Source organism: Rhizobium sp. 768_B6_N1_8, assembly GCF_051811225.1.
GTDB lineage: Bacteria > Pseudomonadota > Alphaproteobacteria > Rhizobiales > Rhizobiaceae > Rhizobium.
In genome coordinates this window covers 288203-509272 of sequence record NZ_JBPWPV010000003.1, presented here as the reverse complement: position 1 = coordinate 509272, position 221070 = coordinate 288203, and the positions used below count along the sequence as shown (strand labels likewise).

The window sequence follows — 221070 nt, the reverse complement described above, 5'->3', positions numbered from 1 at the left end:
AGGGGTCGTTTGCGGGAGGGGGCGGAATCCTACGCTAAGGCTTTGGCCACCGATATTCGCCCGTGAGGTTGATGTGTTCCCATCCCAGCGGAGAGATATGGGCCAGCAGATCGGGCGATAGCTGTTTCCCCTCGCGTTTCTTTCTGGCGACGACTTCACCGAGTTTCATCGTATTCCAGAAGATGATGATCGCTGCGAGCAAGTTCATGCCTGCGATCCGGTAGTGTTGGCCTTCGGCGGAACGGTCGCGGATTTCGCCCCGACGATGAAAGCTGATTGCCCGCTTCAGCGCATGGTGGGCCTCGCCCTTGTTAAGCCCAATCTGGGCTCGGCGTTGCAACTCGGCATCCAGAATCCAGTCGATCATGAACAGGGTCCTCTCGACGCGGCCGACCTCGCGCAAGGCCGTGGCGAGTTCGTTCTGTCGTGGATATGAGGCGAGCTTACGTAGAATCTGGCTAGGTGCGATACTTCCGGCCGCAATGGTAGCCGCGATGCGGAGAATGTCGGGCCAGTTGCGTTCTATCAGGGCCTGATTGATCTTTCCGCCGATCATGGTCCGCAAATGCGCTGGCGCTGACGAAGGATTGAACGCGTATAGCTTTTTGGATGGCAGATCGCGGATGCGTGGTGCAAACCGATAACCGAGGATGGCACAGGCGGCAAACACGTGATCGGTGAAGCCGCCCGTATCGGCGAACTGTTCGCGGATATGGCGGCCGGCATCGTTCATGAGCAGGCCATCGAGGATATAGGGCGCTTCGCTTGCCGTTGCGGGAATCACCTGGGTTGAGAACGGAGCATATTGGTCCGAGACGTGACTGTAAGCTTTCAGGCCGGGAGTATTGCCGTATTTCGCGTTGACCAGGTTCATCGCTTCCCCTTGCTCCGTCGCGGCGAAGAACTGGCCATCACTCGATGCCGAGATACCGGTCCCCCATAATTGGGCCATCGGCAAATTGGCTTGCGCCTCTACGATCATGGCGAGCGCCCGGTCATAGGCTTCGCCCTCGACATGCCAGCGCGCAATACGGATCAACTCCCAGAATGTATGGGTATTGGTGGCGTCGGCCATCTTGCGCAGGCCGAGATTGATCCCCTCAGCAAGCACGACGTTCATCAGCCCGATCCGGTCGACGCAAGGTGCCCCCGTGCGCAGATGGGTGAAGGCTTCACAGAAACCGGTCGCAGCATCCACTTCCAACAAGAGATCAGTGATGCGTGTTGACGGCATCTGCTTGTAGAGATCGAGAACCAGATCCTCCGCGCCATCCGGCACTGAGGCTGCAAGCTTTTCGATATGCAGGGTGCCGTTTTCAATTGATCCGCCGGGAATCGTGCCGATGCGGGCGGCACGACCAAGCTCGCGTAACCGGATATCGAGGCGCGCTTGTCGGTCTGCCAACCATTCCTCCGGCCGCAATGGCACGGCGAGACGGCCATTTTCCGCCACGGCTTGCGCGGGAACGAGAGCCTGCTTCAGATCGCCATAGCGCCGGGATCGCGCCAGCCAGACATCTCCCGACCGGAACGCATCGCGCAGGTGGAACAGCACCGCGATCTCCCAGAGGCGGATATCGCCAGCCGGCTGGGCACGAAGATGACGATGCCATTTCGAGCTTGGCCGCAGAAAGTCGGAATGCACCGAAACCCTTGCACCTCCACGTAGCGCCGTCACGGCGTCGAGCAGCGGCATCGCGACCGGCGCAGCCCGAAGATCGAGCAGGCGCAACATACGAGGAGCATAGCGGCGGAAGCGATGATAGCCGTCAAGCACATGATTGAGCGGGTCGGCCGTCATGGTCCCTGTCAGGCTGACCGCCGTGGCAACCAGGGTTTTGAACCTGTCCCAGCCCTCTCCATTGCCGATGACGGTTTCCAGCGGCTGGCCGTCATCCTGTGCATCCACTAAGGCCCCACCGATTTCGGCGAAGGATTTCAAGGTGGCGCGCACCGCAGTCGCTTCGTCCGCAACCTTCTCCTGGCAAATGCGCTCCGAAGCCCGGTAGAGCTTGCCAACGATGCGGTCATGGGTTTCGATTACGGCGTCGGCGAGCATCGCCTGCCATTCCGATGCGCAAACGGCCAGAATCGCAAGCCGTCTATCCTCCGGAAGATCACGCATGCCATCGGCATAATACCGCTCGCCCTGCCTGCGCAGCCGTGTCACTCGATGGGCAGGAACGTTGACCAGAATATCTTCGGGGAGATCGAGCTGTCGCAGGTATTCCAGCCGGTCGAGAAGCCGGTTGACCGACGAAGAGTTCGAACCGGGTTCGAACCGCCGCAGCCACACGAACCGGGTCATACGATCGTCAACCGTATCCTCAAGCAATGCCCGCAACTGCTCCCTGATCGGCGGAGACAGACGGTTGGCAATTCTTGTCTCGATCCGCCGCTCAGCATCGACCAGAGCCGTGGCGCAAAGCCGCTCGATCGTCGATGTCGCGGGAAGAACAATGCGGGTGCGGCGGCACTCGACCACGAAACGACGGGCAATGTCCTCGTTCGACACCGCCATCTCGGCTTCCCGGAAAAGCCAGTCCTTCAGTTCACGAGCGCCACGGCCGGAGAACGTGCGGAAGCCGTAAAGCATCCGCAGTTCGGCAAGGTGCTCGTGGCGCGTCTCCTCGCGGGCGGCATAGTCAACCAGATCGGTGGCATGGAGGCCAAGCTGCGCTCCGATGAACTCGACCACCTCCGCCGGAATCAGCTCTCCCGGAGCCAACACCCGTCCGGGGTAGCGCAGAACACACAATTGCAGGGCGAAACCGAACCTGTTGTGCGAGCGTCGGCGGTGCCTGATATGCTCGAGGTCCTCGTCGCTCAGCGTATAGTGTTTGAGTAAATCCGCCTGCGAAGTCGGCAGGCGCAACAGCGCGTCCTTCTGCCGATCGGTTAGAGTGACACGACGCGGCATCCATGTTCCTTTTTCAAAATCAGATAATGTTCAAGATGCTTTGTTTATGACGCTGGTTAAGATACAGTTCTGGGAAACAAGGCAATTGCGGTCGATGCGCCGCCTCAAACCATCGTTTAAGAAACATGCTGATCGGATATGCCCGCGTTTCCAAAGCAGATGGTTCCCAGTCTCTGGACCTGCAGCAGGATGCTCTTCGCGCAGCCGGCGTTGAGCAAGACAACATCTATGAGGATCGCGCCTCCGGTAACCGTGATGATCGACCGGGTCTGACCGGTTGCCTCAAATCGTTGCGTGCCGACGATGTGTTGGTGGTCTGGAAGCTTGATCGCCTCGGGCGGTCGCTCACCCATCTGGTCAACACGGTGAAGGATCTTTCGGAACGCAAGATCGGCTTGCGAGTGTTGACCGGGAAAGGGGCCGAGATCGACACCACGACTGCATCCGGTCGAATGGTGTTCGGTATCTTCGCTACGCTGGCCGAGTTCGAGCGAGATCTGATCCGGGAGCGCACTCTGGCTGGTCTTGCTGCAGCCAGAGCACGAGGTCGCAAAGGCGGTCGCAAATTCGCGCTAACCAAAGCGCAAGTTCGCCTCGCCCAGGCAGCCATGGCACAGCGCGATACATCTGTCTCCGATCTCTGCAAGGAACTCGGGATTGAGCGCGTCACCCTCTACCGATATGTCGGCCCTAAAGGCGAACTCAGGGACCATGGCAGACGGCTTCTGGGCCTACCGCAACTGGAACAATCGAATGCCTAAGTCTCATAAACTGACAACAATCTTGGCTGTGTGCATTGCCTTCCCCCCGTTCGTAGCTGCCGCTCTCTGAGCGCGCTTGCATGAGGTTGGCGGAACGGACAGAGGATCGATTCAACAGGTGGGGCCTTGCGGGGTCCGCGCTCCTTCATATCCTTGTGGGTGTTTTCTTACTGCTTTTGCCCGCCGCGCCGAAACAGGCCGAGCCGCAGGAGCAGAGCATAGAGGTGGAAATCGTGACCCTTCCCCCTCCCCGAACCGATCAACAGGCGAAGTCGGCACGGCAACTTGATCTTCCTCCTAAACGGCAGGGCGAGGGCATGCCGGCGGAAACGCCCGAGACTGCGTTAAAGACACCAGCAATTCCAGAGGCGGTCCCGGACGAGGTTCATCGTCGTGATGAAACGCCAACAGTGGTGAAGCCGTTGCGCATGTTGTCGGAGAAGGTGCTGGACGATCCAAGAAGCCGAAATGCCAGACAAGAGCTTGCGATGCTCAGGCCCGCGGATCAGATCGAACAACTATGCAATTTGGAAGCTATGGCTCAGGTCGGAGCGTGGAGCGAAGAGTATCAGCCTGATCGCGTTGTAGCCTATGCGATGGACGACCCGAAACTATCGGGAAACTCTTTTTCGGCAGAGGGGGCGGCTCTGCACAGCAAGCGAGATTGGTATAGGTTGCAATTCAAATGTGACCTCACCCCAGACCATAAGAAGGTTGCGGCCTTTGAATTTCTCATGGGCGATCCGATCCCGAAGGAAGATTGGGCCGAGCATAGTCTTCCCACCGAAGATAAGCCGCTTGATTAGGGCGGTTGGTATGGGCCGATCGCGAACTGTGTCACGACGCCAAGGAATGGAGTTTTAGAAGTATATGCGCTTGTTTTCGTGCGTTCTCGTCTTTCTCGCAGGTATGTTCCTCAATGCTCATGCTGCATCCCGGCTGCAATTTACCGTGCCGACGCCGACCGGCCGTGTTCTGGTCGAGAGCTTCGGGAACTGCGCGAACGCGACATGTCCGGCCGTCGTGATCCTGAGTGGCAGCAAAGGCTTCGGGGCCTCCATTTATGATGAGATCGGCCAGACGCTTCGGGCGGCGGGTTTGAATGCCTATCTCGTTCATGTCCTGTCGGCGGACGATCTCAACGCTATCGCCACGGCGGACAATGCGCGGGTGCGCATCGCCTATTATGGACAGCGGTTGCCGGACTGGATTTCCGCCGTTCAAAGCGTGGTCGCCTATCTTGAGAGCCAGCCTCGCCACGGCGGCAAGGTTGGCGTTCTCGGAATCTCCCTTGGCGCGCAAATCGCTTCGGCTGCTTCGGCCGGGCGATCCGACATTGGCGCGCTGGTGTTGGTCGATGGTGGTTTCCCGAACGGCTATTCACATCCTGTCCGTTCATTGCCGCCGCTGCTTTTGATTTGGGGAAGTGCCGACCGGACGTTTCCCTTGTCGGTTGGTCGCGAGATGCAACGGACAGCCCAACAGCTTGGACGGCCCGTTAGCCTTGATGTTTACGAAGGCGGTGCGCACGATTTTTTCTTGAGACCGGGAACAGGAAACGCTTCAGCAGCTCACCAGAGCGCGGCCGATTTTCTGATGTTGCAGCTATCGCGATAGTTCTTGAAGCTTAGCGTAGGATTTCGCCCCCTCCCGCAAACGCCCCCAATTCAGTGTGCGGTAATTGCGTCTCGGGAACCACGGACCCGCGGCGATGGAGATAGCGTTCGTATTTTTCGCGCGCCTCCGACATATTCTTAAGATACTCTCCTAGGATTGTTTCCACACGGGCACTAGCATACCGATCAAGCTCGATGGAGCTGGGAAACTTGCTGAGGAGCTCACGGAAAACCGCGGCCGGAATGGCGCCTGCTCGGTCGCCGCCGACCACAATTTCCCCGTCGGCTTCCATTACGCGAGCAACACGGCGAAAGATGCCCACATTGCGCTCCGCGACGAAGGTCTTTCTCTCGAAAGAAATTTCCGTGCTTGAGATGAGGACGTCATGTTCACATCCCAAAACGCGGCCAGGAATTCGAAAATAGCCGGCCTCCCTTTTCGCAAATCGGAACCGATAGATCGGATCTTCATCCGTTCGCTTCGATCGACGATTCAGCAAGTCACGCATCACAAACGTGAAGGCCCTACTGACCGTGACCTCGCCCTTTTCTTTCAGCTCGTCACTCACCCAAGACGGGCTGTTAAACTCAGGTTCGTATTCGAGGATCAGGCCCCGCTCGTCGGCATCGAAGTAAACCATATCGCACTGGACCGAATGCAATGAATGTTTCTGTTGGCAAATAGCCTATTCCAACTTTCTCCCCATCACCAGACGGCGAATCTGGTGATACTTAAGATTGAGAAGTAAAAGCGGAAAGGCGAGACCGGTGGCTGTAGTTCGAGAGGTCGAGATTAGGAACTTTCGCCGCATCTCCTATTTGAAGTGGTGGCCCAACCCCGGCATCAACTGCCTAATCGGACCGGGAGACAGCGGCAAATCAACCATCCTCGACGCGATCGATCTTTGCCTGAGCAGTCGGCAAAACTTCGCCTTCACCGATGTAGATTTCCATCTCGGCAACATCTCAGAGCCAATAACGATCGATATCACATTGGGCGACCTCGATGACGAGCTCCGCAATCTAGAGACCTATGGACATTTTTTTCGAGGGTGGGATTTCTCCACCGGCCAGCTGCACAATGAGACAAGCGCATCGCTCGAAACGGTTCTCACCGTTCGTTTGATAGTCCGCGATGACTTGGAACCTCAGTGGCTGCTTTTCTCGCCTGGCCCCGCGGCTGAGGGTCGGGAGAAAAACCTCCAGTGGAAGCATCGACAAAAGATTTCGCCCGTCCGGCTGGGCGCGATCGCCGCCCATCATATGGCGCTCGGGCCGAGATCGGTTCTCGGCAAGCTGTCGACAGATGCGACGCAGGCGTCCGCCGCGCTTGCATCGGCATCCAGGCAGGCCAGACAAGCGTTTGCCGATCAGGGGTGCCAAGGCGTTGACACAATTCTCGAAGCCTCGAAACGGATCTCAAATGAGATGGGTATCAAGGTCGACGAGGTTAAAGCCCTACTCGATGCCAAAGGCGTTGCGCTGTCGGGAGGAGCTATTTCGTTGCACGATCAAGACCAGATTCCTTTGAAGAATCTTGGTTCAGGCTCATCACGTTTGTTGGTGGCTGGTCTCCAGAGAGCGGTTGGTCGCTCGTCAATCTTCATCGTGGACGAGGTCGAGTTCGGTCTAGAGCCCTACCGCATTGTGAGGCTTCTGGATTCACTCGGCGCCAAGCGAAACGACCAAAGCCAACAGGTCTTTTTAACAACCCATTCCCCTATCGTGCTGCGAGAGTTGGCCGCAGTCCAGCTGTTTGCCGTACGCTCACACACCCAGACGATTTCGCACGAAAATCCCGCTCGCAAGATAACGCAAAACTGGATGACGACACTTGGAGGAGATGAGTCGGCACAAAAAACGCTTCGCGCCTGCGCGGAGGCCTTCTTGGCTCCAAGCGTTATCGTCTGTGAAGGAAAAACAGAAATCGGGTTGATCAGGGGCATCGATCTCCACCGGCAGGACGCAGCTCTTCCCAGTATGTTGGCGCATGGTTGCCATTGGGCCGACGGTGGTGGATCATCGATGATCGAACGAGCCCACATCTTTGCGCGGATGGGATACCGGACCGCGTTGCTAATGGATTCGGACGTGACCTATGGAACGGATGTCTACGCTGCGCTGCAGACGGCCGGGGTCAGCGTATTCCGGTGGTTAGATGGCTATTCCACCGAAGCAGCCCTGTTTGCATCGATCCCGGGCAGCCACATCCCTGCGCTTCTGGGCATTGCTTGCGACTGGCGCACTGCTGATTCTGTCGACAGCAAGATTCGAAACGTGAGCGGCAACCAATATAGTCTGCAGAGCTGCTGCTCCAGTTTCACGGAAGTGATGCGCCCGATCCTCGGCAAATGTGCCGGCGACGGAAAATGGTTCAAGGACATCGAGCCAGCAGAGCGAGCGCTCCGAGAAGTTGTCTCGCCAGTTTGGACGCAAGCAAACTCATTGCTCACTGGACCGATCGACCAACTTTGGCAGTGGATATCTCCAGTGCCGAATCCACCCCGCAATTCCGGTTAAGGTGCATGGTCACGGTCGCCGAAATCATTGAAGCAAGACGCGGTCACATCGAGGCACCAGCCGGATGCGGGAAGACCGAGCTCATTGCGGGCTGCGTCGCCGGCGGGTCCTTGAAGCCGACCCTGATCCTTACACACACGACGGCTGGCGTGGCGGCACTTCGCCAGCGACTGAAGCGCGGAAATGTCCCAGCGGCGAACTATCGTCTGAACACCATAGCCGGCTGGGCGCTTTCAATCATCGCAATGTTTCCAGAACGAGCGGGCTACAGACATAACCCGCTCGCTGCACCAGACTATACGGCCATTCAGTCATCCGTTGGCACACTCTGTCGATCGGGAGACATCGCGCGCGAGATAGCGGCGACGTATGGTCGGCTCTTGGTCGACGAGTATCAAGATTGCTCGATCAGCCAGCACGCAATCGTCAGCGGGATTGCAAATGCCATTCCGACAGTTGTGTTCGGCGATCCGATGCAAGCAGTTTTCGGATTCGGAGCGGATCCCCTCGCCGACTGGAACAGCAATGTTGCCTCGACGTTTCCGCGGATCGGGCATCTCGGAACGCCGTGGCGTTGGAACAATGCCGGAGCGAACGACCTCGGCAATTGGTTGCTTGGTGTGCGCGGGCTGCTTCAGCAAGGGTTGAGCATTGACCTTAGATCCTGTCCGGGCCGCGTCTTTTGGCACCCACTCGGCGGAGTTACCGCGGCCGCGATCACCGAGCAGATTAAGGTACAATACGACATCTCGCGTGAGCATCCGAATGACAGCATTCTCATCGTCGGCGATTCGAAGCTTGCCGAGTCTCGGCACAGCTATGCGAGCCGCGCTTACGGCGTGAGCGTGGTGGAACCTGTAGATTTTGGGGACGTTGTTGGATCCGCATTAAGCATGAATGGACGAAGCGGAACATCGCTGCTTCACGCCTGTATCGGTTTTCTGATCAAGGTGATGACGAATGTCTACGGCGACAAGCTATTGGCTCGCCTGCAATCTATCGAGGCTGATAGAAACAGGACGTTACCGACGCCGCCAGAAACAGCGGCGATAGCGCTCACCCGCAACGGGGGTTACGCCGAAGCAGTTGGCTTCATGAAGGCGATGGCGGCAGATCGTGACAGGCGCGTCTATCGTCATAGTGCCTTCAACATCATGGTCGACGCGCTGTCGAGTTCCGCCGCGACCCGCCGCGATCTCGGAGAGACCATTGCGGCCTTGAGAGAACAGCAACGACACGCCGGGCGCGTCATTCCAACGAAGGCAGTCGGCTCGACCCTATTGTTGAAAGGTCTCGAGGCTCATCATGCCATCATCTTGGATGCGGACCGACCGGGCAATGTCATGTCGAGAGAGCACCTGTACGTTGCGCTTTCGCGAGGCGCCCGCTCTATCCATGTCTTCTCCAGAAATCCAATCTTGCCATAAGGACGTCAGAGGTTCGGCTTGGGTGACAGGGCCTGCTGATCCAGGAATGACGCGACAATCTTCTGAGCGTCGCTTTCCGACATCTGAGCACGGAGAACATGTGACCCCGACACGATTGTATTGGAAACTGCGGGCAAATTTGCCATGATGAGTGGATCCGCGATCCACTTTGTCACATCCTGGCCCTGCAACCCAGATCCGGAGACATGATCCTGAAATTTTACGAGAAATCGAGCTGCACTATCGTCACTTCCACGTACAGCGGCAAAAAGCATCGTCCCAAGAATCCCGTTTGAAACGGTGATTGCGGAGTTCGACCGGTCCCGGCGCTTGGCAACCTCGTGGTAATAGAGGCCGGCGCCAACAGCGTCTTCCAGTCCTTCGATCATATTCTGAGCCTTCAGCATTAAGACCGGAAAAGTAACGGTCCAAATGCCGCTCATGGCGGGACCTTCATCCTCTGTGAAAATTCGATCAACAAGAATTTTGGTGGCCGTTCCTGCGGCCACGAGAGCGTCGATCTTTTGACGATGCTCCGGCTTAAGACGACGGCCAGCTTCATCAATGAGAAATATGTAATGACACTGTACAACCCCCTGTTGGGCGAAGGCATCCGCGATTTCGCAGACGGCCCGACCTGAGACAACGGTATCGATGAATATGAAGCGACCTGAGCCGCCGCCCTTAATATTTGTCGAGCCCATTGCCAGCTCCCCCGACAACGAGCGGAGAAAAAGGTGAAACTGCAGGGCCGGATCATGTCCATCACGTCTTACCATCGCAGCAACCACACGTGACCAATATCGCCTGATGACTGATGAAGGGATTGGAAAATCGTCCGCGACGTCGGCTGTAAACGGAACGTAGAGTTCCTCTATCGGTTTGAGACGCGGGGCAGCCGGATCAAAGTCAGCGTATTTCTCGTTGCGCAATGCGTGAGCGTAGCTCCAGGCGCCGTCGACAAAGGGGCTCGCACCTCGCGAGGGTATGACCAGGAGATCATATCCGCTTGTGCGAAGACGTTCTATGCAAAGGTGAACATCTGCGCAGGCCTGCGCGTAGGAACGAACCATCTCTATCGTTATGGAGCGAACGTCCATCCAACTCATCCTTCATCGCCAGATTCACGAGTTCTGCTTCTATCTGCGTCCGGAGCGCCCTGTCTGCGGCGCAATAAGAGGATGACCTACAAAATCCCCCACGCCCGAAACCTCCCCCTCCCGGTCATCTCCCTGAGCCCCAGCTCCGCCACGATCCGCCGCGCCGCCTGCGGCGTGACCTCCAGCGTTTTCGCCACCATCCCGGCCGACACCAATGGCTTCGCCATCACCAGCTCGACCAGTTCCGGCAGTTTTGAAGACGTGCGCCGCCCCTCCAGCTTCCGATCCATCATCGTCTTCGCCAGCGTCAACCGGTAATGTTCTTTCATGCCGATCTCGGCGGCCGCCAGAAATCCGTGGGCGATGGCGAGCAGCCGGGTTTCGCGGTCGCGATGCCGGCGCCGATCGACGCGAATGGTTTTGAGGCCGAGATTGATGGCGGCGAGATGGGCGCCGGTGGTGATGCCGGCCTGTCGCAGGATCGAGGCGCAAAACAGCCGGCCGAGCCAGGACGCATGCTGCAGCACCGACAGCTCATTCCAGGCATCGAGGGCGACGATCGCTTGCAGCACCGCCGGCAGGTTTTCGGCCTGGCGCAATACGCCGCGCCATTCGTCGAGCCGGCCATCCTCATCCCAGTCGAGATCATAGACCAGTGGATCCTTCTCGGAAGCACGGCTGCCACCGGCGCGACTAGGTCGGGTGGCGTCCTCGATGGCCGACTCCGACCGCGCCAGCACCGCATCGATAGCGGCATAATCGACGCCGGGTAGATCATTGGCGTCGTCACCACCATCCCCCTCCCCCTCCGGATCGATGTTGACCGCGCGACGTTCGGTGCCGCCGCCTACCCCTGCCTCAGCGCCGACCGGATTAATGTCCGACATCTGTCGCAGATTTCGGATACCGTCTGCGGACAGTGCCCAGTTCGGCGACTGAGCGGCGATGCGCTGGCGCGTACGAAGAACGTCGCGGGCGATGGTCAGTTCGTGGGTGGGCGTGCGGATGTCGCGGGTGGCGTCGTGGAGGACGAGGTCTTCGAGATGGACGAGTTCGCCGTCGATCCACAGCGAGGCGCAAGCGTCGGCAAAATGCGATCGTTCAATCAGGCCCTTGCCGACCGTTGAGCGGGCGATGCGCTCGTCCAGACGCGCGAGTGCGATACCGGCGCGAAAAGCCGGTTCCATCAGGGGTGTCATGCTGATTTTCGCGAGATCGTAAGCCATTGAAATCATCGTAAATGATTTCTTACAGGAACTCTATCTAATAATTGTGGTTCCTCAGATGGTATGATTGTGGGTTGGGCATCTAACCATCGATAAGTATCAAGTATCGATAGTGATATGGTTAGAGCTTGACCAACTTATGGAAACGGCCATATGATCGCCCAGAATGTCGAAAGCGGTGCAAATCACCGTCTGCTCGACGACAGACGCAAGCTCTGGAGCATCCATCATGACCGTTACCGTCAAGGTCGCCGAAGCCAAAACCCATCTGTCGGAGCTGCTGGCGAAAGTCGAAGCCGGCGAAGAGGTGATCATCTCGCGCGGCAACACGCCTGTCGCCAGGCTTTCGCGCATCCGCCGCGACAACGACGTCGATGCGCTGATCGCCGAGATCAAGGCCCAGCGCGGTGGCCGGCAAGCCACCACACAGGAGGAAATCCGCGAATGGCGCGATGAAGGAAGGCGCTACTGATGGCCTTCGTTCTCGATGCCTCCATCGCCGCCGCCTGGTTTCTTCCCGATGAACAACACGACGCCGCCGATCGACTGATGTCGGAGATGCGTTCGACAGTGGGTCTCGTGCCGGCATTGTTCTGGTTCGAGACACGCAACCTGTTTCTGGTGGCCGAGCGACGTGGTCGGCTCAAGCAGGGCGAACCGCTGCTACTGATGACACAGCTGCGAGGGCTGCCGCTAGAGGATGCGGGATCGGGAGGGGACGGCCTCGTCCTGGAACTGGCGACCCGTTACACGCTGTCCGCATACGATGCGAGTTATGTCGCGCTAGCCAGGACGCAAGGTTTACCTTTGGCGACCGGCGACCGGAAAATGGCGACCGCCGCCCGCGGTGAAGGGATCACCATCGTTGGGCCGCTCGAGCATGAGCACTGACCTGTCGCCTTCAGGAAACGCCGTTTCGAAGCGTGTCGAAGAACTCGATGCGCTCGACGCGATCCTTCCCTTCGATCGCCGCGACCAGCTGGCAACGCTGTTAACTGACGATGATGTCGCCACGCTCAAGCATCTGGCAAACCAAGGCATGGGCGACAATACGCTGAGAGCGCTTGCCTCCGACCTCGGCTATCTCGAGGCCTGGTGCGACCTTGCTACCGGCGCTCCCCTCCCCTGGCCCGCGCCCGAAAGCCTATTGCTCAAATTCGTCGCCCATCATCTCTGGGACCCGGCCGAGCGTGGCGAGGATCCGAGCCACGGCATGCCAGCCGACGTCGAGGCGGGATTGCGAGACAAGGGTCTGCTGCGCGCCGACGGGCCACACGCGCCCGACACCGTACGCCGACGACTGACCTCCTGGTCGATCCTGACACGTTGGCGCGGTTTGATTGGCGCGTTTTCAGCGCCATCGCTGAGGACCGCATTGCGGCTGGCCATTCGCGCCGCGCCGCGGCAACGCCGCCGCAAGAGCAAAAAGGCGGTCACCGGCGATGTCCTGGCGAAACTGCTGGCCACCTGCGGCGGCGATCGCCTGGTCGATATTCGCGATCGCGCATTACTCCTGACTGCCTTTGCCTCTGGCGGTCGCCGGCGTTCCGAAATCGCCGCCCTGCGCATCGAGGATCTTGTCGATGAGGAGCCGGTGCATGCCGATCCGAAGAGTGCCGCCTCCCCTCTCCTGCCGTGTCTGACACTTAACCTCGGCCGCACCAAGACGACGGCGGTTGAAGACAAGGCTCATGCCATTCTGATCGGCCGACCAGTTGAGGCTCTGAAGCGATGGATTGCCGAGGCGTCGATCAAGGCAGGCCCGATCTTCCGCCGTATCGACCAATGGGGCAATGTCGACAGGCGGGCGCTGACACCGCAGTCGGTCAATCTGATCCTCAAGAGCCGCTGCGCGCTGGCCGGCCTGGATCCGGAAGGATTTTCGGCCCACGGGTTGCGATCGGGATACCTGACCGAGGCCGCCAATCGTGGCATTCCGCTGCCCGAGGCAATGCAGCAGTCGCACCATAAGTCGGTAACGCAGGCGGCGAGCTATTACAACAATGCCGATCGAAAGCAGGGTCGGGCAGCTCGATTGATCGTGTGAGCCGCCGCATCGACGAATACTTGTAGTTCTACACGACACTATCGGCGCTGCGCTGCCTTGCGGAACAAAGCAGGACATGTCGTTCTGTGCCTGCTTATTCGGAAGCACAGGAGGATGGTTACGATGAAGACGCAGATCGACGCGGTTATCGAAAGAGCGATTATGGCCGGCAAAATCGTCGGCACCGTCGTGATCGTCATCAAAGACGGAGAGACCGTCTATAGCCGCGCTGCTGGTTATGCTGATCGCGAAGTCGGAAGACCCACTCAAACGCGGACCATTTTCCGCCTCGCTTCTGTGACAAAACCGCTCGTGGCAGCAACCGCTCTGGCTCTTGTCGACAAGGGGAGGCTGTCGCTTAGCGACCTCGCACGAGATTATCTCCCCTATTTTCGTCCGAAACGGCCGGACGGGGAGGTAGCCGATATCACCATCCACCACCTTCTGACGCATACAGCAGGTCTTAGCTATGGCGCAGATCCGAAAACCACACCACCAGAGCGGATGTTCAATGCCGGCCTTGCCGACACAGATTTCGATTTCGAGGAAAACTTCAGCCGACTGTCGACCTTTCCGCTCTTGGCCGCGCCGGGCACGCTTTGGTCTTACTCAATCGCTATCGACATTCTTGGGGCAGTTATCGCCCAAATCGAAGCGTCTAGCCTGGATGAAGCAGTCCGTCATCATGTGACGGAGCCGCTGGGGATGAAGGATACCGGTTTCTCGCTCAGTGATCCGGAGCGGCTTGCCACACCCTATGCCGACGCCAGTCCGGCGGCCATCAGAATGGGGGATCGTCATCTGGTTCCGGATAATGACGGCAATATGCTGACTTTTGCGCCGACCCGGCTGTTCAATCCAAAAGCTTTTCAGTCCGGCGGTGCTGGCATGGTGGGCACAGCTCCGGATTTAATTGCATTTCTCGAAGCTGTTCGTCGCGGTGGCGCGCCCGTTTTGAAGGACGAAACGGCGAAGGCGGCGCTTCTCAACCAGATCGGCAATATCCCGCGCCTAGGCGAACCGGGGCAAGGCTTCTCCTTTTTGGGCGGGGTGATCCAGGACACGGTTTTGGCAGAGGTTCCGATGTCGAGGGGGTCGATAACGTGGGGCGGAGTTTACGGACACAGTTGGTTTATAGATCCCGTGAAAGGCATTTCCGCTGCGATCATGTCCAACACGGCGGTAGAAGGCTGCCTAGGAGCTTATCCGCGAGATATCGCTCGGGCGATCTACGACGCCTGACGCCTATCGCGCGAAACGGTATAGAAGCTTTGCGAGAACGACGTGGCCCCATGGCTGCTGCGTACCCCAACGAGGCGCAAGCAGCAGGTCGTATCCACCCAAACCCAATTCTGCGCAGAAGTTTGTTGCCTGTCAATCTTAGGCTGGGCTAGAGCCCGTTTTGGGGTCGATAGCCGCCGCCCCCCTTGCACGCAAACAGGCCACTGTCTTCAAGCAACTCGAAGGCTCGGCCTGGGTTGATCCAGAAGAATGCGAGGGCTACGGTTGTCGCTCCACAACAAATGCAAACACACGAGGATGTCATGCCGACTGGCAAGGTTAAGTTTTTCAATCAGGACAAGGGCTTCGGCTTCATCACGCCGGAAAGCGGAGGACCTGATGTGTTCGTCCATGTCTCCGCGCTGGAGTACGGCGATGCGCTGAAGGAAGGCCAGAGCGTCTCCTATGATCTCGGCCAGGACCGGAAGACCGGCAAGTCGAAGGCGGAAAACGTCAGATCACTCTGATCTGCACGAGATTTATGAGCGAGACAACTGATTGCGGGGCGCCCATCAAGGCGCCCCGCTTCTGTAAGGCCCATACGCCTGTCGACCGGACTGCCGCTCGCACTCAAACCCGTCAGTGTTTGGTGAGGCCCGCGACAGGCTTGCCAGCTTTCGGCGGTGGGGTTGTCGTTGGAACGCTCTGGGCGCCGCCTTTGGATCTGCTTGCGACCTTTGGCTTTGCCGCCTCGTCGGAGCTTGTGGCCTTCTTCGCGCGCGGCTTCTTGGCCGGCCGGCTGTCGGCGTCGGCACTCGCGGCGATTTCCTGAAATGCCTGAAGCCAGTGCCTCATATCCTCTCCGTTCGGACGACCTTCCCGCTCCCAGATTTCATAGGCGCGCCGTCTGATACGGTCTTCCTTGACTGACATCGTCGTCCTCCACTTGCTCATCCTGTCCGGATGAGCCAGATGGCACTGCAACCCGCGTCGACAACGGTGTTGCACGCTTTTCTAGCCTTGGCCGCCATCACGAAATCGCGATTGTCGGATCCATCCTGACGTTTGCTCCGACCTTGTGCCGGTCAGCCCCCTCCCCTCCTCAGGTTTCGGCTCACCACGGGCCGGTTCGATCGCTTGAGCCGCCGTTAACCATGTTTGCGACGCCCGTGGCTCTTGGAGAATTCGAGTGACTGCCGGTTCACGACTGCAGCTCGAAAAGTGGACCCATCTCATCATGCCTATGGTCCCTTCCAGGCGCTCTGGTCATGTGGAACCTCTTCACCGCCTCCGCATTATCGTGTGCTTCAACATGGACAGTGTCATGGACCATCAGACCCTTCTCGCTACCACCTTCGCCCCTGCATCTTTCGCTCTTGTCTGCTGGCAAGCGAAAGCCTGATGGATAACGCTTGCCGGAGATCCCGGATCCGACTGTCGCGAGGGCGGAAAGGCTGCGGACGTCCAGCACTGCGGCAGGACCGCCTTAGCCAGTCCCAGCACGCCTGCTCCCATTCCCGCTGCTGCGATAAAGCGCCATCAGCATGGGACCAAGCGCAAACTCACCGCGTTCCGCACGCCTCGTCAGGTCGCGCAGATAACCGCCCGCCGAATTGATGTGGCCTCCCCTCTCCAGGATGCAGGCGATCACGGTCGCTGCATTTTCCGCACCCATCGTTTCGCAGGCATCCTGATAGGCAGATGGGCTAACGCCGAGCATCGAGCGGACGATGACCGCCGCCGCCATCAGATCCCGCCAGCTGCCGATCGCGCCGCCCGCCGCGTAGTCGGATATTTGCGGGCATGCCTGCACGACGAGCCCGAGAGGGAAGGATTTCAGGTCACCGCTGGCTTGTCCCCTCCCCCTTTCTGTCGCCATGCCCTTGCTGCCGTCCTGCTGCCGTCTCGTCTCGGCATTCGGCCCGTTGTTGTCCTCGGCTTTCGCGCCCAGCTTCGTTTCGAAGCCAGGTTCAAGTTCAGAAATAGAGTCGGGTTTTGAATTCTGTATGTGCCGCTCATTTTGAATGGCATTGCCGCTTGTTTTTCTGGAATCCAGCAGATTTTCCAACTGGTTGACCACATCTTCGCGCAGTTGTTCCATGTCTTCGAGGGCTTCTTCGAGTTCCGAAGCGGCAGGATGGCGCGAAAGGGCACCAACAATACCCTGCTGATAGAGGATAACGGCCTCCCAATCGCCGGAGAGCGCCTCCTCAAGCGCCGTTTCAACGAGCTTTGAGATATCCCGCCGGCAGAGCGTCAGGCGCTCACGCAGGCGCTGAAGATGCATCCGATCGGCAATGACTTGGGCGGCCAGAATCTCGATCTCTTCGGAGCGCGCAAGCAACGGCGCCAGCGAGAAGCCGAACGCGTCCTCCACCGTTCCCGACCTGTCCTTATGCGCATAGCGCTTGCCGTTCGGGCTGTCCTTTCGGATCAGCAGCCCGGCACCAATCAGCCCGGCAAGATGCCGTCGGATCGTTTGCTCGGCCATGCCATGGGCGCGCAGAGACAGCTGCACGTTCGATGGAAATACGACAAGCCCGTTTTCTTCCGATAGCTCGTTTCTCGGATAGAAGCTCAGAAGGGCGTTCATGACGGCGAGCGCCCTGTCGGACACGCCGAGCAGCGGCCGCGCTTCACAGAGGGCCCGATACAGTTTCCATTTGTCGACCGATTTGTCCGGTTCGATCCGGCGCGACGCCACCTGGCTTGAAAACATGCCAAGCGTCATCGGCCGCCGCCCAAAGGGCGTCGTCACATTTCCACTCTCCATTTTCTTTCACCCTCTATCAGGCAAAAGAAAGCCGCTCGCCAAACTGACGCTCAAAGACTCTTGACTGCGATTCGGGGAAATGCGATTCTCAAGTTGCTACAGATGAGAGAGGCTTCCACGACGGCGACGTTTGGGGGCCTTTTTCTTTTGCTTTCCTAAGCTCCTCTGTCTTGCTGATATTCCGCATAGAGACGCTTGAGCCTCTCCTGCACGAATTCGTCGAAACCGGGCGCTGCCTTGCTGTCGAAGACAAAGGTTGCGGTTGCCGGCGTACGTTTAAATTTCACCGGAAGGTCGGCGATCTGCGTCGATTTGGCGACAGGCTTCGGGCCTGTCTCCTTCTTCGTCGCCAAGCCGAACACCTGATGGAACCGGTCATTGCTGGAGAGGCTGCGCATGTAGTCCGCGGACAACATTGCCACCAGCCCATCGATATCCTTGCCTTCCAGATGCTCGCCGAACTCCAGCCAGCGCCGGCGGCCAATTTCCGGCGCAGCACCGATCGCACTGATCAGCACAAACGGCACCTGGCGCGTGATGACGCGCATTTTCGAAAGTGCCGCCCTGTCGACGTTGAGCGCCGCCATCACGACATCGTTGCTAAAGCCCTTCTCCTCGAGCCGATGCGCAAACAGCGCCCGCTCGATATAGGAGAGGTCTGTACGGGAATTGTTTTCCTGGCCCTGGCTGACGACGAGCTGACCATCGGTCAAGGTCCGTACGATCGCCTTGACCTTTATCCCGAGCGCCTTTGTTGCGGCGAGGCGACGATGACCGAAGGCGACCTGATAACGCCCTTTGGCGTCCGGGTGCGGACGCACCAGGATCGGCACCTGCTGGCCATGCTCGCGGATCTGTTCAATCAGCTGCGCCAATTCGCCAGCGTCGACTTCGAGTCTGTCGGCGACGAAGGATGCGTCGATCAGCGCCGTATCGAGTTCCACCACCGTCTGACCTTCCGCCAGCTGGCGTTCCAGATCATTGGCCCGCTCCACCTTTTCGGTGATACTGCCGAGCGTCTTGGTGATGCCGCCGACCGGGCCGCCGCTGCGTGTCTGCGGGATGAAGCCGGCGATCGGCCGGCTGTCGCGTGGCGACACTGCGGCCTGTTCGGGACGGGCTTCATGGGGGTTTGAGACTTCGATGAGATTCTTGCGCGCCATTCAGCTATCTCCTGCCCCAGGTCGAGCGGATATGAGCCTCGATCTCACCATTGACGAGGTTCATCGATTCCAGTGCCCGGTCGTAAGTGCCGCGTGTGAACTGCGATCGATCGACCTCATAGAGCGTCTGCTTGGTGACGCCGGCATCGGCGATTGCGGTGGATTTCAGCATCGCGTTCTGCAGCATGCGATTGCCGAAAATCGCCCGCATGAAACCGGTCATCTGGCTCTGCGGGCCATCATTAGGCTCGAAGCGGGTGACGAGATAACGCATCCAGTCATAGCTCGTTCGTCCCCCTGCCCTTTCGACGACTGTCATCAGCTCGCTGGTCATGGTCAGGAACTGCGACATCGACATGACGTCGAGCATCTGCGGATGAACCGTGATCAGCACGGATGTTGCAGCACAGAGCGCCGACATGGTGAGAAAGCCCAGCTGCGGCGGGCAGTCGATGACGACGACATCGTAGAGGCTCTCGATATCGGTCAGCGCCTGACCGATCCGGGCAAAGAACAGGGACTCGGCCGTGCCGCCCGCCATTGCCTTTGGCGTCTCATGTTCGAATTCCATCAGTTCCAGGTTGCCCGGAATGATATGGAGGTTCGGCGTATAGGTCGAGCGCACGACCTCGGAGATCGGCACCGGACTGTCGTAGCGGATGGCGCCGTAAATCGTTTCCCCCTCGCCGACGTCAAGCTCGGGCTGGTGGCCGAAGAGCGCGGAGAGTGAGGCCTGCGGATCGAGATCGATGGCAAGGACGCGATAGCCACGCAGCGCGAGATATTGTGCCAGATGCGCCGCCGTCGTCGTCTTGCCGGAGCCCCCCTTGAAGTTCATGACCGAAACGACCTGCAGCTTTTCAGCGCCGCGCCGGGCCGGTACATATTTTGGCGTGCCATTGCGGTCGTCCAGCGCCTGGCGAATTCGGTTCATGTCGTCTGCGTCGTACTGGCGCCGCCCGTTGGCGAGTGGATCCGGTCCGTGGCCGTCCTTGGCAATCTGGCGAAGATAGCCTTCGCCAATGCCAATGAAGGAGGCGGCCTCCGCCGGAGAAAACACTCGCATGGTCTTTTGCGACAGCGGCGGGAAGATTTTCGCCTGGTGCTGCTGAAGCTGATAGGCGAGTTCCTGAGCGTCCGTTGCCAGTAGCGACGGAAGGTGCTCTTGATCGTCTTTCAGAACTGGATTCGCTAGCATCGTGGTTTCCAACTTAATTGCGCAATTTTCGGGAATAGGGCATCAACTGCGCAGTTATATTATCGCGCGATTCGTTACCGATTTACAAACGCTTAACCATAAGCCTATCCACAGGGTCTTTTGACCTCGCTTTCCCAATAAAACGGCGCTCCTCCACAAACGCTGTCGCAGTGATCAATCTGTTCACGCGCCGCGACGCGATACGGATTCAAAGGGTGCCATCACGATTGGTGTTCTGCGCAATTCCACGCAAGAAACGACGATAAGCGAAAGCCCCTTGGCGTCATCCCCGCGAATATGAGGGGACGCGGACATGGTGCACCGCTGAACGCAGCCGCCAGCGAAATGTAGTCCGCGGACTACAAGGATAGTGATTTTGCCGACGCGACGGCGAGGCCTCGTCTGGATCGGTTACACTCACCGGCCATTCCTGTTGCATCACTGAACGCGACAGCCAGCGATGTAGTCCGCGGACTACAAGAACGGCGATCCTGCCGGCGCGACAGCGGGGTGTAGATGCAATCGGTTACGCTCACCAGCCATTTCTTGCCACATCGCTGAGCGCGGTCGCGGATGATGTAGTCCGCGGACTACAAGGACGGTGATCGTGCTGACACGACGGCGAGGGCTCGATCGGATCGGTCGCGATTGGCAACCTTCTCCGTTGCGAAGCTGGCATCGCTGAACGCGACAGCCAGCGGTGTAGTCCGCGGACTACGAGGACGGCGATCTTGCCGACACAACGGCCAGGGCTCGATTGGATCGGTCGCGCTTGGCGACCTTTTCCGTTGCGAAGCTGAACGCCTCCACCGGCGATGTAGTCCGCGGACTACAGGGATAGCGATCTTTCCGGCAATGGCGGGATCTCGATTGGATTGGTTGCGCTTGGCAGCCATTTCCTGCCGCAAACCTGTCGTGACTACCCTCGATAGCGGTTGGTGCAGCCCCCGCTGCGCTCTACGAGACGTCCTTTAGGGCGTGATCGGTGCCGAACTTGAGAGCACTCGGGTCTAACCGTGCATCCAGATCCGAAAAACGATCAAGCCAGCGCTTACCACAGATATCGAGCAGAGAGCAGTCGGAGGACTGCGCGACGTCTTCGCCGAAAAGGAGGGTCTTCGTTTCGATGAGCGGCATCTCCGTCCGGCTTCAGCGACTTGCTTCCGTCCGGGTATCGATCGAATCGCTCATGACAATGTCGCGCATTATTCACCGGATCGCCCCGACGGACAGGCAGGAGAACATGCGGCGCGCTAGATGATGGAACGACAGATGAGGGCAGGGGACGTTCGCGGAACCGGCAATCGACAGGGTGGGGATGGTTTGGTCGTGGTCGGGTTGGTGCGGCCTGCGTCGTCCTTTTGACCGCGAAGGAAGGCCAGCCCTCTTCAGCACGACAGCTACCGGCCTCGGGTCGGCCCGGCTGGGCGACTCAGGCCTGGACCCCCGGCCCTTGCGCTCTAAAATGTAGGCGCAGGTCCCCGTTGCGATGCGGGCGGTAGTAGCGGTGATGGTATTGCCGATGGCGATGCTCCCGCCAGCGCCGTTCGGCGCGCCAATCCCGGTGCCAGCGATGGTGACGCCGGTAATGTCGGTTGTGACGATGGCGGCCCGGAACGATCTCAATCTTATCGGCGGCCACAACAGGTGCCGGTGCCGCAGCTCGCGGCATCGCAGCAGCAGGCTCAACCGCAACAAAGGCCGAACCAAGCGAGAGCACGGCCGCAAAGGCAAAGTGAGGAATTTTCATAGCGCATCTCCTTGATGTCTCATGACCAAGGGGGCCCGACCGGCATCAACTCGCTCTGACACGTGGTTCACGTCGGGTTCATGGCCACAACTCCGCTGGCCAGCGTCGTAGAGGCCGAGCCAAGCGCGCGTGAGCCAAAGCGGTTCCTGAAAAGCAACGTCATCCCCGGTCTCGGCTATCTCCTCGCAGCGTTTGTCAGTCGACCGATCCGTCGTCCCCTGCCCGGTCCGCGATGGTCTCGCTTCCTACCGACGCCTTGCACCTCGATCCGGATGGAGAAAGAGCGCGCGAACCCTTCGTCGCTGCGGCATACGCACCGGTGGAGCTTTACTGGGGCGGGTTGCCATGAATGGGGTGAAGAGATCCGGTCGATCGATGACAAAAAGTGCTGGATGCATGGCGGTTCGTTTCGGCAGATCGACAGGACCTCCAGGCAGATACCTGTGCGCCACATCAGCGCTGGCAATCGCCCATTCGAATATTGGATTTTCCTATAAGCCTTGCGTGTTTGACAGCCGAACTATCAATGGACGAGATCAGTGTTTTTGTATGGAGGGATCACCTCTCTCGACGCGCGATTATAGGTCCCGCGATTCATCTGGGCGATTGTAACGTTGATCGATCTGTTTCATGTTGCCGGCATCCGCGTCTCTATCGGCCTCAGCACGTCGGTATTCAGCAGGCATCCGCGAAACATGGTTTCGCGTGAAGATGGCTTAAAAATCCATCGATATCGAAGCCCAAAAACGCTGAGAGCGGCTACACACCAGCATGGCTAGCGGAAGCGAACGGCGATTTGGCTTCCGCGTGGCGAAATAGAACTACTAACTCATATGGTTAATGAACCGAAAATTGTGGAATGCTGATGGATCGTCTACCAAAAGCCCGATGCGCCATCCGCGCCGACCAGTCCCCCTCACATCGGAGGGTCTGACAAGCGGCAGGCGTCGTGGTTTGCATAGCCGCACCTCAACAGGCGCGGAGAACGATTATGTTTGCGACGGCAGTGACACCGGCAGAGGCAGCATCAGGATCCTGTCTTCTCGACAGCATGTTTCGCCTCAGGGCGCGCGTCTTCGACGCAAGGCTCAAATGGCAGGTAACGGTGACGGAGGGCAGGGAGCGCGACCACTTCGATGCGCTCGCGCCCCATTACATCGTCATCGTCGGAGGAGAGGGCGAGGTCGTCGCCTCGGCACGGCTGCTGCCGGCACTGGGTGCGACAATGCTTTCGGATGTGTTTCCTGAACTGATTGGAAACAGACCCTTCCTGCCGCATGAACGCATGGTCGAAAGTTCAAGATTCTGTGTCGATACGCAGGCGGAGTCGGCGCCTGGCCCCTTCGGGCTGAGCCTTGCGACCGTCTTCCTGTTTGCCGGCATTCTCGAATGGTGTCTGGCGAGCGGCATGACGGAAATCGCAACGGTCACCGACCTGCGCTTCGAGCGGATCCTGAAGCGTGTCTCCTGGCCGCTTGCGCGCTACGGCGAACCGCGCCTGATCGGCGCCGTGCGCAGCATCGCCGGAAGCCTGCCGGTGTCGCAGGGCCAATTCGAGGCGGTGCGGCCGCCCGGCTATTGCTCGCGTCTTGCGCCCGGCTTTCGCGATGCCGCGTAGGGGTGAACGATGGAAGCGCGTTCTCTCCCGCGCCTGGTGCGCAAGCTCGAGGAAGCTCTTGGTCCGTCACTCCTGGGAGCGCTCACCGATCCATCGGTCAGCGAGATCATGCTCAATCCCGACGGACGTCTCTTCATCGAGCGTCTCGGAGCTGGCATCGCTGCGGCAGGCGAGATGGAGGAGGGGAGGGCCGAGATCATCATCGGCGCCGTCGCCCATGTCCTGAATACGCAGGTCGACATGGGGCGTCCGATCGTGTCCGGCGAACTGCCGATCGGTGGTCACCGTTTCGAGGGCCTGCTTCCGCCAATCGTAACGTCTCCTGCCTTCTCGATCCGCCGCCGCGCCTCCCAACTCATACCGCTCGACGACTACGTGGCATCGGGCATCATGACCGAACGGCAAGCCGGCATCCTGCGTGAGGCCGTGCGGGCGCGACACAACGTGGTCGTCTCGGGCGGCACCGGATCGGGCAAGACGACGCTTTCCAACGCCATCATTGCCGAGATTGCCGTCCATTGCCCCGGCGATCGCCTCGTCATCCTGGAAGACACGAGCGAGCTTCGATGCGCAGGCGCCAACGTGGTGGCACTGCGGACCAGCGACGATGTCGGCATGGCAGAGCTCCTCAAGAGCACCATGCGCCTGCGACCCGATCGCATCATCGTCGGCGAGGTGCGCGACGGTGCCGCACTCACGCTTTTGAAAGCCTGGAATACCGGCCATCCGGGTGGCGTCACCACCCTTCATGCCAATACCGCTCGCTCGGCGCTCCAGCGCCTCGAGCAATTGACGGCAGAAGCCAGTCGCCAGCCGATGCGGACAGTCATCGGCGAGGCCGTCGACCTCGTCGTCTCGATCGAACGGACCCCGGAAGGCAGGCGTGTCAAGGATCTCCTTCACGTGAAGGGCTTTGATGACGGCGCCTATCACCTCAAACCCCATGTGGAGGAACGTCATGCAGCCTAGTCATCGTACCGCCCTGACCGGGTCGGCCTTCCTGGCGCTCGCCGCCCTCGCTCGGCCGGCCCTTGCGGGGTCCGCAGGCGGCCTGCCCTGGGAGGCGCCCCTCGAACAGATCCAGGAATCGATTACGGGTCCCGTCGCCGGCTTCATCGCCCTTGCGGCGGTCGCCGTTGCCGGCGGCATGCTGATCTTTGGGGGTGAACTCAACGATTTCGCGCGGCGGCTGATGTATGTCGTCCTCGTGGCCGGCGTCCTTCTTGGCGCAACCCAGATCGTCGCCCTGTTCCAGGCGACGGGTGCCTCTGTTGGCATCGCCGCCGACGTCGCGCAAGTGGCGCAGGAGAGGGGAGGGGAGAGATAATGGCCCCGTCCATCTCCAGCCTGCAGACCAACCGCATCCATCGCGCCCTGTCGAGGCCTAACCTTTTGATGGGCGCCGACCGCGAACTGGTCCTCGTCACCGGCCTTGCCGCCATCGTCCTCATCTTTGTCGTCTTGACCGTCTACTCGGTCCTCATCGGCATCGCGATCTGGGCTGCGATCCTTGGCCTGCTGCGTCGGATGGGCAAGGCCGACCCGATGATGCGGCGGATCTATCTGCGTCACCTGCGCTACCGACCTCGCTACCGGGCGACGTCGACGCCCTGGCGAAGTGCTTGAGGCCGACCATGGTGGCGCTACGACTTTTCCGCCATGCCGGACCGTCCTTTGCCGACCTCGTTCCCTATGCCGGCCTCGTTGATGAAGGCGTGCTGCTCCTGAAAGACGGCTCGCTGATGGCCGGCTGGTATTTTGCCGGTCCGGATTCGGAAAGCTCCACCGATGGGGAACGCAACGAGGTTGCTCGACAGATCAATCAGGTGCTGGCGCGCCTCGGCTCCGGATGGATGATCCAGGTCGAAGCGATCCGCGTTCCGACCGCCGACTATGCCGCGCCCGCGCGCTCGTATTTTCCCGATCGCGTCACACGCGCGATCGACGAAGAACGCCGGCGGCATTTCGAAGCCGAGCGCGGCCATTTCGAAAGCCACCACGCGATCATCCTGACCTACAGGCCGGCCGAGCCTCGCCGCTCCGCTCTCACGCGCTACGTCTATTCCGAAACCGGTAGCCGAAAGCAGACGCATGCCGACATCGCACTTGCAGCCTTCAAGGCGGCAACACGCGAGATCGAGCAATATCTGGCAAATACGCTATCGATCCGCAGGATGAAGACACGGGCGGCGGTCGTCGGCGCCAACACGGTGCGCTATGACGAACTCCTGCAGTTCGCCCGCTTCTGCATTTCAGGCGACAACCATCCGGTCCGGCTGCCAGACGTGCCCATGTATATCGACTGCATGGTGACAGCCGAAATGGAGCACGGCCTGACGCCGAAGATCGACAATCGTTTCGTCGCGGTCGTGGCCATCGACGGATTGCCGGCCGAAAGCTGGCCCGGCATCCTCAACAGCCTCGACCTGATGGCGCTTGCCTATCGCTGGTCGTCACGCTTCATCTTCCTCGATGCCGAGCAAGCGAGGGAGAGGCTGGAGCGCACCAGAAAGAAGTGGCAGCAGAAGGTGCGGCCGTTCCTCGACCAGCTCTTCCAGACACAAAGCCGCTCGATTGACCAGGACGCGCTGTCGATGGTGGCCGAAACGGAGGACGCAATTGCGCAGGCTGCTTCCGAGCTCGTCGCCTACGGTTACTACACGCCGGTCATCGTGCTGTTCGACGATCATGCCGAGAGCCTGGAGAAGAAGGCCGAAGGCGTTCGCCGGGTGATACAGGCCGAGGGTTTCGGCGCCCGGATCGAAACGCTCAACGCCACCGACGCCTTTCTCGGCAGTCTGCCTGGCAACTGGTACTGCAATGTTCGCGAGCCGTTGATCACGACACGCAATCTTTCCGACCTCGTACCGTTGAACTCGGTATGGACGGGCAATCCGACCGCCCCCTGTCCCTTCTACGAGGCGGGCGCTCCGCCGCTGATGCAGGTCGCCTCCGGCTCGACACCCTTCCGCCTTAACCTGCATGCCGACGATGTCGGTCACACCTTGATCTTCGGCCCGACCGGTTCGGGAAAGTCGACGCTGCTCGCGTTGGTCGCCGCCCAGTTTCTTCGCTACAGGGATGGCCAGCTCTTCGTCTTCGACAAGGGCTGTTCGATGCTGCCGCTCACCCTTGCCGCCGGCGGAGATCACTACGAGATCGGCGGGGAAGGGGAGGGGAGTGACCTGAGTTTCTGCCCGCTTGCGGAGCTGTCGAGTGAAGCCGATCGGGCCTGGGCAAGCGAGTGGATCGAAACGCTCGTCGGCCTCCAGGGCATTGCCGTCACACCGGATCACCGCAATGCGATTGCGCGGCAGATCGCGCTGATGGCCAATTCTTCCGGACGCTCGCTGTCGGACTTCGTCAGCGGCGTGCAGATGCGCGACCTGAAGGAAGCGCTGCGCCATTACACGGTCGATGGACCTATGGGCCAGCTCATCGACGCAGAAAGCGACGGCCTGACGCTTGGCCATTTCCAGACTTTCGAGATCGAGCAGCTGATGACCATGGGCGAGCGCACGCTGCTTCCTGTCCTCACCTACCTCTTCCGGCGCATCGAAAGGCGGCTTTCCGGCGTGCCGAGCCTGATCATCCTCGACGAAGCCTGGCTGATGCTCGGCCATCCGGTGTTTCGCGAAAAGATCCGGGAGTGGCTAAAAGTGCTCCGCAAGGCCAATTGCGCCGTCGTGCTTGCCACGCAATCGATCTCGGATGCCGAGCGATCGGGCATCATCGATGTTCTGAAGGAAAGCTGCCCGACGAAGATCTGCCTGCCGAACGGATCTGCCCGCGACATCGGGACGCGCGAATTCTACGAGCGGATCGGCTTCAACGAGCGCCAGATCGAGATCGTCGCCACGGCGAGGCCAAAGCGGGACTATTACATCGTCTCTCCCGATGGCCGGCGCCTCTTCGACATGGCGCTCGGACCGCTCACCCTTTCTTTCGTAGGCGCCTCGGGCAAGGACGACCTCAAGCGTATCCGCGCGCTCCGCAACGAGCATGGAAACGACTGGCCATCTGTCTGGCTCAAGGGGAGGGGAGTGTCCCATGTCACGATCTAGACGCGGCTTTCTCGCAGTCTCACTCGCCACCCTCATGGCAGTAGCCGGGCCCGTTCCTGTTCTCGCAGGGGCTGCGACCGGCGCGGCAACCGAATTTACGCAGCTTGCCAACAATGGCGAGCTCATCAAACTGCTCGAAAGTTCGGGCGTCCAGGTCGACAACCAGCTGACCCAGATCACGCAGCTTGCCGAGCAGATCCAGAACCAGCTGAAGATCTACGAGAACATGCTGCAGAACACCGCGCAACTTCCCGCCCATATCTGGGGAGAGGTCGAGGGCGATCTCAATCAGCTGCGATCGATCGTGTCCGACGGCCAGAGCATCGCCTTTGCCATGGCCAATGCCGATGACCTTTTGCGACAGCGGTTCAAGAGCTATGCCGATCTCAGGGCGCACCTGCCGGACGCGGAGAGCTTCTCTGCGACCTACCAGACCTGGTCGGACACCAATCGTGACACGATCGCGGCCACGCTCGGCGCAGCAAGCCTGACGGCCAAGCAATTCGACACAGAGGAGGCAACGATGGCATCGCTCCGATCGCTCTCCGATGGCGTCGACGGCCAGATGAAAGCGCTTCAGGTCGGTCACGAGATTGCCGCCCAGCAGGTTGCCCAGATGCAGAAGCTCCGCGGCCTCGTCTCCCAGCAGATGACGATGATGGGAACCTGGCTGCAGACCAATCAGACGGACAAGGACTTCGCGCAAGCCCGTCGCGAGCAGTTTTTCAGGGCCACCATCCCGCAGACAAGCGGCGGCAGGACCATGGAGCCGCAATGGTGAGGCATCTGCGAAGACAGAGAGCAGCGCGCGGCGCGCGCGATGTCGTTTGGGCAGCCCTTCTTCTTTTCGTCATGGTTGCGCCCGTCCATGCCCAGGAAGGATCCCTGATCACATCGCTACAGGACGAGATCAGCGGCGCGGCGCGCGGATGGGAGCAGACCGTATCGAATGCTTCGCGATCGCTCTTTTGGATCCTGGCATCAATCGAGATCGGGCTTGCTGCGATCTGGCTCGCCCTGCAGGCGCCGTCGCTGCAGGAATGGTTTGCCGAACTCGTCCGCCGCATCATGTTTGTCGGGTTCTTCGCCCTTGTTCTTGAGCGGGGACCAGCCTTTGCAAAAGCGGTCGTCGACAGCCTCTTTCAGATCGGGGCGTCGGGCGGAGATGCCTCGCCGGCCGATATCTTCAATGCCGGACTGGTGGTGGCGGGCAAGATGGCCGAAAAGATCCGCTTCGGCCTGTTCGAAGACAATGCGCTGGCGGTGTCGGCGGCCTTCGCAACGATCGTGGTCGTGATCGCTTTCTCGCTGGTGGCGGCGATCTTCGTGGCGATCATGGCCGAGATGTATATCGGCCTCCTTGCCGGCATGATCATGCTCGGGCTCGGTGGCTCATCCTTCACCAAGGATTTCGCGATCCGATATCTGGTCTACGCCTTCAGCGTCGGAATGAAGCTGATGGCGCTCGTCATGATCGCCCGCATCGGTTCGCAGGTCCTGATCGGCCTCGCCAACCGTCCTGAGATCGGCGACCAGTTTCAGACGGTGCTCGCGATCGCCGGAATTGCCGTCGTCGTCTTCGTCATTGCCATCTATGTACCAAACATCATTCAGGGCGTGATCCAAGGCGTGTCGGTCGGCAGCGGCATGGAGGTTATCCGGCACGGCAGCCAGGCCGCCTCCTTTGCGGCAGGGGCCGGCTTCCTGGTGGCCGGGAGCGCCTCGGCAGGCATGTCGGCGGCGAGATCGGCCCGGGCTGGCGGCGCATCCATGGCGGGCGCCGTCATGCGCGGCTTGGCGGAAGGTGTGAGCGCCGCGAGCATGGCGACCGCATCAGCCTTGAAGGACAAGGCGATCGAGGCGCCGGGCTCGCATGCCGGATCGCTGCTTGGACTTGCCAATGCCAAACTCGAACAGGGCCGGTCCGCGGCAGGCAAGGGATCGTCGACAGCACCCCGACCCGGACAACGGACGTGAACGAGGAGTGGGGAACATGAAGTCGAACGCTGCAGAAAACCCCTATCTCTCTGCCCGGCTGGAATGGAACGAACGCTATGGCTCCTATGTCAGGGCAGCGGCGGCCTGGCGTATTGTTGCAATCCTCGCCTTGATGATCGCGATCATCGGATTCGGCTACGCGCTATTTCTCAGCACACAAGTCAAGCTCATCCCCTACATCGTCGAGGTCGACAGGCTGGGTACGCCGGTATCTGCAGGCTTTCCCGAACATATCGAATATGCCGACCCGCGCGTGGTGCGCGCGACGCTTGGCGGCTTCGTGACCAGCTTTCGCTCGGTAACACCCGATGCGGTGGTGCAAAAGCAGTATATCGATCGGACCTATGCGTTGCTGCGGACCTCTGATCCCTCGACGCAAAAGATCAACGCGTGGTTTCGCGGCAATTCCCCCTTCGAGAAGGCCAGGGCAGCCACGATCGCGGTCGAGGTGAACAACATCGTCGCGCTGTCAAGCCAGTCCTACCAGATCGACTGGACCGAGTTCGAGCGCGACCGGCGCGGCAAAGAGACCGGTAGGCGCCGCTTCCGCGCGATCGCCACGGTGACGATCACCACGCCTCAGGACGAGGCGACGATCCGGCTCAACCCGATCGGTCTATATCTCAAAGATCTCGACTGGACCGCACAGCTATAGAACGAGGATAGGGCATGCATAACCGAACACACTTATCGGTCGCCTTCAGCTGCGCGATCGCGGCCACTACGCTCTGCGCTGCTCCCGTGGCCAAGGCCCAGGCCATGACGCCCAAAGAGGCGAAGGGTACGAACCTGTCTTCCAAGTGGCGCGATGGCTCGGGCCTCGTCACCAGGGGGTCCGATGGCAAAGTCGTCTTCCTCTTCGGCGAAACCCAGCCTTCCGTCATCTGTTCGCCGCTCCAGGTATGCGATATCGAACTTGAAGCCGGAGAGGTGGTTCGTGACGTGTTGGTCGGCGATACCGTCAGATGGAAGGTCGAGCCCGCGACCTCGGGAGCAGTGGGAGGACAGGCGATCCATCTGATCGTCAAGCCGGCCGAACCCGGCCTGGTGACATCCATGGTCGTCACCACGTCGCGACGCACCTATCATATCCAGCTGAAATCCCAGCCCAGCCAATACATGGCACGCATCGGCTTTTCCTATCCCGAGGACGTTTCGGATAAGCTCGCGGATGTGAATGCGCGCCTGGAAGCGAAAGGAGTGCCAGGGACCGGTGTTGCGGCCGACCAACTGAACTTTTCTTATTCCGTCAGCGGAAGTGCCGCCTGGAAACCGACGCGCGTCTATTCCGACGGCCAGAAGACCTACATCCAGTTCCCGCGCTCGCTTGCCGGACAGGATGCACCCGTCCTCTTCGTCGTTTCCGGCGGACAGAACCGCATTGTCAACTACCGCATGGCAAACAACATGATGGTGGTCGACTACAATATCGAGCGCGCGATACTCGTATCCGGGGTCGGCTGGCGAAAGCAGCAGGTTACGATCCGGCGGAGCAGCTGACATGCGCCGGTCCCTTCTTGCCGTGACTGGTTGCCTGGCTCTCTGCGGCTGCCAGACCGGGGATATGGATTCACAAATCCGGCCCGCGCCGGTTTCCGCGGGCGCGGCGGCGGCGATCGCCGGCGACATGGCCAACCGCCTGTCTGAGCGTCTTCCCCGGGAAGCAAGCCCGATCAACCTGCCGGACGACCGGTCGGAATTCGGCCTGGCACTACAGGCGATGCTCAAGGGATCCGGCTATTCGGTCGTGAGCGGCCAGAAGACCGAGGCGAAGGCGACCATGCTTTCTTACGCCCTCGACGGATCGGACGACGGCGTGCTCGCCAGCCTGTCGACGGATGGTTTGCGGCTTGCGCGGCTCTATGTCGTGACGGGCTCCGGTGCGAGACCGGCAAGCCCATTGTCGGTGATGACGTTCAAGTAGGAGGCGCAGATGGCACAGTCACTCCAGCTCGGCAACATGCATGGCGGTCAGGCGCAGGCGGTCCGTCGGCTCAACCGGCTGCCGGTGCTTGTTGCCATCGGTCTGATCCTCGTCTTCTTTGCGGTGGTCATTTTCGGGCTTTCCGCCAGGGGGTTCTACCCCACGCAACATGAGCGCGAGGATGGAGCGGGCGCCCCTGCATCGAACTACGCCGACCAGCTGAAGCGTGGCGTTCAAGACGGCATCATTGGCGAACCCGAGCCGGCCGAACTGTTCGACCCGCGACCTGCTATCGACAAGGCGCCGGCGCAAGTAAAGCCCGACAACCCGCCAGCCACACCGAACGCTGCCACCAAAGCCGCCCAACCCGGATCTGATGACGATTTCGAGGTACGACTGGCACGAGAAGGCCGCGAGCGCTATCTGCGCGAGCTCCAGCGCCGGAGGATGGCGCAGCTCCAGGCCGAGGAAGCAGCGCTCGATTCACCGCTTCAGGTCGACATCAGCCAGGCAGGGCCCTCCGAAGGTCAGGTCGATCCGTCGGAAAGACCGTCAGGCGGCCGGACCGCAACAACTCCCGCCGATGTCTATCAGGCTGCGCTGCAGGCCGGATTTGCCGGGCAGAACGCGGATCCGAACAAGCAGCTCTCGAAGGAAGACTTCTTCAATCAGGATATCAAGGAGCTTGGCTATCTGCCGAACAAGATCGTTCCGCAGTTGTCGTCTTTCGAGCTCAAACGCGGTTCCGTCATCCCTGCAACGTTGATATCAGGCATCAATTCGGACTTGCCGGGGCGTATCAGTGCACAGGTCGGCCAGAACGTCTACGACAGCGCCACCGGCTACCGACTATTGATCCCACAGGGAGCAAAGCTGTTCGGAAGCTACGATTCGAAGATCGCCTTCGGTCAGGCGCGGGTTCTGGTCGTCTGGACCGATATCATTTTTCCGAACGGATCGACCTTGCAGATCGGTGGCATGGCGGGCACGGATGCCGAGGGTTATGGCGGCTTCAACGACCGCGTCAACAATCACGCCATCAGGACATTCGCCTCGGCGGCCCTCATCGCCCTAATCGGCACGGGCATCGACGCGTCCATTCCGGAAAGCTCGACACGGTCAACGCAGGATACGGCCTCCGACGCTGCAAGGCGCAATTTCGCCGAAAGCTTCGGACGCGTTGCCGAGCGGACGATCGACCGAAACCTGGATGTCCAGCCGACGCTGGAAATCCGGCCCGGATACAGGTTCAACGTCCTGGTTGATCAGGATATCGTCTTTCCCGGTAGCTACGACAAGTAAGGACGCGCCGCTCAAGGCGGCTGCATCACCGGCTAATAATTTCGCCCTTTGGTAGGCTTTGCCGCGATGTAGCCCGTTCCATAAGTATTTAGAGTTGAATAAATCGCCTGTTGCTGTTCAAGTGAGACTGGAGCGGCGGAGGGGGCAATGGACCAAGATCGGTTTTTTGATGACAGGCTGAGCGAATTGGTGGCAGCAGCAACGTATGAAGATATGGCTGCAGTCGTCCATGCGATGCGCGATCATTACGGCGTGCGCAACCTCACCTATCGAAAGCTTCGACAGGAGGGCGCCGGAAAGGTCTCCTCGCCGCTTGCGCTTTCGACTGTCGATCCAGAGTGGTTCAGGCAATACGAGGCACGGGAATTCATCGAGATCGATCCGATCGTCAATGCTGCCTGGCAGTCGCCACTGCCGCTCGACTGGGACGGGATCGACAGAAGATCGAGGAACGCCCGTTATTTCTTTTCAGAGGTGCATCGCTATGAACTCGGCGATCGCGGCCTGACGATTCCGGTTTCGCCGATCAACAAGCCGCCCGGATTGCTGACGATCACGGCTCGCGGGCTAAGCGACCTCGAATGGAGAGCCCTGAGACGTCGTTGCGAGGCAGACATGCTGTTGTTCGCCAACCACCTTCACTTCCATGCCCTGCGGCTCGACGAGAGGCGGCGGGCCGATCCGCTTCTAACAGATCGCGGCCGCGTCTGCCTAGAGATGGTGCTGCGCGGGCACAAGCCGGCGCTGATCGGCAAGCTTCTCGGACTGTCGGTTCATACGGTGCGCATGCATCTCCGCCACGCCCAGGAGCGCCTGCATTGCCAGTCGCTGCCAGAGGCCGTTGGCAAAGCAGTCGAACTCGGCATCATCAAAAAGACCGCGCAGATCATGTCTTATGGGCTGCTGGTCCAGCTCGTCCGGGAAAACTCCTTCCTCGACGTAGTGTCGGCGCTGGCGGCCTGAGCCACCGCGGGCATGGCCGATGGCATGTTCGCGCATCCTAATAGAACAGACCGGAATAAATTTTCGCCTGGATGCCAACAGGGGACACATGCGGGTATAATTTGACAGAACGACGCCAATTTCCGGTCGGGAATTTCAATTTTTCCGTTGTGTAAATTTCCTAACGAGCCATTTTTCACGAACCGGATCAATGGCATAGGCATAGCTTTACACTACTCTGCATATATTGATTGAACTGCCAGTTCCCTCATAGGTTACGCCCGCAAAGTGCTCATCAAGCATGTTGGATGGAGGGTCTGATGCGCGCGAGCCGTTTGAATTCCCGCTCGGAGCTGACCTTCGCGGTCGTCGGAGCGTTCATGTTTTCATCGATCATCAATGCGTTGGCATTCACCGCGCCGCTTTTCATGATCGAGGTCTACGATCGTGTCATTCCAAGCCAGAGCCTGCCCACACTGATCGCACTGCTTATTCTAGCCGCCGGCCTCTATGCCTTTTCGGGTATCCTCGACGTTCTGCGCAGCCGCGTTCTGATGCGGCTCGGCGCCATGCTAGACCAGGCGCTTTCAAGGCGAGTCATTTCGGTCATCGCTGGCGCCTCGCTGCGAACCAAAGCCAATGGCGACGTCCTGAAACCAGCCCAGGATCTGGATCAGATCCGCGGCTTCCTGAGTGGCTCCGGACCGAGTGCGCTCTTCGACCTACCATGGATGCCGGTCTATCTTGCCGTATGTTTCTTCCTGCATCCGCTGATTGGCTGGCTGACCGCTGCGGCAATGGCTCTCCTCGTCGCTATGACGATCGCCACCGATGCCCTGACGCGCGCGCGCACCCGGGATGCGGCCGATGCCATGGCGGTTCGCAATCGCTTCGGCGAGGCGAGCCATCGCAATGCCGAGGCAATAGCAGCCATGGGCATGTTGGAATCTGTCAGGACACGGTTTGCGGCGATGCACAGTGCGGCCACGCTTCTTCAGCTCAGAACCGGCGACGTTGCCGGCCTGTTCACGGGCATGTCGAAAGCAATTCGGCAGGCCGTTCAGTCGGGATCGCTCGCGCTCGGCGCCTATCTCGTGATTGAGGGAGACCTGACCGGCGGCATGATCATCGCGTCGTCGGTGATCGTGACCCGCGCTCTTCAGCCCGTCGAGCAGGTGATCGCCAATTGGCGCAACATGGTCGGAGCACGCCAGGCCTGGCAACGGCTGCAGGACATGTTCGCATTCTTCCCGGAGATGGCTGACCGCACGGCGCTACCGGCGCCGACAAGATCGCTCGTGGTGGACGCCGCATTTGTGGCTCCTCCTGGCGAGCGCCAGCGAATGACGGTTCAAAACGTGTCATTTCAGGCCCGCGCCGGGACGGTGGTCGGCGTGATCGGGCCGAGTGCCTCGGGAAAATCGTCGCTTGTGCGCGCCATCACTGCTGTCTGGCCGCTGGCAAAAGGCAAGGTGGCCCTCGACGGTGCTGCTCTCGACCAGTGGTCGAGTCGCGAACGCGGCCGACATATCGGCTACATGCCGCAGACGTCGGATCTGTTTCCCGGCACGATTGCCGACAATATCGCCAGGCTGGTGCCTGATGCCGACGACGTTGCGGTCATATCCGCTGCCCGGGCCGCCGGCGTCCACGACATGATCGTCGCGCTGCCGGATGGTTATGAAACGCAGGTGGGCGAGGGCGGACGCAACCTTTCTGCAGGTCAACGTCAACGCGTCGCGCTGGCACGCGCGCTCTATGGAGACCCGTTCCTCGTCGTGCTCGACGAACCGAATTCGAACCTCGATGGTGACGGCGAGAGAGCGCTCGCCGAAGCAATCGCAGCCATCAGGGCGCGTGGCGGCATCGTCGTCGTCGTCGCTCATCGAAACAGCGTGCTGTCACAGATCGATTTCCTGCTGGTCATGGAAAATGGAGCTGCGAAGATCTTCGGGCCGCGTGACCAAGTATTGAAAAGCCTTCAGGAGCAGAGGCCGCGCGCGCCACGCGCCGCTTCGCTTGCCAATCTGACGGTCGTTGAAGGGGAGGCGGCGCAATGACGATGGATGGGCATCTCTCGTTGTCGCGGTCGCTGCGTCGCAATCTAGTTGCAGGAATAGCCACTATCGCCCTGCTGTTCGGTGGCGTCGGCGGATGGGCCGCGACGACGGACCTATCGAGCGCGGTGATCGCTGTCGGCACGCTAGTGGTCGATGGCAATGTCAAGAAGGTGCAGCATCCGTCCGGAGGCATCGTTGCCGAATTGCGGATGAAGGAGGGGCAACTGGTTGACGCCGGCGAAATCCTCATTCGCCTCGATGACACCGTCATCCGCGCCAATCTCGATGCGGTTTCCAAGAGCCTCAACAACCTCCACGCCCGGCAGGCGCGCCTGGAAGCCGAGCGCGACGGAATCGCCACGGTCATGATCCCGGCCATTCTTCTCCATCGTCTTGCTCCTGAGGTCGCAGAAGCGACCATGACGAGCGAGCGAAGGCTGTTTGATGATCGTCGCGTCTCGCGTGAGGGCCAGAAGGCACGGCTTGGGGAACAGGGCCGGCAAATGGAAGAGCAGATCAAGGGGCTCGACGTTCAGCAAGCGGCAAAAGCACGCGAGATCGAGCTGATCGGCAAGGAACTCGAGGGCCAGCGCCGGCTGTTTGCGCAAGGCCTCACCAGCTTGAACCGGGTCAACAGCCTTGATCGCGACGCAACACGGCTTGAGGGCGAACGTGGTGCTCTTGTTGCCTCGATTGCCGCCACGAGGGGCCGGATTTCGGAGATCGAACTCCAGTTGTTACAGATCGATCAGACGATGCGCGCTGATGTGGCGACGGAACTGCGTGATGTCGACAACCAGAAGGCCGAGCTTGTGGAGCAGGAGGTGACGGCTCTCGAACAGCTCAAGCATATCGACATCAGGGCGCCGATCGCAGGCGCCATTCATGCGCTGTCGATCCACACGATTGGCGGCGTCATAACACCCGCCGAGATATTGATGGAGATCGTTCCGCAGGAAAGCCCGTTGACTGTCGAGGCCAGGGTTGCGCCGCAAGACGTCGACCAGCTTGCGATCGGCCAGGCAGCGACACTGCGACTGACAGCCTTCAATCGCAATACCACGCCGGAGCTGAGGGGAACGCTCATTCGCATTTCGGCCGATCTCGAAACGGACGAACATACGGGATCGAGCTTCTATCGCGCCGGCGTGGCAATACCCGATGACGAACGCCAGCGCCTGGATGATCTGTCCCTCGTGCCCGGAATGCCGGTTGAGGCCTTTGTCCGCACCGGCGATCGCAGCGTGCTTTCCTATTTCACCAAACCCATCCGCGATCACGCGGCCCGGGTTTTTCGGGAGGAATAGCTCACGAACCATGATGGGCGCGGCCCATCCCAAGAATGTCGAAGCGTCATACCCCGGTATGAGGCCAGGGAGATTGCGTCGGCAGCAACGGCAGCGCGTCTGCCAATCGAAGAGGAGAAGGACATGCCAAGTCGTACCTATGACAACAACGTCAATATTGTTGACCTGCGCGGCGAAACCTCGACGCCACCCGCAGGCTGGCCCGATCATCAGGCATGGTGGTCGATCTACACCCTTGGCGGCGACGACACCGTCTATGGAAGCGCCTATAACGACTGGGTCGAAGGCGGTGAGGGCAACGACACCCTATATGGCTTCAACGGTAACGACCTGCTCGACGGCGGCAACGGAACCGATACGCTGATCGCCGGAAACGGCGACGACTCTCTTTATGGCGGTGCGGGCAACGACCAGCTTTACGGCGATGCCGGAAATGACTGGCTGACCGGCGATGCCGGCAATGACACAATGGCGGGCGGCACGGGCGACGATACGTTCGTCGGAGGTGACGGAGCCGACACGATGTTCGGTGAAGCTGGCAACGACGTCTTCTTCGGCGATGCAGGTGCCGACATCATGGATGGCGGCGTCGGCAACGATCGCCTTTGGGGTGGTGCGGGCAACGATCAGTATCAATTCACCGGTGCTGGCATCGACGTCATCAACGACGGCGTCACCGACACGGGCGCGCCGCGCACGGATACCGTCTTCGACACGCAGGATCGCCTAATCGTCTCCTATGCGGCAGCCGAAGTCCAGTTCTTCGTCTCGGGCGGCGACGATCTGTTGATCACCTCGCTCAACGACACGGCCGACGGTGTCATCGACAATGCCGTGATCATCGAGGATTACTTCCAGGGCGGTCACTATGTGATCGATATCCTTCAGACCAATGACGGCGCCTTCAACCTGCCTGCCCTCATTCCGCCGATGGTTGCCTAATTGAAGAAGTCTACTGAAAACGCCGCTGCCGGCGTTTTCGATCGGGGCGAGGCTTTTAAACTGCTCTCGCCCCGATTGGCGGTCCCATCACTGTTGTGACAGGAATGCTTCTCTCTGCTGCTTCAAGATCTCGAGATTGCCGGTCTGTTTCTGAAGTTGGGCATAGAGCGGATCGCTCATCATCGCCTCGTAGTCGATCGTCGGCTGCTGGACGACGATCTTCGGGAGTGCTGCATATTGAGGCTGAGTCAGCGCCGTCGCTGATTTCGAGATCCTGCCGCCGAACATGTCGGCGATCTGGTCGGCCCGGTCCTGAGCGAGGTCGGGTCCGTTCGTCCCATTGATGCTGCCCTTCAGGGTGTCCTTGAGTCTCGATCCCAGAGCATTGTCGTCGGTCTGTACAGAGCCGTCATTGAAGATCGTCGCCACGACCCGTCCGTCGACGGTGACCGTTGCATACGGCTTGTTGCCGGGATAGTCCGACAGATCCGGAGGCTCCGGAAACTGCGTGTGCTGCATTTCCAGATACTTTCTGTTGGCCTCGATCCTTGCCGCTTCTCCTTCGATAAAGGACTGATATTCGTCCTCCGGCAGCTCGGAGATGTTCATCGGCTTGAGGTCAACGGCGAGATTGGTCGCATCGATCACCCGGCCCATGAATTTGAAGGTTGCTGAAGAGGGTCTCGAATCGACCCTCGTGTCAGAGCCTGTCCTCGCTTTGGCCTCCTGGTCCCCTGGAAGGGAATAGGCTTGCTCGGACTTCGTCGAATTCGTCTTGTCGTAGCCGGCATAGCGAGTGCCGTAATATGATGCTGGTGCAATGGTTGTCATCAAATTCTCCCCGCATTGGCGCTAAAATGCTGGGTTGTGATAAACTGCGACGCTTGCGTGTAACTTGTGAAAACGGTATTCCGTTCTACTTCTCGGCGTAATTCGGGCTTTCTAAACCAGCCCAAGGCGTGTCGCCAGATAGACAGCATTCATCGTATTATAGGCACCGAGCTTCCGCTTCGCGGCATCGAGATAGTAGCGAACGGTATTTTTCTTGATTCCGAGGATATCGGCCGTCAGCGACATCGATTTACCAAGAGCGGCCCAGTTCAGACATTCCTTTTCCCGAACGGTCAAGCTGACCTGGGGTTTTTTCATAGTCGAAGGATCGCTGACTTTTAACGTTGCATGCACCAACGCTGTCGCGGTCGTCGCCCGGATGTCATCAATCATCCCGTCAACCTTGAAATCGGGCAGATGCGACGCGAGGGTCAAGACCGCTATCCGACCAAATTCGATGCGGATTGGCATGGAGAGGCCGGAGACGATGCCGAATTGACGAGCATGCTCATAAAATCTTCGTTCTTCAGGCGAGGCGGTCCACCGCAGGGGGCTTGCTGACCAGTAGAAAGGCTTCAGGAGACGCTTGGCGGCAGTGATGACAGGGTCGACCTTCTGATAGTCGTTCGCGAAATAGATCTCCTGCCACTCCTGCGGATAGTTGGTGAAGGCTTCGGTGTCTCCGGAACGCACGTTCATGTAGGCGAAGCGTTCGAAGCCGCATTGCTGGGCAAACGTCAAAAGCGCAGTGCGTGCCGAGCGTTCATCGTTTGAAAGACTTAAAACATCAATCAGATCATCCAATCTCTTCTTCAAGACACATCGCTCCCGCTGGCCGGCCGCACGACGTTCAAAACCAGCCGTCGACCGAGGCAATAATCGCAACTGACATATCCCTATCAGCCGGATTAAACACCCATGAGACGAGAATTGGAATCCGTACTTATTCAGGGTTGACGCGCGCGACGAGGACGTAGCCACCAAGACGCACGGTCTGAATGAGCTCGCCGCCATTCCCGGCTTCGGTGAGCTTGCGGCGGAGCCTGCAGATATGAACATCGACACTGCGCTCGAGTGGTCTGCCGAGACCGATATGCGTCGCATCCAACAGGAACCGTCGCGACAGGACAGTTCCGGGCTGGCGACAGAACGCAATCAGGAGCTCGAACTCGGCTGCGAGCAGCGAAACGTTTGAACCGTCGGGTGCTGAAAGCAGGCGTCGGTGCGGATCGATACGCCAGCCGTCGAACTGCAGCACGCGCCAGCGTTCTTGCTCGTCCAGTTCGGATCTGCGCAGCAGGGCGCGCACATGCACCATCAACTGGCGCATCTCGGTGCCAATAGGCAAACAGTAATCGGCGCCGGCCTCGACCCCATCGAGCTGCCTGCCAGCCGGAAGCAACAGGATGATAGACATCGCACTTGCGCTGCGGATCGCCCGACAGAGATCGAGACCCAGATTTTCGACGAGAGTCGAGATGATCAGAATGCGGAAGCCATCGTGTGCCGAGACCTGCGTCGCCTGGGCGGGCGGGACCACTGTGCTTGCAATTTTGTCAGCGCCAAGAGCGGCGGCGATCCGCCCGACGGAGGCGAAGTCGTCGGTCGCAATCAGAATGGCGCCCGGCTGTCGCTTTTTTTCCATCGGGCGAGGAGAGCATAGAACCCAGCCGCTTCAAGTCGCAGATCTGAGGGGACGCTTTGGTCGAAGAGGGAGGCGAAATCGCGGCCCCGGACGGGAAACAATAATTAATATCATAGCGTTTGCCGTTAGTGGACGTTCGTGGCATCGTTGCATCCATAAGTTGCTGAATTCGAGAGAAGCCCGATTTCTCGCGGTTCTGTTGTGAAACCCAGTGTCGTCATAAGCTCGCTCGATGCCGACTTCAGCCTGTCGGTCCGCCATATTCTCGAAGTGGAGGGTTTTGCCACCGACCTTGCGATGGGACCGGTCGAAACCATCGTGGCCGTGAAGGAAAAACACAATGTCGGGCTCATCGTCGACGGCGGGAACGAGTTCGCGGTCGGTCTCTGCAAGGTGCTGAAGGCGGATGCGACGACCGACCATGTTCGCATCGTGACGCTTGTCCCGGCCGGGGCTGCACGTCGCTTCGAAGCGTTTCTGGAGGTCGGCGTCGAAGAGGCGTTCATGCGCCCGGTCGAGCCCGATCGGTATCTGCGCGCCCTTAAACGACTGCTTGGTGCCGACGAGGAGCAGCCGATGGAGCGCGTGGAGCCACAGACGATCAGCCACGCAGGCTTGATCGTCGACGCCCGTGCCCACCGCATCACCTACGAAGGTCGCGACATCCATCTCGGACCGATCGAGTTCGTCCTGCTGCATCAGATGATCAGTGAGCCAACCCGCGCCTTCCGGCGCGAAGAACTGGCATCAAGAGCCTGGCCGCAGGGCGTGTTTGTCGATCCGAAAACGGTCAACGTCCATATCGGCAGGCTCCGCAAGGCGCTCTCGCCGTTCTTAAAGGTCGACATCATCCGCACCGTGCGCGGCATCGGTTATGGACTCGAGGTCCAAGGATCCTGAGAGGAAGGAGTAACGGATGAGCCCGCAGCGCCCGATTGCGATCGTGAACGGCGAGCTGATAACGGGCGACGGCGTGACTGTGCTGAAGAAGGCCGGCGTGCTCGTGTCCGGCCAGACGATCGAAGCCATTACTCAGTCGGATGACCTAATGGTTGCGCCAGACTATGCCGTGATCGATGCTGCTGGCTGCACGGTCCTGCCCGGCATGATCAATGCTCACGCGCATGGCTGTGTCCACGGGCCGTCGATGCCGAGCGGATCTCCGCCATTTGGCGAAGAAGATGTGCTCTATCAGCGTAACCGCCATCTCCTGTCCGGCACGACCACCGTCTTGAATGTCTGCGGGCTTGCCCTGACCGACGAAATCGACGCCGGGCGAGACGCGTCCCATCCGCTCGACATCCACATCAGCACCGGCCACACGCCGTCGAGCCTCGCAGCGGCGGTGGCCGCTGACGGGAACGGTCTTTCCGGACGCCACCTGACGGCGACCATCGACGACATGCTCGCAAATGGCGCCAAGGCGCTTGGCGAGGCCGGCGGCGGCCAGACGCTCGGCGGCGGGGCACAGGACTATCGATTTCTTCCAGCCGCGATCGAGAAGGCTTCGGGAGTCGTTGTCCACCCAAGATTGGCACGCGAACTCAAGGACGTTGTTCTCGGTCATAGACTCGAGCGAAAAGATGGCGGAGACCGTGAGGCGCTCCGATGGATCATCGAGGAAAGCGTGCTCGACGGCCACTTCTCTGCAGAGACCCTCGCGACTTTGATCCACGATACGGTGATGCCATCAGTTGCGCTTGCGCACCGCGGTCTTGCCGAAATCGCCGCGGAAGCCACGCGTACGGGCATGCCTGCGATCTTTCACAATGCGGCGCCGACGGGCGAACAGCTGATCGACCTCGCTAGGATCCATCCCAAGGCGCGCATCGTCGCAGGTCACAGCAATCATCCTTCCTTCACGACAAGCCAAGCACTGGAAACGGCGCGCTCGCTCCGCAATCGCGGCGCCTTCGTCGATGTGTCGACGCTCGATTGCATTTCCACGCGATGGCGCAACGGCCCGGACAATCTCGATGCCCTGATCGAAGCCGGTCTCGCCGACACGCTTTCTACCGACTATGCCGGCGGCGACTGGGACGGCATATTGGAGGCCATTCATCGCCTGGTTCAAAAAAGGCTCATCGCGCCCGCAGCGGCGATCGCATTGGCGACCGGCAATGTTGCACGCATTCTGCCCGAACTGGCCGGCGACCGCGGCTTGATCGCCACGGGAAAACGCGCCGATATCGTCATCAGCGAGGCCCATAATCATGGCCGTGTCCGTCACGTTCTCGTCGCCGGCCGGATCGTCGTCTTCAATGGAAGCCTCGTCGGTCGATCGGCGGATCGGTTTCTGATGTCCTTTCCGCTCGCCTGAAGCAGATCCCAGTCTGCTAGCACGTCCGGCGGAGCGCCTGCAGGAGATCAGCGATCGCAGCAGCGCCCCCGCCTGGCAGCGCGGCGACGGCGCCAATGATGTCTTGCTGCTCTGCGTCCTGAAGCTGGTGGCGTGTCAGATTGCGGAATTTCCGGCAGATGGCCTCCCAGCCCATCGGCCGCGTCTTGTCGCCCAGCGGAGTGTGGATATCAGAGGTCAGTTCGAGCGTCCGGGTGCGTATGACGACGCGCGACAGAGTCTGCGCCGGGAAGAACCGGTCGAGATCGGGATCGACGCTCAGCCGAACCTTCTGCGCGAAACGGATCAGGTCCGTTCGGCCAAGCGCAGCTTTATCGATCGGTGCGAGCGCCTGCACGCCATCGACGGCGAGGATCGCCATGCAGAAGGGGAGGCTGTATTGCATGTCGACCAGGCTCTCCGGCGATACCTTGTTGGCAAGCTTCAAGGCCCACGCAAAGGTCTGGACCTCGACCTCGATGATGTCGTCGGGACCAATCGTATCTGCGGCGAGCTCGCTATAGGCGTCGAGTGCGGGGTGAATGTAGCGACAACAGGCATAGGGCTTGAAATAAGTATCGCCGATTTCCCAATGCTCACCGAGTGCGCTTACGAGACGCTCTGCGTCGTAATAATCGGCATGATCGAGAAGATCCTCAGGTCCCGTGAATCCGGCTTGCGCCAGATGAGCCGCAACCATGCCGATCAGGCTGCTCCAGGCAATACCTTCCTTGACGTCATTGCCCGTCAGCTGCGAATAGCCCGAGCTTCCGTTGGCGAGCATGTTCGGCGCCAGTACGCCCGATATCGCCAGCGCCTGCGCAAGACGAGGCGGTTCGAGCTGCAGAAGGCGGCCGGCCGTCGCAGCCGAAGCGAAAGCCGCCCAACGGCCCGACTGGCGCGTCCGGATCCCGCCGGCGCTCTGCGAGGCAGCAATCCGGACCCCGACGTCATAGCCGCAGGTGATCGCTCTCATGAGTTCATTGCCCCCGGCACCGGACCGGCCGGCCATCATCAGCGCCGTCGGGATGACAGCTGCGCCCGGATGCCCGCGAGCGGCACGATTGCCGTCATCAATGTCGAGCGCGGATGCGGCGATGACATTGCAGAAAAGCGCACCTGCGGGTGTGCTCGTGCCTGCGAGCCAGATGACTTCATCGCCGCGGCCAAAGATCGGTCCGGCGATGGCGCGTGCTGCGATCGCCGCCCGCATGTCGATGCCGGCGATAGCGGCACCGATGATGTCGAGGATACAGCGGCGAACCATCTCGGCGATGTCGGCCTGGTGGTCTGCCGGCGCAGTGACGACATGCTCGGCCAGAGCGCGGGTCAGGAGAGGCATTTCCGATCCGCCTCCACCATCGCATGGGTGCGGCAATGTTTCTCGAAACTCGCCTGAGCGACGAAGAGATCGAGCACCGGCAGACCGACACAGGTAATGCAGGTCGGACCGCCGGTGTCTTCATACCACGGATCCGCGCTTGTGAGCTCGCGAATGCCGATGAGCGGGCCGATCGCCTGCAGCGACAGGTCTCTCCTCGAAAAATGCAAGGCGATGCTTTGTGAATTGCGCTTGGAAACGGTCTGCAGGTCGTCGCAGACCATGAGCCCGGTTCGCAGGACACGTCGCAGATAGGTCTCGGGCGCCTCGTTGCCGCCGAGATGGAGCGTGGTCGCCTCGCGCGCCAGGTCCTCGTCGTCGAAAACCGGCTCGCGGGCATTGGATGCCGTGATGACCAAGGAGCAGTTGCGCATGTCCCGGTTGTCGCAGACAGGGACGAGCGGAATGCTCACCTCGTCGGCAAGCGCGATCGCAAGTGCCCGGGCGCTTTCCAATCTGCGGCTACGGATGAAGATCTGTTCGATCCCGTTTCCGTGAGAAAAGGCGAGCGACCGGATGACACTGCGTGCGACAGGGCCGGCGCCGACAACGAAGACGGACGCGGTGCTACCTCGGGCAAGACATTTGTCGGCCACTAGCGAGGCATAGGTTCCGGTCCGATCTGCCGACAGCGCCGTCTCGTCGAGGATTGCCACCGGCCGGAGCGTAAACTTGTCGAGCAGGATGAAAGTCGAGGTCGATCGCGGAAACCCCAGGCTGCGATTGAACGCATTGGCGCCGATGATCTTCACCCCGCCATGTGTCGAGCTGACGCTATAGAGCGATGACAGCTTCCATCCGAGACGTTCCTCGGCAAAATCAGGCTTGAAGGCGGTGTAATCCGGCACCGCCCAGAATTCGTCTTCGGGTAATGACAGCACCGCCTTGCCGCCGCGTGCCGCGCCCGACCGGATCTCAGCCCAGGCTGCCGCCACGGCCTCGTGAACTTCTCCGACCGTCAATGCGCAGCCAATCATGCTGAGCTCGGCCTTCTTCAAAAACGCAACCTCTCCTGACGTATCGGTCATCGTCTCCTCCCTTTCTGCGGTGCGATGAATGCAGTGCCAGTCTAGGGAATTCGCTCGATGCTGGAGGTGAAGTTTTCAGCAAGATTGACGACACGGAGTTGCGGCCATGACGTCATTTCGGAGACATTTCGGCAACGTTTCGCATGACGGCTTCACAGGTTGCTCCGTCACCGTTTCAATCGATGGGCACCCTATCGATCACCCGCATTCTCCGAGATCGTTAGAGAGACCGGTTATGCCATCAGGCCTGTGTCGCGACGCGACGACATAGCTTTTGTCGGTCCCAGTTGCGGCCGATATGCCTGGGTTGCCGGCTTCTCAGAAGAGAGGGTTGAAAAGGGTGACCCCCGGTCAGGGAGAATCACCCTTTTCGTGCTGAGTTCGCGTCATCAGCGGAGCGGAAACTAGCAGACAGATCGCGCTCTTCAATCGGACCAAAGTCCGCCCTTGCCCACCCCTGTCTTTGCCAGCCCGCGGGTGGCGCGCTACACGAATTCCACATCTACCGGCCGCAGCCACGGGTTGCGACCGGTGCTCTGCATTTGGGCCTCTGCTGCCACCTCGGGCTGGTTTGGACCTCAGCGGAAAGCCAGACAGCCACGCACGTTGGCGAAGCTGATCTCGTCCAGGCCATGACGCATTGCTCGCGACATGAGACACGGAGGGAAGCGACGGCTCCGGTGGCTGGTCTGGGCACGACCTTCGCGCGACGAAAATCCTGCTCTCCCACCCACGTCCATCCGGGCACTGCGAACGCGTCATCATTCCCTGACCGACCCCCAGCGGATCGCGAAATCGCAACCCGATCGGGATCCGGCGCCTTGTCGGATTCCAACTCGGTGATCGTCAGGCCGTATGCAGGGAAACCTGGTCGTTCGTGGCCCTGTGTCTCGGTGAGGCCAGCAATTCTCTGACGGAGGTCACGATCTGCCCCTCCCGGCTGGCGCTTTCGATATCCCACCCGAATTTCCAGGCGTCGTGTCGTGCCAGCCAGTCTCCAAGCTCATGATGGTCGGCCGTCGGCATTCTGCTCGGGTCCAGGTACGGGTTTTCGTAGGTCTTCAGCCCGAGAACATAAGCTCTCGCCCCAGCCTCCTGCAAATCCATCAGTTCTTCGATTGTCATGCGCCTCGATCCCCGGGTGAGGGGGATGATAACAAGAGGTCTTGGGCATTCAAGATTTTCCTAATTAAAGCTTCGGCTTAGGTTAATATCGATGCCGGATCGACAGTTCGACCATGCGACACCACCTGTACAACCTGGAGCGTTGACCCTCGCGGTGCGCCTGTATATTGCCACGGCGTTAACTATCCGCGTCCTTGATACTGGCAAAAAGAGCGACTCTGATTATTGATCTTCAAAAGAGGAGCATCATGAGAAACCTGTTTCTGATCGTCGCCGGTATCCTGCTTGTCAGCACACCCGTCCTTGCCCAGTCGAGCGTGACGGCCACGCATACGAACCAACTGATCGAGCACTATCGTGCCTATATCGGCGAGGCCGATCTCTTCAATTCGAAAGGAACGCGGCTCACGCAGCCCTGGCAGATCATCCGCCAGGATCGAGCGAATTTCCATCAGTACGGCGTTCGCGACAATGATGACCAGTCGGACTCCTTCTTTGCCGATCCAGCCAATCGTCAATCGCTCGAGGCCATGCTGCGCAACGGAACGATGACCGGGGAAGCTGCGGCAATGATCGTGCACGGCAATGTCTGGATTGATGTCGATATCTATGGCAGCCAGGGGACTGGACGCTGGATCGACGTGACGGTTTCCGACTGACCGACCGGCCGTCCAACCGAACAGGGAGGGCAACGCTCATGAAGGGCCTCATGGCCACAGGACTTGCGGGTCTGATGGTGATCTTCGGTTCCGCCGCCGATACCTGGTCTGCGCCAGCATTGACATCCTCTGGACAGGCGAACGTGGCTGCGACAGGGATGCCGACAATGCAACATATCGACCCGAACCGGTTTCCGGTTCGCGCGATCTACCGAGGCAAAACCGCCAAGCCCGACTTCCGCGGAGACAATGCATCCTTCCGGACTTTCCGGACACGGATCCGCCAGGGCATGGCGGAAGGCCCGGCCTTCGCGGGCGAGTTCTCCGTCATCCAGTTCGGATGCGGAGCCGGTTGCACGGGGGTCATCATTGCGAGCAACCGAACGGGCAAGTTCTATAATTTTCCAAGGGGCGGCGAGGACAACATGTACCTCACCCTCAAGTACCGACTCGATAGCCGCCTGATGATTGCCCAGTGGGCCTCCTACGACACACAGAAGTGCTTCATGGAATTTTTCGATTTCTCCGACGGGAAATGGCGTCCAGTCGAAAAGCGCGAAATCGGTCCGATGGACAAATGCTACGACGATATCGACGCCAATGGACCTTAGCTGCGCGGCCGGGCTGCACGAGACGGCGCCAAAATCGGCCTAGGATTCGGACCTGAGGGCACTGCTTGCCGCCGGCTTGATCCTGACCAACTGATCGCCACTGTCGGGATCGTAAATCGCGAGGTCGACGACAAAGTCACCGGACCTTGAAACGAGGTCGAGGAGGGCGACGGCGAGCCTGGCGGCGCAGACCGTGTTGGTCGACAGGTCGAGTGTCTCGTCGCTTGTAAGAGCAAGGCGGACGCTGACTTTGCCGTCCGCGGACAAGGCGAAAGGCTGGACGCTCTCGAATTCGAGACAGGCGTCCGCCTCTCCATCCGCAGACGGCCTCCTGGATTCGAAAACCTGCCCGAAAGTCCGTGTCTTTTGTCGTCGGTCCATGGTGTCCCCCGTGTCGGCGTCCTCTCGTCAGTGCAATGACGATCGGTTCGGCTGTCGCTTTGTGACATGCCTCAACACGCCAATGAGGCGAGCGCAAGAGGTGACCACCTCGAAGGCGACGTCCGGATCGCCTTCGCCGATATCGGCTGCCAGCCGTCGCATTGTCTGGGACACGTCCTTGACCAGCAGGGCAAGTTCCTCGTGATCATCCTCGCCAAAATCCTTCAGCAACGCGAGCAGCGTGTCTGCGAAGGAGACCAGTATCGCGATCGTTTGCACCGACGTGAATTGAGGTTTTGTAGGATCGATCCGCATAAGGCCCCGCTTTGCCTGTGACTTGTCGCAAGGATCGGCAAGGTCAAGGGAGAGAAGCCAAGGCGCGGCCGCATTAGCCTCGGTGTTCACGGGCGAGAGCAGGCTTGCCAGCCGTGCCTGTCTTCGCAATTGCGACGGGCATGTCGCTGATATCGATGCGATGATCGTCCATTGGAATCCACGATCGCACTTGCTTCAGCCGCCCCCGGTCGAGCCGCGCGCTGAACACGCCTGCCTCATCGCCGGCCCGCGTCAGAATCTGCCCCCAGGGGTCGCAAATCATCGAGTTTCCGAACATGTGGCGTTCCTCGCCGTCAGGTGCAGTGTAGGAACCGCATTGTCCGCAGGCGACCAGGAACGCCTGGAACTCGATCGCGCGCGCCCGGCACAGCACCTCCCAGTGATAACGACCGGTCTGCGTTGTAAACGCGGCCGGCAGGATGAAGACATCAGCATCATGGCTGGCCAATCGGTCGAACAGCCGGGAAAAGCGAAGATCGTAGCAAATGCAGCAGGCGATCCGAAACCCGTTGAGCTCATAGATCAGCAAGTGGTTTCCGGGCGCGACAGTGTCCGATTCCGCGTAGCGCTTGCCGTCCGGCGCCAGGATGTCGAAGAGGTGCACCTTCCTGTAGGTGCCGACCTGTCTTCCTGAAGCGTCGAATATGACGCTCGTGTTGAAGATCCGGTTATGGCCAGGAACACTCTCGAGAATGCTTCCCGCATGGATCGCAACACCGTGTGCGGCGGCAAAGTGCTGCACCATGTTGTAGGCCCTGCCGCCCGGAACAAGATCCGCGGCCGCCGACTTCTCGACCGTCGTTCCTCCCGTCCAATCGAAATGTTCCGGCAAGACGATGAGATCGGGGCGCTCATCGCGCACCGCCTTCAACATCAGGCGGCTTGCCTCGGAGAGATTGTGGGCCCGGTCAGGCCGGGCGTTCATCTGGATGAGAGAGATCTTCATGCGAGGTCCTGTTGATCGAATGAGAAAATGGAGCTGCCGGAAGCAAGATGGCGGCGCAGCGCGGCCGAGCGTTGCTGGCGGGCGATCGCAACATGGGCAAGCGCGCGCATGCGCTCGGCGTCAGCGACGAAGACCCCCTCGTTGTCTGCAAGAACGGCATAGCATGGAAGCACGGCGGCCGAGCCGCAGGCGATCGGAACATTGATCGACCCACCGATCGCAAAAATCCGGTTTGTGGTGCGCGACGAGACACCGTGACACCAGACGGGAAGTCCAATGTTCCTGATCTCCTCGACGTCGGTGCAGGGGCCGTCGATCACGATGCCACTCGCCCCCTTGGCCTTGGCGGCGGTCGCAACACCGCCGCCGACGCAGGCGACATCGTCGCGGTCGACGCGGGAAATGACCAGCATGTCGCCCGCCTTCAACATGTCGATCGCCTTGTAGATGACAACGCCGTCGCGGCCCGGCGCCGCGACGGTCAAGGCAGGGCCAAAGGCCCGGCATGGAAAGACGGGACGGACATTGGCGCCAACAAAGCCCAGATGCTCGACATGTCCGATCGTTGCGGTCTCGACGGCCGGAAGCATGTCGAGGAGATCCGGGGGTAGGCAAAGCTGGCGTTCATTGGCCCGATAGAAGGGTGTCATGTCACGGTCTTTCCTAAAGGGAGATCAGATCGGGCGCTCGCCCGAAGTCGTCGTGCGATGCATGATGCGGATCGACGCCGGGTCGAAGGAGTCACGCCGGTGCATGGTGCATCGGTTGTCCCACATCATGATGTCGCCCTCGTCCCATCGCTGGACGAAAACCTCCTGTTGGTTGGTCGTATGATCCCAGAGTTCGGCAAGCAGCGCGTTGCTTTCGTCGATCGGCATGCCGACGATCCAGGCACCGTCAGCCGTGCCGCCGAGATAGAGCGCCTTTCGGCCCGTTTCCCCATGCGTGCGAACCAACGGATGGACCATGCCGTTCCACTCGCGGAAATCCTGGCTGGGGGGTGCCACCTCGCCGAGACGGAGTTTGCCGGTCTTGTCATAGACGTGCTGGAAGAAGATCTGGCGGCCGGTGACAAGGTTCTTCAGGACCTGCGGCAGCGTCTCATAGGCAATGTAGGTCGACAGGAAGTACGTATCGCCGCCGGCGGGCGGTACCTTGACGGCCCGCAGGATCGCGCCGGCGGGCGGCTTTTCATAGAACCAGGTATCGGTATGCCAGGTCGCCTCGCTGTTACCCATGGCGCCCGTCGGCATCCCGTCCTTCGTCGTATTGCTGATGACGAGGATCTCCGGATGGGTGGGATGGCCGCCTTCCTGGAGCTGTTTCGGATGGATCACGAATTCGCCGAAATGGCGCGAGAATGCCACCTGATCGGTATCGCTGATCCGGGTGCGCTTGAAGCGCAGCACGCCATACTGGAGCCAGTATTGGCGCAGATCCTCAATATCGCGCGCATCATAATTGTTGAAATCGAACCCCTCGATGTCGGCGCAGACATTGCTCTCCTGCTGCACCGCCTTCAGTCTTTCCTTCAGCATTTCAATCTCCTTCTGTGGTCTTCCTTGAGACCTGCGCCATTCTAGGCTGGCGCAGGACCGCAGCTCCAATATCGATCGCCGCGCATTGATAACGGGAGGCGATCGGTCGCTCTCACCGGGAAAGGGGACGCACATCGGCCGGATCGACCGACACGGTGACGGCCTGACCGGGCTCATAGGAACGGGCCATCGCACTGCCTGGATGGTGCACAACAAGCCGGTGTCCGCCATCCACCACGACCTCCAGCTCTGCATGGGCTCCAAGATCGATCACTCTGTGGATCGTCGCTTCGAGCCGGTTCATGCCATCGGGCACCGCTGCCTTGGCCACGAGCGTCAGGCTTTGCGGTCTGATCGAGCAGAAGCTAATCACGCCGCCGGTGGCCGCAGCCGATCGCGCCCTCAAAACGATCGGGCTGCCGTCGATCGACAGCTTGACGCCGGCGGCCGAGGGCGAGGATGCGCTGACCGGCAGGATGTTCGACCGTCCTATGAAATCGGCAACGAACCGCGAGGCGGGATTGCGATAAATGTCGCCGGGTGTGCCCTGCTGGGCGATCGCGCCAGCGTCCATGACGATAATTCGATCCGACATCGCCATGGCCTCTTCCTGGTCGTGCGTCACGTGGATGAAGGTCATGCCGAGCGTCTCATGGATCTCCTTCAACTCGACCCGCATTGCCTCGCGCAGCTTGAGATCCAGATTGGAGAGAGGCTCATCGAGGAGCAGGACGGAGGGCTTGGGGGCAATCGCCCGGGCGAGCGCGACACGTTGCTGCTGGCCGCCGGAGAGTTCTGAAGGATAGCGTGTGCCGAAGCCGTCGAGACGGACGCTGCGCAGCGCCCTCTCCACAGCCGCGCAGATTTCGATGCGCGGCGCGCCTCGCATGCGCAGCCCGAAGCCGACATTGTCGGCAACCGTCATGTGCGGGAAAAGCGCATAGTTTTGAAACACCAGGCCGAGATTGCGTCTCTCGGGCGGCACTTTCACCTGGCTGCGTCCACGGATCCGGATGTCTCCCTGGCTCGGTGCGCTGAAGCCGGCGATCATGTTCAGCGTCGTCGTCTTGCCGCAACCGGAAGGTCCGAGAATGCTCACGAACTCGCCGGTCGGGACCTGCAGATTGATGTCTCTCACGACGGAAACGTCGCCGAAGGACTTGCTGACCGACAGGAGTTCGATATCGAATTCGCTCATTTGCTTCCTCCATGAAGCTGCGCGGAAAAGCCGCCGACCTTTTCGAAAATCAGGATCACCGCCAGGATGAAAACCATCGACGCGACATTGACCGCCGCCATGATCGGATCGAGGCTGTATTCGAGGTGATTGATGACGGCGATCGGCAGCGTCGTGTCTCCCGGGCGAACCAGAAAGACCGACAGCGGAATGTTGTTGAATGAGATGATGAAGGCGAAGGTCACGCCGGACAGGACGCCCGGCTTGATCAGCGGCAGGACGACATAGAACATCCGCTGGCGCTTGCTGGCGCCGAGGATCTGCGCTGCCCGATCGAGGTTTTCGTCGAAATTCGCAAGTGCGCCTGCCGCCATCCGGATCACGAATGGCAGGGCCAGCACGATATGTGCGGCAATCAGCGCCGGCGTGCCGAGCATTTTCTGCAGGCCGATGATCGACAGGAACAAGACGATCGCCACCCCCTTGACGATCTGCGGAACCGAAAGCGGCGACAAAAGGGCCGCCATGATCGCGCTCGAGCCCGGAATGCGCTCGTAGACAAGCGCAAAGGCGGCAAGTGTGCCGAGAAGGCCGCTGATCGCCGCAACGATCACCGCAATCTGGACGCTCAACAGGAAGGGCTGGAGCCATCGTTCCTCGAAGAGACCGCCATACCAGACCGGTGTCCATTCCCAGGGTCGGAAGGTCACCGTCGCGTTCGGGCTGATCGACGCCGCGATGACGACCAGGAGCGGGAGTGTGATGAAGGCCAGCACCAGAGCGAGCACGGACCAGAAACCAACTGCAATCAATTTCGTCATTGCGTCTGTCCCTTCCGCGGTGATTTGCGGGCTTTGAGGCTTGCCTCCCATCGGATCCCGATCAGCGAGATTGTGAGCATCATCGCAAGCAGGGCGATCGACATGACGCTGGCGAAGGGCCAGTCGATGTAGAACAGCACCTGCTCGGAAATCATCGTCGCAAGCACCTTGAAGCGCGCGCCGCCCAGAAGCGCAGGCGTCGCGTAGGCGCTGGCCGCCATCGTGAAGCTGATCAGCAGCGAGCTGACGATGCCGGGCACGGACAGCGGCAGCACGATGTGACGGATGACGGAGGCTCTGGAGGCGCCAAGCATCTGCGCAGCGCGTTCGAGGTTGACGTCGATCCCCTGGATGCTCGTCATCAACGACAATATTCCAAAGGGCAGCACGACATGCGTCAGCCCGGCGACAACCGCAAACAAGCTCTTCGAGAGGGGAAGCGGCGTTGAAATGATGCCGAGATGGATCAGCGCATCATTGATGAAGCCACGATCCTCGAGGATGATCAGCCAGCCGTAGGTGCGTAGCACCACGCCGGCGAGCTCGGGCGCGAGCGCCAGCGCGAAGACGGCGGTCCGCCAGCGCGAGCGCGAACGGGCGAGGAAATAGGCCACTGGATAGCCAAGCAGTGTGACGGCCACGGCGACGAGGGCCGACATGATCGCCGTGCGGACAAAACCGGCCAGGGACAAACCGTCGACGAAGAAGCGTTCGTAGTTTGCAAGCGTCGGGACAAGGGTCCGGCTATCGAGGAAGCTCATGCCGATCATCACGCCCATCGGAAGCGCGAAGAAGATCGTAAGCAGGAGGCAGGACGGCGCCAGTAGCATCGATGCCGGCGCTCGCATGGAAAGGCGCCCGGAAAAGGCCGGGACAGTGGCGGCAAGCGTTACCATGGAAACTCCTCAACGGGCCTGCGAGACGACGTCTCGGTCCCAGCGTTCGCCCCATTCGGAGAGCTTGTCACCGAGCACGGTCAGATCGGGCATCCTGAGCGATTTGAGATCTTCGGCAGAGGTGATCTGCCGGCGGCGCAGGGCTTCCGGAACCTCGATGTCGGTGCGGGCGCTGCCGACCTTGTAGCCTGTGACCCAGGCTTCCTGGCTGGTCCTTTCGAGGAAGAAATCGATGAAGGATCTTGCCGCGGCCTTATGCTCGGAGCCGACGGGAATGTTCAGCGTCGCAAGAAGCGGGATGGTCCCTTCCTTCGGCCGTACGTAGTCGACGGGCAGACCCTCGTCGACGAGCAGCTGGGCGCGACCGTTCCAGAAGGGCATCGCCCAGACCGTGCCGTCCTTGATGTAGCTTTCGAGGATGGCGGAGGATTGCTCGAAGCCGATCGATTGCCTGGCAAGCCGCGCCATGGCCGCAAAACCCGGATCGATATTGTCGATCAGCCCGCCTCCCTCGGTGATCGACATCATCTCCAGGAGATAGACGGCCATGATATTCTGGAAAGTCGGCAGGACGACCTTGCCTTCCAGATTTGGGCCGAGAAGGTCCGTCCAAGAGGTCGGCGCGGAGCCAAGCCTGTCGGTTCTGTAGAGCAGCGACAGGTACTGGACCTCGTGCACGGCGCCGCAGGGGCCGGCCGCGTCCTGAAGGCTTGCCGTGAGGGAGGCGAGGTTGGGGATTGCGGCGGCGTCCAGCTTGTCCAGCACGCCATCCCGGCAGCCCTGGAGCGACTGCGACGCAGTCATGACGACGACGTCGAAGCCCGGATGCCCGTTGGTCGCCTTGATCTTGGCATAGTCCTGTGAGGCGGAGCCGACAGCGTCATAGACGACATCAATGCCGGTCTTGCGCTCGAATGGCTCGATGATGGCCTGGCGAATGATGGCCTCGTAAGGTCCGCCGTAGCTATTGACCACGAGCGTTTCGGCATGCGCGAGCTCAGGCAGACAGGCTGCAAAGACTGCCATGAGAAGAAGCGGTGATTGGATTCTTCGCAACGTCGGTTTCTCCCGGTTGGTAATGTTCCCGGAAAAAGGGTGACGACGCAGACTTCACACGTCTAATAGCAATTGGCTGGGATTAATGCCTCGGCGATATGAACGGGAACCTCCGCGCCGTCCTGCCGTTTGTCGCTTGAACGACGAGCGAGAAACTGAGACGATGTGGCCTAGGTTGGAGACTTTCCCATCCATCAGATGACGATTGCTGCAGTATAGCATGTCGTGGCGAAGTTCATGGCGAGCTCGTCAGGTTGGCCGAGCTGGAAAACGGCGACCATGTCGTGTGCTTCTGCAATCTCGATGTCGGCCTGATCGATCACGGCGGCGTCTCCAGACGCTTCGCGCCGCAAAACTGTCAGCTATCATCCCCGTCTAAATTGTCGACCTTCAGTCCGCCCGTTCAATTCTACCCTCGATGACGAAAGGCGCAGTCGGTGAAGACCGCGCCCGGCCAAATTCCGTTTAGATGCTCCGGGTGCTATGGCAGGGCCATGGGCTCGCAACACCATTGTGCCACCACTCGGCAAGTGGCTAAGCTGTGAGGTGTAGAGACGCACAGCGCAGGGGAGGCGAGGAATCCAGCGTCACAAGGGCAGCACCAACATCGCAGCGCTTGGGCGAGTACCTGACCTAGATAGGTACGCCGCTCCGGGTCAATCAGGTAATAGGTTTGGCGTAGATCGCCATGGGCTAGAATGGCTTTTCGGCTGGACGAGCCTTTATAGATATTCCTATTGGTCAATATTTAATTGACATTTTCGATACATTATAAAGTTATCTGGACACCAACTTTCGAAAATGGTATTTACGTCATTCATGGATAGACAAAAAGACGATTCATTAAAGAAAGTCCTAAACCAAGTGCCTCAAGGTTTCCTGGTCGACTCCTCCTGGATGAACCAAAACGGCATCTCCAGGCAATCCGCGCATCAATATACACGGAACGGCTGGCTCGAAAGCCTTGGACGGGGCCTGTTTCGGCGACCATTCCCGGCCGGAACTCGACCAGACGTATTGATAGACTGGAAAATACCGGTCTTGTCCACGCAGCAACTCATGAACCACCGGGTTCATGTTGGCGGTATGAGTGCATTGCAGCTTGCCGGCGTGACCCATTACCTATCCTTTGGCGGAAACGCCCGGCTATACCTTTACGGTGAGGTGCCGTCTTGGTTCGAAAGATTGAGCCTGAACATCAGGCCATGTTTGAGACCGACCAATCTGTTTACCGACTTTGATCTGGGCATCGACAACAGCGATTTCAGCTTGGCGAGTGGCGATGGCCAATCGCTTTCGCTTTCCCCTTGGACGTGGCCAATGAGGATGTCATCGCCCGAACGTGCGATCATGGAAATGATTGATGAACTCCCCAAAGAGGAAAGCTTTCATAACGTCGATACGCTTTTCCAGTCACTGAGTAATCTGCGGCCGAGAAAGCTCTCCGAGCTTCTGCAGGACTGTCGCAGTGTGAAAGTAAAACGGCTCTTTCTGGTCTTCGCCGAGCGGCATGGACATGCATGGCGCAAACATCTCGATCTGGCCAATGTCGATCTTGGAAGTGGGGATCGTTCGATTGTGAAGGGGGGGCGCCTGCACCCGATCTATCGCGTGACCGTCCCGCCTGAATTCGTGCCTGGCCGCAAGGAAGAAGAACTTGGCGCGTGACCGCTACAAATCTCAGGTGCAACTACTGATCCGAGCCCTGCCTCAGATCGCCAGGGAGGAGGCGTTCGCGCTCAAGGGCGGTACGGCCATCAATCTGTTTTACCGAGACTTTCCGCGCCTGTCTGTTGACATCGATCTGACGTATCTACCCCTGAAGCCGCGCGAGGAGGCTCTAGACGACATCAGCGCGACACTCGATCGACTCGGCGACGCCATTCCCAAAACGCTGCCTGGAGTGACATCGCAGCGTATTGCTGGAGGTAGCGGCAATGAAACCCGCCTGCTCATCAGGAGAGATACCGTCGAGGTCAAGATCGAGACATCTCCAGTCGGCCGCGGCACGGTCCATGAGCCTGAGCTTCGCACGGTCACCGAGGCGGTTGAAGACGCGTACGGTTTTGCGGAGATGCCGGTTGTCGCTTTTCCGGACCTGTTCGGCGGCAAACTCGTTGCGGCGCTTGATCGCCAGCATCCGCGCGACCTCTACGATGTGCGGCTACTCTACGACAATGAAGGCATTACCGATGAGTTGTTTCGGACCTTCCTGATCTATGTCGCGATGTCCAGCCGCCCAATGCATGAGGTTATCGGGCCATCGCTACAGCCTCTGGAGATGCCATTCACGCGGGAATTCGAAGGCATGACCGAGGTGCATATTCCCCTCAAGGACCTTGAGGAAACGCGCCTTCGCTTGATAAAGGACATAAAAGGCAGGCTGAAGGCGCCCGAACGGCATTTTCTGCTCACCCTCCATGACGGAGAGCCTGACTTCGACACGATTGGATTGCCCCGGGCCGCCGACCTGCCTGCCGTCAAATGGAAGGTCGTAAACCTGCGCAAGCTGCGCGAGGTCAACCCGGAGAAACATGCGCAGCAGCGCGAGGAGCTGAAGAGAAAATTCGGCTGAAGATTGGCTGAGACGACCGCAGTCGGCAGGCCGCCGTGTCGCGGTTCGCCATTTTCTTCAAGATAAACGGCGAGAACGAACGCTTCGAGAATGTCGCCAGCGTCGATGACCGCGCCGCGCCGGGAAACAGCATCCGCCAACGCCCCGGTCGGGCTGGTTCTGCGAGGTCGATTGGCGCACAGGGTCGGGCGTATGTTTGGCGACGCGGCCTACATTCCTGATCAAGGAATGGCCGACAGATGACGCCAACGCGGGACGAACTCGGTGCTATTGCTGGCCACCAATGCGCGACAGATCGATCCGTATCCGCGCGCGCCCAGCATCTCGCTCCGCCTCTGGCTGTTCCTCTCTTGGTTTTGCGTCAGCGTCTTCCTCTTCCTCGGCGAGGATCTTCTCTCTACTTTGCTGCGGCACTTCAACCGCTGTTCCCGGATCCTCTGCCTGAAACACATGCACACCCTCGAACTCGCCGGTCTTCCATGCGTAGACCGCATCCTCGAAGATCTGCGGAAAGACGTCTTTGCTCGTGGGGTTGCCATACCATTTCCCAACGATCTTCAGGACCTTGGCGAACATCGCCGTGCCCTGGCGAAGGTTCTGGCAGGCATCGACAATGTCCGGCTTCAGATCCGCCGGTTCCTTGGCGCCAACGCCCGCGGGAAACTGAGTGAGCCCAACGCGGACGACCGCCCGACCAGCATATTGCCGTACGATCGCCATCGCATCCTCTGCTGACGACGCTTTCGGCACGAGGATCAATCGGCCGCCCGATCTGACGGTGACGGCGAGGGGATCAGCGGAGCCCGCTGATGTCACGAACTGCTCGACGATCGCGGGTCTGAGGGAAGGGTCGGCGCATTCTTTTATCACGGCTTCGTCGAGCATGGGTGTCTCCTTGGCGATCAGGTGTTGAAGGAAGTAACAAGCGGCTTTGCGAAGAGCCTCGCCCATGCGGTCGTAGCAGCCCGCTGGATGGAGACGATCGATGTGCCTTCGGTCCACCATCCGTTTCCGACAGCAACGACAAGATCCGGATCGTGGAGCATGGACTGAAGGATCGGCCAAACAATCAGTTGTTCGTAGCAGATCAGAGGGGCTGCCCGGCCGGCACCAACGGAAACGACTGGGTTTGCGAAGAAATCCGCCCTGGCACCGGCACTTTCTCCGAACCAGGATCGCCACGGCTGCCACATCGAGCCGGGGACCGGCATGCGTTCGCGATAGAGGATGCGGACGCTCTCGCTATCGATCGACACGAGGACATTGTCGTAGCCCCTCGCGTCGGCCACCACAGCGCCAGCGATGACAGTCGCATCGCCGTCACCGAGGGCGCCTCTCCAAAATCGCTCCACGGTCGGTGTCCAGAAACCGAGCGCACTTTCCGGCAGCACCACAAAGCGGGCCTTATCGCCAGCCGCACCGCGCACCGTTGCGATCAGGTCACGCTGCCGTTGAAGACCGGCCTCACGACCAAGCGAAGCACCCAATTCCAGATCGACGCCGCGCCAGGCTTCCGGTAGTTTCGGGTCGGTCCAGATTGCGGCGGACCACAGCCAAAGGCCTGCCAAGGCGATGGCGACAGCTGGCCACATGCGGGTGACGAGGCCCGCTAGGCCAGCTGTCATCAGCCCAAGTCCCCACCATCCCCATCCCGGAAACAGAACCCCCGCGGCAGTGACGGGATGCGCCCAGCCGGTGATGCCGAACGGCGGGAGAGCCATGACGACGGCCGCGAGAAGATAGCAGAACGGACGAGTGCCAGCCTTCTTCGTCCAGGAGACGGCGTGCACGATGACAAAACTGATGGACGCGCATAGCCAGAGCAGCAAGCCCGGCCAGATATCAGACAAATAGAAGGCGGCAACGCCCTGTGGCAGACCGCGCGACGCGGCCAGGAAGTATCCGGTGGAAACGAGTGCAGCTACCAATCTGCTTTGTGAGATCGACCAAACAACTGGAAACCCGATCGCGACGGGCAAGAGCATCACATGGCCGCTCCAGCCCACAACGCCGATCGCGATCGAGGCAAATATCAGCAGCATCGCTCGAAGATAGTCACGGCGCAAAGGTGATGACCTCCTGCGCCAGGCCGAGGATGCTGGAGGCAAGCATCGGACCAAAATATCGGGAGTCGTAGGAGGCGGGGAAGGCGGAATGCAGGAAGACATATCCTGGCGGCACAATACCACCCGGAAACGGCGACAATGGCCGGCGCTTGCCGTCCCGTTGCGCAAGACTGGAAGAGGAAACCATCCGCCCGTCCACGCTCACGCTGGCGCCGATTTCGACACGCTGTCCTGCGACGGCGACTACTGTCTTGATCAGCGGTGCGACGCCGCCTCGGCAGGAGCCGGAACGGAGATAGCCACGCGCTCGCGCCTCCCGCATTTCCGCGGTGGCCGGTGGGCAGATGAATACCAGGTCGTTGACAGCAACGGGGCGACAGAGCGGGACGATACGCCATAGGCCGAGCGGCTCGCTCGGCGTCAGATTGATGCGGTATCCGCCGACGAGGGCAGTGCCGGCCGCCAGAATGGCGAGAAATGCGGTCATCACAATCATTCCGGCAGTTCGTCGTTGTTGCGGGGTCGTCGCCCGGCGCGCTCCAGCTCCCGCCGTCATTTCAGAAAGAGCCCCCGGCTCTTCGTCTGCCGCAGCGTCTCGGCCTGCTTGAGCGCTTGCGTCGTTCGTTCGTGAGCAGCAAGTTGCTGAGCCGTGCGCATGGAGTTCCACGCGGACTGGACCTCGGCCTTCTGGCCGGCCGTCATTCCTGCCGTGACGGTCTCGAAGGTCTTGCCATCAGTGTCTTTCGCGGCCAAGGGGAGGAAGGTCCGCTCCCCGAAGCGCTCGGACACAGCCTTCGCGAAACCTTCGAGTTCGGCCTTCACCTGTCTGTCGGCCAGCGCATATTCGAGGCCAGCCGGATGATCGTTGCGATCGATCACATCGCGAATGCGGTCGAGCGTTTGCTTGGCCACTGGCGAGAGGGCCGGGATGTCGATCGAAACCTTGAGCCGGACCGCGCGCTCCTCCGTCTCATGCTTCAATTCGGCCTCGGCCCGCTCACGAAGGTAGCGTTCAAGATTTCGGGCGAGCGCCGGCACGTTGGCGACGGCTTTTTCCCGGTCCTGCCTGTCGCCACGGCTGGCGAGAAGACCGATCTTGCCCTTCAGCGCACCGAAGCTTTCGGGCTCACCGGCGATCCTCGCGAGGGTGGATTGCGCGACCGAATGGTCCTTGACCATGGCGTCGACAGTGATCGCCTTGAAGGCCGCTTCCGGCTGGGCGTAAACCAGATGGAAGCGGGTCGAGACGTCCTCCCATTGTTTCTTGAGGCCGCGATCGGCGCCGAGCTTGTCCTCGACAGCCTGCTCAAGCGATTTCGGGAAGGTGGTGATGCCTGATACCATCGGCTTGGCCTCCTTGATCCTGTTCGGGATGGATTGGTTGCTGCCTACTGGGACCAGTCCGAGTGCAGCGCCGACTGCCGCAAGACGGGCACCGAGGTCGGCGAGTTTTTGTTTCTGCCGGACGGCCCATTGGAGCCGATCGTGTGCGATCGTGCGGGCGACGTTCATGAGGTGCAGCCCTCGGGCCTCTGCAAAGCGCAAGGCTTGGCCGTACAAAGAGCTCTCCTCGTAATCGAGCGTCGTTTCCTTGGAATTCCTGCGCGACAGGATGGCCTCGAGCCCACCAGCTTTTCCAAAGGAGCGTCGACCATAGTAGAGGCTGAGATCCTCGCGATGGCGGGTCATCGCCACATAGGTCAGGTGCCGGTCGAGAGACAACGAGGCCAGAACCTTGACCTGGTCGACGGTGGCGCCCTGGCTCTTGTGGATCGTCGTGGCATAACCGTGATCGACATGCCCGTAGAAGCGCTGCTCCACGACCACCTGCCGGTTGTCATCGCCCGCACCGGTCTGGACGAGGATGCGGCCGGGCGCTGCCTCGATCACCTTGCCCAACATGCCGTTCTTGACGCCGAGCGAAGCCTCGTTCTTCAGGAAGACGATCTGGTCACCGGCTGCAAATTGGCGTTTGCCCTCGGTCGTCGCAAAGACGAAGCCCTGTTCCACGATACCGCGCTCGACAAGCCGTTCGCGTGCCATCTCGTTCAAGGCGCGCACGTCGCGGCGCAGATGCGCCAGGATCAGCGAGGTCTTGGCCGGATCGTAGTCACGATCCCAGTCCGCGATCAGACTGGCGATGGCTTGCGCCTTCAGCTCCGAGCCGATGATCTTGTCGTTGGCCCTATAGGCGTCGATGGCCCGACCGACATTGCCGCGGGCAAGGTCGAGCGAGGCGTCACGCATCCACTGCTCGCGCTGCCTGTAGATCGTGTCGAGTTCGGCATAGCCGATGCGGTCGGTGATTGCCCGGAAGGCGGCGCCCGCTTCGATCGGCTGCAGTTGTTCGGGATCGCCGACAAGCACGAGCTTGGCGCCAGCTCTCGTCACGGCTTCAACGAAGAATGCCATCTGCCGGGACGACACCATGCCGGCCTCGTCGAGAACGAAGACCGTCTTGTCATCGAGCGGGTCTCGGCCCCGGCTCCAGCGCTGTTCCCAGGACGACAGGGTGCGAGAGACAATACCCGCTTCCTTCTCCAGTCCCTCTGCCGCCTTGCCGGCAAGTGCTGCGCCGATAACGCGATAACCTCCCGCCTCCCAGGCCTCGCGGGCCGCCTTCATCATCGTCGTCTTGCCGGCGCCGGCACGGCCGATCACGGTTGCGATCCGCTCCCCGCCGGCAATATGTTCGATCGCCACCTTCTGCTCGTCCGACAGAGCCGAATGACGCGCAAACGTCGCCTCGAGAACTCTGTGTCTGACACCATGCGATGAGCGCTGCGACAGCCAGATCGCCCGGTTCGCCATCTCGGCTTCGAGGCGGATCATCTCGCGGGTCGTGTATCTGGCCGCCGCGCGCAGCCCGGTGGTAAAATCGGTCCGCTCCTCCTCGAGCATCACTATCTGACGACTCTGCAGGATTTGCGCCATCAGGCTTCGGAACACCCTGGCATCATCGATATAGCGATGCAGCACCTTGCCCACATCACGTTCGTCGAAAACGCTCTTCTCGCGGATGACCAGGTCAAGAACGATATCGGGATTGCGACGGATACGACGAGCATTCTCTGCGCGCCGCGCCTCCTGAAGCTCGATCCGCTCCAGCAAGACGTAAGGGCTGAGACCAGCCGCTTTCCGCTCGATCGCCTTTGCGCTGACGCCGAGATGGATTGTCGGCGTCAGCTCTATCCCCTGTTTTTCGAAGGAGCGCCCATCGACCTTGATCTCAAGACCAGCGAGCGCCAGATGCCGGTTCTGGCAGACAAACCAGCTGTCGCGCAGCCCGTTGAAATCGTCGATGCCACCAGCCCAGAGCTCGTAGACAATCTTGCCCGCATCGTTGCGGATCGGATTGCCGTCAGCGCCGCGCACCGCAATCTTCTTGCCCCCGAAACCGTCAAGCGTCAGCGCACGCAGCGTCGTCATCAGATGGACATGCGGATTGCCGGGGGCATCGTGATAGACCCAGTCGGCCACCATGCCTCTGGCCGTGATCTGGGTCGCAACGAAATCTTGAACGAGGGCAATATTCTGCTCGCCTGTTAGCTCGATCGGCAAGGCGATGGTGAAATCCTTGGCAAGTTGTGCATCGGCGCGGGTCTCGAAGGCTTCCACGGCGTTCCAGAACCTCTCGGAGGCGCCAGAGACCGAACGATCGGCGATCATTGACCGCAGCCACGGCGGAGCATCGGTGGGGATTGCAAATTCCTCATGCCGGAGCCCCTGTTTGCGCGTGTAATCGATGATCCGGGCTTCCCGATCGAACTCCATGCGTGCGCAGTGACGATAGGCCGCCGACAGCACGGCGCTGCGGCCGGAGCCGCGGGCGACGATGCTGACGGAAAAATGCGGAACGGCCACGGGAACGGCTCCTGGAGGTCGGCGAAACCACAATGTCCGTTGGAGACGGAAACAGTCCGGGCCCTCAGCAAGGACGTCGCGCCAGCGACGTATAATTGCGCCCTTCAGGACCGCTCCTTCGGATCGGCCGGGATCATGCGCAAAGGTGTCGGCTGCGCCAACTCGCATATGTGATAGTAGATCGGCGCGCCGATCTACGGGACTGTCATGCCGATCGCGTTCGAAACGGCATGAAAGGACGAACCGGAATGAAGAAGCCATCCTCCAGGATCCGTGAGGAGATTTCCAAGCTGCAGGAACAGCTGAGGCTTGCCGAAACGCGTGAAGCCGAACGCATCGGCCGTATCGCACTGAAAGCAGGATTTGGCGAGATCGAGGTCGAAGAGGCCGAACTTGAGGCTGCCTTCGAAGAGCTCACGAGGCGATTTCGCAAAGGCAAGACATCGGGCGGCAGCGAGCAGGCCAGGCGATCCGAAGCGGGGCCGGTTCAAACCGCGCCGGTCGCGCCTGGCGCGACTACGGGCGGGTCTGCTGAGGATTGAGCGCATGGCACGCGTGACCAAATTCGACGCCCGAAAAAAGGATACACGCGAAAAAATCGAGCTCGGCGGCCTGATCGTCAAGGCGGGCCTCAGGTTCGAAAAACGCGCCGTGCTTCTGGGGGCCCTGATCGAGCTCGCTCGGCGATTGAGCGGCGACCAACAAGAGCGGGCACGATTGGCAGAGCTCGGCGCGGAGGCTTTCGGGGATGATCGGGCATAGGATCGGGCTGCCCGCTCTCGCGATCGGCCTGATGGTATCGGCAACGATGACGACGAGCGGGATCGGAGAGGCATTTGCCGGGATTGCCGGGACACAGGCGACGAGGCTTTTTCTGACCCAGGCCGGCATCGCATTGCCGTCTGCGCTCGCGGCCGCGACCGGCATTGTCTTCCTACTTGCCTGCGCCGGATCAGCAAGCATCAGACATGCAGGCTGGGGTGTTGCAGCGGGAAGCTTCGCGAGCCTCGCCAGCGCCGTCCTCAGGGAAGCATCGCGCCTCGAGACGTCTGCGACGGGCGGCGTCGGCGGTCGATCGATCATGACCGCTCCCGATGCAGGCGCTGTGGCCGGCGCAGCGGTTCTATTAATATCGGCCGCCTTCGCTCTGCGCGTCGTGCTCCTCGGCAATGCGGCCTTCGCCGACGCTCGGCCAAAGCGCGTTCGGGGCAGGCGCGCCATTCATGGCGATGCCGGCTGGATCACGCTGCGCGACGCGCACAAACTCTTTCCCCAGACGGGCGGCATTGTCATTGGTGAGTGCTACCGAGTCGATCGCGATCCTGTCGCCGGCCGGTCGTTTCGCAGCGACGACAAGGAAAGCTGGGGATCCGGCGGCAGGTCACCACTGCTTTGTTTCGATTGCTCGTTCGGCTCGACCCACGGGATCGTCTTTGCGGGATCAGGCGGTTTCAAGACGACTTCGGTAACAATTCCGACGGCGCTCAAATGGGGCGGCACCCTCGTCCTCCTCGATCCTTCAAACGAAGTCGCTCCCATGGTGTCGGACCATCGCAAAGCGGCGGGCCGCGAAATTCGCATTCTCGATCCGCATCAGTCACAGAGTGGATTCAATGCGCTCGACTGGATCGGCAAATTCGGCGGCCGCAAGGAGGAAGATATTGCTGCCGTCGCGTCCTGGATCATGAGCGATAGCGGTCGCGCAGCAGGCCTACGCGACGACTTTTTCCGAACCTCCGGGCAGCAGCTTCTAACCGCAATCATCGCCGACATCTGCCTGTCAGGACATACGGTCGAACACCATCAGACGCTCCGCCAGGCGCGGGCTAACCTGTCCGAGCCGGAGCCGAAACTGCGCCAGCGCCTGCAGGAAATCTACGACAATTCCGCATCGGCTTTCGTCAGGGAAAATGTCGCCGCTTTCGTCAACATGACCCCGGAAACCTTCTCAGGCGTCTACGCCAATGCGATCAAGGAAACCCATTGGCTCTCTTATCCAAACTATGCCGCGCTCGTGTCCGGGTCGAGCTTTTCGACCGAAGACATCGCCACCGGCAAAACCGACGTGTTCATCAACATTGATCTGAAAACCCTCGAGAACCATGCCGGGCTTGCCCGCCTCATCATCGGCTCGTTCTTGAACGCGATCTACAACCGGGACGGCGCAATGAATGGGCACGCGCTCTTCCTCCTCGATGAGGTCGCCCGCCTCGGCTACATGCGCATTCTCGAAACCGCGAGAGACGCCGGCCGCAAGTATGGCATCACGCTGACGATGATCTATCAATCGATCGGCCAGATGCGCGAAACCTATGGCGGTCGCGACGCCGCCAGCAAATGGTTCGAGAGCGCCAGCTGGATTTCGTTTGCGGCCATCAACGATCCGGAAACGGCCGACTATATCTCACGCCGATGCGGCACGACGACGGTCGAGATCAATCAGGAGAGCCGCAGTTTCCAGCCTCGGGGATCATCGCGAACACGATCAAAGCAGCTCGCAGCCCGGCCGTTGATCCAACCCCATGAAGTGCTGCAAATGCGAACCGACGAACAGATCGTCTTTACCGCCGGCAACGCGCCGCTGCGATGCGGTCGCGCCATCTGGTTTCGCAGGCGGGACATGCGCGCATGCGTGAACGAGAACCGGTTCCACAGTGACGTGGTGCGACCGATTGAATAGGTCGCAGGTGGGCTTGAGACAAGAGATTAGGACCGTGCGACCGCCAGACGGAGATATTTTGTAAGGCGATCGGGGCTCGCGCCACCGGCCTCAGAAGGGCGGCTCGGTATCGATCGTGCCCAATTGTTCCGCCACCGCCACATTGAGTTCGGCTCGTGCCAGATCCAACTCGGCAATAATCTGACGGCGTTCGGCCGGATCGACCGAATTCGACAGTTCAACCCGCAGCTCCTCGATCTGTTCTTCTATGGAAAACGTCATCGTCCTGTCTCCTGGAGAGGGTGAAAGATGACGAACGGCGGTGCGGCGAGCAGGCGGGGTCAAGGATCGCGAAAGCGACCGCAAGGCGGGGCGCGGGGGAACCGATTTTGTGCGGACGGACATAGTCCGGCCGCGAAAAATTGGCGGGACCGCGCATCCTTGAGGCCGCCTGTTCGCCGTGCCACAGTTGGAGGATCAGAGCAAACATCCCGCTCTCCGTATCGCGCCGTTAAGACGCAACCGAGCTCGATGCTCGTGCGCGTCTTTCGAGGCGATCAACGGGACCGGTTAACCTCTGTCGACGATTTGCGACGGGCAACGAATTCGCGAAGGAGGGGCAGAAAAAAGGCCTTGCTGAAACGCCCGATGGGAGGTTCAGGCTCAAGATAGAATGACCGTCCGATAACGTCGCTATTGAACTCATCGAGGATGATCCAAAGTCGGAGGTCTGCGTCGAGCCCGGCACGTCGTTTCTCGATTGTCGGGATTTCGGCGGCGAAGCGAGAACCGTCCGGGTGTTTTGTCGTTATTGGGAAGAACAGCACGAGATCGCCATCCGGCCTTTGCATGCGAACACCAACCGCAACGGGCTGATGCTTGCGCCCTTCCGTTTCGCCATAGCTGGCCTCGCGGCTCCAGAGATAGGGATAGCGAATGACTGCTGCAGTCCGGATATGGTCGTATCCGGTCACCGGCCGCCCTCGTCGCTATCGGCATATTCCTCGACAGCCGACTCGAATTCTGCCAGCAAGGTCTCGGACATGGTCTCGATCGTGCCTGAGGTGCGCACATCCGATTGCTGCATGAGGCGCTGGTAATCCTCGATGTTTAAAAGAACCAGCCGCGGCTTGTTGCGTTGCGTGATGGTGACGGGGTGGCGCAGCGCCTCCGCAATTATATCCCCCGATTTTCGCGATAGATCGCTCGTCGTATAGGAACCGGTTCGACGCACCATCGTCAATCTCCTGAATATTTCCTGCCCGTTTGAACCATAGCACGGTAAACCGAAATACTCCAGCATTTACAGCAATTATGAATTTTCTGTAAATGCTGCAAATGCTGTGAATCCTTGACTCTGGACCTGCGTGAGCAAAATGTACACACAGAGAGGCAAGTCGCGTCCCCGAGGACGCAACCTCCGCATACATGAATGCCGGAGCAGGATTCGATACCGGCTCCGGCATCCAGATGTAGCAGGAAAAGCCCCGCCTTTCGGCGGGGCTGTGTCTGTCAGTCCTGGCTAACGCGGCGCGACCAGATCAGCTGGTATCCGTCGTCGCCTTCGACCTCCGAGAGTGTCGCGTAGATCGGGGCCGGGAAGCTCGGATCGTCGAGCTTGACCGAGAGGTAGTCGCGGCCCTGCTCGGATGTCTTCTGCCAGGCGGCGCCGAGCTCGACGGCGCCCGCGAAAATGCGGAAGTGCGGGCCTTTGTCGGTGGGGTTATCGATCCGGGCGATGCGGGCTTTGACGTTGAGGGCGAGGGTCCGGATCGAGCCGGAGAAGCCGGTTTCGGTGGAAGTGAAAGTGCCGATGGTTGCCATTGTCCTGTTCCTTTCGCTGTTTCGGGCCACGACCATCGCGGCCTCGATGGCTGTCGCAAAGACCGGGGACGATCGGACCGCACCCATAGGGCCGAAATGCAATGGAGGACGGCAAGTCGCAAGTTTGTTAGTTGGCGCGGAATGACGGCAAAGCCGGCAGGGGTAAGAAAATTGCGATTGCCGTTGCGGCAGCACGATCGAGGCACAGCCACTCTCCGGTCAGACAAGCCCCATCGAGCCCGCAGATGGGCTGCCGGATAACAGACGCTCGAAGGAAAGAGCATTGGCGCGACCGCACATTCATCACCGGAAAGGTCCGGACGAGCGTATCGCCCGACCCACCGACGACGAGGCGGCCCGAACGGAACATTCTCGCGCTCGACCAGTTGCTAAGGCCGATGCAATGGATATCGTTGCCAAGAGATTCGCCCGCGCGGAGGACACATGCGCCAGACAAAGCCGTTCATCGTCGAGATCAAGCAGCCCCGGAAACCGAAGGCCCTCGCACGCAAGTCGTCGATCTGGGGCGATCTGGATCTCAGCCGGGATCAGGATCTTGTGGCCGTGGCACCGACAAACGAACCTGCCTCGGCCTCAGACGGCACCGGTGACTGATCAGGCTCGGCAGCCGGGCTTTGCCGGCGGCGATCGGTTCGGCGCACGATCCTCAATTCACATCCCGTCGATCCATCCCAACCGGAACGTATCCCCTCTTGCGCTTCCTGCGAGCAAGCGCCAGGAAATGCGAAATCGCCTGCTGTTCACTGGAAAAGATCTCGCTCTTTTCTCCGCCGGACTTGCCTATGCGACCCCAGCTGCGCATGACGGCGATCTCCCCGAACAGGGTCGGCTGGATCGACAAGGCATAATAGCGTGCCATGTTTCGGGTCTCATCGATACGCTGGCAATAGAGCTGGTAGGAATGGGTTGTCATGCGAGGAGAATCGCCAGCTTTATCCGTCGCGTCCAACGACAAGTTTGAATCGATCCGGCCGCACCGATTCATGATGATGATGGATCGCAGGCCGGGCCGTCTCTCATCGGAACGCCCATTTGGTGGCAGCGGCAATCGCCGCGGCAGCCCGCGACGGCGCAAGCCCGTCAGCGGACCGTCCGGCTGATGCCGCCAACCGTGCTGCTGGATCAAGGATCGCCCACAAGAGCGGCGGGGTGTCCGGTGACGAGAGCCACCTGGTCTTGCCGGCTCAGGCCGATGCGAGCGGGATGGGGGCCTGGGCAGAGGGTACGTCGTCCCCGTTCGTTATGCCCAGGCGTCGGCGCTCACGCGCCGCCGAACGTCCAGACCGGAATGCCGAGCCTCCTGGCCTTGTCTGCGAGATTGTCGTTGATACCAGTGCCGGGGAAGTGCATCACGCCCTTCGGCACGATCTCCAGCATCAGATCGTTGCGTTTGAAGGGCGCTGCGCGTCCATGCTTCGTCCAGTCAGGCGCGAAGCCGATTTGTGCCACGCCGCGGTGTGTCGCCCAGAGCGAAGCGATCTTCTCAGTACCCTTCGGCGCCTTGCCGTGGACCAGCACCATGTCAGGATGCTTTGCGTAGACCTGGTCGAGCTTAGCCCAGATCATCCGGTGATCGTTGAAGTCGACTCCACCTGTGATGATGATCTTCGGACCGGGAGGCAGAAGAATTTCTTGCTCGGCGCGCTTCCTCGCCATCAGGAAGTCGCGACTGTCGATCATCGCCGAGGTGAGATTGCGATGATTGACCTTCGATCCGCCGCGCGGGAGCCAGGGCTTGCCCACATGGCGCTCGTAGTGTTCGCCGGCCTGGTCGCGCATCAGCTCGAAGGCGTTCCGGCGCTCGATCATCGTCATGCCCTCGGCGATCAGGCGTTCGAGTTCGACCGACTTCACCTCACTGCCGTCCTGTTCCCTCTGGGAGCGTTTCTGGGCTTGTTCGTTGTCGTCGAGCTCGCGTGCGATCCGCTCGGCCGCCCGATGGAAGACATTGACGGCCGACCAGAGGAGATCGTCGAGATCGGGTTCGAGGCGCGTATCCTCCAGGGTCGCGATCAGGGCGTCGAAGATGTCGGCAACGGCGCCTGCGACCGCGTTGCCGTCCGGCAGGAGCCGCTGGTCGGGTTCGTCGACAAAGGGCCGATAGCCGTGAAGCTGCAGCTCCTCAAGGACATGTTCGGTGGGTGAGGATTCGTGGTGCGGTTCGAAGTCGTGCTCGTTCATCGGATGCTCCGTCGGTTGGGCTGCGACCGTCGCGGCCTTCATGGCGACGAAGCCCACGGGCCGGCTGTCACTGCACCCGCAGCGTGAGCGCAGGGCCGAAGCGACAGCGGAGGATGGCGGCGCCTGACTATTTTGCCTCGCGATGGAAAGGCCCAAGTCCGGGGCGGCCTTCCGCGTCTGGACTTGGGCCGCCGGAAAATAGTCGGCCGCCGCCTTTGCCGGGCTGGCCGGCTTGTGGGCTGATCGCTCTCTCGAAGGCCGGGGCGCGCTAACTCCGACCGAAGCATCCGGACGAGCACAACGGCACTGCAGCACGTTTCCGCTCGCCAGCTACGCCGCCGGCTCCATGAAGCGTCCGACATCCCGCGGATCGATCTTCATTCGGGTCTGGGCGCGCAGCAAATCGAGACCAAGAATGCGGAGATCCTCGTTAAAATCGCCGAGCTGCGGCGAGAGGACGATCGCCTCGATCCCGACCGCGTTCGCCCGTTCGATCAGGCGGTCGCATGCGCCGTCGCCGGCCGCATCATCGTCGCGCAGAATGTAGAGCCGCCGCAGCGTATCCTGGAACAGGACGGCGCCAAGATGAGTTGCCGAGAGCGCTGCCAGCATCGGCATGTCAGGCAGGACCTGTCGCATCGAGAGGACCGTCTCGATGCCTTCGCCAGCAGCCATGACGTCGCCGCTCGCGCCAAAACGGACGGCGTTGCCGAGAAGGTTGCCCATCGCCCGCCGCGGCCTATCGATCGGCGCCTTTCCCTGGCCTGTCGGGTCAAGCCAGGTGCGATGCGCCCCGGTGATCTTGGCGTCCTGATCGGTGATGGCCGCGATCATGGCGGGCCAGGTCTCGGTCGGGACATGCTCGTCGAGCCGATAGTAGCAACGCGGGTGATAGCGGAGATTTCCGGTTCCGCGCAGATCCGTGATGCCGCGTTCGCGCAAATAGGATTGCACGAGCGTGCCCGCGATGGGCTGCGACATGGCGAACAGGCGTCGTGCGGCCCTGGGCGAACCGTGCAGCGCCGGGAGTTGATGCATGGCCGGCTGGGCAGGCCTAGGCCGCGGCATGGCGAGAAAGGTCCGTGCCTCGTCGACGGCCTCCTGGAAGGCGACGAGACCGCAGCTTTCACGGATCACGTCGAGCAGATCGCCATGTTCGCCCGTGGCGGCGTCGGTCCATTTGCCGGCCGGGCCCTTTGGTGAGTCCTTAAGCCTGACGTAGAGAGAGCGACCGGGCGTGTTGTGCACATCGCCGACCAGCCAGTAGCCACCTACGCGGCGGCCGCTGGAGAGATAGTGGCGGCACACTGCTTCTGCCTGCCGGCCAAGGCGATGGGCGAGATCGGAAGCGTCCTGACGGGTCATCACGCAGCCCCCCGCCTGGAGATGTGCGTCTCGGACGAGCCTACGCGTCGAACGTTTGACTGGTTCAGCACCAGCTTGTTGAAGGGAATGTCGCGCGAGGACGACAGGGTTATCTTCTGAACTGCAATAGCCATCGGGTTTCTCCGCGACGGGCTGCCGAAAGTCTCTCTTTCGACCTTTAACCCGTCACGACGCGCAGCGCCGCCCCTCACTCTCGAGGGCAGCGCCGCCGGTTCCGTTGAAATGAGGGGCGTGGACATCGAAAGCGGGAGCGCCGTCAATCGGGTCTCCGGCCCCGTGTGTCAGGCGGCGCTATCCAGAAGCTTCTTCGCCTTCGCCTCCATGTCGAGACGCGCGTCCTGATGCGGCTTGTCCCGCGCGACCGCGGTGATGCCCTGGACGAAGTCGAAGATGCTTTCAGGAGGGCGGCCTTCCTCGGCCAGCACCGCCTCGATGATCCTGCCGGTCTCGGCCTTGGAGAAGCCACGACGGCGCAGGAAGTCTGTGCGATCCCCGTCATGGCGCGCCACGATCCGTTCGCGCGCCGCCCTGATGCCATTGATGAAGGGTTGGGGGGAGGAGTTCGCGAAATTGAGCAGGGCCGGCGCCGCCTCATGGGCAAAGCGGGAGGCGGCATATTTCGAGTGGCGGATGGTGATTTCCTCGAAATCCTCGACGCCCCAGAGATTGCGGTTCTGGCAAACGGCACGCAGATAGAAGCTCGCCATGCCGAGCGTCTTGGCGCCGACCTCGGAATTCCAGCAATAGAATCCCCGAAAATAAAGATCCGGAGAGCCATCGGGCAGGCGCCCGGCCTCGATCGGGTTGAGGTCATCGACGAGGAACAGGAAGACGTCGCGATCGGACGCGTAGAGTGTCGTCGTGTCCTTGGTGATATCGACGCGCGGATTATAAATGCCGGTCGACCAGTCGAGGACGCCGGGGACCTTCCATCTTGTGTCGCCCGTGCCGTTGCCGGCGATGCGCTGTACCGCATCGACGAGCTCGTGATCGAAGATCCGGCCATAATCGGGACCGGTGACGGCGCGCAGTTCCAGCCGCCCGTGGTCGATTTCGAGCGTCTTGATCTGCTCGGCCCGCGTGGCGCTCAGGCCATATTGCAGGTTGATGGCGGCGAGCGGGGCGGGAAGCTGGCGCAAGTAGGCGGCCGGGGCGCCAACAATGGCGGCAAGCTGGCCGAAGCTCCAATGGGTCGGCACGACAGGACGATCGGCGTCGGGGAGCAGGAGCGCCAGGCGCTCCGGATCGGAGCGGTTCGCCTCTACGTGGATGCGAGCGCTCTCCACAACGCGGGTCCGGCTGTGATCGGCACGATCGCGAACGGAGCGCGCCAGCTCGGAGAGGGACAGGTAGCGCTCGTCAGCCGAGCGCGAAAACCACTCGGACGAGACGCGGCTCACTCGTTCGCCGCGGCGCACATCAACCTTGTAGCCGCCGCTCGTATCACGGCCTGCGTCCGGAATTTCAATCTGGGTCATGGGACCAAACTCCATGACGGGCGCCGGAGACCTCTTCTCCAGCCCTCAACCCGTCACGCCAAATCCGGTCCGCGCTCTCACTCTAGGGGCGTTGCGGGTCCACCGCGCGGAAGGGGTCGGCCAAGACGAAGGCTCGGCCGCAGGAGGAGGCTTTCCGCGGCGCGTGTCCAAATCAGCCTGGGACTCACCTCTGACAGGATCCTCGTATCCTAAACTCGCTCGGCCGCCTGCAATCGAGGACTCAACGCGGGGCTACTCAATCGAACAAGATTCTGAGCGACTACGGGCCTAGACTCGGTCCACAGCCCAGGGGTTGATCACCCTCAAACCCGCCGCTTCGAATGGGCTTTGATCCCGGGTAGCGACCACGAGATCGCGCGCTGCTGCGATCGCTGCGATGTGGCCGTCTGCTGTGCCGATTGCTTTGCCCGACCGGCGGGCACGTGCCATGAGCTCGCTGTAGAATTGCGAGGCTTCAAAATCGAAAGCAAGGATGCGGCCTGAAAACAGCGGCAGGACGTCTCGTTCCAAGCGGTCATGAAGAATTGTCTGGCGTTTGCCCGCAGGCATCGCGGCGATACCGAAGCGCAGCTCAGCAACCGTGATCGCGGAGAGGAAAAGTGTCTCGACTACCTGAGCGTCGATCCACGACAGCACGTTTGGGTCGGGCGCGGGTTTCCAAGGCTCCGAGACAACGTTGGTGTCAATCAGGATCATTCAAAGCTCGTCGGTTCGGCCGGTGTCTTGTCGCGAACCTGTCCCAAAGCGTCCACATCCGCATTGGAAAGGCCTGCCTCACGACCAATCGTTGCCAGAAGCGAACCGAGCTTGACACGCTCGGCCGGGCGGACCGCCGCCTCCAATATCTCGCGGATTTCCGCCTCTGTACTGCGGCCATGATGAGCTGCCCTGACCCGAAGGGCACGGTGAGTCTCGTCAGACAAATTGCGAATAGTGACGGCTGGCATTGATATCACCCTACCAGGATCGATGACATTGATATCAATTTATACAGATCGATAGCATATTGCAATACGCCGTGATCGCCACGTACCGGCAATCGCGCCCGCGAGCCTGGCGCGCTTGCAAGTCAGCGCACGAGCAGGGCCTCCAACATATCGGCCAGCCTCACATAGTCGCCAGGCTCGTTATAGGGTGCGACTGAGAGCCTGAGCCAGATCGCCCCGTCGATGAAGGAGATTGCAGCATCGCACTGCCTGTCCAACAAAGCTTCGCGCAGACGTACGGCATCGTCGGCCAAAATGCCGCGCACAGCGGGAAGCCTGATCAAAACCATCGCCCCATGCCAATGCCTGTCTGCACCGAGGTCCGTTCCGAACCGACCGGCAAGATAGGACGCCGCATCCCAAGCAAGATCACGGTCTCTGGCCATCAACGCGTCATGGCCGAGCCGCGCGCGAAAATCGATTGCCGCCGGCACGCTGAGGCACGCACTCCAGTCGCGCGTCCCGACCCAGTCGAACTCGCCGGCAAGACCCGTTCCGAACCCGTGCGAGATGGTTGTCGGATGGATCTCGCGAGCACGCGGTCCGGCAGACAGGAAGGCAGCCCCCTTCGGCGCCATGAGCCATTTGTGGCAATTGCCGACATACCAGTCTGCATCAATTTGAGCGATGTCGAGAGACAGCTGCCCCGGTGCATGCGCGCCGTCGACGATGACGGGCACGCACCTGTCACGGCAGATGCGAACCATGGCAGCCACCGGAAGGGTCAACGCACTTGGAGACGTGACATGATCAAGGATTGCTAGCCGCGTGCGGGGGCCGATCGCCGCATCGAGACGGGCCAACAAAAGGTTTTCGTCAGGATGAGGGAAGGGGACGTCCACCTCGACCGTTCGCGCGCCGTTGCTTTGGGCGACATAGTCGGCCGTCTTCCTGACCGCACCGTAGCCATGCGAGAGAACCAGGATCTCGTCGCCGCGCTCGAACGGAAACGACCGCAGAATGGCGTTGATACCGGATGTCGCATTCTCCACGAAGACCAGCCGGTCGGGATCGGCCGACATGAAATCGGCAAGCCTTGTGGCCGCGCGCCGGATCGCATCGGGAAGAATCCGCTGCATGAAGATGGTCGGCTGCCCCTCCATCATCCCCCGCCACCGGTCCTGCTCGCGCAGCACGTCCAGCGGCGTTGCTCCATAGGAGCCGTGATTGACGATGAGCCCATCCGCCGACAAACCCCAAAGGTGCCGGATTGTCGCGCCATAGGCGGATTTCTCGGTCGTCGATCCGAACGTCATGACGGGGCCTTTCCAAGCGATCGCCCGCTCAGCCACCTGGCGATGGGACTGCGCGACATCATCGGTGGCAACGCTAACAGGCCGGCGCTCATCCGCAAAGGACGGCCTATCGCAGATAACGGCGTTCGTTGGCCCTTGTCCCCTCCATATCCTGCAGGCGGAATATCTCTTCGACGGAGACGATGTCCTTGTGGACATTCTGGACGCCGCCATCGGCAACGAGGAGCATGCGTTCGAAGCCGAGCTTTGCCTGGATGTTGCCGACAGACAGGGCAGCGAGCAGGGCTCCGAAACCGAAGGCACAGGACAGGAGCCCGAACCCGACGGAGGAAAGATCAAGGACGCTGGTCGAGACGATCGGCAGCAGAGCATTGATCGTAGGCGCACAATTTGACAAAAGGGATCGCATTAAGGTAATCACGATTAAGGTAATCACGATTAAGGTAATTATAATTACCAGAAGGCAGGCATATGCAGTTTCTCGGTCGCGAACGTGAACTCAAGCTGGTGCGGACCGAATTGGATTCGCAACGACCTTCCCTCATCATCGTATTTGGCCGACGGCGGATCGGCAAATCGCGGTTCCTTCGGGAGGCCGCCAAGAATCGCCCGGAAATCTACTTTCAGGCGACCCGCGTCTCATCACTTTTGAACCTGGAGCAGTTCAAATCCGATGTCGGAAAGGCAATCGGATTAAAGCCACAGCTCGAAGCCCTGTCAAGCTGGGAGGGGGTATTGCACTATGTTGCCGAGCGTGCCGGCGAGCATCCGGGTTTGATCGTCACGATCGACGAATTTCCCTATCTGCTTGATAACGAGCCAGCACTGCCATCGATCGTGCAGAAATTCTGGGATTCCGGCGTGCTTGCAGATGGGGCGATGAAACTGATCCTTTGCGGCTCTGCCATTTCTCAAATGGAAGAGCTGTTGGCGGAACGGAACCCGCTTTACGGGCGAAAAACCCTGTCGCTCGACATGAAGGCCTTGCCCCTTGTCGATGTCGCCAAGTTTTTCCCGGAGTACACGGCCGACGACATTATCAGAACCTATGCGATTTTCGGCGGCATTCCCTACTATCTTCAGCTTTGCGACGCTCAGGAACCGCTCCGCAACAACGTCATCAAACTCTTGCTCACAGAGACAGGCACGCTGATCGACGAACCGAACACGCTGCTGCAGACCGAACTCAGAGAGCCGTCCTTTTACTCAAGCGTGGTTGCGGCTGTATCTGACGGTTGCAACACTAAGTCGGAGATCGCAAACCGGCTGGGTGTCAAAGCAGACGGTATTGGACCGTACCTGGCAAAACTGCTCGCGCTTGATTTGATCGATAATTCGAAATCGCTGGATGCCGACAAAAAGGGCCGAAACCGCCGCTATCGCGTTGCAGACAGCCTGATGTCGTTCTGGCATCGTTTCGTGCGACCAAACCTGAGCGCGATCAGCAGCGGGTTTGGCGAGGAGGTTTACGACCGCGTCGTGGAGCCTCGGTTCTCCGAATATATGGGGATTGCGTTCGAACCGATCGCCCTTCAATTTGCAAGGCTTCATCTGCAGGAGGTCCTTGCGGTTCCGACGCAGGAGGTTGGCCAGATTTGGGGTCACGCCGATTTCGACATCGATGTCGCGGGGCGATTGTTGGATGGTGCATTTTTCTATGGCGAATGCAAATGGCGATCGCGCGTGATCGACCTTGGCCACGTACGATTGTTGCGTGAGCGATCCGAGAAAACGACTTACGGGGAAGGAGCGACAGGCAAGCACTACCTGTTTTTCAGTAGAAGTGGTTTTTCAAGCGATGTCGAGAGTTTGGCGAAAGAAGACGAACGGCTCCATCTGATAACCCCAGAAACACTGGTAAAACCGCGTCGGTAGAGGCGACAACGTGGGCGCATTGCCACTCCTAACGCGCCGCCTGACGCATGTGGCACTTGCTCCATAACACCGGTAATTTCTGTAGTAATTCAGATGCCTAAGCTGCTTTTGGTGGTCTTTGCTACCTAATGCCGGGCTTATGCACTTAACGCGTATTCCTTCGCATCCTGTGAATTCGCTATTTCGCGTCTTGCCGCGCGGGCCAGAAAACCAGAACGCGTCAGGCCCTGAGATTCCGCATAAGCGTCGATCGCATTCAAAACGTCTTCCGAGAGAGTGACATTGATGCGAACGGATTTTCTACTTTCGCCTTTGAGCGAAACAAGGATTGCGACACCGTTCCTGTTGTCAGGGTCCGCCATTACAGCATCCAGGGAGGAGGGCTCGGGAACAGCCTCGCCGTCCTCGACTAGTCCTTCCACATGAAAGGCCAACGCCTCCTCGGCAAGCCGACGGGCGTCATCAAGATCCGTGCCCGCGGTGACCACGCCGGGAAAATCAGGAAATGAAACGCCGAAGTCACTGTCAGCGTCCTTATGGATCAGTCCGATATAGTTACGCATCATGCCACCTATTTCAGTTTCAGACCGGATTGTCTTTCAATGCTCTTGAGCGTTCCAACTGGAATGTCGCGCTTCGGATGCGGAACCGTGACACGACCTAGTTTGGTTGGATGCTTGAATTGGACGTGGCTACCTTTGGTAGCCACTTCATACCAGCCATCATTTTTCAGTGCCGCTATGATGTCGCCGCTCTTCATAAACAAAAAATACACATTGAGTGTGTATAAATCAAGAGAGAAAGCGAGACGCACGTTTTACCCTGTAGCCCCATCTGTTAGCCGTTTGTAGGTGAGGGACCGAGCCCCCTCGGCTTGAATGGGACGCACCGGCGCCTCCGGCACGTCGGCATGAAGACACATAAGTATATGAATATATTTATTATTTTTCTAAGCCTGGAGGCATGTGGCGGGGAAGTTGGAATGTCCGTTTGTGCAAAGTTGGAATGTCATTTTGCGCTTGGGCTGATCCCGCTTGCAAGATCAGATCGGGGCGGGTGAGGCACACCCCTTCGGCTTTAGCTTTGAGACTATCCGATCGACCATTCACTCCGCAGCAGGTCGCGATAACGCCTTCGCGCGCCGCAGAATCACCGCCGGATCGTTGATGAAATCCGTCTTTGGCCCAGGCTTGCGGCCACGCGGCGTATAGCCATTCTTGGCGCTGTTGGTCTTCACCTTCGGCTGCGGCTGATCCTGGCGTTCCTTGATATAGGCCAGCACATCGCCAAGCCGCTTGTTCTCGGTAATCGCCGCATGTGTCACTCGCTGATCCTTGTCGAACACCGTGTAGGGCAGGCAATACCCCTTCCAGCGCACATCCAGGCGTCCGTCAGCATAGGCATAGGTCTCGACATAGCGTCCGACCAGACCACGCGTCACCTCGGTCTCCTCCAGCATGATCCGCTTGCGCTCGAACGAAAACGTCAACTGCGATCCGACATAGCGCTGCTCTCGTTTGCACAGGATCTCCTTCAACCGATCCGGCGCAAGATTCATTGGACGATGCAGATCGTCGGGCCGGGCAGGGGCAATCGCAAAGCGTGCGTTGTAGTCTTCCATGAAGCCAGGCAACAACGCATTGCCTGCCTCCATGTTGCAGATCCCGGCCAGCCGCAACTCCTTGACCAGCCGATCTTGCAGCGTCCGGTTCATCCGCTCGACACGGCCCTTGGCCTGACTGGAATTTGCGCAAAGAATCTCGATGCTTAGCTCGCAAAGCGCACGCCCGAACTGGGTCATGCCCTGGCCACCCTTGGCATCCTTCTTCGCCACCCGGAACACCGAATGCTTGTCCGAATAGAAGGCAACCGGTGCGCCATGACGCTCGAGATAGAGCTCCAATGCCTCGAAGTAAGTGAAGGCGCTTTCCGATCGCACAAAGCGCAACTGCATCAATCGACCAGTCGCATCATCGACAAAGACCAGCAGCGAGCACGGGTCACCGCGATCCTCGAACCAGCGATGCTCGGACCCATCGATCTGCACCAGCTCGCCATAGGCCTCGCGTCGCAGCCGCGGCTGATGAAACGTTCGACGCTGTTTGCGCGACAGCCAAAGCCCGGCCTCCGACATCCAGCCACGCAATGTCTCGCGCGACACCCGCAGACCATCACGCTCGGTCAGCTTCTCGGCCGCCAGCGTCGGACCGAAGTCCGCGTAGCGTTCACGAACCAGCGTCACTGCGTAATCGCGAACACCATCGCTGATCCGGTTGTTCGACGGCCGGCCGATCGCCTTGTGCCGGATCGAAGCCGCGCCGCCGGTTCGTATCCGCTGCAGCAGCCGACGCACCTGGCGCTCGCTCAGGTCAAGAATATGTGCCGCAGACACCGTGGTCATCCGGCCGGCGATCACTTTCGATAAAATCTCGATCCGCTGCAGATCGCGCTCGCTCATCGCTATCAATCCCATCCGCAATCTCCCAGACGTCGCTTGGCCCCGGGGAGAGTGACATTCCAACTTTGCAGAAACAGGACATTCTAACTTTGCGGCTACACAAAAAGATCGCATAATTAACATTATGGAACCAAAGATATCCTTTTGGGCGGCTAGTTCTGTAAAGGCGGACCGAAGACCGGATTTCTAGGAACGTTTCGCCGAAACAAGGAAAGTAGCACCGGACCACGTTTCTCGACGCAAAATAATTCCAGAACTTCAGTAAGGTGATCGCTCTTTGTCGACTACAGCAAACGGAATAAGTTGCAGCTTGCTGAAGCCTTTCAGCTGTAGTCTGGTCCCGGTCTAGATGGCACATGAACGGCCATCGCAAACGATCGAGTAGACAAGGCAAATTCGTAGCCGCGCCGAGGTGGTTGAGCTGGCTTTCAGATCAACGAGCGGCGTGAGTACCGACATGGAAGTGGGTGATTTGAACGAGGTTCAACAATTGTGGGAATGGCGTGAGAAGATCGCGAATCTCTACTACGAGGTACGTTCCAGCTCGGACGCGGTTGCTGCCTGGGAACTTTGGCGCAACACACGTTCAGCCGGAGTCGACCGCAGGTACGCGGGCAGTAACCTAGAGCGTTGCGTAGCCAGCCAATGCCATCGACCCGGGTCCGCTTTGAAGTCTCATCTCACAGGGACGAACCAAGTTGAATCAAAAGAGAGCCGTTCGCGACATCAATCTTTTTTAGAAGGTCCGGGCTGAGCTCTTTCCGAGTGACAGCTTTAATGTGCCGCCACCTCTGTTTTCTGGCGTTTACGGGTAACTCAACGCCTTCCCGCAAAAAGAGCGTCAAGTCAGGTTCTTGATCTGATTTGTAAATGCAAATCCTCATCGTTTGCCCCTTCTTCTTGCGTTGCAAAATATTGTGCGCCGCAAAATCAGTGAAGGCAAATTTTTCTTCGCCGGATAAGTGAAAAACTGGTGTTTCTACGTCGTGAGCCGCGCCGGAAGCCGACCTGGGAGAATACGATCGTCCGGCGCCCCAGCTCCTAAGATCCGGAATTTCGCCGTTTATCGTAAAAGGTGAAATTTCTCTATTGAGCTACCGTGCTGACCAGAATTGCTGCAGCCTCGCTCGCTCTTTCCAAGGCAACTGACATTCCGGCACCCGCTGCAAGGTTTGTTGCTAGCACACCAATGAATTCATCGCCCGCACCGTGTGTGCTGATTAGCTTCACCTTCCTCGCCGGAATCGCGGTCTCGAATGGAGGATCGAGCTGAGCGCAAGCGACCCCCTCGCCCCCAGCCGTCACCACAGCTACCGGATATTTGGTCGCAAGAGTCCGCGCCGCAGCAAGAGCATCGTGAAGAGTTTCAACCTTGCTGACGTCGGCGAGCATTTCGGCTTCGACCGCGTTCACGACGATCACGTCGATCAACTGGGCCAGCTCCGCCGAGAGTTCTCGGGCAGGTGCCGCATTGATGAGAACTTTCCCGCCTGCTGCTTTCATCGCCGATGCCGCTAGAACGTTTGCCTCATCGGGGACCTCGCTCTGCAGCACAAGCAAATCACCGGCAGCGAAATGGACCTTTGCCGCATCAACGTCCGACGAAGACAGCGAAAGATTGGTGCCCGAAACTATGACCGCGCCATAGTCACCTTCGCTGTCGAAGATTGCCACGCTCATGCCTGTCGACGCGCCATCGACGGTTCGAACGAAGCGATGATCCACGCCCTTTTCCTTCAGATTGGCTAGAAGATGAACACCGAAGTCATCGTTTGCGACTGCGCCGATCATCAGGGTCTTTGCCCCTGCTCTCGCTGCAGAAACTGCCTGATTTCCGCCTTTACCCCCGCACTTCGGAAACCATGCGGTTCCGGTCACCGTTTCGCCCTTGCGAGGCCGGGCCGGACCCTTGACGACAACGTCGTAGTGCAGGCTGCCGAATACGAAGATGGTAGAAGCGTGAGATGTCATAGAAACTTATCTTTTCGTTTCGAGGCGACTGCCGCCATCGTTCGTTCCAGGTTCTTTTCCGCAGACTGATAGTCTCGCTGTGCGACGGCCACAAAGACCGCATCGAGAATGTTGAGCTGCGCGATGCGGGCAGCAGCGTTCTCACCCATCAGGGGCGATCCCTGTGCTGTGGAACAGAGGACTACATCGGCCTGCTGAGCGAGCGGAGAGCCGTTGTAATTGGTGACGGCAATCGTCCGCGCCCCGTTGCGTCGCGCAAGCTGAATGGCTTCGATGACCGCTACCGTATTGCCCGAATGGGAAAATCCGATCGCGACATCGCCCTCGCCGAGCAGCGCAGCCGACATCAGCATCATGTGGGAATCGTCCACCACGCTGGAGCGCACGCCAATGCGAAGAAATTTATGGGAGACATCCCGGGCAATCTGCGCTGAGCCGCCGACACCGTAGAAATCACGCTGGCGCGCCCCGTGGATCAAATCAGCAGCCCGATCGAACGCTGCCATGTCGATAATGGCGAGCGTTTCTTCCAGCGCCTGAATCGATGTTCTGAAGACTTTCTGGACGATCTCCTGTGAAGTATCGTCCAGCGAAAGTTCCTGATGCATCTCTGCGGTCGGAAGGCGATTGTACTGGGACAGCGCAGTTCGGAACTCCCGATAACCCGCAAATCCGAGCTTCTTGGTGATCTTCACCACCATCGCCTCGGAGACCCCGGCCTCAGTTGCAATTTCCTTGAGCGAGGTCTCGTCGTCGAAACTCCTCAAGGCGAACACCGTCTCCACAACACGCGCTTCCAACGGTGTCAGAAGCGGCATCATCATGCGTATGCGGGGGCCAACCGCCTTGAGATCGAAACTCTCGGAATTCATCCACGTCCCCTTGTCAGGCGATCAATGATCATCGCGACAAGAATAATAAGGCCGGTTGCGAGAAGTTGATAGAAAGCTTGCACATTCATCAACGTCAAACCGTTGCGCATGGCACCGAGGATGATGGCGCCGAGGATGGTCCCGACGATGCTTCCTTTGCCGCCCATCAGCGAGGCGCCACCGATAGCCGCCGCAGCAATGGCGTCGAGTTCCCAAAGATTGCCGAGGATAGGCTCGGCGGCTCCCAGGCGACCGATCAGGATCAGCGACGCCAGTGCTGCCAAGGTGCCCGAGATAACGTACGCGGTGATTTTGGTGAGCGCGATCGGAACACCGGCCACATAGGACGCTTCCTCGTTGCCACCGACGGCCAGCAGATATTCGCCGATCGGTGTCTTCTTCAAGAGAACCCAGGCGGCAATGGCGACACAGCCGACGATGATGACAGAGTTCGGAATGCCAGCAACTAATCCGTTGAAGATTGACCGGAAACCCGCTGGAATGCCAAGCACTGGGTTGCCGCCCGTATAGATGAGAGCGATAGCGCGATATGTGCTGAGCGTTCCCAACGTCACGATGAATGGCTGTAGACCGACATATGCGACGAGAACACCGTTCACGAGACCGCATACCACACCGACGCCAAGGCCCGCGAGGATGGCGATAGGCACGGGAATACCGGTAACAAGTAGGGTAGCGCTGAGCACAGCCGCAATCGCGGCTGTCGGGCCGACCGAAAGATCGATGCCGCCGGAAATGATGACCAGTGTCATGCCGAGGGCAAGACAAGCATTGATGCTCGACTGCTGCAGGATATTGATCAGGTTGCGCTCGGAAACAAAGCCCGGCACCAGCAGAGCGAAGACGGCCATGATCAGGATAAGGCCAATCAGCGTGCCAGCGTCGCGAACCGAGAAGGACGCGAAGAGTTTCGAACGCGCAGGGGCGCTTGAGGTGATATCAGACATTTTGACGCTCCTGGTTAGACGACCCAGCACTTTGGCTCGCATCGCCAACCGCATATGAGACGATGTTCTGCTCGGATAGTTCATGCCGCTCCAGCTTCGCAGCGATACGGCCGTTGCGCATGACGACCACGCGGTCGGATACACGCATGACCTCAGGCAGCTCGGACGAGACCACGATTATGGACCGACCCTCCGAGGCAAGTTGCTCGATAAGGTGATAGATTTCGGATTTCGCTCCGACATCGATGCCGCGTGTGGGTTCATCGAACAGAAGGATTTCAGACCCTGCGGCTAGCCAGCGGGCAATGATCGCCTTCTGCTGATTACCGCCGCTGAAAAGTTTGATCGGCCTATCGATTTGGAAGGGGCGGAGATTCACGCGCTTTAGAAGTTCGTTCGAACGCTTCTTCACGAGGCTATGTCGAACGATCCCGCCCTGCGAGAATTTCGCAAGCGACGGAAGCGCCATATTGATGGAAACCGGCCGGATCGGGATTATGCCCTCCCGCTTCCTTTCTTCCGGCAACAGCCCAATACCGGCGGCAATGGCGGACCGAGGATTTTTCAACGAAAGTGGTTTGCCATCGATCTTAAGCGTTCCGGAAGCGATCGGATCGACGCCCGCGAGAAGCCGCAGCAGTTCGGTGCGACCCGAGCCAACGAGACCGGCAACGCCGAGAACCTCGCCTCGATGAACGTCAAACGAGATGTCCCGTACGTGCGTTTTTGCCGACACGAGGTTTCGAATTTCAAGGCGAACATCACTCGTTGCATGCGATCGGTGGTCTTCATGCATGAGTTCTCGTCCGACCATCATGGCGATGACGTCTTCCTGCTTGGCAGTCTTCAGGTCGACGACGCCTACCACTTGACCGTCGCGCATCACGGTCGCTCGATGGCAAATGCGGAACACCTCATCCATCTTGTGCGAAACGTAGATGATCGAGACACCTGAGGCCGCGAGTTTTTCAACAATCCCTGCCAGACTCTCGAATTCCGAAGGCGTCAAGCTGGAGGTCGGTTCATCCATCGCAATGATCTTCGCCTTATCCAGCAGCGCCCGAGCGATCTCAACGATCTGCCGCTGAGCGACCTTCAGGCTCTTGATCGGAACGGAGGGGTCGATGGTCGGATCGATCATCGCCAGCGCTTCGGCCGCCCTTCGCTCCTGCTCACGTTGGTTTACCAGCAGCCCGCCCGCCATCTTCAGCGGATGGCCGAGGAACATGTTCTGCGCGACCGTCAGGTTCGGGACCTGCTGGAGTTCCTGATGGATCATGGCGATCCCGGCGGCGCGAGCATTATCCGGACGCCGGAATTGAGCCAGTTGTCCATCAACCTGAAATTCACCGCTGGTGGGATGGAACACGCCCGAAAGAATACGGAGCAGTGTGGACTTACCTGCTCCGTTTTCACCAAGGAGCGCGTGGATTTCACCTGGAGCAACCTCGAAGGAAACGTCGGTCAAAGCCTTGACGCTCGGAAATGCCTTCGTGATGCCTTCGAAATTAAGTCGGGGCGTCGCTGTCATCTGCTGTGCCTTAGTGGAATGGAGCCGGTCCGTTTGAACCGGCTCCTATTTCGTTACTTTGCTGCCGCAGCTTCTTTCATCAGAACTGCGCGAACATCGACGCCGTCACCCTGATAGGTCGCAAGGTTGTCCGTGGTAATCAGAGCCTGAGGGGTCGAGACGACACGCGGAATGGTCTGCCTAGCAACCAGGCGAAGCGCAGTTTCAAGTGCAACCTCCCCTGTGAGGACCGGAAAGCTGTCGACTGTGCCGGTGAGTTCACCGGCCTTAATCGAGGCGTAGGCGTCGGAGATACCATCGGTGCCGAACACGGCGACCTTGCCGAGAAGGTTTGCGGACTTCACAGCCTCGACGACACCGAGCGCCATACCATCGTTGTTGCAGTAGAAGCCGATGAGATCAGGATGCTGCTGCAGGATGTTGGTAGCCGCGTCGTAAGAAGTCTGTCGATCCCAGTTCCCCGGAACGCTGGCAACAACGTCAAACTTGCCGCCTTGAGTGATCGTTGACTTGAAACCATCAGTACGCTGAACGGCCGCGAATACACCGGCCTGCCCCTCGATGATTGCCACCTTGCCACCCTCGGGGCGGTTCTCGATGAACCACTTAGCGACCCTGACGCCGTTGTCGCGCTGGACATTGCCGACATAGTGCTCGGCCTGCGGGATGACCGCGTCATTGACGTTGACCACCGGGATCTTGGCTTCCTTGGCCTGTTCCATGACGGGCTGCAGGTTTGCATCCGTCTGCGGCGAGACGAGGAGAACATTGAAGCCCTGCGTGACCATGCCCTCGGCAATCGTCAGCTGACCCAGCTGGTCGCCTTCACTCTGTGCTGCCTGATAGGCGACCGTGACGCCGACCTTGTCGCCGAATTTCTTGTAGCCCTCGCCAAGGGAGCGCCAATATTCATTCGTGAGAGTCTTCGAAACGCCACCAGCCTTCGTACCATCAGGAAGCTTCGGCAGTGCGCCGAACTTGGTTTCGAGCTGAGACCAATCGATGCGGTCCTTTTCCGTATCAGAGTTGAGTGGTGCAAGTTCCTGAGCGAAGCTGATACCCGCCCAAAGAGTGGCAACAAGACCTACTGCGAGTGCTGAAGTACGAAGTCTGTTCATCGGTTCCTCCCGATTGAGTGATTGAGATGCCCGATTGGGCGGTGGTGCTACGCGTCAGCTCCCAGCATCACGTCTGTGAGAATGCTTTGAGCGGAAACTGCGTCCTGGCGGTCAATCGCGCTAAGGAGGCGATTGTCCTGTTCGAGGCGATCAACGACATTCAGCATTCGCCTAACCGTCTTGATGTTGACCTCGCATTCGTGAACCGGATCGAGGCCGGTCAGATCGGGGAAAGTATCGAAGTAGATCGCACCCTCATAACCATCGCGACGCACCTGTCGAAGCAGTTCGATGGTCTGGATGCTGTGAACGGCCCCAACCATCAGGCCGTCGTCGCGCTTGGCGTATCCGTCATTGAGATGAACGCCCAAGAGGCGGCTGTGACGAGCGATCATTGCGGCTGCAAATGCCGGTTGCTCGTCCGCGTACAAAACGTGAGCGAAGTCCAGAGTGACGCCGAGATTAGCACAGCCAACGTCTTTGATGGCGAGGAGTGTCGTCGCGCAGTCAGGCATAAGGCTGTACGAGCGCGGCTCATTGGGCTTGTATTCGATGCTAATCAGGCACTCCGGATCATGTTCGCAAACTTCACGAATACCGTCAATTTCGTGTTGCCACATCCGGTCATAGTCGGCCTGAAACGCGTAATCGAAACCGTCCTGCCCTAGCCAGATCGTCATCAGATTGGAACCTGCGGCCCGCGCCGCGTCGATCCCCGCTTTGGTTAGATCGATAGCCTCGCGACGAACTTTCTCATCGGGGTTTGTAAACGCACCAATTTTGAAAGCCGGGTTCGTATAGTAGCGCATTGCAAATCCATTGATCTGCAGGCCCAAGTCGCCGAGCTTTCTGGCGAGGTCAACCGGATTTTCGCTGACGTGATCGGGATAGTTTAGGTCAAGGTCGGTGAGACCATCTACCTTCGCCGCCCTCTCCGCCATCTGTATCACAGAAGGCTTACCCTTGAGGTCGGGCCACTCGCTGTGAGCGTTTGACGCGAACGAGTTGAGGCGCGTGGCGAAACGGGAGCTGGACAATGTTCTGTACCTATCTGCGTGAACCATTATGCACTACTTCACAAATTAATGTGCTTTTGTAAAGTTAAAAAGTTGATGCGGTGCAACATGGCAAACCGATGGCGGCCGAAAATTGCGTTCGAGCGCTCTAGGTCTTTTGGCTGTCCAGTATCCGCTGCGGTTGGGGTTCGCTGACGAGACCGTTGGCCAAATCACCGCCAGCTCGCCGAAATGTGAACCTTTAGTAACTTGCAACACAAGCGGTGACGCGCTTTATCCGGACAATGATTTCGAAGCACTTCATCTCGGCAATGAGCATCGCGATCCTTACGGCGTGCTCGCATACTGAGCCACTGGAGCCGTCTCTTGCGCAATCGACTGTTCAGCACGCCGCTCCTGTGACCGATCAGGCTGTAATCGCAGACACTGTTGGTCATGCCCAAGCCGGTGCGAATGCTCTCGCGTGGGCAAATCCATCGACGGGAAGCGCTGGCGTTATTGAGCAGATTGATCCCACCAGCGATGGACCGGACGGATGTCGCGGTTTTGTTACCAGTCGGCAGTCCCTTGAAGGCATAACGCGCTTCAACGGAGTTGCCTGTCCTTCCGGTGACAGTTGGAAGCTAGGTGGCGACGTAAATTAGCGCTCGGCGTTGCTTTGCTACGCAGGCATCCTTGGATTGTGTAGGCCAACGCCATAGTCGCGCCATAGAATTGCGGCCAATAACGTTTGTTTAACAAGCGGATGGCGACATGAGGCTACTTGCTATCCTGGCTGCGGCGCTTCTTATGACCGTCGTCCAGGCTCACGCTCAGTACGACGGATATGACGAGTATGACGGCTACAGTTACGACGACCCGTACAACCTTTATCCGCCATCTGAATATGAGCCAGTTCCTCGCTATCGTGGCGCATTGCCCAACCGGGCGCAACAATCGAGGACTAAAGAATCCATCGTGATCGTCACGGGCGAGCACACTCTTTATTACGCGACACCTTGGGGTGAGCAGTATGTGTACCCGATAGCTGTCGGCCGTGAGGGCAAGCAATGGTTCGGGTCTACACGGGTGGTGTCAAAGAAAGCGCATCCCGAATGGCGCCCCACCGCAAGCATGCGTCAGAAGAACCCCAAGCTTCCCACCGTGATGAAGCCCGGGCCGAACAATCCACTCGGAACCCGGGCGATCTATCTCGCAGACAGGCTACTGCGTATCCACGGCACCAATGATCCCTCGTCGATCGGGACCAACGCATCGAGTGGCCGCTTTCGGATGTATCGTCAGGACGTGGAAGAGCTGTACAAGCACAAGCGATTGCGAGGACGAGGCTGGATCGGGCGACCGTCGTTGATTGTATAGCGGGCACACAATCAAGCTATTCCAGTCCGGCCGAATAGCTGCAGACGGAGAGAGTTCGGCACTCATGGTGAGGGCTGCTCCGGCGGCGCTCGATACAGAATAACCCGAACGCTCGGTATGAGTTGAGAAAGGAAATCAAAGTCCCGAACGTTAGCAGTCAATACGCTCGCACCCAGCTGCCGTGCCTGTAGGAAAATGAGGGCATCATTGACGAAGCGGCGCTCATGTCCCTCGCCCTTTGGCAGGTTGCTCATGCGAAAGAGGAGCCCCGCCAGCACGCCGGCCTGTCCCCAGGTGGTTGCATCCGGGGCATGAAGCCGGTGTTCCGGAATGTCTTCTACGGTCGCCGCGATCGTTTCGAGAGCCGCCTTTGTGGAGGGATGATTTGGATTCAGCCGTCCGAAGGCATGGGTCAGCTCGGATAGACACACCGCGGAGTGGTGGCACAGGCGATACGTCAACAGTGTATCGACCTCCAACGGCGAGCGGCCTTGAAGCACATCCAGATAGACGCTGGTGTCCAGGAAAAGAGGCCCTCCAATTTGTGGCTCGTCAGCGGCCCATGAATGAGCTTCGTCGGGCCTCCGTTCGAGCGTTCCCACGTGCTTTCCGGGCTTTAGCGATCGGAGGGTTTCGGAGAGATCAAATCCCAAGATCGACATCCGTCGGGATGGTGCCCTTGCGGCCCACCAGACGCACGCCAAAGTCATCTTCAAGAGCCAGCCGGGAAAGTGCCAATTCCAGCAACTCGGTGTCGGAGGTAACATGGGCGCGCTTCTTGGCCGCCTCGACCAACTCCGAGGGGACTCGTCCCGACAAGCGGGTATTCTTTGCCGTGCCGAGGAGACCGATGGCTTTCGCTTGCTCGAGCACGAGCCTGTTGCGGTTCAACGCGACCTTTGCTTCGGTCTCCGCAGCAGTATGGGACTGGGTAACCATAGGTTTCTCCTGTGTTCAACATAGTATATGTAACGTTGAACGAAAAGGCAAGATCGATAGCGGGTGGCGAGCTGGGATCCCGATATGGCGGCTCGCCCGTGATGAAAAGCAGTCCGAACCTGTTAGGTGGTCTGTCTCATAAAGGCTGCGTTCCGAATCCGCCCCCTGTCACTTGTTACGGATATCCCTAGCTTCACCGGATATCCGTTCTCATCTGGGCAGGAAGAGGTCGGAGCCCCTTCCCCGATCACCCCGCCATCTTGCGACAGCTCTCGGCACAGCGGCGGCAGGCGTCGACACAGCTCTGCATATCGCCGATCCGTTCGCAGTCGTCGGCGCATTCCCTGCAAACATGCTTTTGGTGCTCCGAGCCCATCAGCATGAAATGCGCGGGGGCCCCGCCGATCTCAACGCAAGCCATCATCAGGTTGAAGTGCGGGGGCTTCGTGTGCTCCCCACCTAGCTCCAGGCAATGACGGCTCGGAAGCGCGGTCGACGCCGCGGCCTGACGCCGGCGGGACGCGAGAGAAGTTCGTGTGTGCGATGCAGGACACGCGACGCCTGTTGCGCTAGCGACTTGATCGGAGCTGTGCGAACTGCCGGTCGCGTCACTGCTTCGCAGATGGCTGCGGCGTCCGCTGCGTCATTCTTTTGACGCGCGACATAGGGCTTCACGTACGAAGCGGGGATCATTCGGGCCTCATGGCCAAGAGCGCGAATCTCGCGTGCCCGGTGATGCGACGAGGCGCATGCCTCCATTCCGACAACGCAAGGCGGCAATTTAACAAAGAAGCTGAGCACTTCCTCGCGGCGAAGCTTCTTCTGAAGGACAGGGCGGCCATTTGTATCCGCCCCATGGACCTGAAAAACTCGCTTGGCCAGATCGAGCCCAATCGTCGTCACTTCGTTCATGGCTGACATCTCCGCGTTAAAGCGGTCATCGTGACCGCTCCCTCACTATGGCGCCGGAAGAGGGAGCCATCCACCTCATCAAACTTAACCATGTCGAGCCGCTGGCCTATCTGACGGCCACACTCACCGCCATCGTCAACGGCCACAAACAAAGCCGGATCGATGAACTCTTACCGTGGAACTATTCGGTTTTATGTAGCAAGTGCCACCGATGACGCTGATTGGCTAGCCGCCCCACATCCCACGATCCGGAGGACCGCAATGGTGTGGCAAGCGGTCATCCGAGGCCCCCCTGGGTGGCGAAATACGTTTACAGTTTTGATCCCGCGAACAGCAGTTCGAAATCGAGGATGGCCGGATCGGCCAAGAGGTGGCCGATCCTGGACGCGATGCTATCGTCCTTCTCGGCGGACTAATCCACGAGTTCGACCTCGCTCGGTCGCCATTCCTTGGCGAAGAACGGTTCAAGCGGGCTGTAGAGCCGCAGGCACGGGATAAAGCCTTTACCGGGCATGGTCTGAATCCAGTTGCCGCGTTTGACATTCGCTGGCTGCGTCGGGCCGAAGTAGATCGTTGTCGTGCCTTCGGCGTCCGCTTCCGCTGCGGGTGATGGAAAGCTCTGGCTGCCTGCTCGCGGGTAGCGCTGCGGCGTGTCCAGCATCGAGCGCGTCATGTTGTCGTAAAGCGTGAACGACCAAAAGTTCGCTTGTGGGATGTCCTTCGGCAACGTCACCTTGTAGGTCTTGGCACCGTCGAAGGGCTCCTTGTTTGCATCGATCATCGTCCATAGGTAGGTCGAGCCGATGCCGGGCAGACGCATGGCCATCGCGGGCGTGATCCCGGTGACGCCGTAGAAGAAGTCCGTCCGCGCGTCGAGCGTGCGATAGCCGGTCGGCGGGTAGGGTTTTACGCCTCCGGTTGTAATCAGCGGTATCGGCGTCTCGAACTCGTAGCCGACCTCGAACAGCATGTTCTGCCAACCCGAGCCGGGATAGTAGTACAAAGTGGGATCGCGAGGAGCCATAAACAGGGTGCGCGAAGTGGCATTGGCGAGCGCAAGCGCTTCGGTGAGAATCTTCTTCATCCGATCATCCGGCGCGAAGGGTTTGCCCTTGATGATGCCGATGGCGGCGATGGGGCCCATCAACTCGGGGTCAAGCGACCCTGCAGGCTCCTGCTGCACGACCTCGTTGAGCATCTCGTAATAGCTGAAGTCGTTCGGCGGGATGGTGTTCATTACCTTGCCGGTACCTTCGTGGAACACGGTCGGCGGCGGTGGCGTGACTTTGCCAAGTTTGGCCTTGCCGCTCAAAAAGTCGGCAATGGGGGTGCCGACGCCGCCAACCTCGTATGGATAGACCTTGGTGAACTTTCTGATCGTGTCGGCCACGGGTTTCGGATCGTTGTTCTCTAGGAACGAGCGAGCGAACCATATGACGAGGCTGGTCCGGGCGTGGGCGATATTGAAGCCACTAGGCAGCGGACCATCGTAGCCGGGCGGCAGAATGAGGTATTTCCCGCCCTCGCCGCGATCAGGACCAGGCAGCCCGATGTCGATGACCCAGCGGAACCAGTAGTCATCGATGGCACCAAGCGCCTTCGGTGGCACCTCCAGCACCATGGGACCCTTGGTCAGGTCCAGCATGCCCATGGAATAGACGGTGTCCGCGTTGGCCGTCAGGAAGAGCGACTTGGCGTCCATCAGTTCGGAGAAGACAAGGACTTCGTTATCCTTGACACCGGCGCTCAGTAGGCCCTTGTGGAGGGCGTGTATGCTAACCCCTTGAAGGGTGTTCACAAACGCCTCGAACGCGTGGGTGAAGTCTATGTTGTCATAGACCTTGGCGATGGTCTCCTCGCTCGGCATGCCGTCCTTGAAGTCGAGCGGGCCTATCCGAGTCTCGACTTTGTCCGGCGTGGTGATCGCCGGGGGAATTTCAGCAGCAGTCTGGGCGGAGGCTATGCTCCCGCCGTTGATACTGGTTGTCGCGAGGAGAAGAGCCAGAAAGGCAAGCCTGCGTGCTGTCGATGTCATGTCATTCCCTCCACTATAATTTTTCAAAGTTGGAACGGACTGCGCATGCACGTTTCACGCCCCAAAACAACACGGGCGGACCTATACCTTTCGCACAGTATTGGCGACCGAAGCTCACAGCCTGCCCGCAAAACTTGCAGGCCATCTTCCCCCGGCATCGAGAAATGGCAAGTACGTTACAGTAACATACGCTGCTACCGAACTTCGCTTGGAATATTGCCTCCTACGCAAAGGTCCGCGTAGGGCCGTTAATGAGAGTTTGCGGGGATCAGCGGAACTTCTGCTTTGGGTCGAGACGCGACCTTCGCGACATCACTGACAAAGGTCGGGATGTGGCGCATAGTTGCAATACTGCTCCACGGCTGGTGGCATTTGATACAGAGTGCCGGAATTATTCCGCCCAAGTGTGAGCGGCACACCGCTCTGATGTCCGTTGTCAATGCTGTGGGCCTCGGCTTCGTCGGCGGCGGCGCTATAACAGCTTCAAAGGACATTACGAGGAAATTCGAGCGGTATCTGCGCCTTCCGACCGCCAGCAAGGGTTTTCTTAGAGCCGTCTGCATCTATGGTCTCGTCTCTCGCGGCGTCGTTTTCGCTGTGACAGGCCTGCTTTTCGTTCATGCCGGATTTCGGGTCGATCCGGAACAGGCTGGAAGTATGGGCGACGCGATGGCCTGGGTCCGGCAGCTCCCGTACGGGGTCATTCTTTATTTCGCTGCCGCAGCAGGTCTGGCCGCGTTTGGCATCTACAACCTGGTTGAGGCTCGATACCGGGTGATCCATAGACCTTCACTGGCAACGACAAAGCGGTCAATGCCGGCAATTCGATGAGTTCCACGGCCGTCTGTGACCTCAAGGGTTCGAGAACGCCGGAGTAGCGTCGATACTGATAAAACGCGCACGAAATGGCCTTTCGACAGGCAGCAGGCAAGGCGACGCCGTGTGCTTGCCTCTAGGGAATGCGTTGCCACGCCGGCCCAGATGTGTCGGTGCAGGCCGCATCCTGTCTTCCGACGAGAGTTCCAACCACCTGCCATGCGGAAACTCCGCGGCCACCCGGTCGGTGTAGGCAATAGCGTGTCCGCCGGCGAGCATGTCATAGGCGAGCGGAGCGCCTATGTTTCCGGAGATAGGACGTAGCGGATGTCGGTGGCAAACATCGCTCGTAAAGATTGAAGGCGGCTTGCCGTCCGGCGCCGGTCCGGTGGCTCACTTGTCGTCATAGCGTTCGAGCAGGCGACGCAAATGTGCGTTCTGCTCAAGCAGTTTTGCGGAGAGCTGCGATCGCAGATCCTTAATTTCGAGTTCCAGTTCAATGGCCTCATCGAAGAACGTTTTTTTCTCCGCCGCTGGCTCTCCGGCCGCTTGTGTGACGCCAGATTGTTCCCCGCGATTTTCCCGCGTCCGAGCAGCCGTTGCCCTTTGCTTTTTTGCACCGCCTGGCGGAACTCCCGCGCCGTTTTCACCTGCGATGACGGTTGCGGACGGCAAAGGCTGGTCATAAACCTTTAAAGCGCTGGCTTCTGACTGCTCGCCAACCAAAGGATCGGATTGGTCCACCCGAGCGGGTGGCTCGGCCGCCGCACCAGCTGAATCCCACCGTTCACGCGCATCGTTCTCATAAACGGTCGACTTAGATTCGATTGCGGCTTCTATTTCCGTCCGCAGAGTTGGATCTTGCCGGTATTCCTCTGCTCGTGGATCGGGTATCGCCACGATTTCATCGGCCGGTGCACTCGCTTCTGTCGCCTTATGGCGCGACGCAAAGTCCTTGATTAGTTTCCACGGTGATCTCATCACCACCTCCCGACTCGTTTTCTTAGTGCCATAGTACCGAGCGGGAGACCGGGCTTGCAATGCGAGCCCGGTCCTTCGTCATAAAACAAGATTAAGCCGGTGGACGGGTTTGTTGATGATCAAACCAATCCGAGCTTTTTGCGCAGGTCGGCGTTCTCGGCGCGGAGCTTGTCGGAGAGCGCCTTGCGCAGCTTCTGGTTCTCTTCTTCGAGCTTCAGAAGATCCGCAAAACCGTCCGTTTGCGGCGGGGTGGCCTCGACGGCCTGCGGCGCAGGCTTGGCAGGTTGAGCCTTCGAAACCCTAGGCTTCTTTGCAGGAACAGATGCCTTGGTGACGGTTGCGACCGCCACCGGGGCAACGGACGCCGTGGGCGCTGCGGTCTTTTTCGCCGGGCCGCGGGTCTTCTTGACCGGAGCGCTCACCGAAGTGTCGGCAACCGTTTCAGCGGCGGTCTTGGGCTTCCGCGGCGCCCGCGTCTTCTTTTCTTTTGTCTTCGAAGACGCATCTGCGGACGCGGTCTCGATTGCAGGGGTTGGGTTCGGATCATCTGCCATCGGTTAAATCCTTGCGGTTAGTAAAATCGCTCGACCATATCAGTCGCCGTCAATAATCGTTGAAGATTATTTCGAACTTATTGACGATGGTTCAGCTGTTTGCCAACCACCTCGCCCCGCCAGTCCGATGGACTGCCAACCCTATCGCCGAAAATTACTGCCGGCCGGCTGGATGAGATAGGCGGACGTGTTCGATGGAGAAATGAACGAAAACCAGGAGCTGGCGGATCGTTGGAGCGAAGGGTGACGCGAGAAGCTCGGCTGCCTCATTTCCTGATATTGGCCCCAACAAGCACGCCAGGGGCGACAGATCGATTGGAAACTGTGGAAATCTCGCCGAACGAGTGCCATCGCCGATGCTGCCTTCATGACAATGGACGCGGTCGGTGTCAGGGATTGCGCATCAACGACGATCCGGAGAATGACATGACGACGACCAACGAAATCGCAGACAAGATTGCTGGCGAACACGGTCTGACGAAGGTACAGGGCAAGACGATCGTCGAGGCGGTCCTCGCCTCGATCACCGAGGCAGCTCTTGCTGGCAACGAAACCTCGCTGCCGGGCTTTGGCAAGTTCAAAGTCAAGGCGACGCCGGAGCGCGAAGCACGCAATCCCTCGACCGGCGCGACGATCAAGGTTGCGGCCGCAAAGAAGCTGACCTTCCAGCCGGCCAAGGCGCTCAAGGATGCGATGAACAAGTGATACGCGAAGAGCCTCGTCCAGTCAGGAGAGGCTCTAACGCTACGCATTTGATAACGCTGGGTTCGACGTTGCTTTCACCTGCCAAAAAAGCCGTTCTCAGGTGGTCAACTCCGCCGTTGGAATTTCAATGTCGATAAGCAGCCCTTCATCGAGCCAGTTTCTCTCAAGGCGCCCCTTGAGCTGTTTTTCGACCATCGCACCGACAATCACGGTGCCAAATCCTCGTTTGGTCCATTTAGACGGAGCGTCGGCGCCGGTCTCCTGCCACCGGATGCTGAGGCCCCTGCCCGACTGCCCCGGCCTCCAACGGATGGAAAGTGTGCCCTGCTCGACGGCAAGGGCACCATGACGGGCTGCGTTGACAGCGAGTTCGTGGAAAACGAGCGCAAGTGGCTGGACGATCGATGCCGGCAACCTGATGTCCGGCCCACTAAAAGAAGCGCGGGCCGCTGCGAACGGCGCCACTTGTTGACGAATGAGTTCCTCAACGGAAATGCTTGTCCATCTTCGCTCAGCAAGCAAGGCGTGGGCACGGGCAAGCGCCTGCACGCGATGTTGGATCGCGGCGGCATAAAGTGCCGGGTTATCTGCATTGCTGAGGCGGACGATGCTATCGACTATCGCCAGGACATTCTTCGCGCGGTGATCGACCTCCCTCAGCAAGCGGTGCTCGGAGGCCTCTAGGGCTTCGACGCGGCGATACTCTGTCATGTCGATTTGAGATCCAAAATAATACAGGATCCGTCCATCGTCGCCGTGGATTGGACTTAGGTGCAGGCGATTCCAGAACGGCTCGCCGTTTTTCTTGTAGTTGAGGATCTCGACGTTGACCTCCCGCTCGTCGGCTATGCCTGCACGAATTTCTGCAACAGCTATAGGAGATGTCGCAGGCCCTTGCAGGAAACGACAGTTGAGGCCGAGCACCTCCTCGGCGCTGTAGCCTGTCAGTTCGAGAAATGATTTGTTTGCAAGTACAATCGGCAGATCGGGTGTACGCGCGTCTGTGACGACCATCGGCATCCTGGTGCGCTCGAAGGCGATGGCTGCCAGTTCTTTGCGATCGCCGTAGGCCGCCTCTGACGATGCGGAAGGCAAATCACCTTGGAGTTTTTTCGTTGAATGGCTTTTCATGCGTCCACGCTTGCGATGAGATGGACCAATAACGCGGCGCGAGCTCCTTTGTTTCCGACACGGTCATTCAATCGGATTGCGGCGCGGGTCCTCCGAGACGTGCCTGACAACGTGTCACGTCCACGAAAACGTTCGGCCGCGCCGCTTTCCCACATCCGCTGTCAGGAAACCGCGCTGAAGACGGTGATTGGAACGCGAGAGGATCCCGGCAATGAGAAGGCGGATGAGCCCAATCACGTCGGGACACTCGGTGTGGCTGTGTCAGCTTTCGCGAGTTTGTGAACGGACCCGACTTCCAGGAGCCGCAGCAAGTTCATGGAGGTCGCAGGTTGCGTAGATGAGCGACGATAGTGCAGTGAATAATGGAAGCGTGCAGCACGTCTTATCGGCTCGTCCGCGTTTACGGGCCTCAGGCCTTCAAACGCGGCCGCAATGACTATGCTGACGCGGTCTTCCGGATCCCGAAGCCGTCTGCTGTCATATGCCGGTTGGATGCGGGATCGTTGCCTCGAAAGATTTCGTTCAATCCCAATATTCCAGTTCGACTGGCCGCGCACGAAAATTTTCCTAATTTCGTCTTTGACTTACAATCGCGCCAATCGATATGCAGACTAGCCGGTTTTGGTCCTTTTCTGCCGTTGACTTGCTGCTCGCGAACTTTCAAAAGTGACGCAAAGACCGAGGCGATTTTCATGCGCGAAAATAATCATGCCGTGCCCAACCAGGGCGAACTGGCCGCGATCATTCGCGATTGCGACTGGGCAGGCACCGCCCTTGGACCGATATCGTCCTGGCCGATCCAGCTCAGATGCGCAGTCGATATCGCACTCCCCTCCCGTGCTCAGATCGTCATGTTCTGCGGACCTGATTTCATCGCCATTTATAATGACGCCTACGCACCGACCATCGGGACAAAGCATCCTGCGGCGCTTGGCAGGCCGGCAAAAGAAAACTGGGCGGAGCTTTGGGATGATCTGGAGCCGCTGCTGCGCAAGGTTTTGGAGACTGGCGAGACCGTTTTTGCCAAGGATAGGCCTTTTTATATCGAGAGGCACAACAGGCCTGAAACGGTCTATTTCGATATCTCCTATTCCCCTGTATCCGATGAAAACGGCAAGGTTCTCGCGGTCTTCTGTATCGTCAGCGAAACGACCGACCGAGTCGGCTACGAGGCGACACTCAAACGGCTCGCATCGATCATTGCTTCCTCTGAAGATGCAATTCTCGGCATCGATCTCTCTATGATGGTCACCGACTGGAACGATGGCGCCGAGAAGCTCTACGGCTATTCGTCCAGCGAAATTCTCGGTCGGCCGGTGACAGTTCTTATTCCAGACAATCGCGTAGATGAGGAGGCTCGCATCATCGCCCGCATCAGGGCCGGCGAGCGTATCGAGACCCACGAGACGATCAGGCGCCATAAGAGCGGAAAACTCTTGGAGGTCTCCCTTACGGTATCTCCGATCTATGATGCGGATGGCAGCATCGTCGGCGCCTCGAAAATCGCCAGAGATATTACCGCGCGCAAAGAAGCCGAGCGGGTCCAGGAGGTTCTCATCGCCGAGTTGAACCATCGGGTCAAGAATATCCTGGCAACGGTTGCGGCCATCGCACGTCAGACATTTGCGGGCGCGCCGGATTTCGAGGCAGCAAGGGCGGCTTTCGACGCAAGGCTGCAAAGCTTGGCGAGAGCCCATGATTTGCTCACCCATGGCAACTGGGGGGCCGCAAGCCTTCGAAGGGTGGTCGCGGAAGCGCTGTCAGCATACTCGACGGAGCGCGTCAACATCAGTGGACCGGATATCAGTATCTCTCCCAAAGCAGTGGTCGCGATCGCGCTCATTGTGCATGAGTTGGCCACCAATGCTGCCAAATACGGCGCCTTATCGGCCGAGTCTGGCAAAATTTCAGTCTCCTGGAAGTTGGAAGGTTCACCCGACCCCTTCCTGAGACTGCTATGGAGTGAGAGTGGTGGCCCGCCGGTTAGACCCCCCTCACGGCGCGGGTTCGGGTCGCGCTTGATCGAGGCAATGTCGTCGGGACAGCTCAACGGCCGCGCAGAACTTGGATATGACGAGAGTGGCCTGCGTTGCCTGATCAGCGCACCTCTGGATGTAGAATGGAGAGATTCTGACCACGAGGTTGCGGACTCGGCCTAACGAGGCGCTTTAGTTGGCCAGCGCAACACTGCCCCGAACTCAGGATCTCGGGGAATTCCCGGGCAGGTCTTGGCCCGGCTAGACATGAGCCTGCAGGAAGAACCCAAAATCGGGAAACCGGTAGAGGATATGGGCGGTGGAAAAACCATAGCCATTGAGTTGCGCTGCAGATCCAATGAGAGTCATTCATTTTCATTTCATGACAATCCAAATTGCCGCGCAATGTCTACGTCCATCGGCGAATGCTTGAACGCAGGAACCAAGTTTCCCGTTGATAATCCGTATGTTAGCAGCACCTGTTGTGGATTGCTAATTTTTTCTCTTTGCCCTCTTGAAACCGAAAAATCGCAAAACCAGATCATGTTGCGCAAAACGCTCGAATGAGGTTTGCACCCGCCCGGACTGGTCATCCGGTCCGGTAGGGGATTGTGCGTCATCTTTTTTGTCCAATGGAGGAAAACATGTCGTTCCGACCGCTACATGATCGCATTCTCGTCCGCCGCATCGAGTCTCAGCAGAAGACCAGGGGCGGCATCATCATTCCCGACACCGCCAAGGAAAAACCGCAGGAAGGCGAGGTCATCGCCGTCGGCCCCGGCGCGCGCACCGACGCCGGCCAGATCCATGCCCTCGACGTCAAGGTGGGCGACCGCATCCTGTTTGGCAAATGGTCCGGCACCGAGATCAAGATCAACGGCGAGGATCTGCTGATCATGAAGGAAAGCGATGTCATGGGCATCATCGAAGCCCAGAGCGAGCAGAAAAAGGCTGCCTGAGGGGTGAAAGCGGGCCTTTCGGTGATGGCGCCAAATGCGGAAAACCCACCTGGACAAATATGTGCTACGACAGATCGGCGAGTATGGCCTGTCGATCATCATTTTCCCGGGTCGCGAATAGTCATTCTTCAAGGAGAGCTCAAGTGGCTTGGAAAACGCGGAAAATCGAATACGTGAACGGCTACAAGATTGTTGAAGTCGATGGACCCGCCTTCAAAGTCTTCGATGGCGATCGGCAGATCGGTGATGATTTCCCCTACCCCGGCGAAGCGGCAGCTCACGCGAATTCTCTGCCAAGACTGAACCCTCCACGAAGCTAGTCAAGAGAGATTCGGAGAGATCCCAAGACCCCAGTTTTTCAGTTCTTCTCGACTGCGCATTGAGCCTCAGCGCTTAAAAAGGATCGGAACCTTCGCGGCCGCCCCCAAATTGGTAGATATTCGATTCACGGATGGAATTCTGAGCAAGCCGCAAAGTCCCGGGAGCTGACGGTTCAATCATTCTTTAATCTTGGACTTTGCTCTTTCAGCGCTCTGCTGTTCGGCGAAAAGCGACCATGCCGCGATAAACAAGGCGGCGATCAAGGGGCCAATGACGAAGCCATTGATGCCGAACAGGGAGATGCCACCGACTGTCGAGATCAGCACGACGTAGTCGGGCAGCCGCGTTCCCTTGCCGACCAACGGCGGGCGCAGCAGATTGTCGATCAGTCCTATAACGAATATGCCGATGAGGACCAGGATCGATGCTTTCAGCCAGGCCCCCGTGAGGACCAGCCAGATGGCGGCCGGAACCCATACGAGCGCCGCACCAATTGCGGGCAGCATCGACAGGAACGTCATTGTCACACCCCACAGCAAGGCGGCCTCAATCCCCAGAGCCCAGAATGCCACGCCGCCGATCGTTCCCTGGACGATCGCGATGATGATGTTTCCCTTGACGGTGGCGCGAACGACAGCGGAAAACTTGTCGAGAAACTGCCGCGTATAGTCATCGCTCAACGGAATTGCATGTCGGATCTTGCCTCTGAGGTCCCCGCTATCCCTGAACAGGAAGAAAAGCAGATACAGCATGATGCCGAAGCTGATAAAGAACTGCAGCGTATTTTGACCAAAACTGAGCAGACCGCCGCCGACCGACCGGCTTGCCTGCACGACGCCGGAGGAGATATTCGCGCGCAGTTCCGAAAATCCACCGAGTTTCAGTGACGTCAGCCAGTTGTCGATGAAGGCTGGCAAGGCATTCTGGATCCGGACCAGATATCCATTGAGATCGATTTCGTTGCTGCTGATCCGTTGATACAGGCTTGTTCCTTCCTGGATAAGAGAACCGAGAATGATCATTGCCGGCACGATAACGAGGCATATGCACATCAACACCGTCAGCAGGGCGGCAATGCTACGACGGCCCCCTAACAAACGCTCCAGTCGCTTGTGAACGGGAAAGAAGATGATCGCGAGGATGACGGCCCAGAAGACAGCGGAGTAATAGGGGATAAGCAGCCAGATGAACGCGATCGTCACAGCCGCCAGAAGGACGTAAAAGCTCGTACGCTGAATGGACATGTCTGCCTTGTTCCCTAAACGGCCTCTTTTCCTACCAGCTATACAAGAGAATTGCACAAGATAGGTTCAACGGCGGAGCAACGCCCTAGTCCGCGGCAGCCTCCGCTTATTAGAAAGCATCCCGGCCATTCCCTCTGCAGTGTTCGAGCATGCTGCGGGGCAACGAAATTGCGGCCGGATGTAAAGGCCCGAATTGCAACCATATGAAGATTTCTCATTAATCTGAAAACTAAAAGTTGACATTGTGCTGCACGTTGCCCATATAGCGACTATCGATATTTGCTTGCTGAGCTTTGGTTACTGCGCGATTGGCACCGCGCCCTGAACGAACCTTCCTTTCAAAAATCGCTATCACCATCTGCAGCGCTCCGGTGCTGTGGCCCCTCAATTGCTATGAAAGGGTTCATCATGACCACTGGCACAGTTAAATGGTTCAATTCCACCAAGGGTTTCGGCTTCATTCAGCCTGACAATGGCGGCGCCGATGCGTTCGTCCATATCTCGGCCGTCGAGCGCGCCGGCATGCGCGAAATCGTAGAGGGTCAGAAGATCGGCTACGAGCTGGAGCGCGACAATAAGTCGGGCAAGATGTCCGCCTGCAATCTGCAGGCTGCCTAACTCATCCGGTATCTGCTTTTCGTTGACCACGGATGTACTGGCACTGTTAAGAGCTGATACCAATCAGGGTCAGGCGTATTGCCTGGCCTTTTTTATTGCCGCCAACCCGGCGGCCTTCATCCGGAAATGATCATGTCCCAAACATATAGCAAGTCTCGCCAACAGGCTGAGACAGCCTTCAACCTCTCACAATCACAGTTTTTCGCACGCAACAGCGCCGTCGAAGAGCTCGACTCCCTCGTTCGATCTCGCCAGGAAAAGACTGTGCGCCTTCGCGAAGCCCGTCTTGCAAAGGAATTGCGGGATCGCGCAACAGCGACCGCCTCCCTGCTAGCCAAACGAGCGAAAACGGCCTGACAACTCTGTCTGGATACGATCGAAGGACACATATTTGAAGAACGCTAGAGAAAAAGATCTTTTCGATCGTCGAAGAGCCGCTGCAGATGCAAAGGCAGCCCTCCTGAAAGCCTATGCCGCTGCAAAGGCTTCGACTGAACCAGCGAAACTGGCGCGACAGGCGGAACGCATCGTCCTTGCGGCAGATAGGCAAAGACGGCGCCTTGAACGCGAACGGCTGAAGCTTGCGGCGTGTGAGCGCCTTGCGACCGAGCTAGCCGAGCAACTGGAAGCCGCAGCTGCCGAGACCCGCGCCGAGGCTGAATCATACGAGGCACTCGAGAAAGACCGCATCGCACGCATGATCGAAGATGAAGCCGCTCGAAAGGTCGAGCGTGATCGGCGCTATTCCAATCGCAAGGCAAGGCAGGCTTAAGGTCCTGGATCGGCTCCACGTAGGTGGCCGATCGAATACGCGAGGTTTGGTCGACACGTGTTTGCAACGGAAGCGGAGAGGCTCGTCCGTTCGTGTCAGTGCCAGCAGTAGCAGACCATCGAAGAGCCAAGGAAGCGTATCTGAGCTTTCACGCGCTGAAAGGGGGAATTCGATTATCGACATAAGCGAAGCGTGCGCTCGAAATTTAGGCTGCTCCGACCGGCTGACGGTCTGGTCCCTTCAAGAACTTGCCCGAAAGCGAACCTCGACCGACCTACATCGATCGATAGGAGCAGAGCGTTTTACACCCTGACCATCGAACTGGTCGATCGTTTGGCCTCCGTCTTGGCGGCTGAGTTGCTCAAAAAATCCTGGCAATCTGGTCACCAAACTCGAGCGGCTGAGGATGTCACGGCAGGACGGGAATCGGGACGATGATCACCGCTGGCGAGCTAGACTACCCCTCCGGACATCTAAACGCGGCCGCATTTGAGCAGCCCGTCGTCAAACAGGGTGAGGTTTCAGCGAAACGACCAATCGGTGGATTGCCGGCCAATCGCGATCAGATTGACGAGGCCGCGTTGCGGATTGCCGGCCCTCGCTCTGGCCGATCGCGCAGGACATTCACAGACTGCTCGCCGCCTGTGCCAGCGCCCACATTCCTGCCGAACGCCAGTGTGCTGCAGGTCTTGGGCTTAAACAACATGAGAGTTCAGAGGCGGTCTCCGGTCTGCTCGGCCAGGAGACGGTCGTCTTCAACACCGCGGCCCGTGCGCTCTATTCGGAGAAGTCCGGCCCTTGCCGAACAGCATGTGGCGCGCCCTCTCCACAGGACGAGTTGGCAACCTGCCCATGAAGCAGCGATGAAGTGCGATCGCTATACCTCAGTCTTGGGTCAAATCACCAACTTCACCGAAGGCAGCGAGCAGTCTTGGCGAGCTCATATCACCCGTTTCGCTGTCGACCATCACGGAGTAGGCTCCAACACCGAGGGATCTGGCCGACATTGCAAAAGCGATCTTTTCCGCAGATGTCCCATTCGAAGCCTGTCGCATCTCTCCTGGGATCAAGCCAGCTCGATTGCGCTTGAAAGGAACCACAATGAATTTCTCGGCCAACGACATCGTTAATCCCTTGTTGTCCATCTAGTTGATTGAGTTGAGCGCTTCGATTTGATCGTCCAGTTCACGCACGCGTTCCAAATATCGTGGTCGAAGCGGATGATCCTCTGCCAGGCTTTCGAGTTTTGACAGCGCAAGCTGACGCTGGTCTCTGAGGAGCTTCAACCGACTCATTGGGGCCTCGACTTGTTGCTGCCGAGCCATAGCCGAAAATCGGCCGGAACGCCAATGGTGTTCTTTATATGTTCCGATCTCCTGGCCCGCGTGGGTTCTCTCGAAGTATGGTCCTGCTCGGTGAGGCAGGAACCGTCAAGCAACGCGGCTTGCGCGGCGCGTCCATCTATGAGATTTCCCGGCACGTCCGACGCCTTCATCGTCACGCCATAAATCCCTGGCAATCCAAGCCGCTAGAGGCCGGGGCTTTTGTCCTGGACCATAAGGTGACAGGGGCCGGGATCACCTCGTGCTGCGGTGCCGAAATTCGAGAAGATACCGCCAGCCTGAAGCGTGGGACATAACGGTCGATTTTACAATCAAGTTTCGAGAACGCGCCTCTGTCGATCGATTTCGCGGTTCTATCCCACCTGCCCGAGACGGTCCGATCACATGACCGACCCCTTGCCGCCGTCGGTTTCTCAGCTCCGGGGTCGCAGATGCACTACTGGGCGGTGAAGAACGTCAGCAGGACCTTACCCTTATCGCCGAGCAAGCACACGAACCTGTCCGGCTTTCCCGTCTTTTCCTTCCGGGCAATGTAGGCCTCTCCAAGAATGACGGTTTTCACGGCCACATCCTCGACTTTGGTATCAGACTTGCTGATGGCGAGGCTCTCCATATCCATGACAAGATCAGTGATCTCCGGCGAGCGCTCCCGAAGAGCGAGAAGGCCTGTGTTCTTGCAGGCATTGACTGCGGGATCCTCAACTGCCTGGGCAGACGCGTTTTCCGCAAGAAGGACGACAAGGACGGCGGTAACGGCGAGTGTTGAATATTTCATAATGCATCTTTCTGAAAAAAGCCCGCGACCGGCGCGGGCTTGGTGCGGGAATGTGTGTGCTCGAATGTGGCTATGCCCTGTCGACGACCTTTTTCACGGCATCCTTGGCGTCGCCCTTGGCGACCTGGGCCTTGCCCTTGGCCTCTTGCAGGGAACCCTTTGCCTGTTCCTCGTGATTATCAACGGCTTTACCGACGGCCTGCCGCGCCTTGCCGGCGACCTCGTTCGTCGTTCCCTTAATCTTGTCTGCTGTGCTTCCCATAACAGTCTCCTTCGTTTGACAGGAGCGAAAGCCCCGAAACCGTTATTCGTTCCACGCGTGAAAGCCCCAGGCGGTATATCTTCGCACGTCCAGAAGTTTTTGCCGCCGCATCCGATAGCGCCATCAGATAGACTGCCCGCTTCCAGTCGCTTGATGATGCGTGCAGCCGTTCAATGAAATGCTTGATATGGGGACGGAGCCTGCTATGTTCCCCTTCTGTTTCGGCATAAAACTCTCGATGAGCGCCGCCAATCCCATTGCGATCGCCGACGGCGCCATGAACGATATGAGCTCGACCCCAGTCCGAAAAATCATCCATGTTGACATGGATGCCTTTTATGCCTCGGTCGAGCAGCGCGATAATCCGGAACTGCGTGGCAAGCCGGTTGCCGTTGGCTATGCGGCGGTTCGCGGCGTTGTGGCGGCGGCAAGTTACGAGGCCCGAATTTACGGCGTTCACTCGGCCATGCCGTCGGTGACGGCGAGGCGCAAGTGTCCGGAGCTGATTTTCGTGCCGCCTCGCTTCGAGGTTTATAGGTCCGTATCGCAGCAGATCCGTGCGATCTTTGCCGAATATACGTCTCTCATCGAGCCGCTCTCACTCGACGAAGCCTACCTCGATGTCACCGACAATCTCAAAGGCATGGAAATTGCGACCGAGATCGCGTCGGAGATCCGCTCAAAGATCAAGCAGCTCACCGGCCTCAATGCTTCGGCCGGGATTTCCTACAACAAGTTCCTCGCCAAGATGGCAAGCGACCTCAACAAGCCGAACGGCCAGGCCGTCATCACGCCGAAGAACGGTCCGGCCTTCGTCGAGCAACTCCCCGTCAAAAAATTCCACGGTGTCGGACCGGCAACCGCTGAAAAAATGCATCGACTGGGAATCGAGACCGGCGCCGACCTCAAGCAGCAATCGCTCGAGCTTCTCACGGGGCATTTCGGGAAATCGGGACCGTATTTCTATGGGATCGCCCGTGGCATCGACAATCGCCAGGTAAAGCCTGACCGGGTGCGAAAATCCATCGGCGCGGAAGACACGTTTTCGCACGACATCCATTCCTACGAACCTGCGCGCGAAGGGCTTCAGTCCCTGATCGAAAAGGTCTGGGGCTACTGCGAAGCCAATGAAATCGGGGCGAAGACCGTGACACTCAAGGTCAAATATGCCGACTTCACCCAGATCACGCGCAGCAAGACAGTTCCGGCAGCGCTGCCGGGGATTGCCGATCTTGAGGAGGTAGTCAGCCTGCTTCTCGCGCCAATCTTCCCGCCGAAAAAAGGGATCCGTCTGCTCGGCGTATCGCTGTCTTCACTGCAAGGGCGAGCAGCTCTCACGCAACCGCAGCTGCGGCTGGCGCTTTAGACGGCGAGCTTTGTCTGACCGGGAGAGGGGTTGGGAAGCTGGCTCCGGGGTCAGGCGGCATATCTGCGATGATGAGTTGCGGAGGTCACAATTGCCGGATGTCATCTTCGAGCGGCGGAGAGCCGGCGTCAAATCGCATTCATGGTATGCGAAACAACATTACTTGGCGAAGACATTGGAGATGGGCCAACCGGGGGCTGCTGACTGCGCCTGTACCACTCTCCCGCCCGCCTTTCGTCGTCGGCAAGGGTCGTGGGCTATTGTAGAGCAAGATCGCGGAAGGCGGCTTCGAGGTTTACCGACTTGATCGACGCGATAAGATCTGGCACGAAAAGGGCGTCATCGCTGAGACTTTATCTTGCTCTCTTTGCTGTGCAGCGGATAGTGCCGGGGCAAGGCTGGCAAAATCCGCGCGGCAGGCATCCTAAGCGGCTGAGCAGCACGACGTGAAGCTGAAAGAACTTCATGATTGGTAGAAGACGCTTTTCGGGCGCTCTTCATCAAATCATCTATTTTAGCAATATCTCACATAATGACTTTCGTACGATCTTCTCCCATGATACAATTGCGGCTGTCTAATGACATCTCCAGCCTAATGAAACCCGCTTGTTTCCCCAAGCGGGTCTTTTCTTGCGTCGTCGCAGCACAGCGAACGTCAGCGAGCGAACTGCGCGCCTCCTCTTGCCGTCACGACGGATGAATCCATCTCGGTTTCGTTCTAGCTAGCGGAATTACCCCTCGTCTGCGCCTCAAGCCTCGCCTGACGAAGCCTCTCGGTTTTCAGTGCGCGCAGCCGTCGTTCCTCCTCGAGCATCTGCATGGCAACCCGCGTCGTCTGTTCCCGAGCCTCTATCCACGCCCGCTGCGAACTTGACTGTCGTTCTTTCGGTATCCGATCATCCATTTTAATTACCCACCCACGCGTTTCGAAATCCGTCGGCCTTGTGCACTTCGATGCGAACCGAACCCCGCGAGCATGGCAGTGACGTGTAGTGCACACCTCCCGGGGTCGAGATCACGCCGGACGGGTGGGGCGCTCGACTGCCACTTCGTTGGCCACAGGAAGAAATCGGAAAAATCCCCGTGTTCGCCATCTCCGTCACGTCCGATTGACACGGCCGCGATCTCGGGATGGGCAATGAGCGACGAGAGAAGTGGTTCCCTTGGCCAGAGGCTTGGTCTGTTAGCGGACGCTCACGCCAGCCTGCAAAACACGTTGCGATCGGCTGTTTCGGGTAGGGATAAAGCAGTTGGACAATTGAGTCGCGACTCGAATCACGGAGTATCGCATCATGGCCGGGAAAACATTCCATCGGGATCGCCTTCCCCGATCAGAAACAAGTGGTCGTTAGGGAGGCCGTTGAGGAGATGATAGGAATGATGATGTAGAGCCGCTGGCCCAAGGTGGCTAACGATACGACATTTCGATACGCTCTTGCCACGTGGGTTCGCGGGCTCTCCACGGGAAGTCGGACATCATTAAAGCCAGGAACACCTTTCTTGTCGCTTCAGTCGCGGCCGGGCTGAAGCAATCGGTCAAGAATTGTTTGAGTTTCGCTTGTCTAAAAAATCAGACGTGGCCTCCATCACATCCGAGTATGATGCAACGGTCAGTGATATCCGCTGCGGCGAGCAGGCCTTCCCGGATCTCATGGTGCGACGCTTTCCCGGCAGACGATGCCCGTGAGGTCACCCCAATGACCGCATCATGCCCGGTGCCGACGACCGGTATCCCGGTGATACCCCTCAGATCGCGGATGGTGGCGATTGCCCGGAAGAGCAGGCCTTCCGGCCTTCTGCGCGAAGGTTATCGAGGAGTTCGCGGAAGGCCGGCATTCAGACCAGGCTCGCAGCGCCTGACAGCCGTTCGGACCATATATCGTCAGCGGACGTCGGCTCAAAAGAAGGGGTCCGAACAGATCGAACCGAAGTCGTGATGGGAGCAGACATGCTCCGCAGCTAACAAGGCATGCCTCGTATGAACTTGTCAGCTTGGCGACCGTCTCAGGAAGTCCGGTACGTCTTCGCACCGCGAAGGGCAGCGACCCCACCAGGATACGAAGATGCTTCCCGCCATTGCCGCCGCTAGGTGTGGGCCGAGGCGTTTAGACCCGAACTGCCCTGCGCTGCAAGTCGAATGCCTGAGAGGCTCCGGGTTAGGCTCCCTTACTGCGAGAAAGGTTGCCGGTTTCCGTCTTCACGAAATAGTCGATCTCCGATTGCGGAAATCCCGCCAGCTACCGGGATCCAGAGTTCGGTCCCTCCATTGCCCCAAGGACTTTATTCGTGGCTGCGGAACATTGATCCTTCATGGCCGTTCGCTGAGCAGACCAACGGACGGAGGAAACAATGGCAGGCATTTACAACGAAAGCGCTCCCGCCTTTTCGAGCGGCGCTGCGAAAAGCAATCTCACGGCCTTTTTCGATTCTCGCGCCGACGCGGAGTCGGCTGTCGAGCGCCTGAAGGAAGCTGGCGTCACTGATGCCCGGCTTATGCCGGGATACGAAGCCGATGGTGATAAAGCCAATGTCGGCAGCGATGATCGCGGCGGCTTCTTCGGTGCGCTTGCGGACTGGTTTTTGCCGGACGAAGATCGCGATGTCTACGCCGAGGGGCTGCGCCGCGGCGGCTTCCTGGTATCGGCATCCGTCGACGACGCAACCTACGACACCGCCCACGACATTCTGGACGATCACGGTGCGATCGACATGGACGAGCGCGCGGATCTCTGGAAGGCGGATGGCTGGACTGCCCGACAGGCGAACGTGTCTTTCCCGGATTCGGGAAACCAGCAGCGCTCCATCGGCGACACTGAACGCGAGCAGCAGGCTGACGCCTCCCGGGACGACACCTTCGCCGTGGACCCGGCAGCAAATCCGGGCGTCGGATCCTACAGCCGCAGCAGCCGCGCGACATCGCCGCGGATCCGGTCCTACGCCCTCGCAAGGGATTTACCCGACGACCTTCGGGACGACGTCCTTCCTACCGGACACCAGCGCGACGTCTCCGACAGCGACACCGGGGCCGATCGCGAGATGAGGCAATCCCAGGAAATGGATGGCCTGAAGCAGGATCAAAGCTTCCCGCGCGGCCGTTGAGTTATAAGCGGCCCGTTCAAGAACTGCTTGGAGGCGCCGCATAAGCGTTGGTGAAGTCACGCGTGCTCACAAACTGGGCGCGCGTGCGGAAACAACCGCGTCGATCACGTCAAGGAAGAACTAGGCGACGTTTCGAAGAGCGCCCAGCGGCGTCTTCGGATTTCAAGGAGGAAGTTACATGGACAGGTCCATAGATGCTGACTGCATGAAGACTGCGTCGGAGCAAGGCGACGTTTCGGCCGCTGCTATCAATTCGCGGGTAAGGGCGAGATTATGGTTGATCGCGCCCGCAATCGCGGTGCTGATGGTCATAGCAGCGGGGTCCGCAGATGTATTCTAGCGCGCCAGCACGAGCTGGCCGCTCCGACGGAACAAGCCGCTATGCCGTTGGACCGGAACCCGAAGGGACTTGGCGAATATTGGACACGATGACCGGGTTGCCCGCTGCCACGAATGGAAGAGATTTAGTAGGCCTCCAAGAAATCGACGCCCTTGAGATAGCGGCGGAGTTGAATCGATGCGAAGAGAGCGGTTGTCCCAGTCCCTTGCTTTAGCCGATCACCGGAGGACAAGCACATGCGGGCGGGCGCCATGGACTGACTGCAATGGTCGGCATTACCAACTCGCCCAGGAGCACGGTTCCAGTCGTCAAGAGCGAGGTTTTGCAGAAAATCGCGCACGGAGACGAAGATGAAAATCTTGCGATCATGGCAGCCGAGCTTACGCAATTTCGGTAATGCCCGCTTTCGATAACATGCAATCAGGCTCGAGCGGCGGTTCACAACCAAGGCGCCGCTATCTTCCGATGGACTTACCCTCGTGGTCTGCCGCTTACGTCCGCAAAGCCGCTACTCGTGCCCGCTAGATCGACCCACCAGCAGATCTACGGCGGAACGATCAAGTCCGAATTTGGTTTAACCCACATACCAGATGCCAGCGGAGGCCATCCATGTGGGCAATTCTGATCGGTGCCGCACTCATAATCGGCGGACTTCTTATTCTCTTTTCGTCGGCACTTGGTCGAAGACCCAGTGATCTGCATCGAACGCCGCAAGGCGGCAACACGCTAGAGCCACGGCGCCAGGGTCTCAGGTACCTCGGAATATCCAAAAACTGGCCAGGACTAGCCATTATCGTGGTCGGCGCAGCTCTATTGGCTGCCGGGGCGTATTCATGACGCTCGACAGGGATTGACCGTTTAAATACCTCCAAAACAGCTTCAAATAATACCTCATCCAGCGCATTCACGATGTGCTTTGCGAATTCGGGTCGACGCGTCTCGAGCAAGTCACCTAAAAATGCCCGCCGAAGCGGACAAGGTTGGGGTGTATCCGCGGCGTACGCCTGAGCGCAGGCTGTTGAGGGAAGTGCGCTGATATAGCGGGCCCGGTATCTTGGTGGTGAGCAATCTTGTCGTGTCCGGCAGCAGGGTCGTATAAGGCGCCATGACGTCTGATTCAAAGATATTTGTCGGACTGAGACCGACGCGAAAGAAACCGGCCGACCATCGCGAAACAAGTGGCCCAAAATGCCAATGGGACGGATGCGAGAAACAAGGCACGCATCGCGCGCCCGTGGGAGCGGATGCTGAGGGGCTGTACCTGCTGTTTTGCCGTAGCCACGCGAAAGAGTATAGCGAAGGCTACAATTACGTGACGAAACTGTCGAACCCTGTCACGGCCCGCTATCAGCGCGAAGCGGCAAGTGGCAGCCGCCCTACCCGGGGCGTTAGAGTCAATCACGCTTCTGAAACGCCCCTCCCCTCCTCCATTCGCTCCGGGACCGCGAAGACGATCAATGCCCGAAAAAACGCGGCGCATGGCAGAGCGGCAAAAGCGGCCATTCAATCCCGCAAGCTTAAGGTGCTGGAAGCAAAAGCATTCGAAACGCTCGGTCTCTCACCGGACGCTACGCCGGATGAAATTAAAAGCCGTTACAAGCAGAAGCTCAAGATGCACCATCCCGATGCAAACAATGGAGACCGCGCGTCAGAGGAGGCGCTTCGGGCGACGATCGACGCTCATAAAATCCTAAAGCTCAATGGCTTCTGTTAGGTGCGATATACACCCCTGGTGGCCGATGTGGAGACCATTCGAGCGGGTTGGCCGCTCGGGGCCGCAAGCTACCATCGACAGCACCCGATTGGGCCAGTAGCCGTCAATCTTCGCTTATCGAAGCGCACTCAGTTCATTCGCGTGAACGTCTAGAGTCCTTCAAAGCTCATCGATTATCCGCCGTGAGGAGAAAGATCACCACCTGCGCAACTCGCCGGACGGGACAGGATCATGCCTGTCAGTACGCTCTAAATAGATCGCCCGAGGCCGAGAAAAACAAGTCAAACAATAGAGATAAGCGCCACTGAACTTTTTGATAGCCCCTGGGTAAGACCTTGGTCCCACGCCGGTTCTCCTCAAAATATTATTCTAAACGACTGTCTATTCGGCGAAGTCGAAAGGAAACCCACGGTCGTGGGCTTCGACAACACTTGGTAGGCACCAAGCCAAATCAGAGGAGCGTCAAGATGACATGCCTTAAAGAAAGAAATCTGCCACGCAATACCGCGCGCAGACATTTTCTAGGTGTTGCCGCTGCCGCCGGTGCCCGGCTTGCCGGCGTTGCGGCATTGGCGACGGCAATTTCCACCTCTCCCGCGAATGCGTTGGGGCGCCGGTGGGGGCGGGGCGGCTCCGGTGGACATGGAGGCTCCGGCGGACACGGCGGCTCCGGTGGACATGGAGGCTCTGGCGGAAGCGGTGGCGGCGGCAGCGGCCCGCAGTGTTTCCTGCGTGGGACGGCGATCCTCACGGATTGCGGTGAAAAGCCCGTCGAGGACCTGCGCATCGGCGATCGCGTTGCCCTTCCGGACGGGAGCACCCGTCCCATCAAATGGGTCGGCCGCCAGGTCTTCAAGAAGAGCGGCGCACGCTGGCATGAAGGCGTCGTGCCGATCCGGGTTTCCCGCCACGCGCTGGATAGCCGCACACCACATTCCGATCTCTACCTGTCGCCAGGCCATGCGCTGTATCTGAACGGCGTTCTGATCCGCGTGAACGATCTCGTGAACGGTACGACCATTGCACCGGTCACCCCGGCCGACGACATGTCGATCGAGTACTATGCCGTTCTGCTCGACACGCATGAAGTCATCCTTGCCGAAGGTGCCGCGGCCGAGACCTTCCATCTCCTGGGGAGCAATCACGAGGACTTCTCCAATTTTGCGGAATACAAGCGCCTCTACGGTGAGGAACGTGCTGCGATGACATCCTATGCACCGGTGCTGGGCGAGGAAGGCGGCTGGAAACACTTGAAAGCGCTTCTCCTCCTTGGTGCTTCGCCATTGGTGCCGATGCGCGATCCATTCGGGGATGCCTGCAAAAAGATCGACGCACAAGCCAAAAAAAGCAATGGGCTGGACAGTTTCGCATCTTTACCGTCGAGGTGAAGCCAACCCGCAACTGAGCACGCCGAACATGAAACCACGCAGCTCGTTCGATACGGCAAGATCGTCTCCGTAACGCGTGCCCCGCGATGCTCGACAAGTGGTCGCTATACGAAGCGCGACGATTCAACCGCGATCACGTGCCCCGGGTGGCGACTGTTCTTGTCGAGTGTCTTGAGCTCCATCTGCGTTCACCTACCTCGCGGTCTGGCCGGCAAACCCCTAGCAGAGCAAAGGACAATACGGCGAGATATGCGAGCGTCGTCCTGCCCTGACTGCGGATCGCGCATGTTCTCCGCCGGTGAGAAAGAGGCGGGAAATCAAGCTTGGCGTGCTGACAGTCGGCCAAATAACTGGCGCGGCGACGAATGCGTTTTATAATTTTCCCTGGCTCCGAGCAGAAAGCCGGAGCCCGACCTTCACCAACAAGTGCCAATCTGGGGAGGGACATCTGTCGCTGCCGGAAGATGCAATCGATACGGTGACGACAGGGGTCCGGGATTAGTGCCCCGCACGTCACGTGCCCGTCGACCGCGATGTCGGTCGCACGGCGATGTCAGAGGCGCTCCGGTCGCTGTAGAAGTATGCGGATAAATCAGTTCAGAAACGCTCAGGCCCAAGGCGGACCGACTGGGACCGGTCCGGGCAGCACGATTTCGCGGTCTGCGCCGCCGCCGACCCGGCACATTGCTTTGGCGCTAAGTGGGCTCGGGACGCCTGGACGTCTCCTATCCGCGCATCCGGTCCCGCCAATCCCGCACGCCCACCGGCTCGATGCCGTATTCGGCCATCAGCTCTGCGGCCCGTCCGCTGCGGAAGAACTCATATTCTCCTGTCCGGAAGGCCGCATCGCTCGCCATGCGCTCGATCTCGCCGGGTGCATTGAAATGCAGGGCAAGCCAGCTCACGCCTTCGGGCACGCGCGAGAACAGGTCGCGGTAGGCCGCCTCGATGCCCTGCGGCCACGCCCAGGGCGTTTCTAGCTGCAAGTCGACAATCGGATTCCCGCGCCGCCGCGCCCGACACGATGCTGCGTCGAATTCCGTCGTCGTCACGGGACCGACATAGTCCATGACGGAGAACGTCATGTAGTCTTTCATCATGAGGATCGGCAGGCGGTAGTCGGCCCCCAGCCGCTCGTAGACGGCAACGAACTCGGGCATCATCGCCGTACCCATATGGCAATCGAGGTGGGTCACATCGATGCCCGCAGCAAGCGCGGTGTCGATCTGGGCGCGCAGCTCGCGCTCCACCGCCGCCGGATCGGCGTTGCGGCGCACGTCGGGCACTTCGGCCCAGAAATAGCCGTCCGCATCGGTGAGGCCCTTATCCGATACACCGGTCAATGGACGCCAGCGATAGGGCTTCATGTCCGAGTTGAGGGTCAGGTGCACGCCGAGATCGAGCTCCGGATTGTCGCGGGCGATGGCAGCGATTTCCGCAAACCACGGGCACGGCACCATCACCGAGCCGGCAGTGCAGAGCCCCAGGCGAGTGAACTCGAGGAATGCGGTATCGGCGCCATGGCTGACGCCGACGTCGTCTTCATGAACGACAACGAAACGGGAAACGGATTGCGAGGACATTCTGGTCACCCTTTCTCGCGGGCCGCCGCGACATGCGGCAGCTTCATCGAGTTCGGGGGACCAGGCGCCGTAACGCCAGATTCCAGGACGCTTCTGCGACGTCCCTTTTTCGCTCCAAGCGTGATTTTGCACCCGCAGGCGCCGGCGTGCAAGTCAAAGGGGGCCGGGACATGGGGCCAAAGGCACATTGAACCTGACCGCCACGCTCACAGCTATCATCAACGACCATGAGCAGAGAACCAGATTGAGGGCCCTCTGCCGTGGAACTATCCCTCAGGATGATATGGGCCCAAAAAGGCTCCAACCCCGCCCAAAAGCTACCTTCCAAGACATCAAGATCGGAATTGCTTCGTGAGCCGCCAAATTGCCCAACCCAGCCCCTGTCCCAGAAGTCCACCACCAAGCACGGGGACCAACAGGAAAGAAAGGAACAACCCCGCTAGTCCGATCATGGCGGCAAGTCCCTTCACAGAGTCGCTGGTAGTGCATACGTCGCCCCAGGAGCATCCGCCGAATGCTGTCATTGCCGCATCTATGAGCAGGACCTTGATCATCAGCCACGTTTGTCCGGCTCTGAACTTGTCTTTCGCAAGTTGCCAGTATGTCAACGGTGCGCTGAAGAGGATTACCGGTGCCGCGGCGAACGAATATGTCTTGAAGTCGCCGAAATCCATGAGACCTCCAAGGAATTGATCTCGCAAACCCTATCGAGCGCAATTAAAGAAATCGGAAAAAATTCCACCGCTTTCTGGCGCGAGGCGGCGTCCCGTTATGGCGGTGAGCCTCCAAACTTTCTAACGCATTGTGATCAAGGCGCGGCCAGGCCAGCGCTTGCGGAATGACGCTGACTCAAAGCGATCATCGTCAAAGGGGGCATCGCGCGCCAACCCAAGGGAATCTTTGCGAATTGCTACCGGCGCTAACCCGGTTAAGGTAGCATTCAGCCCGGTAGAAAACTTACGAGCGCGCTGGACAAGACAAATGCGGGACATCGAAATACCGACGGAACGCACGATCATCCGCCCCTTCGCACCAGAGGACGCAGGCGAGGTATTTGCCTGTATCTCTCCTGAGATCACGCAGTTCACGGCCTGGGAACCGCCTCCGACCGAAGAGGCTTTTGCCGAAGTGTGGGAAAACTGGCTACCTGCTATGGACGAAGGATCGGAGCTTACGCTCGTCCCCCGCGGTCGCGACGATGGTCGGTGCCTTGGCATTCTCGGCGTACACGCCCTTCAATCCGGGACACCCGAGCTTGGAATCTGGTTACGCCGCGACGTGCATAGAAGAAGGTTTGGTCACGAGCTGATCGGCGCCGTGGCGAGGTGGGTGAGCAGGATGCATCCGGTCCGGTATTTCGAGTATCCGGTGGCCGAGGAAAATCTGGCCAGCAGGCGGATTGCAGAGGCCTATGGCGGCGAGATGCGAGAACACCGCCAGAACAATAAATACGACTGCGTCGTCTATCATATACCGCCGATCCTGCCGTAAGTCCGATCGCCGTTTGCGCCGTCGACGCGAAGAGCAATCCGCTGAGCATCACCGGGAAAGACGTGCGACGAGGATGCTGTCTGCAAGCGAGGCGGAGTCTTGGACTCGAGCTTTTAAGACGACGCCACCATCTCTCTCATCGCCGTCATGACGATTGCAGGATTGTATGGCTTTCCAAAAAACCTTCCTTCTACCGGAAGAACCCTGTCGCTCATCTCCCGATGACCTGAAGTCACGATGATCTTGATCGGCGGCCATCTGTTGCGAACGGCGGTCGCAAGCTTCAGCCCGTCCATACTTCCCGGCATATCGATGTCCGTAAACATCAGCCCTATCTCCGCGTGGGCCTCCAGGACGGCGATCGCTTGATCAGCATTTTCGGCTTCGTATACGCGAAAACCCTCTTGTTCGAGCGACAATGCTATGTTCATGCGAAGAAGTGTTTCGTCCTCCACGACCAGAACAGTGATCCCGTTGTAGTCCATGCGAAACTCCGACGGTGCTGTGCTCAGTTTTTTACTATAGGCGTAGAGTCCGTAAACGCGCTCGGAACACGAACGATCCACAAGAAGACGTTAAATTTGGATGTTTATGACGCTTGCGTTCCCGGACATACGGCACAGCGGGTTACCATGTGGCTAGCCGGCGCAGTGGACCGGAAACATGGCATTTGAAACCTCCACGGGCGAAACTGATCTCCGGCGTCGACCCGCACAATGACCCGAGTGCTGAGCGAACATATCGCGTGCCATAGCCTTGCCGGCTTGGCACTGAGACTTCGGGGCCGTCGCTTTCCGCCCAATCCAGTGTAAACACTGGCTCGTCCGTTTCGCAAACGTCCCACACGATGTCTACTGACCCCTCCCCGTTGGAGAGGGCTCCGTATTTGACAGCATTGGTAATGAGCTCATGCAGACAAAGAGCAATTGTCGTCGCCGCGTCCCGCCCCACCGCGATCTCGGGCCCTCGAACGTTGATCCGACGCTTCGTTCGGGTGTTGTAGGGCGCGACCGTCAGCTCGACGACAGAGGAGAGGAAGACGTCCTCCCCGCCTGCCTCGAAGACCGCGCTGTGCACATCCGACAATGCCTGAAGGCGTCCCTTGAATTCCGAGGAAAGCCCCTCAAGGGTGGTCGCGCCTCTTTGCGTCATCTGGAAGATGGAGCTGACGCTTGCCAAGATGTTCTTGATCCGATGATTGAGCTCGAGACGCAGCTCTCTTTCACGATCGATGGCATCGCGAACCTGACGCTGACGCAAACGGACGAGCAGGTTTGACTGAATGCTGTTGACAAGTTCCAGCTGAGCGATCGGTCGGGTATGAAACAATAGGCGCGAACCGGACCATGCGCGTTCAAGCTGAGTGCGAATTTTGGCGATGGATGCGGCTCGTTCAAGCAGTACCAGGATGGGAACTTCTGACCAGTCGGGCTGCCCCGCGAGATGTTCACTGATGCTTGCCACGATCTGTGGGTTCAGCGCTTCGTGGGCGATGACGATAACGCCCGGCGACATAGCGAGGTGATGGGCGACATCTTCGCTTCCGCGTAACGCCACCACCTCGACCCTTTGCTCCCGAAGCAAGGCAGCAATATAATCGGCGTCCTTGCGGAAAGGGGCGAGAACGAGCACCCAATCAATTTCACTTTCGCACGGATGTCCGCTCATTTCGGATCAGGAAGCGGATTATAGGCGACGACGCTGACGCTTCCGCTCTCGATCAGTAACTCCTGAACGTTGAGGTCATGCGGGCCATGCCGTTTTTTTACGACCGTGATGCTTCGGCGCAGCCGTACTTCGTGCTCAATGATCCGCAAAAGCAGAACGGTGTCGCCCAGAAAGCTGACATCGACGTCAATACCGACGTTTTGACCGAGCAAGCCATGCTGAGCGACAATCAACATCGTCAGCACGCCGGACCGAGCCAGGAATTTCAGAAGCGACTGGATGTCGCGCACTGCTTTTTCCCGATGCGGCAGAGAGTTTAGATACCCGGTTAGGCTATCGATGACAACGACACGGACCTTGTTCTCAGTGACCGCATCCTGGACGATTCGGCCGAATTCGCCGGGTGAGATTTCGTTCGGGTTGAAATCCCGCAGGATTAGCTTTCCGTCTTTGTGAAACTGCCGCAGCTCCATACCCAGGCCTTCGGAACGACGGAAGAAGGTTTCCAAGCGCTCTTCGAACAGGAACAGCGCGACACTCTCGCCGCGTTCAAGCGCGGCGGTGGCATAAAGAGATGACATTGTCGACTTGCCGGTGCCGGACTGGCCGATAACAAGCGTCGTGGTGCCGGCCTCCTGGCCCCCGCCAAACATGTCGTCGAGAGCCGCGACGCCGGACTTGATCAGTTGCGGCTTGGTGTTTTCCAATCCCGTGCTCGGCATGATCCGGGGAAACACCACAACGCCCTCTCCCTGCCGAATGGCCATATCATGGTATCCGTCAGCGACCGGAACGCCGCGCAGCTTGGATACTTCGATGCGACGGCGCACACCACCGTATTCTTCGAGCGCTTTGTCAAATCGAATGACGCCGTGCGCCAACCCTTCCACCTCCTCGCCGTTGCGATCGAACCCAGGCGTCTGCGTATCGAGTAACAGCGCGACCACGTTTCGCTTGGCCAGGAAGGTTTTGAAGGCGATCAATTCACGACGAAACCGTGGAGAATCGCCGGTGATCAGTCGGATTTCGAGAAGGGAATCATAGACGAGTCGACGGGGCTTATGCTTATCAATGGCCGCCTCGATTGCCTTGCGTGTTTCGTCAAGCCGCAAGTCAGAGGTCAAGAAAATGCTCTGTTCATCCGCTTCGTTAATGCTGCCTGAGGTTGTCAATTCTTCCACTCGAATACCATCGAGCGTCCAACCATGCGACGCAGCGATCGCCTCGAGTTCGGCAGCTGTCTGCGAGAGGGTCACATAGATGCAGCTTTCACCAGCCTCAACCCCCGCCCGTAAGAACTGGAGGGCAGCCGTTGTCTTGCCGGAGCCAGGCGCGCCTTGAATCATGTAGAGATTGGACGCCGGAAGCCCGCCACGCAGGATTTCGTCCAGACCCGTAATGCCTGTGCTAACAACGGCAGACTTCTTCTGTTTCGGCATATCTCTTCTTTCGAAACCAAATAGCGCAGACCCAGTTGGACCGTGCCTCCTCGCTCATGAGCCTCGTTTCAGTTATATTTGCGTTTGTCAAAACATCAATGACACCAGGACGCATCGGCCTCATGTCCGCCGGCCAGCCGGAGGACCGTCTGCAGGTGCGGCTGCTCGTACGCTCGACGCACCGGGCTGTCGCCAACAGACGTCGGGATTCGGTGCTACGAAAGGGCGATCCAGGACGTGCACGAGCTCTTGCTGGAGGGGAAAGGCGGCGGAGCCGGCCTATCTAGGCGTTTGCGGATCTGGCCGCTGCAGCGTTTGCCAGGCTCATGGTCGTGCCACGCCTCCATGCTATCCGTCGACAGTGCAAAGTTGCGGTCAGCTAAAATATGGTTGACGATACGGAATACCAAATTGCATTGGCGTTGATCAGGTCCGACATCTATCGTCCACTCTCCAGTTCCACCCGCAAATTCGGCTCTCGGCTTTATCGGCAGGTTCGGCGCTTCGGCGTTCGGTAGGACTTGTCGGGGATTGCCTGAAAGCCACCGTCTCAACCGATAGTGCTTGCTTTGAAAGTCTTAGGTCCGGCTTTCTCGTTTTCTGTCGGCTTCCGCCAAGGCTCGCGACAACTGATCCTGACTAAAAGGTTTTGATAGCCGGATCGCTCCGGAAACATCCTCGGCACCGCTCGGCAACTCCGCGTAGCCGGTAGCCAGAACGACGGGAAGCGCGGGAAAGCGGCGGCGAATTTCTTGATAGAGGCGTGCACCCGTCATCTGTGGCATCGCATGGTCGCTAATGACGACGTCGGGAAGCGGGCCTGCCTCGAGGACGGAAAGCGCCTCCTCGCCGGACGAAGCCTGCATCGTCTCCATGCCGAGGTCTTCAAGCAATAGAACGGTGTTCATTAGGACCAACCCGTCATCGTCGACGACCAGCACCGTCATCGGATGGAGCTCCTCCGATTCTGAGGATTGGACTTCCTGCGCGGGGACAGTTTCGGCATCGGTTTCATCTGAAACGGGAATCCAGAGCTCCGCTGTAGTTCCGGCGCCTTGCTTCGATCGGAGAAACAGCTTGCCGCCCGACTGCGCCATCAGGCCGTGGACCATCGGCAATCCGAGCCCAGTCCCCTTCCCGACGCCTTTGGTCGTGAAGAACGGTGTAATCGCGCTGGCCAGGGTCTGTGGGTCCATACCTTCACCCTGATCCCGAACTGCCAGACAGACATAGCTACCCGCGGCAAGCTCAGGATCTTGGCTCTCGGACACCGCCTCCGTTCGCGCGGTGATAGCTATCCGTCCTTGGCCAGCCATTGCGTCACGCGCATTTACGACAAGATTGAGAAGTGCGCTCTCAAGCTGGTTGGCGTCGGTTCTTGCCTCCGGAAGATCCGCCGAAAGGTCAGTCTCGATCACAATGCCGGGCCCGATCGTGCGCTGCATCATTTCGACCATGCCGTCGACCAGCTCGGCGACATTGACGGGACGAAGCTGAAGTTCCTGCCTGCGCGAAAATGCCAGCAGGCGCTGCGTGAGGGCCGCTCCTCGCTGAGCGCCCTGGATGGCATTTTCGATGAGGTCGATGACGTCCTTGCGTACAGCGCGCTTATGGGCGATTTCCAGGCTGCCCAGAATTGCCATCAGGAGGTTGTTGAAGTCATGCGCCAGCCCACCGGTGAGCTGACCGACAGCCTCCATCTTCTGGGCCTGGAAGATTGCCTCCTGGGCGGCCCTTTTTTCGCTGATGTCGCGTGTGATTTTCGCAAAGCCGATGAGACTACCTTGGGCGTCGCGGATCGGATCGATGATGACGTTCGCCCAGAAGCGCGTGCCGTCCTTTCGAAGGCGCCAGCCCTCGCGCTCGAAACGCCCCTCCAGTTGCGCAATTTGAAGAGCCCGTGCTGGCAGGCCATCGGCTCGATCGTCCTCGGTGTAGAAGGTCGAGAAGTGGCGGCCGACGATCTCCTTTTCGCTATATCCCTTGAGGCGCTCTGCACCGGGATTCCAACTCGTGATCATGCCTTCCGGGTCAAGCATGTAGATCGCGTAGTCGGTGATCGCTTCGACAAGAAGCCGATACCGCTGCTCTTCGTTGGCTTGGTGCTGGTTCAACTTCTTCGCCGCCTTGGAATGTTCCATCCGATCTATGCTCTGCGACCAAATAGGTGCCTGTGTTCCAAGTTGTATAGCCAAGCGCGCTGAAATCAATGGACGGTGAATGTGTTTTCCGGTGCCGTCACACTGCCGATGGTCACGAGCCTGGCTCGAACTCCACTCGTGCGTCTTTGTATGCTCTCGAGGAGTCAAAACCTGTCCGCGAACGCGAGTCGGTAAGCGTCGTCCGCGCACGTTTGATATCGGCGACCAGTGCCTTTCGTTTTTTCTACCAAGAGTCAGATAGCACAACCAGAGCGCTTACAACACGGACCTTGTTCCGAAATTCTTCTTACGTTGCACACCTTCCTGAATAGACGTCCACCCTGTTCTGGCGCAATCCTGCACTGATCGAGGGGTGGCTGCCAAAATGCGCCCTGCGCATATTACGAGGCCGTTGCCGTTGGGCTCGATGGCATGATGCATACGGACAGAGAAGGACCCTCAAGTCGCCTTAATCACCTTGCACTCCCAGATTGTAAGAGGCAAAGATCATCTTATCTACCCCAGTTCGAAAACAATGAAGCGTATCGGAGCTTTCAGCAAAGCGGCCGCACCAGAAGTGCGGGAAAGCGGGAATTCGCGTCACACGAGGGGCGCGAGGAAGGGCAGCCCCAGGAGCTTGCGCGTTGGCGCAAGCGGGACCGACTGCCCCGCGCCATCGTGTTCCGCTTTGAGGCCGAGCTCGCCACCGTCGCTATCCTCGCGATTCATGGTCGGCCCCTTTCCTCATCACCTGCCCGGTCGCAACAGCGATCGGGCGATATCGATGATGTCGTCGCGGCGGTCATATCCTCTCTGATCCAGGCGCGCCGAGCCCGATCTTGAAATCGACGCCTCCCCCGTGGACTAACGCAATGCAAGATGGTGCCCATGAGCTATGGATACTGCTGCGCGCGTCGCCTGGAACCTGCCAAATCTTCACTCTCGGCGGAACATCCCGCAGGAGAACCTACCTTGTGACGCTCAGGTCGATAGAACAGTCGTGAAGGTTTGGAAAGAGAAGAGCGCAAGAAGACCTGAAGCCGGTGATGGCTGCGTTGATGGAGTGTTACGCCTCATCCCACGGTGCTTTGATCGACATGGTACGATCTGAGCGGGCGGCTTTCGGCGGCCATCCACGACGCACAATCGAGACTGTTTCAATCGGTCCTTTCTGCGCCAGTGGGCTCTTCTTCGCCACGGCCCAGCAGATGCCTTTGAATGTTGGGAACGAAAACCTCCACAGGGGCTTTAAACCTTCGGAGGATTAACATGAACGAAGAAACTTTTGCACAGCTCACCTCAATCAGCCACCAGCTACAGACCAGATCCTACGAGCTGTCGCAGGCGGGCAAGGACCATGACGTAGCAATGATCATGTCGGCGCTGGCTGTGACAATGGATGCGGTTAGATCTCTCGGTGAAGACTTACGCCAACTCACAGGCCCAAAGGGCTTGGGAGCCGAAGGAGAATAGGCGCATTCCTTCATCGTGCGGTTTCCTGTTTTTTGCGCGTGGACCGGTGACCAGTCGAGGAGAAGACTTCCTGACAAGCAAAAAGGCCGCTGCTTACGCATACGGCCTCAAGCACTAGAGAAGTTGGGGCTTCTTGGGGCTTCGGTGGCATCCTCCCACGGGCTAGACCAGTTTGGCAGGGGTCTCTTCGATCTCGGATGCTCTTCGATCCGCAAGTAACGAGTTCAAAGCCTGATGTTCCGGGCCAAACGGCCGCTGATTCAAAAACGAATTCACAGGGATTGTCGTTTCATGGCCACCTGACGATGGATTGCCGCGGTGAACGACTACTTCTCTGTCGGTGGCAGTGTCGAAGCCAAGAAACCACTGATCGCCATTCGTGCTTGAAGCAAATTCTCTGAGTTTTTCCACGTCGATGCTCCTTCTGAAGGTAGAAATAGAGCGCGGATCGGGAATTGCGATGAAATACTTTGCTTCGGCTGCAAGGATCACCCCTTGGCAATCGCGAAGTGTGCCCGGCGGGGGAACTTCGACGCCTAATCCATGTTGTACTCGGCATGACCGAAACAGAACAAAAAGCCAGCGGAGGGATGATCAAGTTCGTGCTGACGATATTCGTCATCGCGGTCATTCTTGCTGTAGCGTATTTGACTTTTTTTACTCCTGGCGAAGTTGAAACCGACCCGAAGGTACCCACCGTACGCGAAGGCGGCCAAGAACCATAACGAACGATGGTTCGAGCTATGGGATCGGCGTCGGACCGGGCGCCGTTCTCGACCCGACCGTGTGCGACAACATCACGATCGGGTTTGCCTGCGGGTGGGCGACGCGCTGCTCAAATCACTACCTCTTTACCGACTTACGTGATGATCGTTACTGGCGCTTTCAGACGAGACGGCGCTTAATCCGCTCGGCTTACTTAGCTCTGGTGAATGCTAGCCACGTTGGAACCAGACCAGCCGAACGGACGCGGCTAACCGCGACCTTGTAAATGGGCGTGGGACCGGCGCTTCTCCTTGCTGGTTCATGTGCCGCTCCTCACGCTCTGGGGGCGCTATCAGCAACCGGCAAGGCCCTTCTTGGTCTTGACCATATTCGCCGCTAGCGACATTTATTCAACCCACTTTGATGGGTTGAATAAATTGAAAAAATGCATTATTTGCACCATTGAAAGGGTCAATTAATGCGCCTAACGCTCCAAACCCATTTTGACGGTGAGTGGCATCACGCCGCGACGCTAGAACTCAAGGACGACGCGGCCGGCTTTCAGGGCGCGTCCATAGTTGACTACGATCTCGACTATTTCGTCAACGTGGCCTCAGCGGAGTTTGCGGCCGGAACGACGGTGCGCGACCATCGCGCCTTGTCCGTCCGTTACCCCGTTGATCTTGAAAATCGATATGGCAGCAGTTGGCCGCCTTTCCTTTTGGATCTCATGCCGCAGGGACATGCAAGGCGAAAGCTTGCCGAGCATCTCAGCCTTGCTGAAGGCTCGCGCGCCTCTGATCTCCCGCTGCTTTTGCGATCGGCAACGGGAGGCATAGGCAATATTCGCGTCAAAGAAGCGGCGGACGCCGAAGCGGAACGGCTGCGCGGTGTTGAGCGCCAAGGGGTGACAGAAGCGGAAATCCTTGAACGGTCAGATCGCTTCATGGAAGTCGCCGACCGCTTTGGAATGCTGGCCTCCGGCTCCAGCGGCCTGCAAGGCGAATGGCCGAAGGTCTCGATGACGCAGGCGAATGACGACCTCTATTATCCCGACAGCTTCGTGACTGATGACGAGGCTGCGCGCCACGTCATCGTCAAGCTGGTACGCAGCAATGAACCCATGGACCGCCTGATTCTTGAAGGCGAGGCCCTCTATTCGCTGATCGCTCAAGAAATCGGTCTTGATGTCAACGAACCCTCGACCTATGCCGAAGGCGTTCTGATCATTCCCCGTTTCGACCGGAAGAAGAGAGACGGCGGCGGCACCGTTCGCCTTGGTCAGGAAAGCCTCGTCTCGGCGATCGGCATTGCTGATTTCGGCTATGTCGGCACGCACGAAGCCTATATCGCCGTTCTGCGCCAATATTCGGCCGATCCCTTCTGGGACGTTGTGGAATACCTGAAGCGCGACATCGCCAATCTGGCGCTCGGCAATCCCGACAATCACGGCCGGAATTCGGCTCTCAGCAAGCACCAGGACGGCACGATCTGCCTGTCTCCGCTCTTCGATTTCGCGCCTATGCGGCTCGCCAAGGAGGGGATCGTTCGCTCCACCCGATGGGCTATGATGCGTGACGGCGGTCGCGATCATCTTCCCGATTGGAAGCGCATTTGTGCCGAACTGATGCCTGATCCTGCAGAGCACAAAACGCTCGCGGCTACGCTTTCCGAGTTTGCCGAACATCTGCGCCAGGCTCCGGCTATGGCGAAAGATTTGAAAGCGTCTCCGGAGATTCTGGACCGTGCGATGGAACGCTGCATCGCGATAACAGACAGCGTTCTGGCGGCGTGCCACTGATGCCGAAAGACAGCTAAATGGCTCGATGGAAGAAACCCACGAAAGAAGAGATTCTCGAAAACCGGCGAACACTTGCGGAGCGTGCTCGAACTGGCGACTTAAGGCTGCCTGAAGCGGTTGTCGAAATCCGTAAGGGACTTGGTTTGACGCAGAATGAATTCGCCAAGACGCTATCGCTCACAAGACGCCAAGTTGCCGAGATCGAAGCCGGGAGCGCGAACCCAACGCTCGAAACTTTAGTGAAAATTGGTCGATTGTTTGGATTTGCTGTGGGGTTTGTTCCAAAGGCGCAATGATGGCTGAATTCTCAGGTTCCGTCGAGCGTCCTGTCACGGCGGATCAAGCCTATCATGTCCTCCGAACTTTGCCGGACATAAACCTCGAGGTACCGCATCGCAGTTTCCTGGTCGCCAGCCATCGAATAGATGCACGCGGTGTTGCAGCAGGTGACGGGATCGTCGGGATCAAGCACCAAAGCCCTCCGGGTCCACGCGAAGGCTGCCGGCAGCCGTCCGAGATGGACTAGCGCAACGGCGCCGCGGGACAACGGTGCGGGATTTTCGGGCTGCAGGACCGCAGCCCGTTCGGCTAGTTCAAGCGTCAGCTGTGCCCAAACCAGTTTTTCCGATGTGGAGAGGTCGACTTCGCCGAGGACGAAATAGGGACCAAGATAGTCGTCGGGCCGCAGCTGCGCCGCCTCGAAGAAATGCGCCTTAGCGATCCCGTGCGCTCCCTCCATCCGGGCGAGAAAGCCTGCGAACAGGCGCGCCTCATAGCAGGTGGGGTCGATGGCAAGCGCCTTCGAATAAGCCGCCCGCCCCTCTTCGAGCCGCCCGAGACGCTGGAAAGCAAGGCCTTGCGTGATGTGGGCCTCGGCGAGACTCGGGTCAAGCGCCAATGCCTTGTCCGCCAGGGCAAGAATCGACTGCGGCGTCTCACTGCCCGCGAGCCATTCCAGAAGGACACAATCGCAAAGGGCAGCCGCCGAATGCGCCCTGGCGAAGGCCGGGTCAAGCTCTACGGCCTGCATGAACATCCGGCGGGCGACGAGCAGATATTCCTTGGACCAGTGGCGGGCGAGCTGCCAGCCGTGGCGATAGTAAGTATATGCTTCCATGTTCTCGGTGCGGGAAAGCTGGAGGGCGCGCCGGTCCTCCGGCAGAAGCTCCAATTCCAGATGACGCACCGTCGCCCCGGTAATCTCGTCCTGGATGGCGAAGACATCGGAGAGATAGCGGTCGAAACGGCCGGCCCACAGAATCGTGCCGGAGAGCACGTCGACAAGCCGGGCGGACACGCGCAGGTGCTCCCCCGCCAGCCGAACGCTGCCGTCCACCGCATAGCGAACGCCCAACGCCTCGGCGGCCTCGTTCGCGGAAGCGGCCGGCTCGGCGGATCGCGAAAGGGGAGAGATAACGGTCAACTGCCGGCTACGCGTCAGTGCCGTCGCGATATCCTCCGTCAACCCTTCGGCGAACCAGTAATGCTCCCGGTCGCTCGCCAGCGGCCGGAAGGGCAGCACCGATGGAAGGCTTTTCGGACTGGCGCGCCGGAAGCCGGCTGCGACTCTGAATGTTCTCGGCATCGACGATATAGCCACGGCGGGGTACCGTGCGATGAAACCTTCGGCCGCGGCGCCAAGCGCTCCACGAATATCCTTCAGGCACTGGCTTAGCGAGTCGTCGGTGACGATCGATGTTGGCCAGACGGCAGCAATCAGTTCTTCCTTGTCGAGGACCCGGCCCGGATTTTCTAGCAGATACCCGGTGACGGCGGGTGCGACCTTGCGGCTAAGAGCACCCTGGCGAGGCCACTAGTATGTCCCGGCTCTGGATGGGCCGCACGACAGAAGTCTGACGCGGACCAGATAGCTTGAACTGGGCCAGAAGCTCGATCAGCGATTCGGCGTCGCGGGCGTGACGGGCAATCAGAGACTGGAATAGGAACGGTCAGAAGTCCCACGGGCACAGGAGATCGAGACCCGTCGTTTCGAAATCCTTGAGATTGCGTGTGGCCAGGCGCCCGCCATTCACTCGCGCGACTGCAGCGATCATTCCATCAGGTGCTGACATTGCGCGCCCTCGACGAATCGCCTCCGCCATGATTTCCCCATAAGCGAGGGCGGCTTCTTCCGTCAGCCCAAAGATCCGATCGGCAAACCGACGACGCCACTCCGCCAGACCCTGCTCCAGACGATCGGCCCGCTGGTCGGGCCTAATCTTCTGGATACCGAAAGCGATCTCGGCGATTGTCACAGTTGGCAGCGCCAGTTCCGCATCGAACCGAACCAGCCAAGCCATGACAGCTTCGCCTGGAGCCCTCCTTAAAGTTTCGGACACGACGTTGGTGTCGAGAAATATCAAACCTCGATGCCTCGATGAGGATGACGGTTTTCACGGATCACGGCATCCAGATCAATGTCTGTGGCAGCTTGCGCGTTTACACGCAAATAGAAACTAGAAGCAGGCTCGCGCCCCGCCTCGCGGGTCTCGTAGGCTTCAAGCGCGCGTTCAACCACTTCGGCAATCGAACGATTTTCACGGCGCGCTAACCTGTGAGCCAGATCCCTTGCCTTTGAGCTTCGGACAGAGAGTTGTGGTGCGGCCATTTGTGGTGGTTCTCCTTTTAGCCAGATATAAGCCAACAATCGGCTGCCATCAAGATGGCGCCTGATGGCTTGCCGTCAATCAGATCAAGACATCCAAGCCCGGGCACTGCCGAGGCAGAATTGAACCACTGGATGCCGATGCCCTCTGCAAATCTCAATTGCGGCTCCACGCCATCACTCTGGGAAGGCGACGACGCTTCAACGGGGATCTAGAACTACGCCGCCAAAGCTCCTGCACATGGCCATACATCATCGGCCTACCTCATGGCACGTGAAAGGCCGACAGCCGCTGGCGTCGAGAAATTTGCCTTTGGCCGGGAGCATACGAGGACCACGCGCCTCCTGGATTGAACTGGATGACGCCGAGGTCGTTATCGGTGAGAGCACGTGTTTGCATTTGAGGAGCGGAACGCCATGTCCGATCGACCGGTTCGCTGGTCAAGGCCCTTGCGGCCCCGATCGGTATGGAAATAGTATTGGTACCAGTCGCGCGCCTCCCGATCGGGCGAACCCGGATTGACGGCGCCAACGATGTCCTGGCTGCTGTAGGTAGCCCCGGCGCTGGCCAGTCCCAGCCCCCTTTCCGGCCATAGCGCGGCAACAATGCAGGCGGCGCGGCCAGCCCAGTCGTATCCTCCAAGGATCGCCTTTTCGATCGACAGGCTGTCCATCAGTGCCAACAAATCGGCGCCCAGTGCCGCCTGCTCCCCGGAGCGCGGCGTTTCTTGCGACAGAAACCGGGTCTGGCCATACCCTCACAAGAAAGGCACGATGCAACGGTTTCCCGATGTCGAGAGGGTCATCGCAACGTCGTCATAGGGAAAGCCATGAAGCAGGATCGTCGGCATGCCATCCGCTGGACCTGACTCGTAATAGGCAATATTCAGGACACCCGCGGAGACAGGTATCAAAGCTGGTACTTGCGACATGCTCACCTAAAAGTCGTTCCGATCAGGCGATGCCCTTGCCGCCGGTGACACCGTAAACCTCGCCGTTGATGAAGCTCGCTTCCTGAGAGGCGAGGAGCACAAAGACGGGAGCCAGCTCGACCGGCTGGCCAGGACGACCAAAATCACTGTCCTTGCCGAAGTTCTTGACCTTCTCGTCTGGCTGGCCGCCACTCGGCTGGAGAACTGTCCAAACTGGGCCCGGTGCGACAACATTGGCGCGAATGCCACGTTCGATCAGTTGCTTGGCGAGCGCTTTCGTATACGCCACGATACCAGCCTTGGTCGTGGCGTAGTCGAGCAGGATCGGAGACGGCTGGTAGGCTTGGATAGAAGCTGTCGTGATCACCGCCGCTCCTGCTGGCATATGACGAACCGCAGCCTGTGCGATCCAGTGGAGCGCATAGAGATTGGTCTTCATCGTTTTATCGAAATCTTCGCTGGAGAGATCTTCGATCTTCTCGCGATATTGCTGCCGGCCGGCATTGACGACGAGAATGTCGAGACCGCCCAGCCGTGAAACGGCTTTTTCGACCAGTTCACGGCACCATGCTTCGTCCTTGATGTCACCCGGCAGGGCGAGCGATGTGCGGCCTTCGGCTTCGATAAGGCCGATCACCTCTTTGGCATCCGCTTCTTCATCCGGGAGGTAGGCGATGGCGACATCGGCGCCCTCGCGAGCAAAAGCGATGGCCGCGGCACGCCCGATGCCGGAATCCCCGCCCGTGACGAGGGCTTTGCGGCCCGTGAGCCTTCCCGATCCCCGATAGCTTTGCTCACCGTGATCCGGCACGGGATCCATCTTGCGGGCGAGGCCAGGCGCCTGCTGCGGCTGGACCGGAAAAGGGGGCGCGGGATAGAGATCGCGAGGATCGTTCAAGAAGGTTTTGTCGCTCATGATGACACCTGATGCTTTCGCAAAATTGCGCGATAATGACTGTCTGCGAACGCCCGTTTGCTCCTTTGGTTCCTGTAAGCCCTCCGGTGGAGCAGACTTTCTGAACCTTCGTTCGTCCTTATTATCGCCGAAGGAGGACTGTCATGCGCCGTGGTGACAAGTCCAATCACACAGACAAGCAGGAACGCGGGCGGACCACATTGCCGAAGTTACGAAGACCGCGGCGGATCCGGGAAGGAGGCCGAGCGCCCAGCCTGGGCGATTGTCAACAAGGATGATGGCGGTGGCAAGGAGGCTGGCGGTTCAGGGCAAGGCAAGCATACCTCCCGCAGGCCACAAAGCCGGCGAGAAAGGCGGCAAAGCTCCAGCGTCGCGATCGGCCGCAGACCGTTCGGCTTCGGCAAAGAAGGCGGCGGCGACGCGGAAGCGGAACGCCGAGCACCGCGTTCATCATTGATGAACCACATGATCATGCGCGGGGTCACGAGCGTGGCGATGCCGTCGAACACCATCCGAGGTCCCTCGCAAGAAACGGCTCACATGGCGGCTCAGCCAGGCCCAGATCATACCAAGCGCGGACGGGCCTCTCCGACAGGCAACTGCGCCTTCTAATTGATTTCGTTGAGGCCAACGTCGATCAAACGCTCACGATCGCCAACCCTGGCGCGCGGGGCGGGGGCCAGCACTTCGCATCGTCGCCATGGCTTCAAGCAAGCGATGGGCATCGCCCGCGACGGAGGGAGGGCGACGTGAGTGCTAGCGAAGCAGCCCTTTCGGCCGGCTTCTCGCACCAATCCCACATGGCACGATGGATGAGGTGCGAGGTCGGATACCGCTGTCGAGGCGAATTCAGCCCAAGAGGCTTTAGAAGCTCTGAAGATGGCCCCTGCGATCGATCGTTACCAATTACGCGATGCCGGTTATGACCGGCTCACAGCTTGCAGACGAGATCCGGCACGTGGCACCTAGTGCTGGCCACCGGGTATGCCGAACTGCCGGAAGGGGCGACACAACTATGGTCAGGCTCGCCAAGCCCTTTACCCAAGTGCAGCTTGCGGCCCGTTGGCGGGAGCTATGCATCGACGTGGTTGAACTCGGGAGCATGCGGTCGCTTGAGAAAGGCCTGTTTGGGCTCGTGAGACTCGATCTGACCACCCTTATTGATGCTAGAAGATCCGACCGACCGAATTGTGTGCCAGCACGATGAGGCAAGCGGCGCCTCATCGTCGTGAAGTGGCCTAGCATCGGCTTGTCTGGGACTCGATAGGCTTGTTCAGAGTTCATGAGATCGCCGGCGACCACCCTCGAGGACAAGGCCCCGCGAAACCTGTGCCAACTTGGTCCGTGGGCACCAAGCGGGGTCACGCACGGTCGTAGGTAAATGACGTCAGCAGGGTGGTGACGAAATTGCTCGCCCGTTCCTTGACCAGAACCTCAGTCCATTCATCGGTTCCGCGAAGCCTTAGATCCGTATAGATGCTGTCGACAGCTGCTTCTTCGATCCGCTTAATATGCGTCTTGAACGCGGCTTCCCCGCCGGCATGATACATGTCGCGGATGACCATGCGCAAGATCTCCTGGATCGCGATCTGCCAGGCAGTGTTGATCGCCTGAAGTTCCTTCGTATCGGGTGCCATCGGAGGCTCCTGTGGTGTGAGTGAGAACCTTCAGCGAGTCGCGATGAGACGGCGTCGGCAGTTCGGATCATCGAGCGGAAGGCTAAGCTTGTCTCGCTTTACGGTTGGCATAACGACGGTCGCGTTCAGCCTTTCGCGCCGCCTCATCCTCGATCACCCGCGCTATCCGGGCGTTCTCGGCTGCGACGCGGGCTTCGTTTGCGCCTTGAGCTACCGCGTCCGCGGCGGCTTGTTGCTCGCTGGCTTCCGCATTCCGCCGTTCCTGCTCTGCGAGCTTGAGCCGGTCGCGCTCCTGGCGCCTTTGTTCCCTGGCGGAAGCGGCAGCGAGGCGCTCAGCCTCTCTTGTCGCTCGCAGAGGCTCGGCTGCAGCCCTTGCAGCGCGATAGGCATTGAGAAGAGCTGTCTTGGCATCCGCCGCTGCGGCGCGCCGATCTGATAGCTCTTTGTTTCGTGCGTTTTTCAAATTTTCGTCCTGGATTGTGTTGCTAGGGATCAGCGCGCTCTGGCGCGTTTTGCAAGAAGCGCGGACGTTGCTGACGCTCGGTCCTGAAGTTCTTTCGAAAGGCGCGCCTCGCGAAGCCGCAATGTCTTCGCCTCCCGTGCAAGAACAAAGGCGTCGAGTTCTTCGACTGCTTTATCCTTGGCGAAGAACTGCTTTTGGACGTCGCCAAAGGCAACCTCCGCCCGCTGGCGGGATTTGCTGTATGTCTCTGTCATGGGAGTTCCGATCCGGATGGGCTCGCTGGAAGGCGATAAACAAAAAGCCAGGCAAATTGCCTGGCCTCGTTTCGATAAGTTGCTTCAACCAGTGCCAGTACATCCGTGGTCAAAGGGAAGCAGTGTTTAATCAAGCCGACTGGAGATTGCAGGCCGACATTTTGCCCGACTTGTTGTCACGCTCAAGATCGAAGCCGATCTTTTGCCCTTCCACGAGTTCGCGCATTCCGGCGCGCTCGACAGCAGAGATATGAACGAACGCATCGGCGCCGCCATTGTCGGGCTGAATGAAGCCGAAGCCCTTGGTGGAATTAAACCATTTAACTGTGCCAGTGGTCATGAGAACCCTTTCATAGCAATAGAGGAACCACAACGCCAAAGCGCTGCGGAAGATAGCGATTTTTGAAAGAGGGGTTCGTTCAAGGCGCGTTGCCAATCGCGCGGTAACCAAAGCTCAGCAAGCAAATATCGATGTCTTGTTCAATAGGCCAAAGGGTCCTCGTCGTCAACAGATTTCTAGCGGAATAGACTTCCGACTTAGTCACTCTGAATCTGCTTCCGGCCGACGTACAGTGACATTGCCCAGACTGCACTCCTTCACCGTGCCCTACCCTCAGGGCATAGTCGGCCCTCTAAGAAGACCCAGGGGTCAAAGCGTACGCGTTGAAGCGGACGCGCGGCCGTTGCGAGTGCTGCGGCACACCAGCGCCCTTCACGACCGCTCCGGGCGATGATTATCCTACGTCATAGGGAGAAGCTTGCCGACGGCGGCAGCGATAGAGTTCAGAATGCTTGCGATTTGTCCGAACTGCCACAGGGCGCTTCACCATGTTAGCTATGGAGCCGAACGAGCCGATCTCGTTTGCGAGCGCAATTCACAGCTCATTCGCGACTGCGTGCTTCATCGACATCGACGGAAACGCGAAAAATCTGCACAGCATGGGCATTCGCGCAGGTAAGGATCAGTGGCGACCTGTCGTCCTTGAAGTCGCTCTGTCAAAAAATCGAGTTTCGCCAATGCCCCAAAGGGCCAGTCTTTGTCAGCGTTTGCGCAAGAAGCAGCGGCTGCGGCGCTGCCGGAGCATTCTCCGGCAAAGGCAATCACTGAAACCTCGCCAGAATGTGAACTATTAGTAACTTGAAATACCAAAAGCAAAACGCTTTATCGGGCGATGAATCCAAAGCACTTCATCTCGGCAATGGGCATCGCGGCTTTGACGGCATGCTCACATATCGAGCCGCTCGAGACGCCCCTCGCCCAATCAGCAATCCCGCACCAGGCGCCCTTGACCGATCAAGCGGTGATCGCAGATACAGTCGGTCGCAGTGCTGTCGGCGCAACTGCGCTCGCTTGGGCCAACCCATCGACAGGCAGCACGGGCGTTATCGAACAGATCGATCCCAGTAACGATGGACCGGACGGCTGTCGCGGATTTGTAACCAGTCGGCAATCGCTCGACGGTATGGCGCGATTCAACGGCGTAGCTTGCCCGTCTGGGAACAGTTGGAAACTTGGTGGGCAGTATCCAACCCCTGCCCTAGCTCCTTGAATTATAGCACGACGCCCAGTTCGTACTGCCGAACGACGGCAAGGTCTTCGGTGTCGGACTCTCTCCAGAGGAAACTGGTGAAGTACTCAAAGCAGCAGGTGCGCCCACCGATACCGTCACGCTGAGCGTGGACGCGTTGTTGGTGAAAGCGCCAAAGCGCGTGATCCTGATCGATACTGGGGTTGGCGGGGCGCTGCAGCAGTCCCTCGCTCAGGCAGGCACCAAGCCGGAAGAAGTTACCGACATTCTGATAACCCATTCGCATCCCGACCACATGGGCGGCCTCGTTAAGGACGGGAAGTTGGCCTTCCCCAAGGCAACGATCCGCATGTCCTCGGCGGAATGGGCATTCGCCAAGAAGAACGCCCAGCTTGCGAACATCGTCAAGGTGATCGACAGAAACGTGAAGACCCTTCAAGCCGGGCGGGGTGAAAACCCTGCAGGAAGTGGCCGGGCGTTCGGCGATTGACCGGCTGCTTATATCAATCGAGCTTGAGCCGTTTGCGCAGATCGGCATTTTCGGCGCGCAGTTTTTCAGACAGAAGCTTGCGCAATCGTTGATTCTCCTCTTCCAACTGCAAGAGATCTGCCATCTCATCGATCACCGTCATCGGCACGGCCGAGGCTGTCTGCACAGCCTTTGCGGCACGGCTCACACGTCCACGTTTGTTACTGGACGCAGCTTCGATCACCTTTGCCTTACGACCTCTCCTTTTCTCGCCAACGGCGCCGGTCGGAGCAGCTGATGGCTCTGCCGTTGCGTCAGCTGATGCCGTTTCGAGTGCCGCGGCTTTCTTGGCGCGGGGTTTGCGCTGTTTCTTCGGCGCATCGGACGTTTCGACAACGGTCAGTACGTCGGCATTTGTGATCGTATCAGTCTCGTCGGCCATGCCCATCTCCTGCGTCATTGATTCAGTTGTCGACGTCCCGGAAAGCGGTGTCAACAACGACTCGGCCTGATCTCGCTCCGGTAAAGACACCTCGCGGTCGGATTTGCCACTCTGAGAGATGCCTGAGAGATATGGGATTGCCTCTCTCTCAATATCGCGAGCAACGGATTTTAGATCCATGTTGCCCCAGATCGAGTTTGACCTGGAATCGAGTTTTCGCCTGCCGGTTTTGTACTCGACCGCAAAATTGCGTTGCACTTTTTTCAATATAAAAAGCCTTGAAGAATCCACGGGATGGTTTGGTGATATGCTGGGACATTCGCAATACCGATTACCGGACTACCAGTCCATAGTCACCTCCGATGCTGCCGCACAATTCCGCAGCGGTGTGGCTGACCGAACGCGGTTAAGGTCGTAACGCTTGACGCTACGAGGTGCACGGTCTTGAAGCGATCGGAGACGGCGACGCCTTACTCAAACGAGCTAAGCGCTTGATAGGGCGAACGTCGAGACATAACGTCCATTTATGAAACCCACACGCGGTCGAGAGCTGGCGCTGGCTTCCAGGCCAGCGCCAGCCCGACCAAAAGCTTCCAATTCGTGATCACGGGGAAGACCACAGTGGCGAAGAGTTGGTGGGAATTTTGCGTCGAGGTTCCAAAAGACACTCGAATCTATTCCTTGCTTCAAAGAGCGACGGCGACATCGAAGTGAAAACTCCTGGCAGCCAAACACCTCCAGCGTCACGATGACGAGGCAGTTTATCATGCGAACACAAAATGTCCGAAACGGCGTGGTCGTCCGTACACTCGAAGCCGATCAAACTGCAGACTAAGCGTTTATGCTGATAAGGCGTTGCCGAAGCAGTGTATCACGCCCTGAAGCGGTCGAAGGCGGTCAGCCCTCGCTTCGCCCTGCAGGGAATCTAAGGAACACCGGACTTTGCGGTCGATCGCTTTAACGCCCGAGATTGCGCGTCCTTCTGGCCGTAGACCGCGACCCCGACATTAAGTTGCCTCGAGAATCATGTTGAGGGGCGTCTGGGCCGCCCGTCGAACATGGGTGAAACCGCCCGACCGGATCACGTCGGACAAACGTTGCTCTCCTGCCTGCGCGCCAAGCGCGAGACCCGTCTCCTGAGCAAGCGAGGTCGGAACGCAGATCATCGTCGAGGCGGAGTAATAGAGCCGTCCCACTGGGTTGATATTCTCCTCCAGCGTATCCCCGGCCATGGGCTCCACGACCATCCAAGTGCCGCCGTTCTTCAGTGCACGTCGGATATGAGCCGCCGCGCCGTTCGGATCGCCCATGTCGTGCAGGCAGTCGAAGCAGGTGATAAAATCGAAATCGCGACCCTCGAAATCCTGCGCCCGGCCGACTTCGAAATGGACATTCGTCAATCCGTGCGCCTGGACATGCGCAGTCGCAGCGGCAATCGAGCCCGGATGGAAGTCGTAGCCCGTAAACCGCGAGTCTGGGAACGCCTGCGCCATCAAGATCGTCGATAGACCATGCCCGCATCCGACGTCGGCCACCTTCACGCCCTTCTTCAGTTTGTCGACGACGCCGTCGAGCGCCGGCAGCCAATCCTGCACAAGCGCATTGACGTAACCAGGGCGGAAGAGCCGCGCGACGGCACAGAACATGCAGCCAGCCTGATCGCCCCAGGCCACACCCCTACCGGTCTTGAAGGCGGCCTGTACCTTCGGCTGGTTCTCCACCATCGCAGCGGCGGTATCGAACGCGCCGATCAGATTGACCGGGCTGTCCGGTGCGGCAAACACGAGAGATTGCTCGGGCGTCAGCGAGAAGCGCCCCTGCTCGTAATGCACATAGCCCGAAGCCGCCTGGGCTGCCAGCCACTCGCGCACATAGCGCGGCGCACAGCCCGCAGCCTCGGCGAGTTCGTCGGCCTTCGCTGGGCCGATCTCCCTGAGGGTCGCATATAGCCCGAGCGCATCTCCGATCCGCACCAGCGGCACGCTGACCGCGCCGCCAAGATCGCCGAGGACCCGGCCTACCAGCTCATTGAGAGCTGTTTCGTTGAGTTCCGACATCTCGCATTCCTCCTCATCCTTGGAAGGCGTCTTGCCATCCGTGACGCCGAGGATGGAACAAGTCGCCTCCAGGAACATGAGGCGATCGTCCCGCAGCGGCGAACAATCCCGCTGATTGGAGGGACATACGTCCCGTCCGCCGCACAGAGAGCAGCTAGCTGTCGGGGGACTAATTGGAGAGCGCGATGACGATCGCCTGCGAGCGGCTATGCACGCCGAGTTTGCTGAAGATCACCGACAGCTGATTTCGTACGGTTTTGACGCTCTTGCCGAGCCGTTCTGCGATCGCCCGGTTGTCGAGACCTTCCGCCACGAGGTCGAGAAGGGCCGCCTCGGCGGGTGTGAGATCTGCCTCGCTGACGGCGCGCGGTCGTACGGGGCTGTCCTGCCCGAGAAAAGCAGCGAGTTCTGCCTGAAATACGCTCCATGCGGGCTCATCTGGCAAGAGCACGTGGTTCTTGCTCTCTAACGGCACGAAGCTGGCGCCTGGAATTGCAGCGGCAAGCTTGCAGCCCTGGTCGAACGGCACGCGCACGTCGCCACGGCTATGAGCGATCAATGTCGGTACACGAAGCATCGTCGCAAGCTGCAGCACATCGATCCCCTGCATTTGCCAAAGCAATTGCGCTGCAACCTCAGGAGTCGCAGTCAGGCGCTCCAGATCACCCCACCAGCGATGCTGTTCAGGCGTGCCGTCGGGGATGAAAAGGTTGGTGAAAAATTGACAAAAGGCTGGATTGTCTCGTCCCCAGCCGATGCGAACGAAATTGACAAGTGTTTCGGCTTCCAGCCGCTCGGCCTCAGTCTGAGCTCTCGTCCTGGCACCCTGGCCATACGCGTTTAGGAGAACCAGATGCGAGACCCGCTCCGGATACCTCAGCGCATACACGATAGCGAGTGCGCCGCCCTGTGAAAGACCGAGGAGAACGAAGCGCGGGTCCTCGATCGAAGCAGCCACGGCATCAAGGTCGGCGTGCCACGCGTCGATCGAAAGGTCAGATACATGCCGGTCCGACAGGCCGCAGCCGCGCGGGTCGTAGCGTACAAACCGGTTCCGGGCAGACATCGCCCGGAGCCAGGGCCGCCAGACCGGGCTCTCGAGATCATAGTCGACGTGGCTGAGCCAATGCGCCGCCCGCAGGATCACCTGGCCTTGTCCACAAGACGCGACGGCGATGCGGGTGCCGTCTGCGGAGGTACAAAACCGTATGGTCTGGCTGAGTTTCATCCGCCGAGAATATCGTACGGAACGGTCACATAACAGACCTATCCCCATCAATTGGTGCCCCCAACGGTCAAATGCTATCCTTGGAAATCCGGTAGCGAGTTTCGATCAGGGCGTACCCAATCTTGCCCCTCGATCAACCAAATACTGGGCGAGCCTGATCAAGCGCCGGGTGTTCGGCGTGGAGAAGACGAGCGACCTTTTAAGGTTCGGGGAGCATGTCTGGCTGCTCGACTTTGCACCGGCCTCCTACGTCTACAGGATGATCGTTCTCTTCGGGATATTGCTTTCCGTCGCGACCCTATATCTTGTTTTCGGGATAATGCTGGCGCTGTGGCGGCTTTTCTCCGGCATCGCGATGCTGGCTGCAAAGACTATGTCGTAGGTGTCTGCAAGTCCTCAGCTGCGACGCCACCGCCTCGGGCACACAATTCCGGGCCGAGTGGCTTATCCACCGGCGCAAGCCGAGGTGACATCCAGGATCTTGAGGAGGCGAACGCCGGGCTTGAGCGTTCAAGAGAGCGAGGTCCTCGCGTCGGCCAGGGGCGGTCCGATTGCAACCGATCCACGTGATACCGAAGAAACACTGAGAAAGCGCGACGAAAATAAGTCGGAACTTTTCGCCGGAGATGCGATTAGATATCCGGATCGTGCGGCGAACCGTCACTGTGATGGATCCCTTCAAAGCCCTGGCGGTCGTTGCGCGGTCCACCTCCACAAATTTCTTCTTCGGTTTTGGAACTTTATCGTACACCAAGAATTTGGGCGTCCGGATCACGTGGCGCTTTCGTCTTTCCCGGATCACATGCAGCACATGGTGCGTCGCGCGATCCACCAACCGGCATCACGGCTGTGGATGTCACGCCGTTGTCACGGGATTCGGGTGTTGAATCGTGATTACCGTGACAGAGGCGTGTCGGGACGGAGCATGAGCAGCTTGCATCTGTTTGAGTTGCAAGCCTATTTCCCGCAACGATCGACAGATTTCCACGTCTACAATTTGGGATCGCGCGAAGGGCAGACCCTCTTTCGACCCAGGCGCCTACGGCCCAGCGCGCGGTCCCACCAAGCCTGTCGCTACGTTTATCAAGCCTTTACTGCAAGAAAATTGTGATTTCGGCGAGGATATTTGGGTAGTATCAGGATCGGAGGCAACCCAATCGATGATGGTGTTAGCGCGCTGTATATTGGAGCGACAAACATATATGTGCGGCATGATACGATTTTCGGATGGCAGCCGGTCGCTTCCGTTGTATTCCCTTCGACATTGACTCCGTGGCAGTTTTCATTGCGCGACTGTTTGCGTCATCAACCGGCAAGGCCGCGAGCCGGCGGCGGGAATTTTGGAAGGCATCAATTGGCAGGCACCCTTTTAACCCCGCTTAACGACTACCGCATCGAACCCCACCTCCCGAGCGTTGACGATTACCTGCGCCTGCGCGAGGCCTCCGGTCTTAGCCCTTTCTCGAAAGAGGCGGCCGAAAAGGGGCTGCCCAATTCTATCTTTGGCGTCTGCCTGATGAGCGGCGGCGCGGTCATCGGCATGGGTCGAATCATCGGCGACGGGGGCTGCTTCTTTCAGGTGACCGACATCGCGATCATGCCCGAGCACCGGGGAAGAGGGCTCGGCAAGATGATCATGGCAGCACTGATGGACCATATCGAGAGCAAGCTGCCAAAGACCGCCTATGTCAGTCTGATCGCCGACGTGCCGGCAAACCGGCTCTATCAACAGTTCGGCTTCACTGAAACCGCGCCGCGCTCGGTGGGTATGGCGAAGAAAGTTTCTTGACAGGCCGGTGGAGTGTCAAAGATGCAGCTTGACGATTTCCTCGTTGATCTTGAGGGAATGAGGAAGCCGGCGAGAAATCCGACGTCAGCCGGAACACGATGCATCGCCGTACGGACGAGATTGTCGGCCCCTTGTTTCACCTCGGACGCCACCTGCCCTGTCGTCGCACTGCAGACCTGCCTCAACTTGACAAGAACGCACACAGCCCGCTCCTCCGGCGAGTTACAGGTGGAGGCTAGGATGTCGGGGCCAATCGCCTTCTCGATCAGGAAGTTGCACGCCTCGCCAACAAGGGCAGCCTCGGCGGTCGGCGTGCGCCCCGATTCTCCCGAAACAGAGCGCCTGGAAAAATTCTACGGCAATCAGCTGAAAATTTGCATTTCATTTGTTCTCCGTTTTCCGCAAGCGCGTCGAGCCTGAGCAGCGCGAGCTCTGCGCTGTTGATCCCGAGTTCCTGCGGAACAGCAGCGGAGAAGGTGCAAGCGGCGTCGCCATCAAGGCTTGCTCCTATGCCATTTTCGGAAGAATCAGCCTGGAGACGCTTGGCACGAGGTTGCTCTGAATAACAACGCAAAGTTCGCCCGGCGGGCGCGGTATAGGCTACAGAATCCACCCGGCGATCTCGATAGCATCTACTCTGACCGGTCACGATTTTCGCTTATCCGGCAAAATATTGTTTGCCATCATTGATATTGCGGCGCACAATATTTTGCACTGCAAAACGGGGGCGGCGATGAGGATTTGCATCTACAAGTCGGATGACGAACCCGACGTGACGCTTTTTTTGCGTGAAGGAAAGGCAATACCTGCGAACGCCACAAAACAGAAGTGGCGTCATTTTAAAGCGGTGACAAGAGACGAAGTCAGCGCGGATCTCCTAAAGAAAATTGAGGGCGCGAATGGCTCTCTTTTCATTCATCTGAGTTCGCTGTCGTAGACAACATAAGAAACAGGCGGCAAGGTCGGCAGACCGATCGCGCGCCATGCCAGCAACTCGACAAGACTATCTCCGGGGGCCAGTTTGGCGGGTGCGCGTAAACGCGGCACTTCGCCGAGCGATAGAGGCCAAACGCTAACTGCCATGGGGATCTACCCCGACAAGCAGACGCGACCGATCTGACCATCATTCCGCTTCGATATGGCGGAACCGATCCTCATCGTTCGGGGCTCGAATGCCGCCCATGGTCTCGGCTTCTCGCGGCATGGCGCCGGTCGACTGCTCAACCCCCGCGGCAATCGCAGCATCAAGCAGGTTCCGGAATTCTGACAAGGGAGCCCTGTCCTGCTGCATCGAGAAAACACCGCGCACGCCTTCCATCGCAGCCGCAAGCGTGCTTGCATCGTTGAAGTCGCCTCGGGGCTAACTCGATCCCAGAGTCCGCGAGCGAGCGTGCAGCCTCGCTATTCTGGTCGCGCACCAGCGCGCGTACCCGCCGGCCCTTTTTCAAAGCGAGGGCTGTCACGCTTCAGCCCTGACCGCCGGTCACCCCAGAAGAGGACCTCGACATCAAGCTGAATGGCATAGGCGGTCGCCCGCATCTGCCTCATCGGCTATGCCAAGGATGGCTCTAGCTGTGAGCTCCACGTTAGGAAGGTCTCTGGTTTGACGCCATCCTTCCGCGCCTTCTCGATCAGCGGTCTGAGGGTGTGTTTGACGAATTCTTCCATTGTCGTGCGCAGCGCAGGACGATCATCGCGAAACGTTACACGCCCATCGTTAAGTGCAGCCATGGTGTCGTTATCGTAGACCCACCGTCCGAGGGTTCCGAACCTTTTCCGGAATACCGTCTCAACCTCGCGATCGCTCCTATTGATGAAGCGATAGTCTACCTCTCTACCGAGTGCCTGGCCAATAATCGCAGCGATCTCGGTCATCGTGTAATCGATGCCCAGTTGCTTTACGGATCGGTGCTGCTCAGTCGGCGTGTCGAACTCCTTCGCCGCGAGATCCGCGATGTCCTGAATGGCAACCCAAGGAGTCTTGACGTTGGGGTCAAGTGACCAGCCGATCCTCTCGTGCTGCGCGATCGAGTCGGTCCACCCGGCCAGGTCCTGCATGAACCAGCCACCCTGCAGGTGCACCAATTTGATGTCGCGTAGTCGGTTGAGGATCTGATCCAGGATATGGAAGCCCTGGAAATGGCCGGTATTTCCGCTGACCTCGGATCCCATCCCGGTCAGGCTCACGGCCAATTTCACTGGGGAATCCCGAAGTGCGTCGAAAAACCGAAGCGCTACCGTAGGGTAGTGCCCATGGAAGTCCTCCGACCCCCAAATGGTTTTGACCATGAGGAACGCAGCGTCAGCGTCTTCGAAGAACGCGTCAAGCTCACCAGCACCTGTGTCGAAGCTGCCAAGGAACGGTTCTGCTCCTTTCGCGACAAGTGCATCGAGGGCGGGCCCTCCTCTCGAAAGAGCTTTGACTGAATGGCCTTTGGCCAAGAGGTTCTCGGTAAGTTTGGCACCGATCCTGCCGGTCGCGCCAACCACGGCGATACGCATGGCTAATCTCCTCAAGTTGCTGAACCAAGATCCTAAAAGATTGCGTCGTGAGCAAAAGTGGAGATAATGCCATATGATCTCGAAATCGGGCCAACCTTCGAATAAGCCACCCTGCAGTACCGCTATCGATCTGAGCAACCTCTTGCATGGACCGGCGATGGCAATCAGGATGGACTTCGCCGACTATGAAGCCGAGGGGACCCAGCACCAGCACCGGCAGGGTCAACTGATCTTGGCGCTACATGGAGCGGTTACCTGCAAAGCGGAAAGTGGGCTCTGGATCGTTCCGCCTGACTGCGGAGTTTGGATCCCCGGTGGCGTTCCTCACAGCAATCAGGTCACGTCCAATGCTCGTCTAACATACCTGTTTGTCGAACCCGGCGCGGCCATGCTTCCGGATGAATGCTGCACGCTTTCGGTATCGCCGATGCTTCGGGAGATGATACACCGGGTAGCGGAAGTATCAGAGAGTGATGCGCGCGACGCTCATGTCGATCGGCTCGTGCGGGTCATGCTCGATGAGCTCGCGCTGATGCCGCGGGAGAAGTTGGAGCTACCTGTATCTGACCACCCAAAGATCGCCATGATCGCTGCGGCGCTTCTGGCAGACCCGAGCGACCGCCGAACCCTCGGCCAATGGGCTGAGCATGTCGCCGTCAGTGAGCGATCCCTAAAGAGGCTTATGGTCCAACAGACGGGATTGAGCTTCGGCCGTTGGCGGCGTCAGCTACATCTAGTCATCGCGCTGCGGGAACTTGCGGGCGGTGCGACAGTCCATCGGGTAGCAGGCGACTTGGGATATGAATCCACGACGGCCTTCATCGTCATGTTCAAGAAGGCGCTTGGGATCACACCATCGCGTTACTTTACCGATCGCTTATTGAGCACGGGCCACGCGTGAGAAGTTGCCCATCCGAAGTATCGGCGGCGACAATCCTCCTGACGCAACTTAGCAATTCAAGCGAATTAGCGGGCAAGTGTTCCCGCATCGTCTTCATCAGCAGCAAGTCCGCGTTGGACCCGCCGAAGAAATGATCGACGACGGGATGACCAAAGCTGCGCAGCTCGCGGTCGCGCGCGCGTCGCTGAACCCGCTGGCGGGACCGGCGTCACCGTTAACTCCGTTCTTCCAGGTCCGACGAGGTCAGAAGGATTCGGCGCCGTGCTGGAGAACATCGCACAGCGGTCCGGCCAGAGCATTCAGAACGTCGAGCGAGATTTCCTCGCCAATAACCGTCCGCCGTCCCTCCTCGGCAGGTTCTCGACCACCGAGGAAATCGCCAACATTGGTCGACGTCTGTTCCCAGCGGGCCCCTGCGACGAGCGGTACTGCATTGCGTGTCGATGGAGGCGTGGTGCGGTCGATCATGTGAGGAGCAAATCCGAATGGTCGACGACGGCTTGTTGAGCATCCGACCTGCCCGCCGATCCGCGCCATCGCAGTTTCAGTGCCGGAAGGCGCACATTTTCTCTAACACGTAGATGGAGCTGACCGGCCTGTGAGGTGAATCGCGTGGTATATGCGAACTTCCTTTCGCACGCGCTCTCTACGGGAAGCTATAGGTGCGCTCGCGCCCCTTCACAGAGACGAGCCGACGCCACAATAGCGCCCTAGACTTGACAATTCGTTTGCTACCTTGCAATAATCGCAAGGTAGCAAACAATGTCGGAATTGATGCACATGGGAGATGACCGAGACGCCGAACATCTGACTGTCGGGGCATGGACCAAGCGATGCTATCTTGCGGGGCGGGCCCTAATGGACGCGACCCTGCGCCCATACGATCTGGGTTCGACGCAGTGGTACGTTCTGTGGCATCTGGCAAATGCTGGTCCGGCGATGCAGCGCGATCTCGGACGCGCGCTTGAGCTCGAACGGGCGACTTTGAGCGGGATCATCGCCACGCTTGTTCGCAAAGGGCTGGTCCAGCAGACCTCGGACGGAAAAGACCAACGCCAGCGTCTTTTAACCTTGACGAGTTCAGGCGAGGCCCTGTGGCGCGAACTCCCAGACCTCTCGTTTATTCACCGGGCTGCTTTTGATGGCATCGACGAGGCCGATCTGGCCACGACGATCCGCGTCCTTCGATTAGCGAGCGAGCGGCTTCGGGCTCTCTCAGAAAAGGAATGAGCTGATGACGATCCTGATAACGGGTGCGACAGGCATTGTTGGCGAGCGCCTTGTTCCTCGTCTGGTGGAGGCAGGTCTTGATTGCAGACTGCTTTTACGGGCAGGGAAAACCTGCCCTCCGGGAGCAACAGCCGTAACGGGCGATATTCTTGACCCTTCGACGCTTTCGGAGGCTGTGCAGGGCGTTTCGGCGATCGTGCCTGGCCGCCGTCTTTCGCAGCCCGGATATCGATCTGATCTGGAGGAGTAATCTAGAGGGCACCCGCAATTTGATCGCCGGCGTAAAAGCCGATGCCCTTGGCGCCCGCTTCATTATGGCGAGCACGTCGAATGTCTATAACAGGAATTCAACCCAGCCAGGCCGGGGGACCGATAGTGTCGAGCCGCAACAAGCCTATCCCGCTAGCAAGGTCGCAGCCGAGGAACTGCTGCGCGAAAGCGACTTGAACTGGTCGATCTTACGGTTCCCATTCGTTTATGGTGACGGCGACGGCCACCTGGAAATGCTGTCAAAACACCTGGTCACCTTTGGCTTCCATCCCGCCAATCGGATGAGCACCATACATCATCGCGATATTGCGACGGCGATGAGATTGGCGCTGGCGGGCGCCTTCGATGGCCGGATCGTCAACATATCCGATGAAGCGCCGACGACGGTCTATGAATTGGTGGGACTCGCGGGCCACAAGATGGAACCCTCGTGCGAGCCAATGCAAAACCCCTGGCACCTCCACGTCGATGCATCGCTGGCGCGGATTCTTGGTTTCCAACCGACTGTGAGGACCGTTTACCAGGCCGTGCAAGAACAGATCCTGTGAAAGGGGAATAATAGCCGAGGCCCGCTCCAGTTAGGTGTCGTGTTTGTTTGGGATTGCTCGAGGAATAATGACCTTGGTGGAACCACCGACGGTGGTCGGTCGTCTAACACCTGAAAGCTGAAGCAAGGAGGAAAAGATGGCAACGCCTTTTGCCATCCATGTTCCCGACCAACGACTTGATGAGATCAGGCGCAAGGTCGAGGCCTATGACTGGGATCAGCTCCCGGACGCGGGAGGCTGGAGATCCGGGCCGGGGCGCTCACCAGTCGGATCGATGACCTGGCCGGCGCCGGAGGTCGAGGTGCATCCCGCCAGCGCCGAAGCCGCCGTCATCGCCGAGATCGACAGAAAAGCTGCAGCGGGATTTTGTTTTCAAGGCTCACGCTCATCCCTGGTCCTGCCACCTGCGCAGATCCGTCTGGTCGTGATACCCCATGCGGTCGGGCGTGGTGATAAATTCAATCGTTGTGCCCCATGGCATGCGGCAATAGCAGACCTTGTTTCCAGGACCTTTTTCGGTTGCATAGGGAATAGCGCGTGGCGCGGTAAGGGGTGTGCCTCCGGCCTTTTCGAAGCGGTCAACCGATGCGTCGATGTCGTCGGTGTAGACACCGACGTGTGTAATGCCGAAGTCGCTCGCTCGAACGGGCTGGGCTTGTTCGGGTCCGTGCATTTCGAAGAGCTCGATGTCCGGTCCGGTTCCGATTTTGACCATCGCCTGGGCACGCACGACCGTACCAGGGAACGCGCCAGTGGCGCGCTCGAATTCTGGTCCCTGACGCGGCGGATCCTGCGGTCCGAAGGACTGATAGATCACCTCGCCGCCAAAAGCTTCCACCAGGAACGATTTTGCTGCTTCGATGTCGGGCACCGTGATGCCGATATGATTAACGCCGCGAATGACAGGTGCGGTCATGATAGCTTTCCTTTCTTGTTGAAATCGACGAACGCGATAGGTGCTGGCGAAACTCGCCTGCAATGTTGTGCTCCGCCCGCCCGCGCCGGAGCGGTGCAGAATTTTAATTGGCCTTGAGAAAATCGATCAGAGCTGCCGCTACTTCATCCGGCCGCTCGTCCGCGACATAGTGGCTACACCGCGCAATCGAGCCGCCTGTTACATTGCTCGCAAACTCCTTAAGCATCGGAACCATATGCGCACCGAAGCGCTGCTCCCCGCCGAGACCGAGTACCGGTATCTCGAGCGGTTGCTTTTTGTACCCGAGTGCGGCCGCATGGTCGGCTGTTAGGGTACGATACCATTCCATGCCGCCGCGCGTGCGGCCAGGAAGGGCCATTGCTTTCGCGTAGATCTCGATGTCCGCCGGATTGAAGGTGCTGTGATCGTAGAACCGCTCAGCCATGAAGGCCGAAACATAATCATATTCACGGCCGTGGATCAGGCGCTCCGGTAGATCCCGGTTCATATGAAAACTGAAGTGCCAGATCCTTGCAGTCGTCGCCTCCCATTGTGTCCAGCCGGGAAGCGGAACGTCGAGGACGGCCAGATGGGTAACAGCCTCCCGATAGGTGGCCGCCTGCGGCAACGCCACCATTCCGCCAATGTCATGGCCGCACACGGCGTAGCGTTCATGCTCAAGTGCAACCATGACCTCGTGCGCGTCGCGCGCCATCGTCGCCTTGTCATAGCCGTCAAGCGGGCAGTCGGAAAAACCCGCGCCGCGCAGATCCATGGCCACCACGCTAAAATGCTCGGCCAGTAGCGGCATCACATGGTGCCATTCCCACCATGTTTCCGGCCAGCCGTGTAGCAAAAGGATCGGCGGACCGGAGCCCCCGGTGACAGCGTTGATCTTGATGCCGTTCACCGGCACCAGCTGCTGGGTAAATCCCTTCAAAGTTGCGATCATGACAATGTTCCAGTCGATGTTAAAGTTCAAAACAGAGGTTGCGGCCAGCGCTCAGTGCTGGTCGAAATTGGTGGCGATGGTGATGTCGCGCCAGGCGTCGATATCGCTTCGAAACGAAGCCAGCTTTCGCTCGGCGATCGAATGCGCGACGGGACCGAGCAGCAGATGAAGCGGGGCGTTGTCGGCATTGAGTGCTTGCAGGATCCCCGCGATCGCCTTGTCTGGATCGCCTGCCTGATTGCCGTTGTTGGTTTCGCGATAGTGCTTGCGCGAAGTCGCGGCGTATTCCGGCATCTCGTTCGCCACCATCGTGATCGAACGTCCAAGGAAATCGGTGCGAAACGGCCCAGGCTCGACGATCAGCACGCGGATGCCGAACGGCTGAAACTCGCCGGCGAGCGCTTCGGAAATTCCTTCCACGGCAAACTTGGCGGCGTTGTAATATCCGCCGCCTGCGATGCCTGCACCGGATGACATGTTGACGATCGTTCCGCCCGAGCGTCGCAGGACGGGTGAGGCTGCTCTAGTGGTTTCGATCAGACCGAAGACGTTCACCTCAAACATCGGCCGATATTCTTCGGGGGTGCCTTCCTCGATCGCACCGAACAGTCCGTAGCCGGCATTGTTCACGAGCACATCAAAGCCGCCGAATGTCTCGACCGCCTTGCGACCACTGCCCTGGCTGCCGCCGCATCCGTCACGTCGAGCGGCAACGCGATCATGCGCCCGCCGAAAGGCTCAGCCATTTCCTCGATCGCTTTGACATTGCGGGCCGTCGCGATGACACGATCCCCGCGCTGTGCTGCAGCGAGCGCGAGCCGCTGTCCGAAGCCGCTTGAGCAGCCTGTGATGAGCCACGTTTTCATGACTTTTTCTCCGAGTTGCTTTCAGACGATGCCAAGCTGTCGCCGCCACGGACCGTCATGTCGGCCATGATCGACCAGTCCTTCTCGCCGAGGCCTGCCGAGACGGCTTTCTCGACCCCCTCGCGGACAGCTTCAAGCATCGGGAGCGTGCGTCCGATCGCCTTGCTGGCCTCAGTCGCCAGGCGCATGTCCTTGAGTGCGAGCTTGGCTTTGAAACCGGGCTCGAAGGACCGTTCCGTGATCTGCGCGCTGTAACTCTCATAGGCGCGTCCTGAGAAAAGGGTGCCCAAGATGAGTTCAAAGAAATCTGCTCGGTCGAGCCCGACGCTCTCGGTCAGCACGACACCCTCCGCCATTGCCTCGATCGCCATGGCGATCATCATGTTGCAGGCAAGCTTTGCCGCGTTCGCCCGAGCGGGGTTCTCGCCCAGCTTCCAGACCTTTTTGCTGAGGGGAGCGAGCAACGGCTCGATCGCGGCAACGGCATCGGCCTTCCCGGCCGCCAGAATGTTGAGCTGCCCACTCGCGGCTACGTTCGGTCGCCCAAGAACCGGTGCGGACACATAGCCAAGGCCCGCTTCTTCGTGCAGCAGCTCCAGGTCTCGCGCAAATGCGACCGAGATTGTCGATGTGACCACGTGGATCAGCCCTGGTCGCGCGCTTGCGAGCAGGCCGGCATCGACGATCACCTCTTGAATGGCGGGGCCGTCGGATAGCATCGTGAAGACCACGTCAGCCTGAAATACATTCGCCGTGAGTTCGACAAGCGTCACCCCGGGAATGCTATCCTGGGCGAGCTTGCTACGGTTCCACGCCCGGACATTGTGGCCCGCCTTCGCCAGGTTAAGGGCCATTGCCGAGCCCATACTGCCGAGACCGATAAATCCGATCTGCATGTCTTATCTCCCGTTCAGATGAGAGCTGTGCGCGGAGGGTCGGACTCATGCTGTCGGGCGATCGTCCGGTCGCTACCTTGCAGGCGATGGCAAAAATTTAGGTACTTAAATTTGTTCTTTAAGTGACATAAATGTATTCTCGGCGTTCAGTTTTGTGCAGGTGCGGCGATGGAGTGGAGTGACGTCAGAATCTTTCTTGCTGTTGCTCGATCTGGCACGCTCGGCGGAGCCGCGCGTTCTCTTCAGACGAGCCATCCGACCGTCGGGAGGCGCCTGCGCGCACTTGAGCAGGCGATTGGTCACACGCTCTTCCAGCGGACTGCGGACGGTCTCGTACTGACCGAAGAGGGCCACGGCATCATCGCGCTGGCGGAGCAGATGGAAGAGGGTGCACTGGCAATGGAACGCCGGCTTGCAGGGCGGGAGCAGAATCTCAAAGGCAGTCTGCGCATTTCATCAGCGGACTGGTTCGGGGCCTATGTACTGCCTCCCATCCTGGCGGATTTCTCGACCGCCTACCCCAATGTCGACGTCGAGATCCTGACCGGCACGCGCCTGTTCAGCCTCGCCCAGCGGGAGGCCGATGTTGCTTTTCGCATCGTTCCGTTCAACACTGCCGATGTCGTTCAGCGGCGGCTCTTCAGGCTGGAATACGGCGTCTATATCGCCGAGGAGTCGCCTGATCCCAAATATGGCGACGGGACTGGTTTCCGGCTGATTACTCACGATACGTCGACCGGGCAGTTCCCCGATATCGCTTGGCTCATGGAAAGTTTTCCCAACGCGAGACCAGTCCTGCGATCAAATAACCGCAACGTCCAGGGGCGCATGTGTAGGCAAGGCGTCGGGATCGCCGTCCTGCCCCGCGTAGTCGGCAATCAGATCGCCGGTATCCGTAGACTGGAACTGCCCACGACGCCGCCCGCGCGAGACATCTGGATGGGATATCACCGAGACCTACGACGTCTTCAGCGTCTTCGTGCGTTCATCTCGACCGTCTCAGACCATCTGGTGAATGCGGCCGCGTGATGAGCGGCCCGGTCAACCAATCGAATGTCGGCCGATATCAGTCGAGTTAGTCTCGGACCCGATCGTATTCTTCTTGCGCGCGCTCAAGCTCCGGACCGTAGGTCATGGACCAAGCGTAGAGCGCCTCGAAGGGTTGCTGAAGGGAGCGGCCGAGCGAGGTGATGGTATATTCGACGCCGACCGGTGTCGTTGTCGTGAGCACTTCACGACGAATGAGTCCATTACGCTCCAAGCGCTTCAATGCGTCGGCGAGCGCTTTGTGCGTGATCCCGTCCAGGCGCCGCATGATCTCGTTAAAGCGTGACGGCCTAGTACACAGGACGGTCAGGATCAGGACCGACCACTTGTTGGCGATCTGCTCAAGCACGGGCCGCGCCTTCTCAACGTCAAGCAACGCCTCGGCGGAGACAGCTTTGTGGCTATGGGACGAGCAAGCTTTGATGAGCGGACCTTCTTTCATTGCGGACATGGATATACTCCTCGATATCTGCTTTACCTGTAGTGCGTAATTGACCGTAGGTATAGAGGATATATCTTGGCTTCATCAGTGTTGATGGAGTTAACATGAGCAAATTAGCAAACAAGATTTCCCTCGTTATCGGCGGTGTCGGTGGCATCGGCGGCGCCATTTCTAAGAGGTTCGCCAGCGAAGGAGCGCAGGTCTACGCGACCAGCCGCAAGGGCGCGGAGAGCCAACCAGACTTAGCCGGCATGGGCAGCATCCACACGATCCAGGCGGATGCCAGTAACAGCGCCGATCTTCAGCGCGTCTTTGAGCAGATACGATCGGAACAAGGCCGCATCGACGTGCTTGTCGTGAACGCGGGCCTATCCGAATACGCACCCCTTGAAGACATTTCCGAGGATCATTTCGATCGGACATTTGGCCTGAACGTCCGAGCCCTCGTATTCGCAGCACAGGGTGCCATCGACATCATGCGGCCCGGCGCGACGATAGTGCTGATCGGCTCCATCGCGGGCGATATAGGCACCAAAGGATATGGCGTCTATGGGGCGACCAAGGCCGCGGTCCGTTCGTTCACACGCACATGGGCGAACGAGCTTGCTCCTAAAGGTATACGCGTTAACGTTGTCAGCCCTGGACCGACCGATACGGCGATGATGGCGGCGGCCTCACAGGAAATACGAGACGCACTGTCCAGTATGATCCCCCTTGGGCGCATGGGTAGACCTGACAAGGTGGCGGCAGCAGCCCTCTTCCTTGCAAGCGACGAGAGCAGTTTTACCACCGGTGCAGAAATAGCCGTTGATGGAGGTATGGCTCAGGTCTGATGGCTGCCTTCGACGGCGCCGGAAACGAGCCCGAAGCGCCGGTTTCGAGTCGACCGCGTAGAAATCAGACGCCCAGGCGCAAGGATCGTCCGTTTGTCATCAGCCGCCTTCTGGGCTTCGATCTGTGCCGGGGCAGCCGATGTCGACGAAGGTGTGGTCTGGATCCAGATCTTACGCGGCTTCAATGCCTCGGGGATCTCACGAACAAGCTCGATCGACGGAAGACCGTTGCTGAGGTCGGCCCCGTCACCCGGACATGGTCGGCAAGTTCGAAACGGTGTTCGAACGGACGCCCGGTAATGCCGCGATGCAGACACCCATCTGCTGGTACTTCCTGCTTTTTGCCGGTGACCATCAGCAGATTGGACTGAAACGTGATGTCAAGATCGTCCTGGGCAAAGCCTGCGACCGCGATCGAAATGCGGTAGCTGTCGTCGCCGGTCCAGACGATGTCATAGGGCGGCCAGTCGTTGGTCGAACGGGCGCCGGGCGTCTTCGAGGAGATCGAAGACCCGTTCGAAGGCAACGCTCGAGCGGTAAATAGGTGCGTAGTCGTAAGATGCCATAGCCATATCCTAGGAGCAACATGGGTACGGGAGTGCCAAAAGCGGCGCTCCGGCAAAGCCAGCCCTGATTTCAGCGGACGGTGGAATTCAATTTGTGTCTTGCCGTTTTTCCGATTCAAGATCTGCTGAGACAAAAATGAACCGCCCGCGAGCCGAGCTCAGGAGCGCCCTTGTCTTGTCGCCTCCGATATTCATGCACGCCGCGAGGTCTGGGTGCGCTTCCCATGTGTAGTCAAGAAAGAACCTCTCGGTGCGCCGTCCAATATCGTGCGCACCGGTGACGAGTTGGGACGGCCGGTTAATGGACTGCCCGACTGAGAACGCGATGCGGGTACGCCGCCTTGAACTGCGAGATCATTGCGCACGCCTGTTGCAATACCCGCTCAGTCGTTTCGGGATTGTCGCGTGCGAGTTCATCGGCGTTTATGCGGATCGCTTCCGCCATATTGGCAGACATCAAAGCGAACCGCCCTTCACCATAGACCTGAGCCTCCTGCGAAGCGGTCTCAAGCCATCGGGCGAAATCGACGATGATCTCTTCCCTCTCCGGGATGCTGGCGCTTCTGATGATATTGATGGTCTCTTCCATGTGGTCTCACTCCATGCAGACGTGGGAAAGCGACCGGGCTCATCAAGCCCCGATCATCACGTGAACTAGGAAGTGGAAAATCCGGATTCAAGATTCAGTTCAGCTTGAACTCGCCTTCGACACGACGCCATTCGTTCGGCCCGATCAGGCGCTGATGGCTGTAGCGGACGGAATGCAGCGGGCCATCGAGGCTCTCCTGCCAGAAGTCCAGGAACTTGTGCATCTCGGGAAAATCGGGCGCCAGATCGTAGTCCTGCCAGACATAGGTCTGCAGCAGGGATTCGAAATCGGGAATGCGGTAAAGGATATGGGCGGTGGTGAGACCATAGCCATTGAGCTGGCGTTCCAGGTCGGATGAAAATTGCATGCTCATCTCCGTTTCATGACCTTTGAAATTTGCCGCAAGAATTTGCGGCTATCAACGGGTTTGTCAACGAGTGAAGCCAGTTTTGTGTTCCCTTCCAGTATGTTAGCAGCACCTGTTGTGGATTGCTAATTTTTTCTCTTTGCCCTCTTGAAATCGAAAAATCGCAAAACCAGATCATTTCGCGCAAAACGCTCGATGGAGGTTTTGCACCCGCCCGGACTGGTCATCCGGTCCGGCCAGGGGATTGCGTCATCTTTTTTGTCCGATGGAGGAAAACATGTCGTTTAGACCGCTGCATGATCGCATTCTCGTCCGCCGCGTCGAAACGCAGGAGAAGACCCGGGGCGGCATCATCATTCCCGACACCGCCAAGGAAAAGCCGCAGGAAGGCGAGGTCATCGCCGTAGGTCCCGGCGCGCGCAACGAGGCCGGCCAGGTCCAGGCCCTCGATGTCAAGGCAGGCGATCGCATCCTGTTTGGCAAATGGTCTGGCACCGAGATCAAGATCAACGGCGAGGATCTGCTGATCATGAAGGAAAGCGATGTCATGGGCATCATCGAAGCCCAGAGCGAGCAGAAGAAGGCTGCCTGAGCATCCGGCAATCAACCCATCAGTCAACAATAGCTGCCTATTGAGGAGTTAAAGAAATGGCTGCGAAAGACGTGAAATTCAACATCGATGCCCGTGACCGCATGTTGCGAGGGGTCGATGTTCTGGCCAACGCCGTGAAGGTGACGCTCGGCCCGAAAGGCCGCAACGTCGTGATCGACAAGTCCTTCGGCGCACCGCGCATCACCAAGGACGGTGTTTCGGTCGCCAAGGAAATCGAACTCGAAGACAAGTTCGAGAATATGGGCGCGCAGATGCTGCGCGAAGTTGCTTCGAAGACCAATGACATAGCCGGCGACGGCACGACGACGGCAACCGTTCTTGCGCAGGCGATCGTCAAGGAAGGCGCCAAGGCGGTCGCTTCCGGGATGAACCCGATGGACCTGAAACGCGGTATCGACCTTGCCGTGGACGCGGTCGTCAAGGAATTGAAGACCAACGCTCGCAAGATCTCCAACAATGCAGAGATTGCCCAGGTCGGCACTATCTCGGCCAATGGCGACGAGGAAATCGGCCGCTATCTCGCCGAAGCAATGGAGAAGGTCGGCAATGAAGGCGTCATCACCGTCGAAGAAGCCAAGACCGCTGAAACCGAGCTCGAAGTCGTCGAAGGCATGCAGTTCGACCGCGGTTATCTCTCGCCCTACTTCGTGACCAATACCGAGAAGATGCGCGTCGAGTTCGAGGATCCTTATATCCTGATCCACGAGAAGAAACTCTCCAATCTTCAATCGATGCTACCGGTCCTGGAAGCCGTCGTGCAGTCCGGCAAGCCGCTGCTGATCATTGCTGAAGATGTCGAAGGCGAGGCCCTTGCAACCCTCGTCGTCAACAAGCTGCGTGGCGGCCTAAAGATTGCCGCTGTCAAGGCTCCGGGCTTCGGCGACCGCCGTAAGGCCATGCTGGAAGACATCGCTATCCTCACGGGCGGCACTGTGATTTCCGAAGACCTCGGCATCAAGCTCGAGTCCGTCACCCTCGACATGCTCGGCCGCGCCAAGAAGGTGGCGATCGAGAAGGAGAATACCACTATCATCGATGGCGTCGGTTCCAAGGCCGAGATCGACGGTCGCGTTGCACAGATCCGCGCCCAGATCGAGGAAACCACTTCCGACTACGATCGCGAAAAGCTGCAGGAACGTCTTGCCAAGCTCGCTGGCGGCGTTGCCGTCATCCGCGTCGGCGGTTCCACTGAAGTCGAGGTCAAGGAGAAGAAGGACCGCGTTGATGACGCGCTGCATGCCACGCGGGCGGCTGTCGAGGAAGGTATCCTGCCGGGTGGCGGTGTCGCGTTGCTGCGCGCCGTCAAGGCGCTCGACAATCTTAATACGGCCAACCAGGACCAGCGTGTCGGCGTTGAGATCGTGCGGCGCGCAATCGAATCCCCGGTGCGCCAGATTGCCGAGAATGCCGGCGCAGAAGGTTCGATCATCGTCGGCAAGCTGCGCGAGAAGGCCGAGTTCTCCTACGGCTGGAACGCCCAGACCGGCGAATACGGCGATCTCTATGCACAGGGTGTCATCGATCCTGCAAAGGTCGTACGCGCAGCACTCCAGGACGCGGCCTCCGTCGCCGGCCTTCTCGTGACAACCGAGGCCATGATCGCCGAAAAGCCGAAGAAGGACACTGCTCCGGCCATGCCCCCTGGCGCAGGAATGGACTTCTAAGAAGTGATCGGTAAGGCTCGTCCCAGCCGCCGCGGGGCGAGCCACTCGCGGAGAAAACATGAGTTTGCCATCGAAAGAAGATGCGCGCCTCTGCGCCAGTGTCGTGAAAGAGGTTGCCCGCTCCAAAGGAATAACGGGCGAGCCGGCCTCGATCGGTCGGCTGACCGCGACGGTCGCCAGGCTCTTCAGCAGGGGCGTGCGAGACCGGGACAGTCTGCTGTCGCAAGCAATGGCAATCACCGAAATTCCGGTGGCGCACGAGGAGCACCGTCCGCTTCTTGCCGAGCTCCGGCACATCACCACAGGTACCATCGCTTTATCTATGGAGCCAGAAAATGAGAGAGGACATCAACAACAGTAGAACGAACCATAGTACCGAAGCAGCAATCAGCGCCGCGCAACTGCTTCATCCGTCCAAGCATTTTAATCACCCCCGTGACGTGCTTGTTGCCAGCGATATCGGCGATGACGCAAAACGCGCCATTCTCGCATCGTGGGCATCCGACCTCTTTGCCATCGAGTCCATTCCGGCACTTCGTCTTTATCCCGGCACGGATAAAGCCGTCTCTTATGACGAGATCATCGAAGCGTTGAAGACTCTGGACCAGTCTGATTGGCAATCCGAGGAGCAGGGTGCATCCAATTTCCTCGACATGCAAAGAAGCCGTTGCCGTCGCTCGCCGTCGCGCCGGTTTGGCGGCGTTGGTCTGTGCAGCTACCGGAAAGGAGACCACCGCCGACAGCCGTTTGAGATCTAAACACTGCCACCAGCTGCCGTGTGCCTGTTCGAGGACGCGGGCATGATTTTTGCCGACGACTCTTTGCTCAATTGAGGAGGTTTTGCCGATGAAGATCGCTCAGATCGCACCCCTTGCCGAGAGTGTTCCGCCCAAGCTCTATGGCGGCACGGAACGGATCGTTTCTTATCTGACCGAGGAGTTGGTCCGTCAGGGCCACGAAGTTACCCTATTCGCAAGCGGCGACTCTGTTACGGACGCCAAGCTAGTGGCATGCTCGGATGTCGCGCTCAGGCTTAACCCGGCTGTCCGGGATCACCTGCCACACCAGGTAGTGATGCTGGAGGAAGTTCGCAGGCGCGCCCATGAATTTGACGTCCTTCACTTCCACGTCGATCTCCTGCATGTCCCATTGATCCGGGATCGGCCAGTGGGATGGGTGCACTGAGAGTCACGCCTCATCCCACGGAGCTTTGGTGGACATCGTGCGTTTCAGACGCTCATTGGGCTGTGCGGGTGCGTCCAGTCGGGCAAGGTATTCGGCATAAATTTCGGGGCTAACCGTGAATATGGTACGGTCAAGCAGCACCTCCTCGGCACGGCGCTCTGAAGCCTCCAGCATGAAATCCGTGCGCGTCTTGCCGAGCAATTCGGCGGCGCGGTCGATCAAGTTGCGGGTCGCAGGCTTGATACGCATATTCAACGGCACGCTGGCGTCCTGGCTTTTACTTGTACGCGAGGGGGTGGGCATAGAAATCTCCTGTCTCCACCAATCGTATAGCGTAACGACATCATCTCACAAGCGCCGTAAAGATGATGTCGTTACAAGTTCCGCTTTGGTGTTTTGGGGTCGAAGTCCAGCTCAGGTGAGGTGACGACATCGGTGTGCTGGACATCCTCGCCTGGATCGTTCTCGTCGTGCTCGTCCTCAGCACGGTCGCAGCGTTGTCTTCCTCGCCATGCTTCCAGGCATGATTGCCACACTCGGAACCATCCATGGGCGCAGGCAGTGACCATCGGAGGATGGGTCACGCTGTTCCTGGGCTGTGCGCTCTGGCCCCTGGTGCTCATCTGGGCCTATGTCGGATGGCTTGATGGCGATGTCGTGGCCGCTCTCCGTAACTTGTCCGGCACATCCTAGCTGGGATCGACGGTATCCCTTGGCCACGGTCCTCGTCATCGAGGGATGTTCACTAAAGGGTGGATTACCGCCAGACGGTCCGAGCTCTTGAGGAGAGGTGAACCGACGAGCGGCCAATATTGGCGGTGATCATTTCGTCATAACAAGGGTTTGTGGGGTCGAAGCAAACCGGTAAGACTTTCTTGATGTGAAAGTACCCCAGTCTTCCGCAGTATCAAGAATGCGGTATGCCCACTCCTCGAATTGTCGGTCATGGTTTTCCATCATCCGCGTTGCGGGCTTACATCGCGTGGCTCACCACTAATGGGATGGTCCGCCTCGCCCCTGCGCTTCATTCCCTGGTCCTTTCGATAGGCCAGAGCTTACTTCATAACGCATTACTTCAACGGGGCAAGTCATGCGCCAACCGTCACAAAATCGATTGGTCGATACCGCCTTACATATTGTCGATGATCGACGGCACGCCCTCGGAAACCTCGGGAGGTCGCGCGGCATTTTGGATGGCCGGTATAATGTCCTCCACCCGATCGACAACGATTGGCTGGATCAGATGGCGGCTATGCAAAAATCCAACTTTTTCCATGTGTTCGATCATGGAGAGCATCGGATTCCAGAAGCCCAATATATTGGCGAAGACCATAGGCTTCCGATGCTGTCCTAGCTGCGCCCAGGTCATGATTTCAACGATCTCTTCGACAGTGCCTATCCCACCCGGCAACGCGACAAAAGCGTCGGAACGTTGGAACATGGCGTGTTTACGCTCATGCATCGTCTCGGTAATGGTCAAATCATCGAAAATCCTGAGCGCATCAGCGGTCGATTCGCGATTTGTCAGAAACTTGGGGATGATAGCGCCGACCTTGCCGCCGTTTTTCAGCGCTGAGAGGCCGACGGCGCCCATCACGCCGTTGGTGCCACCGCCGTAGATCAGTTCCAGCCCCGCCTTGGCGATGGCAGCACCTAATTTTTCACCGGCTTCAACGAACGCAGGATCGTTGCCCGGTGAAGAACCACAATATACGCAAATCGAATGAATGTTTGTCATTGCATCATAAACGGTAAGGCAGAAGCTCTAGTCAAGAGACGGGATGTTCCGCCGCGTTGGGTCCGCCCTCCCCTCGTCACTCGGCGAGCGCTGAGACCCTCGGAACACTAGAGCGAAGGGAGCGACGACGAGACCGTTCTTATGAACTGTCCCGGGACCGACCGTCACAGCCAAAGCTCGCTATTCGGCCACTTGAGCCCCAACAACGCTGATCTATATGCATCTCACCGCTTATTCATGCTGCATAGGTAAGACATGTCTGAAACATCAGATGAAGTGGAGACGATCGACACGCCGCGCATTTCCACCGGGGTCGCGGGCCTTGATGTGATCCTTGAAGGTGGCTTGGACGAAAACCGGCTTTACCTCTACGAGGGCCGCCCCGGCACAGGCAAAACCACGATAGCCTTGCAATTTCTTCTCGAAGGCGCTCGGCAAGGGGAGCAGGTGCTGTATATAACGCTGTCGGAGACGGAACGCGAACTGCAGCTCGTCGCCAAACGCCACGGCTGGTCGCTCGACGGCGTCAGCCTCTTCGAGCTTGTTCCCCCGGAAACGACGCTCGATCCGGATCGCGAGCTGACGGTGTTTCATCCGGCGGAGATGGAACTGAACGAGACGACGAAGCTCATCCTCGACCGAGTGTCCGAGCTCAACCCAAAGCGGGTCGTCATCGACAGCCTGTCCGAGTTGCGTCTGCTGGCCCATAGTCCTCTGCGTTACCGGCGGCAAGTGCTCGCGCTGAAGCACTATTTCACCAGCCGACAGTGTACGGTCATTCTTCTCGACGATTTATCGTCTCAGCAAAACGACCTTCAGCTCCATTCCATTGCGCATGGTGTCGTCTTGCTGGAGCAGACCGCGATCGACTACGGCGCGGAACGTCGCCGCCTTCGCGTCGTAAAGATGCGCGGGATCAAGTTTCGCGGGGGCTACCATGATTTTATCATCGAGAAGGGCGGGCTCCACGTCTTCCCCCGGCTGATCGCAGCAGATCACCATCTTGCGTTTGAGGAGGAGTTTACCTCGAGCGGCATCGCAGAACTCGATCAGATGCTGGGTGGCGGGCTCGAGCGCGGGACGAACGCCTTGTTTCTCGGCGCGGCCGGGGTGGGAAAATCGTCGCTCGCCCTGACCTATGCTCTGGCGGCCGCCGACCGTGGCGAGCATGCCGTCATCTATGCTTTCGACGAAGGGCGTGGAACCCTGCAGGCGCGGGCCAGGACTCTCGGCTTCGATTTGCAGAAACATTTGCAAAGCGGGATGATCCGCTTGCAGCAGATCGATCCGGCGGAAATGTCGCCAGGCGAATTCACGGCCAACGTCCAGAGAAGCGTCGAGAACAATGGTGCCCGCGTCATCGTCATTGACAGCTTGAACGGTTACATGAATGCAATGCCGGACGAGCGTTTCCTGATCCTGCAGATGCACGAATTGCTGACCTATCTCGGGCAGCGCGGTATCATGTCGATCCTTGTTCTCGCTCAACATGGGCTCGTCGGTCCTCTCGAAGCGCCGCTCGACCTGAGCTACCTCAGCGATGCCGTTGTGATGCTGCGTTATTTCGAGGTGCACGGCACGGTTCGCCGCGCGATCTCGGTCGTCAAAAAGCGAAGCGGCCAGCACGAGCATAGCGTTCGCGAATTCAGCCTGTCGGATAAAGGCATTTGGCTTGGGCCACCGACGGCCGGCTTCATTGGCGTGCTGGCGGGATCGCCCCATTTTACCGCAGCTCCAGCAGTAAATTCAGTTGACGGACGTGATGGCGTTAAGTGAATCCGAGCCCGAACCCGTTCTCGTCTTTGCACCGGTGGGCAGGGATGCGGCCGCGTCCGTCGAGCTGCTCATGCGCAACGGGATCGCTGCCAAAGCATGCGGTGATCTTTACGCGTTTGTGAGAGAACTTGAAGCCGGCGCATCAGCAGCGTTTCTTGCCGAGGAAGCGCTGTTTGGAACAAATGCCAGCTCGTTATACAAATGGGTCGCCGACCAGCCACCGTGGTCGGACCTTCCCTTTATTTTGCTCACCAGCCGCCAGGAGCAGATGGGCATCGAAGGGTGGCGGCAGGACGTGATCGCCAAGCTGCGCAATGTGGCGCTTCTGGAGCGACCGGTCCAGGCGCTCACGCTCGTCAGCAGCTTGCAATCAGCACTTCGTGCAAGGAAACGGCAGTTGCAGCTGCGCGCGCTGCTTGAGGAACGCGAGCGTTCGGCACAGCAGCTTGAGCAACTCGTTGTGGCCCGAACCGAGGCGCTTGAAGCAGCTAACACAGCTCTGCGGGACCAGATACGCGTCCGGGCCGAAGTCGAGGAGAAACTTCGTCAGGCTCAGAAGATCGAAGCCATTGGCCAGTTGACAGGGGGCATCGCTCACGACTTCAACAACCTGCTGATGGTCATTTCCGGAGGCCTCGAAATGCTCGATCGGCAGGCGGACCCGGCGAGGCGCAAGCGGCTGATGGACGGCATGCGGCAAGCTGCTGAAAGAGGATCGGGCCTGACACGCCAGCTGCTGGCTTTCTCCCGGCGTCAGGAGCTCAAACCGCAAACCATCAACCTGGCGCGCCAGATCGGCGGCATGCGGGAGTTGCTGGACCGTAGCTTGAGGGGCGACGTCCACGTCGTCATTGATCTCTCACCAGACTTGTGGCCGGTCGAAGTCGATGCCAGCGAACTCGAACTCGTGGTTTTGAACCTCGCGGTCAACGCGCGCGACGCGATGCCGAAGGGGGGCACGATCAAGATTACCGGCGAGAATAAAGCGGCACGGGCAGAAGCTGACGGTCACGGCGACTTTGTTCGCCTCGTCGTCGCTGACGATGGCTCCGGAATGACGCCTGAGGTGCAGGCGAGGGTATTCGAGCCCTTCTTCACGACGAAAGATATCGGCAAGGGATCGGGTCTTGGTCTCGCGCAGGTTCACGGCTTCGCTCAGCAGTCCGGCGGGACGGTCGAGATAGAAAGTCAAGTTGGGAAAGGAACCACGATCTCGCTACTGCTACCGCGCTCCTCAAACCGTCCAGCGTTTGATCAGCACCACCTGGTCGATCTGCATGTCGCAAGGCGGCGAGCAGAAGCTGCCGGTAACGTCCTGCTGGTCGAAGACGACGACGAAGTCGCGGCGCTCGTTGCTGAGATGCTCGACGAGCTCGGATTTGAGGTGGTGCGGGCAGCGTCGGCTGCAGCTGCACTTGGCGCCTTGGCCAACGGCCGCAGCGTCGACCTCGTGTTCTCTGACATCATGATGCCAGGCGGGATGAACGGTGTGGAGCTCGCGAAGGAGATCCGGCTCCGCCGGAGCGATTTGCCCGTCCTGCTCACTAGCGGTTATTCCGAGGCGGCAAAACAGGACGCGGAGGCACAGGGGATCAAGATCCTGCGCAAGCCCTACCAATTGGCGGAGCTCGAAGAGGCCCTTCGGCGAACCATGGCCGGTGGAGACGGAAATTGAGGGTGCAACAAACAACAGCGGGAGCGGCTCGACGGGTATCTGCTCATCCAAGAAGGACCGTGTGTCCTTTCGCCAGTCATGTGTGTGGGAGTGCGCAGATGGGGAGCACGCCGATCGCGCGCCGTCTTCCGTCGTTCGCCGATTGCTTAACTTCTCGCCATATCCCTCCAATGCAAGTCCACCGCATTGCATCGCGCCGCGCCATCTGCACCTCAACGAGCAGGCCATAGAATGAACACTGCTTCCCATTTCCCCGCCGAACGCCTCCAACAGGTCCTCGACAGCGCAGTCGACACCGGGATCATCATGCTCGACGTCGATGGCATAATCACCGGCTGGAGCAAGGGCGCTGAAGCTCTCCTCGGCTGGTCGCAGGACGAAATGCTGGGCAAAACTCTGGTGGCGATCTTTCCGCCGGAAGGAGGAGCCGCCGCGCTGCTCGAGGCGGAACTGACCGACGCCAGGACCAGCGGAAAGGGAAGCGGCGAAGGATGGCGGCTACAGAGGGGCGGTGGCCGCATCTGGGCCGTTGGTGAGACAACGCCGATAATGGATGATGAGAGAAAGCTTGTCGGTTTCGTGAAAGTGCTGCGTGATCGCACCGAGCAGCGCGAGACGGAGATCGCGCTGCGAGAGCGTACCCGCGCGCTCGAGATCCTCAATCGAGCCGGAGCAGACCTCGCGCGCGAGAATGACCTGGAGAAGGTTGTTCAACTGGTAACGGATGCCGGTGTCGAGCTTACCGGAGCGCAGTTCGGCGCATTCTTCCACAACGTCATCAATCCATCGGGCGAGAGCTACATGCTCTACACGCTATCCGGTGTACCTCGCGAGGCATTCTCGAAGTTTCCCATGCCACGCAATACGGCTGTCTTTGCACCGACCTTTCTCGGAGAGGGGATTGTGCGTTGCGCCGATATCACCCAGGACAGCCGGTACGGCAAGAATGAGCCGCGAAAAGGGATGCCGGAAGGTCATCTTCCCGTACGGAGCTATCTGGCCGTGCCAGTCATCTCGCGAATGGGCGAGGTAATTGGTGGACTGTTCTTCGGGCATGCTGACATCGGCGTGTTCGACGAGGCGTCAGAAAGCGGTCTCGCTGGCCTCGCCGGCGAAGCTGCGGTCGCCATCGACAACGCCCGGCTGTACGAGGCCGCACAACGTGAGCTGCAGGAAAGACGCCGCGCTGAAGAAGCACTCAAGGAACTGAACGCCAATCTGGAGCATCTCGTCAAGCAGAAGACGGAGGAGCTGACCCAGAACGCAGAGGCGCTGCGGCAAGCCCAGAAAATGGAGGCGGTTGGGCAGTTGACGGGGGGAGTCGCCCACGATTTCAACAATCTACTGCAGATCATTGTCGGCAATCTCGACACGCTCACGCGGAACCTGCCGCCGGAAGCGGGGCGGTTGCGAAGGGCAGCCTCGCAGGCGATGAACGGCGCGAGGCGGGCAGCGGCCCTGACGCAACGGCTTCTCGCCTTTGCCCGGCGGCAGCCGCTCGACCCCAAGCCGATCGATGCCAACAGCCTGATCCGCGGCATGTCCGAACTCCTGCACCGGACGCTCGGCGAGATCTACAACATTGAAGTTGTACTCGCCGCCGGCCTCTGGAAGGCGGAAGCCGATCCCAACGAACTGGAAAGCGCGCTTCTTAATCTCGCAATCAATGCGCGCGACGCGATGCCTGAAGGCGGCAAGCTGACCATCGAGACATTCAACGCTCATCTGGACGAAGCCTATGCTTCAGCGCACGCAGAAGTGATCCCCGGACAGTATAGTGCCATCAGCGTCTCCGACACTGGGTCGGGGATGGACGCCGATACGCTGTCGCACGTGTTCGAGCCGTTCTTTACGACCAAGGACCAGGGCAAGGGCACCGGGCTTGGCCTCAGCCAGGTTTATGGGTTCGTCAAGCAATCGAAGGGCCATGTGAAGATCTACTCGGAAGTCGGAGAGGGAACGACGGTCAAGATCTACCTGCCGCGGCTCTTGTCGGACGGGGCCGATGAAGATGTGGTAGAGGCACCTGCTATCCCCGACGCTGCGCCCGGCGAGGTCATTCTTGTCGTCGAGGACGATCCGGATGTCCGTGCCTATTCGGTCGAATCGCTGCGCGAACTCGGCTACCATGTACTCGAAGCCAAGGACGGCCCTGCGGCTCTGCAGGCGCTGTCGACCCACGGTAAAGTCGATCTGATCTTTTCGGATGTGGTGTTGCCAGGCGGCATGAGCGGCGCAGACGTGGTTGCTAAAGCGCGTGAGACAGACCCGACGCTGAAGGCGTTGTTCACGACAGGCTATTCCCGCAACGCCATCGTTCATCATGGCCGGCTCGACAAGGGCGTGCATTTGCTGCCCAAGCCATTCTCCTTCGAGGATCTGGCCGTACGCGTCCGGGATGTCCTCGACCGTAACTGATGGCTCGACAGCCAGCCTTTCTGGCCGACAGCCCTCCAGCGAGGCGATGCGCTCGCGCAGGTCGGAAATAACCCGTTGACGCCGTCGTTGCGGCTCGCAATTTAGACCGCAACTCTTGGCTGGAAGGAAGCGTTGGAAAGAGGTTTGACACGGAAGGTTCCGACGGGAAGTGGCCGCAGGATTTCATCTTCGGGTACAAGCCGGTCAAGCCAATCCATCCGTTGATCGCGCGTCAGGACCGCCATCTGCCGGTCATGATAGGGCGCGATGTCGGCATTCGCCTCGATCGTCAGGATGGCATAGGCCTCGGGCCAATCTGAAGAGCCCGGCCGCCAGATCCCTGCGAAATAGAACCAGTCGCCGTTGGCGAGCGAGAAAATGAAATTCTTGCCCCCACTGCGATGACGGAACTCGGATGCCGGCACCAGGCAGCGGCGGGTTGAAAACGTCTTTCCTTCAGAGCGGACGACATTGACCGCGCGCGACCCACCATCGAGCGGACGCAGCCCCCAGGGCAGCTCGACCATCTCCACATCGCCGTCCCGCCGTCTTATGATAACGCGACGCTCGTCGAGCGGGGCGTCGGACTGGAAAACCTTCGCGTTCACCATATGTAGAACATAGCAAGAACTCAGCTTCACGACAAGACTGCGAGGAACACATGTGCAATGATTATCGGTTGATGATGGACGTGGCTTCGATCGTCGAGGATTTCGCCCACCTCAAGATCAAGATCCGTTTTGGTGAAGGTGCACCGAACGTTGATGCACGCGAGGACATCAAGATCACCGACATGGCGCCGATCGTCCGCACGATCGAGGGCACGCGGGGTGAAGGCGATCTAGTGCAGCGGCGCTGGAGCTGGCCGGGACTAAACAAGCGGCCGGTGTATAACTTTCGATCGGACGGACGCGAGTTCAACTCCAATCGCTGCCTGATCATCGCAGACGGCTTCTACGAGTTCACCGATCCAACGGAAAAGGGGAAAAAGCGCAAGGACAAGTGGCTGTTCACCAAGAAGGAGGAACCGATCTTCTGCGTCGCCGGCATCTGGCGCGACACGGATGACGTCGGGCAAGCCTTCACCATGCTGACAACGGAGCCTGGCCCGGATATCGCACCTTACCATGACCGGCAGATCGCTATCCTTGAGCGGGACGCCTGGGCCGACTGGCTCGATCCCTCTGTCTCGGCGAAATCTCTGATCAGGCCGCTTCCCGCCGGCACCCTTAATGTCGAACAGGTCGGCTGACGCGTTTTCTGTTCCACTACCGCATCTCGACAGGCTGAATTGGAACAAAATGCGCGCTGGGGGCTTCTCAGTTGCGAGGTCGCGTGCCGTCCAACCGGACGTGACAGGGTTGATGAACGCGCTCCTTGCGGCCAACGAAACGGCAGCCGAGCGTCCCACCTGTCCGGCCTGCGCCTCAGCTCCGTCGTCATTCGACGCGGATGGAGGAAGTGTACCGGGGATCGCGATGGCCAGCGACAAGCTCTCAACCTACAAGCAGAAGCGCGACTTTCAGAAGACGCAGGAGCCGAGCGGCCAGGCGAAGTTGAAGGGGTCGAACCGTCGCCGCTTCGTCATCCAGAAACATGACGCGACCCGATTGCATTACGATCTCCGGCTTGAGCTCGATGGTGTGTTCAAATCCTGGGCGGTGACCAAAGGCCCGTCTCTCGATCCACACGACAAACGTCTTGCCGTCGAGGTCGAGGATCATCCGCTCGACTACGGGGACTTTGAAGGCACGATTCCGAAAGGCCAATATGGCGGCGGCACGGTGATGCTCTGGGATCGCGGCTATTGGGAGCCGGAAGGCAGCAAGAGCCCCGAGCAGGCTCTTGCTAAGGGCGACTTCAAATTCACCCTCGAAGGCGAGCGACTGCATGGCAGCTTCGTTCTCGTGCGGATGCGTAGTGACCGTGACGGCGGCAAACGCACCAACTGGCTGCTGATCAAACACCACGATGATTTCTCCGTCGACGACAACGGCGCGGCAGTCCTGGAAGAGAACGCAACCTCTGTTGCCTCCGGCCGGACGATGGAAGCGATCGCTGCCGGCAGGGGCAAGAAGCCAAAACCGTTCATGATCGAAAGTGGCGACGTGCAGGCGGATGCCGTGTGGGACAGCAACCACGGCCTTGCAGCGGAAGAACGCAAAGCAGAAACGAAGCCCAAGAAGAAGCCGACGCCGACAAAGCCAACGAAATCCGCGATAGCGGAGTTTATCGCGCCGCAGCTCTGCGAAACGCGCGAACGTCCACCTACGGCGGACGGCTGGATCCACGAGATCAAGTTCGACGGTTACCGGATCCAGATGCGTATCGAAAACGGCGATGTGACGCTCAAGACCCGCAAGGGCCTCGACTGGACAGGCAAATATCCGGCCATCGCTGCTTCCGCCGCAAACCTGCCCGACGCGATCATTGACGGGGAGATCTGCGCGCTCGATGAAAACGGGGCGCCGGACTTCGCCGCGCTGCAGGCGGCGCTATCGGAAGGCAGGACGGATGCGCTGGTATATTTCGCCTTCGACCTGATGTTTGACGGCAATGAGGATCTTCGAGAGCTGCCGCTGACGGAGCGCAAGGATCGGCTGCAGACATTGCTGAGCGATGCAGGCGACGATCCACGCCTGCGTTTCGTCGAGCATTTCGAAACCGGCGGCGACGCCGTCTTGAAGTCTGCTTGCATGCTCTCGCTCGAAGGGATCGTCTCGAAGCAGGCCGACGCTCCCTATCAATCGGGCCGCACCGACACCTGGGTCAAATCGAAGTGCCGGGCAGGCCATGAGGTGGTGATCGGCGCATATGCCACGACCAACGGCAAGTTCCGGTCGCTGCTGGTTGGCGTCAACCGCGGCAGCCATTTCGTCTATGTCGGCCGTGTCGGCACGGGCTATGGCGCCGGCAAAGTCGATGTTCTGCTCCCCAAGCTGCGCGCGCTGGAAACGGCCAAGTCACCGTTCACCGGTATCGGGTCGCCGAAGAAGGATGCCAACGTCGTGTGGGTGAAGCCGGACCTGGTGGCGGAGATCGAGTTCGCGGGCTGGACCGCCGATGGCCTTGTCCGCCAGGCAGCGTTTAAGGGCCTGCGGGAAGATAAACCAGCAGGGGAAGTCGTCGCAGAAAAGCCTGTCTCACCCGAAGAAGCCGATGTGCCTGATCCGGAGGCAGAGGCCGAAAAGCCAGCGCCGGCAAAATCCTTCCGGAAGGGCGGCAAGGCAAATGTGATGGGCGTGCTGATCTCCAATCCCGAGAAACCGTTGTGGCCCGACGCTGGCGACGACAGGCCGGTCACCAAGGTTGAGCTTGCGAACTACTACGAAGTCGTCGGACCTTGGCTCATCGACCACATCAAAGGCCGGCCGTGCTCGATCATCCGGACGCCCGATGGCATCGGCGGTGAGCAGTTCTTCCAGCGCCATGCCATGCCCGGAACGTCGAACCTCTTGGAACTGGTGACCGTCTTCGGCGATAAGAAGCCCTACCTGCAGATCGACCGCGTAGAGGGCTTGGCGGCCATCGCCCAGATCGGCGGCGTGGAACTGCACCCCTGGAATTGCGAACCGAAACAGCCTGAGGTCCCGGGTCGGCTCGTCTTCGACCTCGATCCCGGTCCGGACGTACCCTTCTCCACCGTCGTCGAGGCAGCCCGAGAGTTGCGTGATCGGCTGGAGGAACTCGGCCTTGTCAGTTTCTGCAAGACCACGGGCGGCAAGGGGCTGCATGTCGTCACGCCGCTTGCGGTGGCGAAGGGCAAGAAACTGGCATGGCCCGAGGCAAAAGGTTTTGCGCACGACGTCTGCCTGCAGATGGCGCGGGAGAACCCAGAACTCTATTTGATCAAGATGGCGAAGAACCAACGCAACGGCCGCATCTTCCTCGACTATCTGCGCAACGATCGCATGGCGACTGCCGTGGCGCCACTGTCGCCGCGCGCCCGGCCCGGCGCTCCGGTGTCGATGCCTCTCGCATGGAGCCAGGTGAAGACGGATCTCGATCCGAAGCGATTTACCGTCCGCACGGTGCCGGCACTCCTGGCGAAGACGAGTGCCTGGCAGGACTACTGCGATGGGCAGCGATCGCTCGAACAGGCGATCAAGCGCCTTGCCAAGTCGATGAATCAGGCCGCCTGAACGCGCGATCGGTCAGATGCCATAGCGCCGGTCGAGTTCTTTAAGGGCAGACTGCACTTCATCGATCGAGACTGGCTCTGGTGTTCCTGGCACCTGGCGGAGGGCTGGCTTTGAATCAACCGCATAAAAATCCGATGCCCAGGCCGCGAGGATTGCTCGCTTGTCATCGACGCAGAGAGACGGCGCTCTCACCACATCGATTGGCCTCCGAAGCTGCGCACCCTGAAGCAGGATCGTTGGTCCCATGGCCATAGCGTTGCTGGCCGCCTGCTGCAACATATCGTGTATCATCGGACCACCTCACCGCACGTGCGGATCTTTGTCCCGCCGCAGGTGCGACGCGGGGATCACGTTATTTTCCGGTGCCAGCAGATCATGTTTCTCGGCAAAGGCGGCGAAGAGCCCACGCGCGGTCTCCGCTTCGATTTCACCGCGCAACGCGGCACTGCATGCCCTGAGCGCCACCGAGTGCGCCGCGTCCCGCAACGATGCTGGCCATTCGGCAAGATGCCGGTAGGCGTCCATCACGCCGCGAACCTCTGCCGGAAAGCCAAGGCCGACAAGAATGAAAACTGGCTGTCTGAACATATCGGGTTTCATCGCTCTCTCCTTCCCAACCCGGAATGTTGATGGATGGACGCCGTCGCAACGGCGCCCTGTTCTGCGGATAACGCAGTTACGCGGCCTTTTGCGCTTCGATCTGCGCTGGAGCAGCAGACGTCATTGCGGGAGCGCTCTGGATGGAGATCTTGCGCGGCTTCAGTGCCTCCGGGATCTCGCGAACCAGATCGATCGACAAGAGACCGTTGCTGAGGTCGGCCCCGTTCACCATGACATGATCTGCAAGTTCGAACCGATGCTCGAAGGGACGGCCGCCAATGCCGCGATGCAGGTAGCCTTCGTTTGCTGCTTCCTGCTTCTTGCCGGTGACGGTCAGAAGATTGGACTGGAAGGTGATGTCGAGATCGTCCTGCGCGAAGCCCGCCACCGCAATCGAGATCCGGTAGCTGTCGCCACCGGTCTTGACGATGTCATAGGGCGGCCAGTCGCTGATCGAGCGGGCACGCTGGGCGTTTTCGAGAAGATTGAAGACCCGGTCGAAGCCGACGCTCGAGCGGAAGAGGGGTGCATAGTCGTAAGATGTTGCCATAGCCATATCCTCCTTGAAGCAACATGGGTACGGGAGGGCCGAAAGACGACGCCTCCAGCAAGGCCAGCCCTGTCATCAGCGGCTGACGTAATCGATTTGGTTTTTGGCATATTTTGATTCAAGAGTGCGGCCAGAAAAAATTCTGGCCTTTTTGCGTGGGCCGGCCCGCCACTCAATCTAGCGCGTAAACCGCCGCGTTATCCTGAACTTCCCGAAGTCCCTTGTAGGACGCGTGCCGCAAATTGCCGTCGTCGGTCCAGCCCCGGAACTCGATCTCGGCAATCAGCGTCGGCTGGGCGAAGATATAGTTCTTGCCCTTCAGCGGAACGACAGGCGTCCTGGTCTTCAACATATCGAGCGTCGTCTTCAGGTATGTCGCGTCCTTTTCCTTGAAGCCCGTGCCGACGGCGCCGACATAGACCCAGTCATGGCCGCGGCGAGCCGCAAGCAAAAGGCTGCCGATCCCGCCTCGCGCGGCGGCTGACTGCTCGTACCCAATGACCATGAAGCTTTCGGTCTGGACGCACTTGATTTTCAGCCAGTCTCCCGTCCGGCCGGAGCGGTACGGGCTGTCGCGGTGTTTGGCGATGATACCTTCCATCCCAAGCAAGCGGGCGTTTTCCAGAAGCTCGGCGCCGTCGCCTTGCACCTCTTCGGAAAGCTGTATCGCACCAACCGCGCCATCGAGCAGATCTTCTAATAGGTGCCGGCGGAGCGACAGCTCAGTCTTCGTCAGATCGTGCCCATCGAAATACAGGAGGTCGAAGGCGAATAGGATGGACTCTGTCGAGGCCCGTTTGCCGCCGCGTCCGCCTAGCGATCGCTGCAGCGCTCCGAAGTCGGAGCGGCCCTCACCGTTGAGGACGACAGCCTCCCCGTCGAGGATCGCTGTCCCGCCCCCAAGCTCCTTAGCTGCAGCCGCAATTGTTGGGAACCGGTGTGTCCAGTCGTGGCCGCCGCGGGTGATGATCCGAACACCGCCTGGCTCGATGTGAATTGCCAGGCGATAGCCATCCCATTTAATTTCGTAGGCCCAGTTGGGGCCTGCCGGTGGGACGGACTTTAACAGTGCGAGGCATGGCTCGACCCGATCGGGCATTGGATCGAAAGGAAGGTTCGGCTGCGCGGGATCGCGCTTACGGCGCGGCTGGGATTTCGCGGTGAAGCTGTCGTCGTGCAGCAACGGCTTGGCGCGTTTGCTCATTTGCCGTTCCGGCTTTCCGCCGCTACCGACTTTTTCAAGGCATCCATGATATTGATAACGTTACTCGCCGCGGGCGACGAGGCCGGCGTCTTGACCTTGGTCTTCGTTGGCTTCTTCAGCGTCTTCTTCTTTTCGGCGATGATATCGAGCAGCCGGTCCTGCACCGGATCGATCACCATCTTCGGATTCCAGTGCTGCGTCTGCTTTTTGATCAATTGCTGCACCAAAGGCATCATGTCGGAATCCGCGGTCTCATCGCCGATGCCTGCAAAATAGGTATCCTCGTCACGGACTTCATCCCCAAATCGCAATGTCCAAAGCACAATGCCCCTGCCGCGTGGTTCCAGCATGACGGCGCGTTCGCGGCGGGAGATGACCAGCCGGGAGATGCCGACCATGTCCTGGGCTTCCATCGCGTCACGGATGACCGAAAACGCTTCCTGCCCCACCGGGTCGTTGGGCGACAGATAGTAGGGGGTGTCGAGCCAAATCCACTCGACGCTGTCGCGCGGCGTGAACGTCGAGATGTCGATCGTCTTGGTGCTTTCGAGGGCGACGTTCTCCAACTCCTCGTCTTCCAGAATGACGTATTCGTTCTCACCGCGCTGGTAGCCCTTCACCTCGTCTTCGTCCTTCACCTCTTTACCGGTGACGGAGTCGACGTAATGGCTGACCAAGCGGTTCTGGGTCTCGCGGTTCAGGGTATGGAAGCGCACCTTCTCGTTCTCGGAGATCGCTGGCATCATCTGCACGGGACAGGTTACGAGGGAGAGCTTCAGATAGCCTTTCCAGTAGGGGCGGACAGCCATTCCTTCCTCCGATCAGCTCGCGCGGCGCGTCGGCGCAGCAGCAGACTTGGATTTCGCAGCCACAATAGGCTTGGTCGCCTTCTGCCGGCCAGCGCCCTTATTGGCATTGGCGGCGGTGCGTTTCGGCTCCGCTTTCTTCGCGACCAGACCGGCGCTCTCGCGCAGGGCCTGGAGAAGATCGCTCTGCTTGGATTCTGCGGGCGCTTTCTTTTTCGGCAGCGAACGACCTTCGATCTTGGCCTTCACCAGCTCGGCAACGGCTGTTTCGTAGCGATCTTCAAATGTACTGGCGTCGAAGCTTCCCTTCTTGGTGCCAATGATGTGCTCGGCAAGCTCCAGCATCTCGCCTTCGATCTTGAGATCTGGGAGTTCCTCGAAGGCTTCCGCCGATGAGCGGACTTCGTAGTCGAAGTTCAGCGTGGTAGCGATCAAACCCTTGCCATGCGGCCGGATCAGTACCGTGCGCATACGGCGGAAGAGCACCGTACGCGCGATCGCCGCGACTTTGGCTTTCTTCATGCCATCGCGCAGCAGCATGAAGGCATCGGTCCCCATCTTGTCGGGTGCCAGGTAATAGGGCTTGTCGAAATAGACGTCGTCGATTTCGTTGCAGGGAATGAACGCGTTGATCTTCAGGGTCTTGTCGCTCTCGGGTACGGCGGCCGCGACCTCATCCGGCTCGAGAATAATGTACTGGCCGTTTTCGATCTCGTAGCCTTTGACCTGATCGTCCCGCTCGACCGGATCACCCGTTTCGCTGTCGACGAACTCGCGCCTCACACGATTGCCAGTCTTGCGGTTCAGCGTGTTGAAGGCAATGCGGGCCGACGATGATGCGGCGGTGTAGAGAGCCACGGGACAGGCAACCTCTCCGAACTTGATGAAGCCCTTCCAATTCGCTCGCGGAGCAACCATGACGCAATCTCCCTACACGACCTAGGCGATTCAAGCGAATCGGCATGGAATTGTTCCGAGTCGAAACGAATCATTTTTCAATGACTTAGCGCGATTAGGCCCGCCCGTTTTGCGAGTCCTGCGTAGAGTCCTGATTCGCATGCATCTTTTGGACGCCACGCGCGTTTTGGTGTGCAGCAACCACGAAGGAGTCCCGCCATGAGCAAACGCGAACTGATCGACACCGGTACCGACAAACGCTATGTCCGTCGTGACAAGGAAGGGAAGTTCAAGGAAAGCGTCGAGGTCTCGAGGTCGCTGTCAGCCGACGCGCGCCACGATGCCAAATACGACGCCGAGCCGGGCCAGGGCGACAGGGGCGATCGCAAGCACTGACGGATGAAGCTCGTCCCGTACAACGCCAGGGGCATCAACGGACGGGCTCGACGTGCGGCTTCGCTGGCTGGACGAGGCGAAGGCCGACGTCGTTTGCCTGCAGGAACTGAAGGCGCCGGACGAGAAGTCTCCCCCCGAGAGACAAAGCGCGCCTGGTACGGTGCGATCTGGCACGGCCAGAAACCCTTGAATGGCGTTGCGGTTCTCGTCCGCGATCAGGACCCGCGCGAAACGCGTCCAGGACTTCCAGGCGACCCCGACGACAGCCGCAGCCGCTACATCGAAGCGGCGATCGACGGTATCGTCGTGGGTTGTCTTTATCTTCCAAAGGGGAATCCCGCGCCTGGCCCAAAGTTCGACGACAAGCTCCGCTGGTTCGAACGGTTGCACGCCTACGCGGATGAACTGCTGGAACTCGATGTGCCAGTGGCGCTCGTCGGCAACTTCAACGTCTGCCGAGAGACCTCGACGTCTACAAGCCGGAGCGGTGGATGGACGACGCGTTGTTTCGTCCGGACGTGAGAGCCGCGTTCGCCGACCTCGTGGCCCTGGGCTGGACAGACGCGATGCGATACCTCCATCCCGATGAGCGCATCTATACATTCTGGAAGTATTTCCGGAACGCCTTCGCTCGTGATGCCGGTTTGCGCATCGACCATTTTCTGCTGAACCCGTCCCTGCCTGGACGGCTAACGGCGTGCGGTGTCGTCAAGTTTGCGCGTTCTTGGGAGCACACGAGTGATCATGCACCCACGTGGATTGAACTCGATGACCGGTAACTTACCTTATGGCCAGATACCCGTCTACCCGCCCCTCTCCCGGGAGTCTGCGGCGGAGATATCAATAGAAGGAGCGATTAGAATACTGAAGCGCGGTTCCGCTTTCCAATGTCGGTAGATTGGCTTCCTCAACCTTTGAGAGATGCAGGAAAACGTCGTCAGTGCCTTCGTCAGGCGTGATGAAACCGAAACCCTTAGCTGGGCTGAACCATTTCACCTTACCCGTGAGCATATATGATTTTCCTCTTACGAGGAGAATTGCCTGAATTTTTGCAGCCGCCATTCGCATACGCGGTCGGCAATGGCTCCCTTAAGCACCGGGATTTAGTTCGCGAAAGGTAATCGAATAACGAAGCTTGTCGACCGCAGGGATGGAATGCTCCCAGACAGTTCGTGCATCACCCGCCATCACGTATGCCGATCCAGGTTCGAGAATAATCGAGCTGCGCTGCCACTTGTCGCCGTGGCGTCGCCTTAGCCTGAATGTGCAGGGAGAGAGAAGCGAAATTCCCACCACCCGACCGAAGACAAATTTATCCTTGTGCCAGCCGATCGGAGCGCCGGAACCATATTCGGTCACCAAAGCCTGTTCCAACCGGTCGGGATCGATACCGGCGAAACTGCCGGCAAGCGCGCGCACGGGCAAAAGAAACGGCGGAATATCGTTGCCTTTCCGAACCCGCTGGGTATCGAAGTCGTATTTCCAGCCGTACGAAACCGTCCTGCGCTTGCCTTCGAAGCCGTGGAAATCGAATGCCGCGAACGGAAGTCCGGGCATCGTTTCCAGAAGGGCCTGCTGCAGATTGTCGGGGACGACATCCGGCGTATAACGAAACCCGTTCGGCAGCGCAGGCTCGATTGCACCGAAGAGGTCATGCTGTTCCATTATGCTCATATGCGGCTCTCAAAGTTGCCTATTGCCTCAATGGACGCTCGGCGTTTTCATCACGGTCGCGAAGTCCTCGGCGACCAGTTCGCTGACGGCGATCAGGATCTCCTCGCGCGAGAAACCCGTCTGCAGCGCACTGCGGATCAGGTCCTGAAGCTCAGGTTCTATGACGTCGCGGCAATCCTCCAGGCGCTCTTCGGAGATCGTTAGGCTGGTGAGTTCTTCCATTCGTTTATCCTTTCGAGGACTGTCGCACGGCGTCGGGGCGCGATAGGGCACTACCGAGCGGAGGCCTTCCGCGTCGGCGCGGCGATCAGCCCTTCACGCTGCAGCTTCATGTGTGCGGCTTTGCGATGGCGGCTGATCGCCTGCGCCTTTTCCCGAACGCGGCGTTCGGACGGCTTTTCGTAAGCGCGCCCTTCCTTCATTTCGCGAAAAAGTCCTTCGCGCTGCATCTTCTTCTTCAGAACCCTGAGGGCCCGACATTGTTGTCTCTGACGAGCACTTGCATTGTCTTCTTCTCTTGTGAGCATCGTAATCAGCCGAGCTGTTCGGCGATAATTTCCTGCAGTTCGCGGCGTGTGAGGAGGCAGGGATATGGTTTCCACTTTCCGGTCGGTCGAACGACGGTCTCATCGCGATCCCGCGGCTTCGCGGCCGCAGGCGCGGCAGCGATGTTTATCTTGTTCAATGAGTTTCCTTTTGCCTGCCAATCGGCAGGCATCATCAGTACTTGTTGGATTGGCCCGTCACGAAACAGTCGGAGGGCGCCAGCTTGCCGTCGGCTAAAAAGACGACGGACGAATCCCAAAGGGTTGTCTGGCGAGTCCAAGACATGGGTACTCGCAAAGAATATTACAATCCCCCGGAGTGGGCATCCGTGCACCGTCACTAAAGGCGGCCACGGCGTTGAGCCCATTTGCAATACGCGAAAACGCGTCCGCCTTCGGCATGCCCCATTGCTACTGATTGCCGGACAGGGCAACGCGTCGTCCATTGCGTTCAGCGTGGGGTAATGCCCAACCAGTTCAGCCGCGAGTACGCGCGTCTATTTGGTCTGCCACCACTGCGAGATCTTGCCCATGCCCGGAACTGAGAGCGCATTGCCAGCGCCTTCCCTTGCTAAAGGTCAATCACAACCCGCCGCAAGATCGCCTTGAAAGGACTCGAATCGCCGGCCCCCGTCGTTCAGGTGGCTTATATCTGCGTTAAATTTTGAAATACTGCGCCGCACAAAGAAGCTGACCGCAATTCACAGAGCGCATGTGTCGTCGAACGAAAGAGGCAAAAGTCATGAGATCTACTCTTCGTATTACGCCTATTCTTGTTTTCCTCAGCACCATTCCGGCTTTGGTGGCTTGCTCCGCAGGCTCTGAAATTCCCCGTGGTCGGTGCGATCCCGTAGCTGCACGCGCGCTGGTCGGGCAACCAAAGCCGACCGACAAGGAAGCCGGGCAACAAACTGGGGCAACCGTCGTACGCCAAATTGCACCCGGTCAGCCCGTCACCCATGATTTCCGAGATAATAGGGTGACCCTCGAGACCGATCCGACCTCCGGCCGCGTGGTGGGGGCAACCTGCGGGTAGGCCAGACAACAAGGTTGGCCGGTGCGATTTCGTCCTCGATGGTGATGAACATGGGTGGACCGCACATCCGACTTTAGTGGGGTCAAGGCTTCAATCCCCCGGCTGCACGGTCCGCGCGTGCAACTCGCGACGAAGAGTTAAGTTCCCCGAATCATCCGAGACTGCAACCTCCGACTATTGACTCCCGAAACAACGAGAACATAATAAGAACACGTTGCAAGGCAAGTGGGCCGCGCCGCGACCTCCTTGCCGCACACTCTCGGAACTCCGCGCGGCCCTCAACCTTGATCGCAACATCGTCCCAAAGACGTTTTTGACGAGATCCGCCTGCCAAACAAGCAGGTCGTACGCTGGCGCTTGTCGATCACGAAAACCGGTGGGAGATTGCAGCCTACCGCATTCCGTCAGGCAGCGAGCTTCTGATGTTTGTAACTGGCGAGCCAATCCAGCGATCGTCCGCGGGCGGCCCGAACCTTTTGCTGAACAACATTGCGCGAAAACAAAAACGGCAAACGGATGGAACTTTCCGTCCACAACCCCGTTTGACGCGCGGATCGTGCGGCGAACCCTTTCCGTGGTGATCCCTTCAAAGCCCTGCGGTTCGTTGCGCGGTCCACCTCGCCGGGAACTTCTCGCCCTTTTTTCCGTTACAGCAACTCGGTACGCTTTGAGGGACTGAACATGCCGGTTTTTTATTTCCATGTTCGAAATGGCGAAAACTTCGAAGAAGATCCAGAGGGGATTGATCTCCCTACAATTGAGAAGGCGGAAGAGGAAGCTATTCTCGGAGCGAGGGAAATTCTAGCGGAAAGGCTGCGGTCTGGTGAGGTCGTCGACGGCCAGTCCTTCGTCATCACTTCTGAAGATGGTCGCGTTCTTCGCGAGGTCCCTTTCAAATCTGTGTTGAAGTTCGACTAGCGCAGATCGGATAGTATCCTAATTACTTACTTGTCCTGGCGGCCGATGTTTCGTCATATTTACTGCCGGCCCTTACTTTCTGCCCCCGTAGCGAACCGTGCACCCCGAGGCGTTAGGCAGAAATGCGGGACCGGCACCCTCGCTTGGCTTCACCTCGTATTCAGTTTCGACCTGCGAGGATCAGCAATAAATGCAGCCTATTTGGTAGGCGAGTGCACGAAGCCAGGTCCGACAGTTTTCATTCGGCCTGAAAGCTTTGCTGGATAGGCATCCAGAAATCGCCCCTTATGGGCCGACGGCAAATCATTTAACCGAACTAATCGAGACCTATGGCGATGCCTTGAGGTCCAGAGAGAAATACCAGACCGATAGCGGTAATCACGGAATAGTTGTCGCTCACTATATAAGCGTCTGCATGAATTGGAGGAGCACCTCCTATAGAGCCTGACCCCCAACAAGCGGTAGTAGCGCTTTATCCGGCGGGTGGCTGGTGAGCTAGCCGCCATTTTGCGCCGCAGACAGCCGCTGGCGCTCCATTCGATCGATTGGTTCTCTCAAGTCGAGCAAGATATCCCGAGCGTCGTAAACCGAGCCCTGAGCCGTCTTGACTTCATCGATCTGGCGCTGCTGGTCGATGAAGCGCTGGTCATAGTTGCCGAACACTCGGTCCAGTTCCTCCCGCGGCACCTGGGCGTCACGTAGTTCCTTGACGCCAGAATCGGCCTGGCGCGGTCTTCTGCGCTGCGCTGAGTGCTCCTTCCGGTTCCTTCCGAGTGACCATCTTGTCAGCGAGGATGCTGACAGACTGCTTCAAGTCGTTGGTCGCCTCCCGGATCGGGATATAAGCCAAGCCGCCCAGCATGACGGCAACGTCCAAGAATTGGGCCCATATCGCAGTACAGCTCGACAGCACGCATTGGCTTGTCATTTTCATCCACGAGAACGGCGTCGTTTCGACGGTGTTGGACAGCGACGATTTCATCGACGTGATCCTGGATCAGGCCAAGAGCGCGACGCTGTGACCGCGGGCACATGTCACGCGGTTTTCACACGACAGTCTGCACCCTCACGTTTAGGTTCTCGCGCGATACGGGTGGCCAGGCGTTTTGTGGAGTTACTGCGTTATGAAAATCGACATGTCGACCGAATTTGATCAAGTCATCCTCATCTTCGAGGATCCAAGCCGCCGGCTGATAGTTCGAACCGCTCTTGAGGCTGCCAACGCTTTGATCAAGGAGTGGCCATCAGATGATGGCGAGGAATTTCTAACCGCGGTGAAAGCGTGTCTCGACGTGATGACGGGAAAAACCAGTAGCAGGGAGCTGAGAAGCGCTATTCTCCGGGCAGCTAACGAAGCTGGTGTGGCCGCGGTCGCCGTCATCCATTGAAAATCTCCACCCGCATCGAGGCGCTGGCCGAGCCGGACCCGACCGGCGGGCCCAGTTGCAAATACCGATCGGCCACTGTCACGAGTTGTTGAGTATCGCTGAGCCCGTTCGCCTCTTATCTCTTAGACGTGCTCTCCGACTGCCGCGGAAGGACCCGCCATGGCAAGAATCGACTACGTGGAAGACTCGGTCTACACCGAAATCCTGGGTGCTCCGCAGACCGCCAATCTGCTGCGCGCCATCTTCAATGCGCCGCCTTGGGCCGAAGCATTTGTCAGGCTAGGCATCGTACAGATGACGCGCTCGGCGCTTCCCCTAGAATCGCGAGCTGATCTTCATCCGCATGGTCCACAAGCACCGCACCGGCTATATTCTGCACAACCACCACGATGGCGCAGTAAAATCCGGGCTGACAAGCGAGCAAATGCAGGAATTACAAAAACCGGGCCATGCCCCCGCACATTTTTCGCCGCGCCAGCTCAGCATTCTGGCCCTCGTCGATGCCGCTGGACTGCCGGCAGAGGCCGATGGTGCGTTGGTGCGGGAGGCGAAATCCCATCTGAGCGACGCGGAAATCATCGAGGTGTTCGGGCGTGATCGGCCTTGCCTTCACCGTCTCCTGCATCACCGTTTCGCTGGATATCGCACCGGACGGTGAGCCCTTCAAGCATATGGATGCTCTGAAGTCCGCACTCAGTCCGTGAAGCGCGCCTTCGCCGTAGAGGCCATCATCATCCCACGCTGGACTTATTGGCAATCTATATCACGACAAAAACCCATCAGACGATGATGGGGCGGTGGCGGGATAGCATCTGGTTGTCATTTCATTGACATCCACCGCTTATATGTCGGCCTCGCTGATGCTGCACCATCAGTCGGAGAAGGGTCCCTTCGTCCTAACTCAGGGTCCTTCTCCACCCATCGCAATTTTTGCTCTGCTGGGCCGGCACTCTGACGCGGGCAGTTAGTTGAGAAGCTGCGATCGACTAAGCAAATTTACGGCCGTGCCCTTGAGCGTATCAATCGTGCTCAATGGCGCCTTTGCCTACAATAGCCTGCTCTAACAGCGTGGCAACCTTATCGGCGGCAGGGCCATCACCAGGGACGGGATAAGTACACCTGAGGTCGCGAAGTTGATCTCTCAGTTCCCTGAGGTCCACCGTCATGCGGCACCACGGTCTTCGCACTTGGTCCCAATCAGGCAATGATAGGACGAACCAGGCGACTGACAAAAATTAGCTCCATCATCGGAACTTTACAGGTCTCCCAAAGTTGAGCGCAAGGATCGTGCGGCGAGATCTCCAGTCAACCTGCCCATCAGGCGTCGCGCGATCCCTGTTTAGCCCCCCAAAACTGGCCCGTTTCGGCGGGCTTTTTTTCGATCGCAGCGACCTCTTTATTTTTCTGGGAACCTTTCCTTGAACTTTGCGTTCACGAAGCCGTGGGGATGTACGCATGTCGCGCGCTTCTCCATTTTTCCAGTCCGCTCTCCTAGCCCCGCCCTACGCGGGGCTTTTTTCGCTCGATCGTTTCCCACAACAATTTATAGCCTGTCGCCTCTTTGCGAGGCAAATGATGAGAGGGCGCTAAGGGCGGCCTTTCTAGCATCGGACTTTGGTCCGATTCTATCCGCAAATTTCGTCCTGCTGGCGCCCTGAGGTCTGAATGGGCGCTGGCAACATCAGATTTTTTCCCTGTTCCCTCAGTGTATCAGCGGGAACGCCCTTCGGAAGGTGATAACCGGCACGCGACAACGGCCATCCGCTGCGCTGACGATTGTTTATATTGTCGAGGCTTAGTCAGGCGTTTTCCGGCAATGATCCACGATGAAGATAAACCCTCCGGCACTGCGTTTCCGATTCGTCATCCTCATTGCCGGGGCCGCGATCATCGGCAGTCTGGCATGATCATCGGGCCATCGGACACCAGCACGGTCTGGGTGCCTGATAGTTCAGCCGGCCATCGGTCTCCATTGATGAACATGGCCGTGGGGCGTACTTCATGCCTGTTGCTATCAGCGATTTTCTCCGCGCGACGGCGTCGGGTCGGCTTTGATGTCGGTTCCGACAGCCAGACGAGGCATTCGCGAGGCGTCGACACTTTTCGCCTTCGGCCACGCCGGCGCCTATGACACCTACCTGGAAGGCCTACGCATCGTCGATCTCGGCGACGCCGATATCGTCCATACCGACACGATGAAGAGCCATGCCAATATCGAATATGGCGTGCGAAAGATCCTGGCCGCCGGCGCGCTTCCGGTCGTGTTCGGCGGCGACCATTCGGTCAACATTCCCTGCATCAACGCCTTCAGCGAGCAGGAGCCGATCCATGTCGTGCAGTTTGATGCGCATCTCGACTTCGTTGACGAGCGCCACGGCGTTCGCTTCGGCCATGGCAGTCCGCTGCGCCGCGCCTCGGAAAAACCCTGGGTCACCGGCATGACCCAACTCGGCATCCGCAATGTCTCCTCTACCGCCAAGGAAGGTTATGATTATGCCCGGGCGCAGGGCTCAGATATCCTCTCGGTCCGCCAGATCCGCAAGCTTGGTGTCGATGCCGTTCTGGAGCGTGTTCAGGCTGGGAAACGCTATTACCTGACGATCGATATCGACGGCTTCGATCCGTCGATCGCGCCGGGCACTGGGACCCCGAGCCATGGCGGCTTCATCTACTATGAGGTCCTGGAACTGATCGCCGGGCTTGCCAAACGTGGCACGATCATCGGCGTCGATCTCGTCGAAGTGGCGCCGGATTACGACCATACAGGCTCGACGGCCATCTTGGCAGCCCAGCTGCTGCTCAACACGATTGGCAGAATCTTCATAAACGCGAAGCAGCAGAGTTCTTAGACAAACCCGACACGAGCGCTATTCGGGAAGCCTTATACAAATTGATATGTTTAGTTACAGAGGCGGGTGAAAGGGCGTCGAATAGGAAAGCTAATCGCTCTGCACTCATCAAGTTTGGAAGCAACAAACGCTATCCAAGATGCATCAAAGGGACGCAAAATTGATCGAACGTGCGGTCGGTTACCTTGTTTGCAATAGGACACCAGACGATAGAACGCAGTTAGTGCTTACTTCGTCAAATTTGGTCCGGCTCGGCCGGTTTCTGCGGTCAGTGCGTCCGCGACGACACCACGTGCGGTTTTTGTGGACGCCTATTCTTAGGCGACGCCTCCGATGCGGCGCGATCAATCGCCCAGTCTACTTCTCGAAAGCCGCGGGTGCGCATCCCTCGGGGCCATCGCGTTCGGCGATGATCTTAGCGTCGAACCACCGAGCAAGCTTCTCCCCGCGCTTGTTGCCGCTTGAGGTATTCCCGACGATCGTAGAAAGCCGCAGTCGGCTGAAGCCGTATCCGACCAGCGCTGCGGCCACATCGAGCGCGAGCGCGAAATGGTCCCATTTTGCGGGAGCGAGTTCGACTCCGAGAACTGGCGCGTCGTCTCTCGACATACGAAGCCCCGCGCAGCCGCACGGCTCTCCCGTTCGTCCGTCGAAGATACCGATCTGGAAATTGTGCGTGGCGTAGCTTTGCTCCATTCGCTGAATAAATCGAAGAGATCATTAGGCCGCTGAACGTCTGAAGCTTCAAAGTCATAGAGCGCGAGATAGCGCGGATCCATCTGGTAACCCAGAAACGCGGCTCGATCCGCATCTGTGAAATCCCGCAAGAGAAAACGGGGACGCTCGATCATCAATGATGTCATTCGGCTCTTTTTCATTGTTTTACCGGTCGCAACGGCTTTGAATTTGGCAGCAGCCCGCATGGCTGCTTCGCGTTTGGCTAGGGGAACCGCGACAGACAGCTAACCATTAGCGCATCCAGGAGAATGGAACAAGAACCGTCTAAATGCATTATGACGGTTCCAATAGACGGGAGAAGCTGTTAGGAGAGAAAAGCATGACAAGACGCGAAATAACTCATCGTCGGGCCGCCATTGGCAGGCATACGCTGTTCCTCCGGGAAGCGGGACCGAGGAGCGCTCCCGTCCTGCTCCTGCCGCACGGATACCCGTGCTCTTCCTATCAGTTCCGGAGGTTGATGCCGGCGCTCGCCGATCAGTGGCGCACCGTAGCCTTCGACTGGCCGGGTTTTGGCTACAGCGACACGCCTGACCCCGCCGAGTTCGGCTATGACTTCGACGCTTACGCCGAGGTGCTCGGCGATGTCGCTGAGGCGCTCCGCCTGGAGCGCTACGCGCTCTGGCTCCACGACTACGGCTCGCAGATCGGTCTCCGGCATGCCATCGCCCAGCCGGAGCGGATCGCCGCGCTGATAATTCAGAACGGCGACATCTACGAAGACGTGCTCGGCCCTAAATACGAGACGATCAAAGCGTGGTGGGCCGACAGGTCGCCCGAGAAGCACCGCCCTCTCGACGCGGCCGTAAGCGAGGACGGATTTCGTAAGGAGTTCGTCGGTGAAGTCTCGGAGGAGGTGGCAAGCCGAGTCCCCCCTGACCTTTGGAAACTGCATTGGCCGCTCATGGACACCCCAACACGCAAAATGGTGTCAGTCGGCCTGATGGAAAAGCTGGAGCAGAACCTCGACTGGTTCCCGCGCTATCAAGCCTATCTGCGCGAGCACCGCCCGCCGACGCTGGTGGTGTGGGGCCCACAGGACGGCTACATGCCGGAGGCGTCGGCGCGAGCCTACCAGCGCGATCTCCCGGACGCCGAGTTCCACATTCTCAACGATGCCGGCCATTGGCTGCTGGAAACGCACTTCGAACAGGCGCTACCGCTCGTCCGCGAGTTCCTCTCTCGGGCGCTCCGATGACCGCGCCTCTAAGCGAAATCTCGAACTAGAGGAGACATACATGGTCACAAAGCCCACAATTGCAGGTATCTGGCGCGGCCGTACTCGCTGCGACGTCGCCGACAGCTACGAGCCCTATTTGCGAGCCGAGGGCATCGCTCCGCTTCAGGAGGTTGCCTTAGGCGTCCAGCTCTTTCGAGAGGACCGGGACGAGGTGACGTGGTTCACGACTATCTCCGATTGGCCGGACATTGAGGCGATGACCGCCTTCACGAAGGGCGATCCGATCAAGGTTCATCATCTCGATCGCGACGCAGAGTTCTTAATCGAGCTGCCGGAGCGCATCGAGCTCCATCGCATCCTGATTGACAATCAGAGCCTGCGTTGAACTCGCCTCGTTCCAGGGCGACGGCGCCGATTAAGGAAACAAATGAAAGCTACGCGATGTCCCTGCCCCACCGCATTTCAGGCAATCTCGCGCTTGATCTCGCCAACACCATCAGTTGGCGCACCACGGCCTGGGAAGTCGACCATTTGGCGACCTTCGATGACGTCTTGGCGTGGTCCAAAGAAGTCGGCCTGATAGGCGACGAGTTCGTCGCATCGCCGCCGGAGCAAAGGACACTGCTCGAGCAAGTCCTTGCGCTTCGCAAGGCGGTCTATGCGGCGGGTTCGGCGATCGCGAGCGGCCTCGATCCGCTGCGCACGGATTTGGACGTCATTCGCGATATTGCCGCGGTGGCCCTGCGCCATGCTTCGCTTTCCGGATCCCCGTACACATTGCATTTTGAGGGAATCTATCGTGTGACGGGCACCTTCGCATGGTCAGCCCTCGACCTGCTTCGTGGCGACGAACTCTCTCGACTGAAGCAGTGTCCACCGGATGATTGTCACTGGCTTTTCATCGATCGCACGAAGAACGGCTCAAGGCGCTGGTGCGACATGGGCACCTGCGGCAATCGCGCCAAAAAGATGGCGTACAGAAAGGGGCGCGTTAACCCGAAACAACTTCCATGAGCAGATAGCGGGACTCCGCACCGGGGCTGTCACGAAGCCATTTCATGGCACTGTTTCGCGATTTGGTCGGTACAACGCCGCAGGCTTATTTGACGGGATGGCGTTTGACTCTTGCTCGACGGAAGCTCGCCAAAGGAGGGAAGGTGAAGTCAGCGGCGCGTCAAGTCGGCTTTGGCAGCGCGGCGGCCTTCTCCGCGCATTCTTTCGCAAATTCGGGGACTGGCCATCAGTCCGGTCATAGGCGCGATTGAGGTTGCCGGGCGGTGCTGTTGACCTTAGCGTGCCATCTTTGAACCAAGGTTGCAGAGGCTGTTTCGTTGCGTCCAAGCTCCGCCGCCTTGAGCAGTTCGAACCGGAGACCCGTGGTTTGCGCACATTTGAGAATGTGATTTCAACCGTTTTCGCCGGCGAACAGATTGGCGCAATGGGAGCGTCCTTGGTACCCACATTGAGAAGGACGACCACTTGTTTTATATGATGCGTGATGAGGCGGATATGAGAACGACCTTGGCAATCGACGACGATGTTCTGATCGCCGCAAAAGCGATGGCCACCCAGCAGCACCGGAGCGTCGGCGAGGTCATTTCTGAGCTGGCGAGACGTTCTCTGCGTCGACCGCCCAGCAGCGGCGAGCGCAATTTCATTCCACTGCTCTCAACTCGGCCGGATACGCCGCCAGTGACGCTCGAAATCGTGAACTCCATGCGTGACGAACTGCCGTGACTTTCCTGCTCGACGTCAATCGCGCCAGGGGTGTTTGGATTGTCAGAGCCCATGTGAACTTCACCATGCAATTAGTGATGGTAACGGGTAAAACTGGTTCCGGCGGGACAGGTAAGCCTAATTCCGGTCATGGTCGAATGTAATCAGGGAATTCTGCACTGATAACGTCGATGATAGAAAGGGTACCCGAAAGGTGCTTCTTTAACGCCGCCGCAGCACTCTCCGGCTTGCCGGACGCCACGGCCTCAACAATCGCCTCGTGATCCGCGATCACCATCTGCATTTTTCCAGGCATTGGCAGGTTTAGGCGACGCAGTCGATCGAGGTGAACACTCTGGCGTCGAACATTTGCCCAGAGCTGCAGGATGCCGCTCCTTTCATAGAGTTTTCTGTGAAACTCGCGGTCGATGCCGTCAAATGTGTCGTAGGTTTCGGGCGTTGCCACCGCTTTCTGCCTGGCAAGAATTTCTCCAAGCTCGGCTGCGGTCTCGGCGGGCGCAGCCTCCGTTAACCTTCGCACCGCTTCGAGTTCGATCGATAACCGCAGGAACTGCGCTTGCCTGGCATGGTCGATATCGATCTTCGCCACAACCGTCGCATATTGCGGATAGACATCGACGATCCCCTCTTCCTGCAGCCGCATCAGGGCGTCACGTACCGGCGTCTGGCTGACCCCGAACTCCAACTGCAACGATGCCCGCGACAAAATCGTGCCCGGCACCAATTCCACCTTGAGAATCCGCTCCCGCAGAATTTCATGCACCTGTAGCGCCACCTGCCGCGAACGGTCCAGTTGGCTGCCCCTCATCACACTACCCATGCCATTTCCATCCACTTGCTCGCTAGCGCAGTACTAAAACATAAAAGCGGGGTTGATGCACTGATGTTTTAGTGCTTCAATACATTATTCGCTTTTCACACTAGGCGAAACCCGGGCCGGGAGGGCTCGCACCTTGGGAGGAAAACCATGCGACTGTTGATCAGCGGCGTGACCGCAATTGTTATGGCTCTCGGCTTGGCCTGTCCGAGCCAGGCGCAGGACAAGACCAATATCTCCATCACCCGGCAGCCCGGCATTCTCTATCTTGCCAGCCATGTGATGGAGACGCAGAAACTCATCGAGAAGCAGGCTGCCAAGGAAGGCGTCGAGGGCGTCACCGTCGAATGGCGGACCTTCAGCGGCGGTGGCGCCCAGACCGACGCCCTGCTTGCCGGCAATGTCGATGTCGTCAACACCGGCACCGGCAACCTTCTGCTTCTGTGGGATCGCACCCGCGGCAAGGTGAAGGGCATCATCACCAGCTCGGCTCAGCCGGTGATCATGGTTTCCAACGACCCGCGCATCAAATCGCTGAAGGACATTGGCGAGGGCGACAAGATCGCCGTGCCGACCGTCGGCGTTTCCACCCAGGCGATTCTGTTGCAGATGGCGGCCGCCAAGACGTATGGCGACGATCAGGTCAAGAAATTCGATTCCAACACCGTGCAGCTCGGCCATCCGGATGCAGTGGCAGCCATCGCCAACTCCAAGCATGAAGTGAAGAACCACTTCTCCGCACCACCGTTCCAGTATGTCGAGCTGAAACAGCAAGGTGTCCACAAGGTCACGGATTCCCGCGAAATCCTTGGCGGTGCCCTGACCCAAGCCACCTTCTTCACCACCACGGCCTTCGCAGAAGCCAATCCGAAACTGGTCAAGGCACTGCGAACGGCAACCGAAGAGGCCGTCGCCTTCATCAAGAAGGATCCGAAGGCAGCCCTTGAAGCCTATAAGTCCGTCTCCGGCGACAAGACCAGCCTCGACGATCTTCTCGCCATGCTGAAGGAACCCGGCATGGACGAATGGCGCACCGACCCGCAGGGAACGATGAAGTTTGCCGCACATCTCAACAAGATCGGCACGCTGAAGACCATGCCAAAGGCCTGGACGGACTATTACCTGCCCGACAGCGCCTATCTCAACGGCAACTGAGCCCGTCGCGACACCAGCAGCGGCGGACACGCTCGCCGCTGCTCCTCTTAGGGAGTGAACCCATGATGCAGGCAAATATTGCCGCCGCCGAGCGCATTGCGCCGGCTGCCGACAAGGCACCGCTTCTGTCCGTTGACCACGTGACACTGCGCTACAAGACACCCAACCTTCTCATCACCGCCACCGAAGACGTCAGTTTCAATGTCCGCGAATCCGACCGTTTCGTGCTGCTCGGCCCTTCCGGCTGCGGCAAGTCCACGCTGCTCAAGGCCGTCGGCGGTTACATGACGCCATCTGCAGGCACGATCCACATCAACGGCCGTCAGGTGAAGTGTCCCGGGCCGGATCGCATGATGGTGTTCCAGGAATTCGACCAGTTGATGCCGTGGAAGACGGTGCTGGAAAACGTCATGTTCCCGCTTCTGGTCGCCCGCAAGCTGCCGAAGGCCGAAGCCGAGGCGCTGGCCCGCCAGTATATCGACAAGGTCAAGCTCACCCGCGCTATCAACAGCTATCCGCACACGCTGTCGGGCGGCATGAAACAGCGCGTGGCGATTGCCCGCGGCATGGCCATGCAGCCGGACATCCTGCTGATGGACGAACCGTTCGCCGCCCTTGACGCGTTGACCCGCCGGCAGATGCAGGACGAACTGCTGCAGCTCTGGGAAGACACCAAGTTCACGGTCATCTTCGTTACCCACTCGATCGCCGAGGCGATCAAGATTTCCAACCGAATCCTGCTACTCTCGCCGCATCCCGGCCGGGTGAAGGCAGAGGTCGTCGATGTCGACAAGATCAGCCACGAGGACGGCAGCGCTGCAGCCCTCGAGCGCGACATCCATAACCTGCTGTTCTCGAACGAGCCCGGTCACAAGGAATAGAGCCATGCTGTCCGCAAACATCATTCTGGCGGCCGATGTCGAGGCCAACAAACCCTATGACAACATCAAGCCGGTGGAACAGAAGCTCAGCGCCTTCGAGACCTTGTGGGGCATCGGAGCATTGCGCAAGACGCTGCTGATCCTGACGCTCGCCATCATCTGGCAGGTCTACTCCTCCTATCTCGACAACCCGTTGCTGTTCCCGACGCTCACCGACACGATCGCCACGCTGATCGACCGCTTTGCCGACGGCACGCTGCCGGCCCGTATCTGGACGACGCTGCAGATCCTGTTCATGGGTTATGCTGTCGGCACCGTGCTTGCCGCGTTCCTGACCGTGCTTGCCATCAACACCCGCATCGGCACCGATTTCCTCGAAACCATGACGGCAATGTTCAACCCACTGCCGGCGATCTCGCTGCTGCCGCTGGCGTTGATCTGGTTCGGGCTGGGTGCCTCCAGCCTGGTTTTCGTCCTCGTCCACTCGGTGCTCTGGGCCGTTGCCCTCAACACGCATTCCGGCTTCCTTGGCGTATCGCGCACCTTGCGCATGGTCGGGGCCAACTATGGTCTCACCGGCATTTCCTACGTGCTGCGCATCCTCGTGCCGGCTGCCTTCCCGTCCATCCTCACCGGCCTCAAGATCGGTTGGGCCTTTGCCTGGCGCACGCTGATCGCCGCCGAACTTGTCTTCGGCGTCTCGTCCGGACAGGGCGGTCTCGGCTGGTTCATTTTCGAGAACCGCAACCTGCTCGACATCCCGGCCGTGTTCGCCGGCCTGCTCACCGTCATCATCATCGGCCTTATCGTCGAAAACCTGGTTTTCCAGACGATCGAACGCCACACCATCCAGAAATGGGGCATGAAGGAATAGCGTCAGGCTGTTCCTTCGCATTCCCGAGAAGGTCATTCCCATGACGAAAACAAAGACGCCCGAAACGCTGCGAAGCGCCCGCTGGTTCGCGCCCGACGACCTGCGAAGCTTCGGTCACCGGTCGCGCATGATGCAGCTTGGCTATGCGGAAGAGGACTTTCGCGACAAACCAATCATTGGCATTCTCGATACCTGGTCGGAACTCAACACCTGTCATTCGCATTTCAAGGAACGCGTGCAGGACGTGAAACGCGGCGTCAGCCAGGCCGGCGGCTTCCCGGTGCAGATGCCGTCGCTCTCCGTCGATGAGAGCTTCACCAAGCCGACCTCCATGCTCTACCGCAACATGCTGGCGATGGAAACGGAGGAAATGATCCGCTCGCACCCGCTCGACGGCGTGGTGCTGATGGGCGGTTGCGACAAGACCACGCCCGGCCTCGTGATGGGGGCGATTTCCGCCGGCGTGCCGATGATCTACCTGCCGGCCGGCCCGATGCTGCGCGGCAATTATGCCGGCAAGGTGCTGGGGTCAGGCTCGGACGCTTGGAAATACTGGGACGAACGCCGTGCCGGCAACGTTACCGATGAGGAATGGCTGGGCGTACAGGGCGGCATCGCCCGCTCCGCCGGCACCTGCATGACCATGGGCACCGCCTCGACCATGACCGCGATTGCCGATGCCATGGGCCTGACCCTGCCCGGCGCCTCGTCGATCCCGGCCGTTGATGCCAACCACCAGCGCATGTCGGCCTCTTGCGGCCGTCGCATCGTCGACATGGTCTGGGAAGATCTTACCCCCGACCAGATCATCACCGACGCCGCCTGCCGCAATGCCGCGATCGTTGCCATGGCCACGGGCTGTTCCACCAATGCCATCGTGCACCTGATCGCCATGGCGCGCCGCGCCGGCGTCAACCTGACGCTCGACGACCTTGATGCACTCGGCCGCGTCACGCCTCTCATCGCCAATGTCCGGCCCTCCGGAAAAGACTACCTGATGGAGGACTTTTTCTATGCTGGCGGTTTGCGCGCGCTGATGAAGCAGATCGAGGATCGGCTCGAACTTTCCGCCTTGACCGTTACCGGCAAGACCATGGGTGAAAACCTCGAGGGTGCGCAGGTCTATAACGACGACGTCATCCGCCCGCTTTCCAACCCGGTCTATCATGAGGGATCGCTCGCCGTGGTGCGCGGCAATCTCTGTCCCGACGGGGCTGTGATCAAACCTGCCGCCTGCGATCCGAAGTACCATGTGCACCAGGGCCCGGCCATGGTGTTTGACAGCTACCCGGAGATGAAGAAGGCGATTGACGACGAGAATCTCGATGTCACGCCCGACCATGTTCTCGTGCTGCGCAATGCCGGCCCTCTCGGCGGACCCGGCTTTCCCGAATGGGGCATGTTGCCCATCCCCAAAGCCCTGATCAAAAAAGGCCACCGCGACATGCTGCGCATCTCCGATGCCCGCATGTCCGGCACATCCTACGGTGCCTGCGTGCTGCACGTGTCGCCGGAGAGCTATGTCGGCGGGCCGCTGTCGCTTCTGAAAAACGGCGATATCGTCCGTCTCGATCTGCCCAATCGTCAACTGGACATGCTGGTCGGCGAGGATGAGCTTGCCCGCCGCAAGGCCGAATGGAAGGCGCCTGAACCCCGCTTCCAGCGCGGTTACGGCTGGATGTTCTCCCGCCACGTGACCCAGGCCGACCAAGGCTGCGATTTCGATTTTCTGGAAACCGGTTTCGGCAAAAATGCCGGCGAGCCGGATATCTATTGAGGAAGGGAATACAGATGACCGATTACGTGCTGAGTGACGCGACCCGCGCCAAGTTCAAGAAGATCTCGACCGCCTCGATTGCCACGGCGCTGTTCAAGCGCGGCCTGCGCAACCAGTTCATCCAGGGCGTGGTGCCGGTTGCCGCGAAGGCGGATACCATGGTCGGCCAGGCCTTTACGCTGCGTTATATCGTGGCCCGTGAGGATCGCAACCCGATCACCGTCTTCCGCAACGCCGACCACCCGCAGCGCGTGGCGATCGAGACCTGCCCTGCCGGCCATGTGCTGGTCATGGATAGCCGCAAGGACGCTCGCGCCGCCACCGCCGGTTCCATCCTTATCACCCGACTGGCGCTGCGCGGTGCCGCCGGCGTCGTCACCGATGGCGGCTTCCGTGATGCCGCAGGTATCGGCGCACTCGACATGCCCGCCTATCACGCAAGACCGTCCGCTCCCACCAACCTCACCCTGCACGAAGCGATCGACATCAACGTGCCCATCGCGTGCGGCGACGTCGCCGTGTTCCCAGGAGACGTTGTGGTCGGCGATCGAGACGGCGTGATGGTAATCCCAGCTCATCTTGCGGAAGAACTTGCCGAGGAATGCACGGCGATGGAAAGCTACGAGGATTTTGTCCTCGAGCAGGTCAAGGCTGGCGAAGCCATCATCGGTCTTTACCCGCCCACCAAGGATGAGCACCTAGAAAAATACGAAACCTGGCGACAAACACGTGGGTGCTAAAAGCCGGTTCGTGTAAGCCCTAGGTGGAATTGAACCCATTAACAGTGGTCATGGTGACGGGGTCGAACGTCGATGCGCTCGTTTACGTTGTTTATCGATGATAAAGTCAGTTATCATGGATACAAGTTGAGGTAGGGATGTGGCCTTGGCAGTCGGAGCGGCATCGTCAACTTAACGAAGCGTGGATGTCGATGTGAGATGACGGGCCATGACAGACCGTGATCCGCTGTACCGCCGCCATCGCTTTCCCGCTGAAATCATCGCGCATACTGTCTGGCTCTATTTGCGTTTTCCTCTCAGCTTGCGGATGGTCGAAGACATGCTGGCGGCACGAGGGATTATTGTCTCGCATCAAACGGTCCGGCTTTGGCAGAGAAATTCAGCCGGTCGTCTTGGTGACAAGTGGCACCTCGACGAGGTTGTCGTTTCGATCCGCGGCAAGAAGCACTGGCCCTGGCGCGCCGTCGATCAGGACGGTTTCGTCCTCGACGTTCTGGTGCAAAGTCGTCGCAATGCAAAGGCAGCCAAGCGTCTGATGCGCAAGCTGTTGAAGAGCCAGGCGCGCGCGCCGCGTGTGATGATCACCGACAAGCTTCGATCCTACGACGCTGCAAAGCGCGAGATCATGCCAAGTGTCGAACACCGTTCACATAAAGGATTGAACAATCGAGCGGAGAATTCCCATCAGCCAATCCGGCGGCGAGAGCGGATCATGAAGCGCTTCAAGTCACAGCGCCATTTGCAGCGCTTCGTCTCCATCCATGATCCGATTGCCAACCTGTTCCACATCCCCGCCACGACATCTCATCCAGCCATCATCGAGACCTGCGTTCAGAGGCAATGAACCTGTGGGCAAAAATCGCTCGGACGTGAGCCGCCACAGTGCAAGCTGGCTACGACTGCCTCGTGCCCGTTAAGTTTACAATGCCCTTGATAGAGAGCGGCAGCTTGGAATGCGCGTCAAATGCCGATACGGGCTTGCCCCCTGCCTGCGGCAGCTTGAAGAGCAGTGATGTAAGGGCTTTTGAAGCTTCACGTTTCGACATCATCCGTCATTTTAAATGACTTTCCATCGAGAACGACTGTGTTCAATAAGTCATCAACGACTATTGGAGCGGTGACTCGATGGAAAAACCGATCGCGCTGGAGAATATCTCCGAAAATACAGTGTTTCGCAAAGGCGACGTCTTCGTTCTCTTCGGCGAATTGTTCGGTCGCGGCTACGCGACCGGCCTTCTCGACCAAGTCCGGAAAGTCGGAATGCGGATCGTCGGAATTACGGTCGGGCGGCGCGACGAAAAGAATGTCCTGCGGCCTCTGACCGACGATGAGCTCTGTGAAGCGGAAGCAAGGCTCGGCGGAACAATCATAAACGTTCCGCTGATGGCTGGCTTCGATCTCGACGCGCCAGCAGACGGTCCCACGCCTACCGACCTTCTTGCCGGGCTAACGCTCGAAAGCTGGGAGCGTGAAAGGCTCGACTGGGAATATATAGAAAAATGCCAGGCCGTAGGGACGGCACGGTTTACGGATTCATTGTCGCAGGTCATGACCATCCTCGACGGCATGATTGCCGACGGGAGCAACGTTTTCTTTGCCCATACGATGGCCGGAGGCATTCCCAAGGCAAAAGCCTTCCTGGTCGTCGCCAACAGAATCTACAAGGGAACGGGACCGCGACACATGTCGTCGCAAGCCCTGGTCGAAAGCGATATGGGCAAACTGATCCTTCGCAATTTCGACGAGGTGTCGGCAAATACCTTCCGCCATCTTATCGATTTCAGCGCGGCGATCCGGGAGCGCGTGGAAGCCTCGGGCGGCCAGGTTAGGTACACGGCATATGGCTATCACGGCACGGGTATCCTGATCGACGGAGAATACCGGTGGCAGACATACACGAACTACACGCAGGGCTACGCCAAGATGCGCCTTGAAGGTATTGCCGAGGATGCCTGGGCGATCGGCGTGAAGGCGAGCGTCTACAACTGTCCCGAGATCCGGACCAATTCATCCGACGTATTCACGGGCATTGAACTGCCTCTCATACCCCTTCTGCTTGCGCTGAAGAAGGAGAACGGTGGCGAATGGGCGGCCGAACAATGGCGAAAATGCCAAGAGCTTCTGGCGGATGGTTTCACGATAGATGACGTCATCCGCAAGATCAGTGACCTGCAGGCGAGCGAAGTCATGACCCCTTTCTATAACTTCTCCGCGTGGCCGATGCCCAACAACCAGGGACAGGCCGACCTGACGATCGGCACGTCGAACCAGATCACCTCGATGCACCGTGACAGCAAAGTCATGATCAGCGATCTCCTGAGCGCTCTGGTCGTGGAAGCGACCGGACAACTTATTTTTGGTGCATCATCTTCACCTTCCGGGCCAGTCCGGTGGCTCAACCACGACATCGTGGCCCGCCGCCTCAATGCTTCCCACGGAGAATACAAGACTACATCGAAAGGTAAAACACGCCGATCGTGTGATGACGCTGCATCAAGGCTGGAGATTGCCTGACTGTTAAATGGCCATGGGGGTCAGGTGCTGCCCAGCAACAATCCCTATGCTGATCTAGCAACATCACCTCATTGTTCGGTCGTTCGAACGCGGATCCGCCCTTTCGGAGGAGCCGTCGCAGGCATATCCACCATCCCGTCTGCCGATTGGCACCAAATGAAATCCTCAGGAAACATGAAAATGAAGGTTGCGAATTCTGTTCGGAGATCGGATCGGGAGAGCGGGCTTCCAGACGATCAACTTCATAGCTCTCACGATGGCGACCGGTACGCCGAGCGTGGCCTTCTCGCCAACATAAACCCGTTTGCCGCTCAGCTTTCTTCTGCCCACGTCCCAATCAACATGGTCATGAAGCGCTCTGCCGCCGGCGAAAGCGTCCCACCGCGACGGCGCACGATGCCGATCGTTCGCGAGATTTCAGGATTGCGAATAGGTCTCGTGACGAGGAATGGGTGCTCTTCCTGCGGAGTAGCGAGTTTCGGCAGAACCGAAATTCCAAGCCCGGCCTCCACCAAACCAAGCGATGTTGAAAGATGTGTGACTTCGTAGGACCAACGCAGTTTCAGGTTCGATTTCGCCAGCGCGGCATCGAGAAGCGTACGGTTGCCGCTGGACCGATGTACTGTAATCAGTTGATAGGGCGCCAGATCGTCCCATTCGAGTTCGCTCTTCGCTGCCAGCGGATGATCCTTGCGTGCCGCCAGCACGAATGGATCTTCGATGAGCCTCTCGAAGATGAGGTCGGGATCTGAAAAACCCATGATATTGATGCCGAACTCCACCTCGCCGCGGGCGACTGCCTGCAGACCGTCGGTGGCCGGCAGATCGAGAATGCGAAAACGAATATTCGGATACTCGGCGCTGAACTGCTTAATGACGGTCGGCAAAAAGTAGAAAGCGGCCGTTGGCAGACATGCGATCGTCACAAGGCCGCTGCGCTGAGATCCGACGTCACGCACTGCAAACAGCGACGTGTCGAACTCCTCGAGCATGCGCCGCACCAGGGGGATCAGCTCCGCGCCAAGCGCGGTTGTCGAGACATGACGTGTGGTGCGCTCGAGCAAGGGCGCCCCGATGGCCAGCTCCAGCTTCTGAATTCGACGGCTGAGTGCCGGCTGGGACAGATTGAGCGCTTCGGCGGAGCGATGGAAGTTTTCCAGTTCGACGACCGATAGAAATGCGCGCAGATCCAATATCTCGCAATTAATGCTCATAACGCATCATTCCCTCTGATATTAGCATTTCACATATCAATCATTTTGCCGCTTACTGCAACAAAGAAGCTGATTGATATTTAAATCACATCAGTATGCGGGCACAACCATGAACGACCTGATTTCCATTCCCTGTGTTCTGATGCGAGGTGGCACCTCCAAAGGACCGTTCTTTCTCGCATCCGATCTTCCATCGGATGCGCGTCAACGCGATCAAATCCTGCTTTCGGTCATGGGCTCTGGTCACCCATTGCAAATCGATGGAATCGGCGGCGGAAACCCCGTCACCAGCAAGGTCGCCATCGTCGGTCCAGCAACCGTACCGGATGCCGATGTGGATTATCTGTTCGCCCAAGTTCGCATCGATCAGCAGTTCGTCGATACCTCTCCCAATTGCGGAAACATGCTGGCCGCCGTCGGGCCGTTCGCGATCGAGGCCGGATTGGTCCAATCGACTAGCGGCGTAACCCGCGTGCGTATCCACAATGTCAATACCGGCAAACTGATCGAAGCCGAGGTTCCGACCCCCGATGGCCGTGTCGCCTACTTGGGAGATGCTTCGATCGATGGTGTGCCCGGCAATGCGGCGCCGATCGCCTTGACGTTTATGGATGCTGCAGGGGCACGCACAGGCAAGCTTTTTCCCACCGGCAACCCGCGCGACAGCATTGACGGTATCGATGTCACTTGCATCGATTGCGCTATGCCGATGATGCTGCTTGAGGCCGGCGCCCTCGGCGTGACCGGCAATGAAACCACCGCCGAGCTCAATGCCAACGGTCCATTGCTCCAGCGGCTCGAAACTTTAAGGCTCCAAGCCGGCCGACGCATGGGTATGGGTGACGTCAGCAATCAGGTCACGCCAAAGCCGGTTCTAATCTCCAGGCCCAACAACGGCGGCGATCTCGGCGTGCGCTATTTCATGCCGCATCAGTGCCACCCATCTCTCGCAACGACCGGTGCGGTCGGCATAGCTACGGCCTGCATCAGCGACGGAACCGTCGCCTCGCGGCTGATCGGAGATCGCAAGCCACCGGTCATTCTCGTTCTCGAACATCCAAGCGGCCATTTGGAAGTGAAACTGGATACCCGCGACGGCAAGACAGTTGCTGGAATCCTGCGTACGGCCCGGCGCCTCTTCGAAGGCCAGGTCTTTGCAAAACCTATCGCGCAAATGGTTTGCGCGGCATAATCGAAAGTGGTTGCCGGGAGGGCGCCACGCATCAGGGAGGAATACACATGCGTAAACTATTGCTCGCACTTGCGGCAACGGTCGCTTTCGCCGGTTCGGCTATTGCGGAACCCGTCCGCATCAGCGTCGGGTCCTACAACCTCAACAACCTGCCCTTTCCGGTCGCAGCTGGCCTGGGTCTCTTCGAGAAGGAAGGTCTTGAGGTCACCGTCGAAAACTTCGCATCGGGCGGTTCCAAGACGCTGCAGGCGCTCGTTGCCGGCTCCACGGATATTGCCGTCGGCTTCTACGACCACACCATCCAGATGCAGTCGCAGAACAAGGCTGTTGTCGCCTTCGTGCAACTGGCCCGCAATTCCGGGCTCGTGCTTGCCGGTGGAAAGAACGCTGCGTTCGATCCTTCCAAACCTGAAACGATCAAGGGCGCGAAAATCGGTATCACAGCGCCGGGCTCGTCTTCAGACTTCTTCGTTCGCTATTATCTGCAGCGCCACGACCTATCGGCTGACGACGTCTCGTTGATCGGGGTCGGCTCCGGTTCAGCTGCTGTTGCGGCGCTCGAGCAAGGGAAGGTTGATCTATTGGTCAACTACGATCCGGCGGCGACCTTTATCGAAGCCAAGGGTGTCGGCAAGATTTTGATCGACGCCCGCAGCGACGAGGGTGCCACGGAAATCTACGGTGGGATCTACCCGACCTCCGTCCTTTATGCGACGCAGGCCTATATCGATGAGAATCCGGAAACCATCCAGAAAGTCACAAACGCGACCGTGAAAGCGCTTGCCTGGATGAACACACACAGCGCTGAAGAGATCGTCGAAAAACTGCCGAAGGAATTCATCTCCGGTGACCGGGACACCTATGTGAAGGCCGTCGAGAATGCCAAACCGATCTTCTCGGTCGATGGCAAATTCAGCGAGACGGATACTCAGACACCCCTCGCCGTCCTGAAGAGTTTCAACGAAAAGGTTGCTGCCGCGACCATAGATCTTTCCAAGACCTACACGAACGCATTCGTGGACAAAGTCACCGACAAGACCATCAACTAACCCAGGAGGAGGCCATGGCATTGGCTGTCGTAAAACCCATGTCCGTTCCGTCGGGCGAGCTAAACAAAAGGCCAATGGTATCGATTGACGCGGTCACGATGTCATTCGGCTCCTATGTCGCGGTGCAGGACGTGAACCTGACGGTGGCCGATGGCGAGTTTCTCGCCATCGTGGGACCGACAGGCTGTGGCAAAAGTACCGTTCTCAACGCCATTGCCGGTCTTTTGAAGCCTGCCAATGGAACAGTGGCGATCGACGGCGCTCCGGTTAAGGGCGTCCAGAACGATATCGGCTATCTCTTTCAGCAGGACGCACTGCTGCCATGGAAGACATCGATCGAGAATGTCGAGCTCGGACTGCTGTTCAAAGGTGTGCCAAGTGCCGAGCGGCGCGAGCGTTCTATGAACTGGCTTGCGAAAGTCGGGCTGAAAGGGTTCGAGCATCGCTATCCGCATCAGCTTTCGGGCGGTCAGCGCAAGCGCGTGCAGATGGCGCAGGCCCTGATCTCCGGCCCCAAAGTCATCCTAATGGACGAGCCCTTTTCGGCCCTCGATATCCACACACGGCACCTCATGCAAAACGAACTCCTGCGTCTGTGGCAGGAAGAGCGCAGGGCTGTCGTAATGATCACGCATGACCTCGAAGAAGCAATAGCCCTCGGCGACCGGGTCGCAATTCTTGCAGCTGGCCCCCGTTCACGGGTCATCGAAAGCTTCCCGGTGGAACTCGAGCGCCCCCGCGACGTCGCGGAAATTAAACTCGATCCACGCTTTATGGATCTGTATCGAAATATCTGGGCTTCCCTGCGCGGCGAAGTGGAGAAAAGCTATGAACGTCGTGACTGAACGCATCATCCAGCTCGGGATGCTAATCTTTATCCTCGGCGGCTGGCAGCTTGGCGTGACCGCCGGCTTTATCGATGTCTTCTTCTTTCCAGCCCCGCTCGACATCTTCAACCAGATGATCCGCTGGATTGTTGACCCCAGCTTCTATCGTCATGTGTCAATCACACTGACGGAGACTGTGCTCGGCTACATCATCGGCACGGGCCTTGGCGTCGCAGCCGGTGTATGGCTCGGTCTCAGCCGCAGTGCGGCACGGATTTTGGACCCCTTCATCAAGGGCCTGAACGCCATTCCGCGCGTTGTGCTTGCCCCAATTTTCGTGCTTTGGCTTGGTCTCGGCCTATGGTCGAAGGTAGCGCTCGCGGTAACGCTTGTCTTCTTCATCACCTTCTTCAACGCCATGCAGGGCGTTCGCGAGGTCAATCAAGTCGTCCTCGCAAATGCAAGGATCCTCGGGGCCAAACGTTCCGATCTGTTGCGGCATGTCTATTTTCCGGCGGCGGCCAGCTGGATTTTGTCCTCCCTTCGCACCTCGGTCGGTTTCGCGGTGGTCGGCGCCATCATTGGTGAATATCTCGGCTCCTCTGCAGGGCTCGGTTACCTGATCGCGCAGGCGGAAGGCAACTTCGACGCGGTTGGAGTGTTTGCCGGCATCATCATCCTGGCCGTGTTCGTGCTCATCATCGACCGAATCCTCGATGTTCTGGAAGGCCGGCTGATCAAGTGGAGACCGAACGCCGCAGAAGAAAGAGCGGCGTAACTCATCGGATCAGTTTCCATGTGAGTTAGAGTTTGGGGCGCTGTTATCAGCACCCCATTCTTTTTGGCCTTGTGTTCGAAGCGCAACCAGCACCGGCTTGATATGCGGCGCGAGCTTGGGCGGCGTCATCTTCTCGCTCCTCTGGATTGCGTTGATGGCGAGCATCGACTTTGTCCCTGCCGCTTTGGCCATCGGTTCGTCATGGCCGCCGTTGTTGGTGTCCTGTCGGTGCTGGTTTTCCGGCACGCACCAAAAGCCTGGGACAGAACCCGGACCGCGTCGAGGGCACCCTCCTCCGGCCGCTGGCGATCCAGGGTGGATCAAGCGGGCGTCGGTCATTGTTCAGCGACCGAAAATTCTGACCTTGGCCGATGGCATGATGCTTGGGCTTTTTGCCCAGGTCGGGCTGCTAGCGCATCTGTTCTCGCCTGGTCTGGGACACGCTGCTTACTTTCGTGCGCACGCGCAGGGCGCCTCTCACAGCAAGTTTCGCTCGATTATTGCGGTTGCAAGCAAGTTGCTCTCTTTGCGGAGCGACGTCGGTGCCATTATGATCGGTAAGTTTCAAGGGGTAGGCAGGGTTCGCATGCAGCGGTTTCAATTGGGGTCCATCGACCTCAATCTTCTAAAAGTCATCTATGCCTTGGTCTTGAAGGGTAATATGACAGCTGCTGGCCAGTATATCGGGCTTTCCCAGCCTGCGATGAGCCATGCGCTGAAACGCGTGCGCGCCATAACCGGTGACGACCTGTTCAAGAAGACCTCGGGTGGCTTCGTGATGACCCGTTATTGCACGGAGATATTCCCAGCGGTAAGGCGTATTATCGAGGATACGGAGTCGGTCATGCTGTCGAAGCAAAGCTTCGAGCCTGCGACGTCCCACCGGGCATTTAGAATTGGAATGAACGACTATTTCTCAGTTGTTCTGATGCCCCGGCTCGTGGAACGTGTTCGATCTGCGGCAGAGCACTGCGTTTTGGAAGTCATTCACATGCCGCGCACAGGCGTTGCCAATAACCGCAATTTTCTGCCCGTTGTGCAGGAACAACTCGACGAGGGCACGATCGATGTCGCCGTCATGACCGCAGATAATTTTCCGGCTCGCTATCGCTGCACGTCGCTGTTTACCGAGCGACGAGTGTGTATAATATCGGCACACAATCCAGCAGCAAAGGATCCGCTGACGCTGGATGCCTTGCTATCTCTGGGTCATGTGAAAGTAACCTCTGCCCCGAGCCGTCGCGGCTGGATCGATGAGCGTCTGGATGCAATGGGGATAGAGCGAAGGGTTGTCGCTGTCGTCCCCCATTTCTCCGCTGCGGTCGCCATCGTGGCACGCAGTGATCTTGTCGCCATCATGCCGGAAAGCGTTGCGAAGCTTTTCGAGCGTTCACACGAGCTATTATTGCTGGAATCGCCTTTTGCAGAGGAAAAGCAATCCACCAGCATGATCTGGCTTGCCGAAAAGGAGAGTGATCCGGCAAGCATCTGGTTGCGTGAGCAGATTTCTGCCTGCTTTACGGAAGACCTGTCGTAAACGGCTTATCTGCCTTTGACCTTCCGTTACCGAACGCCGAGTTTTGCACTGATAAACTGGTCGGCAACGGCCAGGAAATTTTCCATGGTGACTGCTGGTAATTCTTCCTTGAAGCTTCCGTCGTTACGGGCAATCGCCAGATCGTCTGGAATAGCGCGCCGGTTTACAAACACCATATCCAGCGCAGGCATGCACAGGATGAACTGTCCGAAATGGCCCGCTGCGACAAAGGCACCTTCCCATTCAGGCTTATCCTTGGTCACGACTGGGATCCACCAAAGATAGCTATAGCCGGCGATCCTGGACTTTTCGCTCTCATTCATCTTGTCGGCGGGAACATGAATTCGCGTGCTTTCCGCGACCCACTCGGCCGGTACGATTTGCTGGTCGCGCCAACGACCGCTTCGAACCATCGTCAGACCCAATCGGGCCATGTCCCGGCCGGACAGGAAAAAGTGGTAGGCGAGATAGCGGGAGGCTCCCTCATATCCCATCACACGCTGGCGTGAGGGGTCAAAATCCTGCATGCCCATCGGACCCGCGAAATCCTCCACAAAAGCCTTGAAGACGCTGCGACCGGTCAACTGCTCGAAGGCCGCGCCGAGAACGTTGAAATCCCAGTTGTTATAGTGGAAATAGTCGCCTGGCTTTTTCGAGCCACGCGCCGGGATGTTCTTCGTGTTGCTGCCGGGGCTGCCCGGCTGGTGATAGACACCCGAACTGCTGATTAGCAGATGACGTAGCGTCGCTGTCTTCTCGATCGGAAGAAGACCATGGTCTTCGTCGATGTGCAAATCCGCCATGGTCAGATCGAGATTGATCTTTCCTTCCGCAACCGCTTTGCCGAAGAGCATCGAAAGAATGCTTTTTCTGGTCGACGCGAGATAGCTAACTTCCGATACATCGCCGTAGGTGTAAAGCACCTTGCCCCCAACGACCGCCATGAAAGAGGTGGTAGGCAAGGTGTCGAGCATGGCGTCGACTTTCTCTCGAACTTCGGCAGAAAGACCGTGTTCTTCAGGAGACCGGACGATCGCCCACTCCCGGGATGGAAACTCTTGGCTGACGGGTTGAGGCTGGTGTTCCAGAGGCGCTGAAACAGACATGTTGAATCCTTTTAACGTTCAGGTTTGTCGATTGTGGGAGGTTCAATCGTTGAGATGGCAGGCACTCTTGTGCCCTGAGCCGATGGTCCGAAGTTGCGGCCTTTCGACCCGGCAACGCTCCATCGCGAACGGACAGCGAGGATGGAAATGACATCCCGATGGGGGCGAGAGCGGGCTCGGGATTTCTCCTTCGATTGCCGAAAAACGCCGCTGAACTGGATCGAGGCTTGGCCGCTCCTGCAGAAGCGCGCGCGTGTAGGGGTGGTTCGGCTGCAAAAACAGTTCGCCGACCGGCGCCTCTTCCACGACCCGTCCGAGATACATCACCACGACGCGGTCGGATATGTGCTCGACAACGGAGAGATCGTGACTGATGAAAAGATAGGTGAGATCAAGCTGCTCTCTCAGGTCGAGGAACAAATTGAGGATCTGCGCCTGTATCGAGACATCGAGCGCGGCAACGGATTCGTCACAGATCAGCATATCAGGCTGTACAGCAAGTGCACGCGCAATGCCGATGCGCTGGCGCTGACCGCCGCTGAACTGATGCGGGAAACGGCTGGCCATGGATGGATCAAGCCCTGACCGCTCCATCTGCTGGCTGACATAATCATCGAGCTCACGCGGGCTCGTCATTTTGTGGTGTAGCGGCGCTGCCCCGATGATCTCACGCACGCGCTGCCGTGGATTAAGCGATGACGAAGGGTCCTGAAAGATCATCTGAACCTTCAGTCGCGCGTCTTCTGCCTCTTTACCATCCATCTCCGTCAGTTGCTTGCCTCTAAACAGGACAGAGCCCTCGGAGGCCTGCAACAGCCCCGCAATAACGCGACCGAGCGTTGATTTTCCGCAGCCGGATTCACCAACGATGCCGACGACTTCGCGTTCTGCAACGGTGAGACTGACGTCATCCAGCGCCTGGACGACCGGATTTGGAGCTTTCAGGCCCATCAGTTCCGCGCCGCGCTCCAGTACCCCCGATTTGCGGCTGAAGCGCTTGCTCACATTGCGCACGTCCAATCGATTGCTCACGATGACGCTCCTTCCATGACGGGGTGAAAACAGCGAAGAACGCGCCCTTCCACCGGCTCAGGCGCCGGAGCGGTTAGACAGATTTCAGTGGCTGACGAGCACCGAGGGCCAAACGCACAACCCTTGGGCATATTGGTCACAGAAGGGGTGGTTCCGGATATCTGCCTCAGCCGTGCGCCGCGCTGGTTATGGGCCGGCAAGCTTGCTATCAGGCCGTTGGTGTAGGGATGCAAAGGCCGTCTCAGCAGATCGGCCGTCGAGCCTTGCTCGACAATGCGCCCCGCATACATGACAGACAGTTTCTCGGCCAAACCGGCAACGACGGAAAGATCGTGGGTGACCCATATCAGGGCAGTACCTTTCTCTCGGGCAAGCTTCTGTACAATCGAGAGGATCTGCGCCTGGATCGTCACGTCGAGAGCGGTCGTCGGTTCATCTGCAATGATCAGGTCTGGCGACATGAGAAGCGCAATGGCGATTGCCACTCGCTGCCGCATGCCCCCGGAGAACTGATGCGGATAAGCGCTGAGACGCTCCTCGGGGCTTGGAATGCCAACCATGCCCAGCGCGTCTCTAGCGCGTTCCCGCGCAACCTGTTTGCTGACGGTTTCGTGGGCATGCACGACCTCCATCATCTGCGTATCGACGCGAAGCACGGGATTGAGCGTCGACATCGGATCCTGGAAGATCATTGCAATCCGGTTGCCCCGGATGGATCGCAGCTCTTTCTGCGAGGCGCTTCGCAAGTCCCGCCCTTTGAACAGAATTTGCCCGCTGGTGACCTGTACGGGCTTGTCGAGCAAACCCATGATGGAGAGCCCGGTCACGGATTTGCCGGATCCGGATTCCCCGACGAGGCCCATGACTTCGCCCGAAGCGAGGCTCAGATTGATGTCATCGATAAGGGTGACGTTGCCTTGCTCGGTCACGACCTCAGTTTTCAAACCTTTGATTTCAAGCATGGCGCTCATCTCCGTGCAGCCCTCGGATCCAGCAACTGGCGCAGACGATCTCCAACGAGATTGATGGCAAAGATCGTGATCAGAAGTGCGATGCCCGGGAAAAGCGCAATCCAGTAGGTTCCTGACAGCATGAACTCGTAGCCGCTGGAAATCAGAAGCCCGAGCGAGGGTTCTGTCACCGGAACACCAAGACCCAGAAAGCTGAGCGTTGCCTCAAGCGTGATGGCGCGTGCCACCTGCATGGTCAGTAGCACGACGAGGGGCGACAGACAGTTGGGCAGCAATTGGCGAAACAGGATGTTGCGGTGCGGCAACCTCAGGGAGTGCGCCGCCTCGACATATTCCCGGCGAAGCTCCGTCAAGGCAGCGCCACGTGCCGTGCGGGCATAGGTCGCCCATTCCACCAGAACGATTGCGAAGACGACATTGCCGACGCTTTTGCCCAGAAGTGCAAGGATCAACAGCGCGGACAGAATCGTCGGAAAGGAAAGCTGAAGGTCCACCAGCCGCATCATCGCGGTTTCAAGCCGTCCGCTGACATAGGCAGCCGTCAGTCCGAACGCGGTCCCGATGATGAAGGCGAGCGCCGCGGAGCCAAGTCCCACGATCAGGCTTATCCGCAAACCATAGAGAATGGCCGACAGCATGTCCCGACCCTGATCGTCGGACCCGAACAGGAACATGAAGCCTGCCGACGATTCTGTGCCGGGAGCCATACGCCCATCCATGATGTCCAACTGCATCAGGTCATAAGGATTCTGTGGGGACAGATATGGCGCAAAGACGGCCACGAGAACGATCAGGACAATCAGTATCAGTCCCAGCGCTGCCAAAGGCGCGCGCGCGAACTGCCTCATGAATTGCAGACCTGTGCGAAATTTCGAGGAGTTCATAACCGCTTGCACATCACTCTCCCTGAAGCCGGATGCGTGGATCGAGCAGCCTGTAGGTAACATCCACGACGAGGTTGATGATGACGAACATGATAACCACGAGCATGAGGTAGGCGACGATGACGGGGCGATCGAGCGCGGCAATGCTGTCGATGATGATCTTGCCGACGCCCGGCCAGGCAAAGATGGTTTCGGTCACGACCGAAAACGCGATCGTCTGACCGATATCCAGACCCACTACTGTGACGACCGGGATCATCACGTTTTTAAGGACATGGACGCTGAGGATACGCCTCGGCGACAGGCCTTTTGCTCTGGCAAATCGCACATATTCGCTCGACATCGCCTCACGCACGCCCGCTTCGGTTAGACGCGTCACCATCGATATATTAAAAAGCGAGAGGCTGACGGCTGGCAAAAGCATGTGCCGCAGGCCATCCAGAGTGACAAAGGACCACGGTATCCCGAAGACGATTTCGGTTGCCCCGCGCCCCGAGCTTGGAAGCCAGCCGAGTTGGATGCTGAAGATCATAATGAGCAGGATCGCGATCCAGAAAATCGGCAGGCTGAAGCCGAAAATCGAGCCAATCATGATGACGCGCGCGAAAGGACTTTCAGGCTTCCAACCCGCGGCAAGTCCCAGCGGCACGCCGACGATCAGCGACAATAGGACAGCCGCGAAGGCGAGCTCGAGCGTTGCGGGCAAGCGAGACAGGATCAACTCGACCGCTGGCTCCTTATAGACATAGCTGACCCCGAGCTTGCCTTGGAGGAGGCCTTTCAGGAACAGGAAGAACTGCTCGTAAAGAGGCCGGTCGAGACCGAGATCCGCAATCAATCTGAGGCGATCGTCGTGGGTCGCCTCTGGCGGAAGCAAGGTTTCTATCGGGCTGCCGATCAGGTGAAGACCGACGAATACAATCAGGGCCATTGCCAGAGCGACCAGGATCGCTTGCAACAGGCGCTGGATAATCCACAGGGTCATGATACCCTCTTGTTATTGGTAAGATACCGACCACGCCTTTGGGGATGGTCTGGCAGGCGCACTATAGCCGGCATTTGCTCAGACGACTTCGCCATCGATCGGCGGAAAAGAAGGCTGGTGCCTTGGCACCGGCCGCTCATCTCCGCGCTTTATTCGGAAATATCCTTGGCAAGCGTGCGTTCGTCGATGCGCGGGGCATAGGACAAACCCTTGCGCATCACCCAGGCATTGCTCTGCTGGTAGAGCGGGATGATGGCTCCATCAGTGACCGCAACCTTTACGGCGTCGATAAGGGCCGCTTCACGCGCCTTGTCGTCGTAGATCGTCATTGCCTTGGAGACGAGGTCATCGAGACCCGGGTTGGAGTACCCGCTATCATTGGCCGCACCCAGCCCCCGCTTCGGATCGACGGTACCCAGAACGTTCACCAGCATGGAACTGGCGTCATAGGTCGCATTTCCAAGACCCAGAAGCTTCATGGCGAATTCTGACTTCCGCGATGAGAAGGTCGTCCAGGGAAGGGCTTCCACATTCGTCTTCACGCCAATTCTCGTCCACATCTGCGCAACAGCCTGAACCACCGCAGGTGCATTGGGATATCGATCATTCGGCACATGGACCGTCAGTTGGAAACCATTTGGATACCCGGCATCGGCCAGGAGCTTCTTGGCCGCCACAGGATCGGGCTTCGGCGGCTGAATATCAGGCGTGTAGGAGAACGCGCCCTTGGGGAGCCACTGGCCGGACGCCGTCGCGGTGCCTTCCATGATCTTGTCGACAATGCCTTCGCGATTGATCGCTTCAGACAGTGCATTGCGCACGCGCGGATCCGCCAGAGGATTTTTCTCCAGCGCCTCCCCCTTCGGCCCCTTCACATTGGCCTTCCACGCATCACCGGATGTCGATGGTGCAAGATAAATGACCCGCAAGCCCGGAGTGCTGACAAAGGAAAGGTTGGCGGTGGTTTCAAAGCGCGCGATATCGGTCGCAGCCGGCGCGTCAATAACATCGACATCACCTGACAGAGCGGCGGTCGTGCGGGCGCTCGCACTGGAAATCATGCGGTACGTCGCGTGATCCCATGCAACTTTCTTGCCCCACCAATCGGGATTGCGCTCAAGGCCGACCTCGATGCCTTGTTTGAATGTCGTGAAACGAAATGCGCCTGTGCCGATTGCTGCCTTGCCGGAGTTGTAGTCGGCAGTATCGGCGCCCTCGCCTGCATGGCGCGAAACGATGGCGATATTTGCGAGATCGCCCGGAAGCGTCGGCGCGGGTGCCTTCGTGTTGACAATGACCGCAGTATCGCCGTCCGCCTCGACGCTCGCGATATTGCGCATGAATCCGCCGAAGCCTCCTGGGCTGTTTGGCACGCTTCCAGCGCGACCGAGCGTGAAAACAACATCGTCCGAGGTAAAGGGCTTGCCGTCGTGCCACGTCACGCCTTCGCGTAGCGCGAAGCGCCATTTGGTCTCGGAAACAAACTCCCACTTTGTCGAGAGACCTTCGACCAGTTCGCCGTCTGCGGTGCGCTCCGTCAGCCGATCAAAAATTTGCATGGAAATCGAGTTATTCGGTGACGCATTGTAAAAGTGTGGATCGATGGACGTTACCGTCCCGCTGAGACCAATCGTCAAGTCCTTAGCAAGGACAGGGCTCGCGACAGCGCCCACGATGCCGGCCAAAAGTATTATGCTCGTTTTCATATATTCGGTTCCCTTTTTTCCAAGGCATACGTCTTTGCCCAATTTTTCCTCGATTATCGACGGCTCATAGAATTTAACAAATGAATGTTTTTTGCGTTTGTTATTCGTGAGGAGAATAATGCGGCTCGTTGGCGCGGAAACTACGTTCCGTTAGAAGCTACCCCCTCAGTTGAGGCATCGCCCGGAATGGCGTGGAGGTAGACCCGTCCTTTAATGTTAGCAGCGTGAGGCCGAGGCAGCAGCCATCAATCATTCGCCATTCAAATCCCTCAGTGTCGCCAGAGGCATACCCGACTTCGCAACAACAGTCGAAATTATGCGTTCGCCTAACAGGGCTTCGCTTGGGAACTGCTACCTGCAATGCTAGGGATGCAATGCCGGAGCCCTCGCCGGGTAGGAACCTAATACTCTGCCGGCATCGCATACACTTCGGCGGCTGGATCCGCGAGAAACGAGCGCACCGTGGGTGGCAGCTGGCGTGACGACAGCGGCAGAGGCCCGCAGCGCCCAAGAAGTTCGCGGAGGTCAGGCTCGACGCCGACGTGGCGCCAGATAACACGTGAGGCATAGGGGAGGTTTTCCCTTCGCCAGGAGATCCCCATTGTCGTTCCACGCAAATAGACGCGCTGGTATTCATCGAATGGCAGGAGGATTGTCTGCGACAAGATGGAGTTCGGCCCGGTGACACGCTCCGTGATGAAGATCCGGTTACGATAGAAGGCCGCAAGCCCAACGTATTTTGAAAGCTGCTGGATTCCATTTCCGGGATCCCGCAGACGTTCCATTGACTTGACGTGCATCAACCCGCCTTGCTCTGTCAGCCGACTGCATGAGCATACGACCATTTCCGGCCAAGATGGCGAGCGGTGATAGGTCTGGAAGTAGCCGATGTGACGCCTGAGCGCGCGCAGGTTGCCTGGAAACGCGTTGAAAAGCTCGGAACCTTCGTAGGCGCCTACCACAGATTTGCTGAGGCGTTTGCGAAAGAGTGTGGGGGCGAGGAAAAAATCCGCTGCTTCGACATCGAAATGGTTAGCAATGCGGGCCAGGTTATGGGCGGACGGTCTCGTCTGGCCGTTGATGTATCGATTGAATTGTTGCCGGTTGATATCGATTGCACGGCACAGATGCGAAATTGAACGCTGCGTTGCGCATGCAATCTTCAGGTTCTCGACCAGGTGAGGCATCGGTAGCTCCGTCTTGACCAAACTAGCGTAAACTCGCTTAAAAGTGCGTCAAGTCGCGAAATTGCGTGAGTCTGTCTGGCGCTTAACGTCCCTCTTAACAAAACTGAACGAGGGAACTGTCATGACGCATCAAAATGATCAATTTTCGCAGTTGAAACTCGGCCGCCGGCATTTCCTGGGGGGAGCCGCAGCACTTGGCGTATTGCCAGCCCTTGCCTCCGGCCTCCTGATGCCGCTGGATGCCGGCGCGCAGGAAGCGAAACGTGGCGGCCACCTGAAGCTCGGCCTCAAAGGCGGTGCGACCAGCGATACGCTTGACCCGGCGACGTATAGCGCTTCCGTCTTGTTCGTCATTGGCCGCCTCTGGGGCGACACGCTCCTCGAATCAGATCCCAAGACCGGCGCACCCCTGCCGTCGCTGGCAACGTCCTGGACGCCATCAGCAGATGCATCCGTCTGGACCTTCAAGATCAGGAACGATGTGCAATTTCACGACGGCAGCAAGATGACCATCGCCGATATCGTCGCGACGCTGAAGCGGCACGCGGACAAGAACTCGCAGTCGGGCGCTCTTGGGCTCATGACCTCGATCACAGGCATTGATGAAAAGGCGGGTGATCTTGTCCTGACGCTGAGCGAAGGCAACGCGGATCTGCCGCTCCTTCTCACCGATTACCACCTGATCATCCAGCCGAAGGGCGGCGTCGACAAGTCGGCGGCGGCCATCGGTACCGGCCCTTACATTCTGAAGAGCTTTGAGCCCGGCGTGCGGGCAACCTTCGAGAAGAACCCGAAGGATTGGCGCGCCAATCGCGGCTTTGTCGACAGCGTCGAAATCCTCGTCATCAACGACAACACCGCCCGCATTGCAGCGCTTGCGTCCGGCCAGGTCCATTTCGTTAATAATGTCGACCCGAAAACCGTACCGATGCTGCAGCGGGCACCAACCGTCGAGATCGTCCGCAATGCTGGCAAGGGCTTCTACTGTTTCCTGATGCATTGCGACACAGCACCCTTCGACAATAACGACCTTCGCCTTGCGTTGAAATATGCCATCGATCGCCAGGCGATCCTCGACAAGGTTTTGGGCGGCTACGGAACGATCGGCAACGACTATCCGGTCAATTCCAACTATGCGCTTGCGCCGACCGATATCGAGCAGCGGCCATATGATCCGGACAAGGCCGCCTTTCACTTCAAGAAATCGGGCCTTGACCGTCCGGTTCAGTTGCTGACCTCGGATGCTGCCTTTCCAGGCGCTGTGGATGCGGCAATCCTGTTTCAACAAAGTGCGCGCAAGGCGGGGATTGCGCTCGACGTCAAGCGCGAACCGGAAGACGGCTACTGGACCAACGTCTGGAACAAGCAGCCTTTCTGCGCGTCTTTCTGGGGCGGTCGGCCGACCCAAGATTCACGCTATTCCACCTCCTACCTTTCAACCGCGGAATGGAACGACACGCGTTTTAAGCGTCCGGACTTCGACAAGCTGGTGCTGCAGGCAAGGGCCGAACTCGACGAAACCAAGCGCAAGATGCTTTATCGACAGCTGGCTCTGATGGTGCGAGATGATGGCGGCTTGATCCTGCCCGTCTTCAACGACTACATCATGGCCTCTTCGAAAACACTGAGGGGCTATGTCGACGATATCGGCAACGATATGTCCAACGGCTATATTGGCAGCCGTGTGTGGTTTAACGCCTAAACCTCTTCGGGATATGTCACCATGACCGAGCACAGCTTCACCACCATCGAAAATCAATGGATCACGCTCAGTGACGGGACGCGCCTTGCCGCGCGCATCTGGATGCCCGACGGTGCGGACGCCGATCCGGTGCCGGCCGTCTTCGAATTCCTGCCCTATCGCAAGCGCGATGGAACGAGCCTGCGCGATGAGTCGACCTATCCGGTCTTTGCCGCCGCCGGCATTGCCGGTGTGCGTGTCGACATCCGCGGCTCGGGCGAATCCGAAGGCGTGATCGATGGCGAATATACCGAGCTTGAGCTTGCAAATGCCTGCGAACTGATCGCGTGGATCGCAGCGCAACCCTGGTCGAATGGCTCGGTCGGCATGATGGGCATTTCCTGGGGCGGGTTCAACAGCCTGCAGGTCGCAGCCCTTCGACCCCCGGCATTGAAGGCCGTCATCTCGATCGCCTCGACCGTCGACCGCTACAATGACGACATCCATTACAAGAACGGCTGTCACCTTTCCGCACAGCTCTCCTGGGCGGCGACCATGCTCGGCTACCAGTCTCGCTCGCCCGATCCTGCCATCGTCGGTGATCGCTGGAAGGACATGTGGCTGGAGCGGCTGGAAAACGAGCCCTTCTTCATGGAGGAGTGGCTTAGCCACCAGCGACGCGACGCGTTCTGGAAACACGGTTCGATCTGTGAGGATTTCTCAAGCGTCGAGATCCCGGCGCTGGTGATTGCCGGCTGGGCCGACGGCTATCGCAATACGCCGCTGAAGGCGATCGCGGGGCTTGGGGCGGGAGCCAAGGCGCTGATTGGTCCCTGGGTTCACAAATATCCGCATTTCGCCTTTCCAAAGCCGCGCGCCGATTTCCATGGCGAAGCGATCGCCTGGTGGAACCGCTGGCTGCGCGGCGAAGAAAACGGTGCGGAAAACACGCCGCAGCTTCGCGCCTACATCCTCGATGCCGTGCGCCCTGCCCCGCGCCGCGATGCCGATCCCGGTTTCTGGGTCGCCATGGACATATGGCATGCGCCGACAATGCAATTCTTCCACGTCGGTTCGTCGGGCCGGATCGAGGAAGGTAAGGCCGAGCCGCAGGCATTGGCGCACGAGGTCTATCTGCGCTCGCCGCTCGATACAGGAACAGCATCGGGGGAATATTTCACGCTGAAACCGGATGCCGAAATGGCCATCGACCAGCGCGGGGACGATGCCGGCTCGCTCACATTCGAGACCGCGCCACTTGCCGAAGATCACGACTATCTCGGCCAGCCTGTTGTTACCCTGGCGCTTCGCTGTGAGGAGAGGACCGCAAATCTCTGCGTGCGGCTCGTCGACGTGCATGAGGACGGTACTGCGACACGCGTTTCCTTCGGCGTCCTCAATCTTGCTCATCGTGACGGCAATGCCGAGCCCAAACCCGTGAAGAGCGGAGAGCGGACGTCGGTGCGCCTGCTGCTCGATGCCTGCGGCTATCGCTTTCGCGCCGGCCATCGCATTCGCCTTTCGCTTTCGACGGCCTACTGGCCGATGATCCTGCCGCCGCCGACTGATCCCGGCCTTGTCATCGATACAGCCTCAATCGAACTTGCCCTGCCGATACTTACCGATCATCGCCTCATCGCCGTGAACGAGCCGGATAATCCCGATCCACTGCCGAAATATATCGAGCATGCGCCGGCGGAAACCAAAAGACAGGTCATCAGGGAGCTTTCCGCCAATCGAACAGAATACCGCATTCACGAAGATACCGGCCTTTTCGAGCATCCCGACACCGGGCTCAGCACGCGCCAGGTGCGGGATGAGACATGGTCGATTTCGCCGGATGACCCGCTCTCGATGACGGGCATCTCGACATGGACATGCGACATGCAACGCCCCGGCTGGTTCGTTCGCACAGTCGCGGTTTCGGCCATATCCTGCACGGCAAAGGATTGGGTGATCAGTGCCTCGGTCATCGCCTATGAAGGCGAGACGCGGATCTTCGAAAAGATTTTCGAGAAGAAGCGTATCCCCCGCGACCTGATGTAGATAGATGCGTGTGAAAGCTGCTCCAAGCGCATCCGATGTATCAGCCGGCGGCAACGGACGGTTACTCGCTCGAGCTTTTTTCCCTTCTTCTGAGGTGGAGAAAGACAATATCTAGGCTAAGTCGGGAAGGAGTTGCCTTGCGCGGTTCCTAAGGTGAGACCATCTTAGTGCAGGTTGAGCGCGGCTATTCGGCGGTCTCATCGATGAAGGAATGACCGAGCCCATTCAGTGAGATCAAAGGCGGGCTCAAACCGGATGCTCGTGTCTTCGAGCATGTCTTCCGGGGGTGTTGGTCGCTTAGACATGCCCGCCACTACCAGCACTTGCCTTTCGCCAACTCCTGCGCGAACTTCTCATGCCGTGCATTTTTCAGAAGTGGCATTGGGATACCCTGGGAGGATTCAATGAATGATGATGACGAACTGATAGCCGGGATCGCGGCCCGAGCTGACCGGGCAATGGAGAACGCGCCTCGGGAAATGGACCTGAAAGCTCTCTCCGTAGTTCTAGCCCAACGCTTCGGGCATCGGTCACCAGAGGAGATTGAAGAGCAGCTCGTCGCCGTTTGGCGCGCTCGTGGCCTTTATTGGCACACGTGAGAAAGATCCTTTCCTTCCTTGGCCTGCCTGTGGAGAAGTCGAACAACGTGGAAAGCTGGATCTCAGGCTTTCACACCGTGAAGTTGCCGTTTCTCTTCCGCGACTCAATCGGATCTGTCCTGCTCAGCTTGCAACCAACACAGGAGCAGGCAATGCCACACTACATGATTAGCTACGACCTCCGGAAAGTCCGGAACTATGATGGTCTGATAAAGACATTTCGAACCATGAAGTGCATCTCGCCGCTGAAGTCGCTCTGGGTTGGCAGCCTTGTCGGACCTGCCAGCGCTATCCGACAAATCTTGGCCAACGAGATGGATTCTGACGACGGTCTTGTCATCGTTGAAATCAAGCCCGGATCAGACTGGGCGACAAAAGCGCCAAACGAACATGCAAGCACATGGTTTTCCAACAACATTACCAAGGCGGGATAGTTGCAGCGCCCGCCAGATCCCCTCACCGGGTGGCTGATACGACTGGCATGCCGTGAGGAAAGCGGCAGCCATGCAGGAAACAGCTACAACGACCGCCAGGATGAGGAGCGCCCGCTTCCAGTTCGACATGACGCTCCCCTCCTCGATTACTGGCTGACTTTTTCGAATGTCAGGCGATAGACAGCGCCCGGTTCGAACTGCTCGATGGCGGCCGGGTTGGTGACGGTCATGGGAAGCTCGCCCGAGGGCGTATACTTCGACCAGTCTTCATTGCCTTCCGGAAGGCCGCGAAGGTAGGCGCCGAAGGCAGCGGACATCTTCACTTCGACATTGACGTCGCCGGGATTGGTGGTGGCGCGATGGTTGATTTCCTTCGCGTAGAACATTGCCTGTACGCTCATGGCGTCTTCTCCTTCTTGGTCCGGATACCGCCTGACTCGGGAACGAAAAAACCCCGCCATTTCTGACGGGGTTGTCGAAGGAAGCTGAAACCGCTTAGCGGATGTAGAGCTGGAACACAGACCGTGGGTAGTAGTAGCCGTCGCTGTGGCGACGATAACCCTTGCGGTAGTCCCTGTAACCACGATGACCGTTCCAGTAGCCGCGACGGTCGCGCCCTTGTTCATAACGGTCCCGGCGGTCGTGACGATATTCGTGGCGGCGGTCGTCGCGGTGGTACTGCGCAAGTTCGACGCTCGAAGCGACCTGCGGATGCTGAGCCGCCATGGGGGCGGCTGAGGCCATGCCAAAGCTAGATGCTGCGATAACAGCAGCAACTATAGCAGTACCGATGCGAGAAAAACTATTCATGGTTACGCCTTTCCATTTCTAATGTGGGCGACCATGCTCTTAGGGGGATGAACGTTATGTGAACTTACCGTTCATGTTTACACCCGCCTCGGCGAACCGGGCGGGCTGGTTTTGGTTGCGGAGGGAGGATTCGAACCTCCCGCCCTCCAGCTTATGAGGCTGGCGAGCTACCGGGCTGCTCTACTCCGACATGAGGTCGGCCGCCTCTTGCGCGAAGCTGCAACTTAGGCGATTATATCATGCCCTGACTTTTCTCGCGGTGTAACCAGGAGGATGACTATGAGTGTCAAGGCTCTACTTGGATGTGCGCTTGCACTGGCGGTTTTCGTCTCACCGGTGGCGGTTCCCCGGGAGGCGAGCGCTCAGGTTATCGTCGGCTCGGGCAGCAGCCTAAACCACGGACGAGGTATATCCTGCCCTCAGGGAGCGCGGCTGCTTCGTACCCGAGGCTTTCGCGGTGTCCGTCAGACGAATTGCCGCGGCAGGTACTTTACCTATCGCGGGGTTCGCAGAGGGGTGAGCTACGAGATCGCAATCCGTCAAAGAGATGGGCGCATCGTCAACCAGCGGCACACTAGCCAAGGGCGGTAACGCCTTCATGCGGCCACCACTAGTGCGGGCCACGACAAAACCCGCCTCGGCGACGGGGCGTGCTGAGAGGTTCTGTCGCAAACTTTTGGAAAGGGTACGGAAACAGCTATCGCTGGACACAGGTATGCTGCGAGCGCGGCGAATTGCTGAAATGCGGATTGGCCACTCGTTGGAAATTGCCGCTTGCGGATCATATGCGCCACTTCGATGCCATCCAGCGTTGCTGAGGCAGACTGAAAGGATTTGAAGCCTTTCATCGGACGGGTCAGCTTCTTAATAAACCGATGGTCTTGCTCTAGCATGTTGTTGAGGTATTTGACCTGCAGGATCTCGATCAGCCAGAACCATCCCTGCAACAGCAGGAGCCAGTTCAGGTTTTGCAATCCTGCCAGGTTCGCACCGCTCTTGTCGATGACGACCTTTTCAGGCCAGCCGTTGTTCTCGATTGTGCGGGCGAAGAAGGCGCTGGCCGCAGCCTCATGGCGGTGTTCGGACAGCATGAAATCAAGGGTTTTGCCGAATTTGTCGACAGCGCGGCAGAAGTAGGTCCATTTGCCTTTGACCTCGATATAGGTCTCGTCCATTCGCCAGGAACTGCTGGTCGCGGATTTGCGGCGATGAGCGCGGCAGGCAATCAAGGGCGAATACTTCACAACCCATCTGTTCAGCGTCGCGTGGTCAACGGCAACGCCGCGCTCAGCCATAATCTCTTCCAGATCACGATAAGACACGGCGTATCTGACGTAGAAAAACACCGCGTATAAGACCAAGTCTTTCGGGTAGTGACTGCCTTTGAAATCGACCACGATCGGGAACTCAACAATGCCTGCTCATCTTCAACCCAGATCTATGACATGACCATACAGGTTGCAAATCCGCTGGAAAGTTTGCGACAGAACCGATAAACCCGCCATGACTCATGGCCTTATCGAGCTTTCAACGACAACACCAAGGTCACGGGGTTCGCCGGCGAGGCCATAAACCCATAATGCTCATAGAAGGCCTTGGCTTCGTCGGAGATTGCGTGAACGAGGAGACCGCGAATACCCATGATATGCGCTGCCTGTCCGGTGCGCAGCACGGCGTCCTGCAACAGCGCGGTTCCGATGCCTTTTCCCTGCCAGTTGCGATCAATCGCCAGACGGCCAAGGATTGCCATGGGAACGGGATCGGGCATATTTCGCCGGATTGCTCCCGGCGCATCTGCGACCGCGAGCGCTCCCGATAACAGGCAATAATAACCTACAACGCGCTCGCCTTCGCACACCACATAGGTTCGCGAGGCGCCGCTGACCTTATTGGCCCGCGCCCGGCGGCGCAGCCATTGATCGAGGCTGTCGTGGCCGCTGTCGAATAGCTGAAGATCGTGCGCTTCGCTAAGAAGCGCCGGTGCTGACAACATTATGGCTGCCAGGGTTTGGGTGCATTCATCAACCGTTCGAAGCTTTCACCGCTTGGCGGCTGGTCGAGCACGGCGAGATAATGTTTATAGCTGTCGGGATCGACCTGCACCAATGTCTGGTCGAGAAGCGCGTCTTCGGCGGCGCGGCGCGCGGCATCGATCATGAAATCCGAGCGGGTTTTCCCGTGGGCCTTGGCGGCACGGTCGATCAGGACGCGGACGTCCTCACGAACCTTCAGATTGACGGGGCGTTTATGGCTGCCGGTTGCGTTTTTGCTGGTCATGGCATTTTTTCCTTCAAGCCCAATATAGCATAAACGCATACACAATGTGTATCTATTTCTTGCGGCATCGCGGTTCGATGGCCTTAAGCCGCCATTTCAGCTCTCCGGACATGAGCGTCGATGGCTTCCATGGCGAACGGGTCCGGCGTCACTCCCAGTAGCTAGCTCGCCCTCAATCTTAGGAAGCAGCGATAGCCGGTTCGCTGCATCCATCTCGATGTTCACGCTCATGTCCTGAACCTCGATAATGAAACTGCGGTTGGATATTCGAGCAAAGGGGCGGAAGCCAATGAGCAGCCGGCCCGAAGCGGACTACTGAGGCAAACTGGGTTGACCGATGTTCGGGAACAGAAGCTGCATTGGGTAAGGAAGAGCAAGTTTCGGCATTTCATCGAAAGATGTATATTTCAAGCGGATCGTCTCGGTATCCGTATATCCGCCTGCTTCTCCGCGCGTCAGGCATCTGAATAAAACAACCAGATATTTGACCTGATCTCCGTTCGGATAGGTGTATCGAAACTCTCTACCGCCAAATACCGCCAAATACCGCCAGAACTTCCGAGCGGATAACCGTAAGGCCGGTTTCTTCAAGTACTTCACGCTCTATCGCCTGCTCCGGCGTCTCGACCAACTCGATGGCCCCAGCGGGTGGACTCCACCCTTCACCTGAACCCTTGTCGGGGGCGATATTCATGCTGTCTGTGGCGCTTGTTTTTCTGATAGCGCTCAAGCTTGCGGCACGTGGCAAGCCGGTTGGGTAGAGCGCATTGACATGCTCCCGCTAGGAACGAATGTTTTTGATCGCTGCCGCAAATGGCGGGGCAGAACCTCTGTGCCACACGGTCGCCTTGACAGGAGTCGAACCGGCGACCTGGTCTTCGTGTCAGCCTCTCCATTTCAAGGATATAAAAGACGTGGAGACGTAGGGCACGAGCCAATCCATTTCGGGAAAGCAGGGAAAACGTCGGTTCCAAGATTCGCCTCTTTCGCTTGGCGTTGCTATCTCCCTTAGCCGCCCAGCTAGAAATGCTCCCCAACCCAAGCCGCGGGTCCCGCGAACGCACGGCCGAGCATCATGATTGCCTTGTCGCACCCGTCGAGACCGCCTGCCGGACGAAGGAACGCCGCCGACCGGAAACCGGTGCACAGGCTCGGACATGCAGGCAACTGGCGCTGGTGTCTTCCTCGTCTTCGGTCTTCTCACCCTAGCGGCGCTTGCCAGCCGGCTGCGCATCAAAGCACTCCTTTCATTCACGGTCGTCTTCGCGCTGGTTCTCTTCTGGTGGAATTCGATCAAGCCGGAAGCCGACGCCGCATGGGCGCCGGATGTCGCCCGCCAGGTGACGGGTCGTGTCGACGGAAATTCGCTGACCTTGACCGATGTCCGGGACTTCGAGTGGCGAAGCAATTCCGACTTTACCGAGCGCTGGACGACGCGAACCTACGATGTAAGCAAGGTGAGGACGGTCGACCTGTTCATGTCATACTGGGCGGGGCCGAAGATCGCGCATGTCATCTTCAGCTTCGGCTTCGAAGGCGGCGAACAGCTCGCCTGGTCGATCGAGGTCCGCCACAAGGTTGGCGGCGGGTTTTCTCCCCTTGCCGATCTCTTCAAGAACGACCCGCTGGTGGTTGTTGCTGCGGACGAACGTGACGTCGTCGGCGTCCGCTCCAACGTGCGTGGCGAGGACGTCCAGATCTACCGGCTGAGAGCCAGTGCCGAACAGGCGCGGAACCTGCTGCTCGAGTACGTCGCCGAGGCCAACGCGCTCGCCCGGACGCCGCAGTTCTATAATTCGATCACGACGAACTGCACGACGACCGTCGCCAAGCTGATGCGGGTCGCAGGGGACAAGGTTCCGTTCGATTGGCGGCTGATCGTCAACGGTTATCTTCCTGACTACGCCTATGACCGGGGAGCCATCGACACGTCGTTGCCGCTCGACCGCCTGCGGGAGATTGCCAAGATCGACGTGAGGGCGCGGGCGGATGGAATGTCGCCCGACTTCTCGAAGGCAATCCGTCTCGGCGTGCCCTTCCCGGTCGCCGTCGCCAGGCCGTAACGTACAGTAACATACGAAGGGATTCGCGATGATTGAGGCATGGTCCGGTCTGTCAGGAATTCGCTACGCGAAGTTTCGATTATGCCCTTAAACCAGGACCAAACTCATGAACCTCATCAAGCACTTTCAGAACGCCGTGACGGCAGCGGCCCTCCTGATGATGGTGGCCGCGCCGATGCTCGCTCCGACCCCGGCCGAAGCCCGCCGTGCGGCGGTCGGCTGCGGAGCCAGAGGATGTGCGGCCGTCGGTAATCGCGGCACCGTCGTGGTCCCTCGCGCGCCCGTCGGGCGCGTCGTCGTCGTGAATCCTCGCCGCTATTGGCCCGCCGGGGGTGCGATTGCGGCTGGAGCCGCCATCGGCTTCATCGCGGGCGCCGCGGCGGCCTCGGTCGCCGGGACGCCGCCGAAGTCCGGCATGTGCTGGTACTATACCGACAGCACCAAGAAGACGGGTTTCTGGGACGCCTGCCCAGGATAGCGCTCGACGATCTACGCGAGCATCGACCACGTCGATCGATTTGAACAGACAGCGGTGATGTAGCCGGAATGCCGATGGGGGACTTGAGCTTGTTTGGTTCGTTGACTGTTGGTCGCATCCGGCGACTTCTTCCATGCCTCGCGCTGGTCGTGCTCGCCGGCTGCGGCGGACATCCGAAGAACGTGCTATTCCCCGTTGCGGACACCGTGCCGGATACCAGTCGCGTCGACATGCTGGTCGCGACCACCCGCGCCCGATCGACTGTTCACGGCGAGATGTTCACGGGCGAGCGCGCCCGGACGCCGTCCTTCGCGCAGATGAGAGTCTCACTGCCCAAGGTCCGCAAGGAGGGCGACGTCGCCTGGCCCAAGAGGCTGCCTTCGAATCCGGAGACCGACTTCGCCACGCTGAAGGCCGACGAGCTTAGTCTCGAGGGGGCGAAAGACTGGCTGAACGCATCAGTCAAAAGGAACCGCGACCACAGCGTCCTGGTCTTCATCCACGGCTTCAACAACCGCTTCGAGGACAGCGTCTACCGCTTCGCTCAGATCGTCCACGATTCCAATGTCCGCAGCACCCCGGTTCTTGTGACCTGGCCGTCGCGCGGCAGCCTGCTCGCCTATGGTTACGACCGCGAGAGCACCAACTACACGCGCAACGCGCTCGAGACGCTGTTCCAGTATCTCGCCAAAGACGGCACCGTGAAGGAAGTCAACGTGCTGGCCCACTCGATGGGCAACTGGCTGGCCCTGGAAGCGCTCCGGCAGATGGCGATCCGCAACGGCGGTCTTCCGACGAAGTTCAAGAACGTCATGCTGGCCGCTCCGGACGTCGACGTGGACGTCTTCCGGTCGCAGATCGAGGACATGGGCGACCCCCATCCGCAGTTCACGCTCTTCGTCTCGCGCGACGACAAGGCGCTTGCCTTCTCGCGGCGGGTCTGGGGCAACATCCCTCGGCTTGGTTCGATCGATCCGGAAACCGCGCCCTACAAGACCGAACTCGCCGACTACAAGGTGTCCGTGATCGATCTGACCAAGATCAAGGTCAGCGACGACCTCAATCATAGCAAGTTCGCAGAATCGCCTGAAGTCGTCCAGCTCATCGGCGCGCGGCTGTCCGAAGGGCAGACGCTGACCGACAGCCGGGTCGGCCTTGGCGACACGATCCTTGCAGGGACAACGAACGTGGCGGCGGCGGCCGGAAGCGCCGCGGGCCTCGTACTGACCGCCCCCGTCGCGGTGCTCGACGCCGATACTCGCAGCAACTACGCCACTCATGTCGGCGGTCTGACCGGACAAGATAGCGGAGCGCAGAAGATCGCGGTCAAGAACTGCGCGGCGACCCCGGCGGACCCGGCCTGCCGGAAGCAGCGATAGCAGGAGGTGCCGCCTTGATTTCGCCACGCCTGGCACCCTCGTCTTCATAGCCCGTTTGGGGGCCTCGTTCATCGGCGTCATCGCCCGTGACCGGTTGCCCGGCCCCTACGTGATCCGCCTTGAAACTTCTTTCAGGTAGACGAAACACACTTCCGGCGTTAGGTTGCATTAGGGGATTTCGATACAAGCTTTAACTGTCGCGCATATGTGTGACGGACGGGGAGCATCCAATGCAGACCTCGGTGCCTACGCCTGACGATCGGGCCGAGCGCCCGTGCCCGCCCCCTGAGCAGGTCAGGGCGCAGCTTGAACGAATTCTGTCGAGCCGCGAGTTTCCGAATGCCGGACGTGGCGCTGCCTTCCTGAAATATGTCACCGAGGAGACGCTTGCAGGCCGGGCGCAGCGGCTCAAGGCGTATTCGATCGCCATCGAGGTGTTCAACCGAAGCGCGGGCTTCTCTCAGGAAGATCCCGTCGTTCGCATCGAGGCCGGACGTCTGCGCCGGGTCATCGAACGCTACTATCTCGTCGCAGGCCAGCGCGATCCGATCCGCATCGACATCCCCAAGGGCGGCTACGTGCCGACCTTCACGTGGAACGATCCGCCGATAGAAGCGGCCGGGGATGCGGCGAACGAAGATATGGCCGAGCACCGGATTTTCGCGTGGCGGCGTCTCGCCTGGCCGGTACAGGCCATGCTCGTGGCATTCGTCTGCGCGGGGCTTGGCTTTTACGCGGGCGTTGTGAAGGGGCCGTCCGGCGGTCGTTCCGCCGGGCATGTTCCCGGCGAGCCGACCCTTGTGATCGCGCCCTTCGCGGACCTCGGCGACGACCCCCAGGCTGCACGCTATGCCGCCGGGCTGACCGAGGAGCTTCTAACCGCCCTTCCGCGCTTCAAGGAGATCACCGTCTTCGGCCGCGAGACATCGAAGGCACTGCCTCCCGGCGTCGAGGCGTCGCAGGTGCGCGAGGGACTTGGCGCCCGTTATCTGGTCGCAGGCGGGGTCCGCGTCGCGGGCGACAAGATCCGTGTGACCGCGCGCCTCGTCGACACCTCCGACGGATCCATCCTGTGGTCGCAGGACTACGACGAGAACCTGGACACGCACGAGCTCTTCTCCATTCAGACGGATGTCGCGAGCAAAGTCGCGACGGCGATCGCCCAGCCTTACGGCATCATCGCGAAATCGTTGGCGGTCAGCCCGCCGCCGGACGATATGAGCGTCCATGACTGCACGTTTCGCTTCTACGCGTACCGCGAGGAGCTGAACCCGGAAACACATCGGATCGCGCGCGACTGCCTGCAGAAGGCCGTGGCGCGCTTCCCCGGCTACGCGACTGCTTGGTCGATGCTCTCGATCATCCATCTCGACGAGGGCCGATTCGAGTTCAATCCGCAGAGTGACAAGGATCCCGCGATGGAGCGCGCTCTGGCTTCGGCGCGGCGGGCGGTCTCGCTCGAGCCCGACAATACGCGCGCCCTGCAGGCCCTCATGACGGCTCTGTTCTTCAACAACCAGACGAAAGAGGCGTTCGACGTCGGCGAAGCGGCGCTCGCCGCCAACCCGAACGACACGGAGTTCCTCGGGGAGCTCGGAACACGCGTGGCGTTCTCGGGGCAATGGAAGCGCGGCGCGGACCTGCTGGATCGTGCGATCGAGCTCAATCCGGGCGGTGCCGGATATTACTTTGGGACGCGTGCCCTGATCGCCTGCATGCTCGACGATCATGAGATGGCGGTGCGACTAATCCGTAAAGCCGACCTGCAGAAGTTTCCGCTCTTCCATGGCGTTGCGGCGGTCATCTACTCCGAGGCGGGGCTGTTGGCGGAGGCGAAGCGCGAGGGCGAGGTGTTCATCAAAATGCGCCCCGACTATCTGCGCAACATCGTGGCCGAGAACCGGAAGAGAAACCTGCCGCCGAAGGACAGCATGCGCATGATCGCAGCGCTTCGACGGGCTGGACTGCCAGTGCCCAGCACGACGGATGTCGAAGCCGAGTTTAGGATCTCCGACGCCTCCTACGGTCCGTGAAAGCCGTACGCTACAGTAACATACATATCTTCTGCCGGTTCGTTGCCTCATCTTCCGACGCATGAAGTGACCTCAGCCTGGCTCGCCGCCAGCCTGCGGATCGGATGGAGACAGAGCAAATGGCCAACACCGCATCGACCCGGACCTACGCGGTGAAGAGGTCCCCGACGCTCGCCATCGCCGCGATCCTCGGCATGGCGGCACCGGGCTACGGTCAGGATTCCAGCGCCGATCTCGCCAAGAAGCTTTCGAACCCGATCGCCTCGCTCATCAGCGTTCCGTTCCAGCTGAACTATGACAAGGGCTACGGTCCGCTCGATGCCGACAAGGCGACCTTGAACATCCAGCCCGTGATCCCCTTCTCGCTGAACGCCGACTGGAATCT

General features: G+C 59.1%; 226 protein-coding genes, 1 tRNA gene and 15 pseudogenes (1 of these 242 running past the window's edge). 114 read left to right on the top strand and 128 right to left on the bottom strand.

Annotated features, from left to right (window positions below):
• Positions 1-34: 34 nt before the first annotated feature.
• Positions 35-2920: a Tn3 family transposase gene (locus AB8B33_RS37120; RefSeq protein WP_439019304.1), complete on the bottom strand. Its 2886-nt coding sequence runs from the start codon at positions 2918-2920 to the stop codon at positions 35-37.
• Between the two features lie 125 nt (positions 2921-3045).
• Here AB8B33_RS37120 and AB8B33_RS37115 point away from each other — a divergent pair, with 125 nt between their 5' ends.
• From AB8B33_RS37115 to AB8B33_RS37105, 3 genes are all read left to right on the top strand, one after another.
• Positions 3046-3681 carry a recombinase family protein gene (locus AB8B33_RS37115; protein ID WP_262519108.1) on the top strand — a complete coding sequence of 212 codons (636 nt, stop codon included), beginning with the start codon at positions 3046-3048 and terminating at the stop codon, positions 3679-3681.
• A gap of 224 nt (positions 3682-3905) precedes the next feature.
• Positions 3906-4487 (top strand): DUF930 domain-containing protein, encoded by a 582-nt coding sequence (locus AB8B33_RS37110; RefSeq protein WP_439019303.1) that lies wholly within the window; start codon positions 3906-3908, stop codon positions 4485-4487.
• 145 nt (positions 4488-4632) lie between these two features.
• Entirely contained in the window at positions 4633-5298 is a 666-nt protein-coding gene (locus AB8B33_RS37105; protein ID WP_439019302.1) for a dienelactone hydrolase family protein, read from the top strand.
• Positions 5299-5308: 10 nt separating this feature from the next.
• Here the strand turns inward: AB8B33_RS37105 and AB8B33_RS37100 are convergent, their stop codons facing one another.
• Positions 5309-5938 carry a hypothetical protein gene (locus tag AB8B33_RS37100; RefSeq protein WP_439019301.1) on the bottom strand — a complete coding sequence of 210 codons (630 nt, stop codon included), beginning with the start codon at positions 5936-5938 and terminating at the stop codon, positions 5309-5311.
• A 127-nt stretch (positions 5939-6065) separates the two neighbouring features.
• On the opposite strand from AB8B33_RS37100, the gene AB8B33_RS37095 reads away from it, so the two are divergent.
• The gene (locus AB8B33_RS37095; protein ID WP_439019300.1) at positions 6066-7817 is read left to right on the top strand and encodes an ATP-dependent nuclease; all 1752 of its coding nucleotides are present in this window, start codon (positions 6066-6068) and stop codon (positions 7815-7817) included.
• 5 nt (positions 7818-7822) lie between these two features.
• Entirely contained in the window at positions 7823-9244 is a 1422-nt protein-coding gene (locus tag AB8B33_RS37090) for a UvrD-helicase domain-containing protein (protein WP_439019299.1), read from the top strand.
• A gap of 5 nt (positions 9245-9249) precedes the next feature.
• Here AB8B33_RS37090 and AB8B33_RS37085 read toward each other — a convergent pair whose 3' ends face one another.
• Together AB8B33_RS37085 and AB8B33_RS37080 are read right to left on the bottom strand one after the other, a co-directional pair.
• Positions 9250-10344 (bottom strand): hypothetical protein, encoded by a 1095-nt coding sequence (locus AB8B33_RS37085; protein ID WP_439019298.1) that lies wholly within the window; start codon positions 10342-10344, stop codon positions 9250-9252.
• 86 nt (positions 10345-10430) lie between these two features.
• Positions 10431-11579: an RHE_PE00001 family protein gene (locus AB8B33_RS37080; protein WP_439019297.1), complete on the bottom strand. Its 1149-nt coding sequence runs from the start codon at positions 11577-11579 to the stop codon at positions 10431-10433.
• Between the two features lie 220 nt (positions 11580-11799).
• On the opposite strand from AB8B33_RS37080, the gene AB8B33_RS37075 reads away from it, so the two are divergent.
• From AB8B33_RS37075 to AB8B33_RS37055, 5 genes are all read left to right on the top strand, one after another.
• A complete protein-coding gene (locus AB8B33_RS37075) occupies positions 11800-12042 on the top strand; it encodes a type II toxin-antitoxin system Phd/YefM family antitoxin (protein ID WP_439019296.1) in 243 nt (80 codons plus the stop codon).
• Positions 12042-12461, top strand: a complete 420-nt coding sequence (locus AB8B33_RS37070; RefSeq protein ID WP_439019295.1) for a type II toxin-antitoxin system VapC family toxin — start codon at positions 12042-12044, stop codon at positions 12459-12461. The genes AB8B33_RS37075 and AB8B33_RS37070 overlap by 1 nt, the downstream gene beginning before the upstream one ends.
• Positions 12451-13617, top strand: a complete 1167-nt coding sequence (locus AB8B33_RS37065; RefSeq protein WP_439019294.1) for a tyrosine-type recombinase/integrase — start codon at positions 12451-12453, stop codon at positions 13615-13617. The genes AB8B33_RS37070 and AB8B33_RS37065 overlap by 11 nt, the downstream gene beginning before the upstream one ends.
• A 123-nt stretch (positions 13618-13740) precedes the next feature.
• Positions 13741-14859, top strand: a complete 1119-nt coding sequence (locus AB8B33_RS37060; RefSeq protein ID WP_439019293.1) for a serine hydrolase domain-containing protein — start codon at positions 13741-13743, stop codon at positions 14857-14859.
• A gap of 302 nt (positions 14860-15161) precedes the next feature.
• Entirely contained in the window at positions 15162-15365 is a 204-nt protein-coding gene (locus AB8B33_RS37055) for a cold-shock protein (RefSeq protein WP_439019292.1), read from the top strand.
• A 112-nt stretch (positions 15366-15477) separates the two neighbouring features.
• On the opposite strand, the gene AB8B33_RS37050 is transcribed toward AB8B33_RS37055, so the two are convergent.
• The 5 genes from AB8B33_RS37050 to AB8B33_RS37030 all read right to left on the bottom strand — a co-directional run bounded on the left by AB8B33_RS37050 (position 15478) and on the right by AB8B33_RS37030 (position 21722).
• Positions 15478-15771: a DUF2934 domain-containing protein gene (locus tag AB8B33_RS37050; RefSeq protein ID WP_439019290.1), complete on the bottom strand. Its 294-nt coding sequence runs from the start codon at positions 15769-15771 to the stop codon at positions 15478-15480.
• A 553-nt stretch (positions 15772-16324) separates the two neighbouring features.
• Positions 16325-17611: a plasmid replication protein RepC gene (repC, locus tag AB8B33_RS37045; protein ID WP_439019289.1), complete on the bottom strand. Its 1287-nt coding sequence runs from the start codon at positions 17609-17611 to the stop codon at positions 16325-16327.
• A 155-nt stretch (positions 17612-17766) separates the two neighbouring features.
• The gene (gene repB / locus AB8B33_RS37040; RefSeq protein ID WP_439019288.1) at positions 17767-18774 is read right to left on the bottom strand and encodes a plasmid partitioning protein RepB; all 1008 of its coding nucleotides are present in this window, start codon (positions 18772-18774) and stop codon (positions 17767-17769) included.
• A gap of 4 nt (positions 18775-18778) precedes the next feature.
• Positions 18779-19972, bottom strand: a complete 1194-nt coding sequence (gene repA, locus AB8B33_RS37035) for a plasmid partitioning protein RepA (protein WP_439019287.1) — start codon at positions 19970-19972, stop codon at positions 18779-18781.
• Between the two features lie 1432 nt (positions 19973-21404).
• Positions 21405-21722 (bottom strand): hypothetical protein, encoded by a 318-nt coding sequence (locus tag AB8B33_RS37030; protein ID WP_439019286.1) that lies wholly within the window; start codon positions 21720-21722, stop codon positions 21405-21407.
• 991 nt (positions 21723-22713) lie between these two features.
• Between AB8B33_RS37030 and AB8B33_RS37025 the strand changes: the two genes are divergently transcribed.
• The 15 genes from AB8B33_RS37025 (at position 22714) to AB8B33_RS36955 (ending at position 37879) form a co-directional block, all read left to right on the top strand.
• A complete protein-coding gene (locus AB8B33_RS37025) occupies positions 22714-23340 on the top strand; it encodes an acyl-homoserine-lactone synthase (RefSeq protein ID WP_439019285.1) in 627 nt (208 codons plus the stop codon).
• Between the two features lie 9 nt (positions 23341-23349).
• On the top strand, positions 23350-24309 hold the full coding sequence (gene trbB / locus AB8B33_RS37020) for a P-type conjugative transfer ATPase TrbB (protein ID WP_439019284.1): 960 nt from the start codon (positions 23350-23352) through the stop codon (positions 24307-24309).
• Complete coding sequence (locus AB8B33_RS37015) at positions 24299-24667, top strand: TrbC/VirB2 family protein (protein ID WP_439019283.1); 369 nt, start codon at positions 24299-24301, stop codon at positions 24665-24667. Before trbB ends, AB8B33_RS37015 begins: the two co-directional genes overlap by 11 nt.
• Positions 24667-24966: a conjugal transfer protein TrbD gene (locus AB8B33_RS37010; protein WP_439019281.1), complete on the top strand. Its 300-nt coding sequence runs from the start codon at positions 24667-24669 to the stop codon at positions 24964-24966. Before AB8B33_RS37015 ends, AB8B33_RS37010 begins: the two co-directional genes overlap by 1 nt.
• Positions 24967-24974: 8 nt before the next feature.
• A complete protein-coding gene (locus AB8B33_RS37005) occupies positions 24975-27404 on the top strand; it encodes a conjugal transfer protein TrbE (protein ID WP_439019333.1) in 2430 nt (809 codons plus the stop codon).
• A 34-nt stretch (positions 27405-27438) separates the two neighbouring features.
• Positions 27439-28185 carry a P-type conjugative transfer protein TrbJ gene (trbJ, locus tag AB8B33_RS37000; RefSeq protein ID WP_439019332.1) on the top strand — a complete coding sequence of 249 codons (747 nt, stop codon included), beginning with the start codon at positions 27439-27441 and terminating at the stop codon, positions 28183-28185.
• On the top strand, positions 28179-29381 hold the full coding sequence (gene trbL / locus AB8B33_RS36995; RefSeq protein WP_439019279.1) for a P-type conjugative transfer protein TrbL: 1203 nt from the start codon (positions 28179-28181) through the stop codon (positions 29379-29381). The genes trbJ and trbL overlap by 7 nt, the downstream gene beginning before the upstream one ends.
• 16 nt (positions 29382-29397) lie before the next feature.
• A complete protein-coding gene (gene trbF / locus AB8B33_RS36990; RefSeq protein WP_439019278.1) occupies positions 29398-30057 on the top strand; it encodes a conjugal transfer protein TrbF in 660 nt (219 codons plus the stop codon).
• A 14-nt stretch (positions 30058-30071) separates the two neighbouring features.
• Positions 30072-30902: a P-type conjugative transfer protein TrbG gene (gene trbG / locus AB8B33_RS36985; protein ID WP_439019277.1), complete on the top strand. Its 831-nt coding sequence runs from the start codon at positions 30072-30074 to the stop codon at positions 30900-30902.
• Position 30903: 1 nt separating this feature from the next.
• Positions 30904-31326: a conjugal transfer protein TrbH gene (locus tag AB8B33_RS36980; protein WP_439019276.1), complete on the top strand. Its 423-nt coding sequence runs from the start codon at positions 30904-30906 to the stop codon at positions 31324-31326.
• A gap of 9 nt (positions 31327-31335) precedes the next feature.
• The gene (gene trbI / locus AB8B33_RS36975; RefSeq protein ID WP_439019274.1) at positions 31336-32628 is read left to right on the top strand and encodes an IncP-type conjugal transfer protein TrbI; all 1293 of its coding nucleotides are present in this window, start codon (positions 31336-31338) and stop codon (positions 32626-32628) included.
• 147 nt (positions 32629-32775) lie between these two features.
• Positions 32776-33591: an autoinducer binding domain-containing protein gene (locus tag AB8B33_RS36970; protein ID WP_439019273.1), complete on the top strand. Its 816-nt coding sequence runs from the start codon at positions 32776-32778 to the stop codon at positions 33589-33591.
• Positions 33592-33890: 299 nt separating this feature from the next.
• Complete coding sequence (locus tag AB8B33_RS36965; RefSeq protein ID WP_439019271.1) at positions 33891-35630, top strand: type I secretion system permease/ATPase; 1740 nt, start codon at positions 33891-33893, stop codon at positions 35628-35630.
• On the top strand, positions 35627-36937 hold the full coding sequence (locus AB8B33_RS36960) for an HlyD family type I secretion periplasmic adaptor subunit (RefSeq protein ID WP_439019269.1): 1311 nt from the start codon (positions 35627-35629) through the stop codon (positions 36935-36937). The genes AB8B33_RS36965 and AB8B33_RS36960 overlap by 4 nt, the downstream gene beginning before the upstream one ends.
• 123 nt (positions 36938-37060) lie before the next feature.
• Positions 37061-37879, top strand: coding sequence for a calcium-binding protein (locus AB8B33_RS36955; RefSeq protein WP_310384346.1), 819 nt, complete (start codon positions 37061-37063; stop codon positions 37877-37879).
• A gap of 87 nt (positions 37880-37966) precedes the next feature.
• Here the strand turns inward: AB8B33_RS36955 and AB8B33_RS36950 are convergent, their stop codons facing one another.
• From AB8B33_RS36950 to AB8B33_RS36940, 3 genes are all read right to left on the bottom strand, one after another.
• Positions 37967-38710, bottom strand: a complete 744-nt coding sequence (locus tag AB8B33_RS36950) for a hypothetical protein (protein WP_439019268.1) — start codon at positions 38708-38710, stop codon at positions 37967-37969.
• A gap of 111 nt (positions 38711-38821) precedes the next feature.
• Positions 38822-39514, bottom strand: a complete 693-nt coding sequence (locus AB8B33_RS36945; protein ID WP_439019267.1) for an autoinducer binding domain-containing protein — start codon at positions 39512-39514, stop codon at positions 38822-38824.
• 139 nt (positions 39515-39653) lie between these two features.
• Positions 39654-40355, bottom strand: a complete 702-nt coding sequence (locus AB8B33_RS36940; RefSeq protein ID WP_439019266.1) for a winged helix-turn-helix domain-containing protein — start codon at positions 40353-40355, stop codon at positions 39654-39656.
• Between the two features lie 201 nt (positions 40356-40556).
• On the opposite strand from AB8B33_RS36940, the gene AB8B33_RS36935 reads away from it, so the two are divergent.
• Positions 40557-41255, top strand: coding sequence for a winged helix-turn-helix transcriptional regulator (locus tag AB8B33_RS36935; RefSeq protein ID WP_439019265.1), 699 nt, complete (start codon positions 40557-40559; stop codon positions 41253-41255).
• A 16-nt stretch (positions 41256-41271) separates the two neighbouring features.
• Positions 41272-42675, top strand: coding sequence for an amidohydrolase family protein (locus tag AB8B33_RS36930; protein ID WP_439019264.1), 1404 nt, complete (start codon positions 41272-41274; stop codon positions 42673-42675).
• A 16-nt stretch (positions 42676-42691) separates the two neighbouring features.
• On the opposite strand, the gene AB8B33_RS36925 is transcribed toward AB8B33_RS36930, so the two are convergent.
• The 3 genes from AB8B33_RS36925 to AB8B33_RS36915 form a co-directional block, all read right to left on the bottom strand.
• Complete coding sequence (locus AB8B33_RS36925; RefSeq protein WP_439019263.1) at positions 42692-44035, bottom strand: MmgE/PrpD family protein; 1344 nt, start codon at positions 44033-44035, stop codon at positions 42692-42694.
• Entirely contained in the window at positions 44023-45102 is a 1080-nt protein-coding gene (locus tag AB8B33_RS36920; RefSeq protein ID WP_439019262.1) for an ornithine cyclodeaminase, read from the bottom strand. Before AB8B33_RS36920 ends, AB8B33_RS36925 begins: the two co-directional genes overlap by 13 nt.
• Before the next feature lie 846 nt (positions 45103-45948).
• Positions 45949-46227 carry a CrpP-related protein gene (locus tag AB8B33_RS36915; protein WP_439019261.1) on the bottom strand — a complete coding sequence of 93 codons (279 nt, stop codon included), beginning with the start codon at positions 46225-46227 and terminating at the stop codon, positions 45949-45951.
• A 248-nt stretch (positions 46228-46475) separates the two neighbouring features.
• Here AB8B33_RS36915 and AB8B33_RS36910 point away from each other — a divergent pair, with 248 nt between their 5' ends.
• Complete coding sequence (locus AB8B33_RS36910) at positions 46476-46886, top strand: hypothetical protein (protein WP_439019260.1); 411 nt, start codon at positions 46476-46478, stop codon at positions 46884-46886.
• Positions 46887-46924: 38 nt separating this feature from the next.
• Positions 46925-47497 carry a hypothetical protein gene (locus AB8B33_RS36905; protein ID WP_439019259.1) on the top strand — a complete coding sequence of 191 codons (573 nt, stop codon included), beginning with the start codon at positions 46925-46927 and terminating at the stop codon, positions 47495-47497.
• A 39-nt stretch (positions 47498-47536) separates the two neighbouring features.
• Here the strand turns inward: AB8B33_RS36905 and AB8B33_RS36900 are convergent, their stop codons facing one another.
• From AB8B33_RS36900 to AB8B33_RS36855, 10 genes are all read right to left on the bottom strand, one after another.
• Positions 47537-47878, bottom strand: a complete 342-nt coding sequence (locus AB8B33_RS36900) for a hypothetical protein (RefSeq protein WP_439019258.1) — start codon at positions 47876-47878, stop codon at positions 47537-47539.
• A 27-nt stretch (positions 47879-47905) separates the two neighbouring features.
• Positions 47906-48193 (bottom strand): hypothetical protein, encoded by a 288-nt coding sequence (locus AB8B33_RS36895; protein ID WP_439019257.1) that lies wholly within the window; start codon positions 48191-48193, stop codon positions 47906-47908.
• Positions 48194-48266: 73 nt separating this feature from the next.
• Positions 48267-49160 (bottom strand): carbon-nitrogen hydrolase family protein, encoded by an 894-nt coding sequence (locus AB8B33_RS36890; RefSeq protein ID WP_439019256.1) that lies wholly within the window; start codon positions 49158-49160, stop codon positions 48267-48269.
• A complete protein-coding gene (locus tag AB8B33_RS36885; protein ID WP_439019255.1) occupies positions 49157-49810 on the bottom strand; it encodes an RraA family protein in 654 nt (217 codons plus the stop codon). The genes AB8B33_RS36890 and AB8B33_RS36885 overlap by 4 nt, the downstream gene beginning before the upstream one ends.
• A 24-nt stretch (positions 49811-49834) precedes the next feature.
• Positions 49835-50698, bottom strand: a complete 864-nt coding sequence (locus tag AB8B33_RS36880; protein ID WP_439019254.1) for a TauD/TfdA dioxygenase family protein — start codon at positions 50696-50698, stop codon at positions 49835-49837.
• 112 nt (positions 50699-50810) lie between these two features.
• Positions 50811-51896, bottom strand: coding sequence for an ABC transporter ATP-binding protein (locus AB8B33_RS36875; RefSeq protein ID WP_439019253.1), 1086 nt, complete (start codon positions 51894-51896; stop codon positions 50811-50813).
• Positions 51893-52696, bottom strand: a complete 804-nt coding sequence (locus AB8B33_RS36870) for an ABC transporter permease (RefSeq protein ID WP_439019252.1) — start codon at positions 52694-52696, stop codon at positions 51893-51895. Before AB8B33_RS36870 ends, AB8B33_RS36875 begins: the two co-directional genes overlap by 4 nt.
• On the bottom strand, positions 52693-53592 hold the full coding sequence (locus tag AB8B33_RS36865) for an ABC transporter permease (RefSeq protein ID WP_439019251.1): 900 nt from the start codon (positions 53590-53592) through the stop codon (positions 52693-52695). The genes AB8B33_RS36870 and AB8B33_RS36865 overlap by 4 nt, the downstream gene beginning before the upstream one ends.
• 9 nt (positions 53593-53601) lie before the next feature.
• Positions 53602-54618 carry an ABC transporter substrate-binding protein gene (locus tag AB8B33_RS36860; RefSeq protein ID WP_439019331.1) on the bottom strand — a complete coding sequence of 339 codons (1017 nt, stop codon included), beginning with the start codon at positions 54616-54618 and terminating at the stop codon, positions 53602-53604.
• Positions 54619-54842: 224 nt separating this feature from the next.
• Entirely contained in the window at positions 54843-54971 is a 129-nt protein-coding gene (locus AB8B33_RS36855; protein ID WP_439019250.1) for a hypothetical protein, read from the bottom strand.
• A gap of 496 nt (positions 54972-55467) precedes the next feature.
• On the opposite strand from AB8B33_RS36855, the gene AB8B33_RS36850 reads away from it, so the two are divergent.
• Together AB8B33_RS36850 and AB8B33_RS36845 are read left to right on the top strand one after the other, a co-directional pair.
• Positions 55468-56316 (top strand): type IV toxin-antitoxin system AbiEi family antitoxin domain-containing protein, encoded by an 849-nt coding sequence (locus tag AB8B33_RS36850; protein ID WP_439019249.1) that lies wholly within the window; start codon positions 55468-55470, stop codon positions 56314-56316.
• The gene (locus tag AB8B33_RS36845; RefSeq protein ID WP_439019248.1) at positions 56306-57223 is read left to right on the top strand and encodes a nucleotidyl transferase AbiEii/AbiGii toxin family protein; all 918 of its coding nucleotides are present in this window, start codon (positions 56306-56308) and stop codon (positions 57221-57223) included. The genes AB8B33_RS36850 and AB8B33_RS36845 overlap by 11 nt, the downstream gene beginning before the upstream one ends.
• A gap of 267 nt (positions 57224-57490) precedes the next feature.
• On the opposite strand, the gene AB8B33_RS36840 is transcribed toward AB8B33_RS36845, so the two are convergent.
• The 4 genes from AB8B33_RS36840 to traA form a co-directional block, all read right to left on the bottom strand.
• The gene (locus AB8B33_RS36840) at positions 57491-58108 is read right to left on the bottom strand and encodes a TraH family protein (protein WP_439019247.1); all 618 of its coding nucleotides are present in this window, start codon (positions 58106-58108) and stop codon (positions 57491-57493) included.
• 17 nt (positions 58109-58125) lie between these two features.
• Entirely contained in the window at positions 58126-59289 is a 1164-nt protein-coding gene (locus AB8B33_RS36835) for a conjugal transfer protein TraB (protein WP_439019246.1), read from the bottom strand.
• Positions 59279-59776, bottom strand: coding sequence for a conjugative transfer signal peptidase TraF (traF, locus tag AB8B33_RS36830; RefSeq protein WP_439019245.1), 498 nt, complete (start codon positions 59774-59776; stop codon positions 59279-59281). The genes AB8B33_RS36835 and traF overlap by 11 nt, the downstream gene beginning before the upstream one ends.
• A gap of 65 nt (positions 59777-59841) precedes the next feature.
• On the bottom strand, positions 59842-63153 hold the full coding sequence (gene traA / locus AB8B33_RS36825) for a Ti-type conjugative transfer relaxase TraA (protein ID WP_439019244.1): 3312 nt from the start codon (positions 63151-63153) through the stop codon (positions 59842-59844).
• Between the two features lie 248 nt (positions 63154-63401).
• Between traA and traC the strand changes: the two genes are divergently transcribed.
• Genes traC through traG form a run of 3 tightly spaced genes read left to right on the top strand, consistent with a single transcriptional unit; the run spans position 63402 to position 65833 of the window.
• Complete coding sequence (gene traC, locus AB8B33_RS36820) at positions 63402-63695, top strand: conjugal transfer protein TraC (protein WP_439019243.1); 294 nt, start codon at positions 63402-63404, stop codon at positions 63693-63695.
• A gap of 4 nt (positions 63696-63699) precedes the next feature.
• Positions 63700-63915: a type IV conjugative transfer system coupling protein TraD gene (traD, locus tag AB8B33_RS36815; RefSeq protein WP_439019242.1), complete on the top strand. Its 216-nt coding sequence runs from the start codon at positions 63700-63702 to the stop codon at positions 63913-63915.
• Positions 63902-65833 (top strand): Ti-type conjugative transfer system protein TraG, encoded by a 1932-nt coding sequence (traG, locus tag AB8B33_RS36810; RefSeq protein WP_439019241.1) that lies wholly within the window; start codon positions 63902-63904, stop codon positions 65831-65833. The genes traD and traG overlap by 14 nt, the downstream gene beginning before the upstream one ends.
• A 90-nt stretch (positions 65834-65923) precedes the next feature.
• On the opposite strand, the gene AB8B33_RS36805 is transcribed toward traG, so the two are convergent.
• From AB8B33_RS36805 to AB8B33_RS36790, 4 genes are all read right to left on the bottom strand, one after another.
• Complete coding sequence (locus tag AB8B33_RS36805; protein WP_310384451.1) at positions 65924-66094, bottom strand: hypothetical protein; 171 nt, start codon at positions 66092-66094, stop codon at positions 65924-65926.
• A gap of 275 nt (positions 66095-66369) precedes the next feature.
• Positions 66370-66786, bottom strand: coding sequence for a hypothetical protein (locus AB8B33_RS36800; RefSeq protein WP_439019240.1), 417 nt, complete (start codon positions 66784-66786; stop codon positions 66370-66372).
• Positions 66783-67049, bottom strand: coding sequence for a type II toxin-antitoxin system prevent-host-death family antitoxin (locus AB8B33_RS36795; protein ID WP_310384454.1), 267 nt, complete (start codon positions 67047-67049; stop codon positions 66783-66785). The genes AB8B33_RS36800 and AB8B33_RS36795 overlap by 4 nt, the downstream gene beginning before the upstream one ends.
• Before the next feature lie 275 nt (positions 67050-67324).
• A complete protein-coding gene (locus tag AB8B33_RS36790; RefSeq protein ID WP_025668403.1) occupies positions 67325-67636 on the bottom strand; it encodes a DUF736 domain-containing protein in 312 nt (103 codons plus the stop codon).
• A 444-nt stretch (positions 67637-68080) separates the two neighbouring features.
• On the opposite strand from AB8B33_RS36790, the gene AB8B33_RS36785 reads away from it, so the two are divergent.
• Entirely contained in the window at positions 68081-68251 is a 171-nt protein-coding gene (locus tag AB8B33_RS36785) for a hypothetical protein (RefSeq protein ID WP_439019239.1), read from the top strand.
• Positions 68252-68303: 52 nt separating this feature from the next.
• On the opposite strand, the gene AB8B33_RS36780 is transcribed toward AB8B33_RS36785, so the two are convergent.
• The 9 genes and pseudogenes from AB8B33_RS36780 to AB8B33_RS36740 form a co-directional block, all read right to left on the bottom strand.
• Entirely contained in the window at positions 68304-68570 is a 267-nt protein-coding gene (locus AB8B33_RS36780) for a WGR domain-containing protein (protein ID WP_310384460.1), read from the bottom strand.
• 347 nt (positions 68571-68917) lie between these two features.
• Entirely contained in the window at positions 68918-69838 is a 921-nt protein-coding gene (locus AB8B33_RS36775; protein ID WP_439019238.1) for a DUF2493 domain-containing protein, read from the bottom strand.
• A gap of 330 nt (positions 69839-70168) precedes the next feature.
• Positions 70169-71203 carry a DUF7146 domain-containing protein gene (locus tag AB8B33_RS36770; protein WP_439019237.1) on the bottom strand — a complete coding sequence of 345 codons (1035 nt, stop codon included), beginning with the start codon at positions 71201-71203 and terminating at the stop codon, positions 70169-70171.
• 41 nt (positions 71204-71244) lie between these two features.
• Positions 71245-71463 (bottom strand): annotated as a pseudogene (locus tag AB8B33_RS36765) (hypothetical protein); the annotation flags it as partial.
• 42 nt (positions 71464-71505) lie between these two features.
• The gene (locus AB8B33_RS36760; protein WP_439019236.1) at positions 71506-72702 is read right to left on the bottom strand and encodes a DUF932 domain-containing protein; all 1197 of its coding nucleotides are present in this window, start codon (positions 72700-72702) and stop codon (positions 71506-71508) included.
• A gap of 288 nt (positions 72703-72990) precedes the next feature.
• On the bottom strand, positions 72991-73419 hold the full coding sequence (locus AB8B33_RS36755) for a type II toxin-antitoxin system VapC family toxin (protein WP_439019235.1): 429 nt from the start codon (positions 73417-73419) through the stop codon (positions 72991-72993).
• Positions 73416-73670 (bottom strand): FitA-like ribbon-helix-helix domain-containing protein, encoded by a 255-nt coding sequence (locus AB8B33_RS36750; RefSeq protein WP_439019234.1) that lies wholly within the window; start codon positions 73668-73670, stop codon positions 73416-73418. Before AB8B33_RS36750 ends, AB8B33_RS36755 begins: the two co-directional genes overlap by 4 nt.
• A gap of 122 nt (positions 73671-73792) precedes the next feature.
• Entirely contained in the window at positions 73793-74965 is a 1173-nt protein-coding gene (locus tag AB8B33_RS36745) for an aminotransferase class V-fold PLP-dependent enzyme (RefSeq protein WP_439019233.1), read from the bottom strand.
• Between the two features lie 106 nt (positions 74966-75071).
• The gene (locus AB8B33_RS36740) at positions 75072-75374 is read right to left on the bottom strand and encodes an MFS transporter (RefSeq protein WP_439019232.1); all 303 of its coding nucleotides are present in this window, start codon (positions 75372-75374) and stop codon (positions 75072-75074) included.
• Between the two features lie 62 nt (positions 75375-75436).
• Between AB8B33_RS36740 and AB8B33_RS36735 the strand changes: the two genes are divergently transcribed.
• The gene (locus AB8B33_RS36735; protein ID WP_221987981.1) at positions 75437-76840 is read left to right on the top strand and encodes an ATP-binding protein; all 1404 of its coding nucleotides are present in this window, start codon (positions 75437-75439) and stop codon (positions 76838-76840) included.
• 137 nt (positions 76841-76977) lie between these two features.
• Here AB8B33_RS36735 and AB8B33_RS36730 read toward each other — a convergent pair whose 3' ends face one another.
• From AB8B33_RS36730 to AB8B33_RS36690, 9 genes are all read right to left on the bottom strand, one after another.
• On the bottom strand, positions 76978-77403 hold the full coding sequence (locus AB8B33_RS36730) for a type II toxin-antitoxin system HicB family antitoxin (protein WP_439019231.1): 426 nt from the start codon (positions 77401-77403) through the stop codon (positions 76978-76980).
• An 8-nt stretch (positions 77404-77411) separates the two neighbouring features.
• Entirely contained in the window at positions 77412-77600 is a 189-nt protein-coding gene (locus tag AB8B33_RS36725) for a type II toxin-antitoxin system HicA family toxin (RefSeq protein ID WP_439019330.1), read from the bottom strand.
• A 345-nt stretch (positions 77601-77945) separates the two neighbouring features.
• Positions 77946-79313 carry an ISNCY family transposase gene (locus AB8B33_RS36720; RefSeq protein WP_439019329.1) on the bottom strand — a complete coding sequence of 456 codons (1368 nt, stop codon included), beginning with the start codon at positions 79311-79313 and terminating at the stop codon, positions 77946-77948.
• 1071 nt (positions 79314-80384) lie between these two features.
• Positions 80385-81269: a ribokinase gene (locus AB8B33_RS36715; protein WP_439019230.1), complete on the bottom strand. Its 885-nt coding sequence runs from the start codon at positions 81267-81269 to the stop codon at positions 80385-80387.
• Entirely contained in the window at positions 81266-82141 is an 876-nt protein-coding gene (locus tag AB8B33_RS36710; protein ID WP_439019229.1) for a MurR/RpiR family transcriptional regulator, read from the bottom strand. The genes AB8B33_RS36715 and AB8B33_RS36710 overlap by 4 nt, the downstream gene beginning before the upstream one ends.
• Positions 82138-83109, bottom strand: coding sequence for an ABC transporter permease (locus AB8B33_RS36705; protein ID WP_439019228.1), 972 nt, complete (start codon positions 83107-83109; stop codon positions 82138-82140). Before AB8B33_RS36705 ends, AB8B33_RS36710 begins: the two co-directional genes overlap by 4 nt.
• Positions 83102-84640 (bottom strand): sugar ABC transporter ATP-binding protein, encoded by a 1539-nt coding sequence (locus AB8B33_RS36700; RefSeq protein ID WP_439019227.1) that lies wholly within the window; start codon positions 84638-84640, stop codon positions 83102-83104. The genes AB8B33_RS36705 and AB8B33_RS36700 overlap by 8 nt, the downstream gene beginning before the upstream one ends.
• Positions 84641-84693: 53 nt before the next feature.
• Complete coding sequence (locus AB8B33_RS36695; RefSeq protein ID WP_439019226.1) at positions 84694-85758, bottom strand: sugar ABC transporter substrate-binding protein; 1065 nt, start codon at positions 85756-85758, stop codon at positions 84694-84696.
• Positions 85759-85805: 47 nt separating this feature from the next.
• Complete coding sequence (locus tag AB8B33_RS36690; protein ID WP_439019225.1) at positions 85806-86795, bottom strand: sugar phosphate isomerase/epimerase family protein; 990 nt, start codon at positions 86793-86795, stop codon at positions 85806-85808.
• 263 nt (positions 86796-87058) lie between these two features.
• Here AB8B33_RS36690 and AB8B33_RS36685 point away from each other — a divergent pair, with 263 nt between their 5' ends.
• Together AB8B33_RS36685 and AB8B33_RS36680 are read left to right on the top strand one after the other, a co-directional pair.
• Positions 87059-87418, top strand: coding sequence for an RT0821/Lpp0805 family surface protein (locus tag AB8B33_RS36685; protein ID WP_439019328.1), 360 nt, complete (start codon positions 87059-87061; stop codon positions 87416-87418).
• A 109-nt stretch (positions 87419-87527) separates the two neighbouring features.
• Positions 87528-88133, top strand: coding sequence for a L,D-transpeptidase (locus AB8B33_RS36680; protein ID WP_439019224.1), 606 nt, complete (start codon positions 87528-87530; stop codon positions 88131-88133).
• A gap of 62 nt (positions 88134-88195) precedes the next feature.
• Here AB8B33_RS36680 and AB8B33_RS36675 read toward each other — a convergent pair whose 3' ends face one another.
• The 4 genes and pseudogenes from AB8B33_RS36675 to AB8B33_RS36660 all read right to left on the bottom strand — a co-directional run.
• A complete protein-coding gene (locus tag AB8B33_RS36675; protein WP_439019223.1) occupies positions 88196-88786 on the bottom strand; it encodes a type II toxin-antitoxin system VapC family toxin in 591 nt (196 codons plus the stop codon).
• Positions 88776-89072, bottom strand: coding sequence for a hypothetical protein (locus AB8B33_RS36670; RefSeq protein ID WP_439019222.1), 297 nt, complete (start codon positions 89070-89072; stop codon positions 88776-88778). Before AB8B33_RS36670 ends, AB8B33_RS36675 begins: the two co-directional genes overlap by 11 nt.
• Positions 89073-89319: 247 nt before the next feature.
• Positions 89320-89568: pseudogene (locus AB8B33_RS36665) on the bottom strand (four-helix bundle copper-binding protein); the annotation flags it as partial.
• Between the two features lie 23 nt (positions 89569-89591).
• Positions 89592-89984, bottom strand: a pseudogene (locus tag AB8B33_RS36660) (IS110 family transposase); the annotation flags it as partial.
• Between the two features lie 74 nt (positions 89985-90058).
• Here AB8B33_RS36660 and AB8B33_RS36655 point away from each other — a divergent pair.
• Positions 90059-90199: pseudogene (locus tag AB8B33_RS36655) on the top strand (transposase domain-containing protein); the annotation flags it as partial.
• Positions 90200-90396: 197 nt separating this feature from the next.
• On the opposite strand, the gene AB8B33_RS36650 reads toward AB8B33_RS36655, so the two are convergent.
• The gene (locus tag AB8B33_RS36650) at positions 90397-92019 is read right to left on the bottom strand and encodes a DUF1254 domain-containing protein (protein ID WP_439019221.1); all 1623 of its coding nucleotides are present in this window, start codon (positions 92017-92019) and stop codon (positions 90397-90399) included.
• Between the two features lie 441 nt (positions 92020-92460).
• On the opposite strand from AB8B33_RS36650, the pseudogene AB8B33_RS36645 reads away from it, so the two are divergent.
• Positions 92461-92850: pseudogene (locus AB8B33_RS36645) on the top strand (DUF1206 domain-containing protein); the annotation flags it as partial.
• A 378-nt stretch (positions 92851-93228) separates the two neighbouring features.
• On the opposite strand, the gene AB8B33_RS36640 reads toward AB8B33_RS36645, so the two are convergent.
• Both AB8B33_RS36640 and AB8B33_RS36635 read right to left on the bottom strand, forming a co-directional pair.
• A complete protein-coding gene (locus AB8B33_RS36640; protein ID WP_439019220.1) occupies positions 93229-93816 on the bottom strand; it encodes a hypothetical protein in 588 nt (195 codons plus the stop codon).
• A 119-nt stretch (positions 93817-93935) separates the two neighbouring features.
• Positions 93936-94370: a hypothetical protein gene (locus tag AB8B33_RS36635; RefSeq protein WP_439019219.1), complete on the bottom strand. Its 435-nt coding sequence runs from the start codon at positions 94368-94370 to the stop codon at positions 93936-93938.
• 426 nt (positions 94371-94796) lie between these two features.
• Here AB8B33_RS36635 and AB8B33_RS36630 point away from each other — a divergent pair, with 426 nt between their 5' ends.
• Positions 94797-95075, top strand: coding sequence for an HU family DNA-binding protein (locus AB8B33_RS36630; protein ID WP_439019218.1), 279 nt, complete (start codon positions 94797-94799; stop codon positions 95073-95075).
• A 96-nt stretch (positions 95076-95171) separates the two neighbouring features.
• On the opposite strand, the gene AB8B33_RS36625 is transcribed toward AB8B33_RS36630, so the two are convergent.
• A complete protein-coding gene (locus AB8B33_RS36625; RefSeq protein WP_439019217.1) occupies positions 95172-96206 on the bottom strand; it encodes a PAS domain-containing protein in 1035 nt (344 codons plus the stop codon).
• 692 nt (positions 96207-96898) lie between these two features.
• On the opposite strand from AB8B33_RS36625, the gene AB8B33_RS36620 reads away from it, so the two are divergent.
• Complete coding sequence (locus tag AB8B33_RS36620) at positions 96899-98365, top strand: sensor histidine kinase (RefSeq protein WP_439019327.1); 1467 nt, start codon at positions 96899-96901, stop codon at positions 98363-98365.
• A 78-nt stretch (positions 98366-98443) separates the two neighbouring features.
• Here AB8B33_RS36620 and AB8B33_RS36615 read toward each other — a convergent pair whose 3' ends face one another.
• The gene (locus AB8B33_RS36615; RefSeq protein WP_439019216.1) at positions 98444-98551 is read right to left on the bottom strand and encodes a hypothetical protein; all 108 of its coding nucleotides are present in this window, start codon (positions 98549-98551) and stop codon (positions 98444-98446) included.
• A 275-nt stretch (positions 98552-98826) separates the two neighbouring features.
• Here AB8B33_RS36615 and AB8B33_RS36610 point away from each other — a divergent pair, with 275 nt between their 5' ends.
• Both AB8B33_RS36610 and AB8B33_RS36605 read left to right on the top strand, forming a co-directional pair.
• Positions 98827-99141, top strand: a complete 315-nt coding sequence (locus AB8B33_RS36610) for a co-chaperone GroES (protein WP_439019215.1) — start codon at positions 98827-98829, stop codon at positions 99139-99141.
• Between the two features lie 143 nt (positions 99142-99284).
• A complete protein-coding gene (locus tag AB8B33_RS36605) occupies positions 99285-99461 on the top strand; it encodes a hypothetical protein (RefSeq protein WP_439019214.1) in 177 nt (58 codons plus the stop codon).
• Positions 99462-99638: 177 nt separating this feature from the next.
• Here the strand turns inward: AB8B33_RS36605 and AB8B33_RS36600 are convergent, their stop codons facing one another.
• On the bottom strand, positions 99639-100706 hold the full coding sequence (locus AB8B33_RS36600) for an AI-2E family transporter (RefSeq protein WP_439019213.1): 1068 nt from the start codon (positions 100704-100706) through the stop codon (positions 99639-99641).
• A gap of 408 nt (positions 100707-101114) precedes the next feature.
• Between AB8B33_RS36600 and AB8B33_RS36595 the strand changes: the two genes are divergently transcribed.
• From AB8B33_RS36595 to AB8B33_RS36580, 4 genes and pseudogenes are all read left to right on the top strand, one after another.
• The gene (locus AB8B33_RS36595; RefSeq protein WP_037062590.1) at positions 101115-101324 is read left to right on the top strand and encodes a cold-shock protein; all 210 of its coding nucleotides are present in this window, start codon (positions 101115-101117) and stop codon (positions 101322-101324) included.
• 132 nt (positions 101325-101456) lie between these two features.
• On the top strand, positions 101457-101681 hold the full coding sequence (locus tag AB8B33_RS36590; RefSeq protein ID WP_439019212.1) for a hypothetical protein: 225 nt from the start codon (positions 101457-101459) through the stop codon (positions 101679-101681).
• 34 nt (positions 101682-101715) lie between these two features.
• Complete coding sequence (locus AB8B33_RS36585; protein WP_439019211.1) at positions 101716-102096, top strand: DUF6481 family protein; 381 nt, start codon at positions 101716-101718, stop codon at positions 102094-102096.
• Positions 102097-102694: 598 nt separating this feature from the next.
• Positions 102695-102923, top strand: a pseudogene (locus AB8B33_RS36580) (TraM recognition domain-containing protein); the annotation flags it as partial.
• Between the two features lie 57 nt (positions 102924-102980).
• Here the strand turns inward: AB8B33_RS36580 and AB8B33_RS36575 are convergent.
• From AB8B33_RS36575 to AB8B33_RS36565, 3 genes are all read right to left on the bottom strand, one after another.
• Positions 102981-103220, bottom strand: a complete 240-nt coding sequence (locus tag AB8B33_RS36575; protein ID WP_113186319.1) for a hypothetical protein — start codon at positions 103218-103220, stop codon at positions 102981-102983.
• A gap of 655 nt (positions 103221-103875) precedes the next feature.
• On the bottom strand, positions 103876-104214 hold the full coding sequence (locus AB8B33_RS36570) for a hypothetical protein (protein WP_113322049.1): 339 nt from the start codon (positions 104212-104214) through the stop codon (positions 103876-103878).
• Positions 104215-104284: 70 nt separating this feature from the next.
• On the bottom strand, positions 104285-104476 hold the full coding sequence (locus tag AB8B33_RS36565; protein WP_113186274.1) for a CsbD family protein: 192 nt from the start codon (positions 104474-104476) through the stop codon (positions 104285-104287).
• 277 nt (positions 104477-104753) lie between these two features.
• Between AB8B33_RS36565 and dinB the strand changes: the two genes are divergently transcribed.
• The 5 genes from dinB to AB8B33_RS36540 all read left to right on the top strand — a co-directional run bounded on the left by dinB (position 104754) and on the right by AB8B33_RS36540 (position 112383).
• On the top strand, positions 104754-105842 hold the full coding sequence (gene dinB / locus AB8B33_RS36560; protein WP_439019326.1) for a DNA polymerase IV: 1089 nt from the start codon (positions 104754-104756) through the stop codon (positions 105840-105842).
• 2349 nt (positions 105843-108191) lie between these two features.
• A complete protein-coding gene (locus AB8B33_RS36555; protein ID WP_439019210.1) occupies positions 108192-108941 on the top strand; it encodes a hypothetical protein in 750 nt (249 codons plus the stop codon).
• A gap of 949 nt (positions 108942-109890) precedes the next feature.
• Positions 109891-110118, top strand: coding sequence for a hypothetical protein (locus AB8B33_RS36550; protein ID WP_439019209.1), 228 nt, complete (start codon positions 109891-109893; stop codon positions 110116-110118).
• 268 nt (positions 110119-110386) lie between these two features.
• Positions 110387-110995 (top strand): J domain-containing protein, encoded by a 609-nt coding sequence (locus AB8B33_RS36545; protein ID WP_439019208.1) that lies wholly within the window; start codon positions 110387-110389, stop codon positions 110993-110995.
• A 467-nt stretch (positions 110996-111462) separates the two neighbouring features.
• A complete protein-coding gene (locus AB8B33_RS36540; protein ID WP_439019207.1) occupies positions 111463-112383 on the top strand; it encodes a Hint domain-containing protein in 921 nt (306 codons plus the stop codon).
• Between the two features lie 725 nt (positions 112384-113108).
• Here the strand turns inward: AB8B33_RS36540 and AB8B33_RS36535 are convergent.
• Complete coding sequence (locus AB8B33_RS36535; protein ID WP_439019206.1) at positions 113109-113966, bottom strand: polysaccharide deacetylase family protein; 858 nt, start codon at positions 113964-113966, stop codon at positions 113109-113111.
• A 332-nt stretch (positions 113967-114298) separates the two neighbouring features.
• Positions 114299-114640 (bottom strand): hypothetical protein, encoded by a 342-nt coding sequence (locus tag AB8B33_RS36530; protein WP_439019205.1) that lies wholly within the window; start codon positions 114638-114640, stop codon positions 114299-114301.
• 307 nt (positions 114641-114947) lie between these two features.
• Between AB8B33_RS36530 and AB8B33_RS36525 the strand changes: the two genes are divergently transcribed.
• The gene (locus AB8B33_RS36525; RefSeq protein WP_439019204.1) at positions 114948-115457 is read left to right on the top strand and encodes a GNAT family N-acetyltransferase; all 510 of its coding nucleotides are present in this window, start codon (positions 114948-114950) and stop codon (positions 115455-115457) included.
• Between the two features lie 113 nt (positions 115458-115570).
• Here AB8B33_RS36525 and AB8B33_RS36520 read toward each other — a convergent pair whose 3' ends face one another.
• The 4 genes from AB8B33_RS36520 to AB8B33_RS36505 form a co-directional block, all read right to left on the bottom strand.
• Complete coding sequence (locus AB8B33_RS36520; protein ID WP_310388892.1) at positions 115571-115942, bottom strand: response regulator; 372 nt, start codon at positions 115940-115942, stop codon at positions 115571-115573.
• 142 nt (positions 115943-116084) lie between these two features.
• A complete protein-coding gene (locus AB8B33_RS36515; RefSeq protein ID WP_310388890.1) occupies positions 116085-117125 on the bottom strand; it encodes a sensor histidine kinase in 1041 nt (346 codons plus the stop codon).
• Positions 117122-118564, bottom strand: coding sequence for an ATPase domain-containing protein (locus AB8B33_RS36510; RefSeq protein ID WP_310388888.1), 1443 nt, complete (start codon positions 118562-118564; stop codon positions 117122-117124). Before AB8B33_RS36510 ends, AB8B33_RS36515 begins: the two co-directional genes overlap by 4 nt.
• Before the next feature lie 578 nt (positions 118565-119142).
• Positions 119143-120705, bottom strand: coding sequence for a PAS domain S-box protein (locus AB8B33_RS36505; protein ID WP_439019203.1), 1563 nt, complete (start codon positions 120703-120705; stop codon positions 119143-119145).
• 1269 nt (positions 120706-121974) lie between these two features.
• Between AB8B33_RS36505 and AB8B33_RS36500 the strand changes: the two genes are divergently transcribed.
• Positions 121975-122178 carry a hypothetical protein gene (locus tag AB8B33_RS36500; protein ID WP_439019202.1) on the top strand — a complete coding sequence of 68 codons (204 nt, stop codon included), beginning with the start codon at positions 121975-121977 and terminating at the stop codon, positions 122176-122178.
• A gap of 162 nt (positions 122179-122340) precedes the next feature.
• Here AB8B33_RS36500 and AB8B33_RS36495 read toward each other — a convergent pair whose 3' ends face one another.
• On the bottom strand, positions 122341-122589 hold the full coding sequence (locus AB8B33_RS36495; protein WP_162748115.1) for a hypothetical protein: 249 nt from the start codon (positions 122587-122589) through the stop codon (positions 122341-122343).
• 146 nt (positions 122590-122735) lie between these two features.
• On the opposite strand from AB8B33_RS36495, the gene AB8B33_RS36490 reads away from it, so the two are divergent.
• From AB8B33_RS36490 to AB8B33_RS36480, 3 genes are all read left to right on the top strand, one after another.
• Positions 122736-122903, top strand: a complete 168-nt coding sequence (locus AB8B33_RS36490) for a hypothetical protein (protein ID WP_310388880.1) — start codon at positions 122736-122738, stop codon at positions 122901-122903.
• A gap of 458 nt (positions 122904-123361) precedes the next feature.
• On the top strand, positions 123362-124684 hold the full coding sequence (locus AB8B33_RS36485; protein WP_439019201.1) for a type II toxin-antitoxin system HipA family toxin: 1323 nt from the start codon (positions 123362-123364) through the stop codon (positions 124682-124684).
• Between the two features lie 17 nt (positions 124685-124701).
• Entirely contained in the window at positions 124702-124980 is a 279-nt protein-coding gene (locus tag AB8B33_RS36480; protein ID WP_310388876.1) for a helix-turn-helix transcriptional regulator, read from the top strand.
• Positions 124981-124991: 11 nt separating this feature from the next.
• On the opposite strand, the gene AB8B33_RS36475 is transcribed toward AB8B33_RS36480, so the two are convergent.
• From AB8B33_RS36475 to AB8B33_RS36455, 5 genes and pseudogenes are all read right to left on the bottom strand, one after another.
• Positions 124992-126269 carry a tetratricopeptide repeat protein gene (locus AB8B33_RS36475; protein ID WP_439019200.1) on the bottom strand — a complete coding sequence of 426 codons (1278 nt, stop codon included), beginning with the start codon at positions 126267-126269 and terminating at the stop codon, positions 124992-124994.
• Positions 126270-126633: 364 nt separating this feature from the next.
• Entirely contained in the window at positions 126634-127047 is a 414-nt protein-coding gene (locus AB8B33_RS36470) for a type II toxin-antitoxin system VapC family toxin (protein ID WP_310388863.1), read from the bottom strand.
• Positions 127044-127292 (bottom strand): type II toxin-antitoxin system VapB family antitoxin, encoded by a 249-nt coding sequence (locus AB8B33_RS36465; protein WP_113186312.1) that lies wholly within the window; start codon positions 127290-127292, stop codon positions 127044-127046. Before AB8B33_RS36465 ends, AB8B33_RS36470 begins: the two co-directional genes overlap by 4 nt.
• Before the next feature lie 440 nt (positions 127293-127732).
• Positions 127733-128221: pseudogene (locus AB8B33_RS36460) on the bottom strand (alpha/beta fold hydrolase); the annotation flags it as partial.
• A 22-nt stretch (positions 128222-128243) separates the two neighbouring features.
• Complete coding sequence (locus AB8B33_RS36455; protein WP_439019199.1) at positions 128244-129137, bottom strand: SDR family oxidoreductase; 894 nt, start codon at positions 129135-129137, stop codon at positions 128244-128246.
• A gap of 143 nt (positions 129138-129280) precedes the next feature.
• Here AB8B33_RS36455 and AB8B33_RS36450 point away from each other — a divergent pair.
• Positions 129281-129594: pseudogene (locus AB8B33_RS36450) on the top strand (plasmid stabilization protein).
• A 904-nt stretch (positions 129595-130498) separates the two neighbouring features.
• Here AB8B33_RS36450 and AB8B33_RS36445 read toward each other — a convergent pair.
• The 4 genes from AB8B33_RS36445 to AB8B33_RS36430 form a co-directional block, all read right to left on the bottom strand.
• Positions 130499-130774, bottom strand: a complete 276-nt coding sequence (locus AB8B33_RS36445; protein WP_113186314.1) for a hypothetical protein — start codon at positions 130772-130774, stop codon at positions 130499-130501.
• A gap of 82 nt (positions 130775-130856) precedes the next feature.
• Positions 130857-131237 (bottom strand): DUF6481 family protein, encoded by a 381-nt coding sequence (locus tag AB8B33_RS36440; protein ID WP_113322098.1) that lies wholly within the window; start codon positions 131235-131237, stop codon positions 130857-130859.
• Between the two features lie 29 nt (positions 131238-131266).
• Positions 131267-131491: a hypothetical protein gene (locus AB8B33_RS36435; RefSeq protein ID WP_113186316.1), complete on the bottom strand. Its 225-nt coding sequence runs from the start codon at positions 131489-131491 to the stop codon at positions 131267-131269.
• Positions 131492-131621: 130 nt separating this feature from the next.
• Positions 131622-131831 (bottom strand): cold-shock protein, encoded by a 210-nt coding sequence (locus AB8B33_RS36430; protein WP_113186317.1) that lies wholly within the window; start codon positions 131829-131831, stop codon positions 131622-131624.
• Positions 131832-132663: 832 nt separating this feature from the next.
• Between AB8B33_RS36430 and AB8B33_RS36425 the strand changes: the two genes are divergently transcribed.
• The gene (locus AB8B33_RS36425) at positions 132664-133041 is read left to right on the top strand and encodes an RT0821/Lpp0805 family surface protein (protein WP_439019198.1); all 378 of its coding nucleotides are present in this window, start codon (positions 132664-132666) and stop codon (positions 133039-133041) included.
• Between the two features lie 127 nt (positions 133042-133168).
• Positions 133169-133510: an MBL fold metallo-hydrolase gene (locus AB8B33_RS36420; RefSeq protein ID WP_439019197.1), complete on the top strand. Its 342-nt coding sequence runs from the start codon at positions 133169-133171 to the stop codon at positions 133508-133510.
• A gap of 13 nt (positions 133511-133523) precedes the next feature.
• Here AB8B33_RS36420 and AB8B33_RS36415 read toward each other — a convergent pair whose 3' ends face one another.
• The 3 genes from AB8B33_RS36415 to AB8B33_RS36405 all read right to left on the bottom strand — a co-directional run bounded on the left by AB8B33_RS36415 (position 133524) and on the right by AB8B33_RS36405 (position 137216).
• Positions 133524-134198 (bottom strand): transcriptional regulator, encoded by a 675-nt coding sequence (locus tag AB8B33_RS36415; RefSeq protein WP_439019196.1) that lies wholly within the window; start codon positions 134196-134198, stop codon positions 133524-133526.
• Positions 134199-134938: 740 nt separating this feature from the next.
• Positions 134939-135988, bottom strand: coding sequence for a class I SAM-dependent methyltransferase (locus AB8B33_RS36410; RefSeq protein ID WP_439019325.1), 1050 nt, complete (start codon positions 135986-135988; stop codon positions 134939-134941).
• A gap of 169 nt (positions 135989-136157) precedes the next feature.
• The gene (locus AB8B33_RS36405; protein ID WP_439019195.1) at positions 136158-137216 is read right to left on the bottom strand and encodes an alpha/beta fold hydrolase; all 1059 of its coding nucleotides are present in this window, start codon (positions 137214-137216) and stop codon (positions 136158-136160) included.
• 178 nt (positions 137217-137394) lie between these two features.
• Between AB8B33_RS36405 and AB8B33_RS36400 the strand changes: the two genes are divergently transcribed.
• From AB8B33_RS36400 to AB8B33_RS36390, 3 genes are all read left to right on the top strand, one after another.
• A complete protein-coding gene (locus AB8B33_RS36400) occupies positions 137395-137598 on the top strand; it encodes a hypothetical protein (RefSeq protein WP_439019194.1) in 204 nt (67 codons plus the stop codon).
• A gap of 972 nt (positions 137599-138570) precedes the next feature.
• Positions 138571-139005, top strand: coding sequence for a GNAT family N-acetyltransferase (locus AB8B33_RS36395; RefSeq protein ID WP_310388849.1), 435 nt, complete (start codon positions 138571-138573; stop codon positions 139003-139005).
• Positions 139006-139678: 673 nt separating this feature from the next.
• Positions 139679-139942, top strand: a complete 264-nt coding sequence (locus tag AB8B33_RS36390; protein ID WP_310388846.1) for a hypothetical protein — start codon at positions 139679-139681, stop codon at positions 139940-139942.
• 186 nt (positions 139943-140128) lie between these two features.
• Here the strand turns inward: AB8B33_RS36390 and AB8B33_RS36385 are convergent, their stop codons facing one another.
• Together AB8B33_RS36385 and AB8B33_RS36380 are read right to left on the bottom strand one after the other, a co-directional pair.
• Positions 140129-140275, bottom strand: coding sequence for a hypothetical protein (locus AB8B33_RS36385; RefSeq protein ID WP_439019336.1), 147 nt, complete (start codon positions 140273-140275; stop codon positions 140129-140131).
• Between the two features lie 281 nt (positions 140276-140556).
• The gene (locus tag AB8B33_RS36380; RefSeq protein ID WP_439019193.1) at positions 140557-141507 is read right to left on the bottom strand and encodes an NmrA family NAD(P)-binding protein; all 951 of its coding nucleotides are present in this window, start codon (positions 141505-141507) and stop codon (positions 140557-140559) included.
• A 73-nt stretch (positions 141508-141580) separates the two neighbouring features.
• Between AB8B33_RS36380 and AB8B33_RS36375 the strand changes: the two genes are divergently transcribed.
• Positions 141581-142408, top strand: a complete 828-nt coding sequence (locus tag AB8B33_RS36375) for an AraC family transcriptional regulator (protein WP_439019192.1) — start codon at positions 141581-141583, stop codon at positions 142406-142408.
• 243 nt (positions 142409-142651) lie between these two features.
• Here the strand turns inward: AB8B33_RS36375 and AB8B33_RS36370 are convergent, their stop codons facing one another.
• Positions 142652-142876 (bottom strand): hypothetical protein, encoded by a 225-nt coding sequence (locus tag AB8B33_RS36370; RefSeq protein WP_439019191.1) that lies wholly within the window; start codon positions 142874-142876, stop codon positions 142652-142654.
• 306 nt (positions 142877-143182) lie between these two features.
• Here AB8B33_RS36370 and AB8B33_RS36365 point away from each other — a divergent pair, with 306 nt between their 5' ends.
• Genes AB8B33_RS36365 through AB8B33_RS36355 form a run of 3 tightly spaced genes read left to right on the top strand, consistent with a single transcriptional unit; the run spans position 143183 to position 144456 of the window.
• The gene (locus tag AB8B33_RS36365) at positions 143183-143638 is read left to right on the top strand and encodes a MarR family winged helix-turn-helix transcriptional regulator (protein WP_439019324.1); all 456 of its coding nucleotides are present in this window, start codon (positions 143183-143185) and stop codon (positions 143636-143638) included.
• 4 nt (positions 143639-143642) lie between these two features.
• On the top strand, positions 143643-143888 hold the full coding sequence (locus AB8B33_RS36360; RefSeq protein WP_439019190.1) for an SDR family oxidoreductase: 246 nt from the start codon (positions 143643-143645) through the stop codon (positions 143886-143888).
• 19 nt (positions 143889-143907) lie between these two features.
• Positions 143908-144456: an NAD-dependent epimerase/dehydratase family protein gene (locus AB8B33_RS36355; protein WP_439019189.1), complete on the top strand. Its 549-nt coding sequence runs from the start codon at positions 143908-143910 to the stop codon at positions 144454-144456.
• 385 nt (positions 144457-144841) lie between these two features.
• Here the strand turns inward: AB8B33_RS36355 and AB8B33_RS36350 are convergent, their stop codons facing one another.
• The 4 genes and pseudogenes from AB8B33_RS36350 to AB8B33_RS36335 all read right to left on the bottom strand — a co-directional run bounded on the left by AB8B33_RS36350 (position 144842) and on the right by AB8B33_RS36335 (position 148086).
• On the bottom strand, positions 144842-145372 hold the full coding sequence (locus tag AB8B33_RS36350) for a VOC family protein (RefSeq protein ID WP_439019188.1): 531 nt from the start codon (positions 145370-145372) through the stop codon (positions 144842-144844).
• Positions 145373-145475: 103 nt separating this feature from the next.
• Positions 145476-146324: an alpha/beta fold hydrolase gene (locus AB8B33_RS36345; protein WP_439019187.1), complete on the bottom strand. Its 849-nt coding sequence runs from the start codon at positions 146322-146324 to the stop codon at positions 145476-145478.
• Positions 146325-146375: 51 nt separating this feature from the next.
• Positions 146376-147190, bottom strand: a pseudogene (locus AB8B33_RS36340) (oxidoreductase).
• Positions 147187-148086, bottom strand: a complete 900-nt coding sequence (locus AB8B33_RS36335; RefSeq protein ID WP_439019186.1) for an NAD(P)-dependent oxidoreductase — start codon at positions 148084-148086, stop codon at positions 147187-147189. The pseudogene AB8B33_RS36340 and the gene AB8B33_RS36335 overlap by 4 nt, the downstream one beginning before the upstream one ends.
• Positions 148087-148254: 168 nt before the next feature.
• Between AB8B33_RS36335 and AB8B33_RS36330 the strand changes: the two genes are divergently transcribed.
• Positions 148255-149115: a LysR family transcriptional regulator gene (locus tag AB8B33_RS36330; RefSeq protein ID WP_439019185.1), complete on the top strand. Its 861-nt coding sequence runs from the start codon at positions 148255-148257 to the stop codon at positions 149113-149115.
• Positions 149116-149161: 46 nt separating this feature from the next.
• Here the strand turns inward: AB8B33_RS36330 and AB8B33_RS36325 are convergent, their stop codons facing one another.
• Positions 149162-149584 (bottom strand): winged helix-turn-helix transcriptional regulator, encoded by a 423-nt coding sequence (locus AB8B33_RS36325; RefSeq protein WP_439019184.1) that lies wholly within the window; start codon positions 149582-149584, stop codon positions 149162-149164.
• Positions 149585-149679: 95 nt separating this feature from the next.
• Between AB8B33_RS36325 and AB8B33_RS36320 the strand changes: the two genes are divergently transcribed.
• Positions 149680-150408 (top strand): SDR family NAD(P)-dependent oxidoreductase, encoded by a 729-nt coding sequence (locus tag AB8B33_RS36320; RefSeq protein WP_439019183.1) that lies wholly within the window; start codon positions 149680-149682, stop codon positions 150406-150408.
• A 101-nt stretch (positions 150409-150509) separates the two neighbouring features.
• Here the strand turns inward: AB8B33_RS36320 and AB8B33_RS36315 are convergent.
• The 3 genes and pseudogenes from AB8B33_RS36315 to AB8B33_RS36305 all read right to left on the bottom strand — a co-directional run.
• Positions 150510-150974: pseudogene (locus AB8B33_RS36315) on the bottom strand (Hsp20 family protein); the annotation flags it as partial.
• Between the two features lie 298 nt (positions 150975-151272).
• A complete protein-coding gene (locus AB8B33_RS36310) occupies positions 151273-151563 on the bottom strand; it encodes a hypothetical protein (protein ID WP_310388840.1) in 291 nt (96 codons plus the stop codon).
• A 94-nt stretch (positions 151564-151657) separates the two neighbouring features.
• Positions 151658-151930, bottom strand: coding sequence for an usg protein (locus AB8B33_RS36305; protein WP_113321192.1), 273 nt, complete (start codon positions 151928-151930; stop codon positions 151658-151660).
• Between the two features lie 277 nt (positions 151931-152207).
• Between AB8B33_RS36305 and AB8B33_RS36300 the strand changes: the two genes are divergently transcribed.
• The 5 genes and pseudogenes from AB8B33_RS36300 to AB8B33_RS36280 form a co-directional block, all read left to right on the top strand.
• Positions 152208-152522 carry a co-chaperone GroES gene (locus AB8B33_RS36300; RefSeq protein ID WP_310388834.1) on the top strand — a complete coding sequence of 105 codons (315 nt, stop codon included), beginning with the start codon at positions 152208-152210 and terminating at the stop codon, positions 152520-152522.
• A gap of 56 nt (positions 152523-152578) precedes the next feature.
• Complete coding sequence (gene groL / locus AB8B33_RS36295; protein ID WP_113321190.1) at positions 152579-154207, top strand: chaperonin GroEL; 1629 nt, start codon at positions 152579-152581, stop codon at positions 154205-154207.
• Positions 154208-154265: 58 nt separating this feature from the next.
• Complete coding sequence (locus AB8B33_RS36290) at positions 154266-154568, top strand: hypothetical protein (RefSeq protein WP_439019182.1); 303 nt, start codon at positions 154266-154268, stop codon at positions 154566-154568.
• Positions 154543-154965 carry a hypothetical protein gene (locus AB8B33_RS36285; protein ID WP_439019181.1) on the top strand — a complete coding sequence of 141 codons (423 nt, stop codon included), beginning with the start codon at positions 154543-154545 and terminating at the stop codon, positions 154963-154965. Before AB8B33_RS36290 ends, AB8B33_RS36285 begins: the two co-directional genes overlap by 26 nt.
• Before the next feature lie 88 nt (positions 154966-155053).
• Positions 155054-155389 (top strand): annotated as a pseudogene (locus AB8B33_RS36280) (glycosyltransferase); the annotation flags it as partial.
• Positions 155390-155395: 6 nt separating this feature from the next.
• On the opposite strand, the gene AB8B33_RS36275 reads toward AB8B33_RS36280, so the two are convergent.
• Complete coding sequence (locus tag AB8B33_RS36275) at positions 155396-155695, bottom strand: DUF1778 domain-containing protein (RefSeq protein ID WP_439019180.1); 300 nt, start codon at positions 155693-155695, stop codon at positions 155396-155398.
• Positions 155696-155953: 258 nt separating this feature from the next.
• Here AB8B33_RS36275 and AB8B33_RS36270 point away from each other — a divergent pair, with 258 nt between their 5' ends.
• A complete protein-coding gene (locus tag AB8B33_RS36270; RefSeq protein WP_439019179.1) occupies positions 155954-156085 on the top strand; it encodes a hypothetical protein in 132 nt (43 codons plus the stop codon).
• A gap of 436 nt (positions 156086-156521) precedes the next feature.
• On the opposite strand, the gene AB8B33_RS36265 is transcribed toward AB8B33_RS36270, so the two are convergent.
• On the bottom strand, positions 156522-157130 hold the full coding sequence (locus AB8B33_RS36265; protein ID WP_310384334.1) for a TIGR00730 family Rossman fold protein: 609 nt from the start codon (positions 157128-157130) through the stop codon (positions 156522-156524).
• Positions 157131-157385: 255 nt separating this feature from the next.
• Between AB8B33_RS36265 and AB8B33_RS36260 the strand changes: the two genes are divergently transcribed.
• From AB8B33_RS36260 to AB8B33_RS36250, 3 genes are all read left to right on the top strand, one after another.
• Entirely contained in the window at positions 157386-158906 is a 1521-nt protein-coding gene (locus tag AB8B33_RS36260) for an ATPase domain-containing protein (RefSeq protein ID WP_439019178.1), read from the top strand.
• A complete protein-coding gene (locus AB8B33_RS36255) occupies positions 158893-160581 on the top strand; it encodes an ATP-binding protein (protein ID WP_439019323.1) in 1689 nt (562 codons plus the stop codon). The genes AB8B33_RS36260 and AB8B33_RS36255 overlap by 14 nt, the downstream gene beginning before the upstream one ends.
• 231 nt (positions 160582-160812) lie before the next feature.
• Entirely contained in the window at positions 160813-162999 is a 2187-nt protein-coding gene (locus AB8B33_RS36250; protein ID WP_439019177.1) for an ATP-binding protein, read from the top strand.
• Positions 163000-163100: 101 nt separating this feature from the next.
• On the opposite strand, the gene AB8B33_RS36245 is transcribed toward AB8B33_RS36250, so the two are convergent.
• Positions 163101-163610, bottom strand: coding sequence for an SOS response-associated peptidase (locus AB8B33_RS36245; RefSeq protein ID WP_310384329.1), 510 nt, complete (start codon positions 163608-163610; stop codon positions 163101-163103).
• Positions 163611-163660: 50 nt separating this feature from the next.
• On the opposite strand from AB8B33_RS36245, the gene AB8B33_RS36240 reads away from it, so the two are divergent.
• The gene (locus tag AB8B33_RS36240; protein WP_439019176.1) at positions 163661-164251 is read left to right on the top strand and encodes an SOS response-associated peptidase; all 591 of its coding nucleotides are present in this window, start codon (positions 163661-163663) and stop codon (positions 164249-164251) included.
• Positions 164252-164477: 226 nt separating this feature from the next.
• On the top strand, positions 164478-167141 hold the full coding sequence (ligD, locus tag AB8B33_RS36235; RefSeq protein WP_439019175.1) for a DNA ligase D: 2664 nt from the start codon (positions 164478-164480) through the stop codon (positions 167139-167141).
• A gap of 12 nt (positions 167142-167153) precedes the next feature.
• Here the strand turns inward: ligD (AB8B33_RS36235) and AB8B33_RS36230 are convergent, their stop codons facing one another.
• The 6 genes from AB8B33_RS36230 to AB8B33_RS36205 form a co-directional block, all read right to left on the bottom strand.
• Positions 167154-167432: a hypothetical protein gene (locus AB8B33_RS36230; RefSeq protein WP_310384323.1), complete on the bottom strand. Its 279-nt coding sequence runs from the start codon at positions 167430-167432 to the stop codon at positions 167154-167156.
• A 9-nt stretch (positions 167433-167441) separates the two neighbouring features.
• The gene (locus AB8B33_RS36225) at positions 167442-167741 is read right to left on the bottom strand and encodes a DUF982 domain-containing protein (RefSeq protein ID WP_310384322.1); all 300 of its coding nucleotides are present in this window, start codon (positions 167739-167741) and stop codon (positions 167442-167444) included.
• A gap of 76 nt (positions 167742-167817) precedes the next feature.
• Complete coding sequence (locus tag AB8B33_RS36220) at positions 167818-168291, bottom strand: Hsp20 family protein (RefSeq protein ID WP_439019174.1); 474 nt, start codon at positions 168289-168291, stop codon at positions 167818-167820.
• Between the two features lie 172 nt (positions 168292-168463).
• Positions 168464-169495 carry a non-homologous end-joining DNA ligase gene (ligD, locus tag AB8B33_RS36215; RefSeq protein WP_439019173.1) on the bottom strand — a complete coding sequence of 344 codons (1032 nt, stop codon included), beginning with the start codon at positions 169493-169495 and terminating at the stop codon, positions 168464-168466.
• Entirely contained in the window at positions 169492-170304 is an 813-nt protein-coding gene (locus AB8B33_RS36210; protein WP_310384315.1) for a non-homologous end joining protein Ku, read from the bottom strand. The genes ligD (AB8B33_RS36215) and AB8B33_RS36210 overlap by 4 nt, the downstream gene beginning before the upstream one ends.
• A gap of 12 nt (positions 170305-170316) precedes the next feature.
• Positions 170317-171219 (bottom strand): non-homologous end joining protein Ku, encoded by a 903-nt coding sequence (locus AB8B33_RS36205; RefSeq protein ID WP_310384313.1) that lies wholly within the window; start codon positions 171217-171219, stop codon positions 170317-170319.
• A 198-nt stretch (positions 171220-171417) separates the two neighbouring features.
• On the opposite strand from AB8B33_RS36205, the gene AB8B33_RS36200 reads away from it, so the two are divergent.
• Both AB8B33_RS36200 and xth read left to right on the top strand, forming a co-directional pair.
• Positions 171418-171594, top strand: coding sequence for a hypothetical protein (locus AB8B33_RS36200; protein ID WP_439019172.1), 177 nt, complete (start codon positions 171418-171420; stop codon positions 171592-171594).
• 3 nt (positions 171595-171597) lie between these two features.
• Positions 171598-172373 (top strand): annotated as a pseudogene (gene xth / locus AB8B33_RS36195) (exodeoxyribonuclease III).
• Positions 172374-172434: 61 nt separating this feature from the next.
• On the opposite strand, the gene AB8B33_RS36190 reads toward xth, so the two are convergent.
• The 5 genes and pseudogenes from AB8B33_RS36190 to AB8B33_RS36170 form a co-directional block, all read right to left on the bottom strand.
• Positions 172435-172605 (bottom strand): cold-shock protein, encoded by a 171-nt coding sequence (locus AB8B33_RS36190; protein ID WP_310384309.1) that lies wholly within the window; start codon positions 172603-172605, stop codon positions 172435-172437.
• 78 nt (positions 172606-172683) lie between these two features.
• The gene (locus tag AB8B33_RS36185) at positions 172684-173268 is read right to left on the bottom strand and encodes an alpha-ketoglutarate-dependent dioxygenase AlkB (protein ID WP_439019171.1); all 585 of its coding nucleotides are present in this window, start codon (positions 173266-173268) and stop codon (positions 172684-172686) included.
• Between the two features lie 27 nt (positions 173269-173295).
• Positions 173296-173490: a hypothetical protein gene (locus AB8B33_RS36180; RefSeq protein WP_310384305.1), complete on the bottom strand. Its 195-nt coding sequence runs from the start codon at positions 173488-173490 to the stop codon at positions 173296-173298.
• A 50-nt stretch (positions 173491-173540) separates the two neighbouring features.
• Positions 173541-173773 (bottom strand): annotated as a pseudogene (gene rpsU / locus AB8B33_RS36175) (30S ribosomal protein S21).
• A 27-nt stretch (positions 173774-173800) separates the two neighbouring features.
• Positions 173801-173953, bottom strand: a complete 153-nt coding sequence (locus AB8B33_RS36170; protein ID WP_310384303.1) for a hypothetical protein — start codon at positions 173951-173953, stop codon at positions 173801-173803.
• 572 nt (positions 173954-174525) lie between these two features.
• On the opposite strand from AB8B33_RS36170, the gene AB8B33_RS36165 reads away from it, so the two are divergent.
• Positions 174526-174849 carry an I78 family peptidase inhibitor gene (locus AB8B33_RS36165; protein WP_439019170.1) on the top strand — a complete coding sequence of 108 codons (324 nt, stop codon included), beginning with the start codon at positions 174526-174528 and terminating at the stop codon, positions 174847-174849.
• Positions 174850-175530: 681 nt separating this feature from the next.
• The gene (locus AB8B33_RS36160; RefSeq protein WP_310384300.1) at positions 175531-175767 is read left to right on the top strand and encodes a DUF6894 family protein; all 237 of its coding nucleotides are present in this window, start codon (positions 175531-175533) and stop codon (positions 175765-175767) included.
• A 495-nt stretch (positions 175768-176262) separates the two neighbouring features.
• Here the strand turns inward: AB8B33_RS36160 and AB8B33_RS36155 are convergent, their stop codons facing one another.
• A complete protein-coding gene (locus tag AB8B33_RS36155; protein ID WP_310384298.1) occupies positions 176263-176430 on the bottom strand; it encodes a hypothetical protein in 168 nt (55 codons plus the stop codon).
• 197 nt (positions 176431-176627) lie between these two features.
• Between AB8B33_RS36155 and AB8B33_RS36150 the strand changes: the two genes are divergently transcribed.
• Complete coding sequence (locus AB8B33_RS36150; protein ID WP_310384296.1) at positions 176628-176789, top strand: hypothetical protein; 162 nt, start codon at positions 176628-176630, stop codon at positions 176787-176789.
• Between the two features lie 102 nt (positions 176790-176891).
• Positions 176892-177155 carry a DUF982 domain-containing protein gene (locus AB8B33_RS36145; RefSeq protein ID WP_310384293.1) on the top strand — a complete coding sequence of 88 codons (264 nt, stop codon included), beginning with the start codon at positions 176892-176894 and terminating at the stop codon, positions 177153-177155.
• A gap of 433 nt (positions 177156-177588) precedes the next feature.
• On the opposite strand, the gene AB8B33_RS36140 is transcribed toward AB8B33_RS36145, so the two are convergent.
• Positions 177589-177780 (bottom strand): hypothetical protein, encoded by a 192-nt coding sequence (locus tag AB8B33_RS36140; protein WP_310384291.1) that lies wholly within the window; start codon positions 177778-177780, stop codon positions 177589-177591.
• Between the two features lie 1429 nt (positions 177781-179209).
• Between AB8B33_RS36140 and AB8B33_RS36135 the strand changes: the two genes are divergently transcribed.
• Entirely contained in the window at positions 179210-180004 is a 795-nt protein-coding gene (locus AB8B33_RS36135; protein WP_439019169.1) for an agmatinase, read from the top strand.
• 357 nt (positions 180005-180361) lie between these two features.
• Here AB8B33_RS36135 and AB8B33_RS36130 read toward each other — a convergent pair whose 3' ends face one another.
• A complete protein-coding gene (locus AB8B33_RS36130) occupies positions 180362-180700 on the bottom strand; it encodes a GNAT family N-acetyltransferase (RefSeq protein WP_439019168.1) in 339 nt (112 codons plus the stop codon).
• Between the two features lie 361 nt (positions 180701-181061).
• Between AB8B33_RS36130 and AB8B33_RS36125 the strand changes: the two genes are divergently transcribed.
• From AB8B33_RS36125 to AB8B33_RS36105, 5 genes are all read left to right on the top strand, one after another.
• Complete coding sequence (locus AB8B33_RS36125) at positions 181062-181940, top strand: alpha/beta fold hydrolase (RefSeq protein ID WP_310384286.1); 879 nt, start codon at positions 181062-181064, stop codon at positions 181938-181940.
• A 40-nt stretch (positions 181941-181980) separates the two neighbouring features.
• Positions 181981-182307, top strand: a complete 327-nt coding sequence (locus AB8B33_RS36120) for a hypothetical protein (RefSeq protein ID WP_439019167.1) — start codon at positions 181981-181983, stop codon at positions 182305-182307.
• A gap of 56 nt (positions 182308-182363) precedes the next feature.
• Positions 182364-182936, top strand: a complete 573-nt coding sequence (locus AB8B33_RS36115) for a CGNR zinc finger domain-containing protein (protein WP_439019166.1) — start codon at positions 182364-182366, stop codon at positions 182934-182936.
• A 44-nt stretch (positions 182937-182980) separates the two neighbouring features.
• Positions 182981-183187, top strand: coding sequence for a helix-turn-helix domain-containing protein (locus tag AB8B33_RS36110; protein WP_439019165.1), 207 nt, complete (start codon positions 182981-182983; stop codon positions 183185-183187).
• A 244-nt stretch (positions 183188-183431) separates the two neighbouring features.
• Positions 183432-183659, top strand: coding sequence for a CopG family transcriptional regulator (locus AB8B33_RS36105; RefSeq protein ID WP_439019322.1), 228 nt, complete (start codon positions 183432-183434; stop codon positions 183657-183659).
• A 127-nt stretch (positions 183660-183786) separates the two neighbouring features.
• On the opposite strand, the gene AB8B33_RS36100 is transcribed toward AB8B33_RS36105, so the two are convergent.
• Positions 183787-184479 (bottom strand): GntR family transcriptional regulator, encoded by a 693-nt coding sequence (locus AB8B33_RS36100; protein ID WP_310384280.1) that lies wholly within the window; start codon positions 184477-184479, stop codon positions 183787-183789.
• A 147-nt stretch (positions 184480-184626) separates the two neighbouring features.
• Between AB8B33_RS36100 and AB8B33_RS36095 the strand changes: the two genes are divergently transcribed.
• From AB8B33_RS36095 to AB8B33_RS36065, 7 genes and pseudogenes are all read left to right on the top strand, one after another.
• Complete coding sequence (locus AB8B33_RS36095; protein ID WP_439019164.1) at positions 184627-185631, top strand: ABC transporter substrate-binding protein; 1005 nt, start codon at positions 184627-184629, stop codon at positions 185629-185631.
• Positions 185632-185693: 62 nt separating this feature from the next.
• Positions 185694-186512: an ABC transporter ATP-binding protein gene (locus AB8B33_RS36090; protein ID WP_439019163.1), complete on the top strand. Its 819-nt coding sequence runs from the start codon at positions 185694-185696 to the stop codon at positions 186510-186512.
• A gap of 4 nt (positions 186513-186516) precedes the next feature.
• A complete protein-coding gene (locus tag AB8B33_RS36085; RefSeq protein WP_439019162.1) occupies positions 186517-187386 on the top strand; it encodes an ABC transporter permease in 870 nt (289 codons plus the stop codon).
• 40 nt (positions 187387-187426) lie between these two features.
• Positions 187427-189163, top strand: coding sequence for an L-arabinonate dehydratase (gene araD / locus AB8B33_RS36080; RefSeq protein WP_310384272.1), 1737 nt, complete (start codon positions 187427-187429; stop codon positions 189161-189163).
• 14 nt (positions 189164-189177) lie between these two features.
• On the top strand, positions 189178-189903 hold the full coding sequence (locus AB8B33_RS36075; protein ID WP_439019161.1) for a ribonuclease activity regulator RraA: 726 nt from the start codon (positions 189178-189180) through the stop codon (positions 189901-189903).
• A 208-nt stretch (positions 189904-190111) separates the two neighbouring features.
• Positions 190112-190776, top strand: a pseudogene (locus AB8B33_RS36070) (IS6 family transposase).
• A 252-nt stretch (positions 190777-191028) separates the two neighbouring features.
• Positions 191029-192417, top strand: coding sequence for an enoyl ACP reductase FabMG family protein (locus tag AB8B33_RS36065; RefSeq protein ID WP_439019160.1), 1389 nt, complete (start codon positions 191029-191031; stop codon positions 192415-192417).
• A 311-nt stretch (positions 192418-192728) separates the two neighbouring features.
• Here the strand turns inward: AB8B33_RS36065 and AB8B33_RS36060 are convergent, their stop codons facing one another.
• Entirely contained in the window at positions 192729-193631 is a 903-nt protein-coding gene (locus AB8B33_RS36060) for a LysR family transcriptional regulator (protein ID WP_439019159.1), read from the bottom strand.
• Positions 193632-193740: 109 nt separating this feature from the next.
• Here AB8B33_RS36060 and AB8B33_RS36055 point away from each other — a divergent pair, with 109 nt between their 5' ends.
• From AB8B33_RS36055 to AB8B33_RS36040, 4 genes are read left to right on the top strand one after another with little or no spacing between them, the layout of a single operon-like run.
• The gene (locus tag AB8B33_RS36055) at positions 193741-194823 is read left to right on the top strand and encodes a 4-oxalomesaconate tautomerase (RefSeq protein ID WP_439019158.1); all 1083 of its coding nucleotides are present in this window, start codon (positions 193741-193743) and stop codon (positions 194821-194823) included.
• Between the two features lie 47 nt (positions 194824-194870).
• The gene (locus AB8B33_RS36050; protein WP_310384263.1) at positions 194871-195872 is read left to right on the top strand and encodes an ABC transporter substrate-binding protein; all 1002 of its coding nucleotides are present in this window, start codon (positions 194871-194873) and stop codon (positions 195870-195872) included.
• A 14-nt stretch (positions 195873-195886) separates the two neighbouring features.
• Positions 195887-196717, top strand: coding sequence for an ABC transporter ATP-binding protein (locus tag AB8B33_RS36045; RefSeq protein WP_310384261.1), 831 nt, complete (start codon positions 195887-195889; stop codon positions 196715-196717).
• Entirely contained in the window at positions 196701-197477 is a 777-nt protein-coding gene (locus tag AB8B33_RS36040; RefSeq protein ID WP_439019157.1) for an ABC transporter permease, read from the top strand. The genes AB8B33_RS36045 and AB8B33_RS36040 overlap by 17 nt, the downstream gene beginning before the upstream one ends.
• A 9-nt stretch (positions 197478-197486) precedes the next feature.
• Here AB8B33_RS36040 and AB8B33_RS36035 read toward each other — a convergent pair whose 3' ends face one another.
• Positions 197487-197642 (bottom strand): hypothetical protein, encoded by a 156-nt coding sequence (locus AB8B33_RS36035; protein WP_439019156.1) that lies wholly within the window; start codon positions 197640-197642, stop codon positions 197487-197489.
• Here AB8B33_RS36035 and AB8B33_RS36030 point away from each other — a divergent pair.
• Positions 197632-199014: a LysR family transcriptional regulator gene (locus AB8B33_RS36030; protein WP_439019155.1), complete on the top strand. Its 1383-nt coding sequence runs from the start codon at positions 197632-197634 to the stop codon at positions 199012-199014. The genes AB8B33_RS36035 and AB8B33_RS36030 overlap by 11 nt on opposite strands.
• A 26-nt stretch (positions 199015-199040) precedes the next feature.
• Here AB8B33_RS36030 and AB8B33_RS36025 read toward each other — a convergent pair whose 3' ends face one another.
• The 7 genes from AB8B33_RS36025 to AB8B33_RS35995 form a co-directional block, all read right to left on the bottom strand.
• The gene (locus AB8B33_RS36025) at positions 199041-200120 is read right to left on the bottom strand and encodes a serine hydrolase domain-containing protein (protein ID WP_439019154.1); all 1080 of its coding nucleotides are present in this window, start codon (positions 200118-200120) and stop codon (positions 199041-199043) included.
• Between the two features lie 42 nt (positions 200121-200162).
• Entirely contained in the window at positions 200163-201152 is a 990-nt protein-coding gene (locus tag AB8B33_RS36020) for an ABC transporter ATP-binding protein (RefSeq protein ID WP_439019153.1), read from the bottom strand.
• Positions 201149-202123: an ABC transporter ATP-binding protein gene (locus tag AB8B33_RS36015; RefSeq protein WP_439019152.1), complete on the bottom strand. Its 975-nt coding sequence runs from the start codon at positions 202121-202123 to the stop codon at positions 201149-201151. The genes AB8B33_RS36020 and AB8B33_RS36015 overlap by 4 nt, the downstream gene beginning before the upstream one ends.
• Positions 202120-203007, bottom strand: coding sequence for an ABC transporter permease (locus AB8B33_RS36010; protein WP_439019321.1), 888 nt, complete (start codon positions 203005-203007; stop codon positions 202120-202122). The genes AB8B33_RS36015 and AB8B33_RS36010 overlap by 4 nt, the downstream gene beginning before the upstream one ends.
• Before the next feature lie 13 nt (positions 203008-203020).
• On the bottom strand, positions 203021-203992 hold the full coding sequence (locus AB8B33_RS36005; RefSeq protein WP_439019151.1) for an ABC transporter permease: 972 nt from the start codon (positions 203990-203992) through the stop codon (positions 203021-203023).
• A gap of 149 nt (positions 203993-204141) precedes the next feature.
• A complete protein-coding gene (locus AB8B33_RS36000) occupies positions 204142-205551 on the bottom strand; it encodes an ABC transporter substrate-binding protein (protein ID WP_439019150.1) in 1410 nt (469 codons plus the stop codon).
• Between the two features lie 548 nt (positions 205552-206099).
• The gene (locus AB8B33_RS35995; RefSeq protein ID WP_439019149.1) at positions 206100-206885 is read right to left on the bottom strand and encodes a helix-turn-helix domain-containing protein; all 786 of its coding nucleotides are present in this window, start codon (positions 206883-206885) and stop codon (positions 206100-206102) included.
• A 121-nt stretch (positions 206886-207006) separates the two neighbouring features.
• Here AB8B33_RS35995 and AB8B33_RS35990 point away from each other — a divergent pair, with 121 nt between their 5' ends.
• The 4 genes from AB8B33_RS35990 (at position 207007) to AB8B33_RS35975 (ending at position 211645) form a co-directional block, all read left to right on the top strand.
• Complete coding sequence (locus AB8B33_RS35990; RefSeq protein ID WP_439019148.1) at positions 207007-208587, top strand: ABC transporter substrate-binding protein; 1581 nt, start codon at positions 207007-207009, stop codon at positions 208585-208587.
• Positions 208588-208608: 21 nt separating this feature from the next.
• Positions 208609-210612, top strand: a complete 2004-nt coding sequence (locus tag AB8B33_RS35985; RefSeq protein ID WP_439019147.1) for a CocE/NonD family hydrolase — start codon at positions 208609-208611, stop codon at positions 210610-210612.
• A gap of 404 nt (positions 210613-211016) precedes the next feature.
• On the top strand, positions 211017-211211 hold the full coding sequence (locus AB8B33_RS35980) for a hypothetical protein (RefSeq protein ID WP_439019146.1): 195 nt from the start codon (positions 211017-211019) through the stop codon (positions 211209-211211).
• A 47-nt stretch (positions 211212-211258) separates the two neighbouring features.
• Positions 211259-211645, top strand: a complete 387-nt coding sequence (locus AB8B33_RS35975; RefSeq protein WP_439019145.1) for a hypothetical protein — start codon at positions 211259-211261, stop codon at positions 211643-211645.
• A gap of 146 nt (positions 211646-211791) precedes the next feature.
• Here the strand turns inward: AB8B33_RS35975 and AB8B33_RS35970 are convergent, their stop codons facing one another.
• The 7 genes and pseudogenes from AB8B33_RS35970 to AB8B33_RS35940 all read right to left on the bottom strand — a co-directional run bounded on the left by AB8B33_RS35970 (position 211792) and on the right by AB8B33_RS35940 (position 215426).
• Positions 211792-212046 carry a hypothetical protein gene (locus AB8B33_RS35970; protein WP_439019144.1) on the bottom strand — a complete coding sequence of 85 codons (255 nt, stop codon included), beginning with the start codon at positions 212044-212046 and terminating at the stop codon, positions 211792-211794.
• A gap of 94 nt (positions 212047-212140) precedes the next feature.
• Entirely contained in the window at positions 212141-212455 is a 315-nt protein-coding gene (locus AB8B33_RS35965) for a hypothetical protein (RefSeq protein ID WP_439019143.1), read from the bottom strand.
• Positions 212456-212567: 112 nt separating this feature from the next.
• Positions 212568-212646, bottom strand: a tRNA-Met gene (locus tag AB8B33_RS35960).
• A gap of 525 nt (positions 212647-213171) precedes the next feature.
• A pseudogene (locus AB8B33_RS35955) lies at positions 213172-213855 on the bottom strand (IS6 family transposase); the annotation flags it as partial.
• Between the two features lie 116 nt (positions 213856-213971).
• Positions 213972-214448 (bottom strand): GNAT family N-acetyltransferase, encoded by a 477-nt coding sequence (locus tag AB8B33_RS35950; RefSeq protein ID WP_439019142.1) that lies wholly within the window; start codon positions 214446-214448, stop codon positions 213972-213974.
• Positions 214448-214732 (bottom strand): DUF1778 domain-containing protein, encoded by a 285-nt coding sequence (locus tag AB8B33_RS35945; RefSeq protein ID WP_439019141.1) that lies wholly within the window; start codon positions 214730-214732, stop codon positions 214448-214450. The genes AB8B33_RS35950 and AB8B33_RS35945 overlap by 1 nt, the downstream gene beginning before the upstream one ends.
• Before the next feature lie 523 nt (positions 214733-215255).
• Positions 215256-215426: an NUDIX domain-containing protein gene (locus tag AB8B33_RS35940; RefSeq protein ID WP_439019140.1), complete on the bottom strand. Its 171-nt coding sequence runs from the start codon at positions 215424-215426 to the stop codon at positions 215256-215258.
• Positions 215427-215889: 463 nt separating this feature from the next.
• Here AB8B33_RS35940 and AB8B33_RS35935 point away from each other — a divergent pair, with 463 nt between their 5' ends.
• From AB8B33_RS35935 to AB8B33_RS35915, 5 genes are all read left to right on the top strand, one after another.
• Positions 215890-216795 carry an Lnb N-terminal periplasmic domain-containing protein gene (locus tag AB8B33_RS35935; protein WP_439019139.1) on the top strand — a complete coding sequence of 302 codons (906 nt, stop codon included), beginning with the start codon at positions 215890-215892 and terminating at the stop codon, positions 216793-216795.
• A 106-nt stretch (positions 216796-216901) separates the two neighbouring features.
• On the top strand, positions 216902-217273 hold the full coding sequence (locus AB8B33_RS35930) for a hypothetical protein (protein WP_439019138.1): 372 nt from the start codon (positions 216902-216904) through the stop codon (positions 217271-217273).
• Positions 217274-217347: 74 nt separating this feature from the next.
• Positions 217348-218652, top strand: a complete 1305-nt coding sequence (locus tag AB8B33_RS35925; RefSeq protein WP_439019137.1) for an alpha/beta hydrolase — start codon at positions 217348-217350, stop codon at positions 218650-218652.
• Between the two features lie 230 nt (positions 218653-218882).
• Entirely contained in the window at positions 218883-220685 is a 1803-nt protein-coding gene (locus tag AB8B33_RS35920; protein ID WP_439019136.1) for an adenylate cyclase, read from the top strand.
• 194 nt (positions 220686-220879) lie between these two features.
• Positions 220880-221070, top strand: partial view of a transporter gene (locus tag AB8B33_RS35915; protein WP_439019320.1) — the 5' end (the start) only. Its footprint extends 565 nt past the window's final position; the window shows 191 of its 756 coding nt (coding positions 1-191); the start codon lies at positions 220880-220882; its stop codon lies off the right edge, out of view.

Excerpts from the sequence above, each read along its gene's own strand:
- AB8B33_RS37120 (WP_439019304.1), bottom strand. The coding sequence starts at position 2,920 with ATGCCGCGTCGTGTCACTCTAACCGATCGGCAGAAGGACGCGCTGTTG.
- AB8B33_RS37115 (WP_262519108.1), top strand. The coding sequence starts at position 3,046 with ATGCTGATCGGATATGCCCGCGTTTCCAAAGCAGATGGTTCCCAGTCT.
- AB8B33_RS37100 (WP_439019301.1), bottom strand. The coding sequence starts at position 5,938 with ATGGTTTACTTCGATGCCGACGAGCGGGGCCTGATCCTCGAATACGAA.
- AB8B33_RS37090 (WP_439019299.1), top strand. The coding sequence starts at position 7,823 with ATGGTCACGGTCGCCGAAATCATTGAAGCAAGACGCGGTCACATCGAG.
- AB8B33_RS37085 (WP_439019298.1), bottom strand. The coding sequence starts at position 10,344 with ATGGACGTTCGCTCCATAACGATAGAGATGGTTCGTTCCTACGCGCAG.
- AB8B33_RS37080 (WP_439019297.1), bottom strand. The coding sequence starts at position 11,579 with ATGATTTCAATGGCTTACGATCTCGCGAAAATCAGCATGACACCCCTG.
- AB8B33_RS37075 (WP_439019296.1), top strand. The coding sequence starts at position 11,800 with ATGACCGTTACCGTCAAGGTCGCCGAAGCCAAAACCCATCTGTCGGAG.
- AB8B33_RS37070 (WP_439019295.1), top strand. The coding sequence starts at position 12,042 with ATGGCCTTCGTTCTCGATGCCTCCATCGCCGCCGCCTGGTTTCTTCCC.
- AB8B33_RS37065 (WP_439019294.1), top strand. The coding sequence starts at position 12,451 with ATGAGCACTGACCTGTCGCCTTCAGGAAACGCCGTTTCGAAGCGTGTC.
- AB8B33_RS37060 (WP_439019293.1), top strand. The coding sequence starts at position 13,741 with ATGAAGACGCAGATCGACGCGGTTATCGAAAGAGCGATTATGGCCGGC.
- AB8B33_RS37055 (WP_439019292.1), top strand. The coding sequence starts at position 15,162 with ATGCCGACTGGCAAGGTTAAGTTTTTCAATCAGGACAAGGGCTTCGGC.
- AB8B33_RS37050 (WP_439019290.1), bottom strand. The coding sequence starts at position 15,771 with ATGTCAGTCAAGGAAGACCGTATCAGACGGCGCGCCTATGAAATCTGG.
- repC (WP_439019289.1), bottom strand. The coding sequence starts at position 17,611 with ATGGAGAGTGGAAATGTGACGACGCCCTTTGGGCGGCGGCCGATGACG.
- repB (WP_439019288.1), bottom strand. The coding sequence starts at position 18,774 with ATGGCGCGCAAGAATCTCATCGAAGTCTCAAACCCCCATGAAGCCCGT.
- repA (WP_439019287.1), bottom strand. The coding sequence starts at position 19,972 with ATGCTAGCGAATCCAGTTCTGAAAGACGATCAAGAGCACCTTCCGTCG.
- AB8B33_RS37030 (WP_439019286.1), bottom strand. The coding sequence starts at position 21,722 with ATGAAAATTCCTCACTTTGCCTTTGCGGCCGTGCTCTCGCTTGGTTCG.
- AB8B33_RS37025 (WP_439019285.1), top strand. The coding sequence starts at position 22,714 with ATGTTTGCGACGGCAGTGACACCGGCAGAGGCAGCATCAGGATCCTGT.
- trbB (WP_439019284.1), top strand. The coding sequence starts at position 23,350 with ATGGAAGCGCGTTCTCTCCCGCGCCTGGTGCGCAAGCTCGAGGAAGCT.
- AB8B33_RS37015 (WP_439019283.1), top strand. The coding sequence starts at position 24,299 with ATGCAGCCTAGTCATCGTACCGCCCTGACCGGGTCGGCCTTCCTGGCG.
- AB8B33_RS37010 (WP_439019281.1), top strand. The coding sequence starts at position 24,667 with ATGGCCCCGTCCATCTCCAGCCTGCAGACCAACCGCATCCATCGCGCC.
- AB8B33_RS37005 (WP_439019333.1), top strand. The coding sequence starts at position 24,975 with ATGGTGGCGCTACGACTTTTCCGCCATGCCGGACCGTCCTTTGCCGAC.
- trbJ (WP_439019332.1), top strand. The coding sequence starts at position 27,439 with ATGGCAGTAGCCGGGCCCGTTCCTGTTCTCGCAGGGGCTGCGACCGGC.
- trbL (WP_439019279.1), top strand. The coding sequence starts at position 28,179 with ATGGTGAGGCATCTGCGAAGACAGAGAGCAGCGCGCGGCGCGCGCGAT.
- trbF (WP_439019278.1), top strand. The coding sequence starts at position 29,398 with ATGAAGTCGAACGCTGCAGAAAACCCCTATCTCTCTGCCCGGCTGGAA.
- trbG (WP_439019277.1), top strand. The coding sequence starts at position 30,072 with ATGCATAACCGAACACACTTATCGGTCGCCTTCAGCTGCGCGATCGCG.
- AB8B33_RS36980 (WP_439019276.1), top strand. The coding sequence starts at position 30,904 with ATGCGCCGGTCCCTTCTTGCCGTGACTGGTTGCCTGGCTCTCTGCGGC.
- trbI (WP_439019274.1), top strand. The coding sequence starts at position 31,336 with ATGGCACAGTCACTCCAGCTCGGCAACATGCATGGCGGTCAGGCGCAG.
- AB8B33_RS36970 (WP_439019273.1), top strand. The coding sequence starts at position 32,776 with ATGGACCAAGATCGGTTTTTTGATGACAGGCTGAGCGAATTGGTGGCA.
- AB8B33_RS36965 (WP_439019271.1), top strand. The coding sequence starts at position 33,891 with ATGCGCGCGAGCCGTTTGAATTCCCGCTCGGAGCTGACCTTCGCGGTC.
- AB8B33_RS36960 (WP_439019269.1), top strand. The coding sequence starts at position 35,627 with ATGACGATGGATGGGCATCTCTCGTTGTCGCGGTCGCTGCGTCGCAAT.
- AB8B33_RS36955 (WP_310384346.1), top strand. The coding sequence starts at position 37,061 with ATGCCAAGTCGTACCTATGACAACAACGTCAATATTGTTGACCTGCGC.
- AB8B33_RS36950 (WP_439019268.1), bottom strand. The coding sequence starts at position 38,710 with ATGACAACCATTGCACCAGCATCATATTACGGCACTCGCTATGCCGGC.
- AB8B33_RS36940 (WP_439019266.1), bottom strand. The coding sequence starts at position 40,355 with ATGGAAAAAAAGCGACAGCCGGGCGCCATTCTGATTGCGACCGACGAC.
- AB8B33_RS36930 (WP_439019264.1), top strand. The coding sequence starts at position 41,272 with ATGAGCCCGCAGCGCCCGATTGCGATCGTGAACGGCGAGCTGATAACG.
- AB8B33_RS36925 (WP_439019263.1), bottom strand. The coding sequence starts at position 44,035 with ATGCCTCTCCTGACCCGCGCTCTGGCCGAGCATGTCGTCACTGCGCCG.
- AB8B33_RS36920 (WP_439019262.1), bottom strand. The coding sequence starts at position 45,102 with ATGACCGATACGTCAGGAGAGGTTGCGTTTTTGAAGAAGGCCGAGCTC.
- AB8B33_RS36915 (WP_439019261.1), bottom strand. The coding sequence starts at position 46,227 with ATGACAATCGAAGAACTGATGGATTTGCAGGAGGCTGGGGCGAGAGCT.
- AB8B33_RS36910 (WP_439019260.1), top strand. The coding sequence starts at position 46,476 with ATGAGAAACCTGTTTCTGATCGTCGCCGGTATCCTGCTTGTCAGCACA.
- AB8B33_RS36905 (WP_439019259.1), top strand. The coding sequence starts at position 46,925 with ATGAAGGGCCTCATGGCCACAGGACTTGCGGGTCTGATGGTGATCTTC.
- AB8B33_RS36900 (WP_439019258.1), bottom strand. The coding sequence starts at position 47,878 with ATGGACCGACGACAAAAGACACGGACTTTCGGGCAGGTTTTCGAATCC.
- AB8B33_RS36895 (WP_439019257.1), bottom strand. The coding sequence starts at position 48,193 with ATGCGGATCGATCCTACAAAACCTCAATTCACGTCGGTGCAAACGATC.
- AB8B33_RS36890 (WP_439019256.1), bottom strand. The coding sequence starts at position 49,160 with ATGAAGATCTCTCTCATCCAGATGAACGCCCGGCCTGACCGGGCCCAC.
- AB8B33_RS36885 (WP_439019255.1), bottom strand. The coding sequence starts at position 49,810 with ATGACACCCTTCTATCGGGCCAATGAACGCCAGCTTTGCCTACCCCCG.
- AB8B33_RS36880 (WP_439019254.1), bottom strand. The coding sequence starts at position 50,698 with ATGCTGAAGGAAAGACTGAAGGCGGTGCAGCAGGAGAGCAATGTCTGC.
- AB8B33_RS36875 (WP_439019253.1), bottom strand. The coding sequence starts at position 51,896 with ATGAGCGAATTCGATATCGAACTCCTGTCGGTCAGCAAGTCCTTCGGC.
- AB8B33_RS36870 (WP_439019252.1), bottom strand. The coding sequence starts at position 52,696 with ATGACGAAATTGATTGCAGTTGGTTTCTGGTCCGTGCTCGCTCTGGTG.
- AB8B33_RS36865 (WP_439019251.1), bottom strand. The coding sequence starts at position 53,592 with ATGGTAACGCTTGCCGCCACTGTCCCGGCCTTTTCCGGGCGCCTTTCC.
- AB8B33_RS36860 (WP_439019331.1), bottom strand. The coding sequence starts at position 54,618 with ATGGCAGTCTTTGCAGCCTGTCTGCCTGAGCTCGCGCATGCCGAAACG.
- AB8B33_RS36850 (WP_439019249.1), top strand. The coding sequence starts at position 55,468 with ATGGATAGACAAAAAGACGATTCATTAAAGAAAGTCCTAAACCAAGTG.
- AB8B33_RS36840 (WP_439019247.1), bottom strand. The coding sequence starts at position 58,108 with ATGCTCGACGAAGCCGTGATAAAAGAATGCGCCGACCCTTCCCTCAGA.
- traF (WP_439019245.1), bottom strand. The coding sequence starts at position 59,776 with ATGACCGCATTTCTCGCCATTCTGGCGGCCGGCACTGCCCTCGTCGGC.
- traC (WP_439019243.1), top strand. The coding sequence starts at position 63,402 with ATGAAGAAGCCATCCTCCAGGATCCGTGAGGAGATTTCCAAGCTGCAG.
- traD (WP_439019242.1), top strand. The coding sequence starts at position 63,700 with ATGGCACGCGTGACCAAATTCGACGCCCGAAAAAAGGATACACGCGAA.
- traG (WP_439019241.1), top strand. The coding sequence starts at position 63,902 with ATGATCGGGCATAGGATCGGGCTGCCCGCTCTCGCGATCGGCCTGATG.
- AB8B33_RS36805 (WP_310384451.1), bottom strand. The coding sequence starts at position 66,094 with ATGACGTTTTCCATAGAAGAACAGATCGAGGAGCTGCGGGTTGAACTG.
- AB8B33_RS36795 (WP_310384454.1), bottom strand. The coding sequence starts at position 67,049 with ATGGTGCGTCGAACCGGTTCCTATACGACGAGCGATCTATCGCGAAAA.
- AB8B33_RS36790 (WP_025668403.1), bottom strand. The coding sequence starts at position 67,636 with ATGGCAACCATCGGCACTTTCACTTCCACCGAAACCGGCTTCTCCGGC.
- AB8B33_RS36785 (WP_439019239.1), top strand. The coding sequence starts at position 68,081 with ATGCGCCAGACAAAGCCGTTCATCGTCGAGATCAAGCAGCCCCGGAAA.
- AB8B33_RS36780 (WP_310384460.1), bottom strand. The coding sequence starts at position 68,570 with ATGACAACCCATTCCTACCAGCTCTATTGCCAGCGTATCGATGAGACC.
- AB8B33_RS36775 (WP_439019238.1), bottom strand. The coding sequence starts at position 69,838 with ATGAACGAGCACGACTTCGAACCGCACCACGAATCCTCACCCACCGAA.
- AB8B33_RS36770 (WP_439019237.1), bottom strand. The coding sequence starts at position 71,203 with ATGACCCGTCAGGACGCTTCCGATCTCGCCCATCGCCTTGGCCGGCAG.
- AB8B33_RS36760 (WP_439019236.1), bottom strand. The coding sequence starts at position 72,702 with ATGACCCAGATTGAAATTCCGGACGCAGGCCGTGATACGAGCGGCGGC.
- AB8B33_RS36755 (WP_439019235.1), bottom strand. The coding sequence starts at position 73,419 with ATGATCCTGATTGACACCAACGTTGTCTCGGAGCCTTGGAAACCCGCG.
- AB8B33_RS36750 (WP_439019234.1), bottom strand. The coding sequence starts at position 73,670 with ATGCCAGCCGTCACTATTCGCAATTTGTCTGACGAGACTCACCGTGCC.
- AB8B33_RS36745 (WP_439019233.1), bottom strand. The coding sequence starts at position 74,965 with ATGACGTTCGGATCGACGACCGAGAAATCCGCCTATGGCGCGACAATC.
- AB8B33_RS36740 (WP_439019232.1), bottom strand. The coding sequence starts at position 75,374 with ATGCGATCCCTTTTGTCAAATTGTGCGCCTACGATCAATGCTCTGCTG.
- AB8B33_RS36735 (WP_221987981.1), top strand. The coding sequence starts at position 75,437 with ATGCAGTTTCTCGGTCGCGAACGTGAACTCAAGCTGGTGCGGACCGAA.
- AB8B33_RS36730 (WP_439019231.1), bottom strand. The coding sequence starts at position 77,403 with ATGCGTAACTATATCGGACTGATCCATAAGGACGCTGACAGTGACTTC.
- AB8B33_RS36725 (WP_439019330.1), bottom strand. The coding sequence starts at position 77,600 with ATGAAGAGCGGCGACATCATAGCGGCACTGAAAAATGATGGCTGGTAT.
- AB8B33_RS36720 (WP_439019329.1), bottom strand. The coding sequence starts at position 79,313 with ATGGGATTGATAGCGATGAGCGAGCGCGATCTGCAGCGGATCGAGATT.
- AB8B33_RS36715 (WP_439019230.1), bottom strand. The coding sequence starts at position 81,269 with ATGACATCTCACGCTTCTACCATCTTCGTATTCGGCAGCCTGCACTAC.
- AB8B33_RS36710 (WP_439019229.1), bottom strand. The coding sequence starts at position 82,141 with ATGAATTCCGAGAGTTTCGATCTCAAGGCGGTTGGCCCCCGCATACGC.
- AB8B33_RS36705 (WP_439019228.1), bottom strand. The coding sequence starts at position 83,109 with ATGTCTGATATCACCTCAAGCGCCCCTGCGCGTTCGAAACTCTTCGCG.
- AB8B33_RS36700 (WP_439019227.1), bottom strand. The coding sequence starts at position 84,640 with ATGACAGCGACGCCCCGACTTAATTTCGAAGGCATCACGAAGGCATTT.
- AB8B33_RS36695 (WP_439019226.1), bottom strand. The coding sequence starts at position 85,758 with ATGAACAGACTTCGTACTTCAGCACTCGCAGTAGGTCTTGTTGCCACT.
- AB8B33_RS36685 (WP_439019328.1), top strand. The coding sequence starts at position 87,059 with ATGATTTCGAAGCACTTCATCTCGGCAATGAGCATCGCGATCCTTACG.
- AB8B33_RS36680 (WP_439019224.1), top strand. The coding sequence starts at position 87,528 with ATGAGGCTACTTGCTATCCTGGCTGCGGCGCTTCTTATGACCGTCGTC.
- AB8B33_RS36670 (WP_439019222.1), bottom strand. The coding sequence starts at position 89,072 with ATGGTTACCCAGTCCCATACTGCTGCGGAGACCGAAGCAAAGGTCGCG.
- AB8B33_RS36650 (WP_439019221.1), bottom strand. The coding sequence starts at position 92,019 with ATGACATCGACAGCACGCAGGCTTGCCTTTCTGGCTCTTCTCCTCGCG.
- AB8B33_RS36640 (WP_439019220.1), bottom strand. The coding sequence starts at position 93,816 with ATGAGATCACCGTGGAAACTAATCAAGGACTTTGCGTCGCGCCATAAG.
- AB8B33_RS36635 (WP_439019219.1), bottom strand. The coding sequence starts at position 94,370 with ATGGCAGATGATCCGAACCCAACCCCTGCAATCGAGACCGCGTCCGCA.
- AB8B33_RS36630 (WP_439019218.1), top strand. The coding sequence starts at position 94,797 with ATGACGACGACCAACGAAATCGCAGACAAGATTGCTGGCGAACACGGT.
- AB8B33_RS36625 (WP_439019217.1), bottom strand. The coding sequence starts at position 96,206 with ATGAAAAGCCATTCAACGAAAAAACTCCAAGGTGATTTGCCTTCCGCA.
- AB8B33_RS36620 (WP_439019327.1), top strand. The coding sequence starts at position 96,899 with ATGCGCGAAAATAATCATGCCGTGCCCAACCAGGGCGAACTGGCCGCG.
- AB8B33_RS36615 (WP_439019216.1), bottom strand. The coding sequence starts at position 98,551 with ATGACTCTCATTGGATCTGCAGCGCAACTCAATGGCTATGGTTTTTCC.
- AB8B33_RS36610 (WP_439019215.1), top strand. The coding sequence starts at position 98,827 with ATGTCGTTCCGACCGCTACATGATCGCATTCTCGTCCGCCGCATCGAG.
- AB8B33_RS36600 (WP_439019213.1), bottom strand. The coding sequence starts at position 100,706 with ATGTCCATTCAGCGTACGAGCTTTTACGTCCTTCTGGCGGCTGTGACG.
- AB8B33_RS36595 (WP_037062590.1), top strand. The coding sequence starts at position 101,115 with ATGACCACTGGCACAGTTAAATGGTTCAATTCCACCAAGGGTTTCGGC.
- AB8B33_RS36590 (WP_439019212.1), top strand. The coding sequence starts at position 101,457 with ATGTCCCAAACATATAGCAAGTCTCGCCAACAGGCTGAGACAGCCTTC.
- AB8B33_RS36575 (WP_113186319.1), bottom strand. The coding sequence starts at position 103,220 with ATGTCGTTGGCCGAGAAATTCATTGTGGTTCCTTTCAAGCGCAATCGA.
- AB8B33_RS36570 (WP_113322049.1), bottom strand. The coding sequence starts at position 104,214 with ATGAAATATTCAACACTCGCCGTTACCGCCGTCCTTGTCGTCCTTCTT.
- AB8B33_RS36565 (WP_113186274.1), bottom strand. The coding sequence starts at position 104,476 with ATGGGAAGCACAGCAGACAAGATTAAGGGAACGACGAACGAGGTCGCC.
- dinB (WP_439019326.1), top strand. The coding sequence starts at position 104,754 with ATGAACGATATGAGCTCGACCCCAGTCCGAAAAATCATCCATGTTGAC.
- AB8B33_RS36555 (WP_439019210.1), top strand. The coding sequence starts at position 108,192 with ATGGCAGGCATTTACAACGAAAGCGCTCCCGCCTTTTCGAGCGGCGCT.
- AB8B33_RS36550 (WP_439019209.1), top strand. The coding sequence starts at position 109,891 with ATGTGGGCAATTCTGATCGGTGCCGCACTCATAATCGGCGGACTTCTT.
- AB8B33_RS36545 (WP_439019208.1), top strand. The coding sequence starts at position 110,387 with ATGACGTCTGATTCAAAGATATTTGTCGGACTGAGACCGACGCGAAAG.
- AB8B33_RS36540 (WP_439019207.1), top strand. The coding sequence starts at position 111,463 with ATGACATGCCTTAAAGAAAGAAATCTGCCACGCAATACCGCGCGCAGA.
- AB8B33_RS36535 (WP_439019206.1), bottom strand. The coding sequence starts at position 113,966 with ATGTCCTCGCAATCCGTTTCCCGTTTCGTTGTCGTTCATGAAGACGAC.
- AB8B33_RS36530 (WP_439019205.1), bottom strand. The coding sequence starts at position 114,640 with ATGGATTTCGGCGACTTCAAGACATATTCGTTCGCCGCGGCACCGGTA.
- AB8B33_RS36525 (WP_439019204.1), top strand. The coding sequence starts at position 114,948 with ATGCGGGACATCGAAATACCGACGGAACGCACGATCATCCGCCCCTTC.
- AB8B33_RS36520 (WP_310388892.1), bottom strand. The coding sequence starts at position 115,942 with ATGGACTACAACGGGATCACTGTTCTGGTCGTGGAGGACGAAACACTT.
- AB8B33_RS36515 (WP_310388890.1), bottom strand. The coding sequence starts at position 117,125 with ATGAGCGGACATCCGTGCGAAAGTGAAATTGATTGGGTGCTCGTTCTC.
- AB8B33_RS36510 (WP_310388888.1), bottom strand. The coding sequence starts at position 118,564 with ATGCCGAAACAGAAGAAGTCTGCCGTTGTTAGCACAGGCATTACGGGT.
- AB8B33_RS36505 (WP_439019203.1), bottom strand. The coding sequence starts at position 120,705 with ATGGAACATTCCAAGGCGGCGAAGAAGTTGAACCAGCACCAAGCCAAC.
- AB8B33_RS36500 (WP_439019202.1), top strand. The coding sequence starts at position 121,975 with ATGAACGAAGAAACTTTTGCACAGCTCACCTCAATCAGCCACCAGCTA.
- AB8B33_RS36490 (WP_310388880.1), top strand. The coding sequence starts at position 122,736 with ATGACCGAAACAGAACAAAAAGCCAGCGGAGGGATGATCAAGTTCGTG.
- AB8B33_RS36485 (WP_439019201.1), top strand. The coding sequence starts at position 123,362 with ATGCGCCTAACGCTCCAAACCCATTTTGACGGTGAGTGGCATCACGCC.
- AB8B33_RS36480 (WP_310388876.1), top strand. The coding sequence starts at position 124,702 with ATGGCTCGATGGAAGAAACCCACGAAAGAAGAGATTCTCGAAAACCGG.
- AB8B33_RS36475 (WP_439019200.1), bottom strand. The coding sequence starts at position 126,269 with ATGCCGAGAACATTCAGAGTCGCAGCCGGCTTCCGGCGCGCCAGTCCG.
- AB8B33_RS36465 (WP_113186312.1), bottom strand. The coding sequence starts at position 127,292 with ATGGCCGCACCACAACTCTCTGTCCGAAGCTCAAAGGCAAGGGATCTG.
- AB8B33_RS36455 (WP_439019199.1), bottom strand. The coding sequence starts at position 129,137 with ATGAGCGACAAAACCTTCTTGAACGATCCTCGCGATCTCTATCCCGCG.
- AB8B33_RS36445 (WP_113186314.1), bottom strand. The coding sequence starts at position 130,774 with ATGGCACCCGATACGAAGGAACTTCAGGCGATCAACACTGCCTGGCAG.
- AB8B33_RS36435 (WP_113186316.1), bottom strand. The coding sequence starts at position 131,491 with ATGACAGAGACATACAGCAAATCCCGCCAGCGGGCGGAGGTTGCCTTT.
- AB8B33_RS36430 (WP_113186317.1), bottom strand. The coding sequence starts at position 131,831 with ATGACCACTGGCACAGTTAAATGGTTTAATTCCACCAAGGGCTTCGGC.
- AB8B33_RS36425 (WP_439019198.1), top strand. The coding sequence starts at position 132,664 with ATGAATCCAAAGCACTTCATCTCGGCAATGGGCATCGCGGCTTTGACG.
- AB8B33_RS36410 (WP_439019325.1), bottom strand. The coding sequence starts at position 135,988 with ATGTCGGAACTCAACGAAACAGCTCTCAATGAGCTGGTAGGCCGGGTC.
- AB8B33_RS36405 (WP_439019195.1), bottom strand. The coding sequence starts at position 137,216 with ATGAAACTCAGCCAGACCATACGGTTTTGTACCTCCGCAGACGGCACC.
- AB8B33_RS36380 (WP_439019193.1), bottom strand. The coding sequence starts at position 141,507 with ATGCGTATCGCCGTGGTTGGCGCGACCGGCAGGATCGGTGCCAAACTT.
- AB8B33_RS36375 (WP_439019192.1), top strand. The coding sequence starts at position 141,581 with ATGATCTCGAAATCGGGCCAACCTTCGAATAAGCCACCCTGCAGTACC.
- AB8B33_RS36370 (WP_439019191.1), bottom strand. The coding sequence starts at position 142,876 with ATGATCGACCGCACCACGCCTCCATCGACACGCAATGCAGTACCGCTC.
- AB8B33_RS36365 (WP_439019324.1), top strand. The coding sequence starts at position 143,183 with ATGCACATGGGAGATGACCGAGACGCCGAACATCTGACTGTCGGGGCA.
- AB8B33_RS36360 (WP_439019190.1), top strand. The coding sequence starts at position 143,643 with ATGACGATCCTGATAACGGGTGCGACAGGCATTGTTGGCGAGCGCCTT.
- AB8B33_RS36350 (WP_439019188.1), bottom strand. The coding sequence starts at position 145,372 with ATGACCGCACCTGTCATTCGCGGCGTTAATCATATCGGCATCACGGTG.
- AB8B33_RS36345 (WP_439019187.1), bottom strand. The coding sequence starts at position 146,324 with ATGATCGCAACTTTGAAGGGATTTACCCAGCAGCTGGTGCCGGTGAAC.
- AB8B33_RS36335 (WP_439019186.1), bottom strand. The coding sequence starts at position 148,086 with ATGCAGATCGGATTTATCGGTCTCGGCAGTATGGGCTCGGCAATGGCC.
- AB8B33_RS36330 (WP_439019185.1), top strand. The coding sequence starts at position 148,255 with ATGGAGTGGAGTGACGTCAGAATCTTTCTTGCTGTTGCTCGATCTGGC.
- AB8B33_RS36325 (WP_439019184.1), bottom strand. The coding sequence starts at position 149,584 with ATGTCCGCAATGAAAGAAGGTCCGCTCATCAAAGCTTGCTCGTCCCAT.
- AB8B33_RS36320 (WP_439019183.1), top strand. The coding sequence starts at position 149,680 with ATGAGCAAATTAGCAAACAAGATTTCCCTCGTTATCGGCGGTGTCGGT.
- AB8B33_RS36310 (WP_310388840.1), bottom strand. The coding sequence starts at position 151,563 with ATGGAAGAGACCATCAATATCATCAGAAGCGCCAGCATCCCGGAGAGG.
- AB8B33_RS36305 (WP_113321192.1), bottom strand. The coding sequence starts at position 151,930 with ATGCAATTTTCATCCGACCTGGAACGCCAGCTCAATGGCTATGGTCTC.
- AB8B33_RS36300 (WP_310388834.1), top strand. The coding sequence starts at position 152,208 with ATGTCGTTTAGACCGCTGCATGATCGCATTCTCGTCCGCCGCGTCGAA.
- groL (WP_113321190.1), top strand. The coding sequence starts at position 152,579 with ATGGCTGCGAAAGACGTGAAATTCAACATCGATGCCCGTGACCGCATG.
- AB8B33_RS36290 (WP_439019182.1), top strand. The coding sequence starts at position 154,266 with ATGAGTTTGCCATCGAAAGAAGATGCGCGCCTCTGCGCCAGTGTCGTG.
- AB8B33_RS36285 (WP_439019181.1), top strand. The coding sequence starts at position 154,543 with ATGAGAGAGGACATCAACAACAGTAGAACGAACCATAGTACCGAAGCA.
- AB8B33_RS36275 (WP_439019180.1), bottom strand. The coding sequence starts at position 155,695 with ATGCCCACCCCCTCGCGTACAAGTAAAAGCCAGGACGCCAGCGTGCCG.
- AB8B33_RS36265 (WP_310384334.1), bottom strand. The coding sequence starts at position 157,130 with ATGACAAACATTCATTCGATTTGCGTATATTGTGGTTCTTCACCGGGC.
- AB8B33_RS36260 (WP_439019178.1), top strand. The coding sequence starts at position 157,386 with ATGTCTGAAACATCAGATGAAGTGGAGACGATCGACACGCCGCGCATT.
- AB8B33_RS36255 (WP_439019323.1), top strand. The coding sequence starts at position 158,893 with ATGGCGTTAAGTGAATCCGAGCCCGAACCCGTTCTCGTCTTTGCACCG.
- AB8B33_RS36250 (WP_439019177.1), top strand. The coding sequence starts at position 160,813 with ATGAACACTGCTTCCCATTTCCCCGCCGAACGCCTCCAACAGGTCCTC.
- AB8B33_RS36245 (WP_310384329.1), bottom strand. The coding sequence starts at position 163,610 with ATGGTGAACGCGAAGGTTTTCCAGTCCGACGCCCCGCTCGACGAGCGT.
- AB8B33_RS36240 (WP_439019176.1), top strand. The coding sequence starts at position 163,661 with ATGTGCAATGATTATCGGTTGATGATGGACGTGGCTTCGATCGTCGAG.
- ligD (WP_439019175.1), top strand. The coding sequence starts at position 164,478 with ATGGCCAGCGACAAGCTCTCAACCTACAAGCAGAAGCGCGACTTTCAG.
- AB8B33_RS36230 (WP_310384323.1), bottom strand. The coding sequence starts at position 167,432 with ATGATACACGATATGTTGCAGCAGGCGGCCAGCAACGCTATGGCCATG.
- AB8B33_RS36225 (WP_310384322.1), bottom strand. The coding sequence starts at position 167,741 with ATGAAACCCGATATGTTCAGACAGCCAGTTTTCATTCTTGTCGGCCTT.
- AB8B33_RS36220 (WP_439019174.1), bottom strand. The coding sequence starts at position 168,291 with ATGGCAACATCTTACGACTATGCACCCCTCTTCCGCTCGAGCGTCGGC.
- ligD (WP_439019173.1), bottom strand. The coding sequence starts at position 169,495 with ATGAGCAAACGCGCCAAGCCGTTGCTGCACGACGACAGCTTCACCGCG.
- AB8B33_RS36210 (WP_310384315.1), bottom strand. The coding sequence starts at position 170,304 with ATGGCTGTCCGCCCCTACTGGAAAGGCTATCTGAAGCTCTCCCTCGTA.
- AB8B33_RS36205 (WP_310384313.1), bottom strand. The coding sequence starts at position 171,219 with ATGGTTGCTCCGCGAGCGAATTGGAAGGGCTTCATCAAGTTCGGAGAG.
- AB8B33_RS36200 (WP_439019172.1), top strand. The coding sequence starts at position 171,418 with ATGAGCAAACGCGAACTGATCGACACCGGTACCGACAAACGCTATGTC.
- AB8B33_RS36190 (WP_310384309.1), bottom strand. The coding sequence starts at position 172,605 with ATGCTCACGGGTAAGGTGAAATGGTTCAGCCCAGCTAAGGGTTTCGGT.
- AB8B33_RS36185 (WP_439019171.1), bottom strand. The coding sequence starts at position 173,268 with ATGAGCATAATGGAACAGCATGACCTCTTCGGTGCAATCGAGCCTGCG.
- AB8B33_RS36180 (WP_310384305.1), bottom strand. The coding sequence starts at position 173,490 with ATGGAAGAACTCACCAGCCTAACGATCTCCGAAGAGCGCCTGGAGGAT.
- AB8B33_RS36165 (WP_439019170.1), top strand. The coding sequence starts at position 174,526 with ATGTGTCGTCGAACGAAAGAGGCAAAAGTCATGAGATCTACTCTTCGT.
- AB8B33_RS36160 (WP_310384300.1), top strand. The coding sequence starts at position 175,531 with ATGCCGGTTTTTTATTTCCATGTTCGAAATGGCGAAAACTTCGAAGAA.
- AB8B33_RS36150 (WP_310384296.1), top strand. The coding sequence starts at position 176,628 with ATGACGGCAACGTCCAAGAATTGGGCCCATATCGCAGTACAGCTCGAC.
- AB8B33_RS36145 (WP_310384293.1), top strand. The coding sequence starts at position 176,892 with ATGAAAATCGACATGTCGACCGAATTTGATCAAGTCATCCTCATCTTC.
- AB8B33_RS36140 (WP_310384291.1), bottom strand. The coding sequence starts at position 177,780 with ATGCAGGAGACGGTGAAGGCAAGGCCGATCACGCCCGAACACCTCGAT.
- AB8B33_RS36135 (WP_439019169.1), top strand. The coding sequence starts at position 179,210 with ATGTCGGTTCCGACAGCCAGACGAGGCATTCGCGAGGCGTCGACACTT.
- AB8B33_RS36130 (WP_439019168.1), bottom strand. The coding sequence starts at position 180,700 with ATGGAGCAAAGCTACGCCACGCACAATTTCCAGATCGGTATCTTCGAC.
- AB8B33_RS36125 (WP_310384286.1), top strand. The coding sequence starts at position 181,062 with ATGACAAGACGCGAAATAACTCATCGTCGGGCCGCCATTGGCAGGCAT.
- AB8B33_RS36120 (WP_439019167.1), top strand. The coding sequence starts at position 181,981 with ATGGTCACAAAGCCCACAATTGCAGGTATCTGGCGCGGCCGTACTCGC.
- AB8B33_RS36115 (WP_439019166.1), top strand. The coding sequence starts at position 182,364 with ATGTCCCTGCCCCACCGCATTTCAGGCAATCTCGCGCTTGATCTCGCC.
- AB8B33_RS36110 (WP_439019165.1), top strand. The coding sequence starts at position 182,981 with ATGGCACTGTTTCGCGATTTGGTCGGTACAACGCCGCAGGCTTATTTG.
- AB8B33_RS36105 (WP_439019322.1), top strand. The coding sequence starts at position 183,432 with ATGAGAACGACCTTGGCAATCGACGACGATGTTCTGATCGCCGCAAAA.
- AB8B33_RS36100 (WP_310384280.1), bottom strand. The coding sequence starts at position 184,479 with ATGGGTAGTGTGATGAGGGGCAGCCAACTGGACCGTTCGCGGCAGGTG.
- AB8B33_RS36095 (WP_439019164.1), top strand. The coding sequence starts at position 184,627 with ATGCGACTGTTGATCAGCGGCGTGACCGCAATTGTTATGGCTCTCGGC.
- AB8B33_RS36090 (WP_439019163.1), top strand. The coding sequence starts at position 185,694 with ATGATGCAGGCAAATATTGCCGCCGCCGAGCGCATTGCGCCGGCTGCC.
- AB8B33_RS36085 (WP_439019162.1), top strand. The coding sequence starts at position 186,517 with ATGCTGTCCGCAAACATCATTCTGGCGGCCGATGTCGAGGCCAACAAA.
- araD (WP_310384272.1), top strand. The coding sequence starts at position 187,427 with ATGACGAAAACAAAGACGCCCGAAACGCTGCGAAGCGCCCGCTGGTTC.
- AB8B33_RS36075 (WP_439019161.1), top strand. The coding sequence starts at position 189,178 with ATGACCGATTACGTGCTGAGTGACGCGACCCGCGCCAAGTTCAAGAAG.
- AB8B33_RS36065 (WP_439019160.1), top strand. The coding sequence starts at position 191,029 with ATGGAAAAACCGATCGCGCTGGAGAATATCTCCGAAAATACAGTGTTT.
- AB8B33_RS36060 (WP_439019159.1), bottom strand. The coding sequence starts at position 193,631 with ATGAGCATTAATTGCGAGATATTGGATCTGCGCGCATTTCTATCGGTC.
- AB8B33_RS36055 (WP_439019158.1), top strand. The coding sequence starts at position 193,741 with ATGAACGACCTGATTTCCATTCCCTGTGTTCTGATGCGAGGTGGCACC.
- AB8B33_RS36050 (WP_310384263.1), top strand. The coding sequence starts at position 194,871 with ATGCGTAAACTATTGCTCGCACTTGCGGCAACGGTCGCTTTCGCCGGT.
- AB8B33_RS36045 (WP_310384261.1), top strand. The coding sequence starts at position 195,887 with ATGGCATTGGCTGTCGTAAAACCCATGTCCGTTCCGTCGGGCGAGCTA.
- AB8B33_RS36040 (WP_439019157.1), top strand. The coding sequence starts at position 196,701 with ATGAACGTCGTGACTGAACGCATCATCCAGCTCGGGATGCTAATCTTT.
- AB8B33_RS36030 (WP_439019155.1), top strand. The coding sequence starts at position 197,632 with ATGGCGAGCATCGACTTTGTCCCTGCCGCTTTGGCCATCGGTTCGTCA.
- AB8B33_RS36035 (WP_439019156.1), bottom strand. The coding sequence starts at position 197,642 with ATGCTCGCCATCAACGCAATCCAGAGGAGCGAGAAGATGACGCCGCCC.
- AB8B33_RS36025 (WP_439019154.1), bottom strand. The coding sequence starts at position 200,120 with ATGTCTGTTTCAGCGCCTCTGGAACACCAGCCTCAACCCGTCAGCCAA.
- AB8B33_RS36015 (WP_439019152.1), bottom strand. The coding sequence starts at position 202,123 with ATGAGCGCCATGCTTGAAATCAAAGGTTTGAAAACTGAGGTCGTGACC.
- AB8B33_RS36010 (WP_439019321.1), bottom strand. The coding sequence starts at position 203,007 with ATGAACTCCTCGAAATTTCGCACAGGTCTGCAATTCATGAGGCAGTTC.
- AB8B33_RS36005 (WP_439019151.1), bottom strand. The coding sequence starts at position 203,992 with ATGACCCTGTGGATTATCCAGCGCCTGTTGCAAGCGATCCTGGTCGCT.
- AB8B33_RS36000 (WP_439019150.1), bottom strand. The coding sequence starts at position 205,551 with ATGCAAATTTTTGATCGGCTGACGGAGCGCACCGCAGACGGCGAACTG.
- AB8B33_RS35995 (WP_439019149.1), bottom strand. The coding sequence starts at position 206,885 with ATGCCTCACCTGGTCGAGAACCTGAAGATTGCATGCGCAACGCAGCGT.
- AB8B33_RS35990 (WP_439019148.1), top strand. The coding sequence starts at position 207,007 with ATGACGCATCAAAATGATCAATTTTCGCAGTTGAAACTCGGCCGCCGG.
- AB8B33_RS35985 (WP_439019147.1), top strand. The coding sequence starts at position 208,609 with ATGACCGAGCACAGCTTCACCACCATCGAAAATCAATGGATCACGCTC.
- AB8B33_RS35980 (WP_439019146.1), top strand. The coding sequence starts at position 211,017 with ATGAATGATGATGACGAACTGATAGCCGGGATCGCGGCCCGAGCTGAC.
- AB8B33_RS35970 (WP_439019144.1), bottom strand. The coding sequence starts at position 212,046 with ATGAGCGTACAGGCAATGTTCTACGCGAAGGAAATCAACCATCGCGCC.
- AB8B33_RS35965 (WP_439019143.1), bottom strand. The coding sequence starts at position 212,455 with ATGAATAGTTTTTCTCGCATCGGTACTGCTATAGTTGCTGCTGTTATC.
- AB8B33_RS35950 (WP_439019142.1), bottom strand. The coding sequence starts at position 214,448 with ATGTTGTCAGCACCGGCGCTTCTTAGCGAAGCGCACGATCTTCAGCTA.
- AB8B33_RS35945 (WP_439019141.1), bottom strand. The coding sequence starts at position 214,732 with ATGACCAGCAAAAACGCAACCGGCAGCCATAAACGCCCCGTCAATCTG.
- AB8B33_RS35940 (WP_439019140.1), bottom strand. The coding sequence starts at position 215,426 with ATGAATATCGCCCCCGACAAGGGTTCAGGTGAAGGGTGGAGTCCACCC.
- AB8B33_RS35935 (WP_439019139.1), top strand. The coding sequence starts at position 215,890 with ATGCAGGCAACTGGCGCTGGTGTCTTCCTCGTCTTCGGTCTTCTCACC.
- AB8B33_RS35930 (WP_439019138.1), top strand. The coding sequence starts at position 216,902 with ATGAACCTCATCAAGCACTTTCAGAACGCCGTGACGGCAGCGGCCCTC.
- AB8B33_RS35925 (WP_439019137.1), top strand. The coding sequence starts at position 217,348 with ATGGGGGACTTGAGCTTGTTTGGTTCGTTGACTGTTGGTCGCATCCGG.
- AB8B33_RS35920 (WP_439019136.1), top strand. The coding sequence starts at position 218,883 with ATGCAGACCTCGGTGCCTACGCCTGACGATCGGGCCGAGCGCCCGTGC.